The 227,010-nt window shown below is 60.6% G+C and carries 221 protein-coding genes, 1 tRNA gene, 1 other RNA gene and 1 riboswitch (2 of these 224 running past the window's edge); of the genes, 111 read left to right on the top strand and 112 right to left on the bottom strand.

The features are described 5' to 3' along the window. The 4 genes from AACL53_RS04580 to AACL53_RS04565 all read right to left on the bottom strand — a co-directional run. Nucleotides 1-852, bottom strand: partial view of a metallophosphoesterase gene (locus tag AACL53_RS04580; protein WP_339082947.1) — the 5' portion only. The gene continues 318 nt to the left of window position 1, outside the view; the window shows 852 of its 1,170 coding nt (coding positions 1-852); the start codon lies at nt 850-852; its stop codon lies beyond the left edge, outside the window. 93 nt (nt 853-945) lie between these two features. Then, nucleotides 946-1,485 (bottom strand): GNAT family N-acetyltransferase, encoded by a 540-nt coding sequence (locus tag AACL53_RS04575; protein ID WP_339082944.1) that lies wholly within the window; start codon nt 1,483-1,485, stop codon nt 946-948. Nucleotides 1,486-1,557: 72 nt separating this feature from the next. Next, on the bottom strand, nt 1,558-1,980 hold the full coding sequence (locus AACL53_RS04570) for an adhesin (RefSeq protein WP_339082942.1): 423 nt from the start codon (nt 1,978-1,980) through the stop codon (nt 1,558-1,560). A gap of 196 nt (nt 1,981-2,176) precedes the next feature. Further along, complete coding sequence (locus AACL53_RS04565; protein ID WP_339082940.1) at nt 2,177-2,815, bottom strand: MarC family protein; 639 nt, start codon at nt 2,813-2,815, stop codon at nt 2,177-2,179. 238 nt (nt 2,816-3,053) lie between these two features. Here AACL53_RS04565 and AACL53_RS04560 point away from each other — a divergent pair, with 238 nt between their 5' ends. After that, nucleotides 3,054-3,326, top strand: coding sequence for an usg protein (locus AACL53_RS04560; RefSeq protein ID WP_339086881.1), 273 nt, complete (start codon nt 3,054-3,056; stop codon nt 3,324-3,326). A gap of 308 nt (nt 3,327-3,634) precedes the next feature. On the opposite strand, the gene AACL53_RS04555 is transcribed toward AACL53_RS04560, so the two are convergent. Beyond that, nucleotides 3,635-4,606 carry a DUF4118 domain-containing protein gene (locus AACL53_RS04555; RefSeq protein ID WP_339082938.1) on the bottom strand — a complete coding sequence of 324 codons (972 nt, stop codon included), beginning with the start codon at nt 4,604-4,606 and terminating at the stop codon, nt 3,635-3,637. Between the two features lie 576 nt (nt 4,607-5,182). Between AACL53_RS04555 and AACL53_RS04550 the strand changes: the two genes are divergently transcribed. The 4 genes from AACL53_RS04550 to AACL53_RS04535 all read left to right on the top strand — a co-directional run bounded on the left by AACL53_RS04550 (nt 5,183) and on the right by AACL53_RS04535 (nt 8,722). Further along, the gene (locus AACL53_RS04550) at nt 5,183-5,566 is read left to right on the top strand and encodes a TIGR02300 family protein (RefSeq protein WP_339082936.1); all 384 of its coding nucleotides are present in this window, start codon (nt 5,183-5,185) and stop codon (nt 5,564-5,566) included. Nucleotides 5,567-5,770: 204 nt separating this feature from the next. Continuing rightward, entirely contained in the window at nt 5,771-6,148 is a 378-nt protein-coding gene (locus AACL53_RS04545) for a DUF930 domain-containing protein (protein ID WP_339082934.1), read from the top strand. A 44-nt stretch (nt 6,149-6,192) separates the two neighbouring features. Next, nucleotides 6,193-6,606, top strand: a complete 414-nt coding sequence (gene arsC, locus AACL53_RS04540) for an arsenate reductase (glutaredoxin) (protein ID WP_339086879.1) — start codon at nt 6,193-6,195, stop codon at nt 6,604-6,606. Nucleotides 6,607-7,081: 475 nt separating this feature from the next. Next, on the top strand, nt 7,082-8,722 hold the full coding sequence (locus AACL53_RS04535) for an arylsulfatase (protein WP_339082932.1): 1,641 nt from the start codon (nt 7,082-7,084) through the stop codon (nt 8,720-8,722). 60 nt (nt 8,723-8,782) lie between these two features. Here the strand turns inward: AACL53_RS04535 and AACL53_RS04530 are convergent, their stop codons facing one another. The 4 genes from AACL53_RS04530 to AACL53_RS04515 form a co-directional block, all read right to left on the bottom strand. Next, nucleotides 8,783-9,094 carry a phosphate starvation-inducible protein PsiF gene (locus tag AACL53_RS04530; protein ID WP_339082930.1) on the bottom strand — a complete coding sequence of 104 codons (312 nt, stop codon included), beginning with the start codon at nt 9,092-9,094 and terminating at the stop codon, nt 8,783-8,785. A gap of 48 nt (nt 9,095-9,142) precedes the next feature. Continuing rightward, on the bottom strand, nt 9,143-9,520 hold the full coding sequence (locus AACL53_RS04525; RefSeq protein WP_339082928.1) for a hypothetical protein: 378 nt from the start codon (nt 9,518-9,520) through the stop codon (nt 9,143-9,145). A gap of 165 nt (nt 9,521-9,685) precedes the next feature. Continuing rightward, the gene (locus AACL53_RS04520) at nt 9,686-10,984 is read right to left on the bottom strand and encodes an MFS transporter (RefSeq protein WP_339082926.1); all 1,299 of its coding nucleotides are present in this window, start codon (nt 10,982-10,984) and stop codon (nt 9,686-9,688) included. 1,162 nt (nt 10,985-12,146) lie between these two features. Beyond that, nucleotides 12,147-12,341, bottom strand: a complete 195-nt coding sequence (locus tag AACL53_RS04515) for a hypothetical protein (RefSeq protein ID WP_339082924.1) — start codon at nt 12,339-12,341, stop codon at nt 12,147-12,149. A 139-nt stretch (nt 12,342-12,480) separates the two neighbouring features. Between AACL53_RS04515 and AACL53_RS04510 the strand changes: the two genes are divergently transcribed. Further along, the gene (locus tag AACL53_RS04510; protein WP_339082922.1) at nt 12,481-12,699 is read left to right on the top strand and encodes a ChaB family protein; all 219 of its coding nucleotides are present in this window, start codon (nt 12,481-12,483) and stop codon (nt 12,697-12,699) included. 291 nt (nt 12,700-12,990) lie between these two features. Further along, nucleotides 12,991-14,433, top strand: a complete 1,443-nt coding sequence (locus AACL53_RS04505; protein ID WP_339082920.1) for a hypothetical protein — start codon at nt 12,991-12,993, stop codon at nt 14,431-14,433. Here the strand turns inward: AACL53_RS04505 and AACL53_RS04500 are convergent. Further along, nucleotides 14,430-15,098, bottom strand: coding sequence for a DUF1285 domain-containing protein (locus AACL53_RS04500; RefSeq protein ID WP_339082918.1), 669 nt, complete (start codon nt 15,096-15,098; stop codon nt 14,430-14,432). The genes AACL53_RS04505 and AACL53_RS04500 overlap by 4 nt on opposite strands. Nucleotides 15,099-15,286: 188 nt before the next feature. Between AACL53_RS04500 and AACL53_RS04495 the strand changes: the two genes are divergently transcribed. The 9 genes from AACL53_RS04495 (at nt 15,287) to AACL53_RS04455 (ending at nt 28,604) form a co-directional block, all read left to right on the top strand. Further along, nucleotides 15,287-16,285, top strand: coding sequence for a MoxR family ATPase (locus tag AACL53_RS04495; protein WP_339082916.1), 999 nt, complete (start codon nt 15,287-15,289; stop codon nt 16,283-16,285). Between the two features lie 7 nt (nt 16,286-16,292). Then, a complete protein-coding gene (locus tag AACL53_RS04490) occupies nt 16,293-17,291 on the top strand; it encodes a DUF58 domain-containing protein (RefSeq protein ID WP_339082914.1) in 999 nt (332 codons plus the stop codon). After that, nucleotides 17,288-20,266: a DUF4159 domain-containing protein gene (locus AACL53_RS04485; RefSeq protein ID WP_339082912.1), complete on the top strand. Its 2,979-nt coding sequence runs from the start codon at nt 17,288-17,290 to the stop codon at nt 20,264-20,266. The genes AACL53_RS04490 and AACL53_RS04485 overlap by 4 nt, the downstream gene beginning before the upstream one ends. Nucleotides 20,267-20,277: 11 nt before the next feature. Further along, nucleotides 20,278-22,419, top strand: coding sequence for a hypothetical protein (locus tag AACL53_RS04480; RefSeq protein WP_339082910.1), 2,142 nt, complete (start codon nt 20,278-20,280; stop codon nt 22,417-22,419). Nucleotides 22,420-22,449: 30 nt separating this feature from the next. Further along, nucleotides 22,450-23,232: an NAD(P)-binding domain-containing protein gene (locus AACL53_RS04475; RefSeq protein ID WP_339082908.1), complete on the top strand. Its 783-nt coding sequence runs from the start codon at nt 22,450-22,452 to the stop codon at nt 23,230-23,232. A gap of 87 nt (nt 23,233-23,319) precedes the next feature. After that, nucleotides 23,320-24,879, top strand: coding sequence for a DUF4332 domain-containing protein (locus tag AACL53_RS04470; protein WP_339082906.1), 1,560 nt, complete (start codon nt 23,320-23,322; stop codon nt 24,877-24,879). Nucleotides 24,880-25,352: 473 nt separating this feature from the next. After that, a riboswitch (TPP riboswitch) is annotated at nt 25,353-25,463 on the top strand. Between the two features lie 111 nt (nt 25,464-25,574). Next, complete coding sequence (gene thiC, locus AACL53_RS04465; protein ID WP_339082904.1) at nt 25,575-27,428, top strand: phosphomethylpyrimidine synthase ThiC; 1,854 nt, start codon at nt 25,575-25,577, stop codon at nt 27,426-27,428. A gap of 421 nt (nt 27,429-27,849) precedes the next feature. Then, a complete protein-coding gene (locus AACL53_RS04460) occupies nt 27,850-28,260 on the top strand; it encodes a hypothetical protein (RefSeq protein ID WP_339082902.1) in 411 nt (136 codons plus the stop codon). 59 nt (nt 28,261-28,319) lie between these two features. Further along, nucleotides 28,320-28,604, top strand: a complete 285-nt coding sequence (locus AACL53_RS04455) for a hypothetical protein (protein WP_339082900.1) — start codon at nt 28,320-28,322, stop codon at nt 28,602-28,604. A gap of 673 nt (nt 28,605-29,277) precedes the next feature. On the opposite strand, the gene AACL53_RS04450 is transcribed toward AACL53_RS04455, so the two are convergent. Continuing rightward, complete coding sequence (locus AACL53_RS04450; RefSeq protein ID WP_339082898.1) at nt 29,278-30,669, bottom strand: polysaccharide deacetylase family protein; 1,392 nt, start codon at nt 30,667-30,669, stop codon at nt 29,278-29,280. A gap of 223 nt (nt 30,670-30,892) precedes the next feature. Between AACL53_RS04450 and AACL53_RS04445 the strand changes: the two genes are divergently transcribed. Further along, nucleotides 30,893-31,219, top strand: coding sequence for a hypothetical protein (locus AACL53_RS04445; protein ID WP_339082896.1), 327 nt, complete (start codon nt 30,893-30,895; stop codon nt 31,217-31,219). 225 nt (nt 31,220-31,444) lie between these two features. Further along, nucleotides 31,445-31,939: a polymer-forming cytoskeletal protein gene (locus AACL53_RS04440; RefSeq protein ID WP_339082894.1), complete on the top strand. Its 495-nt coding sequence runs from the start codon at nt 31,445-31,447 to the stop codon at nt 31,937-31,939. A 76-nt stretch (nt 31,940-32,015) separates the two neighbouring features. Here AACL53_RS04440 and AACL53_RS04435 read toward each other — a convergent pair whose 3' ends face one another. Next, the gene (locus AACL53_RS04435) at nt 32,016-32,339 is read right to left on the bottom strand and encodes a hypothetical protein (protein ID WP_339082892.1); all 324 of its coding nucleotides are present in this window, start codon (nt 32,337-32,339) and stop codon (nt 32,016-32,018) included. A gap of 194 nt (nt 32,340-32,533) precedes the next feature. Here AACL53_RS04435 and AACL53_RS04430 point away from each other — a divergent pair, with 194 nt between their 5' ends. From AACL53_RS04430 to AACL53_RS04420, 3 genes are all read left to right on the top strand, one after another. After that, nucleotides 32,534-33,505: a magnesium transporter CorA family protein gene (locus AACL53_RS04430; RefSeq protein WP_339082890.1), complete on the top strand. Its 972-nt coding sequence runs from the start codon at nt 32,534-32,536 to the stop codon at nt 33,503-33,505. 687 nt (nt 33,506-34,192) lie between these two features. Further along, nucleotides 34,193-34,681, top strand: a complete 489-nt coding sequence (locus tag AACL53_RS04425) for a septal ring lytic transglycosylase RlpA family protein (protein ID WP_339082888.1) — start codon at nt 34,193-34,195, stop codon at nt 34,679-34,681. A gap of 139 nt (nt 34,682-34,820) precedes the next feature. After that, the gene (locus AACL53_RS04420; protein WP_339082886.1) at nt 34,821-35,411 is read left to right on the top strand and encodes a septal ring lytic transglycosylase RlpA family protein; all 591 of its coding nucleotides are present in this window, start codon (nt 34,821-34,823) and stop codon (nt 35,409-35,411) included. A 48-nt stretch (nt 35,412-35,459) separates the two neighbouring features. Here AACL53_RS04420 and AACL53_RS04415 read toward each other — a convergent pair whose 3' ends face one another. Beyond that, nucleotides 35,460-35,858, bottom strand: coding sequence for a lysozyme inhibitor LprI family protein (locus tag AACL53_RS04415; protein WP_339082884.1), 399 nt, complete (start codon nt 35,856-35,858; stop codon nt 35,460-35,462). 232 nt (nt 35,859-36,090) lie between these two features. On the opposite strand from AACL53_RS04415, the gene AACL53_RS04410 reads away from it, so the two are divergent. Then, nucleotides 36,091-36,888, top strand: a complete 798-nt coding sequence (locus tag AACL53_RS04410; protein ID WP_339082882.1) for a helix-turn-helix transcriptional regulator — start codon at nt 36,091-36,093, stop codon at nt 36,886-36,888. 65 nt (nt 36,889-36,953) lie between these two features. Here the strand turns inward: AACL53_RS04410 and AACL53_RS04405 are convergent, their stop codons facing one another. The 3 genes from AACL53_RS04405 to AACL53_RS04395 all read right to left on the bottom strand — a co-directional run bounded on the left by AACL53_RS04405 (nt 36,954) and on the right by AACL53_RS04395 (nt 39,916). Continuing rightward, nucleotides 36,954-37,484: a DUF3280 domain-containing protein gene (locus AACL53_RS04405; RefSeq protein ID WP_339082880.1), complete on the bottom strand. Its 531-nt coding sequence runs from the start codon at nt 37,482-37,484 to the stop codon at nt 36,954-36,956. A gap of 99 nt (nt 37,485-37,583) precedes the next feature. Continuing rightward, nucleotides 37,584-38,663 carry a patatin-like phospholipase family protein gene (locus tag AACL53_RS04400; RefSeq protein ID WP_339082878.1) on the bottom strand — a complete coding sequence of 360 codons (1,080 nt, stop codon included), beginning with the start codon at nt 38,661-38,663 and terminating at the stop codon, nt 37,584-37,586. A 347-nt stretch (nt 38,664-39,010) separates the two neighbouring features. Beyond that, the gene (locus AACL53_RS04395; protein ID WP_339082875.1) at nt 39,011-39,916 is read right to left on the bottom strand and encodes a metallophosphoesterase; all 906 of its coding nucleotides are present in this window, start codon (nt 39,914-39,916) and stop codon (nt 39,011-39,013) included. A gap of 116 nt (nt 39,917-40,032) precedes the next feature. Between AACL53_RS04395 and AACL53_RS04390 the strand changes: the two genes are divergently transcribed. The 4 genes from AACL53_RS04390 to AACL53_RS04375 all read left to right on the top strand — a co-directional run bounded on the left by AACL53_RS04390 (nt 40,033) and on the right by AACL53_RS04375 (nt 43,932). Further along, entirely contained in the window at nt 40,033-40,521 is a 489-nt protein-coding gene (locus AACL53_RS04390; RefSeq protein WP_339082873.1) for an NUDIX domain-containing protein, read from the top strand. 57 nt (nt 40,522-40,578) lie between these two features. Further along, nucleotides 40,579-41,100 (top strand): GNAT family N-acetyltransferase, encoded by a 522-nt coding sequence (locus AACL53_RS04385; RefSeq protein ID WP_339082871.1) that lies wholly within the window; start codon nt 40,579-40,581, stop codon nt 41,098-41,100. A 186-nt stretch (nt 41,101-41,286) separates the two neighbouring features. Continuing rightward, a complete protein-coding gene (locus AACL53_RS04380; RefSeq protein ID WP_339082869.1) occupies nt 41,287-43,449 on the top strand; it encodes a DUF1217 domain-containing protein in 2,163 nt (720 codons plus the stop codon). A 162-nt stretch (nt 43,450-43,611) separates the two neighbouring features. Further along, nucleotides 43,612-43,932: a hypothetical protein gene (locus tag AACL53_RS04375; RefSeq protein WP_339082867.1), complete on the top strand. Its 321-nt coding sequence runs from the start codon at nt 43,612-43,614 to the stop codon at nt 43,930-43,932. An 82-nt stretch (nt 43,933-44,014) separates the two neighbouring features. Here the strand turns inward: AACL53_RS04375 and AACL53_RS04370 are convergent, their stop codons facing one another. From AACL53_RS04370 to glmM, 11 genes are all read right to left on the bottom strand, one after another. After that, the gene (locus AACL53_RS04370; protein WP_339082865.1) at nt 44,015-44,839 is read right to left on the bottom strand and encodes a hypothetical protein; all 825 of its coding nucleotides are present in this window, start codon (nt 44,837-44,839) and stop codon (nt 44,015-44,017) included. A gap of 334 nt (nt 44,840-45,173) precedes the next feature. Further along, entirely contained in the window at nt 45,174-45,674 is a 501-nt protein-coding gene (locus tag AACL53_RS04365; protein ID WP_339082863.1) for a c-type cytochrome, read from the bottom strand. 5 nt (nt 45,675-45,679) lie between these two features. Continuing rightward, nucleotides 45,680-46,492, bottom strand: a complete 813-nt coding sequence (locus tag AACL53_RS04360; protein ID WP_339082860.1) for a quinoprotein dehydrogenase-associated putative ABC transporter substrate-binding protein — start codon at nt 46,490-46,492, stop codon at nt 45,680-45,682. Then, the gene (locus tag AACL53_RS04355) at nt 46,473-48,296 is read right to left on the bottom strand and encodes a methanol/ethanol family PQQ-dependent dehydrogenase (protein ID WP_339082858.1); all 1,824 of its coding nucleotides are present in this window, start codon (nt 48,294-48,296) and stop codon (nt 46,473-46,475) included. The genes AACL53_RS04360 and AACL53_RS04355 overlap by 20 nt, the downstream gene beginning before the upstream one ends. 225 nt (nt 48,297-48,521) lie before the next feature. Beyond that, nucleotides 48,522-49,319 (bottom strand): YdcF family protein, encoded by a 798-nt coding sequence (locus AACL53_RS04350; protein WP_339082856.1) that lies wholly within the window; start codon nt 49,317-49,319, stop codon nt 48,522-48,524. Nucleotides 49,320-49,387: 68 nt separating this feature from the next. Next, nucleotides 49,388-50,677 (bottom strand): adenylosuccinate synthase, encoded by a 1,290-nt coding sequence (locus tag AACL53_RS04345; RefSeq protein ID WP_339082854.1) that lies wholly within the window; start codon nt 50,675-50,677, stop codon nt 49,388-49,390. 98 nt (nt 50,678-50,775) lie between these two features. Further along, nucleotides 50,776-52,464, bottom strand: coding sequence for a mucoidy inhibitor MuiA family protein (locus AACL53_RS04340; protein WP_339082851.1), 1,689 nt, complete (start codon nt 52,462-52,464; stop codon nt 50,776-50,778). Between the two features lie 155 nt (nt 52,465-52,619). Continuing rightward, nucleotides 52,620-53,792, bottom strand: coding sequence for a phosphoserine transaminase (locus AACL53_RS04335; RefSeq protein ID WP_339082848.1), 1,173 nt, complete (start codon nt 53,790-53,792; stop codon nt 52,620-52,622). An 89-nt stretch (nt 53,793-53,881) separates the two neighbouring features. Then, complete coding sequence (locus tag AACL53_RS04330) at nt 53,882-54,817, bottom strand: hypothetical protein (protein WP_339082846.1); 936 nt, start codon at nt 54,815-54,817, stop codon at nt 53,882-53,884. 278 nt (nt 54,818-55,095) lie between these two features. Next, complete coding sequence (locus AACL53_RS04325; protein WP_339082844.1) at nt 55,096-55,881, bottom strand: outer membrane protein; 786 nt, start codon at nt 55,879-55,881, stop codon at nt 55,096-55,098. A gap of 251 nt (nt 55,882-56,132) precedes the next feature. After that, a complete protein-coding gene (glmM, locus tag AACL53_RS04320) occupies nt 56,133-57,488 on the bottom strand; it encodes a phosphoglucosamine mutase (protein ID WP_339082842.1) in 1,356 nt (451 codons plus the stop codon). 350 nt (nt 57,489-57,838) lie between these two features. On the opposite strand from glmM, the gene AACL53_RS04315 reads away from it, so the two are divergent. From AACL53_RS04315 to AACL53_RS04305, 3 genes are read left to right on the top strand one after another with little or no spacing between them, the layout of a single operon-like run. Then, nucleotides 57,839-58,747 (top strand): ParA family protein, encoded by a 909-nt coding sequence (locus tag AACL53_RS04315; RefSeq protein ID WP_339082839.1) that lies wholly within the window; start codon nt 57,839-57,841, stop codon nt 58,745-58,747. A 26-nt stretch (nt 58,748-58,773) separates the two neighbouring features. Then, nucleotides 58,774-59,262, top strand: a complete 489-nt coding sequence (locus tag AACL53_RS04310) for a hypothetical protein (protein WP_339082836.1) — start codon at nt 58,774-58,776, stop codon at nt 59,260-59,262. A 33-nt stretch (nt 59,263-59,295) separates the two neighbouring features. Next, nucleotides 59,296-60,627 (top strand): APC family permease, encoded by a 1,332-nt coding sequence (locus AACL53_RS04305; protein ID WP_339082834.1) that lies wholly within the window; start codon nt 59,296-59,298, stop codon nt 60,625-60,627. A 39-nt stretch (nt 60,628-60,666) separates the two neighbouring features. On the opposite strand, the gene folP is transcribed toward AACL53_RS04305, so the two are convergent. The 17 genes from folP to AACL53_RS04220 all read right to left on the bottom strand — a co-directional run bounded on the left by folP (nt 60,667) and on the right by AACL53_RS04220 (nt 79,793). Next, nucleotides 60,667-61,770 (bottom strand): dihydropteroate synthase, encoded by a 1,104-nt coding sequence (folP, locus tag AACL53_RS04300; RefSeq protein WP_339082831.1) that lies wholly within the window; start codon nt 61,768-61,770, stop codon nt 60,667-60,669. A gap of 81 nt (nt 61,771-61,851) precedes the next feature. After that, nucleotides 61,852-63,804, bottom strand: coding sequence for an ATP-dependent zinc metalloprotease FtsH (gene ftsH / locus AACL53_RS04295; protein WP_339082829.1), 1,953 nt, complete (start codon nt 63,802-63,804; stop codon nt 61,852-61,854). 150 nt (nt 63,805-63,954) lie between these two features. Continuing rightward, the gene (gene tilS / locus AACL53_RS04290; protein ID WP_339082827.1) at nt 63,955-65,304 is read right to left on the bottom strand and encodes a tRNA lysidine(34) synthetase TilS; all 1,350 of its coding nucleotides are present in this window, start codon (nt 65,302-65,304) and stop codon (nt 63,955-63,957) included. A gap of 58 nt (nt 65,305-65,362) precedes the next feature. Then, nucleotides 65,363-66,364 carry a tol-pal system protein YbgF gene (gene ybgF / locus AACL53_RS04285; protein ID WP_339082825.1) on the bottom strand — a complete coding sequence of 334 codons (1,002 nt, stop codon included), beginning with the start codon at nt 66,362-66,364 and terminating at the stop codon, nt 65,363-65,365. Nucleotides 66,365-66,504: 140 nt separating this feature from the next. Then, entirely contained in the window at nt 66,505-67,236 is a 732-nt protein-coding gene (locus tag AACL53_RS04280; RefSeq protein WP_339082823.1) for an OmpA family protein, read from the bottom strand. 250 nt (nt 67,237-67,486) lie between these two features. After that, complete coding sequence (gene pal / locus AACL53_RS04275; protein WP_339082821.1) at nt 67,487-68,008, bottom strand: peptidoglycan-associated lipoprotein Pal; 522 nt, start codon at nt 68,006-68,008, stop codon at nt 67,487-67,489. 1,102 nt (nt 68,009-69,110) lie between these two features. After that, the gene (gene tolB, locus AACL53_RS04270) at nt 69,111-70,454 is read right to left on the bottom strand and encodes a Tol-Pal system beta propeller repeat protein TolB (protein WP_339082819.1); all 1,344 of its coding nucleotides are present in this window, start codon (nt 70,452-70,454) and stop codon (nt 69,111-69,113) included. Nucleotides 70,455-70,540: 86 nt separating this feature from the next. Then, complete coding sequence (tolA, locus tag AACL53_RS04265) at nt 70,541-71,704, bottom strand: cell envelope integrity protein TolA (RefSeq protein WP_339082817.1); 1,164 nt, start codon at nt 71,702-71,704, stop codon at nt 70,541-70,543. Between the two features lie 183 nt (nt 71,705-71,887). Further along, nucleotides 71,888-72,337, bottom strand: coding sequence for a protein TolR (gene tolR, locus AACL53_RS04260; protein ID WP_339082815.1), 450 nt, complete (start codon nt 72,335-72,337; stop codon nt 71,888-71,890). Nucleotides 72,338-72,341: 4 nt separating this feature from the next. Next, on the bottom strand, nt 72,342-73,058 hold the full coding sequence (tolQ, locus tag AACL53_RS04255; protein WP_339082813.1) for a protein TolQ: 717 nt from the start codon (nt 73,056-73,058) through the stop codon (nt 72,342-72,344). A gap of 359 nt (nt 73,059-73,417) precedes the next feature. After that, nucleotides 73,418-73,909, bottom strand: a complete 492-nt coding sequence (locus AACL53_RS04250; protein ID WP_339082811.1) for a YbgC/FadM family acyl-CoA thioesterase — start codon at nt 73,907-73,909, stop codon at nt 73,418-73,420. Continuing rightward, nucleotides 73,906-74,850 (bottom strand): metallophosphoesterase, encoded by a 945-nt coding sequence (locus AACL53_RS04245; protein ID WP_339082809.1) that lies wholly within the window; start codon nt 74,848-74,850, stop codon nt 73,906-73,908. The genes AACL53_RS04250 and AACL53_RS04245 overlap by 4 nt, the downstream gene beginning before the upstream one ends. Nucleotides 74,851-74,970: 120 nt before the next feature. After that, nucleotides 74,971-76,017, bottom strand: coding sequence for a Holliday junction branch migration DNA helicase RuvB (ruvB, locus tag AACL53_RS04240; RefSeq protein ID WP_339082807.1), 1,047 nt, complete (start codon nt 76,015-76,017; stop codon nt 74,971-74,973). A 64-nt stretch (nt 76,018-76,081) separates the two neighbouring features. Next, entirely contained in the window at nt 76,082-76,486 is a 405-nt protein-coding gene (locus tag AACL53_RS04235; RefSeq protein ID WP_339082805.1) for a hypothetical protein, read from the bottom strand. A 57-nt stretch (nt 76,487-76,543) separates the two neighbouring features. Further along, entirely contained in the window at nt 76,544-77,167 is a 624-nt protein-coding gene (gene ruvA, locus AACL53_RS04230) for a Holliday junction branch migration protein RuvA (RefSeq protein WP_339082803.1), read from the bottom strand. Then, on the bottom strand, nt 77,164-77,691 hold the full coding sequence (ruvC, locus tag AACL53_RS04225; protein ID WP_339082799.1) for a crossover junction endodeoxyribonuclease RuvC: 528 nt from the start codon (nt 77,689-77,691) through the stop codon (nt 77,164-77,166). The genes ruvA and ruvC overlap by 4 nt, the downstream gene beginning before the upstream one ends. Then, nucleotides 77,688-79,793, bottom strand: a complete 2,106-nt coding sequence (locus AACL53_RS04220; RefSeq protein ID WP_339082796.1) for a hypothetical protein — start codon at nt 79,791-79,793, stop codon at nt 77,688-77,690. Before AACL53_RS04220 ends, ruvC begins: the two co-directional genes overlap by 4 nt. Before the next feature lie 163 nt (nt 79,794-79,956). Between AACL53_RS04220 and AACL53_RS04215 the strand changes: the two genes are divergently transcribed. Next, nucleotides 79,957-80,274, top strand: coding sequence for a hypothetical protein (locus AACL53_RS04215; protein WP_339082794.1), 318 nt, complete (start codon nt 79,957-79,959; stop codon nt 80,272-80,274). A gap of 22 nt (nt 80,275-80,296) precedes the next feature. Here AACL53_RS04215 and AACL53_RS04210 read toward each other — a convergent pair whose 3' ends face one another. The 6 genes from AACL53_RS04210 to AACL53_RS04185 form a co-directional block, all read right to left on the bottom strand. After that, complete coding sequence (locus AACL53_RS04210) at nt 80,297-81,046, bottom strand: YebC/PmpR family DNA-binding transcriptional regulator (protein WP_339082792.1); 750 nt, start codon at nt 81,044-81,046, stop codon at nt 80,297-80,299. Nucleotides 81,047-81,143: 97 nt separating this feature from the next. Further along, nucleotides 81,144-81,971, bottom strand: coding sequence for a TIGR00282 family metallophosphoesterase (locus AACL53_RS04205; protein ID WP_339082790.1), 828 nt, complete (start codon nt 81,969-81,971; stop codon nt 81,144-81,146). 13 nt (nt 81,972-81,984) lie between these two features. Continuing rightward, nucleotides 81,985-82,575: a 5-formyltetrahydrofolate cyclo-ligase gene (locus AACL53_RS04200; protein ID WP_339082788.1), complete on the bottom strand. Its 591-nt coding sequence runs from the start codon at nt 82,573-82,575 to the stop codon at nt 81,985-81,987. A 32-nt stretch (nt 82,576-82,607) separates the two neighbouring features. Beyond that, a non-coding RNA gene (gene ssrS, locus AACL53_RS04195) (6S RNA) lies at nt 82,608-82,767 on the bottom strand. Nucleotides 82,768-82,855: 88 nt separating this feature from the next. Continuing rightward, nucleotides 82,856-83,203 carry a cell division protein ZapA gene (locus tag AACL53_RS04190; protein ID WP_339082786.1) on the bottom strand — a complete coding sequence of 116 codons (348 nt, stop codon included), beginning with the start codon at nt 83,201-83,203 and terminating at the stop codon, nt 82,856-82,858. 45 nt (nt 83,204-83,248) lie between these two features. Beyond that, the gene (locus tag AACL53_RS04185; RefSeq protein WP_339082784.1) at nt 83,249-83,470 is read right to left on the bottom strand and encodes a hypothetical protein; all 222 of its coding nucleotides are present in this window, start codon (nt 83,468-83,470) and stop codon (nt 83,249-83,251) included. A gap of 280 nt (nt 83,471-83,750) precedes the next feature. Between AACL53_RS04185 and gap the strand changes: the two genes are divergently transcribed. Together gap and AACL53_RS04175 are read left to right on the top strand one after the other, a co-directional pair. After that, complete coding sequence (gene gap / locus AACL53_RS04180; protein ID WP_339082781.1) at nt 83,751-84,761, top strand: type I glyceraldehyde-3-phosphate dehydrogenase; 1,011 nt, start codon at nt 83,751-83,753, stop codon at nt 84,759-84,761. A 78-nt stretch (nt 84,762-84,839) separates the two neighbouring features. Further along, nucleotides 84,840-85,874 carry a class I fructose-bisphosphate aldolase gene (locus tag AACL53_RS04175; protein WP_339082779.1) on the top strand — a complete coding sequence of 345 codons (1,035 nt, stop codon included), beginning with the start codon at nt 84,840-84,842 and terminating at the stop codon, nt 85,872-85,874. An 88-nt stretch (nt 85,875-85,962) separates the two neighbouring features. Here the strand turns inward: AACL53_RS04175 and AACL53_RS04170 are convergent, their stop codons facing one another. Then, a complete protein-coding gene (locus AACL53_RS04170; RefSeq protein ID WP_339082777.1) occupies nt 85,963-88,278 on the bottom strand; it encodes a murein L,D-transpeptidase in 2,316 nt (771 codons plus the stop codon). Between the two features lie 336 nt (nt 88,279-88,614). Here AACL53_RS04170 and AACL53_RS04165 point away from each other — a divergent pair, with 336 nt between their 5' ends. The 5 genes from AACL53_RS04165 (at nt 88,615) to AACL53_RS04145 (ending at nt 93,452) form a co-directional block, all read left to right on the top strand. Continuing rightward, complete coding sequence (locus AACL53_RS04165) at nt 88,615-89,268, top strand: thiamine phosphate synthase (protein WP_339082775.1); 654 nt, start codon at nt 88,615-88,617, stop codon at nt 89,266-89,268. Next, nucleotides 89,265-90,356: an SEL1-like repeat protein gene (locus AACL53_RS04160; RefSeq protein WP_339082773.1), complete on the top strand. Its 1,092-nt coding sequence runs from the start codon at nt 89,265-89,267 to the stop codon at nt 90,354-90,356. The genes AACL53_RS04165 and AACL53_RS04160 overlap by 4 nt, the downstream gene beginning before the upstream one ends. A gap of 99 nt (nt 90,357-90,455) precedes the next feature. After that, complete coding sequence (locus tag AACL53_RS04155; RefSeq protein WP_339082771.1) at nt 90,456-91,250, top strand: inositol monophosphatase family protein; 795 nt, start codon at nt 90,456-90,458, stop codon at nt 91,248-91,250. A 117-nt stretch (nt 91,251-91,367) separates the two neighbouring features. Further along, a complete protein-coding gene (locus AACL53_RS04150) occupies nt 91,368-92,417 on the top strand; it encodes a flagellar motor protein MotA (RefSeq protein ID WP_339082769.1) in 1,050 nt (349 codons plus the stop codon). A gap of 6 nt (nt 92,418-92,423) precedes the next feature. Then, nucleotides 92,424-93,452 carry a peptidoglycan -binding protein gene (locus AACL53_RS04145; protein ID WP_339082767.1) on the top strand — a complete coding sequence of 343 codons (1,029 nt, stop codon included), beginning with the start codon at nt 92,424-92,426 and terminating at the stop codon, nt 93,450-93,452. Between the two features lie 260 nt (nt 93,453-93,712). Here AACL53_RS04145 and AACL53_RS04140 read toward each other — a convergent pair whose 3' ends face one another. After that, nucleotides 93,713-95,536 (bottom strand): ABC transporter transmembrane domain-containing protein, encoded by a 1,824-nt coding sequence (locus AACL53_RS04140; RefSeq protein WP_339082764.1) that lies wholly within the window; start codon nt 95,534-95,536, stop codon nt 93,713-93,715. A 286-nt stretch (nt 95,537-95,822) separates the two neighbouring features. Between AACL53_RS04140 and rpmE the strand changes: the two genes are divergently transcribed. After that, complete coding sequence (rpmE, locus tag AACL53_RS04135; protein WP_339082762.1) at nt 95,823-96,047, top strand: 50S ribosomal protein L31; 225 nt, start codon at nt 95,823-95,825, stop codon at nt 96,045-96,047. Between the two features lie 84 nt (nt 96,048-96,131). Here rpmE and AACL53_RS04130 read toward each other — a convergent pair whose 3' ends face one another. Next, nucleotides 96,132-96,680 carry a DUF1465 family protein gene (locus AACL53_RS04130; protein WP_339082760.1) on the bottom strand — a complete coding sequence of 183 codons (549 nt, stop codon included), beginning with the start codon at nt 96,678-96,680 and terminating at the stop codon, nt 96,132-96,134. Nucleotides 96,681-97,060: 380 nt separating this feature from the next. Continuing rightward, nucleotides 97,061-97,252: a DUF1192 domain-containing protein gene (locus tag AACL53_RS04125; RefSeq protein ID WP_339082758.1), complete on the bottom strand. Its 192-nt coding sequence runs from the start codon at nt 97,250-97,252 to the stop codon at nt 97,061-97,063. Nucleotides 97,253-97,399: 147 nt separating this feature from the next. On the opposite strand from AACL53_RS04125, the gene AACL53_RS04120 reads away from it, so the two are divergent. Next, nucleotides 97,400-98,398 carry an NAD(P)H-quinone oxidoreductase gene (locus AACL53_RS04120; protein ID WP_339082756.1) on the top strand — a complete coding sequence of 333 codons (999 nt, stop codon included), beginning with the start codon at nt 97,400-97,402 and terminating at the stop codon, nt 98,396-98,398. Nucleotides 98,399-98,419: 21 nt separating this feature from the next. Here the strand turns inward: AACL53_RS04120 and AACL53_RS04115 are convergent, their stop codons facing one another. Next, nucleotides 98,420-99,274, bottom strand: a complete 855-nt coding sequence (locus AACL53_RS04115; protein ID WP_339082754.1) for a TIGR01459 family HAD-type hydrolase — start codon at nt 99,272-99,274, stop codon at nt 98,420-98,422. Nucleotides 99,275-99,396: 122 nt separating this feature from the next. Beyond that, the gene (locus tag AACL53_RS04110) at nt 99,397-101,697 is read right to left on the bottom strand and encodes an EAL domain-containing protein (RefSeq protein ID WP_339082752.1); all 2,301 of its coding nucleotides are present in this window, start codon (nt 101,695-101,697) and stop codon (nt 99,397-99,399) included. Between the two features lie 469 nt (nt 101,698-102,166). On the opposite strand from AACL53_RS04110, the gene AACL53_RS04105 reads away from it, so the two are divergent. The 7 genes from AACL53_RS04105 (at nt 102,167) to AACL53_RS04075 (ending at nt 110,305) form a co-directional block, all read left to right on the top strand. Next, entirely contained in the window at nt 102,167-102,910 is a 744-nt protein-coding gene (locus tag AACL53_RS04105) for an SDR family NAD(P)-dependent oxidoreductase (protein ID WP_339082750.1), read from the top strand. A 116-nt stretch (nt 102,911-103,026) separates the two neighbouring features. Continuing rightward, complete coding sequence (locus AACL53_RS04100; RefSeq protein WP_339082748.1) at nt 103,027-103,932, top strand: LysR family transcriptional regulator; 906 nt, start codon at nt 103,027-103,029, stop codon at nt 103,930-103,932. 203 nt (nt 103,933-104,135) lie between these two features. Continuing rightward, nucleotides 104,136-104,666 (top strand): NAD(P)H-dependent oxidoreductase subunit E, encoded by a 531-nt coding sequence (locus AACL53_RS04095; RefSeq protein ID WP_339082746.1) that lies wholly within the window; start codon nt 104,136-104,138, stop codon nt 104,664-104,666. Next, nucleotides 104,663-106,228, top strand: a complete 1,566-nt coding sequence (locus tag AACL53_RS04090; RefSeq protein WP_339082743.1) for an NADH-quinone oxidoreductase subunit NuoF — start codon at nt 104,663-104,665, stop codon at nt 106,226-106,228. The genes AACL53_RS04095 and AACL53_RS04090 overlap by 4 nt, the downstream gene beginning before the upstream one ends. 54 nt (nt 106,229-106,282) lie before the next feature. Next, nucleotides 106,283-109,180: a formate dehydrogenase subunit alpha gene (gene fdhF / locus AACL53_RS04085; protein WP_339086878.1), complete on the top strand. Its 2,898-nt coding sequence runs from the start codon at nt 106,283-106,285 to the stop codon at nt 109,178-109,180. 31 nt (nt 109,181-109,211) lie between these two features. Beyond that, entirely contained in the window at nt 109,212-110,030 is an 819-nt protein-coding gene (gene fdhD, locus AACL53_RS04080) for a formate dehydrogenase accessory sulfurtransferase FdhD (RefSeq protein ID WP_339082741.1), read from the top strand. Nucleotides 110,031-110,062: 32 nt separating this feature from the next. Next, nucleotides 110,063-110,305, top strand: a complete 243-nt coding sequence (locus tag AACL53_RS04075; protein WP_339082739.1) for a formate dehydrogenase subunit delta — start codon at nt 110,063-110,065, stop codon at nt 110,303-110,305. A gap of 15 nt (nt 110,306-110,320) precedes the next feature. On the opposite strand, the gene AACL53_RS04070 is transcribed toward AACL53_RS04075, so the two are convergent. Beyond that, nucleotides 110,321-110,806, bottom strand: a complete 486-nt coding sequence (locus AACL53_RS04070; RefSeq protein WP_339082737.1) for a cupin domain-containing protein — start codon at nt 110,804-110,806, stop codon at nt 110,321-110,323. A gap of 100 nt (nt 110,807-110,906) precedes the next feature. Then, nucleotides 110,907-112,991 (bottom strand): elongation factor G, encoded by a 2,085-nt coding sequence (locus AACL53_RS04065; RefSeq protein WP_339082735.1) that lies wholly within the window; start codon nt 112,989-112,991, stop codon nt 110,907-110,909. Nucleotides 112,992-113,352: 361 nt separating this feature from the next. Between AACL53_RS04065 and AACL53_RS04060 the strand changes: the two genes are divergently transcribed. Continuing rightward, nucleotides 113,353-113,601, top strand: a complete 249-nt coding sequence (locus AACL53_RS04060; RefSeq protein ID WP_339082733.1) for a hypothetical protein — start codon at nt 113,353-113,355, stop codon at nt 113,599-113,601. A gap of 76 nt (nt 113,602-113,677) precedes the next feature. Here the strand turns inward: AACL53_RS04060 and AACL53_RS04055 are convergent, their stop codons facing one another. Further along, on the bottom strand, nt 113,678-114,880 hold the full coding sequence (locus tag AACL53_RS04055; RefSeq protein ID WP_339082731.1) for a pyridoxal phosphate-dependent aminotransferase: 1,203 nt from the start codon (nt 114,878-114,880) through the stop codon (nt 113,678-113,680). A gap of 304 nt (nt 114,881-115,184) precedes the next feature. Here AACL53_RS04055 and AACL53_RS04050 point away from each other — a divergent pair, with 304 nt between their 5' ends. Continuing rightward, nucleotides 115,185-115,649, top strand: a complete 465-nt coding sequence (locus AACL53_RS04050; RefSeq protein WP_339082729.1) for a hypothetical protein — start codon at nt 115,185-115,187, stop codon at nt 115,647-115,649. A gap of 89 nt (nt 115,650-115,738) precedes the next feature. Continuing rightward, complete coding sequence (locus AACL53_RS04045) at nt 115,739-116,224, top strand: hypothetical protein (protein ID WP_339082727.1); 486 nt, start codon at nt 115,739-115,741, stop codon at nt 116,222-116,224. A gap of 72 nt (nt 116,225-116,296) precedes the next feature. On the opposite strand, the gene AACL53_RS04040 is transcribed toward AACL53_RS04045, so the two are convergent. Next, a complete protein-coding gene (locus AACL53_RS04040; protein WP_339082725.1) occupies nt 116,297-117,028 on the bottom strand; it encodes an SDR family NAD(P)-dependent oxidoreductase in 732 nt (243 codons plus the stop codon). 116 nt (nt 117,029-117,144) lie between these two features. Further along, complete coding sequence (locus tag AACL53_RS04035) at nt 117,145-117,318, bottom strand: PsiF family protein (RefSeq protein ID WP_339086876.1); 174 nt, start codon at nt 117,316-117,318, stop codon at nt 117,145-117,147. Between the two features lie 331 nt (nt 117,319-117,649). Here AACL53_RS04035 and uvrB point away from each other — a divergent pair, with 331 nt between their 5' ends. The 4 genes from uvrB to AACL53_RS04015 all read left to right on the top strand — a co-directional run bounded on the left by uvrB (nt 117,650) and on the right by AACL53_RS04015 (nt 122,319). Beyond that, a complete protein-coding gene (gene uvrB / locus AACL53_RS04030; RefSeq protein WP_339082723.1) occupies nt 117,650-120,496 on the top strand; it encodes an excinuclease ABC subunit UvrB in 2,847 nt (948 codons plus the stop codon). Between the two features lie 5 nt (nt 120,497-120,501). After that, nucleotides 120,502-121,194: a phytanoyl-CoA dioxygenase family protein gene (locus AACL53_RS04025; RefSeq protein ID WP_339082721.1), complete on the top strand. Its 693-nt coding sequence runs from the start codon at nt 120,502-120,504 to the stop codon at nt 121,192-121,194. A 148-nt stretch (nt 121,195-121,342) separates the two neighbouring features. Beyond that, nucleotides 121,343-121,636, top strand: coding sequence for a GYD domain-containing protein (locus AACL53_RS04020; RefSeq protein WP_339082719.1), 294 nt, complete (start codon nt 121,343-121,345; stop codon nt 121,634-121,636). Between the two features lie 104 nt (nt 121,637-121,740). Beyond that, the gene (locus tag AACL53_RS04015) at nt 121,741-122,319 is read left to right on the top strand and encodes a type 1 glutamine amidotransferase domain-containing protein (RefSeq protein ID WP_339082717.1); all 579 of its coding nucleotides are present in this window, start codon (nt 121,741-121,743) and stop codon (nt 122,317-122,319) included. A gap of 60 nt (nt 122,320-122,379) precedes the next feature. On the opposite strand, the gene AACL53_RS04010 is transcribed toward AACL53_RS04015, so the two are convergent. Further along, the gene (locus tag AACL53_RS04010; protein ID WP_339082715.1) at nt 122,380-122,922 is read right to left on the bottom strand and encodes a DUF3617 family protein; all 543 of its coding nucleotides are present in this window, start codon (nt 122,920-122,922) and stop codon (nt 122,380-122,382) included. Nucleotides 122,923-123,028: 106 nt separating this feature from the next. Beyond that, nucleotides 123,029-123,331: a hypothetical protein gene (locus AACL53_RS04005; protein WP_339082713.1), complete on the bottom strand. Its 303-nt coding sequence runs from the start codon at nt 123,329-123,331 to the stop codon at nt 123,029-123,031. 261 nt (nt 123,332-123,592) lie between these two features. On the opposite strand from AACL53_RS04005, the gene AACL53_RS04000 reads away from it, so the two are divergent. The 3 genes from AACL53_RS04000 to AACL53_RS03990 all read left to right on the top strand — a co-directional run bounded on the left by AACL53_RS04000 (nt 123,593) and on the right by AACL53_RS03990 (nt 125,377). Then, nucleotides 123,593-123,985: an acyl-CoA thioesterase gene (locus AACL53_RS04000; RefSeq protein WP_339086875.1), complete on the top strand. Its 393-nt coding sequence runs from the start codon at nt 123,593-123,595 to the stop codon at nt 123,983-123,985. An 18-nt stretch (nt 123,986-124,003) separates the two neighbouring features. After that, nucleotides 124,004-124,645, top strand: coding sequence for a histidine phosphatase family protein (locus AACL53_RS03995; protein WP_339082711.1), 642 nt, complete (start codon nt 124,004-124,006; stop codon nt 124,643-124,645). A 129-nt stretch (nt 124,646-124,774) separates the two neighbouring features. Beyond that, complete coding sequence (locus AACL53_RS03990; protein ID WP_339082709.1) at nt 124,775-125,377, top strand: histidine phosphatase family protein; 603 nt, start codon at nt 124,775-124,777, stop codon at nt 125,375-125,377. An 18-nt stretch (nt 125,378-125,395) separates the two neighbouring features. Here the strand turns inward: AACL53_RS03990 and AACL53_RS03985 are convergent, their stop codons facing one another. Further along, nucleotides 125,396-125,899 (bottom strand): hypothetical protein, encoded by a 504-nt coding sequence (locus AACL53_RS03985; protein ID WP_092864504.1) that lies wholly within the window; start codon nt 125,897-125,899, stop codon nt 125,396-125,398. A gap of 280 nt (nt 125,900-126,179) precedes the next feature. On the opposite strand from AACL53_RS03985, the gene AACL53_RS03980 reads away from it, so the two are divergent. Together AACL53_RS03980 and AACL53_RS03975 are read left to right on the top strand one after the other, a co-directional pair. Then, a complete protein-coding gene (locus AACL53_RS03980) occupies nt 126,180-126,722 on the top strand; it encodes a hypothetical protein (RefSeq protein WP_339082706.1) in 543 nt (180 codons plus the stop codon). Between the two features lie 32 nt (nt 126,723-126,754). Further along, nucleotides 126,755-127,129 carry a hypothetical protein gene (locus tag AACL53_RS03975; protein ID WP_339082704.1) on the top strand — a complete coding sequence of 125 codons (375 nt, stop codon included), beginning with the start codon at nt 126,755-126,757 and terminating at the stop codon, nt 127,127-127,129. A 21-nt stretch (nt 127,130-127,150) separates the two neighbouring features. Here the strand turns inward: AACL53_RS03975 and AACL53_RS03970 are convergent, their stop codons facing one another. After that, the gene (locus AACL53_RS03970) at nt 127,151-127,813 is read right to left on the bottom strand and encodes an MBL fold metallo-hydrolase (RefSeq protein WP_339082702.1); all 663 of its coding nucleotides are present in this window, start codon (nt 127,811-127,813) and stop codon (nt 127,151-127,153) included. Nucleotides 127,814-128,001: 188 nt separating this feature from the next. On the opposite strand from AACL53_RS03970, the gene AACL53_RS03965 reads away from it, so the two are divergent. Continuing rightward, on the top strand, nt 128,002-129,348 hold the full coding sequence (locus AACL53_RS03965; protein WP_339082700.1) for an outer membrane protein: 1,347 nt from the start codon (nt 128,002-128,004) through the stop codon (nt 129,346-129,348). A 61-nt stretch (nt 129,349-129,409) separates the two neighbouring features. On the opposite strand, the gene AACL53_RS03960 is transcribed toward AACL53_RS03965, so the two are convergent. Both AACL53_RS03960 and AACL53_RS03955 read right to left on the bottom strand, forming a co-directional pair. Then, nucleotides 129,410-129,565: a hypothetical protein gene (locus tag AACL53_RS03960; protein ID WP_339082698.1), complete on the bottom strand. Its 156-nt coding sequence runs from the start codon at nt 129,563-129,565 to the stop codon at nt 129,410-129,412. Nucleotides 129,566-129,580: 15 nt separating this feature from the next. Beyond that, a complete protein-coding gene (locus AACL53_RS03955) occupies nt 129,581-130,279 on the bottom strand; it encodes a response regulator transcription factor CtrA (protein WP_045836896.1) in 699 nt (232 codons plus the stop codon). Nucleotides 130,280-130,963: 684 nt separating this feature from the next. Between AACL53_RS03955 and AACL53_RS03950 the strand changes: the two genes are divergently transcribed. Together AACL53_RS03950 and AACL53_RS03945 are read left to right on the top strand one after the other, a co-directional pair. Further along, nucleotides 130,964-131,347 carry a flagellar export protein FliJ gene (locus tag AACL53_RS03950; protein ID WP_339082695.1) on the top strand — a complete coding sequence of 128 codons (384 nt, stop codon included), beginning with the start codon at nt 130,964-130,966 and terminating at the stop codon, nt 131,345-131,347. A gap of 290 nt (nt 131,348-131,637) precedes the next feature. Next, nucleotides 131,638-132,288: a hypothetical protein gene (locus AACL53_RS03945; protein WP_339082693.1), complete on the top strand. Its 651-nt coding sequence runs from the start codon at nt 131,638-131,640 to the stop codon at nt 132,286-132,288. A gap of 45 nt (nt 132,289-132,333) precedes the next feature. Here the strand turns inward: AACL53_RS03945 and AACL53_RS03940 are convergent, their stop codons facing one another. Continuing rightward, on the bottom strand, nt 132,334-132,612 hold the full coding sequence (locus AACL53_RS03940; protein ID WP_045836900.1) for a DUF1153 domain-containing protein: 279 nt from the start codon (nt 132,610-132,612) through the stop codon (nt 132,334-132,336). Between the two features lie 403 nt (nt 132,613-133,015). Here AACL53_RS03940 and mnmA point away from each other — a divergent pair, with 403 nt between their 5' ends. The 3 genes from mnmA to AACL53_RS03925 all read left to right on the top strand — a co-directional run bounded on the left by mnmA (nt 133,016) and on the right by AACL53_RS03925 (nt 135,240). Continuing rightward, nucleotides 133,016-134,239 (top strand): tRNA 2-thiouridine(34) synthase MnmA, encoded by a 1,224-nt coding sequence (gene mnmA, locus AACL53_RS03935; protein WP_339082691.1) that lies wholly within the window; start codon nt 133,016-133,018, stop codon nt 134,237-134,239. A 43-nt stretch (nt 134,240-134,282) separates the two neighbouring features. Further along, entirely contained in the window at nt 134,283-135,014 is a 732-nt protein-coding gene (locus tag AACL53_RS03930; RefSeq protein WP_339082689.1) for a class I SAM-dependent methyltransferase, read from the top strand. 149 nt (nt 135,015-135,163) lie between these two features. Next, nucleotides 135,164-135,240 (top strand) — tRNA-Met (locus AACL53_RS03925). A gap of 614 nt (nt 135,241-135,854) precedes the next feature. Here the strand turns inward: AACL53_RS03925 and AACL53_RS03920 are convergent. Next, the gene (locus tag AACL53_RS03920; protein WP_339082687.1) at nt 135,855-136,466 is read right to left on the bottom strand and encodes a class I SAM-dependent methyltransferase; all 612 of its coding nucleotides are present in this window, start codon (nt 136,464-136,466) and stop codon (nt 135,855-135,857) included. 108 nt (nt 136,467-136,574) lie between these two features. Between AACL53_RS03920 and AACL53_RS03915 the strand changes: the two genes are divergently transcribed. Continuing rightward, nucleotides 136,575-137,702 carry a glycosyltransferase gene (locus AACL53_RS03915; protein WP_339082685.1) on the top strand — a complete coding sequence of 376 codons (1,128 nt, stop codon included), beginning with the start codon at nt 136,575-136,577 and terminating at the stop codon, nt 137,700-137,702. A gap of 69 nt (nt 137,703-137,771) precedes the next feature. Here the strand turns inward: AACL53_RS03915 and AACL53_RS03910 are convergent, their stop codons facing one another. From AACL53_RS03910 to AACL53_RS03890, 5 genes are all read right to left on the bottom strand, one after another. Next, nucleotides 137,772-138,782 carry a glycosyltransferase family 2 protein gene (locus AACL53_RS03910; RefSeq protein WP_339082683.1) on the bottom strand — a complete coding sequence of 337 codons (1,011 nt, stop codon included), beginning with the start codon at nt 138,780-138,782 and terminating at the stop codon, nt 137,772-137,774. A 100-nt stretch (nt 138,783-138,882) separates the two neighbouring features. Further along, entirely contained in the window at nt 138,883-139,896 is a 1,014-nt protein-coding gene (locus tag AACL53_RS03905; protein ID WP_339082681.1) for a glycosyltransferase family 2 protein, read from the bottom strand. Between the two features lie 190 nt (nt 139,897-140,086). Beyond that, entirely contained in the window at nt 140,087-140,506 is a 420-nt protein-coding gene (gene arfB, locus AACL53_RS03900; protein ID WP_339082679.1) for an alternative ribosome rescue aminoacyl-tRNA hydrolase ArfB, read from the bottom strand. A gap of 404 nt (nt 140,507-140,910) precedes the next feature. Further along, nucleotides 140,911-141,207 (bottom strand): hypothetical protein, encoded by a 297-nt coding sequence (locus AACL53_RS03895; protein WP_339082677.1) that lies wholly within the window; start codon nt 141,205-141,207, stop codon nt 140,911-140,913. A 436-nt stretch (nt 141,208-141,643) separates the two neighbouring features. After that, on the bottom strand, nt 141,644-142,540 hold the full coding sequence (locus AACL53_RS03890; protein ID WP_339082675.1) for a branched-chain amino acid aminotransferase: 897 nt from the start codon (nt 142,538-142,540) through the stop codon (nt 141,644-141,646). A gap of 196 nt (nt 142,541-142,736) precedes the next feature. Here AACL53_RS03890 and AACL53_RS03885 point away from each other — a divergent pair, with 196 nt between their 5' ends. The 3 genes from AACL53_RS03885 (at nt 142,737) to AACL53_RS03875 (ending at nt 145,514) form a co-directional block, all read left to right on the top strand. Further along, nucleotides 142,737-143,318: a MarR family winged helix-turn-helix transcriptional regulator gene (locus AACL53_RS03885; RefSeq protein WP_339082673.1), complete on the top strand. Its 582-nt coding sequence runs from the start codon at nt 142,737-142,739 to the stop codon at nt 143,316-143,318. Between the two features lie 8 nt (nt 143,319-143,326). Further along, nucleotides 143,327-144,031, top strand: coding sequence for a response regulator (locus AACL53_RS03880; protein WP_339082671.1), 705 nt, complete (start codon nt 143,327-143,329; stop codon nt 144,029-144,031). A 70-nt stretch (nt 144,032-144,101) separates the two neighbouring features. Next, entirely contained in the window at nt 144,102-145,514 is a 1,413-nt protein-coding gene (locus tag AACL53_RS03875) for an ATP-binding protein (RefSeq protein WP_339082669.1), read from the top strand. Nucleotides 145,515-145,767: 253 nt separating this feature from the next. Here the strand turns inward: AACL53_RS03875 and proC are convergent, their stop codons facing one another. From proC to AACL53_RS03860, 3 genes are all read right to left on the bottom strand, one after another. Further along, on the bottom strand, nt 145,768-146,595 hold the full coding sequence (proC, locus tag AACL53_RS03870; RefSeq protein WP_339082666.1) for a pyrroline-5-carboxylate reductase: 828 nt from the start codon (nt 146,593-146,595) through the stop codon (nt 145,768-145,770). A gap of 49 nt (nt 146,596-146,644) precedes the next feature. Further along, nucleotides 146,645-147,142, bottom strand: a complete 498-nt coding sequence (locus tag AACL53_RS03865; RefSeq protein ID WP_045836910.1) for a YbjN domain-containing protein — start codon at nt 147,140-147,142, stop codon at nt 146,645-146,647. Between the two features lie 310 nt (nt 147,143-147,452). Further along, nucleotides 147,453-147,731 carry an accessory factor UbiK family protein gene (locus AACL53_RS03860; protein WP_092864433.1) on the bottom strand — a complete coding sequence of 93 codons (279 nt, stop codon included), beginning with the start codon at nt 147,729-147,731 and terminating at the stop codon, nt 147,453-147,455. A 195-nt stretch (nt 147,732-147,926) separates the two neighbouring features. Between AACL53_RS03860 and lgt the strand changes: the two genes are divergently transcribed. The 5 genes from lgt (at nt 147,927) to AACL53_RS03835 (ending at nt 153,087) form a co-directional block, all read left to right on the top strand. After that, nucleotides 147,927-148,766, top strand: coding sequence for a prolipoprotein diacylglyceryl transferase (gene lgt / locus AACL53_RS03855; RefSeq protein WP_339082660.1), 840 nt, complete (start codon nt 147,927-147,929; stop codon nt 148,764-148,766). Continuing rightward, nucleotides 148,763-149,902: an SAM-dependent methyltransferase gene (locus AACL53_RS03850; protein ID WP_339082658.1), complete on the top strand. Its 1,140-nt coding sequence runs from the start codon at nt 148,763-148,765 to the stop codon at nt 149,900-149,902. The genes lgt and AACL53_RS03850 overlap by 4 nt, the downstream gene beginning before the upstream one ends. 16 nt (nt 149,903-149,918) lie before the next feature. After that, nucleotides 149,919-150,707: a peptidoglycan editing factor PgeF gene (gene pgeF / locus AACL53_RS03845; RefSeq protein WP_339082656.1), complete on the top strand. Its 789-nt coding sequence runs from the start codon at nt 149,919-149,921 to the stop codon at nt 150,705-150,707. A 203-nt stretch (nt 150,708-150,910) separates the two neighbouring features. Further along, the gene (locus AACL53_RS03840) at nt 150,911-151,975 is read left to right on the top strand and encodes a hypothetical protein (RefSeq protein WP_339082654.1); all 1,065 of its coding nucleotides are present in this window, start codon (nt 150,911-150,913) and stop codon (nt 151,973-151,975) included. A 119-nt stretch (nt 151,976-152,094) separates the two neighbouring features. Next, the gene (locus tag AACL53_RS03835; RefSeq protein ID WP_339082652.1) at nt 152,095-153,087 is read left to right on the top strand and encodes a ribose-phosphate pyrophosphokinase; all 993 of its coding nucleotides are present in this window, start codon (nt 152,095-152,097) and stop codon (nt 153,085-153,087) included. 145 nt (nt 153,088-153,232) lie between these two features. On the opposite strand, the gene AACL53_RS03830 is transcribed toward AACL53_RS03835, so the two are convergent. Next, nucleotides 153,233-153,763 carry a GNAT family N-acetyltransferase gene (locus AACL53_RS03830; protein WP_339082650.1) on the bottom strand — a complete coding sequence of 177 codons (531 nt, stop codon included), beginning with the start codon at nt 153,761-153,763 and terminating at the stop codon, nt 153,233-153,235. Between the two features lie 270 nt (nt 153,764-154,033). Then, nucleotides 154,034-154,444 carry a Fur family transcriptional regulator gene (locus AACL53_RS03825; RefSeq protein ID WP_339082648.1) on the bottom strand — a complete coding sequence of 137 codons (411 nt, stop codon included), beginning with the start codon at nt 154,442-154,444 and terminating at the stop codon, nt 154,034-154,036. 320 nt (nt 154,445-154,764) lie between these two features. Here AACL53_RS03825 and AACL53_RS03820 point away from each other — a divergent pair, with 320 nt between their 5' ends. The 6 genes from AACL53_RS03820 to AACL53_RS03795 all read left to right on the top strand — a co-directional run bounded on the left by AACL53_RS03820 (nt 154,765) and on the right by AACL53_RS03795 (nt 159,149). Beyond that, nucleotides 154,765-155,496: a 50S ribosomal protein L25/general stress protein Ctc gene (locus AACL53_RS03820; protein ID WP_339082646.1), complete on the top strand. Its 732-nt coding sequence runs from the start codon at nt 154,765-154,767 to the stop codon at nt 155,494-155,496. Between the two features lie 128 nt (nt 155,497-155,624). Further along, nucleotides 155,625-156,374, top strand: a complete 750-nt coding sequence (pth, locus tag AACL53_RS03815) for an aminoacyl-tRNA hydrolase (RefSeq protein ID WP_339082644.1) — start codon at nt 155,625-155,627, stop codon at nt 156,372-156,374. A 38-nt stretch (nt 156,375-156,412) separates the two neighbouring features. Then, nucleotides 156,413-157,141, top strand: coding sequence for a hypothetical protein (locus tag AACL53_RS03810; protein WP_339082642.1), 729 nt, complete (start codon nt 156,413-156,415; stop codon nt 157,139-157,141). A gap of 94 nt (nt 157,142-157,235) precedes the next feature. Then, the gene (gene ychF / locus AACL53_RS03805) at nt 157,236-158,333 is read left to right on the top strand and encodes a redox-regulated ATPase YchF (RefSeq protein WP_339082640.1); all 1,098 of its coding nucleotides are present in this window, start codon (nt 157,236-157,238) and stop codon (nt 158,331-158,333) included. Between the two features lie 12 nt (nt 158,334-158,345). Further along, nucleotides 158,346-158,591: a DUF3297 family protein gene (locus tag AACL53_RS03800; protein WP_339082638.1), complete on the top strand. Its 246-nt coding sequence runs from the start codon at nt 158,346-158,348 to the stop codon at nt 158,589-158,591. A 39-nt stretch (nt 158,592-158,630) separates the two neighbouring features. After that, the gene (locus AACL53_RS03795; protein WP_339082636.1) at nt 158,631-159,149 is read left to right on the top strand and encodes a hypothetical protein; all 519 of its coding nucleotides are present in this window, start codon (nt 158,631-158,633) and stop codon (nt 159,147-159,149) included. A 218-nt stretch (nt 159,150-159,367) separates the two neighbouring features. Here the strand turns inward: AACL53_RS03795 and AACL53_RS03790 are convergent, their stop codons facing one another. The 5 genes from AACL53_RS03790 to AACL53_RS03770 form a co-directional block, all read right to left on the bottom strand. Continuing rightward, nucleotides 159,368-160,873 carry a catalase gene (locus AACL53_RS03790; RefSeq protein ID WP_339082634.1) on the bottom strand — a complete coding sequence of 502 codons (1,506 nt, stop codon included), beginning with the start codon at nt 160,871-160,873 and terminating at the stop codon, nt 159,368-159,370. A 122-nt stretch (nt 160,874-160,995) separates the two neighbouring features. Continuing rightward, nucleotides 160,996-161,679, bottom strand: a complete 684-nt coding sequence (locus AACL53_RS03785) for a class II aldolase/adducin family protein (protein ID WP_339082632.1) — start codon at nt 161,677-161,679, stop codon at nt 160,996-160,998. Next, nucleotides 161,679-162,779, bottom strand: a complete 1,101-nt coding sequence (gene mtnA / locus AACL53_RS03780) for an S-methyl-5-thioribose-1-phosphate isomerase (RefSeq protein ID WP_339082630.1) — start codon at nt 162,777-162,779, stop codon at nt 161,679-161,681. The genes AACL53_RS03785 and mtnA overlap by 1 nt, the downstream gene beginning before the upstream one ends. After that, the gene (locus tag AACL53_RS03775; protein ID WP_339082628.1) at nt 162,769-163,479 is read right to left on the bottom strand and encodes an alpha/beta fold hydrolase; all 711 of its coding nucleotides are present in this window, start codon (nt 163,477-163,479) and stop codon (nt 162,769-162,771) included. The genes mtnA and AACL53_RS03775 overlap by 11 nt, the downstream gene beginning before the upstream one ends. Before the next feature lie 233 nt (nt 163,480-163,712). After that, complete coding sequence (locus AACL53_RS03770) at nt 163,713-164,252, bottom strand: adenine phosphoribosyltransferase (protein WP_339082626.1); 540 nt, start codon at nt 164,250-164,252, stop codon at nt 163,713-163,715. Between the two features lie 128 nt (nt 164,253-164,380). On the opposite strand from AACL53_RS03770, the gene AACL53_RS03765 reads away from it, so the two are divergent. Next, entirely contained in the window at nt 164,381-164,815 is a 435-nt protein-coding gene (locus AACL53_RS03765) for a hypothetical protein (RefSeq protein ID WP_339082624.1), read from the top strand. 12 nt (nt 164,816-164,827) lie between these two features. On the opposite strand, the gene AACL53_RS03760 is transcribed toward AACL53_RS03765, so the two are convergent. The 4 genes from AACL53_RS03760 to petA form a co-directional block, all read right to left on the bottom strand. Continuing rightward, entirely contained in the window at nt 164,828-165,700 is an 873-nt protein-coding gene (locus AACL53_RS03760; protein WP_339082622.1) for an S-methyl-5'-thioadenosine phosphorylase, read from the bottom strand. Between the two features lie 127 nt (nt 165,701-165,827). Then, nucleotides 165,828-166,688, bottom strand: coding sequence for a cytochrome c1 (locus tag AACL53_RS03755; RefSeq protein WP_339082620.1), 861 nt, complete (start codon nt 166,686-166,688; stop codon nt 165,828-165,830). Nucleotides 166,689-166,702: 14 nt separating this feature from the next. Beyond that, the gene (locus tag AACL53_RS03750) at nt 166,703-168,019 is read right to left on the bottom strand and encodes a cytochrome b N-terminal domain-containing protein (protein WP_339082618.1); all 1,317 of its coding nucleotides are present in this window, start codon (nt 168,017-168,019) and stop codon (nt 166,703-166,705) included. A 13-nt stretch (nt 168,020-168,032) separates the two neighbouring features. Further along, nucleotides 168,033-168,605, bottom strand: coding sequence for a ubiquinol-cytochrome c reductase iron-sulfur subunit (gene petA / locus AACL53_RS03745; protein WP_339082616.1), 573 nt, complete (start codon nt 168,603-168,605; stop codon nt 168,033-168,035). A 233-nt stretch (nt 168,606-168,838) separates the two neighbouring features. On the opposite strand from petA, the gene AACL53_RS03740 reads away from it, so the two are divergent. Both AACL53_RS03740 and AACL53_RS03735 read left to right on the top strand, forming a co-directional pair. Next, on the top strand, nt 168,839-169,309 hold the full coding sequence (locus AACL53_RS03740) for a tRNA (cytidine(34)-2'-O)-methyltransferase (RefSeq protein WP_339082614.1): 471 nt from the start codon (nt 168,839-168,841) through the stop codon (nt 169,307-169,309). Between the two features lie 75 nt (nt 169,310-169,384). Beyond that, a complete protein-coding gene (locus AACL53_RS03735; RefSeq protein ID WP_339082612.1) occupies nt 169,385-170,026 on the top strand; it encodes an isoprenylcysteine carboxylmethyltransferase family protein in 642 nt (213 codons plus the stop codon). Between the two features lie 13 nt (nt 170,027-170,039). On the opposite strand, the gene AACL53_RS03730 is transcribed toward AACL53_RS03735, so the two are convergent. Beyond that, nucleotides 170,040-171,917 (bottom strand): ABC transporter ATP-binding protein, encoded by a 1,878-nt coding sequence (locus AACL53_RS03730; RefSeq protein WP_339082610.1) that lies wholly within the window; start codon nt 171,915-171,917, stop codon nt 170,040-170,042. A 141-nt stretch (nt 171,918-172,058) separates the two neighbouring features. On the opposite strand from AACL53_RS03730, the gene hemF reads away from it, so the two are divergent. From hemF to AACL53_RS03715, 3 genes are all read left to right on the top strand, one after another. Next, nucleotides 172,059-172,967 carry an oxygen-dependent coproporphyrinogen oxidase gene (gene hemF / locus AACL53_RS03725; protein ID WP_339082608.1) on the top strand — a complete coding sequence of 303 codons (909 nt, stop codon included), beginning with the start codon at nt 172,059-172,061 and terminating at the stop codon, nt 172,965-172,967. Nucleotides 172,968-173,033: 66 nt separating this feature from the next. Further along, nucleotides 173,034-174,242: a DUF2235 domain-containing protein gene (locus AACL53_RS03720; protein WP_339082606.1), complete on the top strand. Its 1,209-nt coding sequence runs from the start codon at nt 173,034-173,036 to the stop codon at nt 174,240-174,242. Nucleotides 174,243-174,399: 157 nt separating this feature from the next. Next, a complete protein-coding gene (locus AACL53_RS03715) occupies nt 174,400-175,470 on the top strand; it encodes an alkene reductase (protein WP_339082604.1) in 1,071 nt (356 codons plus the stop codon). A 40-nt stretch (nt 175,471-175,510) separates the two neighbouring features. Here the strand turns inward: AACL53_RS03715 and AACL53_RS03710 are convergent, their stop codons facing one another. Then, complete coding sequence (locus tag AACL53_RS03710) at nt 175,511-176,785, bottom strand: hypothetical protein (protein ID WP_339082602.1); 1,275 nt, start codon at nt 176,783-176,785, stop codon at nt 175,511-175,513. An 84-nt stretch (nt 176,786-176,869) separates the two neighbouring features. Between AACL53_RS03710 and AACL53_RS03705 the strand changes: the two genes are divergently transcribed. The 7 genes from AACL53_RS03705 (at nt 176,870) to AACL53_RS03675 (ending at nt 182,544) form a co-directional block, all read left to right on the top strand. Continuing rightward, a complete protein-coding gene (locus AACL53_RS03705; protein WP_339082601.1) occupies nt 176,870-177,535 on the top strand; it encodes a CoA pyrophosphatase in 666 nt (221 codons plus the stop codon). Beyond that, nucleotides 177,532-177,837, top strand: a complete 306-nt coding sequence (locus AACL53_RS03700) for a DUF6111 family protein (RefSeq protein ID WP_339082599.1) — start codon at nt 177,532-177,534, stop codon at nt 177,835-177,837. The genes AACL53_RS03705 and AACL53_RS03700 overlap by 4 nt, the downstream gene beginning before the upstream one ends. 3 nt (nt 177,838-177,840) lie before the next feature. Continuing rightward, nucleotides 177,841-179,100 carry a CCA tRNA nucleotidyltransferase gene (locus AACL53_RS03695; RefSeq protein ID WP_339082597.1) on the top strand — a complete coding sequence of 420 codons (1,260 nt, stop codon included), beginning with the start codon at nt 177,841-177,843 and terminating at the stop codon, nt 179,098-179,100. A 97-nt stretch (nt 179,101-179,197) separates the two neighbouring features. Next, on the top strand, nt 179,198-179,431 hold the full coding sequence (locus AACL53_RS03690) for a hypothetical protein (protein ID WP_339082595.1): 234 nt from the start codon (nt 179,198-179,200) through the stop codon (nt 179,429-179,431). A 292-nt stretch (nt 179,432-179,723) separates the two neighbouring features. Beyond that, a complete protein-coding gene (locus AACL53_RS03685) occupies nt 179,724-180,536 on the top strand; it encodes a UDP-2,3-diacylglucosamine diphosphatase (protein ID WP_339086871.1) in 813 nt (270 codons plus the stop codon). 68 nt (nt 180,537-180,604) lie between these two features. Next, complete coding sequence (locus AACL53_RS03680) at nt 180,605-181,849, top strand: DUF3419 family protein (RefSeq protein ID WP_339082593.1); 1,245 nt, start codon at nt 180,605-180,607, stop codon at nt 181,847-181,849. 8 nt (nt 181,850-181,857) lie between these two features. Continuing rightward, the gene (locus tag AACL53_RS03675; RefSeq protein WP_339082591.1) at nt 181,858-182,544 is read left to right on the top strand and encodes a class I SAM-dependent methyltransferase; all 687 of its coding nucleotides are present in this window, start codon (nt 181,858-181,860) and stop codon (nt 182,542-182,544) included. Here the strand turns inward: AACL53_RS03675 and AACL53_RS03670 are convergent. From AACL53_RS03670 to AACL53_RS03660, 3 genes are all read right to left on the bottom strand, one after another. Further along, nucleotides 182,541-182,726, bottom strand: coding sequence for a hypothetical protein (locus AACL53_RS03670; protein ID WP_339082590.1), 186 nt, complete (start codon nt 182,724-182,726; stop codon nt 182,541-182,543). The two genes, AACL53_RS03675 and AACL53_RS03670, sit on opposite strands and share 4 nt — an antisense overlap. A gap of 226 nt (nt 182,727-182,952) precedes the next feature. Then, nucleotides 182,953-183,690: a hypothetical protein gene (locus tag AACL53_RS03665; RefSeq protein WP_339082589.1), complete on the bottom strand. Its 738-nt coding sequence runs from the start codon at nt 183,688-183,690 to the stop codon at nt 182,953-182,955. Nucleotides 183,691-183,941: 251 nt separating this feature from the next. After that, complete coding sequence (locus AACL53_RS03660) at nt 183,942-184,757, bottom strand: hypothetical protein (protein ID WP_339082588.1); 816 nt, start codon at nt 184,755-184,757, stop codon at nt 183,942-183,944. Between the two features lie 343 nt (nt 184,758-185,100). Between AACL53_RS03660 and AACL53_RS03655 the strand changes: the two genes are divergently transcribed. Further along, nucleotides 185,101-185,550: a hypothetical protein gene (locus AACL53_RS03655; RefSeq protein WP_339082587.1), complete on the top strand. Its 450-nt coding sequence runs from the start codon at nt 185,101-185,103 to the stop codon at nt 185,548-185,550. 132 nt (nt 185,551-185,682) lie between these two features. On the opposite strand, the gene groL is transcribed toward AACL53_RS03655, so the two are convergent. The 3 genes from groL to AACL53_RS03640 form a co-directional block, all read right to left on the bottom strand. Continuing rightward, nucleotides 185,683-187,329: a chaperonin GroEL gene (gene groL / locus AACL53_RS03650; RefSeq protein WP_339082586.1), complete on the bottom strand. Its 1,647-nt coding sequence runs from the start codon at nt 187,327-187,329 to the stop codon at nt 185,683-185,685. Nucleotides 187,330-187,372: 43 nt separating this feature from the next. Then, nucleotides 187,373-187,687, bottom strand: coding sequence for a co-chaperone GroES (gene groES / locus AACL53_RS03645; RefSeq protein WP_339082585.1), 315 nt, complete (start codon nt 187,685-187,687; stop codon nt 187,373-187,375). A 411-nt stretch (nt 187,688-188,098) separates the two neighbouring features. After that, nucleotides 188,099-188,446, bottom strand: a complete 348-nt coding sequence (locus AACL53_RS03640; protein ID WP_339082584.1) for an H-NS histone family protein — start codon at nt 188,444-188,446, stop codon at nt 188,099-188,101. An 870-nt stretch (nt 188,447-189,316) separates the two neighbouring features. Here AACL53_RS03640 and AACL53_RS03635 point away from each other — a divergent pair. The 3 genes from AACL53_RS03635 (at nt 189,317) to AACL53_RS03625 (ending at nt 193,279) form a co-directional block, all read left to right on the top strand. Further along, complete coding sequence (locus tag AACL53_RS03635; RefSeq protein ID WP_339082582.1) at nt 189,317-189,907, top strand: superoxide dismutase; 591 nt, start codon at nt 189,317-189,319, stop codon at nt 189,905-189,907. Between the two features lie 127 nt (nt 189,908-190,034). Continuing rightward, the gene (locus AACL53_RS03630) at nt 190,035-191,867 is read left to right on the top strand and encodes a cyclic nucleotide-binding and patatin-like phospholipase domain-containing protein (protein WP_339082580.1); all 1,833 of its coding nucleotides are present in this window, start codon (nt 190,035-190,037) and stop codon (nt 191,865-191,867) included. A 182-nt stretch (nt 191,868-192,049) separates the two neighbouring features. After that, complete coding sequence (locus AACL53_RS03625) at nt 192,050-193,279, top strand: patatin-like phospholipase family protein (protein WP_339082579.1); 1,230 nt, start codon at nt 192,050-192,052, stop codon at nt 193,277-193,279. Nucleotides 193,280-193,374: 95 nt separating this feature from the next. Here the strand turns inward: AACL53_RS03625 and AACL53_RS03620 are convergent, their stop codons facing one another. Both AACL53_RS03620 and AACL53_RS03615 read right to left on the bottom strand, forming a co-directional pair. Continuing rightward, the gene (locus AACL53_RS03620; RefSeq protein WP_339082578.1) at nt 193,375-193,671 is read right to left on the bottom strand and encodes a DUF4236 domain-containing protein; all 297 of its coding nucleotides are present in this window, start codon (nt 193,669-193,671) and stop codon (nt 193,375-193,377) included. Nucleotides 193,672-193,796: 125 nt separating this feature from the next. Continuing rightward, on the bottom strand, nt 193,797-195,233 hold the full coding sequence (locus AACL53_RS03615; protein ID WP_339082577.1) for a helicase HerA-like domain-containing protein: 1,437 nt from the start codon (nt 195,231-195,233) through the stop codon (nt 193,797-193,799). A gap of 217 nt (nt 195,234-195,450) precedes the next feature. On the opposite strand from AACL53_RS03615, the gene AACL53_RS03610 reads away from it, so the two are divergent. Beyond that, nucleotides 195,451-197,325: a methylmalonyl-CoA mutase family protein gene (locus AACL53_RS03610; protein ID WP_339082575.1), complete on the top strand. Its 1,875-nt coding sequence runs from the start codon at nt 195,451-195,453 to the stop codon at nt 197,323-197,325. A gap of 17 nt (nt 197,326-197,342) precedes the next feature. Continuing rightward, nucleotides 197,343-198,695, top strand: coding sequence for a chloride channel protein (locus tag AACL53_RS03605; RefSeq protein WP_339082573.1), 1,353 nt, complete (start codon nt 197,343-197,345; stop codon nt 198,693-198,695). 10 nt (nt 198,696-198,705) lie between these two features. Here AACL53_RS03605 and AACL53_RS03600 read toward each other — a convergent pair whose 3' ends face one another. The 4 genes from AACL53_RS03600 to AACL53_RS03585 all read right to left on the bottom strand — a co-directional run bounded on the left by AACL53_RS03600 (nt 198,706) and on the right by AACL53_RS03585 (nt 201,430). After that, nucleotides 198,706-199,515, bottom strand: a complete 810-nt coding sequence (locus AACL53_RS03600) for a hypothetical protein (RefSeq protein WP_339082571.1) — start codon at nt 199,513-199,515, stop codon at nt 198,706-198,708. A 314-nt stretch (nt 199,516-199,829) separates the two neighbouring features. Next, a complete protein-coding gene (locus tag AACL53_RS03595; protein ID WP_339082569.1) occupies nt 199,830-200,033 on the bottom strand; it encodes a hypothetical protein in 204 nt (67 codons plus the stop codon). A 136-nt stretch (nt 200,034-200,169) separates the two neighbouring features. Further along, nucleotides 200,170-200,439, bottom strand: a complete 270-nt coding sequence (locus tag AACL53_RS03590) for a hypothetical protein (protein WP_339082567.1) — start codon at nt 200,437-200,439, stop codon at nt 200,170-200,172. A 91-nt stretch (nt 200,440-200,530) separates the two neighbouring features. Beyond that, complete coding sequence (locus tag AACL53_RS03585; protein WP_339082565.1) at nt 200,531-201,430, bottom strand: DUF817 domain-containing protein; 900 nt, start codon at nt 201,428-201,430, stop codon at nt 200,531-200,533. 175 nt (nt 201,431-201,605) lie between these two features. Here AACL53_RS03585 and AACL53_RS03580 point away from each other — a divergent pair, with 175 nt between their 5' ends. From AACL53_RS03580 to AACL53_RS03570, 3 genes are all read left to right on the top strand, one after another. Beyond that, on the top strand, nt 201,606-202,115 hold the full coding sequence (locus AACL53_RS03580) for a hypothetical protein (RefSeq protein ID WP_339082563.1): 510 nt from the start codon (nt 201,606-201,608) through the stop codon (nt 202,113-202,115). Nucleotides 202,116-202,439: 324 nt separating this feature from the next. After that, a complete protein-coding gene (gene scpA, locus AACL53_RS03575; RefSeq protein ID WP_339082561.1) occupies nt 202,440-204,620 on the top strand; it encodes a methylmalonyl-CoA mutase in 2,181 nt (726 codons plus the stop codon). Between the two features lie 39 nt (nt 204,621-204,659). Then, nucleotides 204,660-204,866: a hypothetical protein gene (locus AACL53_RS03570; protein ID WP_339082558.1), complete on the top strand. Its 207-nt coding sequence runs from the start codon at nt 204,660-204,662 to the stop codon at nt 204,864-204,866. 212 nt (nt 204,867-205,078) lie between these two features. Here the strand turns inward: AACL53_RS03570 and AACL53_RS03565 are convergent, their stop codons facing one another. Beyond that, nucleotides 205,079-205,669 carry an HdeA/HdeB family chaperone gene (locus tag AACL53_RS03565; protein WP_339082556.1) on the bottom strand — a complete coding sequence of 197 codons (591 nt, stop codon included), beginning with the start codon at nt 205,667-205,669 and terminating at the stop codon, nt 205,079-205,081. A 311-nt stretch (nt 205,670-205,980) separates the two neighbouring features. Beyond that, nucleotides 205,981-206,415, bottom strand: a complete 435-nt coding sequence (locus AACL53_RS03560; protein ID WP_339082555.1) for a hypothetical protein — start codon at nt 206,413-206,415, stop codon at nt 205,981-205,983. Between the two features lie 302 nt (nt 206,416-206,717). Here AACL53_RS03560 and pip point away from each other — a divergent pair, with 302 nt between their 5' ends. Together pip and AACL53_RS03550 are read left to right on the top strand one after the other, a co-directional pair. Further along, the gene (gene pip, locus AACL53_RS03555) at nt 206,718-207,680 is read left to right on the top strand and encodes a prolyl aminopeptidase (RefSeq protein ID WP_339082554.1); all 963 of its coding nucleotides are present in this window, start codon (nt 206,718-206,720) and stop codon (nt 207,678-207,680) included. A 302-nt stretch (nt 207,681-207,982) separates the two neighbouring features. Beyond that, nucleotides 207,983-209,791: a DEAD/DEAH box helicase gene (locus tag AACL53_RS03550; RefSeq protein WP_339082552.1), complete on the top strand. Its 1,809-nt coding sequence runs from the start codon at nt 207,983-207,985 to the stop codon at nt 209,789-209,791. Nucleotides 209,792-209,937: 146 nt separating this feature from the next. On the opposite strand, the gene AACL53_RS03545 is transcribed toward AACL53_RS03550, so the two are convergent. The 5 genes from AACL53_RS03545 to AACL53_RS03525 all read right to left on the bottom strand — a co-directional run bounded on the left by AACL53_RS03545 (nt 209,938) and on the right by AACL53_RS03525 (nt 214,823). Further along, on the bottom strand, nt 209,938-210,558 hold the full coding sequence (locus tag AACL53_RS03545; RefSeq protein WP_339082550.1) for a Spy/CpxP family protein refolding chaperone: 621 nt from the start codon (nt 210,556-210,558) through the stop codon (nt 209,938-209,940). Between the two features lie 179 nt (nt 210,559-210,737). After that, a complete protein-coding gene (locus tag AACL53_RS03540) occupies nt 210,738-211,235 on the bottom strand; it encodes a hypothetical protein (protein ID WP_339082548.1) in 498 nt (165 codons plus the stop codon). A gap of 357 nt (nt 211,236-211,592) precedes the next feature. Then, a complete protein-coding gene (locus tag AACL53_RS03535) occupies nt 211,593-212,609 on the bottom strand; it encodes an HlyD family secretion protein (protein WP_339082546.1) in 1,017 nt (338 codons plus the stop codon). 10 nt (nt 212,610-212,619) lie between these two features. Next, nucleotides 212,620-212,838, bottom strand: coding sequence for a DUF1656 domain-containing protein (locus AACL53_RS03530; protein WP_339082544.1), 219 nt, complete (start codon nt 212,836-212,838; stop codon nt 212,620-212,622). Then, nucleotides 212,835-214,823, bottom strand: coding sequence for an FUSC family protein (locus tag AACL53_RS03525; protein WP_339082542.1), 1,989 nt, complete (start codon nt 214,821-214,823; stop codon nt 212,835-212,837). The genes AACL53_RS03530 and AACL53_RS03525 overlap by 4 nt, the downstream gene beginning before the upstream one ends. A gap of 239 nt (nt 214,824-215,062) precedes the next feature. Between AACL53_RS03525 and ada the strand changes: the two genes are divergently transcribed. From ada to AACL53_RS03510, 3 genes are all read left to right on the top strand, one after another. Then, nucleotides 215,063-216,142, top strand: coding sequence for a bifunctional DNA-binding transcriptional regulator/O6-methylguanine-DNA methyltransferase Ada (gene ada / locus AACL53_RS03520; RefSeq protein WP_339082540.1), 1,080 nt, complete (start codon nt 215,063-215,065; stop codon nt 216,140-216,142). A gap of 241 nt (nt 216,143-216,383) precedes the next feature. Then, nucleotides 216,384-216,818 (top strand): CBS domain-containing protein, encoded by a 435-nt coding sequence (locus AACL53_RS03515; protein ID WP_339082538.1) that lies wholly within the window; start codon nt 216,384-216,386, stop codon nt 216,816-216,818. A 314-nt stretch (nt 216,819-217,132) separates the two neighbouring features. Continuing rightward, nucleotides 217,133-218,266, top strand: a complete 1,134-nt coding sequence (locus AACL53_RS03510) for an MFS transporter (RefSeq protein WP_339082536.1) — start codon at nt 217,133-217,135, stop codon at nt 218,264-218,266. Nucleotides 218,267-218,336: 70 nt separating this feature from the next. Here the strand turns inward: AACL53_RS03510 and AACL53_RS03505 are convergent, their stop codons facing one another. Further along, nucleotides 218,337-219,428, bottom strand: coding sequence for a glycosyltransferase (locus AACL53_RS03505; RefSeq protein WP_339082534.1), 1,092 nt, complete (start codon nt 219,426-219,428; stop codon nt 218,337-218,339). 747 nt (nt 219,429-220,175) lie between these two features. Here AACL53_RS03505 and AACL53_RS03500 point away from each other — a divergent pair. The 3 genes from AACL53_RS03500 to AACL53_RS03490 all read left to right on the top strand — a co-directional run bounded on the left by AACL53_RS03500 (nt 220,176) and on the right by AACL53_RS03490 (nt 222,965). Beyond that, nucleotides 220,176-221,138 carry an NAD-dependent epimerase/dehydratase family protein gene (locus AACL53_RS03500; protein ID WP_339086869.1) on the top strand — a complete coding sequence of 321 codons (963 nt, stop codon included), beginning with the start codon at nt 220,176-220,178 and terminating at the stop codon, nt 221,136-221,138. 131 nt (nt 221,139-221,269) lie between these two features. Continuing rightward, entirely contained in the window at nt 221,270-221,821 is a 552-nt protein-coding gene (locus AACL53_RS03495; RefSeq protein ID WP_339082532.1) for an isoprenylcysteine carboxyl methyltransferase family protein, read from the top strand. Beyond that, nucleotides 221,796-222,965 carry an NAD(P)/FAD-dependent oxidoreductase gene (locus tag AACL53_RS03490; RefSeq protein WP_339082530.1) on the top strand — a complete coding sequence of 390 codons (1,170 nt, stop codon included), beginning with the start codon at nt 221,796-221,798 and terminating at the stop codon, nt 222,963-222,965. Before AACL53_RS03495 ends, AACL53_RS03490 begins: the two co-directional genes overlap by 26 nt. Here the strand turns inward: AACL53_RS03490 and AACL53_RS03485 are convergent. After that, on the bottom strand, nt 222,962-224,068 hold the full coding sequence (locus AACL53_RS03485; RefSeq protein ID WP_339082528.1) for a type III polyketide synthase: 1,107 nt from the start codon (nt 224,066-224,068) through the stop codon (nt 222,962-222,964). The two genes, AACL53_RS03490 and AACL53_RS03485, sit on opposite strands and share 4 nt — an antisense overlap. 509 nt (nt 224,069-224,577) lie before the next feature. After that, nucleotides 224,578-224,934, bottom strand: coding sequence for a copper resistance protein CopC (locus AACL53_RS03480; protein ID WP_339082526.1), 357 nt, complete (start codon nt 224,932-224,934; stop codon nt 224,578-224,580). Nucleotides 224,935-225,426: 492 nt separating this feature from the next. On the opposite strand from AACL53_RS03480, the gene AACL53_RS03475 reads away from it, so the two are divergent. Both AACL53_RS03475 and AACL53_RS03470 read left to right on the top strand, forming a co-directional pair. Beyond that, a complete protein-coding gene (locus tag AACL53_RS03475; protein WP_339082524.1) occupies nt 225,427-225,882 on the top strand; it encodes a VOC family protein in 456 nt (151 codons plus the stop codon). Between the two features lie 623 nt (nt 225,883-226,505). Further along, nucleotides 226,506-227,010, top strand: the 5' portion of a protein-coding gene (locus AACL53_RS03470) for a methanol/ethanol family PQQ-dependent dehydrogenase (RefSeq protein WP_339082522.1). It continues 1,322 nt past the right edge of the window; only the first 505 of its 1,827 coding nucleotides appear in the window; it begins with the start codon at nt 226,506-226,508; its stop codon lies beyond the right edge, outside the window.

Genomic DNA, 227,010 nt, shown 5'->3' with positions numbered 1-227,010 from the left:
AGCCGCGCTCCGGACGTCACGCTCGATCGCGCCGAGATCGGCGGACGATTGAACGGTCCGGTCGAACTTCAGCCAAGTGAACTCCGCTGTGGGCACCTTATCGACCGCAACCAGCTGCGCGCCGTCGACCGTAACGACGAGGGCAAAGCCTGGCTCATTGTCGGGAAATTGATCCGGCTCCGGAGTCCCCGAATACCAAGTGTCCGCGGCAACGCGCGCCGCGCCATGCCAATCGCCCAGCGCCAGATACGCAAGCCCGGCCCTTTTCGCACGATCGGGCGCCAACCGCAGAGCCGCATCGTCGTCACTGCCGAAGCCGCGAACGGAGCCATGCGCGAGCCCGATGCGCGCGGCACCCGGCGGCGTCTGGGCCGCGTCCATCCATTCGGTGACATCGCGTCCGGGATCTTTCGACGTTACCGGCGACGGCAACAGCACCGCATCGCCGGCGAGCGCATGGGGCGTTGCACTGGAAAGCACCGAAACGTTCGGCGGCAAACCAAGTCGCGAGACCTGATCCCACACGCCGCTCAAGCGTAAGGGATCGTGATTGCCCGGCAGGAGCTGCCAAGTGACATCGCTTTCCTCGGCGAGTTGCGCGAGCGCACGCCGAATTTCGAGCGTCGCAATCAACTCGGAATCGAAAACGTCACCCGCAACGAGAACATGCCGCGCTCCACGCTCGCGCGCGATCTTTGCAAGCCGTCCGATAATTCCGAGCCGCGCAGCCGCCAGTTCGCCCGCGAGCCCCGGCTCAAAACGGCGAAACGGCTTTGCGAGGTGCCAGTCCGAGGAATGGATGAAGCGGAAGGTCATGGCGCGAGGTTTCGCCGCTTCGTCCGTCAACTTCAAGGCATCTCTGGGCGCGGCCATCTCTGGACGAGGACTGGGCGTGTGGATAACTTTGCCAGCACGCGCAGCTCAAGCCAGCACGCGCAGCCCAAGTCAGAGCGCGCGGCCCAAGAAGAGCAGCTGCCCGCTCGTTCCCGCGCGGGCGATCTCGGCGAACCCGTTCCGGTTGTAGAAGCTGATATTGGGCGACCCAGCCCCCGTGACGACGTGCACGCCCGGCGAGCCGTGAACCTTGGCGTCAGCGACGAAGCGATCCACCAACTGCCCGCCGATGCCGCGATTTCGAAAATCCGGCGCGATGTTCACATGCAGGTGCGCAGGGAATTTCTTCGTCTGCTCGCGAAGCGTTGTGAACAGCTCGATATCGGCAAAGCGAGGCGCCAGGGCCGGATCCTCGATGGCCCCGACGAGATAACCGGCGACCTCCCCCGACGGCCTTAGCGCCAGATACCCGAATTGCGGATCGTGCCGCAGATAGCGCCCCAGCCACCGCTCCCGGAACGCTGCCCGGACCGGCTCGCTCTCGAACGATTTCGTATTGCTCGATTCAAAGAAGATGGCGTCGATGCCGCGCTCGATTTCAGGCGTCGGACCGGCATCGAGCAAACGGTGGATGGTCACGGATTCGGACATTGCTCTCGCTTGTCACGCAATGGCGTTTGGACGAGGGCAACCCCGATAAAAACATCCCCCTGGCGAACGCATCTACCCGGCGGCGTCGACAGCTGCAACAAGTTGCCTGCGAAACGACGGAGGCAGATCGGCGGGAATTGCAACGGGCGTCGGCATCGACGTCGATGCCGTGTCGTTCGGTCTACTCACGGTCGCAGGAGCGGAACGCCGGTCTGCCGGATTGGCGCCGCCGTAGTTGGGGCTATAGGGCTGAGTGGGATCGTCCGGCATCGCGCGGATACGCTCCGACGGAGCCGCCTGCACAGGCAGACCGTCCGCTTCCATCTGAACAGTTGGCGCTTGCGCGACATAGGCCGGAGGCGGCGACCCTGCGTAATACGCTTCATTGTCCGTGGCGCATCCCGCCGCTGAAATCGCAACCGCTCCGGCCAGAAGCGGGAATAGGACCGCGCGCAGGACTTCAACCGGCCGTCGGCCGCTGGATAACGCGAACATGGAACACGCCTTCGACAACGCCACAAACGCGACAAACCTCAATGACTGTCCGGGATTGAAACATCTGGACGTTAATGCCGCCCTAACAGTTGCCCAGCTTTTGGAAGATCCACGAGAGGCCGGGTCCGCGCGGCGGCGGCCCTGCGCAGGCGGCCGGCTTGCGGAATGCGAGTCGCCTGCGCAAACAAAAAATTGCTCAGCGGGGAATAATGCCTGACGCGCTGATGCCGTTGAAAACAGACTGCATGGCAATTGCCGCGAGCAAAATGCCAAACACCCGGATAAGCACGCGTTGCGCCGTGACGCCGAGCAGGTGATTGAGCTCGTTCGCGAGAATGAGCAGCACGAGCGTTATCACCATTACCGCTGCGAGCGACGCCGTGACGATCGCAACGCCGAGCGGCTCGCCATGCGCGTTCGCCGTCAGCAAAATGCCAGCGCTCATTGCGCCCGGCCCCGCGATCAACGGTGTCGCTAGCGGAAAAACAGCGATATCATCCTTCGTCTGAGCCTCCGCGCCTTCGGGCGGCGTGAGCTTGATCGCGCCCCCCGGCCTCGCGAAAATCATGTCCAGGGCGATCAGCAGCAGGATAATTCCACCCGCAGCCTGCAACGCCGCGAGCGATACGCCGAGTTCACTCAGGATCGGATCGCCGAACAGCGTGAAAACCGCGAGAATGCACGATGCGATGAGCGTCGCACGAATGGCGATGCCTCGGCGCACGTCGTAAGGCATCTTCGGCGTCAGCGTCGCAAACAGCACCGCCGCTTCGATCGGTCCGATCGTCACGAAAAACGTCAGGAAGCTTTTGAGCGCCATCTCAACCATTGTCATGCGCCTCTAACGCCGCGACCGACAGACACCGAACCCAAACGCAAAGCTGCACAGCAACGCAGCGCTTTGCTCAACGCTCCGGCTACATATCCAAGCACTCGATTTGGCCGCCTGCTAACAATTAGAATTGGCCAACAATCAATATGGACATGGAACGAATCTCGCGTGATCATCGTCATTTCAGGGAGGGCGCCCAATCACCTAATTGAAAGGAGATTGCTAAGTGACCGAACGTGAAATGTCTTGCGACAATGGTTTTAAAGCCCAGCTCGCTGGGTTCAGTCTGACGACTGCCGAGATCCTTTATCGTCTTCCGGATCATCCGTCGCTCATCCAAAGCTATATCTGGCAGGAATACGACTCCGCGCCGCGCTTTCCAAAGCTCAAATCCTTTCTCGACTTCTGGACAGCAAAGCTCGAGGGCCAGCTCTACCGCGTGACCGTCGCGCATTCGAGGCTGGTGCACCCAGCAGAACTCAGATTGATCGGGACCGAATTTAAGCTGAACTAGGAAGCGAACTTCTCGCTAGAAACGGACCGCCTTTTCGAGTGCGGCGGCGCTAAGTTCGGAAACGGGGAACCGCGGGGCGTTGCGCGCGAACCCGACGAATTCAATCGTCGCCAAGCTTCCGCGGTCTGCGCGTGTCATGCGCTAGGTCAGTCCCTTCGGGATCAACCGCCGCGAACGGGCAAACCTGCCCACAAGCCACTTTACGAAAGCGTAAGTTCTGTTTCCCGCCGGCTTGGGTCTAGGTTCGAGGTTCACTGGGGATCCCCAAGGACTCCGAAACTCGAGGCAGCGCGAATGCGCTGCCTTTTTTATTTCACGGTCTTCACCGGGATCGTGACGACGATTGCAGTCCCCGGCGAGCGAGGTTCGACTTCGATCTTACTGCCGAGCTGCGCTGCGAGCATCCCCATAAGACGGTTACCGATGCCTGACTTTTCCGATTCCGGCCCGTCGCCCTGCCCCGCACCATTGTCTGCGACAACGAGCTTATAGACCTCTCCCGCCCGCCGAAAATCCACGACGATGCTGCCGTCCCGTTGGCCGGGAAAAGCGTGCTTGGTGGCATTGGTGACGGATTCGTTGATAATCAGCCCGAGCGGAACTGCCTTTTCCAAACTGACCGAGTGGCTCTCAGCGTTGCACTCGATTGCAATGGGGCGCATCGCGAGTCGCGACAGCCTGAGGTCAGCGCACAATTCGCCGATGTAGGATTTCGTATCGACCACCACGTGATCGTCGCGAAGCTCCAAACGGCGATGCACCCGAGCAATCGTCTGTACGCGCTCGGCCGCGGACACCAGCGCCTCCTTCGCTTCTTCGCTCGCCGTCCGCGCTTGCAAGTTCAGCAGCGTCACGACGTTTGCGAAATCATTCCGCGTACGGTGAGAAAGCTCGTTGAGCAGCAGATTGCGTTCCCGCACCGCCTCGCTCGCCGTTTCATGCTGGATCGCCAGTGACACCAGACCGGCATGCAAAGCCTCGACGACTGACGAGATGGCAAATCCAATAACGACGAACAATGCCACAGCCGCCTGGTCTGAAGGGTTGACGACGGCAAACGAATGGCGCGGGTATAAAAAATAATACGAAACCGCCAGAGCGCTGAGCGCCGTCGCGAAAAAGCCATTGCCCCGATCAAGCAACGCGCCGCAGACAAAAATCACAGGGATGAACGCCAGGAACGGATAGCGATCGCCCGCCTCTTCGCCGAACGTCATCTGCAACCAGACGGTCAAGGCGACGAGTACCACGGTCGCTACATAGCGAACTGCAACCGGCATCCTCCGCGAAGCATGGGCGGTCCGGTGAACTGTCGAAATCCATCCTTGCATGGGCACAAAACGCGCCTCGGCAAGAATTGTTCAAAAGACATCGATAACCCAGAAGTTTCGCCACCTTGGCTAACATTACCCCAAGATCGCGGCCCTCCCTGGCGTTGGCCGCATCAGCCTCCGCTCGCGGTTGGCGACCCTTCCGCTGGAAACAGCCCTCAAGCCGCCTTCCTCGATCCTGAGTGGGCGTGAAGTTGCTTTATTGGCGCACTTCGAGTAGGGTCGCGACACACTATTCGGCAGTTCAATCGGCCTCGCCAAGAACAGCCCGAGGCACCGCCGGCATAATTGGAGCTGACGCCCACCGAGGCCGGCAGCGCAGAAGTCGCAAGCAGACATCGCGGCTTAACCGATAGAGACGCATATTCGCCGCACGATCTGGAGCAACACGCTGTCCAGCAGCCGGCGTTCACGATGACTTATCCGAAAATACTCGAGTAACCGGACGACCAATTTCAACACGGTGTGCATCTCGCTTTGCGGGTGCTCGAAAAGCACCAACCAACCCCAGCGAGGATCCGACAAATGTCCACCAGCGCAGCTCAGATGCATGCGGCACGCGGCACAAAACACACGTGCAGCAACGACGAATGCGGCGAACGCTTTTATGATCTCAACCGCTCGCCAACGGATTGCCCCTATTGCGGCGTCACTTTCGAGCCGATGGCCGCCAGCGCCCGCCACACCTTCGAAATGGAAGTCGGCAAGCGCACCCGCGGCAAGGTCTATAAGCTGACCCAAGCCGCTCCGGAGGCTGAGGAAGCAGAAGCTGGCGTCGAAACCGACATCGACGTCGAGGAAACCGAGGATGACAGTGCCGACGCGGCGAACATCCTCATCGAAGACGACGACACCGAGCCGACGACCGACGACGTCATCGACCCGGCCCTCACCAGCGACGAAACCTAAGCGCTCACATTCGTCCTTCGGCGATGCCACACCGGATCGCCGAAGGACCTCTCCACTCGCAAATCGGGCAACCCCGGCAAAACAAAAAAGAACGTGACGCTCCGTACGCTCTCTGGGCATAAGGGGCCCGAGGAATTGCGCCTTCGTCTCGGCAGATTTTTTGCCGAAAAGTTGGAGGCAGTTCCAGGCACCACCGGAGGACGAATGCAGCGCTGGCTTTTTCTGATTTTGATTGGACTGATCTCTCCCGCAAGCGCCGCGTCGATTGACCAATCCCTGCTCAAGCTCGATCCGGAGGAGCGCGCGCATCAGGCCTGCATCCTGAAGGGCATCGACGATATCAAGCGCTCGAAGAAGTTGCGGCACGTCGATCGCGTGAAAACGAGCATCCTCTCGCGTGCAAAATTCGACGGCACGACGGTCGTCGCGAACGGCGGCGCCGTCCGCGCCAACAATCATTGGTATCAGCTGAAGTTCACGTGCGCCGTCACGAATGAGCAAATGAAGGCGACGTCGTTCACCTATGAAGTCGGTCCCGAAATTCCCGAAAGCGAATGGGAAGACCTCGGCCTTTGGAAGTGACCTTCCCCAAGCGACGGCGCATAGCGGCGATTGTGGAGTGAAATCTGTCCATCACGATCTATCACAACCCCAGTTGTGGAACGTCGCGCAACACGCTTGCGATCATTCGCCAAAGCGGCGCGGAACCGCGCGTCATTGAGTATCTGAAAACGCCGCCCAGCCGTGATGAACTCCGAGCGCTCATCCGCGCGATGGGCATCTCGGCCCGTGATCTGCTTCGCCGGAAGGGTACCCCATACGAGCAGCTTGGCCTCCACGATCCGAAATGGACCGACGATCAGCTGATCGGCATCATGCTGGAGCACCCGATCCTCATCAATCGCCCGATCGTCGTAACGCCGCTCGGCACCCGCCTTTGCCGGCCATCCGAAACAGTGCTCGACATCCTTCCCAACGCTGACATCGGCGCATTCACAAAGGAAGACGGCGAAATCATCCCAGCGCGCGAAAAGAAATAACCCACATTACGAGCTTGTGCGCGGCGTGCCCACCAACGGTCGCTCGAGCAGCGCGCTCGATTTTCATACTGGCCTGCGCGCGACCTTCCCTCATCCTCGAACGCGCAATCTCCCCTCTCCTTCCGCGCCAAAGTTCAACCCGCTTCTGTCGGCCCAGAGATGCGACGAACGCGGCTGCGGCATTGCTCGGTACAGTTTGATCTGCGGTCGCAACGGTTGATTAATTTGAATTGAATCGAACCCGCGCGCGCACTCCGTTTCAACGTCATAAGCATTTGGCGTCCGTGCTCTTCGAGCCGAGCTTCACCGTATTCGAGTCAATTGGACGGACCCGATTGGATCGACATGGCGACGTTGTATTCCGGGAGACTGGAGCAGCGTTGTACCGCCGATATTTCAATAGCGTCCTTCTCACCGGACGGAAGGCGGGCCCATTTTTCCCGCCGGAATGGTTCGACTGAACAGGAGTTATTCCATGTTCGATTTTCAAAAACTCAGCATACTGCCACTCATTGCAGCATCCGCGCTCGCGCTCCCGGCACTCTCCGCCTCTCCAGCGCACGCCCAATCCCATCCCAACATCGTCGTCATCATGGGCGACGACATAGGCATGTGGAACATCGGCGCTTACCACAGGGGACTGATGGCCGGGCGAACGCCGAACCTCGACAAGATGGCCAAGGAAGGCATGCTGTTTACGGACTATTATGCCGAGGCGAGTTGCACGGCGGGTCGCGCTAATTTCATCACCGGCGAACTCCCGATACGCACCGGCATGACGACGGTCGGCCAAGCGGGCGCTGCGATCGGCCTCCCTGCCGAGGCCATCACTATCGCAACAGCGTTGAAATCGATGGGCTACGCCACAGGCCAATTCGGCAAGAACCACCTGGGCGACAGGAACGAGTTCCTCCCCACCGTCCACGGCTTCGATGAATTCTTCGGCTACTTGTATCATCTCGATGCGATGGAAGATCCCGCCCATCCCAACTATCCGCAGAACCTGCTGAACGTCGTCGGCCCGCGCAACATGGTCCACAGCTGGGCGACCGACGTTGACGACCAGACCGAGATGCCGCGTTGGGGCAAGATCGGCAAGCAGCGGATCGAAGACGCCGGCACGCTCTATCCCAAGCGCATGGAAACGGTCGACAACGAGATCCGCGACCTTGCGATAAACTTCATGGATAAAGCCAAAAAGGACGGCAAGCCGTTCTTCGTCTGGCTCAACCCGACGCGCATGCACATCGTCACCCATCTCTCTCCCAAATACGAGGCGATGCGCAATTCCGAGAATGGCTGGTCGGAGGAAGAAGCGGGCATGGCGCAGCTCGACGACGACGTCGGGCTCGTGATGCAGAAGCTAAAGGACCTGGGCGTCGACGATAACACCATCGTCGTCTTCACGACCGACAACGGCACCGAAGTTTTCACGTGGCCCGATGGCGGTCAAACGCCGTTCGCGCAGTCGAAGGGAACCGTTCTCGAAGGCGGCTTCCGCGTGCCCGCGATCGCTCGCTGGCCCGGCCATGTTCCGGCAGACTCCGTGCAGAACGGAATTTTTTCCGGCCTCGACTGGTTTCCGACGTTCGTCGCCGCCGCCGGCAATCCGAACATCACGGAGGAATTGCTGAAGGGTAAGCAGATCGGCGACCGGACGTACAAGAACCATCTGGACGGCTACAACCAGCTCGATTGCATCTCCGGCAAGGGACCCTCCGCGCGTCACGAGATTTTCTATCTCGGCGAAAGTACGGTCGGCGCGGTGCGTATCGACGACTACAAGTTCCGCTTCATCGATCAGCCCCAAGGTTGGGTAGGGCAAAAAACGCACCCCGATATCCCCTACATCACCAACCTGCGCCTCGATCCGTTCGAACGCACAGGCTGGCCGGAGAGCGGGACGAAAGAAGGCGGACAGCAATACTTTGATTGGTTCAAGTATCAGTTCTGGCGCTTCGTGTTCGTCCAGCAGATGGTCCAGAAGGAACTTCAGACGTTCCTCGACTTCCCGCCGATGCAGCGAGGCGCGAGCTTCAACCTAGACGCCGTCAAAGCGGAAATGCAGAAGCGGATGGAGCAGGCCGAAGCCGCAAGCAAAGGCACCGGACAGTGACGCAGCCAACGCGATCGGCAGCTCCGCGGAGCGGAGCCGCCGATCGCAAAGCAAGAACCATTAATTCTGCGTCTTGGCGGCCGCCGCTGAATTGTCGGCCTTCGCTGGAGCCGGTGTCCCGCTGGACTTGTCGGCCGCAGCCGCTGGCGTCGTCGCAGCCGAAGAGCCGGCCGCCGATTTCCCTTTCAAGTCTTTTTTGCACTGAGCGCGAAATTTGACACGCTCCTTGCCGTGCAAGCCCTTTGCGTCGGCCTGCTTCGAGCATTCGATCGACTCGGGCGTCTTCGGCTTGGATTTCGAATCCGCAGCGAAGGCCCCACTCGATGTGGCCGCAATCGCAACGGCCGCCAGCATTATCGTCAAAGATTTCATCTCGTAATTCCTTTAGCTCTTTTCAGATCATTTACGTTGCACGGCTCGTCAATTCCACCACCCTTGCCGCGAGCGGTAGTCTTCACTGAGGTCTTCGCGGTCGTGACGAATGTCCGTCACGTCTCGATTGAACTTTTGCTCCGCCCCTCGAAGCTCGACGGCCTCTTCACGGGCATTGTCGCTAGCCTCATGAGCGGCCCAGATTTCGCCGTGCAACCACGCCCAACGCGCATGGCGGCGCGCATCGCTGAGCTGTTGACGTTCTTCATCGATATGGCGCTCATCGCGCGCGATTGCGGCGCGATCCTGGCGAACATCGTTCCAATCTGTGCGGATGTGGGAATTGTACTCATAAGCGTAAGCCGTAGACATCGCCGTTGCGGTGATACCGGCGGCGACAGCGATAGCGGGGAAAATCCTATTCACGACACTCTCTCCATGGAGATGCGTTGAATGCGTTACCTCAGCGGCGTACTCGAGCTTTTGCTTTTCCGGATTATTGAAACGCGATGCCACCCGACGCAGCGCACATTGCGCGCGTCCGGTTGAACCGTTTCGGAATAGCCAGTTCACAAACCATTCAGGATCCGGTCATCGTTTTGCGTCCTTCGGCTCGACGCCGCGCACCTCCTGCGCTGCGGCAAGCGACGCGTTTTCAAGCCAAGAGCCCGAGCAACCCGCCTTCAACAATCCTCTGAAGCCAAGCCAGACCGCTATTGAAATGATTGCAAAACAGCCGAGCACCACGAAGGCGACCCCGTATCCGAAAAGTTGCGCGATCCATCCGCCGAGTGCCGGACTCAACGCCGCTCCGAGCCCTTGCATTGTTGCAATAGCCCCTTGGCCGGCATTGATGCGTCCCGTTCCGTTTAGAATGCGCGCGACCAGTCCCGGAACGGCCACGCTCTGGAGACCGGCTCCAACGCCATCGAGCAACTGCACCGGATAAACGCCCCACGGCACCATAAGCTGCGAGGCGATCAATCCACGGATCGGCAGCGCGATGAACGAGATGAAAAGAACGAGCCAGTAACCCTCTCGCTCCGCCATCCGCATCGCAATCAGCGACGCTATGATCATCGTCCCTTGCGCAACGACGACCGTCAGGGCGACGAACCAGGGTCCATTGCTCTGCGCATTCGAAACAACCGCCATGCCGTAAAGTGGCAGCATGGCCGCGTTGCCGAGGTGAAAAGCGGCGAGCGCCACCGCCAAGACCAGCAGCGGTTTGCTTTCTACGAGAACTCGGAAGCCGCTGGCTTTGGCGTCTGCATCATCCTCCTTTAAGCCGCGCGCGGCTGCATGATCGATTGCCTTTGGCGGGATCATCAGCACGGATGCGATGGAAAACGCGCCGAACACGGCCGCAAGCGCAAAGACCGCTGGAAATCCAAACTTCCACCCGAGCAACCCCGAGAGCCCAGCTCCGACCATGTTGCCCGCGTGATTGAACGCCTGATTGAGGCCGTTCTGCCGCACGAAGCCTTTCTGATGGACCATGCCGAGCGTGATGCCGGTCACCGCAGGAATGATCACGGCGCCCGAAGCACCCGTTGCGATCTGCGATCCGGCGACGAGCCAGAACTCTTGCGACAGCAGGATGATCGCTGACGCGGCGATCGTACACACGCCCGCGACGATCACCCAAAACCGCTTGCGGCGCGTCTGATCGATGAGGGCGCCCGCAGGAACACCCATCAACATTCCCGCAACGCCGCCGATCGTCATGACCGTACCGACCAGCCCGCTCTGCCAGCCATGGGCGAGCAGATACACACCGAGGAACGGCCCAATCCCGGCCTGAAAATCGGCCATGAAGAAATTGAGGCTCAGCAACGGCCACAGTCTTGAAGATGCCCGGACCGGAGAAAAAGCGCCTTGTGAAGTCATGCGGACCACTGACGTTTGAGCCAGAGCCTGCAACGCCATGAGGCCGCAAAATGTTGCCTCCCGCTAATCTGTGCGCGGAAAGAGCGCGGATAAGTTCGCGCGCGTAATTTCACGCAAGGCTAAGCACTCAATCGCCGATGCAGACACCGCGCCGCCATCATTCCGGAGCGCGTGCGCGACGCCTCCATTCAAAACCGCTGAACGCCGACACTCTCCCGACATCATCGAACAGGCGCGCGACCTCCCGTCATCCTCGACCGAGCGCGGAAGAGCCGCGATGAGCATGCAGGTGCGCCAGTGATCAACGCAACCGCCCGGCTCGCGGATCTCGAACAGAGAAACAACAAACGCGATCGGCGGCCGGCTCCCCGGAGGGGAGTCGCCGATCGCAAACAAAAACACAAAGGGACGGGGCGGCACGGCCTCGCTCTTTGCAAATGGTTTAGGGATGCGGACCATCGCCGCCCCGTGCATGCCAACTCTCCGCCTCGGCTCCGGCCCTTGCGTCCGGCGCCTCTCGTATGAGTGCGGACCGCTGTGAAGCGATCCCTGAGCCGTCGAACCCGCCATCCGCCCCCGCATCTCCTTTCGAGCGGCGTTTCACCGCGCCGCCTCCTGAGAGGCCCGCGCGCGGCAGGCAGTGAACCCGCGGCATACCGATTTCTCCGCGCGACCCCGCATGCTCTTCACCACACACGTCTCGCGGCACGAGCTCATGCCCTTTGTCAGCGTGGAAAGATGCGGAGAGTATGCGAGCGCGGAAGAGCGCGGGGATAAGTTTTTTTGCCCCGTCATATCGAAACGCAGTTAAGGCGGCACTGCTTCCACACCGTCATCCCGGCGAAGGCCAGGATCCACGACAACGAGCAGCACATACGCATAGCGGTTGCCTGCTCCACGCGTCCGTCATCCTCGACCGAGCGCGGCTCACTACGCTGGCGGCCGGCTCGCGGTGGCAAGTCGCCAGCGCACAGAGCGATAAGTTTAAGCGTAACCGGACACTGCTATAGATACCCTGGCCGATGATCAGCGCTCTGGCGTTGCGCTTAAGTTTCGCTGGGATTTCGCAGCTAAGGCCCCTGCCGACAGCCGTAGAAAAGGGGGGGGGCGCAAGGGAAGGGCGCTTCCCAAGGCGCAGGACGGTCTCCCACCATCGCGAAGCTTAGTCCATATTGCGAAACGCATGGCCGTTCGCTTCGACACTTTTTACGACATTGGACGGTAAAAGGGTTTGTTCTGCAGTCCCATCAAAGATCCACTCCTTGGGGTCGGCAAAATCAGGAAGACCAGAACCGTTCGGCACATAGAGGCCTATGCCGGGCTTCTTTTCGTTTATGTAGAGATCGTATTTTTGCATCGACCCAACCCTACTCCTGAAAATGGAAGCGGTCACTAAGTGGGCCACTGCCGCAACATCGATGTACGATGCTTGTGTGTCCAGCTGTCTAGCATCCGCGGTTTTGTCATCCGCTGGAGCAACATACACGAGGTGCCGTATGCCATATCTCTCTAACGCAGACCTTCCCCCTTCCGTTCAGAGCAACCTTCCTCCGCGTGCGCAAGATATCTACCGGGCTGCCTTCAACAACGCTTACGAAAATCGCGCCGATAATCCGGTCGAGGAAGCAGACGCGCACAATATCGCCTGGGCCGCGGTTGAGCGTTTTTACGTCAAGGAAGGCGGAGAATGGGTTGAGCGCGGTGTGCTGGGCTAAGTCGCGCGTACGAATTTCGCGGAAGGTTAAGCGAGCAATCGCCGAACCCACCACGCCGCCCTTTCCGTCATCCTCGACCGAGCGCGGTGCAACCGCGTCGAAGGTCGGGGATCCAGCGTGAGACTCGTCGAAGACGCATCATCGAGCCTCCGACGGTTCTAACGCTGGATCCCCGACCGCGCGCCGCTCCGCTCACGCGTTCAAGGATAACGAATCGGGATAAGATTTTTTGGAAAATCTTCACAAGAAGCTATATCCTTAAATATTGAGTTCTTTTTTACGGATGAAATCATGACCCTGCTCGTGGCAGCCATCGAAAAGACTAATGTTTGGATGGCAGCAGACGCCGCAGTTTCTGGTGTTGGAACAGAAGAACGGCACAGAGAATTCGCACTGAAAGTAGTGCCCTCGAGTGACTCACGTGCCCTGATTGGCTTCGCCGGAGATATCCATTATGGCCAAAGCTTAACCAATGCTGCGGCAGCCCTTTCGGATGACGATCAAAGAATTAAGTTTTTAGTAGATGGACAATCCCAGGCACCCAACACGAGTTTCGCATATGCGTACAAGAACACCGAAGGCCCCCACCTGCTAAAAATTGGCGATGGCGAAGTCCAACGGGTGCAGACACTTTACCTCGGAGTAAAGGACGCATTTGAGCAATTTCAGTCCATTCGGCACGCGACTGAATTGGACCCAACACCCAAAGCACTCAAAACATTTCTCCCAGGATCGAGATCGAGTGAGCCTCTTCCGTCGGGATTGACGTTAGCAATTACATCCATGCTTCGGCTTTTTGCAGAACGTGGCCAAAGAGACGTAGGTGGATGGGTCACGCCTTACTTTCTTACAAGCGAGGGTAGCTTCCTCTGCGGTTATGGATTCGCGGTCTCTGATCCAATATTCGACAAAATTCTGCCTGGCTCCTTGGTGCCACATGGAACGGCCGAAGAAGGCGGCTTCGGTCTATCAGTTACCGAATTAGGAATTAGTGCTGGAGTTATAATTTATTGGCTTCAGCTGCCAGGTGGCCTGGTATTCGTGAGAAATGCAGAGAATTACGATGTTTTTAAATTCGATGGAAAGCCCTCCGATTTTATCAAAGCTGCTTCCGAAAAGATCGAGCGGAAGATCGAAATCCTTTTCGGTGACCAACCACACGGCCCACCCAAAAGTATAACAGTGCTTCGAGACGAGAATGGCACGCCGAGCGTAGCAATTGCACATGATGGACGAGCCTTCTCAATTTCGGTACTCAACGTGTACGAGCCATTTCGAACGCAAGCGGCCGTTGACTTTTCACCTGCCGCCGACCCTGACTTGACTACAGGTCTCCTCTCATCAAATAGGGTGAAAGCTACATTATCGAATGATAAATTGGCGTTGAATCTTACCCTCCTCGCGAATGGAGAGCCAACAACTGTCGCCGAGCTGTCCGCGGGTGAACTGGAAACGGTGCTCGGTGTACTAGGAGAAAATCGATGGCGCATGCGGGAGCCTGTCGCCGCCCAGCCGGCTAGTATTGGCGCTACTGGCTCATTAACACGCGAACTAATTGCCGTTGATCCGTCTTGGCGAGCTGAGCTGCCAATCCATCCGACGTTAAATGGAATCTCGCTTCGCTTCCGTCATCCAGGGTTCGGATGGATAACCTTTCAATTGCCATGGCACGAGGCGAAATCCCTGGGGACTTGGCTTGTCAAAAACTCTCCACCATCCGACGCGACTAGTTAGCAAAGCAGATTCCACAACTTCTGCCACTCACCCCATCCCCCACCACATCCCCCACTCCACACCCCTACCTCTTCCCCACCACCCTCACCCGCCTCCGCCAACTCCACCAGCTCCGCATAAACAGCACGCGTACAAAGCGCCTCCAGCCTTCCGCGCACGAGCACGTACGGCTTCAGTCCGCCGTCGGGCTCGGTCTTCTCGAACCGCAACGGATGCTCCGCATCAACCGTCACAACATCGTTGACGTTCGTGCGGAGCGTAATCGTCCGCGCGCGGCCCGCGCCTTCCACCGCCATTTCGACGGCGAGGAACGGCGCGTCCTCTACCTCGACGTCGACCTTCTCGGCGGGCGTCACGAGATAGGTCCGCCCGTCGTCGTCCTTCCGGAGGATCGAGGCGAAGAGCTTCACGAGCGCGATGCGTCCGATCGGGCTGCCCTGATACATCCAGGTGCCGTCACGGCGGATCTTCATGCCGATGTCGCCGCAGTACGGCGGGTTCCACTTTTCCACAGGTCTGAGGGTCTTCTCGCCGCCCGGCCCCCCGCCTGGAGTCGCGCCCTCTGAAGCGGCCCGCAGCAGCGCTTCGAGGCCCGCCGACGGCTGCGACGGATGTGCATTAGACTCGACGTTCAGGCGGCTAACTTCCGATTTTTCATTCGCCATTTACATTCCGCGCAATCGCGGGCCTCAAAGAGTGCACCATCCTAACGTAACGTTCACTTGACCCTATGAGGGCCGGGCAGGATCGTCTACGTTCACGCCACCGCCGGGAACGCCCGTCCTCGGCCGTTGTTTCCCAAGGCGTTTTTGCCACCAAGAATGAAAAGAAGCTGCCGCGCGAGGCCTCCCTTATGAGCACTGTCGTCGAAACTCACACCGATATCGTGCCGCGGCTCGAAGCCGCTGCCGAACGCGTGCAGCGCGCGCACAAGGCGGCCGCATCCGTCATTTTCGGACAGGATCAGGTGATCGAGCGCACGCTCATCACGATCCTCTCGGGCGGACACGCGCTGCTCATCGGTGTTCCGGGCCTCGCGAAAACGCTGCTCGTCGAAACGCTCGGCAAGGTGCTGGGGCTCGACGCCAAGCGCATTCAGTTTACGCCCGACTTGATGCCGTCGGACATTATTGGCTCTGAAGTGCTGGAGGACGAGCCCGGCCGCGGCCGCTCGTTCCGCTTCATCAAGGGCCCGATCTTCACGCAGCTGCTGATGGCGGACGAAATCAACCGCGCATCGCCGAAGACGCAGTCGGCGCTGCTGCAGGCGATGCAGGAGCATCACGTCACCGTCGCCGGCCAGCGCCACGATACGCCCGCGCCGTTCCATGTGCTCGCGACGCAGAACCCGCTCGAACAGGAAGGCACGTATCCGCTTCCCGAAGCGCAGCTCGACCGGTTCCTGCTGCAGGTCGACGTCTCCTATCCCGATCTCGCCGCCGAGCGCCGCATGCTCTACGCGACGACCGGCACCGAAACGCCGAAGCTCGAAGCCGTCATCTCCGCGCAGGAGCTGATGGCGACGCAGCGCCTCGTCCGCCAGATCCCTGTGCCGGACAAGGTCGTCGAAGCCATCCTGAAGCTCGTGCGCTCCGCCCGTCCGGGCACCGGCGCCAACAGCGACACCGACCGCTTCGTCGCCTGGGGTCCGGGACCCCGCGCCAGCCAGGCGCTGATGCTCGCCGTGCGCGCGAAAGCGCTCATCGATGGCCGCCTCGCGCCATCCGTCGATGACGTCATCGCGCTCGCCGAGCCGATCCTGAAGCACCGCATGGCGTTGACGTTCGCCGCCCGCGCCGAAGGCGAAGACCTCACACATATCATCGCGCGTCTCGCAGCGGCCGTGGAGTAGTGCACGCATGGCGAGCCCACTAGGGCGGACAAGCGGCGGAAGCGAAGGCCCAACCGCGGAAAGCCGGCGCGTTCTCGGGCTTGAGCGCGAAGCCATATCGCTCGTCGATCGCATGCCCGAGTTGCTGATGGAAGCGGCGCGCATCGCCTCGACGGTCGCGCAAGGCATTCACGGGCGCAGGCGCGCAGGTCCCGGCGAAACGTTCTGGCAGTTCCGGCAATATCAGTCGGGCGAGAATGCGAACCTCGTCGATTGGCGGCGCTCCGCGAGTTCCGATCATCTCTACGTCCGCGAACGCGAATGGGAAGCGGCGCACACGCTCTATCTCTGGCCCGATATCTCGCCGTCGATGGATTTCAAAAGCCATCTGTCGAACGTGACGAAGCGCGACCGCGCGTTGGTACTTGCGCTCGCCTCGGCCGAGCTGTTGGTGCGCGGCGGCGAACGCGTCGCCCTGCTCGCGCAGACGCTGCCGACCGCGAACCGCAACGCCGTGACGCGCATCGCCGAGACGATCATCGTCAATGCCAAGTCGGATCTGACGCAGAAGAGTCTGCCGCCGAATGCCGGTCTCAATCGCTTTTCCGGCCTCATTCTTTTCAGCGATTTTCTCGCCCCCGTGCACGCAATCCGCGAACGCCTCGAAGGCTACGCCGGTAACGGCGTCGGTGGCCATCTCGTCCAGATCATCGATCCTGCAGAAGAAACGCTGCCCTATCATGGCCGCACGGAATTCACGACGCCCTCGGGCAACCAACGCTGGGTCGCCGATCGCGTCGAAGCGCTGCGTCCGAAGTATCAGGAGCGCTTCGCAGCCCATCGCGCCGAGCTTGCTGAAATGGCGAAGCGGTTCGGCTGGTCGCTCCTCACGCATCACACCGACCGTCCGGCTTCCGAACCCTTGCTGTCGCTGCTGATGCGGCTCAACGGCTCGGCGACGGGCTATCGCTGGATGTCGTCGAGCTCCGATGCCGTGTCGACCCAAACCAAGGAGCGCGCTCGATGAGCCTCGGCCCGCTCGCATTCCTCAATCCATGGCTGCTTGCGGCCCTCGTTACGCTGCCGGTTATCTATTGGCTTCTGCGCGCCGTGCCGCCGCGCCCGACGCAAGTCGAATTCCCGCCGACGCGCATTCTCGTCGGCCTCGAGAACGACGAGAAGACCGCCGAGAAAACACCGTGGTGGCTGACGCTCATTCGCCTCATCGCCGCAACGCTCGTCATCCTCGCGCTCGCCGAACCCATTCTCAATCCGTCGAAGGGATCGAACCTCGCCGGTACCGGCCCCGTCGTCGCGTTCGTCGATAACGGCTGGGCGGCAGCGTCACGCTGGCCGGAACGCGCGAACATGCTCGAGCGCATCATCGGCGAAGCCGAAAGCGGCGGACGCCCCGTCGTCATCGTGCCGACCGCCGCGACGAGCAAACTCCACAGCGTCAAGATCGAGCCGCCGGGCGAAGCCCGCAGCACGGCAGCCGCACTCGCGCCCGAGCCCTTCGATCCCGATCGCGAAGCTGCATTCACAGCCTTGCAATCGGCGCTGTCGGAAGCGGGCGTCAAGAACCCCAGCATCGTGTGGCTGCACGACGGCATCGACCACAAATCCGAGGTCGGCGACGTTGCGAAGAAACTCCAAAACCTGTCGGGCAACGGCACCTTCGCCGTGCTCGACGAAACGAACGGCCGCGAAGCCTTAGGGTTGGTCGCGAACCTTGCCGAGAAGGGCAAGCTCGAAGCCGTCGTCCTGTCGCCCGGAGGCCCCGCGCGCGAGGGCACCGTCAACGCTTTTTCTGCGCGCGGCGAACGTCTCGGCGAAGCGCCGTTCAAGCTCGCATCCGGAGAAACGTCCACGAAGGCGACGTTCGAACTGCCGCTCGAATTGCGAAATCAGGTCGCCCGCATCGAAATCGCGAGTGAACGTTCCGCCGGCGCCGTAAGCCTGATCGATGCGATGACACAATGGCACCGCGTCGGTCTTCTGTCGGGCGAAAGCCGCGAAGAGGCGCAGCCGCTGCTGGCGCCGCTCTACTATGTCCAAAAGGCATTGAAGCCCTATGCCGACGTTGTCGTCACGAAGGATTCAAACCTCGTCCAGGGTCTCGATTCCGTTCTCAAGCAGAACGTATCTGTGCTCGTGCTCGCCGATATCGGCACGCTCGCGGGCGAAGCCGCAGAAAAGGTCGCCGACTTCGTCGATCGCGGCGGTCTGCTGGTTCGCTTCGCCGGGCCGAGACTTGAAAAAGCCGGCGACGATCTCCTTCCCGTCGCACTGCGCTCGGGAGGCCGGTCGCTCGGCGGCGCCTTATCGTGGTCATCGCCGCAGCCGCTCGCGCCGTTCGACGAGAGCAGCCCGTTCTCCGGTCTCGCAATTCCAAAGGACGTCACGATCAACCGTCAGGTTCTCGCCGACCCGGCCGAACTCACGCCCGACGTCGAGATCTGGGCGCGGCTCAAGGACGGAACACCGCTCGTCACATCGGCGAAACGCGGCAAGGGTCGATTGGTGCTCTTCCACGTGACCGCGAATTCCGATTGGTCAAATCTTCCGATCTCCGGCTTGTTCGTCGAAATGCTTCGTCGTCTTTCAACCATGGGAGTCGTTGGCGCGTCGGCTTCCGGACAAGGCGACGGCACGAAGGTCGAGAACAGCGATGCGACGGCGAAGCTGAGCAACGACAGCGGCTCGCTCGCGCCGCTGAAAACGCTGAACGGGCTCGGCACGCTCGTGTCCCCGCCACCGACCGCAGAGCCGCTGAAATCGTCGGAACTGCAATCGGCGAAACCGAGCTTCGAGCATCCGCCGGGCTACTATGGCCAGTCGGCGAGTCCGCGCGCACTCAATGTTCTCAATGCGAAAAGTGCGCTCATACCCTTCCCGTCGCTACCGGCAGGCGTCACGCGATTGAGCTACGACAACGCGGCAAGCACGGCGCTGAAACCTGCATTGCTCTCGGCCGCACTCATGCTTCTCTTCCTCGACATCCTCGCCGTGATGCTGCTGCAGGCAGGCGGCATGCGCGGGCTGTTCTCACGCCGTCCGCGACGTTCGAGGGCAGCCGGTGCCGGTGCTGCTGCGCTTGCATTCGCCGTACTTGCATTCGCAGGCGCAGGCGATGGCAAAGCCCAGGACATCCAGCCGAATTTCCAGGACATACCGCAGCTCGATAATTTCGCACCGATGCAGCCGCCGCAGTCGGGGCCGGAGGTCGTGCGCCGCGCGCCGACAGCCGCCGACAAAGCCGCGATCGATGCAACGAGCAAGGTCACGCTCGCCTACGTGACGAGCGGCGACCGCGAAACCGATGAAACGAGCCGCGCCGGCTTGCAGGGGCTCGGCCGCGTTCTTCAGACCCGAACCGCCGTTGAACCCGGTGAGCCTGCCGCCGTCGACATCACCAAGGACGAGATCGCCTTCTATCCGATCCTCTATTGGCCCGTGCTGGAATCCGCCGAAGCCCTTCCCGACGCGACGATCGCCAAGATCGACGCCTACATGAAGGAAGGCGGACTGATCATATTCGATACGCGGGACTACGGTCAGGGCGGCGCGAATACATTGCCGCTTGCTGGCCGCGGAGGCACAGCCTTGCAGCGGCTCTTGAGCAAGCTCGACGTGCCGCGCCTCGAGCCCGTTCCCGAAAACCACGTCGTGACGAAGTCGTTCTATCTGTTGCGCACGTTCCCGGGACGTTGGGACGGCGGCCAGCTCTGGGTCGAAGCCATTTCGAACAACGATGGCGATACGCATAAGGCACGCGTCTCCGACGGCGTCACGTCCATCATGATCACTTCGAACGATCTTGCTGCCGCCTGGGCGCTCGACGATCGCGGCCGCCCGATGTACCCGGTCGTGCCCGGCGGCGAGATGCAGCGCGAAATGGCGTTCCGGGGCGGCATCAACATCGTCATGCACGCGCTGACAGGCAACTACAAAGCCGATCAGGTTCACGTACCCGCTCTCCTCGAGAGACTGGGTCAATAGAGGCATAACTTTTGAACTGGTCGATCACATTCGCCCCGCTGCTTCCCGTCCCGGTCCTCATCGGCCTGACGGTGCTGGCTGTCGCGCTGATCGTGGCGCTGCTGTTCCGCCGTTCACGCGGAGCCTTCATTCGCGCCGCCGCGCTCGCTGCGCTGATTGGCGCGCTGTTCAATCCGATCCTCAAGGAAGAGCAGCGCGAAAGCCTCGCCAACGTCGCGATTGTGGTTCTCGACGAAAGCCCGAGCCAGAAGCTCGCCGACCGCAGCAAGCAAATGGAAGCGATCCGCTCCGACCTCGAGACGAAGTTTGCGAAAATTCCGAACCTCAATATCAAGTGGGTCACGGGCGGCGTTCCCTCCGACACCGCGCCGCCCGGAACGAACCTCTTCACCGATCTCAACGCCGCGCTGAACGACACCGCACCCGACCGCATCGCGGGCGTCGTTTTCGTAACCGACGGTCAGGTGCATGACGTTCCGAAGTCGGCAGCGGCGCTCGGCTTCGACGCGCCGGTTCACACCCTGTTGACGGGCAAGCCCGACGAGTTCGACCGGCGGATCGAAGTCATCGAGGCGCCACGCTACGGCCTCGTCGGACAGTCGCGCGAAATCCAGGTTGCCGTACGCGAAACGGGACACGCTCCGTCCGCGAATTCAGGCGCGGCAACTTTGAAGGTCCGACGCGAGGGCCAGCCCGACGAGACGGTGCGCACCGAAATCAACCGCAACGTCAAAATCGACATGCCGATCCCGCACACCGGGACGAACATTGTCGAAATCGAGCTTCAACCCGTCGAAGGCGAGCTGACGACTGCCAACAACCGAGCCGTCGTTGCGGCCGAAGGCGTACGCGAAAATCTCCGTGTGCTGCTCGTATCCGGTGAACCCCATCCCGGCGAGCGCACGTGGCGCAACCTTCTGAAATCCGATGCGGCCGTCGATCTCGTGCATTTCACGATTTTGCGTCCCCCGGAAAAGCAGGACGGGACGCCGATCAATCAGCTTTCGCTGATCGCGTTCCCGACGCGCGAGCTCTTCTCGGAAAAGATCAACGAGTTCGACCTGATCATTTTCGACCGCTACGAGCACCGCGGCATCCTGCAGCTGCTCTATTACGACAACATCGCCCGCTACGTGAACGAGCACGGCGGCGCGCTTCTCATTGCGGCCGGCGACGATTACGCGAGCCCCTACAGCATTTATAAGACGCCGCTCGCGCCGGTGCTGCCAGCGCCGCCGACCGGCCGTGTCCTCGAAATGCCCTTCAAGGCGAAGGTGACGCCCGACGGACAGAAACATCCGGTCACCAAGGACCTGCCCGGTTGGAACGCTGCTCAAGTCGCGGATGCAGCGCCCGAGCCGTCATGGGGAAAATGGTACCGCCAGGCCGAGGTGACGCCCCAGCGCGGCCGCGTCGTCATGAGCGGCGCCGAGGACAAGCCTCTTCTCATCCTCGATCGGAAGGGCAAAGGCCGTGTCGCGCTGTTAACGTCCGATCACGCATGGCTGTGGGCCCGCGGTTACGACGGTGGCGGACCGCACACCGATCTTCTTCGGCGTCTCTCGCATTGGCTGATGAAGGAGCCCGACCTCGAGGAAGAGCGGCTTATCGCGTCCGCCAAGGGATTGAAGCTGACGATCGAACGTCGCTCGATGGAAGACAAGGTCGGCCCCGTCAAGATCTTCGGCCCCGGCGGCGATTCATCGAACGTGACGCTCGACGCCGTGCCGGTCGAAGCGGGCGTATGGCGCTCGGCCATCGATGTGAAGCTTCCCGGACTCTATAAAATTGAAACCGACGGTCCCGATGGCGAGCTGACGGCGGTCGCCAACGCCGGCGTCGAAGATCCGCGCGAAATGAGCGAAGTGACCGCGACCGATCAGAAAATGAAGCCGATCGCCGATGCGACGGGCGGCGGCGTTTTCTGGACAAAGCCGACGAGCGTGCTCGCCTCTGCAACCGATATCGAAGTGCCGCGTATCTCAATGATGTCGGCCGCCAAGGTGATGGCAGGGTCCGGCTGGCTTGGCCTCAAGGATCGCCAGGCCTATCTGACCCGCGGCGTTAAACTGACGCCGATGTTTACAGGTCTCGCGGCGCTTTCGGCTCTGCTTGCCCTGATCGCGTTGGCTTGGTGGCGTGAGGGAAGATAGCGATAAGCAGTAACGATGGGGCACGACACAATGGGTCACGCTCTGAATAATCGGCCGGTCGGCGTTATCGGCAATGACGAATTCGGCGGAGCAATCGCCGAGCGCATCGCTGGTTGCCGTTTCCGCGTCATGTACGCTGCGCTGGCTGGTTCCCCGCCGATCGCCTACGGCGAGATGCTCGAGCCGGCGAGCGAGTCGACCATCGCCATGCGATGCCCGATCGTGCTTGCCGCCATCGAAGACACCGAGACCTTCCGCCGGCTCCTCGTAGGCGACGGCGAGAAGGCCCTTGCGGGCGGACTGCAGCCGGGCTCCGTACTTGTCGATCTTGGCGCCCGCACGCCGCGCGAATTTCAAACGCTGTTCGAAGTCCTGGAGCCGCGAAACGTCGCATTGGTCGACGCTGCATTGATCAGCGCCCCCGAGGCGGCGCTGCACGGCCACGCGAAAATTCTTCTCGGCGGCGACCTCGCTTCGGTCGAAATCGCGGAAAGCATTCTGGCGCTCCTCGGCAACGTCGAACGCACCGGCCCGCTCGGCAGTGCGCACGCTGCGGCCGCACTCATGGGCTACATCGAAGCCGCACAATCCGTCGCCCGCGAAGAAGCGCTCGCCCTCGGCGCGGCCTGCGGACTGACGCCGGAGACGCTGAAACGCGTCCTGTCTGACGAATCGGTTCCGCGTGACCTGAACGTCGTGCAGCTCGCCCGCCGCGCCGCCCTCGCCCGCAGGATCGCCCGCGACCGGCGCGGCAGCGCCGATATCATCAACCTCGCGGCCGAAAAGCACGCACGAAACCGCGAAAATCGTTGATGACCTGCAACTCGAGGACCGAATCAATCGAGCGGGGAACGCGACTCACGTAGACCATCGGGAGCGGTTGCTCACCCCGAGGCTCCCATGTCACTTCTCTATCGCATCGTCTACGCCACGCACGCGAACGGCACGCATCACAAGCTTGCGCTCGATGCGCTGAATGCCTTGGAGCGCGACGACAGGGAAGAATGGACGCGCGTTTTCCTGAAGCACGTCGAGCTTTATCTGAAGGGTTCGAAAGACCCGGACAACACGTTCAAGGATTTCAAGAACCACGTTCTCCACGTCTCGGAAAACTACTGGGGCGGCGCGATCGAGAAGGTGAACGAATGGTACGGCCGCACCGTCTTTGAACTCAAAGCCGGCAACTGGCCCGAAGCCGTCTACGCCGCGGGCGTGCTGAGCCACTACTTCACCGATCCGGTCATGCCGTTTCATACCGGCCAGACCGAAGCCGAAAACGCCATTCATCGCGCCGCCGAGTGGAGCATCAATCGCTCTTACAATACGCTCCGCGCGCTCGGCGAAAAACGCTACCCGAACCCGGACGTTCGCGTTCCCGCCGGTCCGCGCTGGCTCTCCGAATTCGTGTGCAATAGCGCCGAGTTCTCGCATCGCTATTACGAAAAGCTCATCGCCCACTACGACATCCACAAGGGCGCGACCCGGCCGGAGGAAGGCCTCGACGACATCGGCAAGAACATCGTCGCCGAGCTTCTGATCTACGCGTCGGCAAGTTTCGGCAAGGTTCTCGATCGCGCCATCAGCGAAGCGAACGTACTGGTGCCCGAAGTAACGCTGACGTCGGAAACGTTCCTGAGCCTCACGGAGATCCCGCAGAAGTTCATCGAGAAGCGGCTGTCGAACGCCGAAGACCGAAAGCTCGTCGCCGCCATCTACGACGAACTGCGCGCGACCGGCACTGTCCGGCATTCCCTGTCGGAAGACGACAAGACCATTCGCGAGCTTCACTACAACGAGGTTTTGGCGCCTAAACTCGCAGAGCGAAACGAAGAACGCGCGGCCCGCATCGAAGGCCGTGACGACACTCCGCTGGAACTTGCCGTTGCCAAATCGGCCGTGTCACTCGCGCAAATCTCCGAGCAGCCACCCGCGCTGCCCGAAGCGCCGCCGCCAAGGCCGCGCGCCGAGACCATGACGGCTCATCAGAAGCCCGCGCCCGCGACCCGGCAATGGGAAGAGCGTGCGATCCAAGCAAAAACGTATCTTATGCCGGATGACGATCTCGAGGCCGCGCCGTCCATCGGCCCGAAGACCGCCGATCGTATCGCGGCAATCGGCGTCTACAGCGTCGGCGATTTCCTCGCGCAGGATCCGGAAGCGCTCGCGGAGCTTTTGAACGATCCGCATGTCGACGCCGAAACGCTTCTCGATTGGCAGGATCAGGCAAGGCTCGTGATGGCCGTGCCCGGCCTCAGAGGCACGCACGCGCAATTGCTCGTCGGCGCGGGCTATCGGACGGCGCAGGCCGTCGCCGAAGCCGATCCCGTCGCGCTTTCCGCCAACGTATTGCGGTTCGTCACGACGTCCGCCGGCAAGCGCGTGTTGCGCGAAGGCCGGCCGCCCGACATCGAAAAGATCAAGGGCTGGGTAGCCGTCGCCAAGCAAGCCATCGCCGCCTAGCTTCGCCTATTCAAAGCGCGCCGTTTCATTTCGTCATCCCGGCGAAGGCCGGGATCCATCCAGGCTGGATACTTGCGATGAACGGAGGCTTGGGCGGATCCCCGCCTTCGCGGGGATGACGTTTCGGGATAGGCAGCACCGAGCCGGGATCCACGCCCAGCATCCCATCCGCTGTCATCCTCGGCTTCATGCCGAGGATCCATTGCGCAGCGGACACCATTGATGCGGATCGATGGATCCTCGGGCCAAGCCCGAGGATGACAAGTGTTTGTCAGCCCGCTCGCCCATACCCACCGTCATCCCAGCGAAGGCCGGGATCTATCCAGGCCGATGGAAACCCATAGGCCCAACACACGTCTGCGCCCGCTTTCTTGGCCCCGGCAGCTTGGGCGGATCCCCGCGCCTTCGCGGGGATGACGGCGGTAATTGTTCCGCGAGGCTTGCAAACGTCGGCCAATGGAGTCACGGTGGTCTCGTTTTCCGAGGGGCGCCGGTGATCCGGCTGAGATCGCGTAGTGAAAGCGCGAGCACCCTTCGAACCTGATCCGGGTTATGCCGGCGAAGGGACGGAGCACAGAGTGGCACGACGCCACGAATCCGCACCTTTCCGGGCAATGCATCTGTCCGCACGCGTTTTTCGCGCGTGCATCGCCCAGCCACGTCCTCCTTGTGCGTGGCCGAGAGGAGCAACTGCCATGAATAAACTCACGCGCGCCGCCGATATTCAAACACCGAAAGTGACCGTCGGACCGCACCGCGCTTCAACGAAAGTCTATTCGTCACCCTTGGGTCACGGCGACATCCGCGTGCCCTTCCGCGAGATCGCGCTGACCGACCCGACTGAGCCATCGTTCCGAGTCTATGATCCCTCGGGCCCCTACACCGATCCATCCGAGACAATCGACGTTACAAAAGGCCTGCCCCGCATTCGCGACGCGTGGAACGCTGGACGTGCGGGCATCGAGACCTACGACGGCCGAACCGTGAAGCCCGAGGATAACGGCAACGTTTCGGGTACCCACGCCGCGCGTGTTTTCCCGACGGTTTACCGCCCCATGCGCGCTGCCAACGCCGAGCCGCTCACCCAATTCGAATGCGCCCGCGCCGGCATCATCACCAAGGAAATGATCTACGTCGCGCATCGCGAAAACCTCGGTCGCGAGGCCGTTCTCGCGCGGGCCAAAGAGGCCCTGGCGGATGGCCAAAGCTTCGGCGCCGAACTCCCCGAGCACATCACGCCGGAATTCGTCCGCAGCGAAATCGCCCGCGGCCGCGCGATTATTCCGTCGAACATCAATCACGGCGAACTCGAGCCGATGATCATCGGCCGCAACTTCCTCGTGAAGATCAATGCCAACATCGGCAACTCGGCCGTCACGTCGTCGGTCGAGGAGGAAGTCGAGAAAATGGTGTGGGCCATCCGCTGGGGCGCCGACACCGTGATGGATCTCTCGACGGGCCGCAACATTCACACGACGCGCGAATGGATCATCCGCAACAGCCCCGTGCCGATCGGCACCGTGCCGATCTATCAGGCGCTGGAAAAATGCGGCGGAGATCCGGTAAAGCTGACCTGGGAGCTCTATCGCGACACGCTGATTGAGCAGTGCGAACAGGGCGTCGATTACTTCACGATCCACGCGGGCGTCAGGCTGCCGTTCGTTCCGCTCACGGCGAACCGCGTGACGGGCATCGTCTCGCGCGGCGGTTCGATCATGGCCAAGTGGTGCCTCGCGCATCACAAGGAAAGCTTCCTCTACGAGCGCTTCGACGAAATCTGCGATCTGATGCGCAAGTATGACGTGTCGTTCTCGCTCGGCGACGGATTGCGTCCGGGCTCGATTGCGGACGCCAACGATCGCGCGCAGTTCGCCGAACTCGAAACGCTCGGCGAACTGACGAAAATCGCCTGGGACAAAGGCTGCCAGGTTATGATCGAGGGCCCCGGCCACGTGCCGATGCATAAGATCAAGGTCAACATGGAGAAGCAGTTGAAGGCTTGCGGCGAAGCCCCGTTCTATACGTTGGGACCGCTGACGACCGACATCGCGCCGGGTTACGACCACATCACGTCAGGCATCGGCGCTGCGATGATCGGCTGGTTCGGAACCTCGATGCTCTGCTACGTCACGCCGAAGGAGCACTTGGGGCTGCCAAACCGCGACGACGTCAAGACGGGCGTCATCACCTACAAGATCGCAGCGCACGCCGCCGACCTCGCCAAGGGACACCCGGCGGCTCAACTTCGCGACGACGCACTCTCGCGCGCCCGCTTCGATTTCCGCTGGGAAGACCAGTTCAACCTGTCGCTCGACCCCGATACCGCCGTCGCCTTCCACGACGAAACGCTGCCGAAGGACGCTCACAAGGTCGCGCACTTCTGCTCGATGTGCGGACCGAAGTTCTGCTCGATGAAGATCACGCAGGACGTCCGCGATTACGCAGCGACCCTGAATGACAAGGAAGTCGGCATGGCCGAGATGAGCGAGAAGTTCAAAGCGATGGGCGAACAGCTGTATGTGAATGCCGCCAGGGCAACAGATAGTTGATCCGTCAACGACACAACCATCGAAGCTTTCAACGAAACAAAAAAAGCCGGGCTAATGCCCGGCTTTTCCATTGTGGCACGCCCGTCACGTGGGGCTATTTGCCGAGCCCATATGAAACGCCCAAGCGAACAGAGTGGGACGTCAGGTCGATGCTATCCTTATGCTCGGCGCGATAACCGATCCCGTCATAATCGAGGTGGTTCCACCAATACCCCGCCTGTAACCGACATAAGATCCCGACCAGTCATAGAGCGGTGAGATAGCGGGCGAAGCGCGAAGCTTTCCAAGATCGGCCGCCCGGCTGGGGCTTGCGCTCGTAGGCCACCCATTCGTCGGCCCTCTTCCCGAAAATCAATGGCATGAACTCGTCTTTTGCTCCATCAAAGAAAAACGGGGAACGCGGATAATCGGGGGGAGACCGATGGGCTTCAAAACATACCAACTCGGCGAACTGTTCGGGATCGTGCTGCTGCTCGGGGCGACGGCAACGCAGATGTTTTATCTCGACCCCTTGAAGCGCCAGATCGAATGGCGGCTTGCGACATTCAGCATTCAGCAATCGGCGCAGGTGCAGATCAAGGCGGTTCACGACAATCAAATCGTCATCCTGCAGACGTTGAACGCCCCCGCCGATAGGATCAAGGAAGCTGAAGCGGAACGAGAGAAGACCCTCGACCGGTTCAAGACGTCTGACGCCGATATCTCTGACTACATGTTCGAGAAGGAAGGCGTTGAAGACAATCTCCAACTCGCCGTTCTGGGCCTCTTTGGACTGGGAACGCTGCTCGCGGGCTTTGGCCGGGCGATGGAAATGCGCAGGCACAGTGATTGACCGCACGCCACGCAGAAATACGCGCCGCCCGCTCCAAGCTTCAGCTCAATGGGTTTCCCATGCTCATCTTTCGAACCTTCCTGGTGGTCGACGTCGCCGCGCTTTTTCTCGCGCTCTACTTCTTCCTCGTGGGCGTCGCCGACGGCTCCGTATCGTCCTTCAACATCCTGCTTTGGCTGAGCGTGCTCGGCGGCATCAGCGCGATCATCGCCGTGGGCTACGGCCTCAAGACCAAGGACCGCCGTGGGCCAGCGAATGCGGTGCTGGCCGTTCTCGCCCTTCCGGCAATCGCCGCCGCACTATTCGTCATCACGCTGCTTATCGCTCAGCCTCGATGGAACTAGAGCCCCTATGGAACTAGAAAAGGCCGCAACGCTGGCAGGATCGTCGCACGCCCCTTTTCAAAGACGGCAAACAGTGCCAGCTTATCTTCATCTTTCAACAACCGAGAGGAGGTGATCCGATGTCGAGTGGGATCTTGAGGCGGACGATGTCGTGGTCGCTCAGGCTTGCATCCGGAACTCTCCTGGAGCGCATCTGAGACCTAAGCGGTAGACATTGCACTCCGCTCACAACGATGATCTCACGGGGCCGCTCTTTCGGGAGCGGCCCTTTCTTTTTGCCGAAAGCGCGCCGCGTTAGGCCTATCCACAGCAATATGCGCCGCATGCTGATAAATCATTGAGTTGTATCCAGGACGCCACACCCGCCTGGATTCAGAGCAAGATGATTCGTTTTATCTGGAAGAAGCGCCCGGCCTCACATAGCTTTGCGTCAAGTGGGCAGCCGATCGGGGGATCGACTGGGGGATGGGTTTAGTCCCACTTGATGCCGGAAACGCTGCACGTCGATCATCAGCGTCGGCCGTAGCGAACGCCCAAGGATAAGCCACTGCGCTGTCTTGCGCTTAGGCCAAAACACTTGGTTTGCGGCGGGCCCGGGGGGGCCTAACAGGGCGTCCAAAAAGAAATGGGTGGCATCGCCGCCCATTTCTTTTTTGTATCGGGCGTCCGGCGCTTACTGGCCGAACCAATATTCCCAAGCTTCCTTCACGCGCTGTGAAATCGATTTCTGCGGCTGCTGCGGTCCCGTCTCGACCGGCATCATAGGCGCAGCGGGAGCGGCATTTGCCGTCGCCGTCTCCTGCGGCCCTGTTCCTGAAACGGTCTTAACCGGAGACGGCGTCTCTGACGCCAAGTTCACGGCCGCGGTGTGCGTTGGTGAAGCGGCTGCATTGTTGGCCGCCGGAAAGCTGCCCGTCACCGTGACGACCGGGCCATTCGGAGACGGCGGCGACGACGGCTCGGCGATGGACTTCATCGGCGCGACAGCCGACTGCTTGCCCGGAGCCGGATTGGACGCTGGTTCGGTCGAAGGTGTTGTCGGAAACGCCGGAAGCGGCGGCGCCGCCTGAGCCGCAGGCGTCGCGGTCCCAGCAGCCGGAGCCGCGGAGCCCGTAGTCGTCGAAGCCTCAGGAGTTGGCGGAGCCGGCAGTCCTTCGGGCTCTCCACCGTTCGAAGCAGACTCGGGCGCCGGCGCCGGACCATCGATCGTCTTGACGATGCTCGACACCGGTCGTTCTGTGCCGACCTGCGGCAAGCCCTTGGCTTCCTTTTCGATGGCTTGATCGTATTCCGCGACTGTCGTCAGCGGGAACTTCGCCGTCATGTGGACGATTTTGTATCCCTTCGCCTTGAGCTCGGCGAGGATCATTGGCACGGCCTTCGCGGTCGTCTTGTGAATGTCGTGCATCAAGAGGATGCCCTTGCCCCTCTTGTCGATCTTCTGCATCAGCGACTTTACGAGGTGATCGGCCGTCTGGGGTTTGAAATCAAAGCTATCGATGTCGGTCGAGAACATCGCGATGTTGCGTCTGCCGAGATAGGCGACGGCCTCTGGCGTATCGGCGAGAGTTGGAAAGCGGAAGAACGGCGCGACCGGCCCGCCAACTGCGCGATGAACCGCGCTGACGCCGCGCTCGATCTCGTCCTTGCCTTCGTCGAACGTCTTGAGCTTGGCGATCGACTTGTGACTCCACGTGTGCGTGCCGACCGTATGTCCGGCTTTGGCGACTTCACGGATGATCTCAGGATATCCGAGCGCCATCTTTCCGATCGAGAAGAACGTCGCTTTCACGCATTCGTCGGCCAGTGCCTTCAGCACGGCTTCCGTCGTATATTTCTGCGGGCCGTCATCGAAGGTCAGGATGACTTCCTTGTCCTGCAGGAAGTCATAGGCCTTGTAGTTGTCCATGCCGAAGCCAGGGCCGCCGGTCGTGTCGATTTCGACGGTGCGGGATACCCCGAGCGTGCCAGCGCGAGGACAGACTGCTTCATCCGCTGCATAGGCGACGGGTACGGCGAAAAGTGCCGTCAGACCACATAAGAGCGCCACCCGGCATACGAACATATTGTCCTCCCTTATTTTATTAACGGAACCTAGCAGACTCCAATGGCGGCAGCAGCCCGTCGCAGAAAAATTGGGACGAGCACGCCGCTTTCTGGCTTCACTACCCAGGCTCAACTTCAGCACAAGTGTCGCATGAGTCGGACGTTTGCCGCACCCGAGTTGCACTCAAACCGAATGGCCCTTAATTTCAATGACCTACAAACAGAAATGAAGTGAGTATCTGATGACGGCATTTTTCCCCCGCGCGCTAACCATTGCCGCGATGCTAGGCTCGGTCGCGCTGACCGTATCCGCAGCAGACGCGATGACGATCGCGAAGCCTGCAGGCGAAGTATCCACCAGCCACGTTCAAGTGGATTACCGCCGCGACGACCGTCGCCATCGGCATCAGCATCGCCACTACCGCCATCGGGATCGTCATGTCGTGCATGCACCGTTCACGCGCATGGAAAGCGGCCGCAGAACGGTCGTCGATGCCCCCTTCGTGCACGTCTACAAGGACCGTCACGGCAAGCACATCGTTGCGCCGTTCGTAGACCTGCACAGATAGGTCTCGCGGGTTGATCGAGAATGCTTTGCGCGGGCCGTCCAACAGGCGGCCCGCTCGCTTTTTGGGCAAAGGGTGACGTTAATGATCTTCCGCAAAAAAGGTTTTTCGCAGCGCGGCGAAACTAGGCTGGCACATATGCCAACTTGGCCATAATGTACGCCAAGTACGGTGGTTAGGCTGCGGTAGCGGGACGGGCGACAGCAGTTCTTTTTTGGGGGTAGTCAGATGTTCAACCGCGTAGCGACGCCGGATATTCGTGGCCCTGAGCCAGTCAAGACACTCACACCGCAACAGCAGCCGATACCACAGATGAAAACTCCGGCTCCGCCGCTTTTCGGCTCTCCGCTTCAGCAATCGGGCTCAGTGATCGACGCGCCGACGTCAGTCCTCGGGCAGGACATCACGATTGCCGGTCAGCAGCTCGTGATCAAAACCAAAGGCTCGCTTCTCATTGCCGGACATATCCAGGGCGATGTGCACGGCGAAGCCGTGACGGTCGGCGAGACGGGAAGTGTTGTAGGCACCATCACGGCACGCACCATCACGGTGCAAGGCGAAGTGAGCGGCGCCCTGAAAGGCACCTCGGTCAACCTCAACGCGACATCGCGAGTCGACGGCGACATCGTCAAGCAGACGCTCTCGATTGACGAAGGCGCGCAATTCGACGGCAGCGTCCGCCGTGCCAAAGACGTTGGCGAGGTCACGCCAGACCTGAGCTGAGACGACCTCAGTTGAGATCTATGCCGGTGATCGTCGCGAGATGATCACCGCATCCCACCGAAATCGTCACTCACAACTAAAAGCGCCCGCGCACCGACGGGCTGACCTCATCGCAAGACTCCTTGATGCGGATGTCCTGCCCGATGAACCGGCAAAGGTGCTGCTTGAACAGCGGGTCATTGCGAACTCTGTCGGGCGATGCCTTGAACCCGTAGTCGTGCGCCACCTGCGCGACGTACTGGTCCTGGCAATAAGGCGTTGCCAGCCACTGGCCCTGCACCTGCTGATAACCCTTGTTGCACGCGATCTTCGCCTCCGCGGGGAGCGCAAATCCCGCCGATAAGAGCGCGACGCTGGCACCGATCCTGCCACCGATCCCGACGATCAATCGTAGAGCCATGTAGCCCTCCTTTGAGACTGAATTGTCACACTTAGTGCGTCTCTCTGCAACAAACCTCATCCACCAAACTTAGAGCTTACGGGATTGTCCGGCGCCGAACGACGTGAAATGCCTGGGCGGCTGCGCCGGAACCGATCCAACCGCCGGTCGGCCGGCAATTGAGAAATACGCGAATCCAAAAAGGTCTACGCACAATGATCACGGTGTATGACGCAGTTGGCGAGAAATTGGTACCGCGAGGCACACTCGGAGATATCACGACGGCCGTCTGGATCGACCTCATCGATCCGAAGGAAGATGAGGACAAGTTCATCGAGAAGGCGCTCGGCATAGAAGTGCCGACGCGGTCGGAGATGCGCGAGATCGAGGCCTCGAACCGTTTCTATACCGAGAACGGCGCCTACTACATGACGAGCATTATCCTGCATAACAGCGAGCAGGGCGTGCCGATGACGTCCGTCGTCACCTTCATCCTTTTCCGCAATAACCTCGTCACCGTGCGCTATGCCGAACCGCGAGCATTTCCCATTTACATCGCGAGAGCCGCCAAGGGCGATGTCGACTGCGTAACGGGCCCAGGCGTGATGATCGGCCTGTTGGAAATGCTGATCGAACGGGAAGCCGATCTCATCGAGCGCGTCCAGGACGAGGTCGAACGCATGGCGCCTCTCGTCTTCGGGCAAACCACCGCCAGCCGCAGGCCCCAGAACCGCCGCCTGGACGTCCTTCTCAAATCGGTCGGCAAGGAAGGCGACATAACCTCGAGAGCGCAGGAAAGCGCCATGTCGCTGCATCGGCTCTCGCTCTACTTTGCGAACGCCGCGCGCGAGCGCAAAGACGACACCCGCGTGCTGGCGCGGATCGAAGCGGCCAATCACGATATCCTGTCGCTCATGGAAAGCATGCGCTTTCTATCGGCTCGTACGAGCTTTCTGCTCGACGCGACCCTCGGCATGATTTCGACCGAGCAGAACCAGATCATCAAACTGTTCTCGGTCATGGCGGTCATGCTGATGCCGCCGACGCTGGTCGCATCGATCTACGGGATGAACTTCAAGAACATGCCCGAGCTTGAACAGCCCTGGGGCTATCCGATGGCGCTCTTTCTGATGTTTTTCGCAGCCCTCATCCCCTACCTCTATTTCAAGAGAAAGGGATGGCTCTGACCTCAGTGTAGCGCCACGCCGAACGTTGGATTGACTACGGGCTCGGTTGGGCGAGCCCGCACCGGTTCGTGGTCGCCCATCTCTGTCTCACCCTCGAAATCCGACGCACAAAAAGAAGCCGATGCTATACCGCGACCGGCCCGACTAATGTGAACCCTTCAATGGATCGAGCAGCGAGCAACGGATGGCGTGCGAGCCGCGGACACACGTTGCAAATGGCGTATACAGAGCAACAAAAGCCGCTGCTGCGCTAGGAGATTGAACGGTCGAGATTTTGTGGCGCGACCTTCCGCACGATTTCCATTCCCTTAATGCGAGTCCAATTCTGCGACCTGGCGTCGCGCAACCTAAAAGTGCATTCAAAATAACTTAGAATTTTCCGTAACTTACAGATTATGGTTAAAAGGTGGTATCTGCTATGGGTTGACCTCTTATCCACAGGGTGCTGGTTGTGCCGAGCCAGGACGGGGGGAGACCCCAGTTAGCACGGGCAGCAGGAAGAACCAGGTTCTGGAGTTCTGTAACGGGTCACAGGGGGTAATTCGCCTTAAGAGCTACTTCTCCCAACATTAACGACGGTGCCGCTTCCGAAGCGGTTGCCCCGTGGTCGCCTGGTGGCGTGCCGCGGGCGGGGGAAACCGCTCATTCGACCCGAACCACTGCTGCTCCTTTAACAAGGAGTGAACTATGCGTTCAAAGATTGCGATCGCCGCGTTCGCGTTCGCTGGGGTTACGGCAGCAGCCGTCCCTGCAATGGCAGCCTCGTCGCACCACAAGGCGGCGTATCACAAGACGTCGTACCACAAGGCTTCCTACCAGAAGCACGCCCACGTTTCCGGCCGCAAGGCCGTCCGGAAAGTCGCCACCCGCAAGTCGATTGGCGGCGGCGGCGGCTCGCACGGAGTCGCATCTTACTACTGGCAGGGCCAGCAGACCGCTTCGGGCGCCCGCTTCAACCCTGAAGGCCTGACGGCCGCTCACCGCACGCTCCCGTTCGGAACGCGCGTTCGCGTCACGAACCAGTCGAATGGCCAGTCGGTCGTCGTCACCATCAATGACCGTGGTCCCTTCGTCGGCGGCCGCGTCATCGACCTGTCGCGCGGCGCTGCCCGGCAGATCAACATGACCGGCGCCGGCCTGGCCCGCGTCTCGCTCGAGGTTCTCGGCCGCAGCTGAGCCTGAGCGTTATCTTTGAATAAACATCGGGAGGCGGTGGGCAACCAGCGCCTCCCGACGTTTTTCCGCCATCCGAATCACCATAGTCCTCGGCGCTAGGGGAGTATCCGGGGGGATGTGCGTGCGCCGAAGCATTTGTTTGGCATGTGTTGCCGTATGGATAGTTGGTCTGGCCCTGCTCGCCGGGGGAACTCCGTCAGAAGCTCAGACACTGGCCGAAGATCTGTCGGGCCCGGCTATTAAGGCCGAGGAGAGCGGCCATTGGACCACGGTTACGGCTCCAGCCCGCCCAGTGGGCAAACCGGCGGGCACATTCGATCACTGGCAGGCGAAAATAACGATCGCCAAGCCATCCTTCGCCAGCGCCAAACAACCTGTTGCCGCTGCAGGGCCGATCGGCGAACAACCCTATGGACTTCATGGCCCTGACCCGGCCGGAACGGGTCACGCCCTCAAGGGCATCGCGTCCTTCTATGGAAAAGGCGAACGCACCGCGACGGGTGAGGCCTTCAACCCTCAAGATCTGACAGCGGCGCACAAGACGCTCCCCTTCGGCACGCGCGTCCGCGTAACACGGGTCGATAATGGCGATAGCGTCGTGGTCCGGATCAACGACCGCGGCCCCTTCAAGCCAGGCCGCGTCATCGACCTGTCCACGAAAGCCGCCGAAGACCTCGGCATGACCGGCAAGGGCCTAGCGGCTGTCAGCCTCGAGGTTCTCGACCGCTAAGTCGCCGCCAAGCCGTTCGCTTGGAAACTCGCGTCGGCAGACGGCCGCTCAGCGCTCGCTGCGCCGGTAAGCCTGCTCGAGACGGGATTCCAGCACGCTGATCTGATCGAGATAGGCACCCCTGATGCACTCGACATCCCGGCCACAGCTATCGCGGGCATCCAGAAACCGGCGCTGGTACATCTTCAAATCGTTGCGCTGATAGCGATTGTCATAGGCCGACTTCAACTCGGAATATAATGCGCTCATCCGCTCGTCGAGCCCGGCCAGCCGGTCGCTTCTGCAGATCGTCCGCTCGGACGCCGTGCGCGCGCGCTGGCAATCGAATTCCTGTGCGGCCGCGGGGCGGACCGCACCGGCGATTATGGCGAGCGCCAGCAGCGACCCGACCGAAACGGCCGCCGCCACCTTCGAAGTGCCAGACTTGTATATGATTGCTTCCGACATGTGCCCATTTCCTTAGTTCTCGCGCGTCTCTTGGCGCGGGTAGCCACCCCAGCGGTGGACACCCCGACAATGCGGAATCCGCCCCGGAAACGTGAGGCCGTTAAGCGCCACTCGGCGGCAATGAGAGGAAGTCGGGTTATTGCACCCGGATTCCGATTGCGTCTTAGCGGAAAGAACCGGTAATTTCCGGTACCGGCGACGTCCGTCGCCCGGCTTCAAAATCAAGCGGCCAATGAAGAAAGCTGTCGCCCAGCCTGCGCCCGCCACCACTCGTCCCGACGCGCTCGAGCGCATCAAGACGGCAATGGTCGAGAAGAAGCTGACGCAAGCGGAACTCGCCGACGCTGCCGATTGCCACGAAAAGACAATTCAAAACCTCCTCGGCGGACGCTCCGTGCGCGATCAAACGCTGTTCGACGTCTGCATGGTTCTGGGCCTCGATTTTCACGGGCTCCGCGATGCCTGGCATGGCGAGTCCGTTGCGCTCGAAAGCGCGGGCGGCCCGTTGGAGCTAAGAGGCAACGGCGGCGGCATCGCGCCGATTTATATGGGGGCCTACACACGCGCGGCCGTCGACCATTACATCGGCAGCTATCTGACGCTCAGAAGATCGTTCTCGGTTCCCGACACGATCATCGCGTATCGCACCGATATTACCTGGGACGCGGAGTGGCCGAGCCTTCTCTTTCAGGAACGCGACCGGCCGGACGCCCCATATGCCCATCGCGGCCGGCTCTATATCCCGGCCTCGTCGAGTTTCATCCACCTCGTCTCGCTGACCAAAGGCGCGATGCGGATGGTCGTCGTCTCGCAACTCGATCGCTCCGGCGAGATGCGGGGCATCATCACGACGCTGAACAAGCAACGCGCGACCTTCATTCCGGTCGCGACGCCGATACTCTACGCCCAGCGCGAAAACTTCGATGCCGATGCCTTCGGCGAGGTGACGCCGAAGAATCCGGCCTATGGCGAATACAAACGCCTGCTCGATGAAACCATCGCCGAGGGCTACGCGCGGCTCGTCACCTGATCCTCTCGCGCTGGCGGCCGGCTCCCCGCAGAGAGTCGCCAGCGCCAACCAAAGACTCGCGCCCCCTACGATTTCTTGTCGTAGAAATAGTTGTCGAGCAAATACTTTAAGCTGCGGGACCAAGATTCATCCGTATTGCCCCGAATGTCGACGCTCTTCAAGAACGTCATTTTATCGGTCGCCGGATCGGCCATGTAGAGGTTCATGTTCAGAATGAGGTTCGAAACCTTCTGAACCGTGATCCACGCAACCCGGTCGGCCTTGAGCTCTTTGCCGAATTCCGCCTCACAGCCACCGCATGAACCGACGAACTGGCCGCTCGCGATTTTCGCGCGGATATCGTTGGTCAACGGCACGATGGAATAGCTGCGCGCGGCTTCGAGAGACGAGGTGAACTGCTTCTCGATAATCGATATCCGATTGCGTTCGGCCTCGGTGGTCGGCTCCAAAACCTCATTATCGTTCTGAAGGCGCAAGCCGAGGAACGCTAACCGAGGCGGTGACGGCGAAGCTCCTGCCTGCTGAATGCAAGGCACCTGAAGCAGCAGCGTCGCGAGTATCAATGGCAATAGGAATATGCGTCGCCGCTCAATCATCGTCGTCCTCCGAGAATGTGAAACCGCTGAACGCAGGGATGGTTGCGGAATTTTGCGCTGGCGGTTCATCAGGGGCGTCCCCAGCTCCAAAAATCACGATTACTTCTGGCGTTTGCCGCCAACGCCCCGTTTCTGAACCGGCCGCTTGGCCAGGATGGGTGATCGAAATGTGATGCCGTCCTCGACGGGCGGGAAGAAATGGTTCGCGAGATTGACCGTTTCAAGCCTTCCAACAGCCGACCGCGCAACCTCAAGCCACTTCTCTGCATAGTCGCGGCCCGCGCCGTGAAGATACGTGATGATGTCCCAATCGGGTTTCACGGTCGTCTCTGGATTGAGCGCGCCTGTAACAGGCCCCCCATCGATCAGGTGAAAACGGTGCCGGCAAATCGGCGCGAGGCGGCCTTTCGCGAGCAGCGGACCCGATGTCTCGCGCACCGCTGTTATGACTTCGATATCGCGCAGAAGCGGCGCGTTGAACGTGAGCCGGTTGGTATGGATCGAGATATCGCGCGCGGTCGTCGGTAAGTTGGAATTGGCGCGCGGCGCAACCATGACGAGCAGCGTATCGCCGATGGGACTTTCGCTAGCGAGCGTCACAAGATCGGGATTTGCCGAGAAGCCACCGTCCCAATAAGCCGCGCCCTCGATCTCGACGGCATGATGCATAACCGGCAGACAGGCCGACGCGAGAACTGCATCGACCGTGATCTCGTGTTCGCGAAAGAGGCGCGCCCGGCCGGTCGCGACATGCGTGGCGGCGATGAGCAGATCGACCGGCGACTTGGCTCGAATCAATTCGAAATCGACATGCTCAGTGAGCAGACGGCGCAGCGGATCGAAGCCGAGCGGATTGAATTCGTAAGGCGACAGCATCGACGCGAGATGCGTTGTCCGCACCAGCCCGTTGAGAAACGGATTGAGCCGCGTCAGATCGGGAATGGCGGCGTTGTGAATGGCGTGCCAGATTTTGTACATCTTCTCGCGCGCCTTATCGCGCGAGCCTTCGGCGAGCCCTGACGCGAGCGCGACCGCATTGACGGCCCCGGCGCTCGTCGCGCTGATCCAGCCGAACTGAAGCGTATCGTCCTCTAACAGACGATCGAGAACGCCCCATGTGAAGGCGCCATGAGCTCCGCCGCCCTGTAAGGCCAGATTGATGTAAGCAGATTTTGGCAAAACCGCATTGCTCCCCGCAGGCCAATAAAACACCAAAGGCCAGCGTCACTCCATATCATTAACGCGCGCGGCAGAGGTATGTCATCGACGCCGCGGCAGAACGACTGGGCTATCACCAAGCTTAGTCACTAGCGTGTAAATTTTACACTTGCTCGTTGCGCGATTTGCTTGCTCAACGCTTGTGCGATCAGCGCCTGCAATGTGCTCAACGCGTAAGCCTCAACTCGCGAAACTCCGGAATGGTGGTCGCAAATCGAGCTGATGCGTCAGCTTGCAGCACGAACGCCACGAGGTGGGCCGCGCGTGGCATTTGGCCGCGAATATGCAAGCAAGACATAGTATCGAAGTCATATCGCGGGCGTCAGAACCGTCTCGCTGATTTTTCTGACGGGCGAATCCGGCCGGTCGATTCCACGCACCACATGCCGGATACGAAGCCCGTTCTCGCTTTTGAAGAACGTGAAGAGATTGTAGCTTGCCAATGGCTCTTCGCCATATGTGACAGCAGCTGACGCCGACGCGACGCCGACGACCGGAATGGACTTCGTTCGAGATCTGAGCCAATCCACCCGCGTTTTGTGATTGTGACCGTAAAGCACAAGCTCGGCATCGCCGCGCTCCAGCAGATGCGCGAAGTGGGCGGCATCGCTCAGCGCGCGCCTCGGCGGAGCCAGATTGGGAAGCGGCGGATGGTGGATAAGCACGACACGGACGATACCCTCTTCGCCGAGAGCCGTAAGCTGCTCGCCGGCAATCTCGAGCTGATGAGATCCGATCCGCCCGCTGGCGAAGAACGGCGGCGTTTCGACAGCGGAATTCAACCCGATGAGCGCAATCGGGCCGACGCGTCGCACGAACGGAAACGCCAGCGTATCGTTTTCCCCGCCCATGTACTCCGCCCACCGGGCGACGCCCGGATCGCCGTGCAAGCTCGAATAGATGTCGTGGTTTCCCGGAATGACGGTCACGTCCTCGGGCGAACCAATGGATTTCAGCCAATCGAGCGCCGCTTCGTATTCCGACGGCAGGCCGAGATTGATGAGATCGCCTGTGATGACGATATGGCCGACGCGAAGCGCCGTAGCATCGGCAATGAGCTTATCGGCAATCTCGCCCTGATGAACGCGACGCCGCTTGCGAATCCAATTCAAATATCCAAGCACCCGCTTGGCATTCCAATATTGCCACCGGCTCCCGAAAACGGGCGGCAGGTGCACATCGGAAAAGTGCGCGAGCGTGAAAGTCTCGGTCATATTGGGAATGCGGTGGGTGAGCTGCGGGACGCACACTCTAGCACACCGTGCTAACTAGCAAATGCCCAGCGCCCAAGAGAAAAGCGAACGGCCGCTACGCAATGGAGATTTCGACGTTGAGGGAAGATAGATTTCTGCTGGGCCCCCTCGTCGCCCGTGCTTTCCAGCAATACTGGCGATTGACGCGCGGCGTATATTTGTCCGTCGAGGCGTGTGTCATAGACGACGCGGGCCGGACGCTGCTGGTGCGCCAAGACGAGAGCGGCGGCTGGAGCCTGCCTGGAACGACCACCCGGAACGGCGAGACCCTCGAGACCGCGGTGCGCCGCGGCCTGCGCGACATTGCAGGCATCGAGGTTAATACGAAGCCGGAATTGCGCGGATTTTATTCCGCAAGCCGGGACCGCCGGACTGGCCAGATAAGTCCGACGGGCGAGCGAGGCCAAACGGGATTGTACGTCGTCCGCGATTGGCGGCGGCTCTCGCCCCCCAGCACGCCGGCAATGAACTTCTTCCCGCTCGGCTCCCTGCCCGCCGGCCTCCCGCCGATGACGGCGGAGCGAATTCGTCGCTCGCATGAGGGTCGCACAATTTCCCAAGTGTGATAGAAGCCCCGCCTGCCGGATGTTGCCGGCTTCCTCGAGCTGCTTAGAAGTCCGCGCATGTCCCCTTCTATCGTCATTCGTAAAGCACGCCCCGACGATATCGCCGAGATATCGAAGCTGCATGCGCGGGTTTTCGGGCCCGGACGCTTTGCTCGGTCCGCCTATCGGGTGCGCGAAGGAAAAGGGCATCTATCGCGGTTCTGCCTCGTCGCCTCGATCGGCAACGAGATCGTGGCATCGATTCGAACGACGGAGATCACGATCGGCGGCGCCAAAGGAGCGGTTCTGCTCGGGCCCGTTGCGGTCGACGCCCATCACCGGAGCTTTGGTCTGGGCAGCAAGCTGATGACGGCGGGCCTCGAAGCTGCGCGGAGCGGCGGCGCCAAGGTCGTCATCCTCGTCGGAGATTCTCCCTACTATGGCCGCTTCGGCTTCGCAGCCGTGCCGCCCGGCCAGATCGTATTTCCTGGCCCCGTCGATCCGTTCCGCATTTTGGCGCACGAACTGGAGCCTGGCACGCTTGCCGGCTACCGCGGACTCGTGATCGCCGAGCCGCCCGTCGAAACGCTGGACTTTTAAGCCCGGCGAGCCGCTGCGGTAACGTCATCGTAACCTGGATCTGTCGACCATCTTCCAGGCGGCCTATCGCGGCTGCCGGTGACACACGAGTTGTATCCAACGACAGATCGCGGGGCCTTGGCATGCCGGTTGAGCTGTGAGATTCCTGTCTAACCAATTCGAGTCGATTGAAACCGAAAGCCCGCGATGATCTCAACGTATCTCCTCTACCGGACCTACGCCGCGGACTTGCCAAAATCGCTTTCGCGTATTTCAGCCCAGAGCGACGTTTCGAACGCCGCGAAATATTATCAGGCCAACATCGACAAGGTGAAGACGGTCGATGAGTTCCTGAACAATCCGCGCCTTTTCAGCTACGCCATGACGGCATACGGCCTAAGCGATATGACGTACGCCAAGGCCTTCATGCAGAAGGTCCTGACCAGCGACCTCACTGACAGCAAAAGTTTCGTCAATAAGCTCACCGATCCGCGATTTTTGGAGTTCGCGAAGGCTTTCCAGTTTTCGACCGACGGCAAGCTCGCGACCCAGCCGACCCTCGCGCAGAATTCCAGCGAAGAGAACGATACGATCGGCCTGTACACGCAGCAGCAGGTCAACAAAGGCAACGCCGCCTCGACCGAAGCGACGTATTACCAAGCGGCCATCCGCAATATAACATCCGTGGATCAGTTGATCGCGAACCCGCGGTTGCTCAACTTCGCCGTGACCGCCTACGGCCTGAACCCGAGCACCACGTCTACCGCAGCGATCAGAGCCGCTCTGACGAGCGATCTGTCCGATCCGAACAGCGCCGCCAATACGCTTGCGAATTCGAACCCCAATTTTAAGCTTCTCGCGTCCGCCTTCAACTTCGCGACCGACGGCAGCGTCAACGGGACCGCCCAGTCTGACAGAAACATCGTCTCCACGGTCTCTCAGTACTTCAACGCCACCGGAACAAACGCGACCTCGTCGGCGGCGGCATTCAAAACGCAGTATTATAATTCTGCCATTTCAAGCGTGACGTCCGTCGACGACCTCTTGGCAAACAACACCTTGTTTGACGTCGCGGTCACGTCCGTTGGTCTCAATCCCAACACTCAATCGAAAACGCTGCTGCGCCAGATCCTGACGAGCGATCTCTCCGACCCGAACAGCGTCGCAAATCAGCAGACCAACGCGGCGTTCAAGAAGCTGGCAGCGATGTTCAGCTTCAACGCCGACGGGTCGGTCAAAGACGGTGCGGCGCAAACATCGGCACAAGTCAGCAGCCTGTTGGCTTCCTATTCGACCAATTACAATGCTGCCCAGACAGCATCGAACAACACGGCCACCGCGGCTTACAAGGACGCGATCGCAGGTATTTCCAGCGTCCAGGATTTGTTGAACAGCTCGGCTTACAACTTCATCCTCTCCGCCTACGGACTAGATCCTCTGAAGACGACGAAATACACCGTCACCAAGATCTTGCAGAGCGACCCGAGCGACCCAAACAGCTTCGCGAACCAGTCGCATAATCCCGCCTACATCGCGATGGCGTCGGCATTCAACTTTGACTCGAACGGCAAGGCCAAGACCGCGGCGGTCGCCCAGACGGATTCAAATCTAACCGCGACCGTCAAACTCTATATGACGCAATCCGACACATCGACGGCCGCGCTGGATCAGGCCGAGGCCGATAGCAATTACTACGCAACGACGATCGCCACGATCAACAACGTCGATGCTCTTCTAAAAGATACGAAGCTCGTGAATTTCATGCTCAGCGCATACGGGCTGAAGGATGCGAAACTATCGACGAGCGATTTGCGCACCATCCTGACGAGCGATCCATTGGATCCAAAGAGCTATATCAACAAGACCGAAAATTCTAAGTATCGCCCGCTGGCCTTGGCATTCAACTTCGGAACCGACGGCAAGACCCTCACCGTTCCGGCGGGGGAAGCGCAATACCGCAGCCAGCTCATTGCGACCGCTGACGGCTACCTCCAGCAGACGATGGAATCGCAGGCCGGCGGCCAGAGTGACGGCGTTCGCCTCGCGCTTTATTTCCAGAGGAAAGCTGCGGATATCACCTCGCCCTACCAGATCCTTGCCGATAAGGCCCTCGTGCAGTTCGCCCAGACAGCCCTCGGCCTATCCTCGCTGATGTCGGCCGCCGATATCGACACCCAGGCGAAGATGATAACCAATAGGCTCAATCTGGCTGATCTCCAGGACCCGGCGAAATTGAACAAGCTCATCGCTAAGTTCGCGGCGCTCTACGATTCGCAGAATGCCGATACCAGCCAGTCCCCCATCCTTCAGATCCTCCAAGGAAATTCGAGCTCCAACGGGATCATAACGATTAACCCGATCACGGTATAAATCGCTCTCCTTACGCCGCTCCCATCGCTTTTTGTGCCATTAATGCAGCAGACTGAAGGATCCGGTTAAACGGTCTTTTAGTTGTTGATCGGCAGGATTAACGTCCGCAGCAGGGAAAATGCGTCTTCCTCGACGCCGGGCTCCGATGCGAAGGACCACGCGATGAGATCTTTTGCTTTCACCTCACTTGCCACGGCAGCCGCACTGTTCGCGGCTGGAGCCGCGTCAGCCGGCTATCGCTCCCAGTCCGGGCCGAGAACCGCATGCTGCGGCGTAGCATGGGCTCCTGTCGATCGAAGGGGTCCGACGTTCCCGGCCGACGACTTCCTGCTTCCAGACTCGGCGTGGAACGGTCACTCGCCCAGTACCGCCGGCACAGCTGGACCCAATTGGACACTGAGACAGCCGGTGTTCGGCCCGCCGCTGCCGACGTTGCCGACGCCGAGGCGCCGGCCGTACATCATCCTGAACGAGACGGACTGAGCCCCCCGCGCAAACGAAATGGGCGTGAACGAAAAAGAGACGTGAGTTCCCTCACGTCTCTAGTCAAGCAAGCGCGTAGCAATCAGAATGCTCGAAATCGAAATCGCGCCGGAACGTTGGTATCGCGGCTATTGCCACCGCGGACACCGCCGTACCAAGCTGCGCAAAGCCCGATAAGAAGTCCTATTCCAGTCAGAAGCCCCGAAAGCTCCGTCGCCTTTTTCGCCTTGTCGAGCGCGGCGATCGCGTCGGTGTAAGCCTGATCTATGCGCGTTTGCGCCTCCGCAATGGGGATACCCGCCTTCGCCGCAACGATCGACGAGACGAGGGTTCGATCGGCTGGCGCAAGATGCTCGTTACCGAACGACCTCATGAACACCGCCTCGATCGTCTTTTCCTCCTCCGGGGTGAGAAGCTGCACGTTCGTAACCGGCTTTCCTTCCGGCGGAGTCGCGAGCGTAGAAACGATGGCCGACAATGGGCTGGAGGAAGCACTTGAGAATTTTGAGATAGCCGACGATCCGGCGTGGAGCGCGGCCGAACCGATCCCTGCCGCGATCAATCCGCCGAACAGTACGCACACACCCCAAGTCACGAGACCCTGAAGCCCGTCGCGAAATTCAACTTCGTCCGGTGGCACATCGCTGATGCGTGGACGCACACGAGCAGCCACGAACCCAGCGACCAGAAACGACGCTATAGTTACGATGAGCGCCCAAGCCGCAGCGACTGACAAAGCAAGTCCACCATGGGATTGCCCGGGCCAAGGAGATAAGAGCGAAAGGCCTCCCGCGACGCCAAGCGACATCAACACGAAGGATAGCGCCGACCCGGCAACCGCACCCGCCAGAATACCCCGCCAGCTGAGAAACGGGGGAGTGTCACGCATATCGATAACTTCTACCATCGTGGCATCTCCATCGATCATCTAAAACCCAAAAGGCCCAGAAGAAACGAAATGACCACGATCAGTCCGATCAGATAAATGATCTCGTGCACTGCACGTCTCCTCACATAATGCCGGTCCTTCAACCCGGTCCGATGGAGGTTTGTTCCGAAACAACGGGCGGGCGGAAGCGCCCCCCGCGAGCGTCGAACGCCGTTCCTGAAATCTTAAGCTCATTCTATGGAATGGAAGCCGCGCTGCGCCTCGGCCTTCTCTGAAGGAGCTGAGATAACTCAATGGGCTACGCGACGGCGAATGTGCTCGCCGCCGGAGGGGCCCCCTCTACTTCACCTGTCTACTTCGCCTGTTTGGTATCCGATGCGGTCCCTGCGACGGGAACTGAAAGCGAGCGCACGAACGCCGCGACCTCCCAAACCTGCTCGTCGGGCAAAAATCCGCGGAACGACGGCATCCCGTTCGGCCGCCCCTCGCGGATGGATGCCGCGATATTCTCGATCGACCCGCCATAGATCCAGATCTTGTCCATCAATGCCGGGCCCATGCCGCCGCCGCCATTGGCATGGCAGCCGACGCAATTCATCGCCGAGTAGAGAGCTTTGCCTTTCTCGATTGCCGCTGGATCGTTCTGCATTTTGCGGCCTTCGGCGCTCGTCTGCGCGATAGGCTCTCCACCTCCGGGCGCAAGTGGAACCAATGAAACTTGCGGCTCGGGATTCGCCGGCTGCTTGTATGCCGGTTTGTCGTCTGCTGCTCGAGACCCGTACCCCGCAAGCAAGATGCCCGCTAGAAGCGGAAAGAGAAGCGCAAAGCTCAGATAGGGTAGAAATCGTTTCATCGGAATCACTCCGCCGCTGCGGATTTCTTCATTGCAGAAGTATGAATGTGATAATCCGCGAGAATGTCGCGAATGTCCGCTTGCCGCCTGTCGAGAGAACGATTGATCTCCTCGGCAAGCGCCGCATCGGGTTTCCGCACGCCCATCGAAATAGAAAACGTCATGTCCGGAACGTCGCTGATGTGGATGACCCGCAACGGCGGCGTCTGCCGGGCCGCGTAATAATCCGCGACAGGCCCCCACACGACTGAGATATCGACATCGCCGCGCGCGATGCCTTCCACGACCGGAAGAAGCGGGTCGGGCTTCGACCAGTCACCAAACACCATGTATCCTTTGATGCCGTTCGTGATGCCGCGGCGCGCAAGCTCCGTCATCGGCGGCGTATTCGCGCCATCGTTACCAACGAGCTGAACGCCGATGCGTTTACCGCGCAAGTTTGCGTCGTCGAACGACGTTATCGGAGCAGAGGTCCCCGCAGGCTGAACGAACGCGTAGCTCGCCGTGTAATAGGGCTTCGTCGGGCGCACGCGATGAAAGTCGACGGGCACGCCGGGAACGACATCACAAAGCCCCGCGCCAAGACCTTTTCGGATGAAACCGCGCCACTGCGGCATCCAGACGAACGTCGCTGTCGCTCCCATGTCGTCCGCGATAAGCGTCGCGATCCGATTTTCGAAACCTTCACCCCGATCGTTCGAGAACGGCATGTTGTTAGGATCGGCACAGAACTTCAATTCGCGCGCATGCGAGGGAGCGGCAGAAAGAGCTACAATGCCGATTGCAAGGAAGAACGCTCTATTGAACCGAGAAGACATAGAGCGACCCTCCCTTGGTCGTATGCTCAGGAAGATCCTTGACGGCATTGACGAAGCCGAGCGCGGCGGTGCCATCGCGCTTATCCAATCCGCCGGCAACGATCGCTCCGGCCCAGCCGCCGACACCCGACAGAATGGAAACGTATTGCTTGCCGTCGGGACCCCGCCACGTCGTCGGCTGACCGATGATTCCGGACCCCGTCTTGTACTGCCAGAGGAGAGCACCGGTCTTCGCATCGACGGCTTTGAACCAGCCTTCCATCGTTCCATAGAAGACGACGCCGCCTGCAGTCGCGAGCGCGCCGCTCCATACTGGAAACGACTCGTTGATTTTCCAGACCGCCTTGCCCGCCTGAACGTCCCACGCCGTCATCTCGCCGCGGTGACCGCCGGGACCGGCCTTCATATGTACGTCGGCGCCGACGTAAGGCGTGGCCGCGATATAGCCGACGTCTCTCTCGGTGATATCCATGCAAAGATTGTTGTGCGGAATATAGAGAAGGCCGGTCTGCTCCGAGAATGACGACGGCTGCCAATCCTTGCCGCCGGGCGGCGCCGGGCAGATATCCGTCGTTTCCTGATCGACCTTCGGCGTCTTGGCCTGATTATAAATCAAGCGGCCCGACATCATATCGACCGTCTGGCTGCTGGTGATCGGCACGAACGGAGTCGCCGCGAGAACTTCTCCCTTCTCGCGATCGATAATGTAGACGTAGCCATTGCGGTCCGGATGAACGAGGACCTTACGCTGCTTGCCGTTCCAATTCATATCCAGGAGGATGCATTCGTTGACCGCGTCATAGTCCGAGACGTCGTGCGGGCTGAGCTGATAAAACCAGCGCGCCTGCCCCGTATCGGCATCGCGTGCAAAAATCCCGGCAGTCCAGAGATTGTCGCCAGGGCGCATCGACGAATTCCACGGACCCGGATTGGACGTGCCGTAATAGATCATGTTGAGTTCAGGATCGTAGGAAACCCAACCCCAGACCGTGCCGCCGCCTTGCTCCCACATACCGGGCGGCCACGTCGCGACGCCGAGATCCTTGCCCTGGAATTGCGGATAGAACGAATTGAATCCCGTCCCGATCAAAACATCCTTGTCGGGCCCCGTGCTGAAGGCTTTCCACAAAACCTTTCCCGAGCCCTGATCGAGCGCCGCGATCCAGCCGCGCACGCCCATCTCGCCGCCGGAGTCGCCAACGATGACTTTGTCCTTAGCGACGAGCGGCGCCATCGTCATCGTCTCGCCCTCGTTGATGTTGCCCATCTTTGTACGCCATATCTCGGCGCCCGTGTTGGCATCGACGGCGACGGTATTGCCGTCCAGCGTATTCAAGAAGAGCCGGCCGTTGGCGAAAGACACGCCGCGATTGACGACGTCGCAACAGGCGACGCCCTGCGAAGCGGCGAGCGGATGCGGCTCATATTTCCATTTCAGCGGCGCGCCGGGCTTCGAGAGATCCAGCGCATAGATGATATTCGGATAGGGAGTGACGACGTAAAGCGTGCTGCCGACGACGAGCGGCGCCGATTCTTCACCCCGGTCCACACCCATCGAGAAGGTAAACGTCGGTTGAAGTCTCGATACGTTCTCGGTGTTGATGTCGTTGAGCGAGCTGTAGCGCGTCAAACCGGTATTGGCGCCCGGCATCTGCCACTCGTTTCCACCGGCTGTCGCAAAGGCCGGAGCTTTGGGTGGCGATATGTTTTGCTGGGCTAAAGTTTGAGCGGATGCGGGAAGAGAACAAATTGCAAAAAGCGGCAAGCTAAAAAATAATAACTTGTACTGCTTGAAATTGAGCATCGGCGTATCCCCAAATGTTGGGCCTGGCCGGTGCCGAAAGAACAACGCGTAAGACGCCAAAATTCACGCTCACAGCGTCAACGGCACCCTCTGAGTGCCACAACCTGTCGCGTCAATTCAGGTTCCAGGCATCAGATCCCTTTGCGAAAGGCCAAACGGTCTACCGTTAAGCGGAAGACAACAACTGTCCGGCGTCCGAGAAACACGGCTTGCGATCGCACTCGATCAAGGCCCGGGAAAGAGGGACGCGGTTCGCCCTGACGCCCAGTACGCAAGCAATCCAATCCACTCTTTGGCCGCGAGATCTGTGCGCGCCAATCCAGCGGAAATACTGTCGAACGGGCGAATGGCATCCCGCCTGCCGCGCGTGCGGAAATCGACGGGATAAGGCAGGACATCGAATCCGGCCTTCCGAAAAACGCCCACCGCACGCGGCATATGGAAAGCCGACGTGACGAGAAGCCACTTATCTGACGATTGGGGTTTGACGAGCGCCTTCGTGAACATCGCGTTCTCGTACGTATTCCGCGAGTTGTTCTCGATGACGATGCGGCTTGCCTCGATGCCGGTATCGATGAAGTACTTCGCGATGACGGAGCCCATGCCCTCGCCGCCGAAAAGAGATCCGCTGCCGCCCGTGAAGATAACCTTCGCATCGGGCAGCGCGTGAGCGAGGCGCACCGTCTCGGTCAATCGCTCCGCGGAATCATTCAGCGCCAAGCCGCCTCGGCTGTCCGTGAGCGCACCGTCTTCAAAACCGCCTAAGAGAATGATGCCGCTGATCTTCTCCTGCGGAATGTCCATCACCCGCGTTGCAAATCGCTGCTCCAACGGCAGGACAAGAATATTGCCGCCCGGCAGGATGCCAAAGAGAACGATGATCCCGAAGCCGAGAAGCAGCAAAAATGCTCCCGGCTTCGGACGCTTGAATTGAAGAAAAAGGAACCCGCCGGCTAGCGCGAGGAACGCGAGGCTCGAAGGCTGGATACAGAAGTAGATGACCTTCGACGCAATGAAAAACACTGCAGTCCCCTAACCCTCGACCGTCGAGCCTAGACCCCGGTGCCTAGGCTCCTCACCACCTCTCAGCCTCAGACGAAAGGATCTTTCATCAGGATCGTGTCGTCACGCTCCGGGCTCGTCGACAGCAGCGTGACCGGACATTCGATCAGCTCCTCGACGCGGCGAACGTACTTCACGGCCTGCGCCGGAAGATCGGCCCACCGCCGCGCACCTTGCGTCGATTGCGACCAGCCCTCGAAATCCTCATAGATCGGCTCGACGACGGCCTGCGCCGACGAACTTGCCGGCAGGCGATCGATACGCTCACCATTGAGCTTGTAGCCCACGCAGATGCGGATCGTTTCGAAACCGTCGAGAACGTCGAGCTTGGTCAACGCAATGCCGTCGATGCCCGAAACCTTCGCTACCTGACGCACGAGCACGCTATCGAACCACCCGCAGCGCCGCTTACGCCCCGTGACGGTGCCGAACTCGCGCCCGCGCTCGCCGATTTTTTCACCGAGCGCATCCAGAAGCTCGGTCGGGAACGGACCAGACCCGACGCGCGTCGTGTAAGCCTTCGCGATCCCGAGCACGTAACCGACGTGGCCCGGACCGATGCCCGAGCCGGTCGCCGCTTGCGCCGCAACCGTGTTCGATGACGTGACGAAAGGATAAGTCCCGTGATCGACGTCGAGCAAAGCCCCCTGCGCGCCCTCGAACAGGATGCGCTTGCCCTGCCGCCGTGCCTGATCAAGCAATTCCCACGATACGTCGGCGTACGGCAGAACTTTCGGCGCGATGGCGATCAGCTCCGCCATGAGCTCATCCTTGACGACTTCGGGCTGGCCGAGGCCGCGGCGAAGCGCGTTATGGTGCGCGAGCGCCCGGTCGATTTTTGCCCCGAGCGTCGCGGGCGATGCGAGATCCTGCAGGCGGATCGCACGACGGCCGACCTTGTCTTCATAGGCGGGTCCGATGCCCCGCCCCGTGGTGCCGATTTTCTCCGTGCCGGCCGCCGCCTCGCGAAGGACATCGAGCTCGCGGTGCAAAGGAAGAATGAGCGTCGCATTCTCGGCGATGCGCAGATTTTCGGGCGTGATCTTGATGCCCTGCTGCGTCAGCCGCGCGATCTCGTCCGTCAACGCCCACGGATCGACGACGACGCCGTTGCCGATGACCGACAGCTTGTCCGGCCGCACGACGCCCGAAGGCAACAGCGAGAGCTTGAATGTCTTGCCGCCGATGACGAGCGTGTGCCCGGCGTTATGACCGCCCTGGAAACGAACCACGACGTCGGCACGCTCCGACAGCCAATCAACGATCTTGCCTTTGCCCTCGTCTCCCCATTGGGCTCCGACCACCACGACGTTTGCCATTAACTTGAACCTTCTCACCTTCTCATGATTTGGCCCCGGCATCGGCCAGGGCCCCGCGGCAAGTCCGCTAGCTTAAACTCAAGATTTGGCCTGCAGCCTCAGGGGCCGTAGACGATCGACTTCGCCGCCGGCCAGGACACGCGATAGCCGTACTCAAGAATTTTTTCCTCGTCCGGCTCGAGCTTGGCCTGGAACGCGATGATACCGCGCTTATCGTCGACATTCTGAATAGTCGGCGAAACGCGGCCCGTAAGATCGACCTTGATCTCGTCGTTCTGCCCGACCGGAATGCGGTCGAGAATTGTCACATCCATCGCGCGCTCGTGCATGTTCTTTACATTGACGCGGAAGTTCCGGCTATCGATGTGCGACGTCGATATGAGCCCGCTCTCGCCGCGCTTCTCTTCCAGCACCGCATGTTTGATCTTCACCTGATCGTCGATGCCGAAGCCGATATCATGTTCGCTCCCCGGACTGAGAAGGGGCAAATCTCCGGTACCGACAAACGTGCCGTCGCGGAACAGATAAACGGTGCCGGGCAACAGAGGCGTGCCCTTGGCGAGCTTCAGCTTCGCATAAAGGTAGGCGCTGGTATCGACCTTTGGCACGGCACGGCAGCTCAACGCCGGCTCGAACGCCTCAGACACGAGAAGCACGCGCTTGGCTTCACCGGTTCCAGCAACGCTCGCCCTCCCGGGAACCTCGAACGTCGCCTCGAACGGCGCGCTTTGCAACTGCGCGACAGTTTCTTCTACGTTGACGGCTTCGGGCGCCGCCTGCGCAAGCTCGCCGCCGAGCGCGTCCGCCGCAGCGATATTGCGTTGCTTCGCCATCAGGCGCTGCTCAGGAAAAGGAGCAGGCGCAGCAGCAGCCACCGGCTTCGGCGCCTGTTCGAAATCCACGAATTGCGTTTCGAGGTACGGCGCCGACGAGCTGTCGCTTGGCCGCGACGTCGAAAGTTTGAGCGCAACGTTGTCCCAATTTTCTCCCGAACGCTGCGTAATCGCGGCGCGCCGGTCGAGGGATAGCTTCGGCGGCTCCGTTTTCGTACCCGTCTCTAGTCGCGCGTCGTACAGGGGCGCCCAATGCGCATCCGGAACCTGATAGCGAACGCTCAAATCTGCTTCGAGAGGCGTTTGCGCAACGACGTGAACGCGCACTTCGGTCTGTTCTGTCCGTGCGGGCGCCAATGCCGCCAGCTGCTTCTCGGCGTCGGAAATCTGCCGGTCGATCTCACGAATTTTCTGCTCGGCATCGAGCGCGAGCTTGCTCGCGTCACCAGTCGCTTGCGCAATGAGCGCCAGAACTTTCGGCCAGTCATCGAGCGGCGTCGCGGCCGCTCCGGATTGCGAGGAAGAACGCGCCGGAAGTTGCGCGAGATTGGCGATGAGCTTCTTTTGCGTCTTTGCGGCCTGGGCCTGCGCGTCGACAGTCGTCTTCTGATCTTTGAGCGCCTGGAGCGAGTCTTCGAGAACCTTGCGCTGCTTGTCCGCGGCTTCGCTCTCGGCGCGCTGCAAAAGTTTCCGCGCCGTATCGACCGAACCGATATCGAGCTTCCCCGTCGCCTTGCCTTCGACCCGCACAGAACCCGGCACCGCACTCGCGGGCACGTCGCCGATGACGATCGTGTGCTCGCCCCGATCTATGTGCACCTTGACGATGCGCGTGACCTCGGCACCCGACAGGAACACCGTGACGTCATCGACCACCGACGTCGCAGGGACGTCGGCCGCAAGCGCGCTCAACGGCGTGGCGGCCAGGAAAGCTGCCGCAAAGACAAAACGCATCTCGCTGTGACCCTTGGTTGTTTGATTCTGACGATGCCCGGATGAACCGCCCTCGGCGAGGTGCGACCCCGGCCGATTATGGCCGATGCAAAGCGCGATAAAAAGGCATTGACAGGGCAGGTGTTAACCAGAATACGCGAAGGGTTCCAGCGAATTCAGGCCGAGATCGCCCCCGCGCGAACTTTCGCATACGCCCAATCGAGCCACGGTAGAAGTGCGGCGATATCGTCGGCCTCGACCGTAGCGCCGCACCAGACGCGAAGCCCCGGCGGCATGCCCCGGTAAGCGGCGATATCGAAGGCCGCACCCTCATCCTCGAGCAGTCGCACCATATCGCGCATGACATCGAGCCGCACGTCCTCGGAAGCCTCGGCGAGCGCGGGCTCCGCAAATCGCATTGCGACGGAGGTGTGCGAGCGCGTCCGCGGATCGGCGGCGAGCGGCGCGACCCAGGGTGTCCGGTCGATCCACTCGTACAGCACCGACGAACTGGCCTTGCTCCGCGCGATCGTTCCGGCGATCCCCCCAAGCCCTGCGGCCCACGCGAGCGCATCGAGATAATCTTCGACGCACAGCATCGACGGCGTATTGATCGTCACGCCCTGAAAGACGTCCCAGAGAATCCCGTCATGGTTCGTCAGCCTGAAAAGCTTCGGTATGGGCCAAGGCGGACGATAGGAAACGAGGCGGTCGAGCGCACGGGGCGATAGGACGAGCATGCCGTGCGCACCCTCTCCGCCAAGCGCCTTTTGCCACGAATAGGTCAGTACGTCGACTTTGCCGATGTCGATGTCTTCCGCGAATAGCGCCGACGTCGCATCGCAAAACACGAGGCCGGTGCGATCATCGGGAATCCAATTGCCGTCCGGCACCTTCACGCCCGTCGTCGTGCCGTTCCAGGTGAAGAGCACGTCGCGCGAAAAATCCAGAACGCTGAGATCGGGAAGATACCCAGGATTGCCTTCGAACGCGCGCACATCAGGAAGCTTCAACTCGCCGATTACGTCTCGCAGCCAGTTACGGCCGAACACGTCCCACGCCAGGACATCGGCGCCGCGTTCGCCCAAAAGATTCCACATCGCGAGTTCGAACGCGCCGGTATCGGAACCTGGAACGATCGCGACCTCATAACCGGGCGGCAGGTTGAGAATATCCCGCGTCCGGTCGACGGCAAGCTTCAATCTCTCGCGACCATCGGCAGACCTATGCGAACGCCCGACGAGCGCGCCCTCCAACGCATCCGGTCGCCACCCGGGGCGCTTGACGCACGGGCCGGATGAAAAGAATGGTCTTTGCGGTTTGCTCTGTGGCTTTTTGAGTTCGGGCATGGGGGGCTCTTAGCACGGAGGCCGCACAAGAAAAAAGGCGGTCGCGAACGACCGCCTTTCGGCACCAAGCAACACTTGGGGTGCACGTTCTAATCGAACTTGATACGGATGCCGGAGCGGAACTGCTGTAGGACGGCGTCCTTGTAGACGATTTGGTTCGCGCCCGAGGCCGATGGCGCGACGGACGAGATGCCGCCCTGCTCCCACAGCATCTGCCAGCCGTTGTCCCAGATGATGGATTCGGTGAGGTTCGTGGCGACACCCGCCTGAACCGCGGCCGCAAAATTGATCTGGTTTTTGCTGGTCGAACCGACCGTCGTCGAAGAGTTCGGAGGAAGCGAGCTGTTACCTGAGCAGGTGCCGGCCGGCGTATATGGACCATCTATGGAGTTGGACCCACCGATACAGGTCGCCGATTCCGAATAGGACCTCTGCAGCCTTCGCCAAGAGAAGCCGCCGCCGCCGCCGATGTAGGGAGTGAACCGGGTTCCGGTATTGAAATCGTAGATCAGGTTGACGAGGCCGGTCGTCCGCGAAAGTTTCACGGTGTCCGTACGCGAGACCGCGTATGCATTTGTATCGATGCCGCCAATTGTGGTGTTGGGCGCCGAATTCGTAGCCACATACCCCAATTTATAATCATTGGAGATCTGGTAGTTGGGCGTGTAATCGATCGCGACTTCGGCCCGCAGAGACGGCGTCAGATAGCGGCCGAACGTCAAACCAAAAATCGGCGACATCGGCAGGTCGCCGCTGTCCTTTGCGAAATATCCGGGGGTTGAATTGCCCAGATAATCGATATCCGTGTCTTTGACCGACGCGCTTTGCGAAATGTTTCCGCCGAACGTCAACCCGACGTACCAATCGGAATCCGCATCATACGTCGGCACGGGAACGGGAGCCGGAACGGGTATCGCGACCCCGCCGCCCATATCCTTGACGCCGCCCCAGTCGGCGGCCATCGCGGGCGCCACACCGGCAGCAATCAGAAAGCACGTGGCAATGCACGCTTTTGCACGTTTCATATTCAATCCCTCAAAGTCGGCACGCATGCCTATGCGCGCCACTCAAGACTCTGCTCAACGCTACGCTTGCGCTAACCGAGCCCTAGGAGGGAACAGCGGCTTCTGCTCGGTGTCCGTGGGCTCCCCGGGAAGGAGGAGCCCACTACGCTTCACGGGGAGGACACACGAACGCGAAACACGCACAACAAACCACACCTTTGGCATTCCGGGCGGAAACAGGCGCTACGCCCCTGATTCCAATTCTTCTCGAGGGCGCGACAGGCGCCCCTGACAATCGCTCAGTTCAGGTCGTACCGAAGGCCGACGCGGAGTTGGTGCGCGGTGATGCTCTTCAGCTTTTCCTCTGATGTCGTGGTGTCAGCCGTATATGCAGCGGTTTCAGCGTCGCCCAGATAAAGGAACCGGTATCCGAAATCGAGGTAGAGCGCGTTGCCCGAGCTGACCGCAACCGGCTCATCCTTCATGCCGCTGACGTAGGTCGTCTGACCGCCGCGGATGCGCCACGAGACACCGGCCATTGCCGCTGCCGCGAAATTGTCCTTCGACTTTCCGTCGAATTCCGTCGTACAGACGCAATCCGAGAACGTGCCAGACGACGTGCTGTTATGCGCGTAGCCAATGCCCGCCCCGATGTAGGGAATGAAGCGGCCGCCGCGATTGAAATCATAATAGAGGTTGGCGAGAACGACTGTGCTGCTTACGTCGAATTTCGACGTGCCGGCGCCCACAAGGGTCGTTTCGGTGGTGGAGTCGAAGATATGATCGACCGTGATATCGCCGCGGAAGCCGCGTCCGAAATAGCGGCCGATACCGCCACCGACGCTCCACGCGCCGTCTTGTTTCGAGCCGCTCGTCTCGAGACCGTCGAAGCTCAGCGAAGGACCGCCAAACCAATTGTATCCGCCGTCGACGCGGGCATACCAACCAGCCGACGCAGCCGGCATGGCCTCCATGATCGGAGCATCCTTGAGACTGGTGCTGCCAAGGTCAGCAGCCGACGCACCCAGAGCACTGCCGAGAACGAGTGCCGCGCTGAGAACGAGTACTTTGCGCGTAAAAAGCATGTGTCTTCCCTTCCGGTGTCGGCTCGGCGCGATGCGGCGGGCCGGTACTAAAACCCGTCCCGAATATTACCAATAAGGTTTAAGGGGAGCTTAATCGGCGTCAAAATCTGACACGCCGGAGCACAAGCCAAAGTCCTAATGAGAAGTTAACGTAATGCGCACACGGATGATCAGGCGCAGCCCGGCGTCCCACGCCGAAGCCGCGGTTCTCCCGCTGCAAATTGACCGCTGCTATCTGAAAGTAAGCGAGCTTACGCCGCCGCTGCCGCCGCCGACTTAACCGCGTCGCAGATGTCGCCGACGATGCTTGACACGACTTTCTCGTCGTCACCTTCCGCCATCACACGGATGACAGGTTCCGTGCCCGAAGGCCGAATAACGAGACGGCCATTCTCTCCAAGCTTCGCTTTCGCGCCTTCGATGGCCTTGACGACCCGCGTATCCTCGAGGGGATGCCCGCTGGCGTACCGCACGTTTCGCAAAATCTGCGGCAGCGGCTGGAAGCGATTGCAAACTTCCGACACCGTCTTCCCCGTGGCGACGACGCACGCCAGAACCTGCAGTGCAGAGACCAATCCGTCGCCCGTCGTCGTGAAATCGGACAGCACGATATGCCCCGATTGCTCGCCGCCGACATTGAACCCGTGCTTGCGCATATGCTCGGTGACGTAACGATCCCCGACCGGCGTCCGCGCGAGCGTCAACCCGATCGAGCGCAAGTAGCGCTCGAGGCCGAGGTTGCTCATCACCGTCGCAACGATACCGCCAGCCGCGAGCTTGCCCGTCCGGTGCCAGCTTTCCGCGATCACCGCCATGAGCTGATCGCCATCGACGATGTCGCCCTTCTCGTCCACGATCACGACGCGGTCTGCGTCGCCGTCGAGCGCGATGCCGATGTCGGCGCGAAGCTCTTTAACCTTCTCGACGAGCGCCTTCGGCGACGTCGAACCGCAATTCAAATTGATGTTGCGGCCGTTAGGCTCGACGCCGATTTTGATGACCTCGGCGCCAAGTTCCCACAGCGCTTCCGGCGCAACCTTGTATCCGGCGCCGTTCGCGCAATCGATGACGATGCGCAGGCCCGCGAGGCGCAGCTGCTTCGGCATCGTGCGCTTGGCGAATTCGATATACCGCTCCTGCGCACTCTCGACCCGCGTCGCCCGCCCGATGCGATCGGCGTCGACGAGCAGGGCTTTGCTGTCGGCATCGATCAAATCTTCGATCTGCTTCTCCATCTCGTCCGACAACTTGTAGCCGTCCGGATCGAAGAGCTTGATCCCATTGTCGTTGGAAGGATTGTGGGAAGCCGACAGCATCACGCCGAGGTCGGCGCGCAGCGACCGCGTCAACATGGCGACGGCCGGCGTCGGCATCGGTCCGAGGAGGAACACGTCCATCCCAACCGACGTGAAACCCGACATGAGCGCCGCTTCCAGCATGTAGCCGGAAAGCCGCGTGTCCTTGCCGATCACGACGCGGTGGCGATGTGTGCCCGACCGGAAAACGGTTCCGGCCGCCATCCCGACCTTCAACGCAATCTCCGATGTCATCGGATGCGTGTTGGCGAGACCGCGAATGCCGTCCGTACCGAAATAGCGGCGTGTCATGCTAACCTCCCGTCGTGCCGGACCGGTGATTGCGCGCGACTGGCCCAAATCGACGATCCGAAAAAATATCAGCAAGCACTAGGCGATCGCCTGCGGCGTGCTTCGCCGTCCCCTTAGAGAGCATAGATGCCCGAGCGAACACTACCATTCCATTCCGTTGGTTGAATTGCCGCAAATTTTACACCGAATTCCACTAAGGGTTGCACGGGCGCATCCCGTCTTTTCACATTGTGTGCTTTTGAGACCCGTGTTGGACCGGGTCATGGAATCGGCCCATAGGTCGGCTATTGATGTAGCGCGCGCTTCAGGGGAATGTCGTTTAGCGAGCGCAATCTGAGGGGTATCGACTTATGGCAGTCTTTCTAGCGGTCGCTAACCGCAAGGGCGGCGTCGGCAAATCCACTTGCTCGGTGATGCTGGCGCACGGGCTCGCTGTCTACGGGGGCAAGCGCGTCCTGCTGATCGACCTCGACTCTCAGTGCAACGCATCACTGATCCTGATGGGCGGCCAGGGCTGGAATGAAGCCCGTAAGGCCGGCAAGACCATCGCCGACTACTTCTACGACCTCTTCGACGGCATTCCCGCCAACGCCCGTGACTACGTCGCCAAGAACGTGGGCGATGTTTCCCTGGCAAACGGCAAACCGGCCCCGATTTCGCTCGTCCCCGGTTCGCTCCTCCTGGAGGACATCCAGGGCGAACTCTACCTGAAGCAGGCAAGCCAGAGCAACGTGCCGGAAGTCGTCGCGAACCGCGTTCGCGGCCGCATGGAAAGCCTCATCCGCCGCTTCGAAGGCGATTACGACGTCGTCATTCTCGACTGCGCGCCGGGCCTCTCGTTCGCGGCGCTCGCGGCCCTTAAGACGGCCGACAAAGTCATCGTGCCGTTCCGGCCCGATTACGTCTCGCAGCTCGCCGTCGATCGCGTCGCCATGCTGATCGAGGACATGCGCAATCTCGACGACTTGGCCGCGATGCCGGCTGAGGACAGGCGTTATGTCTGCCTCGCAAACTACGTGCGCAACGACGACCGGGACTATATGATGATCGAGGAAATAAGCCTCGTGCATCCGGTGCTCGAGACATTCCTGCCGCAAAGGAATGGCATCGCCAATGCCTTCGACTACATCGGTCAACTGCGAACGATCGAAGTGAAGTATTCCGATGCCGCCGGCGACGTCAAAGAGCTTCATCAGGAAATCGCCCGCCTGGTTGAAACTGTGGCGGCGAAGAAGAAAGCCAAAGTTTCTGTCTCTTAACTGTTGAACGTGAGAAAACGTCGAACATGAGCAAAGGCAAACAGCTCTGGCCCGGCGACGAAATGGCGACGTTCTTTCGCGCCCACATCCGGCGTGAAACGGCGCTCGAGGGCGAAGCGGCCGAACGGCTCGCGCTCGCGCTGACGAAAGCGGTCAACCGCATGCTCGTTCGGGAGATGCCTTCGGACGTACCGGAAGCGTTGGCCGAAGAGCCCGCCGTCGAGGCCCGGAAGACCAGGAAAGCAGCAGCCCCGGCCCAAGCGCAGGACCGGCACGACCGCGCCGAGAACTTCAATCCCTACCGCTTCTCCGCCCTTGTCACGCTCTCGAAGCATGGCCGCGAAGGACTGATGACGCGCCTTCAGGAAATCAAATCGGCGGAAAATCTGCGCGCCTTCGCCGAAGCGCAACACGTTCCGGTCGAGGCGTCCGTGAAGCGGACTGACGACATTCGCAAGGCCATCATCGCAGGCGTCGAGCGCCGCCTTGCCGACCGCAAAGCCGCGGCAAGCTGATAAGCCCTTTCAGAACAACAAGGACGCGACGTGGTGGCCGAAGCGCCGACTGACGCAAAGCAGCCGAGCCTCCGCCGCTCCATCGGAACGACTCAGCTGGCGCTCTATGCGCTCGGCAGCATGATCGGATCGGGCATCTACGGCCTCATCGGCAAAGCGGCCGGCGAAGCCGGATCTGCCGTCTGGCTGGCATTCCTCGTCGCACTCGTCGCAGCCCTGCTGACATCGCTATCCTATGCCTCGCTCGGCTCGCGTTACCCCCGCGCTGGCGGCGCTGCGTACGTCACCGACCGAGCGTTTCGCCGTCCAAGTCTCAGCTTCACCATCGGCCTCGCTCTCGTCGCGTCCGGACTGACATCGATCGCGACCCAGTCGAAGATCTTCGCGGCGATCCTCGCCGACATGACGGGGCTCGATGCCTTGCCGCCAACCGCCCTTGCGGCGGGCTTTCTCCTGATCCTCAGTGGCATCGTCTTTCGCGGCATCCGCGAAAGCATGTGGGTCAACGTCGTCTGCACGCTGATGGAGGTCTCGGGGCTCCTCCTCGTGATCGCGTCGGGCATGTCCTATTGGGGCACGGTCAACTACTTCGAAACGCCGCCGGACCGCGCCGACTTCGGACTGCCTCTCATCGTGCTTCAGGCATCCGTGCTCACGTTCTTTGCCTTCATCGGCTTTGAAGATGCCGTCAACGTCGCCGAGGAATGCAGAGATCCCACGCGCACGATCCCGCGAGGCCTCGTCATCGCGACGCTCGCTGCGGCGGTCCTCTATGTGGCTGTCTCGATAACGGCGGTGTCGGTCTTGCCGTGGCAGGAACTCGCCGCAGCGCCGAGTCCATTGACAGCCGTCATGCAGCGTACCCTCCCCGACATGCCGGCCGGGCTGATGAGCTTCATCGCGCTCTTTTCGGTGGCGAACACCGCGCTCGTCAACTACGTGACGGCATCCCGACTGATCTACGGCATGTCCGGACAGGGGCTTCTGCCAGGCTTCATGGGACGCGTGCACCAGACGCGAAGAACGCCCCACGTCGCGATCTGGCTTCTCTTCGCGCTGCTGCTCCTATTGATCATGGCGGGAGAAATCGCCGATCTCGCCGCCGCGACCGTGCTGTTGCTGCTGATCGTTTTCATCGCCGTCAACGCGTCGCTCATCGTGTTGAAACGCCGGACGGGCGAAGCGCCGGGGCAATTCGAGATTCCCTTGATCCTGCCGATCGCCGGCGTCGTCGTCTGTGCAGCGCTGCTCATCACCCGCGTGGCGAGCACCGATTGGCGCGCCCCGGCCGTCGCAGGCGCGCTTCTCGCGGCAATTCTCGGCTTCTACCTCGTCCTTCGGATGATGAAGCTGACGAACCGATAGCGCGAGGCGCAGCGTTCCCCCGCCTCGGTTCAGGGCCGATCAGTCGAGCCCCTTCTCCGTACCCGCCGCGCAAGCGCGCCAAACTTCTATGGCCTGCTTCGTTTCCTTGACGTCGTGAACGCGCACGATCTGCACGCCCGCGGCAATGCCCGCGATAGCGCAAGCCAGCGACCCGGGCACCCGGTCTTTCGCGTCTTCCACGTTGCAGAGTTGCCCGATCATCTTCTTTCGGCTGACGCCGAGAAGCAGCGGAACGCCGAGGCCGTGATAGAGCGACAGCCCCGCCATCACGGCAACGTTGTGATGAAGGTGCTTGCCGAAGCCGATGCCCGGATCGGCGACGAGCTTCGCCTTCGGGATACCGGCAGCGACGCAGGCCTGAATGCGGCCTTCGAGATAATCGAACACATCGAGGACGACGTCTTCGTACTGCGGATTTTCGTTCATCGTCTTCGGATCACCCTGCGCATGCATCAGAATGATCGGCAGCCCGGTCTCGGCCGCAACTTCCAAGGCTTCCGCGTCGTACGTGAACGCCGAGACGTCATTGAGAATGTCGGCACCCGCTGCCGCCGCGCGCCGCATGACCTCGGCCTTCCGCGTATCGACCGAGATCACCGCATCGGTTTTGGCGCGCAGTCCTTCGACGACGGGAATGACCCGGCGCAATTCTTCATCAACCGCCACCGTATCGGAATTCGGCCGCGTGCTCTCGCCGCCGATGTCGAGAATGTCCGCACCTTCTTCGACAAGTCTCAGGCCCTGTGCGATTGCCGTCTCAGTGGTCGCGAACTGGCCGCCGTCCGAGAAGCTGTCCGGCGTGACGTTGATGATGCCCATGATGCGAGGGCGCTCGAGCGACAGTCCGGCAACCCGCGCACGAGGTTCCGATAACTCCTTAAGAATATCGGCGGCCGATAACGCCTCGCGTCCCCAATCGCCGCTGAACGCGTCTCCGAGAATGACCGTCCGCCGTTTCGTTTCAGGCGAAGCGCGCGTCAGGACATCGAGGGCCGCGAACGAAAGACGGCTGCCCGCAAGCGGCAATCCCTTCCATTCCGGAATCTCGGCCTCATCGACCGCACGCCGCGAACTCCGATCCCAGAAAATCGCACTAGGCTGCAGGTAGACTGATCGTTTCATTTCGATTGGATTCCACTCACGAAAAAGCGGCCGCGATATTATCGCGGCCGCCAGGAAATTTGAGGACGATTCGTCCAACGATTACTGCGGCTGCGGTTCGGGCTCGATGTCGATCCCGCCCTTAGGCTCGCCCCTTGGCCGCGGCGGCTGCCGGCCTGCAGACGGAACGGCCGAGCCAGCCGGACCCTTGCTGCCGTCATCGTCCGACGGACGCACGATCTTGTCGCCACGCATGATCGCTTTGCACTCGTCGCCGTTGATCGTCTCGTATTCCATCAGCGCTTGAGCCATCGCCTCGAGCTCGCCCTTGTGCTGCGTCAGCACTTCCCAAGCGATCTTCTCGCCCGTCGTCACGATGCGACGGGTTTCCTCGTCGATGAGCCGGGCTGTTTCCTCGCTCATGTTCTTCTGCTGCGTGATCGAATGACCGAGGAACACTTCCTGCTGGTTTTCCGAGTAGAGCAGCGGCCCGAGCTTGTCGCTCATGCCCCACTCCGTCACCATCTTCTTGGCGATGTTCGTCGCCTGGCTGATGTCGCTCGAAGCACCCGTATTCAAATGCTCGCGGCCATAGATGATCTGCTCGGCGACACGGCCGCCGAAAGCCATCGCGATCTTGCCTTCGCACCACTGCTTCGAATAGCTGAGGCGATCTCGCTCCGGCAAACTCATCGTTACGCCCAGCGCCCGGCCACGCGGAATGATCGTCACCTTGTGCAGGGGATCGTTGCCCGGCACGACGAGATTGACGATCGCGTGGCCCGCCTCGTGATAGGCAGTCGCGAGTTTCTCTTCCTCGGTCATGGCCATGGTCTTGCGCTCGGCGCCCATCATGACCTTGTCTTTGGAATCTTCGAACTCCGCCTGCGTCACGAGCCGCTTGTTGCGTCGCGCGGCAAGCAACGCCGCTTCGTTGACGAGGTTCGCGAGATCGGCGCCCGAGAACCCAGGGGTTCCGCGAGCAATGACCTTCGGATCGACGTCGGGTGCAAGCGGCACCTTCTTCATGTGAACGCGCAGAATTCTCTCGCGCCCAACCACATCCGGATTGGGAACGACGATCTGGCGGTCGAAACGGCCAGGCCTGAGCAACGCCGGATCGAGCACGTCGGGACGGTTCGTCGCCGCGATGATGATGATGCCTTCGTTCGCTTCGAAACCATCCATCTCGACCAGCAACTGGTTGAGCGTCTGTTCGCGCTCGTCGTTGCCGCCACCAAGACCGGCGCCGCGATGACGGCCGACGGCATCGATTTCGTCGATGAAGATGATGCAAGGCGCGTTCTTTTTCGCCTGCTCGAACATATCGCGCACGCGGCTTGCACCGACACCGACGAACATCTCGACAAAGTCGGAGCCCGAGATCGTGAAGAACGGCACATTGGCTTCGCCGGCAACGGCGCGCGCGATGAGCGTCTTACCGGTGCCGGGAGGGCCGACCAGCAAGCAGCCACGCGGAATGCGCCCGCCGAGCCGCTGGAATTTCTGCGGGTCGCGAAGAAACTCGACGATCTCCTCGAGATCGGCTTTCGCTTCGTCGACGCCTGCAACGTCCTCGAACGTGACGCGGCCGTGCCGCTCCGTCAGGAGCTTCGCGCGAGATTTGCCGAAGCCCATTGCTCGGCCGGAGCCCGACTGCATCTGGCGCATGAAAAAGATCCACACGCCGATGAGCAGAAGCATCGGAAACCAGCTCAGAAGAATGCTTGTGATCGACTGCACTTCATCCTCGGCAGGCCGCGCTTTGAACTTCACACCCTTCTCGCGCAGGCGGGTCACGAGGTTCGGGTCTTCCGGAGCGTAAGTCGAGAACGCCGCATCAGTCGAGCTTGCGTCTTTTTTCGTTCCGGTGATGCGGTTGCCCGCGATCATGGCATCCGACACGTTACCCTTATCGACGGCATCTAGAAATTCCGAATACGGAATTTCGTTCGTCCGGCGGGTCGTGCTCGGGTTGCTGACCAGATTGTAGAGTGCCAGCAATAGGACGAACAACGCCGCCCAGATCGCAAGTTTCTGATAATTCGGGTTCATTGGTTTCCTTGATGGCGCCATCGGCACCAAAATGGCGCGTGCTCGGCGGCACTGCTGCCCCCAAAGTGAGAGCTTAACATAGGTGGCGGCCCATCTCCGCACAAGTTGCGCGTTTACGCAGGTTCCGAGCGCTACAATACGCACAAATCCTTAAAATGTACTCGTTGCCAACGGGGTAAGATTAAAGCCGGCGGGGTCGAGCGGCTCAGCCCCCGCCAGGGCAAACGGCGCGAGGGAGGGCGCTGCAACGAATTGTTCTCCCGCCCAAAATGACGGGAGCGCCGCCGACGCACGCGCGGGTGGCAGCATACGCTCGCGAAGCCGCGGCAGGATCGCCCGGTATGCGGCCGGCCCCAGTGGTTTGACGGTAATGACGGAGGCGCCACCTGCCTGCGACCCTCGGTCCCCGGTTTTCGCAGACCAGCGCAGCACAAATCGACTGTCCCAAACGCGGACATCTCCACGTCGAAGTTCGATCGCCGTCTGATCGAGACGGCCAGCCTCCCGCCAGATGCGAATGAAGCGGGGCCCTCCCGAGATCATCGCGCCACCCAGCGTGGCACCGATAGTTGTAGCCGCCTTCCCATTCCGTTGCAGCTGCGCCGCCAGGACCTCGATTTCGGATAACCTCGGCTCCGGACTATCGCCTCCATAGCGAGCGATGAGACCCGCCAACACCTTCTGCCGCAGGTAGGCCGGACCGTCGTCAAAAGCGCGCCGGTCCAGCGTCGCGAAGATCTCATTGCCGAACGAAAGCGCGAGCGACGCAATGAAACGCTCTTCGGCATAGACGAGCGCATCGCGCGCATCACCAAGGCGGCGCGCCGATGTGGCAAGCGCTTGCGGCGACAATCCCGCATCGTGGAAATTGGACAACGCCGAACGAACGCGCGTGCGCTCGTAGCGGTCATCCATGTTCGTCGGGTCTTCGACGTAGGCAATGCCGCGCGCGGCGACGGTCGCGACGAGACGCGCTTTTCCAAAGCCGAGCAGAGGCCGCACCAGAGTAACCGGAGACGTCTCGGCGATAGGCCTTTCGGTCCGCATGCCTGAAAGGCCATCGATTCCCGCACCGCGCTGCAGCCGCATGGCGAACGTTTCGGCCTGATCATCGAGATGATGAGCCGTCGCGACGGCAACGCTGTCGGCAGCGAAGCCGCGCGCGTGTTCATCCAGAAGGCGATAACGCGCTTCCCGCGCGGCCATCGGCACGCCGGTGCGCGGCTTCACATCTTCCCAGGTCAAAATCGCATGGGGCAAATCCAGGCGTCGCGCAGCCGCGCCGACCTGTTCGGCCTCGAAACGCGATTGAGGCCGAAGACCATGATCGACGGTCGCAATGGAGATGGACGGCGCCGGCGATTTCGAGCGTGCCCGCCATTCCGCCGCGAGAACCATCAGCGCCATGCTGTCGGGACCGCCGGAGACGGCAAGCACGACGTGGCCGAAGCGCGCCAGCCGCTCGACCGCGGCGTCCGCTTCGACATCGGTGACCGGCAACTGCGAGCCTCGTGTCACAGATATTCAGCTCGGCTGAGAATTCGCGCCCGCCGCTCCTTTATTGGCAGCCGATACGCTGCCGCTCACTCTGCGCGCGCGACTTCACGTTTTGCGGCGCTGTCGGAAATTTCGTCGCGAGTTCGGAAAAAGACGAACACGCCGCCTCTTTTTGCCCGAGCCGGTCGAGCGACATGGCGAGCTTCAAGAGACTGTCAGGCGCCTTCCCGCTTTGCGCATACGTCTGATAGCCCTTCAGGAACGACCCAGCCGCCGCCTTGTATTGACCACGGACAAAATAAGTCTCGCCGAGCCAGTACTGCGCGTTTCCCGATAGCGAGTCGTTCGGAAACTTCTTTAAAAAATCGCCGAATGCCGTTTCCGCGGAGCCGTAATCGCGCTGAAGCAAATAGCCATATGCCGTCTCGTAAAGCTGCTTCGGGTCGCCGCTCGTCTCGCTAGCGGCAGGCAACGCGGCCGTGGCGACTGGCGCCGGCAATCCGCCAACGCCGCCGCCATGATCGGGCTCGGCCGCTTGTCCATGACTGTCGAGCAGGCCGCCGATGGCATCGCCGCCCGATGAAACCGTTGTCGATCCGAAACCGTCGGCTGCCGCGTCCGCGTGATCGGTTGCGCCGGTTTCAGGGCCGCCCTGAATTTCCGAACGGCGCGGTACGCCACCCATGCCGCGAACTTGATCCGAGAGCTGTTGCACTTGCGCCGAGAGCGCACGGACCTGCGTCTCTAGTCCTTCGATTCGCGCAGGGTCCGCGGAAACGGCCCCGCCGGACGAAGGGAATGGCGCAGCGGTTGAGCCGCCTTTGGCAAGCGATTCCAAAGTTCCGACGACGACCTGCATATCGACGAGTTGCTCTTCGAGAGCTTGAACCCGGGCTTTGAGCGCGGCATCACCCGAGGAAGCAGCAGCCGCTGCTGCCGCACCGCTTTTCGGCGGCCGCGCGTCGCTCGTTTGCGCGAGCGCTGGAACAGCCGTTAGGGCGAACGCCAGCGCTACGATTTGAAATCGCACGCCACTCCGATGGATCCCCGCAAGCTTGGCCATTCCCGGCTCTACCCCTAATGTTCGATCGAATGTTAAATCGCTAACGCTGCATGACCTGACGTCCGGAGAAGCTTACCCCAGCGCCGTCTGCACCTCCACCTACGCCGGGTCGCAGGACCCATCAACTGGGGAGCGATGATTCATTGCGAAACCGAATCGGCCGGATCCGCCCTGCGGACGCTCACCGGACTGACCGAACCCTTCGCGGGCGAACCCGACATCGCCGACTTCGACCAGTTTCCGTCGAAATGCCATTCCTTGATGAAGACTTCGGCGTTCCGGTTCTGCGCCTGGCACATCGGACCATCGCAGATAGCCAAACGGTCCGCTTCGCCCGCCGCTTTCACCTCGATGCGTGATTCCGCAATCCCCGCCTCGATGAGCCGGTCACGCACAACCTGGGCACGCTGAAGCGAGAGGATTTCTGCCGCGCTCCGCCCGCCACCGTCGTCGGCCCGGCCAATCACCACGATTGTGACATCAGGACGAGCCGTCAACCAGTGCGCTTGACGCTCGACGATGCTGCGCGCGCGCCCGCCGAGGATCGCGCTATTCTCGGCGAAGAACACGCGATCGCCGACATCGAGAAGAAACGCGCGCCGGTATTCGGCGGCCCGCTCCGCAAGCCCAGCCTTGATCGCTGCACGTTCTTCCGGAGTGCTCTCGCCGCGATCAAGCGCGGCCAAGGCACGCTTCGCCCTGAAGGCTTCTGCCGATCCCGGAAAATCGTTGATCACGCGAGCCAGAAGGCGCCGGCCCGATTCTTCCGCGTGATCGGAAAGAGCATCGAGCCCGTCTTCGACGAGCTCAGCGGCCGTTTCGCTGTCCGCAGCCTGATTCTGAGCAAAAACCCGAGGTGCAAGCACAGCCATTAGGCCAAGCACCACACACAGAACGCCCGCCGAAACGTTGGAAGTCCGCAATTTCAACATCGAATACCGGCGCCGCACCAAAGAAAACCTCGGGCGCTGGTTATGGAAGTCCAATTAGGCCAAACTTTGCTGAAACCGCGTTACTCGAAAGCTCTGTGGGTGTGTGGCCTATTTGAGCCAACTCCAGAGCCACAGCCAATCTTCGATACGCAACTACGCGCGACGCGGGAGCGGGTCGGTAGGGCGACGGTTAACGCTGGCTAACCACGCCGCCAGCGCCGCCGCTGTTGAGCACCGTTTGCGCGCGGCGATTCTGCGACCAGCAGGAAATATCGTTGCAAACCGCGACCGGACGCTCCTTGCCGTACGAGATCGTGCGGATACGCGCACCATTCACGCCGTGCTCGGAAAGGTAGTTGCGCACCGTCGTTGCGCGACGGGCGCCGAGCGCGATGTTGTATTCACGCGTGCCGCGTTCGTCGGCATGGCCTTCGATGGTGATCGTATATTGCGGGTACTGCGCCAGCCACTGAGATTGCTTCGACAGCGTCTGCGCAGCTTCCGGCGTCAGATCGACCGAGTCGGTCGAGAAGTAGACGAGGTCGCCGACGTTCTGCGTGAAGTCGCGCTGAGAACCGGGGGTTGCGTTGCCGTACTTGCTACTCAGCCCGTCCGGCTGCATGTCCTTGTTGGCGCACGCGCCGACCGTCGCGGCAAGAATCGAAACGGCGGCAAGGCGCAGACACCAGCTCCGCGCAAACGTGGCCATCATTTCGCAAATCCCCTTCGTATCGATCTCATCTCTCGCGTGAGTTGCACACGCTTCGTCCTCTGAGAGAGATAGCTGTTTCATCCCCGCATAGAGAATCGTTCAGCCCAAAATATGGCCAATTCCGCTGTAGACCCATCCATAACCCACAAAAGCGAGCTCAAGATGTTCTGGATCCACTGCGATCCCTTCTCGCATGAACTCTTAGCATCGACATACGAGGTGTGCGTGCGACTAATTCGGTTTTGAGCAGATTTCTCGATGTTTTCCCACGCTAAACGCGCGCGCAAAAATCGCTTGGCTTTTGAGCCTATGCGGACGGCGATGCAGATTGGAAATCGGTCGTAGACATCAGTCTTAGACAGAGAGACCGGTCGAGCAGATCGCCGAACAAACCGGCAGGGCTCGCCTCGCGCGTCGGAACGCAGCGGCATAACTTCAAACGCGAAACGGCACTCTAGAAAAGCTCAAGACCGAGATGGTGGCGAGGTAGTCGCCAACAACTCGGTCTTGAAGATTAGGATGAAAAACGCAGTACTTTGCAAACAAGAAGCACTTAGCGTGCGACCTGCTCCGAAGCCGCAGGCCCGCCAAGCTTAAGCGGCTGGTGCTCAACTTCTTTCCGGCATGCGCCGAGAGCAACAGCTACAAAAACAGTAGCGAGAACAAATGCGCTTTTCATAGGTAGTCTCCTTTGAGTCAGAGTACTCGTAATTAACGAGCAACCTGGTCGCTAGCGGTCGGGCCGCCAAGCTTCAAAGGCGTATGCTCAGCCTCACGGCGGCATGCGCCGAGGGCCACAGCCGCAACTACTGCTGACAAAAGGATCAGCCCCTTCACACCCTGCATGGTCATATCTCCTGATACGATTCCGGCAAAAGCCGTACTCTGGGGTACCGGGAGGGCGCGTCCCGATCAAGAACAGAGGCAGCAATTCCCAAGTTTTCCAAGCCAATAGGTGCGAAAATGCAACGGGACTTAGTGGGGAAAAGTCAACACTTCTGCGACTACGGTTAAGATGTGCAACATACTGATATTGCACATCTTTGTTGATCTCGATGGAAGCGTCGTTAATAATTGGACGGCTTCATTCGTAAATAGGGTGTTAATTCAGAAGCGGTGACCAAGCGGGGTCCGAAGCGAAGGCCGGAGTGTCGACCTTTCGCTCGTTGTAACCGGTGATATCGACCGAGAAGATTCTCGGACCCCCATTGCCCCCCTGCGACTCGCGGAAGAACATCAGAACCCGCCCGTTCGGGGCCCAGGTCGGCCCCTCGTTATGGTAACCTTCCGTCAGAACGCGCTCGCCCGACCCGTCCGGCTTCATGACGCCGATGATGAACTGGCCGCCCGTCTGCTTGGTGAACGCTATATAGTCGCCACGTGGCGACCAGACCGGCGTCGAATAGCTGCCGTCGCCCGTCGAGATCGGACGCTGGTTCGATCCGTCCGAATTCATGACCCAGAGCTGCTGTCTGCCGCCGCTCCGGTCGCTTTCGAAGACGATCTGGCCGCCGTCCGGCGAATAGCTTGGACTGGTATCGATGCCGTTCGACCGCGTGATCTGCCGCGGCTGCCGTGAGCGGAGGTCCATCTCGTAGATATCGGAGCCGCCATCGGGGCGCCCAAGGCTCATGACCACCCGCTGCCCGTCGGGAGAGAATCGGGGCGCGAACGTCATGTTGGGAAAGTCGCCGACGAGTTCGCGACGGCCTGTCTCCAGGTTCATGATGAAAACCTTGGGCTGGCCACCGCCGCTGTAGGACATGTACGTGATTTCCTGGTTCGTCGGAGAGAACCTCGGCGTCAGCACAAGCTCTTGGCCCTGCGTCAAAAGCCGGACATTCGCGCCGTCCTGATCCATGATCGCGAGACGCTTGATGCGCTTCTCTTTCGGACCCGTTTCATCGACGTAAACGACGCGCGTATCGAAATAGCCCTTCTCGCCCGTCAGCCGTTCATAAACGCTGTCGGCGATGAGGTGGCCGATCCGGCGCCAGTTGCGTGCAGACGTCGAAAAGCGCTGGCCGGCGAGCTGCTTTCCGCCCGCAACGTCCCAGACCCTGAACTCTGCGCCGACCTTGCCGTCTCCCGCATTGACCACGCGTCCGACGACGAGCGCATCGGCTTGAATGGAGCGCCAGTCGCCGAAGCGCGGCGCAGCATTGACGTCTCGAACCTGCTCGAGAAACGATTGATGATCGAGCGGCCGGAAAAGCCCCGAACGTTCGAGGTCCGCTTCAACCACGGCGGCGATATTGCTCGCGAGTTCCTGATCGTCGCCGAGGAAGGTCGGAATTGCGATCGGGATGGGCGCGATCGTGCCTTCCGTCTGCGTGCCTTTGAGCTGCGCCATCGCAGGGAGCGCCAAGCCTGGAACGAGCCAGACGCAAGCGGCGACGAGCGTCGCAACGGAAAACAGCCGTTTAAGGCGGACTTTCAAGGTCATGAATGGTCTCTCATGCGTCTCAGTGCGATTCGGAATTCCCAAGGCCATGTTTCGCTTCGCGGTCGAATGAAGCAACTTTGGGGCGATTACAACATTTCACGCGGATCGAAAGTCCAGTCGATGTACTTCCACCCGCCCTCGTACTTGTCCGGCGGCAGGCGAAACGGAGCACACATCCTGACAGCTCTGAGCGCCGCTTCGGCATAAACTTGCCCCGCCGTGGTCGATGGCGCCGAAGTAACCCTCGGCTCGCCCACGAGCGTACCGTCGGGATTGAGTTCCCAGTGCAGCTCGACGACCGGAACCTCGCTGCCGCCGCCCGTACCCGGCGGGCGCCAACAGCCGTTGAGCTGCGACTTCAGCATGCCCTTCAAGAGATCCTGCTCGCGTGCGGAAAGAACCGTATCGGAGCCCGTTTGCGTACCGGCTTCCTTGCCGAAGTTCGTGGCCGTCGAGCTTGAGCCTGCCGCCTGCTGCCCCTTCTTCCGCTTGTCCTTGTCGAGAAGAGCTTTGGGCGTAGCATCGTCCGGCGACTTCTCGAGCAGAGAAGCGATCTTACTCGGATCGAACTGTTTCTTGGCGGCTTCGGCTTTCTTCTTGGCCTCTTCCTGTTTCTTTTTCTTGAGCTCGGCAGCCTTCTTCTTCTTCGCCTCGTCTTCGGCTTTCTTCTTGGCTTCCTCTTCAGCCTTTTTCTTGGCTTCGTCCTCGGCCTTTTTCTTCGCCTCTTCGTCAGCCTTCTTCTTGGCCTCCTCGGCCTTGCGCTCTTCATCAAGCTTCTGTTCCAGAAGCTTTTTCTCGTCAGGCGTCGGCCCCGGAGCGGGCTCCGGCGGCGGCGGTGGTTCTTCGATTTTCTTGGCTATCGGATCCGGCTCGGTTTTCGCCGGCGCAGGTGGCGGCGGAGGCGGAGGCTCGGCAGCTTGAGGCGGCTCGGGCTCCGGTGGCGGCTCGACCTTTGCGACCTGCTCTTCGGCGGGCGGCGGAGGTGGTGGCGGCGGCGCGTTGTTCGGCTTCGCCGTGTCGTTCTTGCTGTCGTCGGGCTTCGGTTTGTCGTTCGCCTTGGTCTCGAGGTTTTTCGCGTCCTCAGCGCCCTGCTTCAGACGCAGGAATTCGGATGGTGTGATGATATCGGCCGAGATCGCCGGCGTATCGGGCGAGAGCGGCGGCGTCGTGCGCATGGAAAAGAGCGCCCACCCGAGGAGTGAGGCGTGGAAGAAGAGGGACAGAACAAGTCCGAAGGGCACAGTCAGCACCCACCTTCTCTGAAAGACGGCACGTACGAGCGCGCGCAATGGCGGCGAACCGCAGGGCGAACCAGGAAACGCGTCATCGGCAGCGAGCAATTCGAGCGACGCATCGGCACAGCGCTTCGCGTATTCCTTGGCCGACGCGCATCATGGTTCGTCATACGAATCGTCCTTTAGCGATTACGGGTGTTAGGAGCCTCCCTTCTCTCCATTGAGGACAAACGAAAGTTTCTTGAAGCCGCCCTGGTTGATGCGGCTCATCACCTCCATCACCGTCCCGTAGTTCACGCCCTTGTCGCCGCGCACGAAGATTGTCTCGTCGTAACCGTTCCCGGCGATGGCCTTCAGTTTCGTTGCCAGTTCCTCCAACGGAACCTGGGTGTCGCCGATAAAAACGTCGCCGTTGGCTTTCACCGTGACCGCCAGCGGGTCCTTCTTCGGAGGCTGGATCTCCTGCCCCTTCGACTCCGGCAAATTGACGTCGATGCCCGTCTGCAGAAGGGGCGCGGCAACCATGAAGATGATCAAAAGAACGAGCATCACGTCGACCATGGGCGTGACGTTGATTTCGCTCATCGGCATATGCCGCGCGCGCCGTCGACTGCGCCCGCCGCCGCCCGCTTTGACGCTCATCCCCATCGGCTTAAGCCCTCACGTCGATCTGGCGAGATACGATCGCTGCAAACTCATCGGAAAACGCATAGAGACGCTGCGATATCGCAGCCGAATCGGCCGAGAACTTGTTGTAGAAAATAACCGCCGGAATGGCGGCCATGAGGCCGAGTGCCGTCGCGAACAAGGCTTCGGCGATACCGGGCGCAACGACCGCCAGCGACGTATTCTTCGAAACCGCGATCGACTGGAAGCTCGTCATGATGCCCCAGACCGTGCCGAACAGGCCGACGAACGGCGCCGTCGATCCAACGGTCGCGAGAAACAGCAACCGCCGGTCGAGACGTTCCATTTCCCGGCTGATCGTCACGTCCATCACCTTCTCGACGCGCAGCTGAATGCCGCCGAGCGCGCGGATGTTGCCTTCGACCGAGCGCTTCCACTCGCGCATCGCGGCAACGAAGAGCGCCGCCATGGTGATCGTCCGCCCGCGCGACAGGTTCGCGTAAAGCTCATCCAGCGACTGGCCCGACCAGAACAACTGCTCGAAGCGGTCGCTCTCGACGCGCGCGCGGCGGAACGCAAGAAGCTTCTCGAAGATGATCGCCCATGACCACACGGACGCAACGCCAAGCCCCGTCATCACGATTTGGACGGTAAGGCTTGCTTGCATAAAGAGTTCGACGAACGAGAAGCCACTCGCTTGGACCGGGGCAACGGCGCTCTGGGCGACATCCGCGGGATTCATTTCACCATCCATGTCGAAGAATTGCGATACCCGTACGGAGCCGCACGGGCCGTTGAATTTCGGCAGCATTGGGACGCGCCCGGCGCGGGCCCGATGAAGTTTGCGTATGACGGCGTAATGACGTCCACCCCGGTAGCAAGCGCCATCGCCCACCACACTCATTCGCGTCGAGAGCTTTTGACGCCCAATATGACGAAACGAGGGCTTGATGCAGCCGATGGCAATGACGCATCGTCGTGTTTATCCACGAAAAACGCGGCCATTTACCTCATGATGAGCCATGACGACCGGGGTAACGAATGTCAATCGGCGTGTGGACGCGCTTCGATGGCGCCCGCGGAAATATTGCGCGCGCCGGCTTACGCCCGGGAATTTTTCGCCCCTGCCGCATGCGCTTGAAAGGCTTCGCGCACAGCGTCGCTCAAGCGGAGCGGCTTCCCCGAAATCGACACGAGCACGACGACGACCTCGGCCGAGACGAGACGCATGCCGTCGCGACTGATCGTCTGATCGAGCGTAACGCTGGCCGCGCCAAGCTCCTTGACCCGCGTTTCGACCTCCAGAAGATCGTCCATGCGTCCGGGGCGAGCGAAGTCGAAGCTCATCCGCCGAACAACGAAGGCCGCGGGTTCGGTACTTTCGGAACCGTCGATCAGACGCCGGGCGTCGGTGCCGAGAAGGCGCAGAAAATCGGTGCGGCCGCGCTCCGCGAAGCGCACGTACGAGGCGTGATAGACGAGGCCGCCCGCATCGGTGTCCTCGAAATAGACGCGAACGGGAAGAATGTGCCGCTGACCGCCCGCGTCGCGAACGATGCGCCCGGCGAGATCGGGCCATTGCGCGCCGGTCAAACTTCGCCCCTTTCGGAGCCGCCAAGCTCGATGACCACGATTTCGGGCGGCGAGCCGAATCTGATCGGCAACGACGAGCACCCGAGACCGCCCGAGACGATCATGTGCCGCTTGTCCTCGACGATATGACCATACGCATAACGCGATCCAAAACGCGACGGCACGACGGGCGCATATCCGAATATGCGAACCTGGCCGCCATGCGTGTGACCGGCAATCGTCAAGGAAACCCTATCCGAAACCTTCGGAAAGATATCTGGCTCATGCGCCATCAGGATCACCGGAGCGCTGTCCGTCACCTGTCGGAGCGTCGCCGGAAGATCGTCGACGCCGCGATAGGCGATTTTGCCTCCGTGCACGAACTCGTCGTACTCGTCGCTTCGCGGCCAGAAAGCCCATTGATCGCCGAGACCGGCAAGCCAGAAAGCTTGCCCATCCTTCTCGAGCCGCACGGCATTGTTTTCGTACACCGGAATGCCGACGACTTGCAGCGCCAATCCCGCGGGCGTCGGGCCCGCGCGTTTTTTCTGCACGTCGCGGGATTCCCACCAGTCGTGATTGCCGAGAACGGCATGGACGCCAAGCGGCGCCTTGAGCCGACTTAGAACCGTCGCCCAAGCGCCATTGCTTACCCGACCCGAATATTTCCCGAGCCGATGCCCGACGACGTAATCCCCGAGCAGCAATACCGCGTCCACACCGAGCTTATTCGTCTGCTCGACGATGACTTCGAGCCGCTCGACCGACATCCAAGGCTCGCAAACGTGAAGGTCCGCGAGCACGGCAAACTTCAGTTTGAGACCCGGCGTCCAGTTGGGAAGCGTCAGGTTGTAGGACGTCACTCTTTCGCGGAAGGCTTCGGCGAGCGCGTAACCGCTGAGCGCCGTCGAGCCGACACCGGCCACACCCGTCAACTTCAGCAAATCGCGGCGACTGATCAAACCCGTTTTCCCTCGAACCGTGCAGCGGGCGGACGAACCTCCCTGCATTCTGGCTGCAGAATGCTGTCGAATCCGTGAACTTCGCCACCCGAAAGCGGCCCAAGACGGGCGAGAGCGGCGTTAAGTCCCGTCTTCGCCGTCCTCGAAAATAGGCAGTTCCGGCGTGGCGGCGCGCGCGGGACCGTTAACACCGAGGTGGCGATAAGCCTTCAGCGTTAAAACGCGCCCGCGCGGGGTGCGGCCGATGAACCCTTGCTGCAGAAGAAAGGGTTCCACGATCTCCTCGAGCGCATCGCGCGGCTCGGAAAGCGCCGCGGCCAGCGTTTCGATACCGACCGGCCCGCCTTCATAGTTATGAAGAATGCACCCGAGATAACGGTGATCGAGCGCGTCCAGTCCCTCGCCATCGACCTCGAGCATCGTCAGCGCCCGGTCGGCGACCTCGGCATTGATGATGACCGCACCTTCGACCGATGCAAAATCGCGAACGCGGCGAAGAAGGCGCCCGGCGATCCGCGGCGTACCGCGCGAGCGTTTGGCGATTTCACGTGCGCCGTCTGGCGACATCTGCGCGCCGAGCACCCGCGCACCACGGCCGACGACCAGTTCGAGTTCCGGAATCGAATAGAAGTTGAGGCGGACGGGAATCCCGAAGCGATCGCGCAGCGGATTGGTCAGCAGCCCCGCGCGCGTCGTCGCGCCGACGAGCGTGAATTTCGGTAGATCGATCCGGACCGACCGCGCCGCCGGTCCCTCGCCGATCATCAGGTCGAGCTGGAAATCCTCCATGGCGGGATAGAGTATTTCCTCGACAGCCGGATTGAGCCGGTGGATTTCGTCGATGAACAGCACGTCGCGCTCTTCGAGATTGGTCAAAAGCGCTGCGAGATCACCGGCCTTCGAGATCACCGGCCCCGACGTCGCGCGAAATCCGACGCCAAGTTCCTTCGAGAGGATCTGCGCCAGCGTCGTCTTCCCGAGGCCCGGAGGACCGGCGAAGAGCACATGGTCGAGCGCATCGCCCCGCCCCCGCGCCGCCTTGATGAAAACGCGGAGGTTGGCGCGCGCCTGCTCCTGCCCGACGAATTCGTCGAGCGATTGCGGACGTATCGTCGCCTCGAAGGCGTCGACGTCTTTTCGCGCGCTGCTGACGAGCCTGTCGGTCATGGTTTGTTCGTGAGGCTATTCGCCAGCGCCGTCAAGTCGACCGGCTGACGTCTGAAGCCCGATTTCAGCGTTTGAGAATGCCGATCATCATCAGCAACGCCCGCATGCCGATGAAGAGAAGACCCGCAGCGAAGGCCAGGAATGGTACGCCTGTACTCGCGCCGAACGGGAAAATGATGACGGCCGCCATGAAGCCGAGAACCCCGGCAATTGCCGCCTCGAGCCAGCCGTAAGTGCCTGTCTGCAGGACGAACGGCGTTAAGCCCAGCGCCGAAACCGTCGCCGGAAAAGCGCTCCAGACGAACGCGTCGATCCCGGCCTCGCCAAGGCCTTCGCCGCCACGCGACGGCAGCAGGAAATCGGTCGCCGGGCTGAGAAGCATCAGCCCGAGATCGACGATGCCCGCAAAAAACGGCAGCGCCAGCGATGTGATAAGCACCATCCAGAGCGCGCGTTGAGTGTTGCTCAAAGTAATTTGTCTCATGGGTTGGCGCACTGTTCCGATTGAGATTCCGCGGTCCGCGCTCTAGCGAGCCAATTCCTTGAGACTACGCTTGATGAGCCCCGCTGTATCCGCGGCGTCTCCAAGCTCCTTCGAAGCAACGGCGACCGCGGCACTGGCCTGAGCAGGGTTGTAGCCGAGATTTGTCAGCGCCGAGAGTGCCTCCGAGAAGGCCAATCCCGCGGAGGAGCCATTCGCCTGCGGCGTCGCATGGCCGCCTGCTGGAATGGCGTGGCCTCCGAGCGAGAGCCCCGGCGCCTTATCCTTCAATTCTGCAACGATGCGCAAAGCCAGCTTCTTGCCGACGCCCGGCGCCTCTTCGACCGCAGCCCAATTGCCGAGCGCCACCGCACTCGCGAGATCCTGCGGCGACATAATGCCGAGAACGCTCAGCGCGACTTTCGCACCGACTCCCTGGATCGACTGCAGCGTCCGGAACCAGCTCCGCTCGAACTCGCTCTGAAACCCGAAGAGCCGGATCGCATCCTCGCGCACGTGCGTATCGATCGTCAGCGCCACATCGTCGCCCGGCTTCAAATTGCGCAGCGTCCGCGATGACGCCTGCACTTCGTAGCCGACGCCGTTGACGTCGATGATGAGAAAACTTTCGCCGACAGCGTCGACTTTGCCCTTGAGCTTGCCAATCATGTGGAAGCGACCTTGGTTGCAACGGCCGCCAGGCGCTGCCGGCTGACGCGGTGATGCGCGTGCGTGATGGCGATCGCCAGCGCATCGGCTTCATCCGCGCATCCGAACGTCGCCTTCGGCAAAAGAAAGCCGATCATCGCCTGGATCTGTTGCTTCTCAGCGTGTCCCGCGCCGGTCACCGACTTCTTGATCAAGTTCGGAGTGTATTCGGCGACGCGCAATCCGAGCCGGGCGGGCGCGAGCAGAACGGCGCCGCGCGCCTGCCCGAGCTTCAACGTCGAGCGCGGATTCTCGTTGACGAAGGTCTCTTCGACCGCGGCTTCCGACGGGCTGAAGCTCTGGATGACGCTCGTCACGGCGTCGAAGAGCGCAGATAGCCGATAGGCGAGATCGTCGTCCTTCGGTGGCGTGATGACGCCGGACGCGACGTACACGAGCCGGACGCCGTCGCTTTCGACGATGCCCCATCCCGTCCGCCGCAAGCCGGGGTCGATGCCGATAATGCGAATCGTTCGTCCATTCATGCTCTCCGCATAGCACGAACCGCATAAGGCGCCGAAGGCGTCATAGGTGGCGGCGGCAGCGGCGGCGGCTTCGTGGCGTCCGCAACCTTGCCCGTCAAAATAGCGTCAAGCGCCTCGGCGACGTCGGGCTCCGTCCAGTAGCCGGTGTGGCCGCCGATCCCCATCACATGATTGTCGACGCGAAGCCCTGGCGGGGGGTTGATGCGCCCGCCGATGTAATCGTCGACGCGATAGAGATTAATCCAGCATTTGAGGCTCGCGGCAATGCCGAGGGGCGCCCCCTTCGATGCCGAGTACTCATGGAAATACTTTTGGTAGAGCGTGCCGAGTGGCGAGCCGAACGTCAGCAGCGCTGGCGAAGCGTCGCCCAGCCGCGCGTAATGTGGGCCGTTATCTCGCAGGAAGTCATACACGATGACCGAGCCCTGGCTGTGCGCCAGGAAAATGACGCCGTCGTATCCCTGGTTCTGCACGAAATGTTCGAGAACGAGGTTGAGCCGGCCCTGAAGTCGCTCGCGCCGCAAATGGCGGAAACGCGAACGAAACGCCGACGGGATGAAGTACGCCGCCGTTTCCTGCCGCGGCTGATAATGATGATCGATGAGATCGCGCGCGACGTTGACGACGTTCGCAATGCGCCGCCCGAAGAAGAACGGCAGCGCCAGCGCAACGACGGCCGCAACTGGGAGAATGTAGCTGCGCAGCGTCACGAAGACATGGTTGCTGTCGAGATAGGGCTGCACGAACACGAGCGCCATGACGACGATGAACGCCACGATCAGCAGCGCGACCAGAAAAGGATTGAACAGCAGCCTCGGCATGTTCCGCGCCGTGTGCTCGAGATCGGAAAGGCCTCGTCGTGCTCGCAAATGCCGGAGTTCGATCAGAATGCCGCCGCCGATGATGAACAGCATCACGGTCAGCGCGGCCGCCGCGAAGATGAATTTGAAGCGGCCGATCCAGTCGAGTTCGATATTGGGAACCTGCACGAGCTTCGCGACGGCGCTGGTCCTGTCGATCTGACGAGCCTCGATCGCGCGCTCGATGAACGGCTTTGCTTCCTTGAGTGTCGTGATCGTCTCGGCGCGATTGAGGATCGGATAGATCGCGCTGACGACGACCGTCGTCCAAAGCAGGAATTGCATGATCAAAATGGCGATGCTCGTCGAGACAGTCGCCAGGCGCGAATGATCTCCCGTCTTCAGCGCACGCACGTAAGCGAGGCCCAGCAACGCCGTGGCGAACAGCATCACGCCGCCCCAAATGCGCCAGCCCCAGATGATGACTTTGTAAAGTCCGTTGATGTAGCAAGCCGCCGCCGAAGACCCGGCGATTGCGCAGTCCACCGCATGCGCACCGGCGCCACGCTCCGGTCCAATCTCGAGATCTGGAACATTTTTGAGGAGCGGCAACAGCACGTCGTAAAACGTCAGCACAAAAACCGCGAGGGCCGCGATCGCGAGCCAGAATACGGTGTCGTACCACGAGTAATCCTGCTGCCGCGTAATCCGGTAGAAGACGTAGAGCGATCCGACGAACATCATCGCAGTGACGATCAGCACCTGCGATCTCACGTCCACGACGTCGGTCGTCAGGGTCGCGGGCTCGAAAAGAAAAAGGCCGCAGATCACGGACGTCACGATCGTCAGCGCCGCGCTCGGGCCGCGAATGAGCCAGCCGGCGATCCAGAGTATTTTCCTGAGAAGCCACGAGATCGCATCCCGCGAGCGGTCGAGCATCGCATCCACGAGGTGATGAGATTCGAAGATGACGCGAAAGAGCTGCAGCAGCGTGTTGACGCGGCCTTCCTGAACCGTCGTCAGGTCGGCCCAGTGCAGCTCCACGGCCTCGATCTCGATGCCGCTGGTGTGCGCCGCGCCCCGACGAATGACGGGAAATACGGGCGCCGGCGTGCCGATCTCGGGCTCGGGCATCCGGTTGTATTCGTTGGCAGGGGAAACGCTGTAGCCCGGCCGCGTCTGGGCGAGAGTATCGAGAACGGCGTTGACGCAATAACCAGGCTCGGTCTCACCGACACCATGGACAACGACAAGTCCGACGCGAACCCGGCCCCTTCCCCCCGATGGTCCGTCCGCCGCCATTCAGTACCCCCGTACGCAGTATGCTGCCCAATCATAATGCTTTTGACGCGATCCGCGATACCCCTCGGAACTTTCAGGGGGCCTCGTCAGAGCACGCGATTTCGGCTTTAGTGTTGCCGATTGACCAGCGTCGTTCGTAACCAATCCGGCTGATGAGGACGTCATGGACCCGACATTTTCTCATCCGCACTGGATTGTGGCGGGTTTACTGCTGATCCTTGCTGGATTCTGGTTATTTCGGTGGTCCCGGCGCAACAGCGCAGCGGACGAAATCGCCGCCGCCACGACTGAAGCCGCTATTAACAAACTTTTGAAAAATCCCGCAGCGAAGGTCCCGGCGGGCGCGCAAAGCCCGGCGAAGAAGCGCGCGTCCGCGAATTTTCGGAACGCAATGGCTCAGCTCGCAGGAATCGTCGGGCTGTTGATGCTCATCACCGGACTTGTCTATGCCGTGTTCGGAATATTCTATCCGGGAGAATAGCAGCTGCGGACAATCGCGTCGGTCAAGCCGCCGTCAGCTTCTTCATGACGTCGTCCGGTATCTCGAAGTTGGCGAAAACGTTCTGAACGTCGTCGTCGTCCTCGAGAGCTGCCAGCATTTTCATGATGGTCTGCGCGCCGTTCTCATCGACCGGGGTCGTGAGGTTCGGCTTCCACACTGCCTTCACGCTTTCTGGTTCGCCGAGCTTCTTCTCGAGTTCCGCGGCGACCGTGCCCAACGAGTCGAACCCGCAGGCGATGACGTGCCCATTCGCATCCGACTGCACGTCGTCCGCGCCGGCATCGATCGCGGCTTCGAGAATGGCTTCGGCCGATCCCGCGGCAGCCTTGTACGTGATCTCGCCGATATGATTGAACATGTGCCCCACGGCGCCCGTCGCGCCGAGGTTGCCGTTGAATTTCGTGAACACGCTTCTGACGACGCCGCCGGTGCGATTGCGATTGTCGGTCAATGCTTCGACGATCACGGCGACACCGCCCGGAGCATAGCCCTCGTACCGCACCGCCTCGTAGTTCGCGAGATCGCTGCCCTGCGCCTTCTTGATGGCGCGCTCGATGTTGTCTTTCGGCATATTTTCGGCCCGCGCTTCCTGGATCGCGAGGCGAAGCCTGGGGTTCATGCTCGGGTCGGGCGTTCCGGATTTCGCAGCGACCGTGATCTCGCGCGCGAACTTCGCAAAGAGCTTCGAACGCATGGCGTCCTGCTTGCCCTTGCGGTGCATGATATTTTTGTATTGCGAATGGCCGGCCATGCTCGTGCTCGCTTGACTTGGAAATATGCGCTGAACTTAAGTCCGTCTTTTGCGCAACGGCCGCGCCCCGGTCAAGACATCGGCGGCGAGCTGGCCTTCAGGTGCCTGACCAGAACGCCGGAACGGCTGGCTCGAGGTGTGGCCCGAGCCGCAAAGGCCCGGCGTTCACGGCCAAACCCGTTTTGTCGTCGATATCGACGGCAAATCCCGAAATCGTTCCGGGTCCGACCGCCGGCTCGTATCGGCCGCGCGGAATGCGGGTCAAAAACCGGTTGATCGGTTCCTCGGGGTCCATGCCGAGCACCGAGTTGTAGTCGCCGCACATCCCCGCATCCGACATATAGGCCGTGCCGCTCGAAAGAATGCGGGCGTCCGCCGTCGGCGTGTGCGTGTGCGTCCCGACGACGACACTGACGCGACCGTCGAGGAAGAGCCCCATCGCTTGCTTCTCGCTCGTCGCTTCGGCGTGGAAATCGATCAGGATCGCGTCCGCGCCATGCTTCAATGCGCACGCGGAAATCTCATTATCGACGGCGCGGAACGGGCAATCGAGCTCGGTCATGAAAACACGGCCCATGGCGTTCACGACGAGGACATCGGCCCCGCTCTTCGCCTTGAGCAAGGTCGCCCCCTTGCCCGGCGTTCCCTTGGGATAATTGAGAGGACGGATCAGCCGGTCGTGACGTTCGATGAAGACCAGCGCGTCCTTCTGATCGAACGAATGATTGCCGAGCGTCACGCAATCGGCACCGGCATCGATGAGATCGTTGAGGATCGCCTCGGTAATTCCGAAACCGCCTGCCGCGTTTTCGCCGTTGATCACGACGAAATCCAGCCCATAGCGCTTGATGAGGCCCGGCAATGCATCGCAAACCACCGTTCGGCCCGGGCGACCGACGATATCGCCGAGAAACAAAAGACGCATCAAGGATTCCGGATCAAGGATCGAGGCAACGTTGCGGGCCTGAGGGCGTCAGAACCCAATCGAGTTTCTCGTCATAGCTTTCGACCGGGACCGCGTCGACCCTTTGTTCGTCGTAGGCGATGCCGACGGCAACGATGGGTTTTAACGCCCTCAAGCGCTTGAGCGTCCGGTCGTAGAAACCGCCGCCATAGCCGAGCCGGTAGCCCCGTCCGTCGAATGCCAGGAGCGGCACCAGAACGACGTCCGGGTCGACGGCCGGCTTGTCCTCGAGCGGCTCCGCAATCCCCCAGGCAGCCGGCGCCATGGCGTCTCCTGGCGACCACGATCGCATCAGCAGCGGCTTCCCCCGGCCTTGCATGACCGGGAGCGCCAGCCGAAACCCTTCGGCCTGCAGCCACGCCATCAGCGGCCCTGGATTGATCTCGTCGCGGATAGCGGCAAAACCCGAGACGACCGTATCGGCCTTGATCCCAAGAAAATCGAGGCCCTGAGCCGCAATCTTGCGACTAGCCTCCGCTCCGTGACGCTCAAAGGCCGCTTGACGCCGAACAAGCGCTTCGGCCCGCAGCTCTTTCTTGGCGTCTGGCATAACTTTCGCAGTCAAACGCGCTTTCCGTTTCCCGATATTCGTTGAATTAAAGTGCCGCGAAGGCCGTTGGGAACATGATCCCGCGTGGTCCCTACGAGCGTAGGTGGGCACCATATGTCCGAAGCCACGGCTCCGGACAGGGACAGCACCCGTGCGGATCTTATAGGCCCCCGGGTCATTTGTCCCTGACGAGCCCCGCAGCGCATCTGATTTAAGTGAGGTGGCAGGAAAAATCCAGGGTTACCGCCGGGATGGCTGTCGATTCCGGCTGCGACTGAGGGCGTACCGAGGCCACCTAGCCTTTGGCGCGACGCCGGACGGGCTCGAGATCTTCGTCCTCGTGGTCCTCATCCGCCTCATCGCCGGTTTCGTCCCGGATTGAGCGAATGGCGGCCGATCTGGCAGCCGGCGAGCTGCCTTCGAGCAGTTCGTCGACATCCGCCCGGGCGTCGAACAGCTCGTCGGTGACCATCAATGCGGCCATCAAGATTAATCGCTCATCGCCGATGGCCCCGTGCTCGCGCACGATCGCATCGAGCTTCGAACTCAAATAATCAACGATATCGGTGAGACGCGCAGCGTCATGTTCTTCGCACTGGAAGCGATAGGTGCGTTGATTGAAGGTGAACGGGACTTCGGCCATTCTATCCGGCAGCTCCGCCGCTCTCCCCTTGAACGACGCTCACAGTCAACCGCTCTCGTGTAGACTATGAAGCGAATCGAGAACCCAATCAATCCGGTTCAGCGCATCAGCTGTCCGCTGCTCGAGCTCCGCGATCCGTTGCTGCGCGGTCGCGAGTTCGGCCCTAAGGCGCGCGTTCTCCGACCGCAACTCGACGTCGCCAGCCGGTTTGCGGGCCGGCTTGACGTCGTCCGCGCGCTTCATCTTAACGGTGTTGCGTTCAGTCATGGCCTCTAATCGCCCTTTCGGACGACACGATTGACGCATCGATCACCTATGCTTGCCGTCTACGTTACGTGGCGAAGGTAAATGCAGTCAATAAACGAGACCGTGTTGTACCCCGTTGAACGTAAAGATTTGCAGGAGCGGACGTCCCGTCAACGGAGCTGAATGATTGACAGCGGCCCAATAAGTGACGTTAAAGACCCGCAATTACTGGCGATAACGGTGATGAGACCTACATCTCATCAAACCCAGCATAAAATCTTACCCCGGAGGACCCCCGAGAATGGCTGTGAAGGTGGCGATCAACGGTTTCGGCCGCATCGGTCGTAACGTGCTGCGCGCAATCATCGAGAGTGGACGTACGGATATCGAAGTCGTCGCCATCAATGATCTCGGCCCCGTCGAAACGAACGCGCATCTGCTGCGTTATGACAGCGTGCATGGGCGTTTTCCGAAAGCAGTGAAAGTCTCCGGCGACACGATCGATGCGGGCAGCGGACCGATCAAGGTTACCGCGATCAAGAATCCGGCTGAGCTTCCCCACAAAGCCCTCGGCGTCGACATCGCGTTCGAGTGCACGGGCATCTTCACGTCGAAGGACAAGGCCAAGGCGCACCTCGACGCGGGCGCCAAGCGCGTGCTCGTTTCAGCTCCTGCCGACAATGCCGATCTGACAGTCGTCTACGGCGTCAACGACGACAAGCTGACGAAGGACCATCTGATCGTCTCGAACGCATCGTGCACGACGAACTGCCTCGCGCCGGTCGTTCACGTGCTCCACAACGCGATCGGTCTTCAGCACGGCTTCATGACGACGATCCATTCCTACACCGGCGACCAGCCGACGCTCGACACCCTGCACAAGGACCTCTACCGCGGCCGCGCTGCAGCGTTGAACATCATCCCGACGACGACCGGCGCCGCCAAAGCTGTCGGCCTCGTCATCCCCGAGCTGAACGGTAAGCTCGACGGCGCATCCATGCGCGTGCCGACGCCGAACGTTTCGCTGGTCGACTTCAAGTTCGTCGCCAAGCGCAACACGACGGCCGAGGAAGTGAACAACGCCCTCATCGAAGCGTCGCAGTCGAACCGCCTAGCTGGCATCCTGGCGATCACGAGCGACAAGCTTGTCTCGATGGACCTCAATCACGACCCGGCCTCCTCGACGGTGGCGCTCGATCAAACCAAGGTGATCGACGGGAACTTCGTACGCGTCGTCACGTGGTACGATAACGAATGGGGCTTCTCGAACCGCATGGCCGATACGGCCGTTGCGATGGCGAAGCTCATCTAATCGAATTCTGACGGGCGCCAAACGAACGGCGCCCGTTTTCATGAGTAGTGAAATTGAAAGCGGCCCACGGAGGCAAATATGAGCGACAGACTTGAAGATATCGCCCGCGCTCTGGTTGCGCCTGGAAAAGGCATTCTCGCTGCCGACGAAAGCACGAGCACCATCAAGAAGCGCTTCGACACGATCAAACTCGCCTCGACCGAAGACAGCCGCCGCGATTATCGCGAGATGCTGTTCCGGGCGACGGAGGGCATGAAGAATTACGTTTCCGGCGTCATTCTTTATGACGAGACGATCCGGCAGAAGGCAAAGGACGGTACACCGCTCGTCGACATCATGAAGGCGGCGGGTTCCATTCCGGGCATCAAGGTCGACGTTGGCGCGAAGCCCCTCGCCGGCCCGACCTCGAAGATCGAGACGATCACCGAAGGCCTCGACGGCCTGCGCGAACGCTTTGCTGAATACCACAAGCTCGGCGCCCGCTTCGCGAAGTGGCGCGGCGTGATCACCATCGCCGATGGCTTGCCGAGCTGGAACTGCGTCAAGGCCAATGCGCACGCACTCGCCCGTTACGCAGCCCTCGCCCAGGAAGCCGGCATCGTTCCGATTGTCGAACCTGAAGTGCTGATGGACGGCCCGCATTCGGGTCACGACATCGACGAATGCTATCGCGTGACGGAATGGACGCTTCGCACGGTGTTCCGCGAGCTTTACGACGCGCGCGTCAAACTCGAAGGCATCGTGTTGAAGCCGAACATGGTCATCGCCGGGCAGAAATCGGCGAAGCAGGCGAGCCCTGCCGAGGTTGCCGAGAAGACGATCAAGTGCCTGAAGGAGACGGTGCCGTCGGCCGTTCCGGGAATTGCATTCCTCTCGGGCGGCCAGTCCGACGAAGCCGCGACCAAGCACCTGTCGCTCATGAATGCTTCGGGTCCGCTGCCCTGGCCGCTGACGTTCTCCTACGGCCGGGCGCTGCAAGCGGCAGCGATCCAGGCATGGGGCGGCAAGCCGGAAAACGTTGCAGCCGGCCAGCGCGCGTTCACGCATCGCGCGAAGATGAACAGCCTTGCCGCCCTCGGCAAATGGAACGAGACGCTCGAGAAGGCTGCCTGATCGCGAGGCGCGGAAAGTTCGCCGTCATCGAAAACAAAAAAAGCGGATCGTTTGATCCGCTTTTTTTTGTGTCTCGGTCGCAGCCCGCTTAGTTCAGGAAGATGTTCGAAAGCGCATCCTGAATGGTGCCGCCGGTGCTCTTGCCTTGCGGCTTCTGCTTCGCAGACGCGCTCTTCTTCTGGTTCTGGTTCTTCTTCGAAGGCGGCGGAGCGTCCATCATGCTGTCGGAACCCGCATCGCCCCCAGCGACGGTTGCGCCACCCGCATCGTTGGACGCGGTCGGAACGCCACCGCGCGCGCTCGTTTCAGCCGGATCGAAGGCCTCGGGCGCCGTATAGCGAACCGGACGCCCGCGCAGCGCCGACATGATCCGCCCGTCATGACCGTAGAGGTCCGCGTAGTTCAGGAGACGCCCCTCGTCATCAACGCGAGCCGTGAAATAGACCAGATAGACCGGCACCTCTTTTGAAAGCGTAACGCTCGCGCCGCTGTCCCAGAGCTGGCCGACTTTTTCAGGCGAATAACCCTTGTCTTCGGCAAGAAGAACCTCAGCCGTGCGCCGTGGCTCCTCGACGCGCATGCAGCCATGGCTCAAGGCACGGTTGGTTTGAGCGAACAGGCCGCGCTCGGGCGTATCGTGCATGTAAACGTCGTGCCGGTTCGGGAACCGGAATTTCACGAGGCCAAGTGGATTATCTGCGCCAGGTGGCTGCGTGAAGCTGTACTGGCGGATATCCGCAGTGCTCCAATTGACCGAGTCCGGATCGACCGGCCGGCCGTTGTAGTAGACCTGCAGCTTGTAGGCTTCGAGCACGCGCGCGCCGCCGCTTCCGCCACCGCCGAACAGCTGATCGAAGAAACCGATACCGGTGCCGGAACCCGACGCACTTCTGAGGCGCGGCAGAAGCTCCTTGGACTTGATGCCGTCAGGCATGCCCCAGCTCGGCTTGAAAATCACGAACTGCATGTTCGCAGCGAGCACAGGCGTCGGCCAGGAAGGCTGGCCAACGATCATCTTCTGTTTGAGTTCGAGGTGGTTACCCTTCCAGATTTCGCTCGTGAACTCGGGAATGTTGTTCATCACGTAGAGCTGCCCGAGGTCCACCGGCAACCAACGCCAACGTTCCATATTGGCGATCAGCCGATCGACGTTCTGCTTGGGATCGGCTCGCTTCGGCTCGCCCGCCTGGTTCAAAGCCGAGCGCACGCGGTTGCTCAAAATACCGTTGACCTTGAGACCGTTGTCCCGCTGGATGCCGCGCACGGCATCGGCAAGTTCGTCGTCATAGACGCGCTCGTCGGCTGGATTTGCAGCAGGCATCTTCAAGCGCTGACGCAAGAGCGAAATCTGATCGTCTTCCGCGCCAGGCTTCAGCTGCTTGCCTTGCGGCAGCTTGATCAGCAACGCCGGATCGACAGCTTCTTCTTCCTGATTCGGCCCGCGCGCTTTCAGAAGCGCCTGACGTAGGCGCTCGAAGCCGGCGTGCTTCGGATTCAATCCGCGCAGATAAGCGTCAGGCTCCGCAACGTTCGACAATTCGCTGATGACGGTCTTCGCGTCCTTCACCGGCGGCTTCATGTCGAGAATGTTGCTCAGTGCCACGGGATCGAGACGGCCTCCGCGCGCGAAGCGAGCATATTTCAGAGCGGCAAGCGTCAACTGCGCATCGGCGGCGCCCAGCGCTTCCGCATTGGCGCCGCTTGCGATGTTCGCCACGACGAAATCGGAAGGCTCGAGTCCCCAATCGTCGGCGGTCCGGAGCGTGGAAATGACGGCCTTGGCCTTATGCGTGAAGCCGCTGTCGTTCACCCAAAGCGGTTCGGTGCGCGAATTGTAGAAGTCGCGCGCGGCAGCAACGTCGGCGGCGACATTTTCCCGGCCCGAGAGTGCTTTGTCGCCGAGCTTCGCTCGCGCAGCCTCCACGATGGGGTTCACGGGCGGCGCGACCGGAGCCGCAACAGCGGGGATCGGTTCGGTCTTCGGTTGGGCGGCGCTATCCCCCGGCGCGGCAGCCGGCTCAACGGCGGCGGGCGCCGGAGTAGCCGCGGGAGTCGCGGCAGCGGGAGCTGCATCCGGCGGAGGCGGAGCGGATACGCTCGGCGCAGCGGGCGCAGGTGTTTCAGTCGGCGGCGTTACCGCAGCTGTCGCCGAAGGCGTCGGAGTTGGTGTCGAAGACGGAATCGCCGGCGTTTCAGGTGTTGTAGCAGCGGCTGCAGCCGCATCCTTCGCAGCATCCGAAGCGGGAATAGCGCCAGTCGTTGTGTTCGACGGCGGAAAATACGTCGTCGTTCCGCTCTCTGATGAAATTTGAACAGGGGGCTCGGCCATTGCAGCCGAATTGACGCCGATTGCACCGATCCCCAGCAAGCTGACGCCCAGAAGGCGAAGAGAAAATTTGATCATTCCCCGTGTGGCTCCGATAGGCGAGAGGCGCGGCGATGCCAGCGTTGCCGACACTACGTGAGCCCTCAAGTTGGCGGAAAAACGCCGAAACTCAGAGATGGGGCGACATTGGCCCGTTCCCCCAAACTGGTAAACTGCCAAAGCCCCGGATTCCGGCGAAAAAACCCGTCTGTGACTGAGAAAACTCGAATCGTCTTGAGTATAGCGCCGATTACTGCAACCCAGTGCGCCAAACCACGTTGGCAAACCACCTTGCCGATCCACGTTGAAAGCCGCCCGCTTCTTGTTTCCGCCGCAATCGGCTTTGAAGAGCGGGCCTGAACCGGAGCCTTTCGCTTGTCGAGCGCCACCAGCCTCTACCTTGACTTCGAGATCGACGCGGGATCTCCCGCAGCGCACGCGTTGAGCCTGCTCGCCGCGGCGTCGGCCGCCGCCACAATCGCGAGCGTACTTATCCGCTCTGCTGATGGAACGTCTGTGGACGAAGCACTGGCCCGCAAGCTCGTTGCGGAGGCTCAGAAGAGGAACATCGCGGCCATCGTTCCTTCAAGCCTGGAGGACGCCACGAAGTTCAACGCCGACGGCATTCACCTGCCGTGGTCGCGCGATATCGTCCGTCAGTTCAAAACGTTGAAGCAATCGGCACCAGCCGGAACGATCATCGGCGTGGATGCCGGACGCAGCCGCCACGATGCGATGGAAATAGCCGAAGCGGGCGCCGATTACGTTGCATTCGGCGTTCCGCCCCATGTCGAAGATCGCGAGCGCGCCGCCGAGCGCCAACTCGACCTGATCTCGTGGTGGAGCGAAGTATTCGAAATCCCGTCCGTCGCCTTCGATGTCGACGACGCGGACGCAGCGCACCATCTCGCCTCGGCTGGCGCCGATTTCGTTTCCGTTCGCCTCGGATCACAGGATACGGAAGCAGCAGCCGTTGCGCGCATTCGCGAATTTTCCGAGGCGATAAGGACTCCGGAGCCAGCGAAATGACAGCACGCGCGACGAAGTTCGTCGTACCGCTCGCAGCCTTAGTTTTTGCCACCTTCGGCGCGGCTGCTCCGCTCTTGGCGGACAGCAGCTCGTGGTTCACCCGCGATACCGAAACGCCCGTGCCGAAGCTCGCGCCCTCGCCGAAGAAAGCGCCACAAAGCACGCCTCCGGCGCAACAGGGAACGTCCGAAATCCGGAAGACAATTCCCTCGACCGTGCCGGCGACCGGCGACGACGCGGCCTATACGGCGTTCGATCAGGGCCAGTACCTGACGGCTCTCAAGCTTGCGGAAGATGCAGCCGCGCGGGGCGAACCGCAGGCCAACACGCTGATCGCGCGGATCTACACGGAAGGCCTTGGCGTCCAGAAGGACGACCGAAAAGCCTTCGAATATTACAAGCGCGCATCCGACCTCGGCGACATGCAGGGTACGTTCGCGCTCGGCATCTCGTATGCCGAAGGCCGCGGCGTGAAAAAGGATCGCAAGGCCGCCGCCGAGCTCTTCGAAAAGGCAGCGCTGACCGGCCACGCCGAAGCCAATTACAATCTTGGCCTTCTTTTCCTCAAAGGCGACGGCAAACCCGAAAACCCCATTCGCGCCTACCAGCACATCCGCTTCGCCGCCGAAAAGGGCTTGCCTCAGGCGCAGTACGATCTCTCCGAACTTTATCAGACCGGATCGGGCGTTGCCGCCGACGCGCTCGAAGCCGCCCGTTGGCTATCCCGAGCCGCCGAGCAGGGCTATCCCGAGGCGCAGTACGACTACGCCGTGAGATTGATCCAAGGCATGGGCCTGACGAAAGACGAGCCGAAGATCCCAATTCTGTTGAAAGCCGCTGCCGACAAGGGCATCGCGGGCGCCCAGAACCGTTTGGCCTACGTGTATTTCGACGGCATCAAGGTAAAGAAAGATCCGGTCGAAGCCGCCAAGTGGCGGCTCATTGCCCAAAAGCAAGGTTTCGAAGACCAAGAGCTCGACGCCCGGATTGCGAACATGCCCAAGGCCGACCGTCAGAAAGCGGAAGCCGAAGCGTCCGCCTGGGCGGATCGTATTCGCGCCGATCCCGGCATGGCCGAACTTCAGTAGCCATTCACGGGGCGCTTTGGCCTTTCAGTCGCCTTGCCACAGGGTCGAAGAGCCGTTAGAGCCCGGCTCTCCCCTTTTGCGCCCGTCCGGATCAACGAAATGAATAACGTATCCCCGACACTCAACGTCATGATCTCGGCTGCACGCAAGGCGGGGCGCAGCCTCACGCGTGATTTCGGTGAGGTCGAGCAATTGCAGGTCTCGATCAAGGGACCGGCCAATTTCGTCTCCGCCGCCGACCACAAGGCCGAAGACATCATCTTCAAGGAGCTATCGAAGTCCCGCGGCACCTACGGCTTCCTCATGGAGGAGCGGGGTGAAATCGTCGGCGCCGATCAGACGCACCGCTGGATCGTCGATCCGCTCGACGGCACGACGAACTTTCTGCATTCGAACCCGCTGTTCGCAGTCTCGATCGGCCTCGAGCGCGAAGGCCAGCTCGTTGCGGGCGTCATTTACAATCCCGCGAGCGACGAACTCTTCACAGCCGAAAAGGGCAAGGGCGCGTACATGAACGATCGCCGCCTGCGGGTCGCGGCGCGCAAAAACCTCGGCGATGCCCTCGTGACGACCGGAATTCCCCACCGCGGCCGCGAAGGCAAGGCGCGCTATCTGAAAGAGATGGACCTCTTGATGAACGAAGTCGCGGGCATCCGCCGGACGGGCTCGGCCGCGCTCGACCTCGCCTTCGTCGCAGCCGGGCGGTTCGACGCCTACTGGGAGCACAATCTTCAGCCGTGGGACGTTGCGGCCGGCATCGTCATCGCGCGCGAGGCCGGCGCCTTCGTCACCGATTTGGCCGGCGGCGACAAAATGATGGACTCCGGCGATATCATCGCCGCAAACCCCTACATTCACAAAGCTTTGGGGCAGTTCCTCTTCAATAAAGCCTGAATCGTGCCGCATAGCCGCGGGGCAGTCGCCACTTCGGCATGATGTTGCCCGTTTTCGATGGGACAGCCTTGCGCTAAGGTTCTAGCGGACAGCGGGGCGTTCCGGAGGCATGGACTAATGGCGAAGATCCGCCCGGGCGATGCTTCGGCACTGGCCCCGGTATCACGGCGGCTGACACCACCCGGTGTCTTTCTGCTGCGCATGACGATTTTTTTGACGCTGGTGGGCTTTCTCGCCGCCATTCTGTTCGACCAACTGAAGCACTCGTTCCTGAACAACCCGGGTCTGAACGGCCTGATTGTCGGGACGTTGGCGCTCGGCATCGTTTACGCCTACCGCCAGGTCTTTCGCCTCTACCCGGAAATTCGCTGGGTTAACGCTTTCCGCATTTCCGACCCCGGCCTCTCTATCAGCGCCCGCCCGGTGCTGCTCGCACCGATGGCGACGATGCTGCGCGACCGGACCGGCACCCTTTCGCTGTCGACCGCCGCGATGCGCTCGTTCATGGATTCGATCGGCTCGAGGCTCGACGAAGCCCGCGACACTGGCCGCTACCTCGTCGGCCTGCTCGTCTTTCTCGGCCTGCTGGGAACGTTTTGGGGCCTCCTTGAGACGATCCAGTCAGTCGGCGCGGCCATCGACACGCTCGACAGCAAAGCGACCGACAATGTCCAGCTCTTCAGCGATCTGAAAGCCGGCCTTTCCGCGCCTCTGAAGGGCATGGGCACGGCGTTCTCGTCATCGCTGCTGGGCTTGTCCGGCTCCCTCATTCTGGGCTTCCTGGAGCTTCAGGCGAGCCACGCCCACAACCGATTTTACAACGAGCTCGAGGAATGGCTGTCGGGCATCACCGAGCTGACGCCTGCAGGCACCGGCGCCCACACGAATGATTACGTCAATCGCCAGCTCCTGTCGGCGGTTGTCGAAATGCAGCGCTCGCTCGAGGACTTCGCGAACCGCGTCGTGGATCAGGCCGGTATGCCTGCAAAAGGCGTGGCCCCCCAGGACGACGTCCGCGACCTCGCGCGCGGCGTCAATCAACTCGTCACGCAGATGCGCTCGGAGCAGAAAGTCGTCCGCGAGTGGGTGGACGAGCAGGCGCAAAGCCAAGCCGAGGTCGCCGCCATGCTGCGCAACCTTGCCGATGCCATGAAGCGCGGAGTTTAAAGGCGCATGGCACGCGGACGGTCCCGTCGCAGCGGTGAATACGGCGAGTTCTGGCCTGCCTACGTCGACGTGCTGTCGACACTGCTTCTCGTCGTCACGCTGCTGATGTCGATCTTCATGATCGCCCAATATTTCTCGGCCCAAGAGGCCACGGGGAAAGACTCGGCCCTCCAACGTCTGACCCAGCAGATCAGCGAGCTGACCTCGATGCTTTCGCTCGAGAAAGGCAAATCGCAGTCGGCCCAGGACGATCTCGCTGCCCTACAAGCCTCCCTGTCGTCTCTGAAAGCCGACAATGAGAAATTGACCGGCGCAGGTCTCGGCGCCGACGACCGCGCCAAAGCGGCTGAAGGCCGGATCGCTTCCCTCGGCGCCGATCTCGACAAGCAGAAAAGTATTTCCGCCGAAGCGCTGTCGAAGGTCGACCTTCTCAATCAGCAGCTCGTCGCCTTGCGCCGGCAGATCGCCGCCCTGAGCGACGCGCTCGATGCGTCACAGAAGAAGACGACCGAGAGCGACAAGACCATCAAGGACCTCGGCGCGCGCCTGAACACCGCGCTCGCGCAGCAGGTGCAGGAACTGAAGCGTTACCGCTCGGATTTCTTCGGCCGCCTGAGAGAGCTATTGAAGGATCGCAAGGACATCCGCATCGCCGGCGATCGCTTCGTGTTCGAATCGGAAGTCCTCTTCCCGGCCGGATCGGCGACGCTGACCCCGGAGGGTGACGCCGCGATGGATCAGATCGCATCGGCGATCCTGGAGCTTCAAAAGGAAATCCCGCCCGACATCGATTGGGCGCTGCAGATCAACGGTCACACCGACATCCGGCCGATCTCGCGATCGCAGTTTCCGTCGAACTGGGAATTGTCGACCGCGCGCGCCTCGTCCGTGGTCAAATATCTGATATCGCGCGGCGTCCCGCCCGATCGCCTCGTGGCCGCGGGCTACGGCGAATTTGCGCCGATCGATCCGGGCCTGACGGAAGAGGCCTTCCAAAAGAACCGCCGCATCGAGCTGAAGCTGACGAACCGATAACCGTGCCCGGCAGCCGGCGCGCGGAACGCGTGTCGCCGGGCACAAGGCAAAAGTCGGACGCCGGGGAGATCCAGCGCGAGCTTCGTTGATTTATGAGAGTCCGAGCGTATCCGCGAGCCAACGGATTAGCTCCGCGTTGTTGTACGAAATATCGTACGCGAAACAGCCGAACAGGACGACAATGACCGTCAGTGCTCTCATAAGAGCAATGATCAGCATGCGGAAGTTAATGGAACGTTAAAGAACGTCCGTCGAGCCGTTTACTCGGCGGCTTCGCGCCCGAATTGCAGCTCGGCGAGATGCGCATAGATTCCGCCCCGGCGGACAAGCTCGACATGCGTCCCCGCTTCGACGATCCGCCCGTTCTCCATGACGAGAATGCGATCGGCTTTCTGAACCGTAGCGAGCCGATGCGCGATGACGATGCTCGTCCGGTCCTTCATCAAGTCTTCGAGCGCGCGCTGCACAGCCCCTTCGCTCTCCGCGTCGAGAGCGCTTGTCGCCTCGTCAAGCAGCAGGATCGGCGCGTTTTTCAGAATGGCGCGCGCAATGGCAATCCGCTGACGCTGCCCGCCCGAAAGCGAGGTGCCGCGCTCGCCGAGCTTGGTATTGTAACCGTCTGGAAGGCGGCGAATGAAGTCGTCCGCCTGGGCCGCCGTCGCGGCCCGCCGAACTTCCGAAAGCGTCGCTCCGGGCGTCCCGTAGCGGATGTTCTCCGCGACCGTATCTGCGAAAAGAGCAACGTCTTGCGGCACCAGCGCGATGTGACGGCGCAGCGCCGCGACGTCGGCGTCCCGTACATCCACCCCGTCGACGCGAACGATGCCTTGGTTCGGATCGTAGAAACGGAGAAGCAGGTTGAAGATCGTCGACTTGCCCGCGCCGGAAGCGCCGACGAGCGCCAGCGTCTCGCCGGAACTCGCCCGAAACGATACGCCATCGAGAGCCTTCTCGCCGGGGCGCGTCGGATAGGCGAAGGTCACGTTCTCGAATGCAATGGTGCCGGTTGACGGTTCGGGCAACGGCGTCGGATGCTCGGGGGAACGGATATCGGGTACCGTCGCCATCATTTCCGAAAGCCGCTCGGCGGCGCCCGCAGCCTGGCTCATCTCGCCCCATACTTCCGAAAGCTCGGCCAGCGCACCGGCAGCAAAAAGCGCGTAAAGAACGAATTGCCCGAGCCGGCCGCCTGTCATATCGCCGACGACGACCTGGGAGGCGCCATACCAAAGCACACCCGTGACGCTCACGACGGTAAGCAGAATAGCAACGAAGGTCAGAGCCGCGCGGGCAAGCATCCGCCGCCGCGCCGCGGCAAACGTCCGCTCGACGGCGCGCGCAAAGCGATCGGAAACCGTCTTCTCGTTCACGTACGCTTGCATCGTCCGGTAGGCGCCGAGATTTTCAGAGGCGTAAGCCGAAGCCTCGCCGAGCGTATCCTGAGCCTGCCGCGACAACCGCCGCACGGCGCGCCCGAATCCGACAAGCGGAAGAACGATGATGGGAATGGCGAGAAACACCAGCGCCGACAGATTGGGACTGGTTATGAACATCATGACGAGCGCGCCAACCAGCATGATGGCGTTGCGCGCCGCCTGACTGAGCGCCGTCCCGGCAACGGCCTTGATCTGCGTGGTGTCCGCCGTCAGGCGGCTCATGATCTCGCCGGAGTGATTGAGATCGAAGTAGGCGGGGCCGAGCTTTGCGAGCTGCGCGAAAACCGTGGTTCGAAGGTCGGCAACAACCCGTTCGCCGATCCAGTTCACGAAATAGAAGCGGGCCGGGCTTGCGATCGCGATGACGAGGCCGATGGCGATGATCGTCAGGAAGTAGTTGTTGATCAGCGTTGAATCGTTGCCGCCGAAGCCGTTGTCGATCATCCGGCGGACGGCAAGCGGCACCGAAAGCATCGCAATCGCCGAGACGACCAGGGCGATGATCGCGCCCCACAGCGCGCCCTTGTGACTGAGGATCAGCGGCTTCAGCGTTAAGAGCGGCTTCAGCGCCAAGCGCTTTGACTGCCGTGTGTTTTCCTGGTCGGGCTGGGCCCGATCCGAGCCCTGATCTGCTACGTCGCTGCTCATCGGCCTTTTTTGGTCCAAAGCTTGGGGAAACAACATATTTCAACCCTGAAGCCGGCCCGGACCATGCCCCACCGGGCAGCCGGGCTCAAGAGACAATGGGCCGCTTTTTGGCCCGGAAGGCTTACGGTTTCCTCAGGTTAGGCCCGACTTGAGGCCGTTATCCGGCCTTGTGCGACAAGCTTATCTCGGCTAAAGAACGCGCCAATTCAGTCCCCTCTGCACGTACCGGGGCCGAGGCTCGTCAGAGCTTCGCCGTGAAAATCGCATTCAAGACGGACACAAGGCCATGAAGAAAGACGCCGACCTTCACCCGGATTACCACCAGATCAAGGTGGTGATGACCGACGGAACGGAATTCACGACCTATTCGACCTACGGCAAGGCCGGCGACAAGCTGACCCTCGACATCGACCCGAACACGCATCCGGCCTGGACCGGCGGCGATGCGAAGTTGATGGACCGTGGCGGCCGCCTGTCGCGCTTCAAGAAGAAGTTCGAGGGCATGTTCTGATCGCCAAGGCGTCGAACGCACTCTCTGGAAAAGCAAAGGCCCGGTCGCGAGACCGGGCCTTTTGCGTTCAAACTGGATTTGAATTCAGCTGAATTTGACTGAAAACGCGCGCTCGAGCAGGCCCACCTGCTGTGCAACCGGATTGACGGCCGCTTGCGGCGTCTCGGCAGCGGAAGGCTTCGCCAACACGCGATCAAGCTGCGAGATGCGATCGTGAAGCTGGAAGCTTTCCTCGATCAGGTTCTGCAAACCTTGCGGAAGCTCGGTATAGCCCTTGACGTGCGACGGCCGGCCGAAAGCCTGTAGCTTGACGCGGCGGCGCTTCTTCTGAGCCTCTTCGTCGGAGATCTCACCCTCGCGCAGAGCGCGACGGATCAGCAGCCACGAAGCGAGGTCGAGCAGCCGAGTTGTAAGTCTCATGCTTTCGGTGGCATAGAGCACGCCCACGCCGCCTACGAGATCCTTGGCCTCTTTCCGGCCCGGTCCATCAAGGTAGCTCGCCGTGCGCTCGACGAGCGCCATGCCTTCCTTGAAGATGTGGTCAAACTGCTCGGAGGACTGAAACCGCTCACCGAACGAGACCGTTGTGGCGCCGCCCGCAGGCGCGCCGTCCACGCGATATACGTTACTCATGACCCTCAACGATACAAACGCTTACCCGTCCGCAACTGCTACCACGAACTGACATTAGTGCACCATAGTTAAGAAGAATGCCCAAAACGGGGCATGTTTCCCTGCTTCCGACGAAGCTCCTGTGGACAATGCAAAAAAAGAGCCGCCCTAACGAGCGGCTCGAAAGTCAACAGTGAGGCGTCAACAAGCGGCAGAGGGGCCGCTTTTATCCAGATGCCCTGGATCGAGGTTCAAAATGGCCCGATATGCTTAAAGTTCAGTTAAGTGAAACCGTCCGCTCACTGTTATAGCGTTAGCAAATCGAAACATTGCGCCAAATTGGTCCGATCCCAAAATCGGACAGCGCAAAGCGCATTTCAAATAGATGCTTCAGAACCGCTTCACGATTTGAAAAGCGCGCGCGCGGCGGCCTCGTGCTTGCGCTTGCGATCGAGCTCCGCGTTCACGCGCACAATCTCAGCATTGAGATCCGCAATCCGCTTTTCGAGCTCGGCAACCGATAACGTTTCGAGATTGTCTCCGATAGCCGCGCCGCTCGGCTTCTTTCGCGGCATCAGATCATCGAGGTCCATGACTGTTCCTCCAATTTTCTTTTGGCGCTCAGCTTATTGGAGACGCGAAGTGGCGTCGAGAGTTGGTCGCCACCGCACGCGCACGCTTGCCCCGCATAGCGTCCCAGTGCATTCCTCTCGGCCATCTTCAAGGAGAAAGCGAGCGAGATGAGTCTCCCGACATCGATGAAGGCCGTTGTGATCGCGGGATCGGGCGGCCCCGAAGTGCTTCAGTTGACCGAAATGCCGGTGCCGCAGCCGAAAGCGGGCGAAGTCCTGATCAAGGTTGCAGCTGCCGGAGTGAACCGGCCGGACGTGCTCCAGAGGCAGGGAAATTATCCCCCGCCCAAAGGTCATTCCGAACTTCCGGGGCTCGAAGTCTCGGGCGTTATCGCCGTGCTTGGCGAGGGGGCTGGTCAATTCGCCGTTGGCGACCCGGTCATGGCGCTCGTCCCGGGCGGCGGATACGCCGAATTCGTCGCTGTGTCCGAACTCAGCTGCATCAAAAAGCCGGACTCGATCTCATTCATCGAAGCGGCGGCGATCCCCGAAACGTTCTTCACTGTCTGGCACAACGTGTTCGACCGCGGCCACCTGAAGGCGCGCGAGAAATTCCTCGTCCACGGCGGCACAGGCGGCATCGGCGTCACCGCGATCCAGCTTGCGAAGGCATTCGGAGCAACCGTCTTCACGACCGCCGGCTCGGATGAGAAGTGCGAAGCTGCCCGCGCCCTCGGCGCCGACGTCGCCATCAATTACCGGACGCATGATTTCGCTCAGGTGATCAAAGCCGAGACGGCCGGCAAGGGTGTCGACGTCATCCTCGACATGGTCGGCGGCGATTACATCGAGAAGAACATTCGCTCGCTCGGAGACGATGGCCGCCTCGTCAACATCGCCTTCCAGAAAGGATCGACAGCAACTGTCGATTTCATTCGCGTGATGCTGAAACGGCTGACCCTCACCGGATCGACATTGCGCGTTCGCACGCCCGAAGTGAAAGGCGAAATTGCCCGCAGCATCGAGGAGCACGCTCTGCCGCTCATCGTCTCCGGCAAGATCAAGATTCCGATCGACAGCACCTATCCGCTCTCGCGCGCGAGCGAAGCGCATGCACGAATGGAGAGCAGCGCTCACATCGGCAAGATCGTGCTGACGGTCGCCTGATCGGCCAATCGAGCGGCCGGCCTACCAAACCAAACTTTGCATGAGAGCGACCGGCTGCGGCTTATCCGAAGAGAACAGCCGCCCGGCCGCCTCCGTGAGGGACTCATCCGCGCCGACGTGAACGCCGCTCGCGATGAAGACCGAACGAATGCCAAACCCCGCCGCTCCAGCGATATCCGTCGCGACGCCGTCACCGATCGCGAGCACGCGGTCCTTGGGAACGGGAACGCCGCGGATATCGGATCCCGTACGCAGCGCCAGATCGTAGATGGGCTGGTAGGGCTTTCCGGCATAGCTCACGTCACCGCCCAGCGCCGCGTAGGCGCTCGCAATTGCACCGGCGCAATAAATGATCCGGCCGCCTCGCTCGACCTTCAAGTCGGGATTGGCACAGACCATCGGCACGTTGCGCGCCTTGAGCTGCTGAAGCAGCGCTGAATAATTTTCCGGCGTCTCGGTTTCGTCGTCATAGAGCCCCGTGCAGACGGCGACGTCCGCATCGTCTGCTGATGCTCCAGGCGTTGCGCCAAGTCCGGCGAAGATCGGCAGATCGCGCGACGGTCCGATGTGCAGGACAGGCCGGCCGGCCCACGCTTCGATGAGGCTGCGCGAGACGTCGCCCGAACTCACGATGCCATCGTAAGCGCCGCGTGCCACACCGATACTATCGAGCTGCCGGGTCACGCTGTCGTGCGGACGCGGCGAGTTGGTGACGAGAAGCGCAGTGCCGCCCTGCTTTCGAAAAGCCTCGCAAGCCGCAACGGTCGATGCAAATGGCCGAACACCGTTGTGCAGCACGCCCCAGATGTCGACGAACCAGAGGTCCGACGAGGCAGCGAGCGGAACGATGGAAGAGAACAGCGGAATGCCAGACATGCGGACCTTGCCCGAGGCCCGTTCTGCGAAATGGATATGCGACCTCGAATTGCGGCCTATAAACGAGCAGGAGCCGGACTGTCATCCGGCTCCGTCGTCACAGTCGGCATGGTTCCGGCTGGCTACGCCGCCGCCGAGTGCTTGGCCGGACGGCTCCCATCGAGGTTGACCTGGCGGGGCGCACCGAAGAGGGGCCCCTGGCCGAGCAGAATGCCCGCATCGAGCAAGCGCTTCTGCATCGCGGCATCCGTGATACCGCTCGCTATGACCGACAGGCCCGCGAGCGTTACCCGCTGCAGGATTTCATCGGCCGGCACGAAGCGGTCGCGCGATGTCATCCCCTCGAGCAGCGATTGAGCGCCGAACCGGACGAAGCGAAAGCCCGCTTCCTGGAGCGCGGCAAAGTCCGTCCCCATGTGCGTCACCTGATCGAGCGCAAGGCGGAAGCCGAACGAATGCATGTCGCGCAGCGCCTGCCATGCGGCCGGAGTAAATTCATCGACCGCGCGTTGCGAGAACGTCAACACGAGCTGTGCGGAAATTCTCGGCCGGACTTCGTAGGCGTGAGCGAAGGATTCGAGGAACGCCCTGCTCGTGACGGACGAGCCGAGGAAGCTCGTCAGCAGCGAACCGCCCCTGTCGCGCGCATCCATGCGGGACGCGAGAGCTGCCGCGCGATTGAGACGCGAGATATCGAAGCGCGTATCGAGATCGCCGCCGACCAGCGCGAAATCTTGCTCGCTTGCGTCGTGCGGTTCGCCGGAAGCCGAACGCAAGTTGGCCGTCATTTCATAATGGCTGACCGAATGCTCCGCGATCGTCACGATCGGCCCGAGCGTCACGTCGATCGCGTCATCTTCGATCGCGCGAATGATCGAGGCGACACGCGGCGGCAATTCCGGAGCACGCGCCGGTTCAGCACTGAATTCCAGGATAGGCAGGTCCGGCAGCGTCAGCTCGGGAAGCGGCGAAGCTTCACGCTGAATGCTCCCAGGATTTGCACGCTCCATCTCAGCAAGGCTCAGCCCGCTCAAATGTGGCTCATGGCGGCCCAACTCAGCGTCAGCTTCTTCTTCACGGAACGTAGCGTCGTCGACGGAATCTTCCGGCTCGAAACCCGCAATACGCTCTGCAGTCGCCGGAATGACGAGTTCTCCAAGACCCTGCGACTGTACGGGCTCCACCGGCGGCGAAACAGATGCTGGCGCAGCTGCCTGCGGCGATGCGGCAGGCCCCTGGCTCATCATCGAAGCAGTGGCCGTCATCGAAGCCGGTGACGAAACGGGCTTCGGTGCCGGTGTGGCTGCATCAAGTGTCGGAAGGTAATCGCCGAAGCCCGACGGCCGTTGGCGCATGCTGGTTGCAACGGCCCTCAGCGCACCGATGGAATCTTCGAGTGCGCTGGCACTCGGCTTCGGCAGCTCATTCGCACGCGAAGACTTCGGCGCGCGCAGCGCCTCGGCAGCGTTCACCTCGTCAGCGAGTTCTTTGATCTTCCGCTGCACCAGCTCGAGATCGCCTTCGATCGTCATGGCCACGCCGCCCTTCGGCATTGCGTTTGCCGAAGCTGACCAGCTCGGCGGCGGTGTGAGCCCTTTCACCGGTGGCTGCTGCGGCTGAACATCGACGCGCCGCCGGAAAGACCAGCGCTCGCGGCCGGTTTCGGGAACCGGCCTTTCGCTCGCCGGTGCCGCAAATACCGCACGGCCCTTGGACTCCGCAGCGGGTTTTGCAGGAAGAGGTTCGCCCGCGGGCGGCATCGGCGCGTGCGGCGCCAAGCGGCCTGCCCTGTCGGCGTCAACGGATGCGAGAGGCCGGGCGCTCGAAAGACCGGCTGCCGCGTGCTGCGGCTGGGGCGCGCCGGCTGGCTGCGCCGGAGCCGTCTGCTCAGAGCGCGGAACCAAATTGCCGATATCGCGGCTGAGTTCGCGAATGCGCGATTCCGGTGTGCTCGAAGCTGCTGGAGCACTTACAGGTGCCGCTGTATTCGGAGCTGACGGAAGCGACGGACCCGGCGCGGCAGCCACCGCCGGCGCCGGACGCGCCTGCGAGATTTTCTGCTTCGCACCGTTCGACTTCACGTCATGGCGCGCCTGCGTAAACTCGGCTCGTGCAAGTTCCGCCTTGAGCAGCGCAATCTGCGCCGATTTCTGAACCTGCTTATGAATGAGCATCAAAAGCGACAGCGCAACGGCGCCCGCGGCGATCGAGATCGGCATCGAAAGGCCGAGCTGCGAAAAACTCATCATCGTAATCGCCGCCGACACGATCAGAATTGATGCAATGATAAGCCCATCGCGCGATCGCGGCTCGCGAGGAGCGTCGGCGTCCTGACCAGTCGCCAGCAACGTTGCATGCCCCGTTGATGGTCCGCTGGCGTCATTCGCCGATCCATTCACGGGTCCATTCGGGGGGGCAACCATTGGACCTCTCGTCGGAGCCGGCCCGATGCCCTGCCCAGGAACTTGCCCGGACCCCAAAGGGAGAGCCTGCGAAGGCGCAGCCGTGTCGAGTTGATCGACATTTGCTTGCGGCTTTGAATTGTCCTGTTTTGTCATGGTGTTCCAGGCTGCCTTCGATTCGTCTTGCCTCAACCTTCGCAGACACATGAAGGGAAGCAATGTACCGGCGGCCGCTATCACCACCTTTTCGCGCGGCATCGCCACAACCAGGCAAATCATACTCCCGGCGGGGCGCGCCGGTCACATGATTCTATCCTTCGAACATATCGCCGGCAGCGGTGCATAGCCGCAAAAGCGCCCTTGACCCGTCTCCCACAAACCCGAATCGGCGCGCTGTTTAGATCTCGTTAGGCGAATCGGCGTGCTATCATCCGACCGACGGCGCCTCTCGCGTTTGTTGGTTTAGCGTATGTCTGGAGGGGAAGAGCGCATGTATATGGATCGAGTAGGTGCCAGCGTCGAAAGTGAAGTCTCGAGTGAACTCGAGCGTGCGCGCATCCTGATCACGGGCCTGACTGGCGTCGCCGGCGTTGACGTTGCACGTGCCTTCGCAGATCTGAAGGCCCGGCTCGTTGTCCATACGACCGACCTTTCCCCCGAGTTGGTCGAACTCGCCGCCCTGCTCTCGCAGAGCGCCAGCGAAATTCGCCTCCACACCCTCGACATATCGACGGCCGATTGCGCCGCGAAATTTGCGCAGACATCGGCCCAGGCTTATGGCGGCCTCGATGTTGCAATCAACATGGCGACAATCTCGTCCGCCGAGATCCAGGCGATTCGTGGCGAAGGCGATCTCGAAGCCCTCGTCTCGGCGAAGCTGGCGCCGCTCGCACAGCTGACGCGCGTCGTCGCCAACCGCATGAACCTCGTACTGAGCGAGGGTATGGTCCTGAACGTCTTGAAGATGCCTGAGCCGAAAGATCGCCGCTCGGCCGCTGTCGCCGGTTTTGCCCGGACGGCGCTGGCCGCGATGATCGCGAACGAAGCGCGCGAATGGGCCGGTAAAGGCATCCGCATCAACGGCGTCGGCCCGCGCGCCTTCTATGATGGCAGCCGCACTGGCGCTTATCTCACGAACGAGCCGGACGTGGCCACTTTGGCGCTCCATCTCGCCTCGCGCCGCGGACGCTCGCTCTCGGGTCACGTCTTCGATGCCGGCGGCCTCGACTTTTGACCTTACTTCCAGCTTTCTGCCCGCTGCGCGGGCCTGTCGAGCCTTGAACGGGCTGCTCGATTGCATTTGATCATCGAACCGTCGATGATTAGCCCTCTCTCGGGAGAGAGAGACGAATGGACATCCGCCAGCTTCAATATCTGGTCGCCCTCGCCCGCGAAAAGCATTTCACGCGCGCAGCCCAGGCCTGCAACGTCACCCAGCCGACGCTCTCGGGGCGTATCCGCCAGCTCGAGCTTGAACTCGGTGTGCCGATCGTCGAGCGCGGTCAGCGCTACCAGGGTCTGACCCAGGAAGGAGAGCGCGTCCTCAAATGGGCGCAACTCATCCTCAACAACTGGGCCTCGATGCATCAGGAGCTGGCCCACCTGGCGATTAGCGATTTTGGCCTGACCGGCCGGCTGACACTCGGCGCTATACCGTCGGCATTGCCGATGCTCCCCTACCTCACGCGCGACATTCAACGCCTGCACCCGCAGATAAATTTCACGATCATGTCGATGAGTTCGGAAGAAATCCTCCGCGGGCTGGAGGATTATTCGATCGACGCCGGCATTACCTATCTCGACAACGAGCCGATCAACGGCCTCATCGCGACGCCTCTCTATTCCGAGCACTACTGTCTTTTCATTCCCGACGACCACCCGCTCGCCAACCGCGAGACCGTGACTTGGCGCGAAGCCGCCGACCTTCCACTCGGACTGCTGACCTCGAACATGCAGAACCGGCGGATCATCGACCGGGCCTTTCACGATGCCGGATGCCGCCCTGCGCCCGCGCTCGAAACCAACTCCGTGATCAATCTTTATTCAAATGTACGGTTGATGCAGCTCGCCAGCGTGATGCCGCACTATCTTCTGGATTTGCTCGGCAACGACTCTGGATTGAAAGCTCTGCCCCTCATTGAACCGAAGGTCGCCCATAGCGTCGGCCTTGTGACCCAGGACCGCGATCCTGTCGCACCCCTGGTGCGCGCCTTTCAGGCGGCCGCCGCGAAATTTTCAGTCAACATTATTTCCTGAGGCGAAACGGACACTTAGTCCGCCATGTTTGCCTCAAACTGTGAGCTTTGCCTCAGTTTTTGCATTGCTTCATAGGCGATATCTATGATGAGATCGACCATATCGATTTGAATCCCGGTACCGGATGCCACACTTAACGTCATGCGGCAAACTGGCGTTCTGCGTCACGGCGACCGCCAACAAGCACTGAGGAAACGCCAAACATGGCGAAGAAAGCCGTAAAGCAAACGAACGGCTCACGGGTGGAACAATTCCCGGCTCCGACCCCTGCTGAGGTCGCGGCACTGGCGTCATGCGCACGCCACGGAAACAAGCCTGACGAGCTTCTTGAGATCTTCCACGACTTGCAGCACCAGCTCGGCTACGTGCCCGATGCGACGTTGCCGGTCATCGCCAAGGCATTGAACCGCTCGCGTGCCGAAATTTACGGCGTGCTGACGTTCTACCACGAATTCAAACGCCATCCGGTCGGCAAGCACGTCGTTAAGATTTGCCGCGCTGAAGCCTGCCAGTCGATGGGCACTGACGCGTTGTGTCAGCACGCCGAGAAATCATTGGGCACGTCACTCGGTGGCACGACCGCTGACGGAATGGTCACCATCGAGCAGGTCTTCTGCCTCGGCAACTGCGCGCTCTCGCCTGCCATCATGGTCGGCGAAAAACTTTACGGCAAAGTCGATCCTAAACGTTTCGATGAGATCATCGGCGGACTCGAGAAGGAAGCCGCGGAATGATCAAGATCTTTGTACCACGTGATGCTGCGGCCCTTTCTGTCGGTGCTGACGAAGTTGCAGCCGCAATCGCGTCCGAAGCGAAGAAGCGCAAACTCGACGTCGAGATCGTCCGCAACGGTTCGCGCGGCATGCTCTATCTCGAGCCGCTCGTTGAGGTGACGACAGCGAACGGTCGCGTCGCCTATGGCCCAGTCGCGGCGAGCGACGTTGCGAGCCTGTTCGATGCAGGTTTTCTCGAAGGCAAGGCCCACGCCTTGGGCCACGGCCTCACGGAAGAAATTCCATATTTCAAAAACCAGGAACGGCTGACGTTCGCGCGCTGCGGTATCACCGATCCTCTGTCGATCGAGGACTATCGCAGCCACGGCGGTTTCGTCGGACTGGCGAAAGCTCTCCAAATGAAGCCGATCGACATCGTCACGGAAGTGACGACGTCAGGCCTTCGCGGCCGCGGCGGCGCCGGCTTCCCGACCGGCATCAAATGGAAAACGGTTCACGATCTGCCGGCCGGTGAGAAGTACGTCGCCTGCAACGCCGACGAAGGCGACAGCGGCACCTTCGCCGACCGCATGCTGATGGAAGGCGATCCATTCTGCCTGATCGAAGGCATGACGATCGCAGCCATCGCGGGCGGTGCGCAGAAGGGATACATCTACGTCCGTTCCGAATATCCGCACTCGGTGCACGTCCTGCGCGAAGCAATCGAGATTGCGCGTCGCGCCAACTGGCTCGGCGACAATATTCAGGGAACAAAACATTCCTTCGATCTTTTCGTACGTATGGGTGCAGGCGCCTACATTTGCGGCGAAGAAACCTCCATGCTCGAAAGCATCGAGGGCAAGCGCGGCATCGTTCGTTACAAGCCGCCGATCCCGGCCATCGAAGGCCTGTTCGGCAAGCCGACGATCATCAACAACGTGATGAGCTTTGCGGCCGTACCGATCATCATCGACAAGGGCGGCGAGTTCTACCGCGATTATGGCGTCGGACGCTCGCGCGGCACACTGGCGTTCCAGATCGCAGGCAACATCAAGCAGGGCGGTCTTGTCGAGAAAGCCTTCGGCGTTACGACGCGTCAGCTGATCGAAGACTGGGGCGGCGGCACGGCGACTGGCCGTCCGGTTCGTGCCGTCCAGGTCGGCGGCCCGCTCGGCGCCTACATCCCGGAATCCAAGTTCGACGTCCCGATGGACTACGAGGAATTCGCCAAGGTCGACGCGATGGTCGGCCACGGCGGCCTTGTCGTCTTCGACGATACTGTCGACATGGCCAAGCAGGCGCGCTTCGCGATGGAATTCTGCACGATCGAAAGTTGCGGCAAGTGCACGCCCTGCCGCATCGGTTCGACGCGCGGAGTCGAGGTGATCGACAAGATCATCGACGACATCGATCGCACGAAGAATTTGGCGCTGCTCGAAGATCTTTGCGTGACGATGGCCGACGGCTCCCTCTGCGCGATGGGTGGCCTGACGCCGTTTCCGGTCATGAGTGCGGTTCGTGGATTCCCCGAGGACTTCCACAAGCCGTCGCCGAATAAGTTTCTCGCGGACGCTGCAGAGTAATTTCAGGATTAGAATCCTCAACGAGGACGCTCGATGAACCACCACGTCAAGCCGATGACTCTCATCAAAGAGATCGACTACGGCACGCCCAGCCCAGAGATCACCGACGCCACCAAGATGGTGACTCTCGAGATCGACGGACAAGAGATCACCGTTGCCGACGGCACGTCGATCATGAACGCTGCGATGCAGCTCGGCATCCAGATTCCGAAGCTCTGCGCAACGGATAACCTCGACGCTTGGGGCTCGTGCCGTCTGTGTCTTTGTGAAATCGAAGGCCGCAGGGGCACGCCGGCGTCGTGCACGACGCCTGTCGCACCCGGCATCAAGGTCACCACGCAGAATGCCCGCCTCGCGAACATTCGTCGGGGCGTCATGGAGCTTTACATCTCCGACCATCCGCTCGACTGCCTGACCTGCGGCGCCAACGGCGACTGCGAGCTGCAGGACATGGCGGGCGCCGTTGGCCTGCGCGAGGTGCGCTATGGCTACGATGGCGAAAACCACGTTTTCGCGAAGAGAGCTGACGGCGAAGCAAACGATCGCTTCAAGCCGAAGGATAGCTCGAACCCCTACTTCCAGTTCGATCCTTCGAAGTGCATCGTCTGCTCGCGTTGCGTCCGCGCGTGCGAAGAAGTGCAGGGCACGTTCGCATTGACGATCGACGGCCGCGGCTTCGCTTCGCACGTCTCTGCCGGCATGGATGAAGAATTCCTGGCCTCCGAATGCGTATCGTGCGGCGCCTGCGTACAGGCCTGCCCGACTGCGACGCTGATCGAGAAGTCGGTCCTCGACCTCGGCCAGCCCGAGCACTCCGTGGTGACGACCTGCGCCTACTGCGGCGTCGGTTGCTCGTTCAAAGCCGAAATGCGCGGCGAGGAAGTCGCGCGCATGGTGCCGTACAAGGACGGCGGCGCCAACGAAGGCCACTCGTGCGTCAAGGGCCGCTTCGCTTTCGGATACGCGACCCACAAGGATCGCGTGCTGACGCCGATGATCCGCGAGAAGATCACCGATGCGTGGCAGGTCGTGTCGTGGGACGAGGCGATCAACTATGCCGCGAAGCGCCTGAAGGAAACGCAAGCGAAGTACGGCAAGGATTCGATCGGCGGCATCACCTCGTCGCGCACGACGAACGAGGAAGTCTACGCCGTCCAGCGCATGGTCCGCGCCGCCTTCAACACCAACAACATCGACACCTGCGCTCGCGTCTGCCACTCGCCGACCGGTTACGGTCTGAAGCAGACGTTCGGTGAATCCGCCGGCACGCAGGACTTCAAGAGCGTCGACAAGACGGACGTGATACTTCTCGTCGGCGCCAACCCGACCGACGCACATCCGGTCTTCGGATCGCGCATGAAGAAGCGCATCCGTGAGGGCGCCAAGTTGATCGTCGTCGATCCCCGCCGGATCGAGCTCGTCCGCTCGGCGCACGTCGAAGCTGCCTATCATTTGCAGCTCCAGCCTTCGACGAACGTCGCGATCATGAACGCCATCGGTCACGTCATCGCGACCGAGAACCTGATCGACCGCAAGTTCGTCAAGCGCCGCTGCGAGCCGACCGACTTCTATCGCTGGGAAGAGTTCATCAAGCAGCCGGAGAATTCGCCGGAAGCGCTCGAATCGATCACCGGCGTTCCGGCACAGCAGGTTCGCGAAGCGGCCCGCCTCTATGCCACCGGCGGCAATGGCGCGATCTACTACGGCCTCGGCGTCACCGAGCACAGCCAGGGCTCGACGATGGTCATGGCCATGGCCAACATCGCGATGGCGACAGGCAACATCGGACGCGAGGGCGTCGGCGTGAACCCGCTGCGCGGCCAGAACAACGTGCAGGGCTCCTGCGACATGGGATCGTTCCCCCATGAGTTGCCCGGCTACCGCCACGTCTCGGTTCCCGAGACTCGCGCCATCTTCGAGAAGGAATGGGACGTCAAGCTCGCCAGCGAGCCGGGCCTTCGCATTCCGAACATGTTCGACGCCGCCTCCGACGGATCGTTCATGGGCCTCTTCATCCAGGGCGAGGACATCGCCCAGTCCGACCCCAACACGCATCACGTCGAGCACGCGCTGTCCTCGATGGACATCGTCATCGTGCAGGATCTCTTCCTGAACGAGACGGCGGCGTTCGCGCACGTGTTCCTGCCCGGCACGTCGTTCCTTGAAAAGGACGGCACCTTCACCAACGCCGAGCGCCGCATCAACCGCGTACGCAAGGTGATGCGCGAGAAGCAGGGAATGCCGGAGTGGGAAGTCGTCTCCCGCATCGCGACCGCCATGGGCCATCCCATGCGCTATAACAATGCGGCCGAGATCATGGACGAGATCGCCCGCCTCACGCCGACGTTCGAGGGTGTCTCCTTCGATCGGATCGAAGAGCTTGGCTCGATCCAGTGGCCGTGCAACGAAGAGCACCCGACCGGCACGCCTGTGATGCACACGGAAGAGTTCACGCGCGGGAAGGGCCGCTTCATGCTGACGGGCTTCGTCCCGACGGCGGAACGCTCGAACCGCAACTTCCCGCTCATCCTGACGACCGGGCGCATCCTGGCGCACTACAACGTCGGCGCCCAGACGCGGCGCACGGACAACGTCGCTTGGCACCCCGAGGACATTCTCGAGATCCATTCGAGCGACGCGGAACTGCGCGGCATCAAGACTGGCATGAAAGTGTCGCTCGCGAGCCGCGTCGGCGCCACGACGCTCACGGCGAAGGTTTCCGACCGTATGCCGCCGGGCGTCGTCTATACGACCTTCCATCACCCGGTCACGGGCGCCAACGTCATCACCACGGACAACTCGGACTGGGCGACCAACTGCCCCGAGTACAAGGTGACGGCGGTGCAGGTGACCGTCTCCAACCACCCGTCCGAGTGGCAGGAGGAATGGCAGGAGCGCGAAGTCGAGAACAAGCGCATCGCCAAGGAAAAGAAGCTGGAACCGGCCGAGTAATCTCGGCCCTCCAGCCTGGAGCTGAATTGCGATGAATGTCGTGCCGAAGGACGTCAAGCAGCCTCAGGGCGGAGCGGAGCTTTGCTCGCGCCCCGCCGTTGGCGAGCTGCAAACGGCCTCCGGCACGCAGTCCGTGACATGGCAGCTCCCCGAGGAGGTGCCCGTCGCGCTGCAGATCAACTCCGAACCCTACACGGTCATGATGTCGACGCCGGCGGATCTCCGCGATTTCGCCGTCGGCTTTCTCGTGGGCGAAGGCATCGTCCCGGATCCTTCTAAGATTCAGGGCATCCTCGTGATGCCGGTCGAAGGCGGCATGGCCATCGACGTCGCGGTGCCTGAGACCGCGATCGAAACTTCGCGCCTCGCGCGCCGCGCCATGGAGGCCCGCACGGGTTGCGGCCTCTGCGGTGTCGAGGATATCGAATCGGCCGTTCGGCCATTACAGCGTCTCGGCCGGACATGGTCACCTAGTCCTGACGCGATACGGCGCGCCGAACAGAACCTTTTCGACCACCAACCGATGAACCGCTTCAACCGCTCGGTTCACGGCGCAGCTTGGGTATCGAAGAACGGCGAGATCCAGTTCGTCCGCGAGGACGTCGGACGCCACAACGCTCTCGATAAACTCATCGGCGCTCTCTACACGCAAGGTATCGATCGGACGGACGGCTTCGTCCTGATGACCAGCCGCTGCAGCTTCGAACTCGTGCAGAAATCAGTCACAGCGGGCATTCAGGCTCTGGTGACCGTGTCCGCGCCGACCGTCCTCGCCCTCGAACTTGCCGAGAAAGCCGATCTCTTTCTGGCGTCTCGCGGACCAGGTGGCCCCGTCGTATTCCATCCCTGATCAACCCAATCCAATCTCAATCGAGAAATCTGATGCAAGCTTCCGATCTCGTCCGCATGGCCAATCAAATCACAGACTACTTCTCCGTCTACCCGAAGCCCGAAGCCATCGACGGCATCTCGAAGCACATCCACGCCTCGTGGGAGCCGCGCATGCGCAACGCTCTGAAGGCCCACATCGATGCCGGCGGAGAGGGCTTGTCGCCGCTGTTTCTCGAAGCGATGGCCGATTACTTCAAAGGGCCCAAGACCCCGGCGAAGGCAGCGGCACGCTGACCCAGGAACGCACGGCTAGTAGGGCGTTCCGTCCTTGTGCGTGAATAGCCAGCGGCCGTCCGCGCCAAGCTGCGCTTCGAGATCGTCGGCTGGGTAAGTCCCTGTGTCGCCGGGCGTGCGATCCCCTATCTCGAGGTAAACAACGTCGCGATCGGTCCGGTTGACGAGCTGATGCGCGACGCCGGCTGCGGGAAAGCCCGCACACATTCCCGGCGCGAGTTCAATCTCACCTGCATCCGTTACCAGCGTCGGCCGGCCTTCAAGAATGTAGACGAATTCGTCCTGCTTGCTGTGCCGATGAAGAAGCGCAGATTCCCCGCCCGGCAGTAGCCGCGTGAGATTGACGCCAAAGTTTTTCAAGCCGAACTGATCGCCGAGCGCACGCTTCTCCCTCTTCAGCATTCGTGAAAAGAACGGCTCGGGATAATTCGAGGGTTTTGTTCTTGGTGGCACCGCGGCCGCCACGACCGCGATCGGAAGTCCCTCACTTCCCCCCGACATTTTCGTCTCCACAATGATTATCGCCCGGCACGTTAGCAGCTCTCCAACGAAAAAGGGCGGTGCGAGCCGCCCTTTTTCATTCCGGTCTGAAACAGTGCCCTTACTCCGCCGCAGCCCTGTTCGCGGCGAGCACCTGATCGCGTAGCCGCCCGCCGACCTCTGACAGATGATCGAATCCGAAGGTGAACGAGCCGACACCTGCCGTCGCCGATCTCAGATCGATGATCAGGTTATCCATCTCCGCCTCAGGAATATGAGCCTGGATCAAATCCCATCCGGGCCAGCCCGGACGTGCGTCGAAGCCGAGGATCTGGCCGCGCCGCTGCGAGATGATGCCGTTGATCCGAGCATTCGACTCCGACGGCACCGCGATCGATACGGCCATGATCGGCTCGAGCAGAACCGGATTGCATTTCGGCAACCCTTCCGACATCGCGAGTCGCCCCGCCTGCCGGAACGCCATGTCGGAGGAGTCGACCGAGTGAAACGACCCATCCGTCAGCGTCACCGCGACGTCGACGACGGGAAACCCGAGCGGACCTTCGCTGAGGTAATCGCGCACGCCGATTTCGACCGACGGAATATAATTCTTCGGAATGGCCCCGCCGGTGATCGTCTCGCTGAAAGTGATGCCGCCGCTTCTGGGTAACGGCTTGATGTCGAGTTTCACATCGCCGAACTGGCCATGCCCGCCCGACTGCTTCTTGTGCCTTCCGCGAACCTCGGTCGACGACCGTATCGTTTCCTTGTACCCCACGCGCCGCTTCTCGCGCGCCACGTCGATACCGTACTTTCGCATCAACCGCTCGAGCGCCACCCGAAGGTGCATCTCGCCCTGTCCGTGCAGCAGAATTTGATGCATCTCGGCATTGTGTTCGAGCACCAGCGACGGGTCTTCGTCGATCAGCTTGGCGACGGCGGACGAAAGCTTCACCTCGTCTTTGCGATCCTTGAGGCCGAGCCCAATTGCGAGCGCCGGTTGCGGTGCCTCCGGCACGCGCAGTTGGGCTATTGCCGTCTTGCCGACTGCGATCGTCTCGCCCGAGTGCATAGAATCGAGCCGTCCCAGCGCCACCGTATCGCCCGCCTTGGCGGGCCCGCGCTTGATCGCCTCTTCGCCGCGAATGGTGAAGATACCGGCGACGCGCTGCTCCTGCCCGCTGCTGCCGGTCACCGTCGCACCATCGGCGATTTCACCGGCAAAAACGCGCGTATACGACAGTTTCCCGCCCGCCTTCGTATGCACGCTCTTGAAGACGTAAGCCGCGGATTTGAGACCGTCGAGCCCCAACCGCTTCGCCGTATCCTCGACCGACGGACATTCGTGACGAAGCGCCTTCAACAGCCGAAGGATTCCATGCCCGTGCTCCGCTGAGCCGATGAGAACAGGGCATATCAAGCCGTCGCGAAGCTCCTTGGAGAGGTCATCGAAAACGCGGTCGTTCGGCGGCGGAATGTCTGCGAGCAGCTGCTCCATCAGTTCATCGTCGTAATCGGCGAGCTTCTCGAGCATCTGGAATCGCGCTTCCTTCTCGCGCGCTTCGATCGCTGACGGCAGCTCGATGATCTTGCTCGACGCATGTTCGCAGTAGACATACGCACGCTCCGACGCGAGGTCGACGAAGCCTGTTGCTATCCCGTTTTCCCAGATCGGCATCTGGCGCAGCACAAGCGGTTTGGCGCTTGCCGGCTGCAGGCTCGGAATGACGTCGTGAACCGGAATGGGCGACGTATCGATCTTGTTCAGGAACACGATGTGCGGAACGCCGGCCTCATCGAGTTGCTTGAGAATGACTTGGAGAGCCGGGACGCGTTTCGGATCGGCTTCGCAAACGACGACGGCCATATCGCAGGCAGGAAGCGCGAGTGTCCCCTCATGCGCGAACTCGACGGAGCCTGGACAATCGATAAACGTGAAATTCTCACCGAGAAATGAAGTGTCAGCAACGTTGAGGCCGACGCTCATCGCGTGCTCGCGGGCCTCCGGCGAACTATCGCCGACCGTCGAATTTTGTGCGATCGAACCGGCCCTTGAAATGCTGCCGGTGCGGGCGAGTATGGCTTCGAGAAGTGTCGTCTTACCGCTGGCGAAGGGTCCGATGAGCGCAACGCATCGCGCGCCTCGGACCCCAGACCTGGTACTTTGATTGCCGTTTCCGCCCTTCGGGCCATCTGAGCTCGTCATGATTGCCTCCGATGTTGCGAGGCGCGCGACCATGCAAGCCGCGCCCCGCACCTCGGAAGAGAGCGGCTCCGCGAATGGTCGCTCCAAAGCGGAAGAGGCACAACGGGAATCACCGCACAGTTTCGTGAAAAATTTATTGCAACGCGGTAGAATTACTGAATACGGGAGGATCTATACTGCGCTGCCAAAGCTACTTCTCGCGATATCCTTCCGCACGGGTCCGGAAAGACAAAAATAACTTGAATAACTTTAAACTTGTCGCATTGTGAACTCTTCCGGCGTTTCGCGCGTTCATAGGGCACTGGCGAGAAATACGGAACGAGCCAGAGGGATATTGGCTCAGGAAATGCGAGGCTGGGTTATGAGTATCGAAACGTTGATGTCCGCGGCCAACGCTGCCGGATATGTCATGGCCGCCGAAGAACAACTCCCCGACGCTTTCGGCGCCGAACCTCAGGTGTTTGAATTCAAGTCGCAGCCGCCGACGGCGATCGCGATTTGGCGTCCGGTTGTCCCAGCCGTCGATGGCAAGCCGCTCACCGGCCACATTGCCAACGCGTGGGATTGGTTCACCGAGCGCTTCGTTCATCACGGCGCAACGCCGGCCTGAGAAGCGAACAACGCCCTGCAGAATTGGAAAAGCGCGCGACCGAAGTCGCGCGCTTTTTGTTTCGCCGATTTTGGTCTCAGGCGAGATTTCCGCAGAAGCGCTGAATGCGCGTGCAGGCATCCTTCAACGAATCGGTCGAAGCCGCGTACGAAACGCGGAACGACGGCGATCCTTCAAAGGCCGCTCCGTGGACGACCGCAACGCCTTCTTCCTCGAGCAAAGCAGTGACGAAATCTTCGTCGTTATTGATCACCGTGCCCGTTTTGCTCGTCTTGCCGATCAACGCCTTTATGCTCGGATAGACGTAGAACGCACCCTGCGGCTTCGGGCACTGCAAGCCCTTCGCCTGGTTCAGCATGCTGACGACGAGATCGCGGCGCTCGACGAAGATCTTGTTGTTGGCGGCGATAAAATCCTGCGGCCCGTTGAGAGCTTCGACACCTGCCCACTGCACGATCGACGACGGATTGGATGTCGACTGCGACTGCAGCTTGCGCATGGCGTTGATGAGCACCTCGGGACCTGCCGCATAGCCGAGACGCCAGCCGGTCATGCAATAGGCCTTCGACAGCCCGTTCATCGTCAGTGTGCGGTCATAAAGCTTCGGCTCGACTTGCGCCGGCGTTGCGAATTTCAGTCCGTCGTAGAGCAGGTGCTCGTACATATCATCCGTCAAAACCCACACGTGCGGATGCTTCAGGAGAACGTCGGTCAGCACTTTGAGGTCGGCAGCCGAATAAGCCGTACCCGTCGGATTGGACGGCGAATTGAAGATGAACCACTTCGTCTTCGGCGTGATCGCCTTTTCGAGTGCTTCCGCCTTCAGCTTGTAGCCGTCTTCGATGGTCGTCTCTGCGAAGACGGGCTTGCCGCCGCCAAGCAGAACGATGTCGGCATAGGAAACCCAGCACGGCGCCGGGATGACGACCTCGTCTCCCGGATTGAGCGTCGCGAGCAGCGCGTTATAGAGCACCTGCTTGCCGCCGGTGCCGACCGAAACCTGGCTCGGTTTGTAGTCGAGGCCATTGTCGCGCTTGAACTTCGCGGCGATCGCCGCCTTGAGTTCGGGTATGCCGTCGACGTCCGTGTACTTCGTCTTGCCCTCATCGAGCGCGCGCTTGGCAGCGTCTTTGATGTTCTGCGGCGTGTCGAAATCGGGCTCCCCGGCGGACAACGAGACGATGTCTCGTCCTTGCGCCTTGAGCTGCCGCGCCTTCATCGAAACGGCGATTGTCGCGGAGGGTTGGATTCGGTTCAGAGTGTCGGCGATGAAGCCCATGTTCAAGCGGCCTGTTATCGGATTGAGTTATCGGGATTGAGATTAAGCGTTTCGCGTCGCGAAATAAGCGGCATGGACCGAAATTGCAATGTTTCCCTGTTGCAAGGCAGCGTTTTCCCTGGAGCGGGGCAGCCGTCGCGACCTCTGATGCGACGGTGCAACAAATGCACCAAAATCATCCGGAAAGCGCCATTTGATAAGCTTGCGCCATAATCCGAACCCATGGCCGCCCAGAAGCCCGGTTCAACATTCACCCAACGTGATCTGCTTACCAAGTTGATGACGAGCGGGAGGAATTGAGACAATGCCAGCCAGCGTTAAGCCGGAATCTCGTGCGCGTGGACGGATCGGCGCGCCGAACTCGAAGAAGTACCGATGCCACGTTTGGCGGCCCTTCATAGACGCAACCGTCGCCGGATTGGCATTTGTTCTGGTCTCGACGCTATTTGTGGCGCCGGTCAATGCCGGGACGAGCCCGGCCGCATTCGCAGGCCTCGCACGCGCGGCCAGTCCGGCCGCCGTAAAGGCCCTTGCCGAGCAGGGCCCGCTGCCCATCGTCGCCATAGCGACCGCCAGCTCGCCCGCCGAAGCGATCTACCGCCAAACCAGCCAAACGGCGGCTTGGGGATTGCTCGGGGTGGCATTTTCCCTGATGGCCGCACTGAACTTAGCGTTTCTTAGGCATCTTCGGCGAACCTACACCCCGAATCTTGCCGTTTCCACCGGCCGGGATAGGGTATGCGGCCGATGTGGCGTGACGCGCTATTGAATTGCCTTAATCTCGACTGTACCTCTGGGAACGGTGAGCGGGCATCTGCGCCGTTCCGCCAACCTGATAGGAATGCTGGAGGCCGAAGCATGACGAAGCAGGAACTGAAACCATTCTGGTTGGGCTTGACGGCCGGCGCTGCCGTTGCCGCTATCGCTGGCGCATTGTTTTTCGCCAACAGCGAAACCGTCCTCCGGAAGAGTTTCCAGACTGCCCTCAACAGAACCAGCGTCGAGGCCAAGCAAGTCGCATCGGCCACGCCCCCGATCTCGGGTTCGGAAGACTTCTGGCTGACCGCCATGCGCGACGGCACGACCCCCGTCACCAAGGCTATCTCTGTCGGCGATCAGATATCCATGAACCTCGGCGGCGTCCGGCGCACGCTGGAAGTCGCAACCGTTGCGGACTTCTCGCCGCAAATCACCCAGATCGACACGTCGTCGAGACCAACCCACTTGGTGCTCGTGACCGCGCGTGACTTGGGTGACACCGCCGCTCGGCCGATCCGCTTCGTCATGGAAATCCAACAGGGCGGCGCCCCTGTCGTAGCTGGCCGCACCGGCCGCACGCTTTAACAGTTTGAGCGTCGGCGATGGCGGCTGGCTCCCCGCAAGGGGATTGGCCATCGCCAACCAAAGTCCACCGTCTCACCACGGCAGCTGTTCGTGGTCCTGAAAAAATCCGCCGTTCGGCCCAGCGCTATCCAGCGTCGCGAGCCAGATCGCGGTTTCCGCGCCCTGCTCCGGCGAACGAGGCGCAGCCTCGCCCCCCATGGCGGTCCTGACCCAGCCCGGCGAGCAAGCGTTCACCTTCACATTCGTGCCCGACGCCGCAATTTCCGCAGCCACCACGCGAGTCAAAGCATTCAGCGCTGCCTTCGACACGCGATAGGCCGGATAGCCTGAGCCCATGTTGCTCAGCTGCCCCGCAAGAGACGACATATTGACGACGCGCCCATAGCCCCGTGTGAGCATGCCGGGCATGAGTGCACGCATCGTAACGGCCGCTCCCAACACGTTCGTCTCCCACGTTCGCTCGAAGACGTCGTCCGTCATGTCGAAGAAACTGGAGTCGAAGCCACCCGGTCCGTCGATCAGAATAGCGGCGTTGTTCACGAGAACGTCGATCGGCGAAGACGTGAGTTCGAGTTCGGTAAGCACAGCCGACAATCGTCCCGAGTCTGCCAAGTTGAGAACGACCGGCGTAACGGTGACGCCCGCCTTCTCGAAGTCTTCTGACGCTTTGACTGCCTTATCGCGCGTTCTCACACCGGCGAGGACGTTGAAACCCTGGGCTGCGAGCTGACGGGCGATCTCAAATCCGATGCCCCGGCTGGCGCCCGTGACGAGCGCAGTTTTGGAATTTTCCGTGTGCGGCATGATGCGCCTCCGCGCAATGAATACCACGTTGTCCCCGCATCTTGCCGCCATAAGGAAAAACCCCACCGGGGACGGCGGGGTCTCTCACCTAGTCGATGATGCGGTGACCGGCTTCCTTATTTCTTCTCTTCCGGCTTCATCGTGTTCGAATGCATCATCTCATGCTTGCAAGTCTCGCGGAATTTCTTCCGCTCCTTGCCGTGCAGACCCTTGGCATCCGCCTGCTTCGAGCATTCCATGGACGCAGTCGACTTTTCGGTGGCGGCGGCGAATGCGGCTCCTGTGCCCATCACGAACGTGGCGGCAACTGCAGCAGCAATCAATTTGGTGGTGATCATTGAAGTCTCCGTATTCGCTATTTGGGTTATTGTCCGCCAGAACCGGCCGAATGGGGTTCGGCCGGAAGCGGCCCCCAACTCCCAACCGGATAACGCACGAACTCCAAGTTGGTCCCGCTTCGCTATCACCCCGCGAAGAACGACCGAACTTACTCTTCCGTAAGGAGAATTTTGGGGAACCAATTGCTCTGAATTTTTGCTATTGCGCAGGCGTGACACCGTAGCGTCAAAGTGGCGTCAAATCGGCATTTATAACTAAGGCCTCCTTTCCTATATTCAGTCCGTGTCAGCACCATCAAAAACACCCGGCTCGAAAGCACCTCGCCCTTCCCGCGGCAAGTCGGGAAAACCGACTCAGCCTCCTATGGAGACGGAGGCCGGAACGCCGGGCTTTGGAGAAGCGGGTTCCTATTTCGCACCCGCAGACTTTTCGCCGAAGCGCGGAGCGACGGGACTTCCGAACCTGCCAGCGCTGCGCCAGTCCGGGCCGCGCCCGCCAATGGGCAGCGAAAGCCTGACCGATAGCCTTACTGCGCTGCTGACCAAGCCGCAGGAGCGCTCCGAACGGGCGAACGAGCTTCTGTCACGGCAGCCGCTGATGGCGACCCACCCGATCGTCTCGGGCGGGATGCCGATGTTCGTTCCTCATCGGCCGGAGCGGCCCGAGAAAAGCGAAGGCGGCGTCCCCTTCAAAATCGTCTCGGACTACCAGCCGAAAGGCGATCAGCCGCAAGCCATTGCGGAGCTCGTCGAGGGCGTCGGCAAACACAACCAGAACCAGGTGCTCCTCGGCGTAACGGGTTCCGGCAAAACATTCACGATGGCCCACGTCATTGAGCGGACGCAGCGTCCGGCGCTCATCCTCGCGCCGAACAAAACGCTCGCAGCGCAGCTCTACGGTGAGTTCAAGAGCTTCTTCCCGGAAAACGCTGTCGAATACTTCGTTTCCTATTACGACTACTACCAGCCCGAAGCCTACGTACCGCGCACGGACACCTACATCGAGAAAGAAGCCTCGATCAACGAACAGATCGACCGCATGCGCCACGCCGCGACGCGCGCGCTCCTCGAGCGCGACGACGTCATCATCGTCGCGTCCGTATCGTGCATCTACGGTATCGGCTCGGTTGAAACCTACACGGCCATGACCTTCACGGTTCGCGTTGGAGAGCAGCTCTCGCGCGACCAGTTGCTGGCCGATCTCGTCGCTCTACACTTCCGCCGCAACGATCAAAATTTCGTCCGCGGTACATTCCGCGCGCGCGGCGACACCGTCGAAGTTTTCCCGGCCCACTTAGAGGACCGCGCCTGGCGTTTCTCGATGTTCGGCGACGAGATCGAATCCATCGTCGAGTTCGATCCGCTGACAGGCAACAAGACCGACGAACTTGCGCTCGTGAAGCTATACGCAAATTCGCACTACGTGACACCGAAGCCGACACTGCAGCAGGCGATCAAGTCGATCAAGAAGGAGCTGAAGCAGCGCCTCGAAGAGCTTTATGCCTCGGGTAAGCTTCTCGAAGCCCAGCGTCTCGAACAGCGCACGACGTTCGACATGGAGATGATGGAAGCGACCGGCTCCTGCGCCGGCATCGAAAACTATTCGCGCTATCTGACGGGCCGCAATCCCGGCGATCCGCCCCCGACGCTGTTCGAATACCTGCCCGACAACGCCCTCGTCTTCGCCGACGAGAGCCACGTAACGGTACCGCAAATCGGCGGCATGTTCCGCGGCGACTTCCGGCGCAAGGCGACGCTCGCCGAGTACGGATTCCGCCTGCCCTCCTGCATGGATAACCGGCCGCTCCGCTTCGAGGAATGGGACGCGATGCGGCCGCAATCCGTATTCGTGTCGGCGACGCCCGCAAGTTGGGAACTCGAGCAGACCGGCGGCACCTTCGCCGAGCAGGTCATTCGCCCCACCGGATTGATCGATCCGCCCGTCGAAATACGCCCCGCCAAATCACAGGTCGACGACCTTCTCGACGAAGTGCGTCAGGTCTCGCAGAAGGGCTATCGCACGCTCGTCACCGTGCTGACGAAGCGCATGGCCGAAGACCTGACCGAATACATGCATGAGAACGGCATTCGCGTGCGCTACATGCACTCCGATATCGAAACGCTGGAGCGTATCGAGATCATCCGCGATCTTCGCCTCGGCGCTTATGATGTTCTGATCGGCATCAACCTGCTGCGCGAAGGTCTCGACATTCCGGAATGCGCTTTGGTCGCCATCCTCGATGCCGACAAGGAAGGCTTCCTGCGCTCGGAAACGTCCCTCGTGCAGACCATCGGCCGCGCCGCGCGCAACGTCGACGGCAAGGTCATTCTCTACGCCGATCAGGTCACCGGGTCGATGGAACGCGCGATGGCCGAAACGAACCGGCGTCGCGAGAAGCAGATCGCTTGGAACGAAGCCAACGGCATCACGCCGGAAAGCATCAAGCGCAACATCCAAGACGTCATGCAGTCGGTCTACGAGCAGGATCACGTGACAGTCGATGCCGGCCTCGCCGATGGCGAGAACGTGCAGGTGCTTGGGCACAACCTCCAAGCCGTCATCGCCGACATGGAGCGGCGCATGAAAGAAGCAGCGGCCGATCTGGAATTTGAAACGGCAGCGAGACTGCGCGACGAGGTCAAGCGACTGCGCGACACCGAGCTCGCGATCGCCGACGATCCACTGGCGCGGCAGTCCGAAGTCGAAGACAAGGCCGGCAGCTTCAAGGGTTCGCGAAAGTACGGGCCGAGCGCCAACGTTCCGCCGTCCAAACCCGATGCAAGCCGCGTGCAAACGGAATACGAACCCGTGCAGCCGACGTACGCACAGTCGACATCTCGCGTTAAGAAACCTTCGCTCGACGACATGGGGCCGGGCACGGACCGGCCTGTCCCGGCTCGCACGCAGCACGTCGATAGCCGCGTAAAAGCCGGTGCATTCGGCGAGAAAATCGCAGGCCCGCATAAACCGACGCTCGACGAAATGGGGCCGCACGCATCGCTGCCGGTAAAATCCGGCGAAAAGCCCCCGCGCATAACGATGCCGACGCGGACACGCGAATACGAGGGCGGCGCCGAGAAGAAGAGCCGTCGCGGCCGCCCCAAGAAAACCGGACGCCCGGGGCAGTAGGACCAATGACAGCGCAGTACCGCAGCGCCGACGCACTATCGCTTTCAATTGATGGCGTCGAAAAAGTCGAACACGCATTGACAATCACTGAATTGGAAGAATTTGCGGAGCTTGCAGAACGTCAGCGAAACGGCGCACCGGGCTCTCGCCTCGTTGGTGATGAAACGGTACGAAAGCTTCTTTCGTCCGATCGAACGTTCGATCGACTTGCTACGGCTAGATTAGGAAACAATGCGCGTGCCGTACGCGCCGTCTTCTTCGACAAAAGCGCTCAAACCAACTGGGCACTCGGTTGGCATCAAGACCGAACGGTCGTCGTTCGCGAAAAGATCGATATGCCTGGCTTTGGCCCTTGGACGACGAAGTCGGGGGCCGTCCATGTCGAACCGCCCTTCTCCTTCATTGAGGGTATGATCTCGCTCCGTGCCTACCTTGATCCATGCCGTAACGACAACGGCCCGTTGCGTGTCGCTGCTGGATCTCATCGGAAAGGACGCATCCCGACGGACGCAATACCAAAGGTCATTGCACAATGCCCGGAGGTTTTGTGCTTGGCCGAGCCCGGTGACGTTTGGATTTGCGCAACCGCAATCGTACACGCCTCCGATGCCTCTCGCAGCCAAGCCCGCCGGAGGCTGCTGATGGTCGATTATGCGGCCAATGATTTGCCCTCTCCGTTGAGGTGGGCCGGAATTTGACTAAAGAGCCGCCGCGGCCGCCCCAAGAAAACCGGACGCCCAGGGCAGTAGGACCAGCCGGTAGGAACCGGTAGATTTTGCTACATTTGATCGGTTGCGCGATCTAACATCCGCGCCAACGGGGAGCACCACCACTATGGAGGCTCTCATGGCAACGTATATCATTCTTGCCAACTTCACGGACAAAGGCATTCACGACGCCAAAGACACGATTAGCCGTGGCGACAAGTTCAAAGCCATGGCCACCAATGCTGGCGTCACGGTCAAGGACATCTATTGGACGATCGGGACTTTCGACTCCGTCGCGATCTGCGAGGCGCCCGACGATGAGACGGCCACAGCGTTGGCATTGAGCGTCGCCACCCGCGGCAATGTGCGAACGCAAACACTGCGCGCCTTTTCATTCGAGGAAATGGGCAGAATCCTCAATAAAATGGTGTGAGCGACATCGGCTAGAGCGCCTGAGGCCGCTCGTTGCCGCAGAGCGGAACTACCCACAAGCTCGATTGGTTGTTTCTCAGTTGCAAGGCAATCGAGGACCCTCCAATGCCCAAGATCTCGAAAGCAAAAATTCTCATTCTCGCGACCGACGGTTTCGAGCAATCGGAACTCGACGTTCCGCGCGAAAAGTTGAAGGCGGTCGCCCAGCTAGTGCATGTCGCCGCGCCGAAACAGCGGAAGCAGAAGGACTCGATCATCGGCTGGCAAAATCATGACTGGGGCAAGCCCGTCAAAGTCGACATGGAACTGGGCGAAGCGTCGACCTCGCTCTACGACGCCATCGTGCTGCCCGGCGGGCAGATGAACCCCGACACGCTGCGCCAGAACCCCGAAGCGATTAAGCTCATCAAGGCCTTCCTCGCCGACGGCAAGGTCGTCGCTGCGATCTGCCACGCACCGTGGCTGTTGATCGAAGCCAACGCCGTGCGGGGCCGCAAGGCGACATCCTACACCTCGATCAAAACGGATATGATCAACGCTGGCGCCCACTGGGTCGATGAACCCGTGGTATCCGACGACGGCATCGTAACGAGCCGTAACCCCGGCGATATCGAAGCCTTCGTTGCGAAGATCATCGAAGAAATCGAGGAAGGAAAGCACGACCGCGCGGTGCTCGCCGCGTAAGGATAACTGCGGCCGCCGAGGCGGCGGCCGCGGCAACCCCATCGAATTTCACTTCGAAAGCTAAGGCCGCCAGGGCGTCTTCGCCACGCCCAGCGATTTGATCATATCGCTGGCATTGACCGTGAGCCCGCCCGGCATTTGCAGGTCACCTGCCTTTACTCCGGCGGGACAAGCATCCGAGAGCCACTTCGCCTTTTGCGTCGTGACAATTTTCTGAGGTACGCCGAGACCGCTGATCTCGCCGCTGATCGTCATCTGATAGGCAGATTGGAAATCGCCGGTGATCACCACATGCGACGTCGTCTTCATGGACTCCATCGTGCACGTCGAATCCCAAACATAGGCATCGCCCTCGCGCTTGACCTGGCGCTCGGAACACATGCTCTGCATCGCGTCGGTTCCAGCATCCATCATGGCTTTGTCGGTTGCCGCATCGATGCAAGCATGGAGCGTCATCGGCGGCGCATTCTCTTTATGCGTCATGACGATTTCCCAATAGCCAGGCTTGCGCGCCGGCAGCTCGATCGGATCGGCGGCGGCGGACACTGCGAAAACAAGAAATAGGACGGGCGATAACGTCCGAGAGGTCATCTTCAAGTTCAAGGGCAATGCTCCGGGCTAATGGCGTCCATGTCACGCCAATTTTCCCGAACTGAAACCCGTTCGCTAGTCGAATTTTTGATCGCGATCCGGCCTTGGTCCCGGCGGATCAGCTTGCGATCGAGCGGGGAGGCTTCGTGCGCGTCGTTTCGATGCTCTTTAAAATGAGGAGCAGGGTATGGCGAACGGCCTCGTCGACCGTTTCGACGATGTGGCCCGGTTCAGTCAGGTTTGCCGGGACCCACACAAGTTGCCGATCCACCGCCCGCCAGCTGCCGAAATAATTCCGGCCCTTCATCACCGTCACGCCCGTTCCGGAGAGGCCCTCCCGCACGGAAAAACCGCTGAGCGCAACTTCAGGGATGTTCGCGAGTTGCTGCAGCAGTTCGCGATCGGGGGTGGCGGACGTCATGGCGGTATCGCAACTCGAATCAGTTGTGAGGCCTATTCGCCAAAATTAGGCAACGAAGGTTGCGTAAGGATTGACGATGTGCCCGGCTTTGCAACTTGGGCGCTATGCTGCACGTCGTCCCTCCACCGTTGCTGGCCATTTCCGGGGGCAACGGGTAAGGCTCATGAAAGATCGCGGCATCGTCCGCTTACGGAAAGGTTCGCGGACATGAAGGTCGAAACACCCGAGAAGAAGCGGCATCGAACAGCCCCGCATCTGCCCATGCCCACCGGCGATCCGGTCATTCGCACCATTGCAATGCCGGCCGACACCAATCCCTCGGGCGATATCTTCGGCGGCTGGATCATGTCCCAGATGGATTTCGCCGCCGGCAGCGCCGCGGCACGCGTTAGCCAGGGGCGCTGCGCCACCGTTGCTGTAGAGGGCATGAGCTTTCACGAGCCCGTCAAAGTCGGAGACGAATTGACGGTCTGGGCGCGCATGATCAAGCGCGGGCGGTCCTCGATGACGTTCGACGTTCAAGCCTGGAGGCGGCCGCGCGACCGCGAAAACCAGACGTGCGTCACCCGCGCCCATTTCACATTCGTCGCCCTGGATGAGAACGGCCGGCCGAGGGCCTTGCCCGACTCTGCCGATGGCGAAACGTGGGTCTAGCTCAGCCGGAGAAAAAGCATGAAAAGCGTCACTGCCCTATATCGGCGCTTCGCAACGGCGGCACTTGTCGCGATGAGCATCGCCCCGCTGATTGTCCTTCTGCAGACCAACGGCGAATGGGCCAGCACCGCCTCGGCGCGCGAGCAGGCCAGCGACTATGCACCGATCCAACACTTCATGGGCGGACCGAAGCGCATCATCCTGATGCGCCATGCCGACAAGACCGACGATCCCGAAGACGAGGATTTGTCGGACGCCGGTCATGCGCGCGCTGAACATCTCGCGACCTACATTCCGCAAACGTTCGGCAAACCCGATTTCATCATCGCCACATCCCATTCGAAGCATTCAAACCGCCCGCGAGAAACCGTCCAGCCGCTCGCGGACACGCTCGGAATGAATGTGATGCACGATTTCGAAAATCGCGATTTCGCCGATCTCATTCAGGAGATTTTCGACGATCCCGACTTCAAGGGAAAAACCCTCGTCATCTGCTGGCATCACGGAAACTTACCCGCGATCGCAGCGCTGCTCGGCGCCCCAACCGGTAGCTATCCCGATCCATGGCCGGAGGACGCCTATAACCTCGTCCTCGATTTGCAATACGATCCGAACTCGGGCAGTGCACCGACCGTCAATCGCGTCATCGAACCGTTTTGAAGATCTGCGAGATCATTGCAAAGTCCTCGCGCTTCGACGAAAACGCGGGCGCGACGACAACGACAACTGGGGCCGCTTGCGCAACTCGCGCGATGCGCGAATGACGGAAACTCACGGAAGGAACGGCATTTGAAAGAGTCTGCGGAACCGGCCCGCGGTATGAAGGCATGGCTGTGCGCGCGCGCCAAATCGCTCTGGGCGGCGCTGCGCGGCGCCCCTGCGGAAGAGATAACGGCAACGCATCACCCCGCGGGCGGCCCGGGCCGCATCCTGCTGATGCGTCACGCCGAGAAGACCGGAGATACCAGCGACATCCTGCTATCGGCCGAAGGCACCAAGCGCGCCCAGCGTCTCGTGACCTACATCCCCGAGACGTTCGGCCGTCCCGATTTCATATACGCGGCGGCCCGCTCGAAGCGCTCGATCCGTTCGATAGAAACAATGAGGCCCCTCGCCGCCGCTCTCGGCATCGAAGTTCAGCACCATATTGAGGACAAGGCCTTCAAGAGCCTCGTCGCCGAGATCTTTTCGAAGCCCGGCTATCACGGGAAAACGATTGTCATCTGCTGGCACCACGGCAAGCTGCCGGAGATCGCGGCGCTTCTCGGCGGCCGTGATGGCAGCTACCCAGCCTCATGGCCCCAAGACGTTTTCAATCTGATCCTCGATTTCCGCTACGATCAGAAATCGAACGCGCCGCCGGTCGTCTGTCAGATCGTCGAGCCGTTCTGAAAGCAAGCGTCAGTCGGCTCAGCACTTCTTCAGAGTCGCTGCGAGTTCCCGGAAGACGTCTGGATTGCGCGGAAGAACCTTGACGGACTGATCGCAGCCCTGCCCGGCAACCGCCATGTGGGCTTCAAAGAACTGACCCGAGAGCTGCACGTCGAAGCCGTCGGCCGTTACGATGCCCGAGACCGTGCCGCCAATGTCGTTGATCTTGTCCTGCCATGCGCCCGTAACCTTCTCGCCTTCCACGGAAAGGTCGGTCGCGGCGTGGAGCTTGAAGTTCGAACCGTCGTCACAGCGCAGCGTCTGACGCATTCCCTGCACGCCGTCCTTGCGTTCTACGTAGGTCACGACGCATTTGAAGTTCGACGCCGGCCCCGACATGGACGTCATCGTCGCCATCCCCACCCAACGTCCCGCGAGGCTCGCCAGCGGGTCGATTGGCGCGGCCGCGCGGTTCTCCGTAGCAATCAGGCTTGAAATACTTGCAACAACGACATACGTGCCAATGCGGTACGCCCGACCCATGATTCAACTCCCTCAACATTGATATTGGCCATGGCGCACCCCGAGTCCCACCCACGGCAAAAGCCGCTGTCTTCTCAGCGCCACCTAACAATACCGGGAGTTTGAAATCGGATCGCGACCCTTTGTAGGCCGCATTTGGGTAACTCGCGGGCTACACGTCGTTCTGGAAGCGAGGACGCTTCCGGAGGATGCAACCCCACTGTCGCCCGTCGGCAACACGTTTGAACGCGCAGCAGCGCCGTTCCCATATGGCTCGCAAATCGGCTTACATCAGACAATAATGTCGCCGCTTCGGGGGCTCACCGTTTGGAAGGAAGAATTCGTGGTGCGCAATCACAGACTTGCAGCGTCAATATCGGCGTGGGCCTCCGTCGTAGCGGTCGGCGTGGCCTTATCCTTCAATCCCGCCGTAGCGGCGTCGGACAATCCATTCGTCGAGCTTGCCGGCACGTGGTCCGGATCGGGCACCGCCCGCTTCGATAATGGCAAGACGGAAAGCCTCCGCTGCAAAGGCTACTACACGAACAACGGCGGCCCGACCAATCTCGGTCTTTCGATCCGCTGCGCCAACGCTTCCGCAAAGGTCGAGCTCAGAGCCAATCTCACCAATGCCAACGGCACGGTGAGCGGCGACTGGGAGGAGCGTACGTACAATCAGTCCGGCACCGTGGCGGGAAAGGCATCCCCCAATAGAATGAACCTTGCGATCAGCGGCGGCATCAGCGGGTCGATGTCGGTCGCGATTTCGGGCGGCTCCCACTCCGTAACCGTCGCGACGAGCGGACCGTCGTTCAAGGGCGTCAACATTTCAATGTCGCGTTAGCGGAAAAGCCAAGCCAAAGGATGAGATTCTCTATGCGCGCAAAAATGCTGGCAGCTGCCGCTGCCGCCGCGGCCTTCATCACCGCTATCCCGCCCGCTGCGGAGGCTCACATCGGCCGCCTCCGGTCGGACTACAAACAGGGCGAGGTGATTACCGCTTACAGCCGCTTCGGCAATGGCCAGATCTCGAGCGTGGTCCGGCGAGCCCCCAAATGGGGCTGGCAAGTACAGCTTCCGCGTGGCGCATGGGTAGATTGCAGAAGAAGCTGCGAAGAGACGCTTCGCGTTCAAACGGTCGATTTCTTCGGCGACAACGATAACTCGATCTCGAGCGGCGGCTACGGCACGCTGCAGCGCGAATGCGGAATTTTCGGCTGCCTCGGCGGCTCGTACACGTTTTCGTTCTGACCGCCGAAGCCTCGCGAACTTTTAGACCAGAAACGGATTGGTCAGCCGCTCCGGCCCGAACTGGCTCGGCGGACCATGACCGCAAATAAACGCGATATCGTCGCCGAGCGGCAGAAGCTTGGTCTTGATCGACGATATTAATGCGTCGTGGTCGCCGTAGGCAAAATCGGTCCGCCCGATCGATCCGCGGAATATCACGTCGCCGACCAGCGCAAATCTCTGCCGCCGGTCGAAAAAGACGACCGACCCTGGCGAATGTCCGGGGCAATGAAAAATCTCGAACTCGTGTCCGGCGACCGTGACCTTGTCGCCCTCGTCCAGCCAACGATCGGGCTTCACGTTGCGAACACCGTCGACGCCGTACATCTCCCCCTGCTTCTCGAGCGCGTCGAGCAGCACGGCATCGTTGCGATGCGGACCTTCGATCTTCACGCCAAGCCGGTCGCGGAGATCGGCAGCGCCGCCCGCGTGATCGATGTGGCCGTGCGTCAGCAGAATTTTCTCGACTGTGATTCCCGCTTCTTTGATTCCCCGCTCGATGCGATCGAGATCCCCGCCCGGATCGACAACAGCGCCGACCTTTGTCACGTCGTCCCAAATCAGCGTGCAATTCTGCTCGAAGGGCGTCACGCGGACAATCGCCGCCTTGAGCGGAGATGAAGGGTTGGGACGCGCATCACTCATAGGTCTAACTCCGTATTGCTCTGTGTCTCTTAAAACAATCCACCGTCCATCGCGAAGCGGCCCGTTGGCGCGATGTCTTCCTTAGTCCGCGAATCAGATAACGATATCAATCAGCGGGGCATATTTGCCCGAAACTTGCGCATTGAAGCCCACAGACAAAACCGTCGTCTGAGGACCCTGGGAGAGCCATGATTAGAAATCTTGCCAGTCTCGCATTCGTCGCCGCAGGCACATCGATTGCCGCCGCGGTGCCAGCTGCTGCCAATGACTGGGCAGGACCGTATATCGGTATCGGCGGCGGCTACGGGATGACGAACACCCGCACTGGTAACTCGTTTTTGACGGTATTCGATCAAGATCCCATCGCCGTCAACTCGATGAAGGACGGCCAAGCAGGTACGGGCGGCTTCCTCACTCTGAGCGCCGGCTATGATCACGCCCTGTTCGGACCTCTGGTCGTAGGCGCTTTCGTCGACTACGATTTCTCCGACATCGATACCCGCTTTTCCAGTCTCCTTCCGCCCGACATAGGGCACTTTAAGATCGGGGATCAGCTTTCGGTCGGCGGCCGGGTCGGCTATCTCGTCGCGCCGTCGACGCTCTTTTTCTCCACGTTCGGATACGCCCATTCTGATCCGAGTGACGTAACCCTCAATTTCGGCTCCGACCCGATCCGCGCGAAGCTCGGAAGCTTCAACGGCTACTTCCTGGGAAGTGGTGTTGAAACATTGATCGGTAACGGCTTCAGTCTGAAGGCGGAGTACCGCTATACATCGATGCAGACCGAGGAAGTGAAGATCGAAAATGTCCTCACCGAAAGGTTCAAGCCGCAAGTCCAAACAATCCGGATGTCACTGAACTATCGCTTTGGTGACGGCAAAAAGGACGTAGTCGACAATTCGATCCCGCCGATCACCTCGAGCTGGACCGGCCCATACCTGGGCTTCGGTACCGGCTATAGCGTGGCCCATAAGCAGGAATCCTTCGGCCCGGGTGCAGGTCCTTTTAACAATCCGGTCAGCAATGACGGCGGCTTCATCTCGGCATCGGTCGGCTACGACTATCAGTTCAGACAACGGTTCGTCGTCGGCACGTTTTTCGACGCGGATTTCTCTAACCTGACCTACCATGACAGCAATTCTGCTAGTGATGGAGTTGATAGCCAGGAACTTTGGAGCAGCCACGGCGGCTTTAAGAACATCCTGATGGTCGGCGGTAGGCTCGGTTACCTCACCACTCCCGACACCTTGCTGTTCGTCAGCGGCGGCTATGCGAACGCGGGAATGGAACAGACCACGATCAGCATTCTGGGCACGGACTCGGGCGTGCTCTACGATTCAAAGCGCATATCAGGCGCGTTCATCGGCGCCGGTGTCGAAACCAAAATCTGGGACTCGCTCTCGCTCAAAGCCGAATACCGCTACATCGATCTGGCGAGCGAGAACTTGCCGCTATTCGCAGAACCAGGCTTCATATCGGCGCACATCGATCCCGACATCCAGACCGGCCGCCTCTCTATCAACTGGCGTCCCTGACGCTAGCCGGGAAGGCATTGCAGAAATTGATTCAGGGGTCCTCGCGGGCCCCTGATCGCATTTAGGCGACAATGACTGAGAGCGCGATGACGCTGTGCGTCGGCAACGGCGCACCGGTCGCCGAACCATTGAAGTAAAACCGGTCGCAGGATCGCAGAAGCCACCCCAGAAACACGACAAGGGCCGTCATGGCCCCTGTGCGCGTGATCAAAACCATTCGAACGCGATTGGATTAAGCGGCTTCGGAACCTTCATGTCCCGGATCGCGCAGCACGTAACCGCGGCCCCACACCGTTTCGATGTAGTGCTTGCCGCCGGTCGCGGCCTGAAGCTTCTTCCTGAGTTTGCAGATAAAGACGTCGATGATCTTCAACTCAGGTTCATCCATTCCGCCGTAGAGATGATTAAGGAACATCTCCTTGGTCAGCGTCGTGCCCTTTCTGAGCGAAAGAAGCTCGAGCATCTGATATTCTTTACCTGTCAGATGTACGCGCTGGTTATTGACGTCGACTGTTTTGGTGTCGAGATTGACGCGAAGGTCGCCGGTTTCGATAACCGATTGGGCGTGACCTTTCGAACGGCGCACGATTGCTTGAATGCGTGCGACGAGCTCATCCTTATGGAAGGGCTTCGTCATGTAGTCATCGGCGCCGAAGCCGAGACCACGAACCTTGTCGTCGATACCTGCAAGACCCGACAGAATAAGAATCGGCGTTCCGACCTTCGCAACGCGAAGTGTCTTCAGAACTTCGTAACCGCTCATATCCGGGAGATTGAGATCTAGGAGAATGATATCGTAATCATAAAGCTTACCTAGATCGACACCCTCTTCGCCGAGGTCCGTCGTGTAAACGTTAAAACCTTCCGACTGAAGCATAAGCTCGATGCTCTGCGCCGTGGCACTGTCGTCTTCAATGAGTAGAACCCGCATGACCGTCCCTCTGGTGCCCTATACGATCCGTGTCCGCGCTATGTCTGTCCTTCGCTCAAAGAAAACGCAAAACAATCGAGCTAAGCGATCGTTAGGAAGTTAGCGACGAGAGGTTAACAAACCCTAATTCGCGTTAGCTAATTCACCATGCAGCGACTTGCCGGTGTTCTGGCAGCAACTACTTGGAGACATGACTTCCGCGAAGCGGGTCGCGCTGCTGCCGGTCGCGAGGCAAAAAGATCCTCGTTCGCGCCAGAGCATGGCCCGCCATTACATCAAAATATTAGAACTGTGCCCCTCTCGACCGCCGACAGATCTTCCGCGAGGTCCGATTTCGAGGCGCCCACCCCGTTACCTGACCTCTCCGATCGCTTCTGACCTGCATTCGGCTCGAATCAAGAGCTAACAGAATTCGGAAGAATGCCCTAGACCGCCTCGGACTAAATTTTGCCCCCAAACGGGACGCGTCGTCAGAAATAGTTACCCGTTGCTTTACCGCAACTTAAGTGCAGTATGTCATACATATTTTCAGGGTCTTCGGACGCTGGTGCAACGCGGCGGCCCATCGGAATTAACGCAATTTCTTCATGGTTGCTGTAGCAGCAAAGCCTTATTCTTGATTGGCACGCTTCTTGGGTATCCTGAGGACAGAGACAAGTTCGAATTTGTTTGGGGTATCGGACGATGAAGTCACGTGATCTGGCCATGCGCCTGAAGCGTCGGGAAGTAGAAGAGAAGTCTAGAAAGGTCGACGACCTAGAAAGAATTATCCGCGAATTCGATCAAATGGCTTCGGATCTCGAACGCCAGATCCAACTCGAGGAAGATCGAACGGGCATTCGCGACCGGGCACACTTTTCTTATTCGACGTTCGCGAAAGCGGCCGCTCAGCGCCGTGACAACCTCAGACAGTCAACCGAAGGCCTCCGCGAAAAACTCTCAGCCGCCGTTCGCGAGCGCGACGATACGGTCGAGCAATTTTCTCGCGCCGCCCAGCAGGCCGCCAATCTCGACGATCCCCGCGCCGGCCGTCGTGACCGGCCGTTCGGAATTACAGCCCTTCGCTGAATAAGCCCGGCCCATCGCCGAACAAACCTATGACTCCGGGCTCTGATGCAGAGCCCGGGTCCCTCGGCCTCCTGGCCCCATTCTCCTGACCGGCCTCCAAGACCTCAGGCCACCAAGACCACGGCGACGCGGCCCGCCTGAAAGACGCCGCCTTTCTCCCCTCCAATTTCTGTTGGCTTCGCCGTTTAAGCACTTGTGACCTCTTGCTCAAATCGGGCGAGGCGGGCACGAGTTGCAACTCGCATTTGTGTTCATCCAATGAGTCTATGTGAGCCGCCGCTCGGGGAAAAATGCCTGTTCGCCGTCCATCAATAGTGGTGCCGGCGCTGCTCTCCATAGCGGCGTTGACGGGTTGCGCCGGCAACGCCCCGGAATTGCAGTCACAATTGCAGTCGCTGAGCATTCAGCCGACCAGTGAAACCACCCCGACGGTCGCCGCATTGCCCGGCGAACCCCAAGGCGGCAAGCTGATACCGGGCGCGACTGGATCGGCGACCGAGATTTATTCGAGGTTGGCACGAGGCGCGATGACCTGCTGGTTCCCGGTCGGCGGCCCGTTGAAGAAAGATTACGTCTTCCATGCGACCGCGGACGCGCCGTCACGCGGCGGCAAGGCCGAGATCGTCATTCATGAACGTGATCCGTCACAGCCCAATCCGCGTGGACCCAAAGCCTTCCTCATCGCCATTCTGCCGACGGGAGACGCTTCTGCCAATCTGACGGCTGAAAACAGGAAAATGCCGAATGCCTTCGCCGCCGCTATGACGGACGATATCTCGCGTTGGGCGAAAGGCACGGATGGATGCGCAACCACCTCTCCAACTCCCGGCTGGATTCCCGCGCCGCCCGAAACGGCGAACGCAGCACAGCCTGCGAAGAAGAGTAAGGATCAAAAGACCAAGCTCAAAGCTGCTCAGGCCAAGCCGGCCCAGCAACCTTAGACTTTTCTCTGATGTGTCGATCCGCAGGCTTCAGGTGACTTGAAGTCAGTCACGATAATCCTGCAGACGCGTTGCGCGCAGCCCGGGCAAGCCATGCTTGTCGATAGAACGTTGCCACGACAGAAACTCGTCGACGGTCAACGTATATCGCTCGCAAGCTTCTTCGATACTGAGAAGACCGCCGCGGACAGCGGCAACCACCTCAGCCTTGCGGCGGATGACCCATCGTTTCGTATCCCGCGGGGGAAGGTCTGCGACCGTGAGCGGCGACCCATCGGGTCCGATCACGTAGCGCCCGCGCGCTCTCATTTGCTGTTCGGTCATGATACTCAATACACACTCTTTGACCAGGGATAGTTATAACCGCATGCGATTAAATTAGCACTAACCCATTGAGTGAAAAACATATAAATGGGCGTGCCAATTCCACATTGCATCCGCTGAAACGGGCCGCTTCGAGGCGCCCCGTACCAAACTGAAGCAGTGCGTCAGCTTGGATGTCTTCCAGCGAAAACTGGGCCAAACGCCGGACCTGCGCGCCACGCCGCCTTGCAGACGGCCGATTTGATAATTATTGATGGCAGAGACCAATACCCGCTGAGATTACAAACGTCCCCTCTAGGACAATTCTCTGAATTTCTTGGATCTTTTGAAGGATAGCGGCGCCGGATATTGTTGTAGGAGCTTTTCCGTGCTCCCTTGCCAAGAACCCGAGCCAGTCGATCGCATGAACCAGTTCGAACCAACATCCGCCGGCAGCAGCGCAACGCGCGCCCCAATTGAGACGGCCGCCCCGAAAAAGCGCGTCGTCGTTGCGATGTCCGGCGGCGTCGACAGCTCGGTCGCAGCCGCCATCATGAAGGCGGCCGGCCATGACGTCATCGGCGTCACGCTGCAGCTTTACGATCATGGCACCGCGTCGGGCCGCAAAGGCAGCTGCTGCGCCGGCCAGGATATCCACGATGCGCGCCGCGTCGCCGAAGCCCTCGATATTCCGCACTATGTCCTCGATTACGAAACCCGCTTCGCAGCGAAAGTGATCGAGACATTCGCCGAGAGCTATGTCGCCGGCGAAACGCCCATCCCCTGCGTTACGTGCAACAACGAAATCAAGTTTCGCGATCTTCTCGACACGGCCAAGGATCTGGGCGCCGAGGTCCTTGTCACCGGCCATTACGTTCAGCGGTACGATACCGAAGACGGTCCAGTTCTCGCCCGCGCCGTAGATGCCGATCGCGACCAGAGCTATTTCCTGTTCGGCATCACCAAAGAACAGCTTGCTTCGCTGTGGTTCCCGATTGGCGGCATGCAGAAGTCAGCGGTGCGCGACCTTGCCCGCTCGTTCAATCTTCCGGTTGCGGACAAGTCCGACAGCCAGGACATCTGCTTCGTTCCGACGGGCAAGTACACGGACGTGATCGAGCGGCTGAAGCCGAGCGCGCTCGATTCCGGAAATATCGTGCACCTCGACGGCCGCATTCTCGGCCGACACGACGGCATCGTGCACTACACGGTCGGCCAGCGCCGCGGCATCAAAATTCCGGCGGCCGAACCGCTTTACGTCGTCCGTTTAGACGCCTCCAAGAATGAGGTCGTCGTCGGCCCAAGATCGGCCCTGCAGACAGCGGGCCTAATGCTCCGCAACGTCAATTGGCTCGGGGAAAAGCCTCTGAGCGAGGTCGCGGAAGGCGGCCTCTCCCTCTATGTTCGTATGCGATCGTCGCAGACACTGCGGCCCGCCATATTGACCGTCGAAGAGAACGGCGCGGTCCGGGTCGAGCTTGCCGACGGCGAAGAGGGTATTGCGACGGGGCAGGCGTGCGTGTTTTATGCCGACGCCGGGACGGAGGGACGTGTCCTTGGCGGGGGATGGATCGCAAAAACGATCAAGGCCACCACTGCCGCCGGAGAGGTGGTTACGAACAATAAGATGGCTGGCGCGGTCCGCTAGGCACATCGCATGAATTCGATTGCGGACGAATGGAGATCGGGCAGTGAGCGATAATAAGCCTTCGGGCTTCCACGCCTCGTCAGGAGCGCGTGCGGGAGCACAGAAAAGGCGGTCGGAAGCAAAGGTTTTGCAGCTCGATGAAGGCCAGGTCCGCGACGCATACCGTCGCTGGGCGCCGGTTTATGATTATACCTTCGGCGCGATCTCGACGGCCGGCCGCCGCCACGCCGTCGAAATCATCAATTCGGGTGACGGACGCGTACTCGAAGTCGGCGTCGGCACCGGTCTCTCGCTACCCGATTACAAAAAGCATTTGGACATCGTTGGCATCGATCTCGCGCCGGAGATGCTCGATAAGGCACGCGAGCGCGTCAAGGCCGAGAAGCTGACGAATATCTCGGGCCTTCACGAGATGGACGCAAGCAACCTTCGCTTCCCCGATAACTCCTTCGACAAGACGGTCGCGATGTACGTGATCACCGTCGTGCCCGATCCGCAGAAGGTCATGCAGGAATTGTCGCGGGTGACGAAGCCCGGCGGCGAGGTCATGCTCGTCAACCACTTCAGCCAGGAAGACGGCGTCCGCGGCTGGGTCGAGCGCCAGATGGCGCCGTTCGCCGATCTCGTGGGCTGGCACTCGGTATTCGACGTTTCGCGCGTGATGGTCTGCCCCGAACTGAAGCTGATAGACCGTAAGGCGCTGCGGCCCTGGGGCATTTTCACGATGATGCGCTTCCGCAAGGAAGGGGCAATCAACCAGGTTGCGGCGGAATAGCCCGCACGGAATACGCGAAATTAGTGTCCTTCCCGGCCCTATCGCATTTTGTTGGCACGGATGTGCCGCCGGGACGGAGCGCCGTGTTGACAGGAAGCTGCGGTGCTCCCTATAGACGGTCGCCTTAGTGCCAGCATGCTGGCCGGTGTGGCGGGATAGCTCAGGTGGTTAGAGCGAAGGTCTCATAATCCTTAGGTCGGCGGTTCAAGTCCGCCTCCCGCTACCACTCACACCCTTTGAAATTCCACCATTATCCGTGGCCCTCCGATCGAACGAGGGCAAAGCGAATAACGCGAACGGAAGCGCGCACAAAAGCCGGCGCAGCGCGTATTACGGATTTTGCGCGTGAAGCACGCACGCGGCAGTGGCTGTGTTGTACGCAAAACGCCGGACCTGAAACCCGTTCGCGTTTTCTGGCGGCAGCCCCGGAGCTTTCAGGTACTCCCTGCTTTTGTTCAGCGGCCTTTCCATCCCAGAGATTTCATGCGCGTGCGGCTTCGCTTCCGGCGCATCGTTCTCGCGCGCGATTGCTCGATTGCGAATTCTCATACGCCCAGAGAGACGCGGCATCGAAAGATTATGTCATCGAGCTGTCGACGCTTCCCTGACTCGAAGGACAAAAACTGAATTGCGATTGGGTCTTGGACATCGCCGCGGGCCAAGTCTTCGGCCGCGATCCGGAGGGGCACGCCTGGAAGGTAGAGTCGCTGTGGCGGTCGGAGACCATGAGACCGAGGGCGGACAGGTCCGGCTCGAGCCCGTCTCTCGCGACACTCACACTGTTTGAAAGCATCGAAGGTTTTGCAAGCGCAAAGTCCGTACGCACTCGGACTAACGATGCTAGGTCACCGATGATCGCGCGAGCCACGCCGTACGTCCGCCGGCTAACGGGTCTTCAACCGTGTGGGCGATGACGTCAAACCCCGAGGCCGCGAGCAATGCCCGGTATTCGGCGGCGTCGAGACTGGCATGATAAAGCGGATCGCCGCGATAGGAACCAATCGCTTCTCCATAAGCCGGCCCCGTATTGAACATCAGCAGCGCCGACGCGGACGCATGCTCCGCGAACAGCGGGAACATCCTGCGTTGATCGTCGGGGTTGAGATGAAAGAAGCTGTCCCAAGCAAGGACGCCGTTGAAGCGTTTGCCGAGCGAGATGGATCGCATGTCGGCGACCGTCCATTCCTGATCGGGCATGCGGCTTCGACAGAGTGAGATAAACGTCGGCGAAGCATCGACCCCGGTCACGCGGAACCCAGCCTCGGCGAGATGGCGCGCGATCGGTTCGCCCGCGCCGCAGCCGAGATCGAGTATTGCCGCGCCGTGCGGCAGAGCCTCGACGAATTGGTCGAGCCACCGTTTGTCGTTCCACGCCGCGTTGCGACGATCGGCATCCCAAGCCAGCGCGTGGCGTTCGTAATGACAGATGATGCGCTCGGAAAGGTCTGTCATCGGATTTCCTGGATGGGCCCATTATCGGATACGCTGTGAATTGCGAAGTTGCACGCCGTACATTTCGTGAAGCTCCATGGTACCTTTGCGCGAACCAATTGGGGCCGCATGAACTGGATCAAAAATATCTCGTCGACGCTTTTTCGGCGTCGTTACGACGTAGCCTTGATCACTGACCTTAGATTTCCCGGTGGCACCGGTTCGTCAAACGCCACTGAAATCGATATCCAGCATAAGGCGGGGCTCAGCACCGTTCTCTTCCATGCTCCTTCCTCGCAAATTCCGTCCAAGCGCGGTCATTTCAGCGCGAAGATCGCAGCGTGCCTGAACAATGGACAAGCTGATCTCCGGCCAAACTTCGCGAAGACTTATGCGCCACTCACCATCATCCGACACCCAACTGTCGCCAACACCCGTCAATTCCTACCCAGCAATCTGAAAACAGACAGGGTCGTTGTCGTCATCAATCATCCCGCCCTACGCGGGAACGGCGTCGTCGACTACGAACTGTCCGACGTCATAGCGAACGTGAAGGCAACGCTCGGCCACGTCCCGGAATTGCGCGGGAACAGCCCGCTCGTGGAAGCTTACTGCCGGGGCCCTCGCAGCCAAGACGTGGTGCTCGGAGATCCCTGGCCAAATGTCTTCCGCATCCCCGCGCGCACGACACGGCGACATCCTTCGAGACCGTTCGTGATCGGCCGGCACTCGCGCGATAACTCTGAAAAATGGCCGGACACCGCCGAAACGATACGCCAAGCCTACCCGGACGCCGACGGCATCAGCATCAAGATCCTCGGCGGCGCAAGTGTACCGGCACGCATACTCGGCTCGCAGCCGCCGAATTGGGACGTGCTCGAATTCGATCCGTTCGGCCTGGAAGTGTTTCTGCAGTCGATAGACGTCTACGTCTACTTCCATCATCCCGATTGGGTCGAAGCCTTTGGAAGAGCTCCTTGCGAAGCAATGATGGCCGGCGTGCCGACGATCCTTCCGCGTTCGTTCGAGCCGCTATTCAAAAGCGCTGCGCTCTACTGCGAACCGCACGAAGTGCTGTCACTTGTGAAAAAGCTGCGGGACGATCCGGAATTCTATGCGCGTCGCGCCGAAGCCGGTCGCGCCGAGCTGATCTCCAGATTCGGAGCCGACCGCCATATCGAACGGCTTATCGAGGCCGGCGTCCTACGGCCAAAGACTTCGATGCCGCCGCTCGGCTCTATGCGCCCGGCCGGATAGCAATAACGCCGGTGACGGCCGGTAACGGGGCTGTGCTCCGCCGACTCTAGCCCCGATGAAAGCCGCCGCTTACGCGATCCGCTTGCGAATTGACTGGTGCCACCGCTCTAAATGCCGTCGCATCCCACGCCGTGGGACATCAATTTTCTTCGAAGCGGGTCCGGTAGCCGGTGCGGGGGAATCTTTCGGCGGAGCGCGTCTGAACTCCGGCAGTCCGTTGTGTCTGATTGCTTCGATCGCATCTCTGAACGCTTGCTCGCCCCAATGTGGCGCGCCCTTGCGCTTTTTGTACTGAAAAGACGAGTAGATATTGGTATCGATCCAAGCATTCGATGCGTGAAGCCTGCGGTAAACGAGCGCTTTCTGGAGGAACAAGCTTCCACCTAACGCGTGGGCTCCTTGGGCCAAGTAGCCGTCTGCGCAATCCTTATAGGCCAGCCTTTTGTTGGGCTTGAGATACTTCAGGACAGCCCGCCGGAACATCATCGCTGACGTCGACGTCCAGTGCCAACCCGCTGTTGCCGCCCGGATGTACAAAAGCTTCGGCTTTTCGGGATTGTGAACTTCGAGATATTTCCCGTAACGTTGCATACCGGCTGCGTAGAGGTCACCTCTCAAACCGCCCCCAATTATTCCGCGCTCGTTGGTCAGGTATTGATCGGTTGAAACGAGCGGGCACATGACGCCGGCGCTCAAATGAGCAGCGAGCGCCTCTTCCAAGAACGTCTTGGCGTACCTGTCGTCGGGATCAAGCACGCAGACGAAATCGCCGGTCGTCTTCTCCAACCCGGCGTAAAAGGCCGGAATTTGCCCCACATTTTCCCTAAGCGCACAGACCGTCACCCGGCTGTCTTTTATCTCAGTGACGATCTTGATTGCGGCGTCCCTATGCGCTGCATCCGATCCGTCATCGACGATGACACATTCCCAATTTTCGTGAGTCTGATCGAGGATGGAGAGAATGGCGTCTTGGAGATGGTCCGAATAATTGCGGTGCGTGATGATGACCGAAACCAGTGGATTTCCCCACTTCGCGCGATCCAACCCACTCGACGCTTCATCAATTTCGATGGCTTGCATTGGCCCTCATTGGCTTGGACTTAGCCTCAGTTTTAATCGGTCCGATGCCCCCGCGTAGCTAAATCGCGAGCGTTGTCGCCATCGGGTCCAAACTCGCGCGCTAGGCAACCCGTTTGCGGATGGACTGTCTCCACCGTTCTAAATGCCGGCGCATGCCACGCTTTCGGACCTCGATTTTCTGTGGACCGGGTGCGGGATTTTTCTCTGGTGTGAGTCTGAACTCCGGCAACCCATTGGCTCTGATCGCTTCGAGCGCATCTTGAAATGCCGTCTTTGCCCACTGTGGCGCGCCCTTGCGCTGCATATCCTGGCCCGACGCGTAAATATCAGCATCGATCCATGAATTTTGTGCGTGAAGCGTCCGGTAAACGAGAGCCTTCTGAAGGAACAAGGTTCCTCCTAATGCATGAGCTCCTTGGGCCAGATAGCCGTCCGCGCATCTCTTGTAGGCAAGCTTCTTATTCGGCTTGAGGAACTTCAGTGCCGCTCGCCGGAACATCAGCGCTGACGTGGATGTCCAATGCCAACCCGGTGTTGTCGGCCAAGTGAAGAGGAGCCTCGACTTTTCGGGTTTGCAAGATTCGAGATATTTTCCGTAGGGCTGCATCCCAGTCGTAAAGAGGTCACCCCTCAAACCACTGCCAAGTATACCGCGTTCGCTCGTCAGGAATTGTTCGGTTGAAACGATCGGGCACATGACGCCGACGCTCAAGTGCGCGGCAAGCGCGTCTTCCAGAAATGTCTTGGCGTACCTGTCGTCGGGATCAAGCAAACACACGAAATCGCCCGTCGTCTGGTCAACGCCTGCGAAAAAAGCGGGGATCTGCCCGACATTTTCGCCCAGGGCGTGGAGCGTCACCCTCCTGTCGTTTATCTCCGCAACGATCTTGATCGCGGCGTCGCGATGCTCCGCATCCGATCCGTCATCGACGACGACGCATTCCCAATTTTCGTGAGTTTGATCGAGGATGGAGAGTATGGCGTCTTGGAGGTGGGTCGAATAATTGCAGTGTGTGATAACGATCGAAACAAGAGGATTATGCCACTTAGCGCGATCCAGCCGAACGCTCGCCAGCCCGACACTTGACGTTTCGCTAGCTCCACTACCGTACATTGCTGCCCCACAATTATGCCCCGCAAGAATATATCTCCCGGTCAGGCTTGGTACAAGTGTACCGCGGTGAGTAATGCACTCCAATCAGGCTGCCGTCAGACCAGATCGACGCCTGAGCGCGCGCTTGGGGTAATAACTCGCAGGAGAACAATATGCAGCGCTTCAAGGCCAACGCGTAATTCTGAGCTGATCAGTCGAAATCGACCTTGCGGCTGCGCATCTTTTTCACATGCCCTCGTACGGTCTTTGCCTTGATCCGTTCCTCGCGTGCGCCGCGAGACGGCTTCGTCTTGATCCTGAGCTTCGGACGCTCCAACGCGGTCTCGACGAGTTCGACAAGACGCGCGCGAGCATCGGCTCTGTTCTGCTCTTGGCTGCGAAAGCGATCTGCCTGAATGACGATGATGCCCTCAATCGTCAAACGGCGGCCCGCAAGACGTTTCAGCTTGTCACGCGCGTAATCGGGAATGGATGTGTTTGCGCCGAGATCGAAGCGAAGCTCGACCGCCGTCGAAACCTTATTGACGTTTTGGCCGCCTGGCCCCGACGCGCGCACAAAGCGTTCCTCGAGTTCCGTTTCAGCGATCTCGAGAGCATCCGTCACACGCATGGCCCGTCAGCCCTCTTCTAAATCGACCGGTTCCTGACCGCCTTTCGGGCGACGGTCCGTTATGCTCGATGAGATGTATCACCGGCCTCCCCGAGCGCAAACCGCGCCGGATGCACGTCTTATGCTCGCCGGATTCCCACAGGCTTTCGGGCATTTTCCGAATGGCCGGTTGCCAAAAATCGATTCCCCGCCAAACAGTCGTACGTCGCTTTCGGTGATTCGAAACGTTGTTAACTTCTCTGAGGGGAACCAATTGTTCGCCAAAACCGTCAACTTCGGTGAATATTGATTCGGCACCGTTAGTTCGCATTCGAGCAATTGCGTTTACCGAGTCTTTAGCGTCGCCGCTTAGCGTCATTGAGTTACCGAAGAATTCCGGACGCCCATCGGGGGTTCACTGAATTCTAGTGAATGACACGACGAAAGGTCGAGCTCGCCGCCATGCGATCTGCCACGACAGCTGCAATTTCGTCCGCCGATACCACCGTTCGCAGGGCGGATTGGGGCCCTTCCGCGCGGTTCATCGGGCTAGCGATCGCGTCGATCGCCCCTGCTCTTTTCTGGTGTTTAGTGGTCGAGCTGATCGCGTACTGGTCAGGGGTCTCTCTGTCGCCGATGGCAGTAGGCGCACTGTTCATCACCATCGCCGCATTCTTGTTTGCCATCTGCGCGCCTCTCATGTTGCGCAACTCGTCTGCCAACGAGCAGGCCCCGCGCACTGTCGCGCCGGACCTGAGCAGTCGCCCGGCCAGCCGATAACGAACAAGCTCGAAGCAGCTAGCTTCCTGCCCAATCGCAAACCAATTGACCGCAAATGCGCTTTCTCGAACCACCACCCACACAAGGTCCGGGGACAGTTTCGCATCGCCGACAGGAATAGGATGACAAACATCCCCTCCAGCCTCGGCCACGTTTAAAATTGCAAGTCGTAAGAACTTGGCAGTCTCGCTGAATACCGGGCACGCCGCCTGGGCCCTCCTGAGCCAAGGCGGCGTCCGAACCGCAAAATGCGGTGATCAGTACAGCGAAGACAAGTAATGCTCTCGCCATTTGAAGTACCGGACAAGTTCAAGCCGCAAAGCACAAGCATCACCCTGTGCGCGACTCGGCGCAAGCCGGAAACACCGTAATAAGCGCCTATTCCGCAGCGACGCGCTTCTTCGGTTTCACCAGTTCCATATAGTCATTGAGAAGAGTTTCGGAGATGGAACCGGGCTTGTATTTGTGCTCGCCGATCTCAGAAACCGGCGTGACTTCCGCCGCCGTGCCGGTGATGAAGCACTCGGAAAATGAGCCGAGCTCTTCCGGCATGATCACACGTTCGACGACGGTGATGCCGCGCGCCTTCGCAAGATCGATGACGGTGCGGCGCGTAATGCCGTTGAGGAAGCAATCGGCCTCCGGCGTATGCACCACGCCATCCTTCACGAAGAAGATGTTGGCGCCGGTGCATTCGGCGACGCGGCCGCGCCAATCGAGCATCAAAGCGTCCGAGTATCCGGCGCGTTCGGCGCGGTGCTTCTCGATGGTGCAGATCATGTAGAGACCCGCAGCCTTGGCCCTCGAGGGCGCACAGGCGGGATCGGGCCGGCGATACACGGCGTTGGTGATGCGAATGCCCTTGAGGCGCTGCTCCATGGGGAAATAGGAGCCCCAATCCCACGCCGCGACCGCGAGATGAATCTTCGACTGCTGCGCTGAGACGCCCATCTGCTCGCTGCCGCGCCAGGCGATCGGCCGAACGTAGCAGTCGGAAAGCTTGTTTGCGGCGACGACATCGCGGCAGGCCTGATCGATCTCGGCAACCGAGTACGGAATTTCGAAATCGAGGATCCGCGCGCTTTCAACCAGCCGCTCGCTGTGCTCGGTGAGCTTGAAGATCTCGCCGCCATAGGCGCGTTCGCCCTCGAACACAGAGCTCGCATAGTGGAGCGCGTGCGTCAGAAGGTGCACCTTCGCGTCGCGCCAGTTGACGAGGGATCCGTCGATCCAAATGAGCCCGTCGCGATCGTGAAAGGGGATAAGGTCGGCCATGCCAGTTAAGTCCTTCCTGGGCTTTTGTAGTTACCGGGTGCCGGGATCTGTCGGGCGTCTCGAGAGACTGGGGGCTTGGCAGGCTGAAAACGCCTTGGACGGGCGTTTCAGTGCGCCGCGCGCAGAAGCAGAGACCTGCCGGGACAAGCCAGCATTTTGGCTTGCAACAGAATACAATCGAGGCCAATAAGTCAACATGGCTGACATAACGTCAGAAGGCCCGTCCGAACACCTTGGCGCAACTGGGCATTCCCCCGCCGAGGCGGCAGATGACCGGCCTTCTTCGCTCTTCGATCTGATCGGGTACATAGAGCTTTTCTATTTTGCCTATCGTGATTTTACGTGCGACCCGGATGCAATCCTGGCTCAGTACGGCTTCGGCCGCGCCCACCACCGCGTTTTGCATTTCGTGCATCGCATTCCGGGCCTGAAGGTCGCGGAATTGCTGGATATTTTGAAAATCACCAAGCAGTCGCTGGCGCGCGTGCTCAAGCAGCTGGTCGATGAGGGATTCATCATACAGAAAGCCGGAAACGAGGATCGGCGCGAACGGCGGCTATACCTCTCAGCCAAGGGCGCGCGGCTGAACGATAAACTGACACAAATTCAGGCCAAACGCATCGAGGGGGCGCTCGCGAACCTCGGCCCTGGCGCTGATGCTCTTGCGAGAAATTTTCTCTTTGGGATGATCACTGAGAAAAACCGGCCCCAGGTAGAAACCCTCATCAAGGGTCAGCGCGCTGACACGTCGGAAGCTGCACCCGATTGCAACACATGAGAGCCCTGATGGCCCAGGAACGAGCCGAGCCTTTGGCGGACAACGCCCCGCACATACTGGTCGTAGACGACGATCAGAAGATCAGAGGACTTCTCGGCCGCTTTCTATCGAGTAACGGTTTCCGCGTGACCGAAGCAGCCGACGCCGCGGCAGCCCGCGCGTTCATGCGCGGCTTGGCATTCGATCTCGTTCTTCTCGACGTGATGATGCCCGGCGAAAGCGGCCTTTCCCTCGCACGCGATCTGAAGCTGACGCGACCGGTCCCGATCTGCATGTTGACCGCCCTCGCCGAAGCCCAGGACCGAATTTCGGGTCTCGAAGCCGGCGTCGACGATTACGTCTCGAAGCCGTTCGATCCTCGCGAGTTGCTGCTCCGCCTTCGCAATATCCTGCGCAGAGGTCAGGTGCAGTCCGCCCCGCGCGACGAGATTCGCATGGGCGGCTGTGTTTTCAGCATTGCTCGCGGTGAATTGAAACGCGATGACGAAGCGATCAAGCTCACCGAGCGCGAGCGGGATCTGTTGAGGCTCTTCTCTCAGCGCATTGGCGTCGCCGTCCCCCGTCATGAACTCTCGAGCGATGACAGCACGGGAAGCGAACGCGCGATCGATGTGCAAATCAATCGCCTGCGACGCAAGATCGAGGCCGACCCGTCGAACCCTGTCTACCTGCAGACGGTAAGAGGCAAGGGCTATATTCTCTACACCGATTGAGCCCACGACACGAAGTGACCGCGATGACGGGGTTCCCCTCCGGACACGCGAACGCCGGAAAAATTCAAGAATGGCTGTTGTGCCCGAAACGACACCGGATGCCGGAAGCAACGCCTCGCGGTATCGTCGTTTCCGCGAGCACCCTTATGTCGTGGGACTGCTCAACATCGGCGCCGAAATGCTCCCGAAGGGCCTCTATGCCCGGGCGCTGCTGATCATCATCACACCGATCGTCGTCCTCGAAGGCGTCATTGCGTTCGCATTCATGGAACGCCATTGGCAGGCCGTGACGCGCCGCCTGTCGGAAGCGACCGCTCGTGACATCGCGGCGCTGATCGAGGTCTATGAGGATCTCCCGAAGTCGGACGGCCCCCAAAAAATCATCGATCTCGCGCGCGATCGCCTCAACTTGGCGATGGAGGTTCTTCCGAACGGCGATCTTCCCCCGCCTGGGCCGAAGCCGTTCTTCCGGCTGCTCGACCGCGCGCTCTCCAATGAGTTGCGCAAGCACGTGCAGCTGCCGTTCTGGATCAACACCGTCGGCGATCAAAACGTCGAAATCCGCGTCAAGCTCGACGATGCCATTCTGCGGTTCGTCGCGACCCGCAGCCAGACTTACGCGTCGAACTCGCATATCTTTCTGCTTTGGATGGTCGGCTCTTCCGTCATCCTGCTGACCGTCGCTATTCTGTTTCTGCGCAATCAGATCAGGCCAATTCTGCGGCTCGCCGATGCTGCCGACGCCTTCGGCAAAGGCCGCGGCATCCCGGATGACTTCAGACCGCGCGGCGCGCGCGAAGTCCGCCAAGCCGCCCTCGCCTTTCTGCAAATGCGCGACCGCATCAAGCAGCACGTCGAACAGCGCACCACGATGCTCGCCGGCGTCAGCCACGATTTGCGAACGGTTCTGACGCGTTTCAAGCTCGAACTGGCTCTGCTCGACGATACGCCGGAGACGCGCGCACTCTCGAGCGACGTCGACGAGATGCAGCACATGCTCGAAGATTATCTGGCATTCGCCAAGGGCGACGGCGGCGAGGAAGCCAAGCCGACGAATCTCAAAGAGCTGCTTGAGGAAATCGTCGACGACGCGTCGATCTATGCCTGCAACATCGATCTCAAAATCCGCAAAAGCAAAGGCGACATCATCCTGCCGCTGAAACGGCAGGCCCTGAAGCGCGCGATCATGAACCTCGTGACGAACGCCGCGCGTTTCGGCGACCGCATCATCATCCGCGTCGCACCTGAAGGCCGCTGGGTGCGCATCGAGGTCGACGACGACGGCCCCGGCATCCCCGAGGAAGAACGCGAGAACGTCTTCCGTCCGTTCTACCGTCTCGACCACGCTCGCAATCAGGACGAAGGCAACAGCGGACTTGGCCTTGTGATCGCCCGCGATATCGCCAAGAGCCACGGCGGCGAAGTCGCTCTCGGCGAAAGTTCTATGGGCGGTCTTCGCGCGATTATTTCCCTGCCGAAATAGGAAAAAATCCCAGGAATATCTCTTTGTTTTGAATGCGCTAGGCGTTAATCACACGCCTTTGTGATTTGACCGTTATGTTATGGTGTTACACTATCGGTTCATCGGATCCGGGGGCCAAACCCGTCGACTTTGGCAAGGTGTCCTCCAAGCCTGCAGTCACCGGTACCGACAATCCCGAGCGCCGTGGGCTTGCAGCCCATTCGGGATGCGCTTAGTGGCCGCGAACCGCGACCGAGACCGACTCCCAGCCCGGTCAACGTCCCAGTTCGCGGCCGCGCTTTTTTGCGGCGAGCACCGCTTCCGTCATCAGTTCCTTGAGACCGCTGCCCTCTCGCATCAGCACTGCTAGGGCCGCAGCCGTCGTGCCGCCGGGCGACGTCACGTTGCGCCTCAACGTTTCGGCATCGAGCGGAGATTGATTGAGCAATTCGCCCGATCCTGAGACGGTCGCCCGCGCGAGCTGCGTAGCCGTCGCCTGATCGAGACCGGCAGCCACACCAGCTTCGGCGAGTGCCTCAGCCAGAAGGAAGACGTAAGCCGGTCCCGAGCCCGATACGGCCGTTACCGCATCGATGAGGCTTTCGTCGCCAACCCACACGACCGGCCCCACCGCGCCGAGAAGGCTCTCGCAGGCTTGCTTCTGTGCCGCTGTCGCATGAGCGTTCGCGACGGCGCCGGTAATGCCGCGGCCGATCGCGGCCGGCGTATTGGGCATCGCGCGGACGACGGCGCTTCCGGGTGGAAGATGGCGCTCGAAGCTCGCAAGCGTTTTGCCCGCAGCGATCGAAACGACGACAGTCTCCGGTCCGGCGATTTTCGCGAGCCCGGGAAAAACGTCGTCCATCGCCTGCGGCTTGACCGCGACGACGATGACGGCCGGTGGCGTATCGAGCGGAGCTAGATGAGCGACCGCCTTGATGCCATGCGTGTTTGCGAGATCTTGCGCTGCGCCTGAGAGATTAGGCTCCTGGATGACAATGCTCGCGGGATCGAGCCCCCGGTCGAGCCAGCCTTGGAGCAAGGCGGCGCCCATCTTACCGGCGCCCGCGAGCACCACCGAACCATTCAATTTCAACGACATTCTGGGATTTCCTCGGCGAAGAACGCCGAACCCTAGAATGGCGCCCGGCTTAAGCCTGTCCCTGCGTCTCGAACATCGTCGAAACCAGAGCTTCCTTGCTCTCCTTACCCGCCCACACCACGAACTGGAAGGCTTGATAGTAGCGCTCGCAGCCTTCGAGCGCCGCCTTCAGCATCGCTTCGCACTGACGGACCGTCGCAACTGTCCCGTTGAGCAGCAGCGCGTGACGGAACATCACGAGACCTTCCTGCGTCCAGAGATCGAAATGACCGAGCCAAAGCTGCTCGTTGATCTGTGCGATCAGGCGATACATTTCGGTCAGACGGTTGGAGGGAACTCGGAAATCGAACGCGCAAGCGAGATGCAAAGCTTCGAGATCGTCGCGCCAATTGATCGAGATGTGATAATCAGCCCACGTCCCGGCGACGATGAGCGTCAGCTCTTCATCGCTCGCCCGTTCGCAGGGCCAATCGTGGCTCTGCGCAAGCTGCTCGATGAGATCGATCGGATTGAGAACGCGGTCAGAACCCTGTTCCGCAACTGCCATTTTATATCGCTCTCCAAGTCTGCCGCGCGCCGGGATGGCCTAACGAACGACGCAAAACACTCAATTCAATCGCGCCGCTTAGTGCTGCGCCGGACAAAACCAGACGCCCATACGAGTCGCAAGCTGACCCGACCGGCGCGCAAACCTTGTCCACGATCAAAGTGGCAAAGCCCGGGCGCGCCGGGGTCAGGAAGGCGGCTCAGCGTCGTTAGCTGGTGAAAAGCCGCTTAACCTGTGGATGCTTCAAGCGTCGCGTTTCGAACGTGGAGAGAACGCTCGGTTTCGAACGCCCGGCATCAAACGAAACACCTCAGACGGTCGAGGTGCCTTGGAGCGAAAGCTGCGCGACTTGCGCTTCGAGTGCCAAGACGCGCGCTGCCAGCGCTTCGTTTTCCTGGCGCGCTTTCTGGGCCATCTCGCGCACCGCCTCGAAGTCTTCCCGCGTCACGACACTCATTTCGCGCAAGAACTTTTCGGCCTGAGCGCGAAAAAGCGCTTCCGTCTCTTTTTTCAAGCCATCCGCCGCACCCGCTGCGTCCGTCATGAGCTTGGCAAAGTCGTCGAAGAGTCTGTTAGTTGTCTGGGTCATTGGGGTCTCGGAATTGAGGGTGTTTATAAGTTATGGCGATTGCCGCCCATGGCCGCAAGCTCGAGCAGGGCGAGCCGCCGTCGCGGGCAAACGATGGCCGCTTGACTTTGCCCAGGGGTTACCAAACAACCCTCGGAACTGGGGCTTTCTTAGCGCCTCGACACGGCCAATCGCGAAATGCCGACCGGAGCGCCGATGACACCCCTCGCCCTGCTGACCTTCCCTGACATCGATCCGGTAGCGATCGAATTCGGCCCCTTCTCGGTCAAATGGTATGGCCTGGCCTACATGTCGGGCCTTCTGCTCGGCTGGCTCTATATCCGTCGCATGGTCTCGACACCCAAGCTCTGGCGCGGCGACAAGCCCCCGATAACCCTGGAGCGCGTGGACGACCTTCTGCTCTTTATGACGGCAGCGGTCATCATCGGCGGCCGCCTCGGGCAGGTTCTGCTCTACGACCCCGACTTCTACTTCGCGAACCCGGCCGAGATCTTCAAAGTCTGGAAAGGCGGGATGAGCTTCCACGGCGCGTTCATCGCGTCTGCATTGCTGCTCTGGCTCTTCGGGCGTGTTTATAATGTCAGCGCCCGTTCCGTGATGGACCTCTGCTGCGCCGCGTCGCCCATCGGAATCTTCTTCGGCCGCACCGCCAATTTCATCAACTCGGAGCATTGGGGCCGCGTAACGGACGCCTACGTCGGCATGGTGTTCCCAAATGGCGGAGAACTTCCGCGCCATCCGAGCCAGCTTTACGAAGCTCTGCTCGAAGGCCTCGTGATGTTCATCATCTTGAGGTTCGCAACCCATCATCTGTTTGCATTGAAGCGTCCGGGGCTCGTCACCGGCCTTTGGCTCGTCTGGTACGCAATTGCACGCACCATCTGCGAATTCTTCCGCGAGCCCGAAGTCGGTCATATCCTGAACATCGGTCCCTTCACCGCAGGCCAGGTCTATTGCCTGCCCATGCTGGCGCTCGGCCTCTATATGATCTGGACCGCGAACCGGACGAACACTCCCGGAAAGGCAGCCGTGTGATCGGAGATACTGGATTGCGTCGCGACACGCCGCTGTCCCGGCGGATCAAGGAGAGCATTCGCCGCGACGGGCCGATGACGATTCAGACCTATATGTCCCGCTGCCTCTGGGACGTGGACTACGGCTACTACCGCACCCAGCCCGTTTTTGGCGCCGCCGGCGACTTCATCACCGCAGCCGACATCAGCCAGGTCTTCGGCGAGTTGATAGGCGTATGGGCCGGCGTCGTTTGGCAGGGTGTGCTCGGCGCGCCCAATCCCGTCACGCTTGTCGAATACGGCCCAGGACGCGGCACCATGATGCGCGACGTGCTCCGCGCCGCTCGTATCGTGCCGGGCTTTGCAAACGTCGCCCGTGTGCATCTGGTTGAAGGCAGCGACGCCCTCACCGAAATCCAAGCCGCCACCCTCGCCGACTTCAGCAGCGTGTTGAGTTGGGGCCGTGAGCTGGACGAGTTCAATCCGCCCGCCATCATCTTCGCCAACGAGTTCCTCGATGCGTGGCCCGTGGCCCAGTGGGTCAAGACGGACACCGGCTGGCACATTCGCGGCGTCACGCTCGACAAGGCCGGTGAATTGCAGTTCGCGGGCATCGACAAGAATTGCCCGCGCGAAGCGTTCGAAGCCCTTCTGCCGAACGCGCCGCCCGGAACAGTCATCGAGTCCCAGCGCCTCGATCAGCTCGCCGAAGCATTGAAAGCGCTCGCCGAGCGCGGACCCGTAGCGTTTCTGATGATCGACTACGGTCACACGACACCAGCCGCCGGCGACACGCTGCAGGCCGTTCGCGGCCACGCTTATGAATCACCTTTAACGTCGCCCGGCGAAGCCGACCTCACGGTGCACGTCAATTTCTACGATCTTGCGTCGACCCTGCATCGCGCCGGCTTGGTCCTCGATGGCCCGGTAACGCAGGCCGAATTTCTCGGCTCCCTCGGTATCGTCGAGCGCGCATCGCGGTTGATGTCCGCAAACCCGGCGCGAGCGATCGAGATCGAAACGGGTGTCGCCCGGCTGCTCGCACCGAATGGAATGGGTTCGCGGTTCAAAGTGCTCGCTGCCCGCTCGCCGGGACTGCCGTCGCTACCCGGATTTGGCGCCGCGCGCATAACGTCCGGAGCGCCGGGAACAACGTGATGAAGGCCGCACGATCATGACGCTCAAACCCGTCGAAGCGGCGAACCTCGCCAAGGTCTCCGGCATTCGCCACGGCTTCTTCACGCGCACTGGCGGCGTATCGACCGGACTCTATGCGGGCCTCAACTGTGGGCTCGGCTCGAACGACGACCAGACACTCGTTCTTGAAAACCGGCGGATGATCGGACGGCACCTCGGCGCCAACGAGGACAAATTCGGCGGCGGCGTGATCACGCTCTATCAGGAGCATGGCACGACCGCCCTCGAAGTCACGGAGCCGCCGTCTCGCGATGCGCTTCCGCGCGCCGACGCCGTCATCTCCAGAACGCCGGGTCTCGTCATCGGCGTGCTGACGGCCGATTGTGCCCCCGTGCTTCTCGCGGACGGTGAGGCGGGTGTCGTCGCTGCCGCCCATGCGGGTTGGCGTGGAGCCGTCGACGGGATCGTCGACAGCGCGGTTCGCGAGATGGAACGCCTGGGTGCTCGCCGTGAGCGCATCTCGGCAGCCGTCGGGCCGTGCATTAGCCAGTCGGCCTATGAGGTCGGCCCCGAGTTCGAAGCGGCTTTCCTCGCTCGCGATCCCGCGAATGGCGCTTTCTTCCAACGAAATCCGAAAACCGCCCGTCCCCACTTCGATCTTCCGGGCTTCGTCGTGAGCCGCCTGACGAATGCCGGCGTTAGCGATATTGAAAACTTAGGCCTCTGCACCTGCGCGAACGAATCGCTTTTCTTCAGCTACCGGCGTAAAACTCTTCGTGGGGAGCCGGACTATGGCCGACAAATCTCCGCCATCGTCGTGGCGTAACTGCACAATCCACAGCCAATGCCTCGGCAAGGGTAACGTTTCACGACCTGACAACAGTTTCACCGGCCTGCCATCTGGACTGGCAGTTAGAGGCTGATCTACAGGGATAGGGTCAGTTCCGGTAGTTTTCAGGGGAGTTCAGGCCGCGCGAGTAGCGTTTTCCGGCCGCCGGGAAGTCGCGGTTGGATAAGGGGGGACGTCCATTGACGACCTTTTGGTTTGCACGTGCGCGTGAGCGCAGAACGCGTCTACGGGTGATCGGGCCAGTGGTTCTGGCTGCTTTCGCCACGATGGGACTAGGCGGCTGCGAGTCGGCGTCGAACATGTTGAGCGGGGGCGGCAACGCACCTCAAGCTTCGCTGACCCTTCCGCCCGCAACCCCGGTCGCAGCACAGACGGCTAAAATTCAGATCGCGCCCGTCATCGGCTCGCCCGACAACGTCGCCCGCGATCTGCAATCGCAACTTGCATCGTCGATCGGCCACAACGGCATCCAGGTCGCCACCGCGGCCAACGCCGCCAGCGAATACGTCGTACGTGGCTACATCGTAGCGGCCCGCGAAAAGACGAAGGCCAAGATCTCCTACATCTGGGACATCACGGACCAGGCCGGTAAGCGCGTTCACCGCATTACAGGTGAAGAAGTCATTGCCGGAGCGGGCAAGGACCCCTGGGCCGCCGTCACGCCGCCCGTCGTGCAGAGCATTGCCGACAAGACGTCGAAACAGATCGCGAGCTGGCTCGCGACGAGCGGAAGCATCCCCGTCGCAGCTAACGGCAAACCGCCGGCCGGCACGCCTCCAACCAACGTCGCCTCGAACGATGCAGGCCCAGCGCCAAGCCCGTCATATCCGACGGCATCGAACACACCGATCGCGCCGACGACGGGTAGCATCACGACGTCCGGACCGATCACCGCTATCGTGCCCATGGTAACCGGCGCACCCGGCGACGGCAGCACCACGCTGACGACCGCGATCCAGCGCGAGTTGACCAAAAACGGGTTGGCTCTTTCCAACGTGCCGAACGCCCAGGCCTATAAAGTCGAAGGCAAGGTCGCGATGGGGCAGAGCAAAGACGGCAAGCAGCCCATCCAGATCGATTGGAACGTGATCGACCCTACGGGCAAGAAGCTCGGCACTGTGTCGCAGAAGAACGAAGTGCCGCAAGGCTCGCTCGACGGCTCCTGGGGCAAGACGGCCGATGCAGCCGCACAGGCGGCAGCACAAGGCATTATCAAGCTTCTACCGGCGAAAAGCACAGATTAAGCAAACTGTGCGCGATATACGCCTGAAGCTTCATAACGATGACATCTTTGGGCTCGGACGGTTGAATCGTCCGAGCCCAATTGCTACAAGCCCGCGCATAAGAGGCTTCTGGAGCGCAAATGCCTTTTGATGCCAAGGTCGACGCTCGAAGTTTGGATGGCCGGGGAAAGCTGGGCGTGAAGATCGTTGCGGGAAACAGTAACCGGCCGCTAGCGGACGCCATCTGCTCATATCTGAAGCTTCCAATGGCCAAAGGCCAAGTGAAGCGCTTCGCGGACATGGAGATCTTCGTCGAGATCCAGGAGAATGTGCGCGGCCAGGATGTCTTCGTCATCCAGTCGACGTCGTTTCCGGCTAACGACAACCTGATGGAGTTGTTGATCCTGCTCGACGCGCTCAAGCGTTCGTCGGCACGGCGCATCACAGCAGTCATCCCCTACTTCGGCTACGCGCGACAAGACCGCAAGCCCGGTCCCCGAACGCCGATATCAGCGAAACTTGTCGCGAACCTCATCGAACGAGCCGGCGCCGATCGCGTTCTGACGCTTGATCTCCACGCCGGACAAATCCAGGGCTTCTTCGATATTCCAACCGACAACCTCTTCGCCGCGCCCGTCATGACGCGCGATATCGAAGAGAACTTCGGCGGCACCGACGATATCGTCGTCGTCTCGCCGGACGTCGGCGGCGTCGTTCGCGCCCGAGCACTTGCCAAGCGCATCGGTGCGCCGATCGCAATTTGCGATAAACGCCGCGAGCGTCCCGGTGAAAGCGAAGTGATGAACGTCATCGGCGAAGTCGACGGCAAACGATGCGTCCTCATCGACGACATCATCGATTCCGGTGGAACGCTCGTCAACGCCGCGGAAGCCCTGCTCAAGAACGGCGCGACGGAAGTGTCAGCCTACATCTCGCACGCCGTGCTTTCGGGCGGCGCAGTCAGCCGCATTCAGAATTCACGCCTGAAATCGCTGGTCATCACCGACTCGATACTTCCGACCGAAGCCGTCCGGACCGCGAAGAATATCCGGGTAGTCTCGATCGCTCCGCTCATCGGCGAAGCCATCCTGAGAACCAGCCGCGAAGAAAGCGTCTCGAGCCTCTTCTACTGACGCCTCGGCTTTGTCGGGAAGTACATCAAACGCCCGCGCCCAGCGCCCATACGGAGCTGGTCACAATTCACGACGATCAACCGAACGCTTCAGGAGACAAGGGCGTCCCGCCGCGCGAGCGGCGCTAGGTTCCGTCCTGGCATCGTCACGCCACCCATTCTTTTCGCAGGATGGCGTACTGCATCGTATTTTCGAAGATCGGGACGCCTTCGTCATCCTTCTCGAAGGATATGAACTCTTTGAAAAGTCCCTCCCTCCTCATTCCCAACCTTTCGCACAAGCGCTGCGAAGCAGTGTTGGTTTCCTCTACATAGGCGTAGAGGCGACGAGCTTGTTTTACTGAGAACAGGTATTCGAAGAGGGCCCGCGCGGCCTCTGTGGCGAACCCAGCGCCTGCGAAATCCGCGTTGAAATTCCACCCGACGGCATATGTATCGGGAGGCTCGGGTATGCAGAACATGTCACCGATCAGCTTATCAGTGCTTCGCAAGCACACGGCGATATGCTCATCGCTTCTGCTGCGCGCTTCCACTTCTGCCTCCGCCGCGTGGAGGTCGTCCAGCTTGAGCGAGAAGAAACAACTCGCCCGGGGTTGGCGCAGATATGCGAGTAGATCGGTTGCATCCCCCTCCCTGAAATTCCTCAGCGCTAGTCGCTCGGTCTCGATAGTGTCCATTCAATTTCTCTCTCGGGGTGTTATCAAGGAAGGCGTGCTGCCTTGCCCCTTAGATCGGCGCGCCGCTAGTCCGCATCGTAGCTGCCATCCCCGCCCAAGCGCCGGATGCGGCCGAGCAATCCCGCCCACGACAACCCGATGTGAACACTCGTAGGATGCCGGATAGGATGCGCCGGTCGGCTTCGCTTTTGGCACCGGGCAGGTTGCGCTACCGGCAGGGCTTGATGACCGCACGCCAGAGGAGAACCCGCCTGCCTCTCGCCCCCAATGCTACTCGTGGCTCGCCGTGCAATCCCCGCAGCGGCCGCGGATCTCCATCGTCATCGACCGGACGCTGAAATCATTCTTCCCCGCCCAGGCCTGCAGGCTTTTGACGGCGGCCGGGTTGTCGAATTCCTTCACCGAGCCGCAGGCGTCGCAAATGGCGAACACCGCCTTGCCGTGATGGTGCGGATGATCGCACGCAACGAAGGCGTTAAGGCTTTCGAGCCGGTGCGCGAGGCCATCCTCGATGAGCCGTTGCAGCGCCCGGTAAACCGTCGGCGGCGCGCTGACGCCCTTGCCCCGAACCTCCTCGATCAGCTCATACGCGCTAAGAGGCCGGCCGACGCCCCTGAGCGCCTCGACAATGATTTTGTCCTGATCGGCCGCGCTGCGGCGTTTCGTAGGCTTTTTGGCCATCACTCCGGGCATCTCCGTTCCCCGCCTTCATCGGACAATAAATCGACCACCGGCCAAGTTCGCCGTTAATATGCTGATTTTCGCGGCAACTTTCCAGCGCGCCCCGAAGCTCACCGGACGGACCGCCTGACCCGTTGCCAACCGGTTGTATGGGCTCAATCGCCCACCTTTGGCCCGTTGCGCGGGTGCCAAACCACGGGTATACACGCCCCATCTCATGAAGACCTTCCTGAGACGCCGCCCGGCACCCTTGGAGGCCGGTTCGCGGCTATTTGGCTCTTCTGATAGGCAGTAGAGCCCTAACACTCGGAGACGATGCCATGTCTGAGCTCATCACGCTCAAGGCTACGGCGCGCCCGCGTGCCGGCAAGGGGGCCGCACGCCAAGCTCGCCGCGATGGAAATGTGCCTGCCGTCATTTACGGCAATCAGGAAACCCCTGAGACGATCAATCTCGAATACAACGAGCTCTGGAAGCAGGTCCTCCGCGGCCACTTCACCTCGACCGCCATCGAACTCGACGTCCAGGGTACGAAGCACATCGTGCTCGCCCGCGACGTGCAGGTCGATCCGGTGCGCGACACGCCCCTTCACGTCGACTTCCAGCGCGTCGGCAAGGATGGCGTCATTCGTGTTTCGATCCCGATGCGCTTCGTCAACGAAACACTGTCGCCCGGCCTGAAGCGCGGCGGCGTGCTCAACATCGTGCGCCACGATGTCGAAGTGTATTGCCCTTATGACAAGATCCCGCGCTTCTTCGAGATCAACCTCGAAGGCATGGAAATCGGCCGTTCGATCCACATCTCGGCAGTCAACCTGCCGGAAGGCATTTCGCCGGTCATCAAGAACCGCGACTTCACGATCGCAACGATCGCGGGCGCGCTCAAGGGTGACGACGAAGCCGCATCCGCGACGGCTGAGGCTGGCGCTCCCGCCGACGCCAAGGGTGCAGCACCCGCAGCTGGCGGCAAGGGTGCCCCTGCTGCAGCCGCAGGCAAGGCTGCTCCGGCCGCCAAGGCAGCACCCGCTGCCAAGCCCGCCGCGAAGAAGTAAGACGATCACGAACCGGCGCGATCATCGGATCGCGCCGGTCTCTTGTTTGACGTTTCGGGTCCGGCGGCCGGCTCCCCCGAGGAGAGTCGCCGGACCCGACATAAAAGTCGTCGGAAGGCGCAATCGAAATGAAGCTTTTCGTCGGACTTGGTAATCCTGGCGAGAAATATCGCGCCAATCGCCACAACATCGGCTTCCTGGCGGTCGATCGCATCGCCGAGCGCAACGGCTTCGGTCCCTGGCGCAAGAAGTTTCAAGGTCTCGTCTCGGAAGGCTCGATCGGCAACGAGCGCGTCACGCTTCTGAAGCCCGAAACCTACATGAACGAAAGCGGCCGCTCGGTCGGCGAAGCCCAGCGCTTTCTCAAAATTCCCCTTTCGGACGTCTACGTCTTTCACGACGAGCTCGATCTTGCGCCGGGCAAGGTGAAAGTGAAAACCGGAGGCGGCAACGCGGGCCACAACGGCCTTCGCTCGATCTCCGCACACATCGAAAACGAGTACAAGCGCGTGCGTCTCGGCATCGGACATCCGGGCTCCAAGGATGTCGTTATCCATCACGTCCTCAACGATTTCGCGAAATCAGATCGCGAATGGGTCAACCTTTTGCTCGATGCCGTCGCCGATGCAGCGAGCTACCTCGCCAAGGGCGACGACGCCCGCTTCCTGAGCGATGTCGCGCGCTTGTTCCAGGACGAACCCGAAAAGCCGGTGCGCAAATCTGAACGTGCGCCGGCGGAAGAAGAGCCGCGCGCTCCCAAAAAGCAGGCATCAGGGCCACACCCGTCCGGTGAACGCGCCTCCAAACGCCAGTCGGCGTTGGCCGAGAACTTGAAAAAATGGCTGGGCGCGCGAAAATCCGGCGACGGCAGCTCGTGAACGTTCAGAGCAGCGTATCGTAGTCGTCGGGGGGAGTAATGTCTGAATATCAGGAAGAGAGCGACGCAGACGGCGCCCGTTCAGGCGGCCGTGCTCAAACGATTATCGGCGCCCTCATCCTGTTGTTCACGATCGGCGTTTTCGGCGTCGTCGGCTGGGACGTTTACAACTCCGTTGACAAGGACAAGACAGGCGTCCGTCGCATCCTCGCCAAGCGTTGGAACGACCGGACGCTCGTATTCCCCGTGGAAGGCGCCGACCGGGCAGGACGCCGCGCACTGTTCGACGTCGTGGTCCTCACCAAGAACTACGGGTGGGTCCGCGGCTCGACGACCGAACTCCAAAAGGACGATCGCCGGCTGTCACCGCAGGAAGTGCAGGAAGAGGTCCTCGCGCCGCAACTTCGCGAAGGTCTCGGCAGTGCGCGTGGTCTGATCGCCGTTGGCCTCGCGAGCCAGGAAGGCGAGATCGCGCGGGAGGAACAGCGCGGCAACGAGCGGGCCATCCGCACCGCGCGATGGGTCCAGGAAGCCCTCGGCGAGCGCATCCCGATGTGGACTTTGAACCTGGGACGCTACGTCGATCCGTGCGCCGATTGCGAGGCCCCCGACACCAGTTGGCAGCGCCCATTCATCGTTATCGCCGTGCGCAATGCCGACGACGGGACGCACATTTCGGAAGCGCTCGCGGACGCGATGTCCTTCAAGTCGAACCTTCCCGCCCCCTCGCGCTATTCGGCGTTTGCATTTGCGAAATTCACGCGGTGAGCCATAGGGCCGCAGAAGGAGCCTAAAAGGCTTCACATTAGGCCGCCGCTCGCTTAACCCCCAGGGCAGCAACTCAACCGGACATCTCCCTGCCATGGGCTTCAAATGCGGCATCGTCGGCCTGCCGAACGTCGGCAAGTCGACCCTCTTCAACGCGCTGACGCAAACCGCGCAGGCGGAGGCGGCCAACTATCCCTTCTGCACGATCGAACCCAACGTCGGCGAGGTCGCCGTTCCGGACGACCGTCTCGAAACGCTGGCGAAGATTGCAGGCAGCAAGGAAATCATTCCGACGCGGCTGACATTCGTCGATATCGCGGGCCTCGTGCGCGGCGCCTCCAAGGGCGAAGGTCTCGGCAACAAATTCCTCTCGCACATTCGCGAAGTCGACGCTGTCGCCTACGTGCTGCGCTGCTTCGTCGATGAGGACGTCACCCACGTCGAGAACCGCATCGATCCGCTCGCCGACGCCGACGTCGTCGAAACGGAACTGATGCTCGCCGATCTCGAAAGCCTCGAGAAGCGCATCTCGCAGATCGAAAAAAAGGCGAAGACGGGCGACAAGGACGCCAAGGCGCAATACGCCGTGATGGAGAAGCCGCTGCTGCTTCTCCGTGAAGGCAAGCCCGCACGTCTCGCCAAGATGACGCCGGAAGAAATGCCGGCGTTCCGCGCGTTGCAACTGCTGACGTCGAAGCCGATCGTCTACGTCTGTAACGTCGAAGAAAGCGCCGCAGCAAACGGCAACGCCTATTCGAAACAAGTCGAAGAGCGCGCAAAAGCCGAAGGCGCGGCCGTCGTCGTCATTTCAGCCAAGATCGAAAGCGAATTTTCCGGCCTCGCCCCCGAGGATCGCAACGCATTCCTCGCCGAAATGGGCCTTGAGGAAGCTGGCCTGAACCGTCTCATCCGCGCAGGCTACAGTCTGCTCGATCTCGTGACGTACTTCACGGTCGGACCGAAGGAAGCGCGCGCCTGGACGATCACGCGTGGCACCAAAGGCCCGCAGGCAGCCGGCGTCATTCATACCGACTTCGAGAAGGGCTTCATCCGCGCCGAAACCATCGCCTACGCCGACTACGTCGCCGGCAACGGTGAAACGGGCGCCAAGGAAGCTGGCAAAATGCGTCTCGAAGGCAAAGAGTACGTCGTCCAGGACGGCGACGTCATGCACTTCCGATTTGCGAACTAGGGACCAACAGCAATGTCAACCGAGCTTCCCGACCGGCTCAGCAACGACCCGAAAAGTCCCTTCTTCGACGAAGACATCCTGAAACGCGAAATCGGTATCCGTTTCAACGGCGTCGAGAAAACGAACGTCGAGGAGTATTGCGTCAGCGAAGGCTGGATTCGCGTCGCGGCCGGCAACGCCAAGGACCGCGCCGGACGGCCCATGACGCTGAAGCTCAAAGGCAAAGTCGAACCGTACTTCCGCCAGCCCGCCGAATAGGACAGGGCGAAATCTGTAAGCTAAGCCCGCCGCTTTCTCGTGGCAGCGGCCTTTCTCGCCGAAGCTTTCCGGGCCGCAGTCGAACGCGAATGCGACGCTTTACGGGCAACGGCCGGACGAGAAGCCGAAGCTTTCCGTGCAGCGGCCCGGCGCGACGCCGTGGCTTTCCGGGCAGCGGCCGAACGCGTAGCCGTAGCCTTGCGGGCAGCAGCCGAACGCGAAGTCGAAGTTTTCCGGGCTGCAGACGGTCGCGACGTCGAAGTTTTCCGGGCTGTAACCGTACGCGAAACCGGCGATTTCCGGACCGATGCCGACGCTTTCCGCGCGGCAGCCGTACGCGAAGCCGAAGTTCTTCGAACAGCGGCCGTACGCGACGCCGATGCTTTTCGGCGAGCCGCCGTGGCTTTGCCGCCGATCCGGCCGCCGCGCCGCGACGAAGCGGTGCTCACCGTCTTACCACGACCGGAGCCGCTCTTCTTACCGCCTCCGGTCTCTTTGTTAACCGTAGCCCACGCGCGCCGCTCGGCTTCGGTCTTTCGGACACCTCGCTTCTCGTAGCCTTCTTCGATGTGTTCGGCTTGGCGCTTCTGCTTGCTTGAGTAGCTTGATTTGTCTCCACGCGGCATCTTCCGCTCCTCCTCATTACGTTGAGCGCTGCAATGGCAACGCTGCAACACTTCAGAAGTTGCAACGACGCATCATCTGAAACCGCTGAATCAAAAAAGGCCCCGCGCGAGCGGAGCCTTTTTCAGTATCGAGGATAGGACGTTCGCAGCCTATTCGGCGGCTTCCGCGCCTCTCGGCATCTTCTGCTGCTGTGCGGCTTCCGAAGCCTTCGCGCGCGTCATGTGCTCGAGCGCTGTCCGCACGCCTGCCTCATAGTCCGGATGCACCTTCTTGAAGTGCGCGAGCTGACGCTCGGTGATGAAATCCGGAATGCCCCACATCGCTTCCGCGACGTTGGAGAAGAGCCGCGCCTTCTGCTCTTTGTTGAACAGATTGAACAGCGCCGTCACCTGACGGTAATCGTCGTTGCCATCGCGATGATTGTAGCGCTCGGCGTCACCCGAAATCGCGAGCGGCGGCTCGGCAGCCGACTTGTCTTCGACGGCGCCGTGGAACGAGTTCGGCTCGTAATAGGCGTCCGTGCTGCCGGTCTCCTGCGGGAAGAACCGCATCGGGCCGTCCTTGTGATAGGTGTGCACGGGGCACTTCGCGGCGTTCACCGGCAGATGTTCGTAATGCGTTCCAAGGCGATAGCGGTGCGCGTCTGCATACGAGAAGATCCGCGCCTGCAACATCTTGTCGGGCGAGAAGCTGATGCCCGGCACGACGTTGGAAGGCGAGAACGCGGCCTGCTCGATCTCGTTGAAATAGTTCTCAGGGTTGCGATTGAGCTCGAGAATGCCGATGTCGATCGGCGGGTAGTCCGCATGCGGCCAAACCTTCGTGAGATCGAAAGGATTGTACCAATGCTTGCCGGCGTCCGCTTCCGGCATGATCTGAACCTGCATTTTCCACTTCGGGAAATCGCCGCGTTCGATCGCCGTGAATAGATCCTCTTGCGTCGACTCGCGCGTGCGGCCGACGATTTCGGTCGCCTCGCCGTTCGTCCAGTGCTTGTGGCCCTGCACGGTCTTGAAGTGGAATTTCACCCAGAACCGCTCGTTCTTCGCGTTGATCAGCGAGAACGTATGCGAGCCGTAACCGTTCATGTGGCGAACCGAAACCGGCAGGCCGCGATCGGACATCAGGATCGTCACCTGATGAAGGCTTTCCGGCGAAAGCGACCAGAAATCCCACATCGCCGTCGGCGAACGCATGTTGGTCTTCGGATGCCGCTTCTGGGTGTGGATGAAGTCCGGAAACTTGTAAGGATCGCGAACGAAGAACACCGGCGTGTTGTTGCCGACGAGGTCCCAGTTGCCTTCCGGCGTATAGAACTTGAGTGCGAAGCCGCGCACGTCGCGCTCGGCGTCGGCCGCGCCGAGTTCGCCGGCGACAGTCGAAAAGCGCGCGAGCATCTCGGTCTTGGCGCCCGGTTGCAGTACCTTCGCCTTGGTGTATTTCGAAATATCGCCTGTGATCGTCAGCGTGCCGTAAGCACCCCAGCCCTTCGCATGAACTGTACGCTCAGGAATGCGCTCACGGTTCTGGTGAGCGAGTTTCTCGATGAGCTGGTAGTCTTGCATAAGCAGAGGGCCGCGCGGCCCCGCCGAGATCGAATTCTGATTGTCGGCGATGGGGGCGCCGCCAGTGGTTGTGAGTTTTTTATCAGTCATATGGACAGTCCTTCTGGAAATACCGAAAGGGACCTAGATCAGAAAAACTTAAGAGACCAATCGTTTTTGTAGGAAAAACTTATAAGGCAATCTTATCGCGAAGTCGAACTCAAGCCGGTTCTTTAAATTGAACCGTCGGTCTGATCTGGATCGGCATTTTGGCCATATCCCTTGAATTTATCGACTATTCTGCGCATTTCGGCGTCATCGAGCAGGTGGCTCTCACCGATGCTTAGTACCTTGTAATAGTGCTCTGCCAAGACTTCCACTTCAATGGCAAGTTCGAGCGCGTAACCAAGCGATTTGCCGAGCGCGATTTGGCCGTGATTTGCCATAAGGCAGGCGTCTCGCTCCTTCAGCCCTGCAACGACATGCCGCGCAAGTTCTTCCGTACCGAACGTCGCGTATGGCACGCACGGAATGTCTTTTCCACCTCCGACAGCCACCATGTAATGGAACGCCGGAATTGGTTTATGCGCGCATGCCAACACAGTCGCGTGCGTCGAGTGCGTATGAACGACGGCGTTCCGATCCGGACGTGCTCCGTAGGCAGCGAGATGAAAATGCCATTCGGTCGAGGGCTTCGATTGCCCTTTGGGAACGCTCCCATCTGCCGCGACGAAGACGACGTCTTCCGGCTCCGTCTCCTCGTAGCGTTTCCCGGATGGCGTGATCAGCATGCCACCCTTGAAACGGCAAGAAACGTTGCCGGATCGGCCGGGCGTGAGACCCGAGCGGCTCATCGAGCGAGCCGTCGCGATAATCTCTTTCCGCAATGCTTTTTCGTTTTCGCGCTTCTCGCCCATCACGCTGCCGCGCTCGTCTTTTCGGGATAAAGCGATTTGAGCCCCTCTCGCGAGGCCGGGCAAATGCCACGCTCCGTTATGAAACCGGTGACAAGCTTCGCAGGCGTCACGTCGAAGGCGGGATTGCGCGCCTGCGTTCCCTCCGCCGCGATCAGAACCGACCCGACGTCGCCATTGGCAAGCTTGCCCTGCACGCAGAGCACCTCGTCGTCGCTCCGCTCTTCAATGGGAATGTCTGCGCCCCTGTCCGTACGCCAATCGATCGTGGAATAGGGAAGAGCGACATAGAATGGAACATCGGTATCTTTCGCCGCCAGCGCCTTGAGATACGTGCCGATCTTGTTCGCGACATCGCCGTTCGCCGTCACGCGATCCGTCCCGACGATGACGAGATCGACATCGCCGCGCTGCATGAAGTGGCCGCCCGCATTGTCGGCAATGAGGCTGTGGGGAACGCCGTGCTGAAGAAGCTCGAACGCCGTCAAGGCTGCACCCTGATTGCGCGGCCGTGTTTCGTCGACCCACACGTGAACATTTATGCCCGCATCATGCGCCTGATAGATCGGCGATGTCGCCGTTCCCCAGTCGACACACGCCAGCCAGCCGGCGTTGCAGTGCGTGAGAATGTTGACCGGCCGGCCGCCTTTCTTCGCGGCGATGTCTGCAATGAGACGAAGGCCGTTGACCCCGATCTGGTGGCACGTCTCGACATCGTCTTCCGCCAGTTTCGCGGCACGGTCGTAGGCGGCAGCCGCTCGCGCATCGGCCGGAAGCGGTGCAAGCGTCGCGCGAAGATCCTCGAGCGCCCAGCGCAGATTGACGGCCGTCGGACGTTGTTCGCCGAGAAACTTGACCGCATGATCGAGGCCCGCATCCGAAGCGTCGGCGCGCATCGCCAGCGCCACACCGTAGGCAGCCGTCACGCCGATCAACGGCGCACCGCGAACCTGCATCGATTTGATAGCGTGCGCCGCGTCCTCGACGGTCTTGAGCGTCAATCGCACGAGCCTATGCGGCAGCACCGTCTGGTCGATAATGCCGACCGACCAGCCGTCGCGTTCGAGCCAGATCGTGCGTGACGAGACCCCATCAAGCTTCATAATTTTCCTCCGCAGACGATCGCGTGAATTCGATGATTTCGGTCGCGGTTTCCGCTGGCCGCGTCTGGAGTAGCATATGCGCAGCCGGGAAGACGATCATGCGCGCCCTCCCCTTTTCGCCGATAGCCCTCTGCATGGGGGCTTTCCGCACGACCCAATCGGAACGCCCGTGCAGCGCGAGGACCGGACACTGGAGCCGCATGAAGTCCTGTCTGACATCCACCTCTGCCGCCGCCCGAAGCCGGGCTGCCCGCACCGGACGCGACAACGCGCGAACGATGTGCTCGACCTTATCGCGAAGCTCCTGATCGCTGAAGGGTCCCATGAGCATGGCATCGCGAATGTTGCGAGGCGTCGCGCGAGGATCGACGCGTGCGGCCCTCCGCATGAACCACTGCGGCCAGGGGTTTTTGATGAATGTAGCGGCGAGCACGATCCCCCGCACCTGATCCCGAAGCTGCGACGCAACCAGAACCGCAACCGGCCCCGAGAAGGATTCGCCCAGCACATAGACGGGCCTGCTGCCGATCTCATGGCGGACGAACTCTACATACCCCGCATACCCGAGCGTCGGGTCCTGCGGATAGCGGACGACATTGACCTTGAACTCCCGGGCAAGGTGCGGAGCAACCCGATCGAACAGGTCTCCCGTTCCATCAAGACCCGGCAAGAGAACAATCTCGGGCGCGTCGTTCGACATGCTCAATATGTAGCAGGACCTGATAGCGGAATGTGAAGCGAAGCGTCGAGTCCGCACGCTGCACACTTTAGCACGTACCATTCCGAGTATGGGCGCGCCGAGCGGTCGATGATCTCGACGCCCGGTGCTCCGCACACCGGACAGTCCTGCGCTGCCTCGGGATCCGCCCGCCAACGGGCGATGCCATCGAGCGCATCGGCCATATGTTCCTTTGGCAGGTCCAACGTCGCGACCTAGTGTCCGCCGAACGCGACGAGCGCGTGGTGGGGAATGCCAAGGGTTTCGAGCCGCTTCATACCGCCGAGATCGGGAAGGTCGACGATGAATGTCGCGCCGACGACATTTCCGCCCGAACGCCGAATGAGCTTTACAGCGGCCTCCGCCGTTCCCCCCGTCGCAATCAGATCGTCGACGATGAGCACGCGCGAACCCGGTTCGACGGCGTCCTCATGAATCTCGATCACGTCGACGCCGTACTCGAGCGTATACTCCTGCCCGATCGTCTTCCATGGCAGCTTGCCCTTCTTGCGGATCGGAATGAACCCGCATTCGAGACGATCGGCGATGGCGCCGCCCAGAATAAACCCTCGCGCTTCGATGCCGGCCACCGCGTCGACTTTGCCATCCTCGAACGGCTTCGCCATGCCCTTGATGGCCTTCTTGAGCCCGATGGGATCGGCGAGCAGCGTGGTGATGTCCCGGAACATGATGCCGGGCTTCGGATAATCGGGGATCGTTCGAATAAGTTCTTCAAGGCCGTCGAAGTTCTTCACGTGGCTCACTCCCGCCAAATTGACGGCGCAAAATAGCAATATCTCTGGCGTCTAGGTAGCTTTAGAGCAACGAAGCTCTGCTGAATGATTCGGCACGAGCTTATGACACTTGCTTGAAGGACTTCGTGATGGCAGCCCAAAGCCCCTCCGCAACGGCCAGCCCAGAGTTCGACCCCATTTTGGATGACCAGGAAGACCTGCCCCGCACGTTCCGCCGCGAAAAGGAAGCTCGCGCCCGCGAGGCGCGCGAACGCGCAGAGCAGGAGCGCGCCGCCGCGCCGACGTTGCCGATGGGAGCTGCGGACCGCCGCGCGCGCCCTCGGCCGGACACCTATGCCTCGGGCGAACTCGACGCAGCCGACGACGAGCAACTCGTTTCGGCGTCAGTCCGCCGCTTTGACGTCCCGTTCGTCGATCTCGTCGCCTTTTTTCTTAAGGCGGTGATCGCAAGCATCCCGGCGTTGATCCTGCTCGGAGCCATCCTGTGGGCAATGGGCGCAGCATTGGAAACGCTCTTCCCGGCCCTGATCAAGATGAAGATCCTGATCAGCTTCCCGAATTGAGCGAAGATAGCCTCAGAAAAGAACGCGTCCCGCGATCGCGTCGAGCTTCTTCAACAGCTCCGGATCGCGAGCCTCCGGCGGCGTGATGATCGCAACCTCAAGCGACCGGTCCGAGCCGATCGGGCAAGCCGGGTGGTCGCGCGGAAAATCGCGCGCCAGCCGTGCAACGAGCCTCTGCGCCTTTTCCGTATTGTCCTTCATCACTTCGAGGATTGCGGCCACATCGACGTCGCCGTGATCATCGTGCCAGCAGTCGTAATCGGTGACCATCGCAACGCTCGCGTAACAAATCTCGGCTTCGCGAGCGAGTTTGGCTTCCGGCATGTTGGTCATGCCGATGACGTCGCAGTCCCAGGAGCGGTAGAGATTGCTCTCGGCGCGCGTCGAGAACTGCGGGCCTTCCATCGCGAGATAGGTGCCGCCCCGATGCACATCGATCTCTTCCGTCTTCGCCGCCTTTTCGAGCGCCTTGAACAAGAGCGGGCTGATCGGATCGCCCATCGCGACGTGCGCGACGCAGCCATTGCCGAAGAATGATTTTTCGCGCGCGAACGTCCGGTCGATGAACTGATCGGGAAGTACGAAGTCGCCCGGCTTGTATTTCTTCTTGAGTGAACCGCACGCCGAAACGGAAACGAGATCGGTCACGCCCGCCCGCTTCAGGGCATCGATGTTCGCCCGGTAATTGATGCCCCCCGGCGATAATTTATGACCGCGCCCGTGGCGCGGCAGAAAGCGGATGGGAAGCCCGTCGATGTCCGCAAAGAGAACCTCATCCGAAGGCGCCCCCCAGGGGCTTTCGATGGTTTTCCATTCGGGGTTCGCGAGGCCCGGCAGATGATAAAAACCGCTACCGCCGACAATGCCCAGAACCGAAGTCGTCATGCCCGTTCGCTCCCCTGTCCCCGATCACGCCGACAAATAAACGGAAAAAAGCCTCGCGAGCGAGGCTTTTTATCAGTTTGCAAATCGGCGGGGAGGCCGATGACCGGAACCGGTCACATAAAAGCGGTCAGTGCTTGATGTTCTTCCAGATCCGCTTCTTGCCGAGATAGAGCAGCCCCGTCGTGACGATCAGATACAGGATGACCTGCCATCCGATGCGCTTGCGCTGATCGAGCGACGGATCGGCCGCCCATGACAGAAATGCGACAACGTCATGGGCATAATGGTCGACCGTCGACGGAGTGCCGTCCTGGTAAGCGACGACTCCATCCGACAGCGGCGGCGGCATGCTGATCTGATGGCCCGGAAATGCCTTGTTGTAGAACTTTCCGTCCGTCAGCTTGAAGTCAGCCGGCGGATCCGCATAGTCGGTCATCAGCGCGTAGATATAGTTCGCGCCGCCTTCCTGATACGCATTGACGATGTCGCCGAGCATCAGGAACGGATGGATGTACCAGCTCGCTTCACGATGGCTGTCGCGAGCCCTCGCGATGAGCGAGAGATCGGGCGGCAACGCGCCGTTCTGAGACGCCCGCGCTTCGTTGTCGTTGTGATAGGGCCCGCGGATCGGATCGGACAGCAACGGCGGCCGCTCGAACATCTTGCCTTCGTCGTTCGGACCGTCGGTGATCTGGTTCGGCCAAGAAGCGGCAAGTTCCTTCACCGCATCCTCGGGAAATTCCGGACCGCCCGGCTGCACCAGGTTGCGGAACGCCACCCGCTTCAAGCCGTGGCACGCCGAGCAGACTTCCTTGTAGACCTGGAAGCCGCGCTGAAGCTGCGCCTTGTCGAACTGACCGGTGAAACCGCTGAACGACCATTTCTGCCGCTCGATCTCCTGATGAGCAGCTTCTTCGGCCGACAGGCTACCCATGGCAACGGTTGCCGCAACCATGGAGAGCAGAGTGAGAGAAAGATGCTTTTTCATGTTTTCTCTCCCCCTCAGCGCGATTCAGGAGCAGCAGTCGCTCCCGTTGGCAACCCGGTCCTGCCCTTGCTCAAGACATCGTCGGTGATCGAACGTGGCAACCGGCTTGGCGTTTCGATGAGGCCCACGATCGGCATCACCGCGAGGAAGAACAGGAAGTAGCAGAGCGTGAAGACCTGCGACGCGATGACGTAAATCCCCTCGGCCGGCTTGGAACCGAGATAGCCCAGCGCCACGCAGGTGAAGAGGAAGAACCAGAAGAACCATTTGAAGATCGGCCGGTACTTCGTCGAACGCACCCGGGACGTATCGAGCCACGGAGCGAACGCGATGAGGATCACCGCGGAGAACATCGCCACCACGCCGCAAAGCTTCGCATATTGCCCAAGCGGAATTCCGAGGAACGAGCTCGTGAAGGCCCGGAGGATCGCGTAGAACGGCAGGAAATACCATTCAGGCACGATATGCGGCGGCGTCACCAGCGGATTGGCTTCGACGTAGTTATCCGCATGCCCGAGGTAGTCCGGCACGAAGAACGCGAACCACGCGAAAAGAATGAGGAACGCGAAGAGCCCGACCGAGTCCTTCGCCGTCGCATAAGGATGCATCGGCACGGTATCGGACGGCTGCTTGATGTCGAGCCCGGTCGGATTGTTTTGACCAACGACGTGCAGCGCCCAGATATGGAGGCCGACGACGCCGGTCAACACGAACGGCAGAAGGTAATGCAGCGCGAAGAAGCGATTGAGCGTTACGCCCGAAACCGCGTATCCGCCCCACAGCCATTCGACGATCGCCGTTCCCAACCCGTTGTAGATCGTATCGAGCGCGGAAAAGAGATTGGTGATGACCGTCACGCCCCAGAAGCTCATCTGGCCCCACGGAAGCGTGTAGCCCATGAACGCCGTTGCCATCATCAACAGCATGATGATGACACCCAGGATCCAAAGAACCTCGCGCGGCGCCTTGTATGAGCCGTAGTAGAACCCGCGGAAGATATGGATGTAGACGGCGAGAAAGAACATCGACGCGCCGACGGAGTGCAGGTTGCGCAGCATCCAGCCGTAGTTCACGTCGCGCCGTATGTGCTCGATGGAGTTGAACGCCCCGGCATCGCTCGGCTGGTAATGCATCGCGAGAACGACGCCAGTTACGATCTGCGCCAAAAGGCAAACCGTGAGGATCCCGCCGAACGTCCAGAGATAGTTCAAATTGCGCGGTGTCGGATAATCGACGAACGAGCTTTGCATCAGCCGGGCGATGGGCAACCGCTCATCAAGCCATTTTCCCCAGCGCGACGTCGGCACGTAATTCGAAGTGTGACCTCCCATGTCCGTTTCCCCCTCAACCGATCTTTATTTTTGTATCAGTCGTGAACGCATAGGTCGGCACCTCGAGATTTCGCGGTGCCGGACCTTTTCGAATGCGTCCGGAGGTATCGTATACGGAGCCGTGGCAGGGGCAGAACCAACCGCCGTACTCGCCGCGCTCGTCGCCCATGGCCTGGCCCTTCGGAATGCACCCGAGATGCGTGCAGATACCGATGAGCACGATCCAGTTCTCATGGCCCTTGATGGTGCGATTGGCGTCGGTCCCAGGCTCGTCGCCTGGCAAGTTTTCGTTACGCGCGTTGTCGTCCGGCAGCGTCTTGACGTCGACGTTCTCCGCCGCCTCGACTTCGGATTTCGTACGGTTGCGGATAAAGATCGGCTTGCCGCGCCACATCGCGGTGATGGCCTGACCTTCCTTGACCGGCGACAGATCGACCTCGACCGACGAGAGCGCCATGGTGGACGCGTCGGGATTCATCTGTTGAATGAAGGGCCAAAGTAGCGACGCCGCGCCGACGGCAACGAACGCGTTGCCGGCCACCACCAGAAAATCCCGGCGGTTCGGTTCTTGTGCTTCAGTAGTCACGGATGCCTCTCGCATTGGAAACCAGAGACGCTGTGATGGCTTTCGATCGCGCGAGATGGCCCCGCCGTCTTTGCCTGTTTTTAGTGCTCTAGTTTGTACGTTCACTTCCCTGACGATGGTTCTGCCAGCGTTTGACCTCGCTATCAATATGAACGCGACAAAATGCGAGAGGCAATTTGGCACATATTTCCGACTGGACATCCGAGAGGCTGCAATCGCAGGTCGCGCCGACCATGAGACTCGCTCTTTACCAGCCAGATATTGCACAAAACACGGGGACCATTCTGCGCCTCTGTGCCTGTTTCGGCGTCCCCGTCGACGTCATCGGACCGGCCGGCTTCGACATGAGCGACCGTGCGCTCAAACGCGCCGCCCTCGATTATCTGCCCCACGTCGAATTGACCCGGCACGCGGGTTACGAAACCTTCATGGAGCAGCGGGCCGCCGCCACAACCTCCCCGGGTCGCCTCGTCCTCCTGACGACGAAAGCGGCGACACCCCACTGCGACTTCAGCTTCGCGCCGGACGATACGTTGATGCTCGGCCGCGAGAGCGCCGGCGTGCCCGACGCCGTTCACGACCGGGTCGACGCACGCATTACGATCCCGATGCGCCCGGGGCTGAGATCGCTGAACGTCGCCGTTGCCGCCGCCATCGTTCTCGGCGAAGCGCTCCGCCAGACCGGCGGTTATCCTCGCCCCTGACCTCGTCGCTGTCGTACGCGTGACACGTGACTGCGGCATGCCGTTCGCATCACCTATGCGATCAGCAAGCGCCCGATGTCGATCGAACAGATTCTTGAAATCGCCGGCGCCGCATCGGCGCTGTTGTTGCTCGCGGGCCTCGTCATCGGCCAATTGAACGGCGAGTGGCGGATATGGCCGGCGCCGCCCGTCGGCTCCCTCAAAAGCTTCGGCTTCTGGACTCTTTTCCGCACGTTGAACGTCGTTGTGCTGATCCTTGGGATCGAGCGGTTCCTGACGACGCTTGGCGGCGACGCCCTCCCGCTTCGGATCGCATGCGCGGCCGTCTCGCTGATCTCAGGTCTGGCGTATGCCTATGCGCTGTGGTCGCTCGGCCGGAAGGCGACCTACTGCCAGGCAAGTGGCTTGGCGACTGACGGCGTCTACCGGTGGACCCGCAACCCGCAGTATGCCACCGCCATCGCCGCCTTCGCGACGCTCGGGATCGCAGCCGCGGCTTGGGACGCGACCCTGCTCGCCGCTTCGCTCGTCCTCGTCTACGCGATGATGGCGAGGGCGGAAGAACCCTGGCTCGAGACGCGCTACGGCGTGAGCTACCTCGATTACAAAGCCGAGGTGCCGCGCTTCTTCAATCTTCGCCACGCAGCAGCCGAGCTTTCAGCCTTCGTCACGAGCAAATCGCCGTCGCTCGCGAAACATCTCCAGACCAAGCGATAGTGCGATAGGCCGCCTATTCGGCCGCCTCTCGCGCCAGGAACCCGCCGGACTGGCGACTCCAGAGTTGCGCGTAAATCCCGCCACGCTTCAAGAGATCGGCGTGCGAACCCTCTTCGACGATCCGCCCCTCATCCATCACGACGAGCCGATCCATGGCCGCAATCGTCGACAGCCGGTGCGCGATGGCGATCACCGTCTTGCCGCGCATCAGCGTTTCGAAGCTCGACTGGATTTCGGATTCGACCTCGGAATCGAGCGCACTCGTCGCCTCGTCGAGAACGAGAATGGGCGCATTCTTCAGCAAAACGCGGGCGATTGCTATGCGCTGCCGTTGGCCGCCCGAAAGCTTCACGCCCCGTTCGCCGACATGGGCATCGTATCCGCGACGGCCTTTCAGGTCCTCGAGCCCGAGAATGAACTCGTGCGCCTCGGCTCGTCGCGCCGCCGCGATGACGTCCGCTTCGCTCGCATCCAAGCGGCCGTAGAGAATGTTGTCCCGGACCGAACGATGGAGCAGCGACGTATCCTGCGTCACCAATCCGATCTCGGCACGCAGGCTGTCCTGCGTCACGTCCGCGATATCTTTCCCGTCGATCAGAATGCGGCCGCCTTCGAGGTCGTAGAAGCGCAGCAGCAGATTGACGAGCGTCGACTTGCCGGCGCCCGAGCGGCCGACCAGACCCACTTTCTCACCCGGACGTACGGTCAGTGAGAGCGATTCAATCACACGCGGCGGCGCTTCGTCCGAAGCCGCGCGGCCCGCACCGTAATGGAAATGAATGTGATCGAAGCGGATCTCTCCGCGCGGCACCGTAAGCGTCTCAGCGTCCGGCCTGTCGACCAAAAGGTTCGGCCGCGAGATCGTCTCCATGCCCTCGTGAACGACGCCGATGTTTTCAAACACATCCGCAATTGTCCACATCACCCATCCCGACATCGTCACGATGCGAATGACGAGACCGCTGACGACGGCGATATCGCCGACGGAGACGTACTGCAGCGTCCACAGCCAGATCGCCGTTCCGGTCGTCGCGACAAGCAGTATGCCGTTCAGAATATAGAGCACGATCTCCATGGCCGTGATGAGCCGCAGCGAAGCCTGCCACTTCTGCATCTGCTCCGTCAGCGCCTCGCGCGCGTAGGTATCCTCGCGCTCCGCGTGGGCGAAAAGCTTCACGGTCATGATGTTCGTGTAGCTGTCGACGATGCGGCCGACGAGCATCGAGCGTGCTTCGGATGCTTCCGTCGAGCGTTGCTTGATGCGCGGCACGAAGTAACGCAGCGCAACGATGTAAGCGACGAGCCAGATGATGAGCGGGATCGTCAGCCGCCAATCCGACGCCGCAAAAAGCAGGGCCGATCCGACGAACTGCACACTCGCGTACCAAAGGGCATCGATGAGCTGCACCACACTTTCACGCAGCGACGTTCCCGTCTGCATGATCTTGTTGGCGACGCGACCCGCAAAATCGTTCTGAAAGAAGCCGAGGCTCTGGCGCAATACGTAGCGGTGCGTCTGCCAGCGAATGCGTGACGTGCAACCGGCTGAAAGCATCTGATTTTTTATGAAATCGTGCGCAGCCGACACGACCGGCCTCAAAATGAGCGCAACGAAGGCCATCAAGGTCAGCATCGTCGCGTGCGTCGAAACGAAGTTCGCTGGATCGGTTTCGGTGCGCATCTTGTCGACGATCGTGCCGACGAAGCCCATCAGCGCCACTTCGATCGTCGAGCCAAGGCAGCCCGCAATCAGCAAAAGCACGAAAAAAGGCCAAAGAGGCTTGATGAAGAACCAGTAGAATGCCCACAGACTGTCCGGCGGCCGCTCGATGGAGCGCTCGTCGAACGGCTTGATGCGGGTCTCCCCCCAAGTCATGAGGCGGCTGAGCATGTGTCTATCGCAAGCAAAAAAGCGGCGCATGACCGCGGGTCGGGTGTTCCGACGGGCGATAGCGACCGGATGTTGATCGTGGGTGCCTGTTAGGGCTAAGGATCGTTTCCGTCAAAAACAAGACACGGTACCCAATTCTAGATGAACGCATCCGATACGCCCCTGGGGCAAAAGCAAGCAGCCGCTCGCGCATGGTTCGAAAAGCTGCGCGACGATATTTGTGGCGCGTATGAGAAACTCGAATCCAGCCTCCCGGATACGGCTCCGCATGGGAGCGAAGCACCGGGCACGTTCACGCGCACGCCTTGGTCGCGCAACGACCACAGAGGCGCTGAAGGCGGCGGCGGCGTCATGAGCATGATGCACGGCCGCGTGTTCGAAAAAGTCGGCGTTCACACATCGACGGTGTACGGTGAATTCGCGCCTGAGTTCCGCAAGCAAATTCCGGGAGCCGACGAGAGCCCCGAATTCTGGGCGTCGGGAATTTCGTTGATCGCCCATCCGCGCAACCCGAACGTGCCGGCGGTTCATATGAACACGCGCATGATCGCGACCTCGAAATGGTGGTTCGGCGGTGGCGCCGATCTGACGCCTGTTCTCGAAAAACGCCGCACGCAATCCGACGCCGACACGCTCGCCTTTCACGCCGCGATGTACGGCGCCTGCGCAGCCCACCCGGTTGCCGACTATGCAAAGTTCAAAAAATGGTGCGATGACTATTTCTTTCTGCCGCATCGAAACGAAATGCGCGGCGTCGGTGGGATCTTCTACGACTACCTGACGCCCTCGGACGCCGAAGGCGGCTGGGACGCGGCCTTTGCCTTCACGCAGGATGTCGGCCGCTCCTTCGCAAGCGTCTACCCGATGCTCGTCAGAGGCAATTATTCGATGGCCTACACCGACGAGCAGCGCGAGGAGCAATTGGTTCGCCGCGGCCGCTATGTCGAATATAACCTTCTCTACGATCGCGGTACGATGTTCGGCCTGAAGACGGGCGGCAATGTCGAAAGCATTCTCTCGTCCATGCCGCCCGTGGTAAAGTGGCCTTAATTGACTGGGAAATTCTAGCTCCGTTGCGTTAGTTCAGCGGCGCGCGGCCTCCGGGGGGAAGGCAAAATGAAACGCCTCGTCTGCTCCATGGATGGCACGTGGAACGATGACGAGGGCGGAGCTTCGCCGCAAACCAACGCTGCGAAGCTCGCCAGCGCTGTTCTCCCGACGGACGATCGCGGCGTATGGCAACTCGTCCGCTTCGTTGTCGGCAAAGCGCCGTCGGAAGAAAAGCGGTGGGCTTCCTTGAAGGCTGCAGCCGGCCTTCAAATCAGCGAGCGGATCAAGGCTGGCTATGAGTTTCTTCGCAACACCTACGAACCCGGCGACGAAATCTACCTGTTCGGCGTCGCGCGCGGAGCTTACGAAGCGCGCAGCCTCGCGAGCTTTATCGCCCTCTTCGGCATAGCCCGAAAAGATGCCGATTTCCCGATCGATGAAGCGTGGCGGGTCTACGGGAAATCGGAGCGCCGCCGCAAATTCGATGCCGTCGCCGAACTCAGCGCCGCGTGTCACTATCCGGTCCGCATACGTTGCATCGGTGCGTGGGAAACCGTCGGCCATGCTGGAAATCCGAATTGGCCATGGGCTTGGCTCGCACGCCGGTTCAGCCACCACGACCTCCGATGGCATGACACGATCGATGTCGCGCTCCACGCTGTCTCGATCGATGAAACACGCGGCGCCTTTCGTCCATCGATGTTCACGCTGCCCGATGACGTCGTGCTGCCGTCGCACCAGCGCGTTGAGCAGGCGTGGTTCCCCGGCACGCACGCCGATGTCGGCGGCGGCTCACCCGAATCGGAGTTATCGGACGTCGCGCTTCTCTGGATGGTCGAAAAAATTCAATCAACGACGAACCTCGCGATTGATATCGCGAGGCTGGAACGCGAGAGCCGCCCTGATCCCCTCGGCGTTCAACACGTCTGCAACACCGAGTGGCGCTCAGCCTTCAGCCGTCGCGTCCCCTATCTGCGTCTTGTGCGACAGGATGCCGGAGGCATCCCGCATCGGCGTCGCCGCGCGCTCAGAAACTGGAGAACGAGCAAGCTCGGCAATGGCCTCATTTCGTTGAATGAGACGATCCACCACAGCGCGCTCGAGCGTTTCGGCCAAACGATCCGCGAGGCAAACGGCAGCCGCGTTCACGAACGAATTTACGAGCCGTCAACTCTTGTGGCAGCAGTCTCCGCCACCCGTGAGGAGGCAGCACGTGAGGAGCCAGCACGTGAGAAGCGGGCACTCGACGAGGAAGTCCACATAGAGAACGCCTAACTCGCTTCGACCGTGCATCGCAGCTGTTATCGCAGCGGCTCCAACAATAGCGCAGAGCAGCATTTTGGCGCACGCGGTGCCTCTTGTCTTGCAACTTTGCTAACTCGGTAGCACTTGCCCGGTAGCAGTTTCAGAAGCCAATCCCTAGGAAACATAAATGGCATCATTATTCGATCCGCTCCAAGCTGGCGCGTTCCTGATGAAGAATCGCATCGTGCTGGCTCCGCTCACTCGGTGTCGCGCCAGCGCGGGACGCGTGCCGAACGATCTCATGCGCGAATATTATGTGCAGCGCGCGTCCGCCGGATTGATGCTCTCGGAAGCGACATCCGTTACCCCAATGGGCGTCGGCTATCCCGACACGCCGGGCATCTGGTCGGATGAGCAGGTCGCCGGCTGGAAAAAGATCACCGACGCCGTTCACGCCGCTGGCGGCACCATTCTCCTGCAGCTCTGGCATGTCGGCCGCATCTCCGATCCGGTCTATCTCGACGGCGAATTGCCCGTCGCCCCAAGCGCCATCGCAGCGAAAGGCCACGTGAGCCTGGTGCGCCCCATGCGCGACTACGTCGTGCCGAGAGCGCTCGAGCTGAGCGAAATCCCCGGCGTCATCGCCGCCTACCGTCGCGGCGCCGAGAACGCCAAGCGCGCAGGCTTCGATGGCGTCGAAGTTCACGGCGCCAACGGATATCTCCTAGACCAGTTCCTGCAGGACTCGACGAACCTTCGCACCGACGCTTACGGCGGACCCATCGAAAACCGCGCGCGTCTGATGCTCGAAGTCGTCGACGCGTGCATCGAGGTCTGGGGCGCGGATCGCGTCGGCCTCCATCTCGCGCCGCGCGCCGATTCACACACGATGGGCGACAGCGATCGCCTTGCAACCTTCAGCTACGTCGCGAGGGAAGTCGGCAAGCGCAAAATCGCTTTCATCTTCACACGCGAACATGAAGCACCGGACTCGCTCAACCCGGCAATCAAGAAGGCGTTCGGTGGCGTGCTCATTGCCAATGAGAAGTTCACCAAGGAATCGGCTGAGGCCGCCATCAATTCCGGCGCGGCCGATGCAGTGGGATTCGGCAAACAGTACATCGCCAATCCGGATTTGCCCGAGCGGTTCAAGCTGAACGCGCCGCTGAACCCGCCTGACCCGTCCACGTTCTACGGCGGCGGCGCCAAGGGCTACGCCGACTACCCTGCACTCACGCCCGAAAGCGCGGGCGCCTGAAGCCGCGATAAGATCTAGATCACGATAACAAGGCGCCGGGCTATCGCTCGGCGCCTCTCGTTGACGAGATGCTGTCGAATGCGTCCGCGAACTCCAACGATCCGGGCTTCGTCATGGCAAACGTCATCCGCCGGTCGAGTTCAGCTTGCAGCTGCGCCCCCGTCAACCCGATCACCATTTTGTTGACGTAGTAAGCGCTCCTCGCAAAGAAATTTGTCGTCGGCGCTTCCGATCCCGGCGATTGCATCATTTCAAGCCCGGTCACCGGCCCGGCCAAGTTCATCAGCTCGAGTTCAGCGCCCGATAGCGAAAACCGGCCTTGCTTTGCCGCCGTATCTTGCAACGTCTTGAGCTTCATGGCCTGCAGCATCGGTCCGATATCGCCGTCGATGTTAAGCGTGTGAATGCCCATGCCCTCGCGCGTCTTTGCGTAAGCCTGCTGCACAGTCCATTCGAATGGCTGATGCTTGACGTTGGCGTACATCTTCTTGAGCACCGCGAGCTTGCGCTTGAGCAACGCTGACCGCTCCGGCGAATTGCGCGGATCGCGCAGCTTCGCGTTGATGCGCGCGATGAAGGTCGCACCGCTGCGCGCAAGCTCGTTGACCGAGTTCGCATCGAGCAGCTGCGCATAGCCGAGCGCGCTTGAAATCGCCCGGCCGGTTTTATTGCTCGGATGAAGTCCCGATTGCATATCGTAGGTGCCGACGCCACCAGTCTCGAGCGCGTACACGCGCACCACCTGCTCTTTCGAAAGACCGAGCGCCACCGCCTCCCGCGCGTAGCGAAGCTTGAATTCTTTCTCAGACACCCGTTCGGGAATGAAATTATAGACGTTCTTCGCCGCGGCGAGGTAATCCGGGATGGTCGCAAGCTCTTTCGGCTGCGTCGGATCGGTCTGCTTCTGCGCGACGACAAATCGATCGTATTTCGCAGAGAGCTCGCCGGACAGGGATGGCCCCTGGTACTTCGGCGGAAAGCTCATCACGTAATCGCTCGTATCGAACTGAATTTTCCCGGACCGCTTCCGCTTGCGCCCCTGGCGCTTCTGATCCACTGCTGCCCAATACTGGTCGAGCTGCGCGTCGAATTCTCGCCGAGCGGCCTTCCACTCGCGAAACTGCTCGATCTCACGATCCGAAAGCGAGGCAAGAAAATCGGCCGTCGACGATGCCTGCGCGTTCGCCAATTGACTAAAGAACATCGTCCCGAGCGCAACCATGGCGAACCCCAGGCAACGAACGAGCGAACGAACCGGCAATGCCGACCTTTGATAACCCACGCCAAGCTCCACTTTGCCGGTCTCGAGACGCATGAAATCACGAAGTGAAGGTACCGTGATTCATTGGAGCCCGGCCATCGGATCGTATCATCCTTCAACTTCGGCTAGAGTTGAGCAATGAACCGACTTTCCGCCCCCATTATGACCAATATGAACACACCCGGCATCGACGCGGCGACATTCGAGGAATTGGCGCGATCTCGCCTCCTCAGGGCCCCGCCACTTCTCGACGAACCGCAAGCTCCGAGCGACGATGATCTAAATCCGGGAAGCACCCGCAGCGCCGCGGGCCTGCGGCACGCCGCGGTGTTGGTGCCCATCGTCGCGCGCCAGTCGCTTTCAGTTCTCTTGACGGCAAGAACGGATCATTTGCCATCTCACGCTGGTCAAATCGCCTTTCCGGGCGGAAAGGTGGAATCTTTCGACGCTGGCCCGCTCGCTGCTGCACTGCGAGAAACACGGGAAGAGATCGACTTGGATCAGGCCTTCATCGAGCCGGTCGGCTTCCTGCCGCCTTACCGCACTGGCACGGGCTACATCATCACGCCGTCGGTCGCCCTCGTGCGCCCCGGCTTCGAGCTGACGCCGGATCCAAAGGAAGTCGCCTCCGTCTTTGAAGTTCCATTCGCTTTTTTGATGAACGAAGCCAATCATCAGATACACAGTCGGGTCTTCGGCGGCATCGAGCGCCGTTTCTATGCAATGCCCTACGAAGAACACTATATTTGGGGTGCGACCGCTGGAATAATTCGCACGCTCTATCGGAGACTTTTCAGCATATGACTCGGATCGTCATCGAAAACATTTTCTTCTTCCTGTTGCCGACGCTCGTTTACATCATGTGGATCGCGTTCAAGGAAGACGAATGGGCTGGCCTGTCGGCGATCGTGAGCCGGGCGCCGTTGCTCCGGCTTTTCGTCGCCGGTGCCGCGCTGATGCTCGGAACGCTCATCGCATTCTCGTCGCGGTCTCACAACAGCCCGCGCGACGTTTACGTGCCGGCCTCGATCGAAGGTGGCAAGCTGGAACCCGGCCATAGCATCCATGTTCCCGAACCGGCAGAGCAGCCGGCGGCAAAGCCCTGATCCATGGCCGAAGCTCCGTTGAAATGGCCGCGCTTGAGCGCCCCTTGGTTGAACTCGCCTGAGCTAGCGAAGGTCTTCGCCGCACTTGGCTCTGGCGGCGCCAAAGCCCGCGTCGTCGGTGGCGCCGTGCGCAATGCGCTGCTCGATCGGCCAGTCCATGAAGTCGATATCGCAACGACGTCGCCCCCCGAAGATACCATGCGTCTCGCACGTGATGCTGGTCTTGGCGCCCACCCGACCGGCATCGACCACGGCACCATAACCATTGTTAGCGATGGACAGTCGTTCGAAGTCACGACCCTTCGCCGCGATGTCGAGACCGATGGCCGCCACGCCGTCGTTGCATTCACGAACGATTGGACGGAAGACGCCTCCCGCCGCGACTTCACGATCAACGCGCTCTACTGCGATCTCGCTGGCAACATTTATGATCCGGTTGGTGGCGGCCTCGCCGACATCCGCAAGCGCCGCGTCCGCTTCATCGGCGATGCGGAAGCGCGGATACGCGAGGACTACCTTCGCATTCTCCGCTTCTTCCGCTTCAGTGCCCAATATGGGAACGGCCAGATCGATCCGACCGGCCTCGCCGCGGCGGAGGCATTGAAGGATGGCCTGATCCTCCTCTCCGCCGAGCGTGTGAGCGCCGAGATGCTGAAGCTTCTCGCAGCACCCGGCGCACCGGACGTTCTTGGCGTCATGTATGACGCAGGCATTCTGCAACTGGCAGTTCGGACGCAGATCGAGCCGGATCGTTTCGCCCGGCTGGCCGGCATCGAAGCGGCCCTCGGCGAACCACCCGATCCGATAACGCGTTTGGCGGCCCTCGCCGTCATTCATCCGGGCGACGACGTCTTTCTCGCCAACCAGCTCAGGCTCTCGAATGCCGACGCCCATCGCATTGCAGCAGCCCTTGAGACCGATCCGGGGATCGATCCGCACACACCGGAATCCGCGGGCCGAGCGGCTCTTTACAGACTCGGGCCGGAAACTTTCCGCCGTGCGGCACGCCTCGCGTGGGCTCGGTCCGGCGCTTCGCCCAACTCCCAGACCTGGCGCGCTCGTGCGTTACTGCCGGATCGTTGGAACGCTTCCAAAATGCCCTTTTCCGGAAGCGATGTCATGGCGCTCGGTGTTGGCCAAGGGGTCGCCGTCGGCCGCGTTCTCGAGGCTTTCGAACGCTGGTGGATCGAGAACGATTTCCCGTCTGATGCCGAACAACAGCGCAAAGTGCTCAAAGACTTGGCGGCAAAGGCACTTGCTTAGCAAATCAAAATATTTCACTTCACCTGGGCTTTTGCTCCGGATAGGTTCTCCGGCGTTGCGGGGTCTGCTGTTTGTATTGCGTTGAGGAAATGACCTGATGGACACTATAGGTCGGGAGCGCGAGCGTTCGCGCAAGTTCGTCCAAGTTGTCTTCGCCGTTCTAGCCCTTCTCAGTCTTATCGCAGCACTCGCCGTCTCGACGCGCGGTGTTGATCTGGGATTGCCTGAAACATCGACATATCCGATCGCGCTGGCGTTTCTTATCGTCGGCGCCGTCGATACCGCTCTGCTGTTTGCATGGGAGCTCATAGCCCAACGTACGGAGCTTTGATTTCGAGCCCCCTTGGCGGCAACGTCTGGCGACCGGCTCCGGGGAGTCGCCAGACGCCAACAAAAACTTTCCAGGCGGCTTCGCGTAAAGGCCTCGCCGCCAGGCTGCAGCAAAGCCTCAGTCCACGTCTCTTTTTCATCCGGAATTATTGGTAAATATCCGCGAGCCGGGCATTTGCCGCTCGGCTTACCTCACAGCCGCAGGCCTTCGTCATACGCCTGTTACATGAATCCCGTCCTACGTTTCGCGTGAAAGCTTAGCTGCTTTTATGGAAAGCGTAGTGACTGGGGGGCTGACATTGAGCGCACCGAACCCGGAATTGAATTATCGGGCCGTCTTCATTTCCGACATCCATCTCGGGATGCGTAACTCGCAAGCGACAGCCCTCATCGACTTCCTGAAAAACGTCGAATGCCAGGATCTCTATCTGGTTGGCGACATCGTCGATTTCTGGAAAGTTCGCCGTGGTCCCCATTGGCCGCAAAGCCACAACGACGTCCTGCAAAAACTGCTTCGCAAAGCCCGCAAGGGCACGCGCGTCGTCTTCATCCCAGGCAATCACGACGATGGCTTGCGCGATTACGCGGGAATGAATTTCGGCGGCGTCGAACTGCGCCGCGATGCCGTGCACGAAGGCGCCAACGGCAAACGCTATCTCGTTCTGCACGGCGATGAATTCGACGTCGTCGTCCGCTACGCCCGCTGGCTGGCATTCCTCGGCGACCGCTCGTACGACGCCGCTCTCGCGCTCAACGTGCCGCTGAACTTCATGCGCCGTCAGCTTGGCCTCGGGCACTGGTCGCTTTCCGCGTTCCTGAAGCACAAGGTCAAAAGCGCCGTCAATTACATCGGCGAGTTCGAAGAAGCTCTCGCCGGCGAAGCGCGCCGCCGCGACACGCAGGGCCTCATCTGCGGCCACATCCATCACGCCAACGAACGCATGATCGACGGCATTCACTATCTGAACTGCGGCGATTGGGTTGAAAGCTGCACGGCGATCGCAGAGCGCTTCGACGGCCAATTCGAAATCATTCGCTGGAAAGAACATCTGGCCGCCCGCGGCAAGCAGGCGCCTTCGGGCCGTTGGCTCATCGAAGCGGCCTAGTTTCGGACGGCCGGCGCGCGGAGCGCGTCGTCCGAAACAAAGAAAGAAAAAACAATCGGAGATCTCATTTGAACGTCACCGCCAAAGTTTTCGAACCGACGAGCCCTGATCTCCTGAGCGAAGCCGTTCATCAGAACAGCGCTCTGAGCTTTGCTGGCATTCTCGAGCGCACCTTCACATTCGCGTTCCGTTCGATGGTCTATCCGCAGATTTGGGAAGACCCGCGCGCCGATATGGAAGCCCTCGAGCTCACGCCGCAAAGCCGTCTGGTCACGATCGCCTCCGGCGGCTGTAACGTCATGAGCTACCTGACGGCCAATCCGGCGCGCATTTACGCGATCGATCTCAACCAAACCCACATCGCGTTGCTGAAGCTCAAAGTAGCGGCCGCACAGCACCTGCCGAACCACGCAACATTCTATCGCTTCTTCGGCGCCGCCAACGACCGCCGCAATATCCACCTCTATAACGATCTGATCGCCCAGCACCTCGACGCGGATACGCGCGGCTATTGGGAAGGGCGCGACCTCACCGGCCGCCGCCGCATCTCGCGGTTCGCGCGCAACTTCTATCATTTCGGCTTGCTCGGACGCTTCATCGCCACCGGACACCTCGCGGCTCGCATCTTCGGCGCAAATCCGAAGCGCATGCTCGATGCGCGCACCATCGAAGAGCAGCGCGAAATCTTCGCACGCGAAATCGCCCCGGCCTTCGAACACCCCGTGCTGCGCTGGATCACTTCGAACCGCGCCTCGCTCTTCGGCTTAGGCATCCCGCCGGTGCAATACGATGCGCTGTGCAATGGCGGCTCGCGGCGCATGTCCGATGTTCTGAGAGAGCGCTCCGAGCGCCTCGCGACCGGCTTCGATCTGAAAGACAACTATTTCGCCTGGCAGGCGTTCGGCCGCCGCTACCCAGCGCAAGGCGAAGGCCCGTGCCCGCCCTACCTGGACAAGGCGAATTTCATGGCCGTCAAGGCGCGCGCCAACCGGGTCAATGTCATCCACGACAACATGATCCGTTTCCTGTCGAACGAACCGGCGGAAAGCCTCGACCGCTACGTGCTGCTCGACGCCCAGGACTGGATGGACGACGCCGCGCTCAACGCCCTTTGGCAAGAGATCACGCGCACGGCCCGCCCCGGCGCTCGCGTCATCTTCCGGACCGCGGGCGAAGAAAGCATTCTGCCCGGCCGCGTCTCGGACGCGACCCTGGACCGCTGGACCTACGATGCCGCGAAATCGGCCGAGATCCACAATAAGGACCGCTCGGCGATCTACGGCGGCTTCCACCTCTACGTCAAAAACGCCTGACGGGTACGATGACCGCAGCCACGAACGCGACTGCAGCAAGCGCAATGGACGGCATGTATCGCCGCCAGCGCTACATCTACGACCTGACACGCCGCTATTATCTTCTCGGCCGCGATCAATTGATCGATGAGCTCGATCCGCCCGTACCGGGATCCGTGCTCGAGATCGGCTGCGGAACGGCGCGCAACCTGCTTCGCGCCGCGCACCTTTACCCAGCGACTCAATTCTACGGGCTCGACGTTTCCGAAGAGATGCTGAAGACAGCGCGCGCCGCCATCGATCGGAGCCACGTTGGCGACGCGATAACGGTCGCGCAGGCCGACGCGACGACATTTTCGCCGAACGAACTCTTCGGCGTCAGAAAGTTCGATCGCATTTTCATTTCCTACGCATTGTCCATGATACCGCCTTGGGAAGCGGTGATCGACCGCGCCGTCACGCAGCTTGCGCCGCGTGGAGAACTGCACATCGTCGACTTCGGTACGATGGCCTCGATGCGTCCGCTTCCGCGCCGTGCCATGCGCGCGTGGCTTGCCCGCTTCAGCGTCACGCCGCGTCTCGATCTCGAAAGCACAGTCCGCGAAACGGCGAACCGTCACGGCAGAACAGCATCATTCAGCCAGGGCCGCTTCGACTATTCGGCAATCACCCGCATCGGCATCTGCTCTCGCAAACCGCAATCCGCTCAGAACTAGCTGACGCTAGGTCCGATCAATTCCCTGAGGGCCGCTTGAATGCGGCGCCAATCTTCCGCGAGCCCCTTATCGCCGCTCTGGGCGTATCGGCGCGCCATTGCTGTCGCGTCGGCGAGCGCCTTGCCTCCGTTCAACACGTAGAGCTTGGGGGCATGATCATGAACTTCAACCGCATTCATCATGGCTGATCCTCCCAGTCTTGCCGGTTTCTTGTCCGGTCAATCTTATGATCTCGACTGCACTCCGTGCTCTGCTCTCAGACTTTGGACTCGCAAAAGCGCGCGTAGTTCCACAGCCCAACCTCGCGTCTAAAGTCTCGCGCCTGACCCTCCTGACCCGATCCCCGCGCAAAAGCCCCGGCTCTCGCGGCCGGGGCTTCGTTCAAAAGAGTGACCCCGAAAGATCCTGTTAGGCGCTCGTCTTGGCTCCTTCAGCTGGTGTTGCGGCGCCGTTCGCGACGATCGCGGCGACCAACGGCTTGTCTTCGGCTGGGATTTCGACCGCAGCGGCTGGCGCTTCGGCAGGAGCAGCAGCCTCGGCCTCGGCAGCCGCAGCCGCTGGCTCGGTGGCTTCAGCCGCCGGAGCTTCGGCAGTTGCAGCTTCGGCCGGTGCTTCTTCGGCTGGAGCGGCGTCTTCAGCCGGAGCAGCTTCTTCGGCAGCCGGAGCTGCCTCGGCAACGGCCTCAGGCTCCGAGGCAGCCTCTACGGCGACCTCCTCCGGAGCCGCTTCGGCCGGAGCCTCTGCAACGTCCGCGGGAGCCTCCGCTGCGGCCTCAGCAGCCGGAGCTTCCTCCGCAGCAGTCTCGGCCGGCGCTTCAGCCACAGCTTCCGGCGCAGCCTCCGCGGCAACCTCAGCAGCAGCCTCTGCAGCCGCTTCCTCTGCCGCAGCTTCCGGTGCCGGAGCGGCCTCGACAGCCTCTGGAACGGCCTCTACGGCCACTTCAGCAGTCGGCTCCGGAGCCGCTTCTGCTACCGGCTCAGCGGCAGCGGCTTCAGTCTCCGAAGTAGATGGTGCGGTAACAACTTCCGAAAGCTCGCCGATCGCTCGTTCGACGGCTTTCATGGCTCTGAAGTCCGGCGACGCCTCTATGCGCGCTCGAACATCGTCGTGTAAGGTCTTGAGCTTGGACAGGATATCGGCCGACATCTATTCTTCCCTTTGTCTTGGAGTTTTGAGAATAAGCATCCCCTTCGCCTGCGCATGACTGTTCATGCGGACGCTCGTCTTCAGCTTGTGCAGTAATGCGCAAGAATAAATGTACAGGAATTCTGTTCAGCGCGAACCGCTGCGACAGACTGTCAACAGCTATAAATTGTGAGAGTGATCAGGGTGGGTTGCGCTCGCTCGCGCGCACAGCTGAACCAGCTCCAGCTACCAAACGAAGCCGGAAGCCAAACTCACACCGAATACCGCCGCTCAGCAGCCGCCTCGGAAACACGCGGAGCCAGCAAACGCGCAACCTGCCCGGCCAGCCATCCTGACTTCGGCACGTCAAGCCCGTTGAAATGGACGAACGTCGATCGCCAAAGGTGGACGGCTACCGTTTCGGGCACGACGAGCGACTCGATGAAACCCGGCTCGAAGACGCGGGTAATGGCTGGGCCCCTGATCGGGATCGGATAAAAAACCTTGGCCGGAAGCGCGAGGTGGTCGACCCCGCAACGCTCCGCGAAGTAGGTCAACGCCGCCGGTCCGTATTTCGGCGCAGGCAGACGAGCCCCCATCGCCGAAGCCGCAAGCCCCTTCATGATCCGGCTGCACTTCGTTGTCCACGGCATCCAGGGCATCACCAAACGATGCATCGGCCGCTTCCTGCAAAACGCAAGGTAGCGATTGAGAAGCTCGCTGTCCGGCGGCAGCCGGAGAACCGAATTTCCGATCCGCTCATCATTCTGCTCACCGAAAATATATTCGGATTTGGGAAGCGGCTTGATGAAGATGACGTCGAGATCGGTCCAGGTCCCGCATCCTTGCGCAATAGCTTCAAGCCGAAAGAAATCGGAAAAGTGGGCGACGCCGAACTGAAGAGCCTCGTCCCTGTCGGCTGGGCTCAGGATCGAGGCGGCATCGCGAACCGGGCATCCGAGTTGGGCGGAGAGCTTCTCACGATTCCCGTAGGTGAAAACCGTAATCTCTTCTCCGATGTCTTTCGTGGAGGCGACGCAGAGGCGTTCCATCCAGCTCACTTCACCCGACCAGAAGGAAAAGAGCATCGAGAAATCTCGCGATTGGTCCGCGCACAGATGATTCAGATTAAGGCCTGCGGCGAGGACGAATAACAAGCCGCGTTTGCATATTTCCGCGGGAATATGTTCGAGCAAAACCGGAAGCCCGCGCGCTTCCTCGCGGCGTTCGGGGCTTCGATCTCAATTCAGGTTTTCACGAAGCGCGGTTTAAGTGTTCACGAATTGCACTGCAGCAATCACATCTTCGCTGATGGGAACGTGAACAGCCGTGAACAGACCCCACGGTGTAATGTCCTGATCAGCGTCCCCAAATGGAAAATGCGCAATCAAATGCGCCTCTTAAGCCAACAGTCTAAACTTGGAGACGTCCATGACTTATGCAGCTGATCCCAAATTCGTCCTCACCGCCGCTGCCGCCGCATTCTTCGCTTTCGCGGCCAACCCAGCAGTCGCGATGACCGATCAGCCGGCGAGCCAGGAGGCCACCGCAGAGGTTCCCGCATCCCTCATCGCCTTTGATCAGAAGCCCAAGGGCGACGCGATCGCCATCAGCTATGTTCATCTGCCTCATAATGGCTATGTCGCGGTCTTTGCCGACGAAGACGGCAAACGCTCTGACAAAATTCTTGGCTTCACCGCGCTGGACAAGGGCAGCCACAATAATGTGAGCGTCAAGGTCGACGCTGGCGTTGCACCGGGCTCGGCGCTGTGGGCGACCCTCTATAAGGATGTCGACGGCGACAAATCGCTGGATACGAAAAAGGATGTTGCGTTCTGGCCGGAAGGCGATCCTCTCCAGAACCGGCTCTTGGTCGAATAACTCGCGCACGGCGTCCAACCAAACATACAACAAAAAAAGCCCCGCAGCGATGCGGGGCTTTCTGATTTCTGGTGGCGCGCCTTGCGGCCGGCTCGACGATGGAGAGTCGCAAGGCGCCGAGCAAAAACTTCCTTAGAAGTCCATGCCGCCCATGCCGCCCATGCCGCCGCCAGGAGCACCGTGTGCGTGGCCCGCGTCCTTCTTCGGAACGTCGGCGATCATGGCTTCCGTCGTGATCAAGAGACCCGAGACCGAAGCAGCATCCTGCAGCGCGCAACGCACGACCTTAGTCGGGTCGATGACGCCCTGCTTGTAGAGATCGCCGTACTCGTGCGACTGCGCATTGTAGCCGTACGCGTAGGTCGAGTTCTCGAGGATCTTGCCGACGATGACGGAGCCGTCTTCACCAGCGTTGGCTGCGATCTGACGAGCCGGAGCCTGCAATGCCTTGCGAACGATGTTGATGCCGACCTTCTGGTCGTCGTTCTCGGGCTTCAGCGAGTCGAGCGCCTTGCCTGCACGGAGCAGAGCGACGCCGCCGCCGGGGACGATGCCTTCTTCAACGGCTGCGCGGGTCGCGTGCAGCGCGTCGTCGACGCGGTCCTTGCGTTCCTTCACTTCGACTTCGGTTGCACCGCCGACCTTGATGACGGCAACGCCGCCAGCGAGCTTGGCGAGACGCTCCTGAAGCTTCTCACGGTCGTAATCGGAGGACGTTTCCTCGATCTGCGCCTTGATCTGCTTCACGCGTGCTTCGATGTCGGACTTCTTGCCCGAACCGTCGACGATCGTGGTGTTTTCCTTGTCGATCGTCACCTTCTTGGCGCGGCCGAGCTGGGCCAGCGTCACGGTCTCGAGCTTGATGCCGAGGTCTTCCGAGATCACCGTGCCGCCCGTCAGGACAGCGATGTCCTCGAGCATGGCTTTGCGGCGATCGCCGAAGCCCGGAGCCTTGACGGCAGCAACCTTGAGGCCACCGCGCAGCTTGTTAACGACGAGCGTTGCGAGCGCTTCGCCTTCGACATCTTCAGCGATGATCAGAAGAGGCTTGCCCGACTGGACGACGGCTTCGAGAACCGGAAGCATCGCCTGCAGACCCGAAAGCTTCTTCTCGTGGATGAGAATGTAGGGGTTCTCGAGTTCCGCGATCATCTTGTCGGCGTTGGTGATGAAGTACGGCGAGAGATAGCCGCGATCGAACTGCATGCCTTCGACGACATCGAGTTCGAAATCGAGGGTCTTGGATTCCTCGACCGTGATCACGCCTTCCGAACCGACCTTGTCCATCGCTTCCGCGATCTTCTTGCCGACGACTTCGTCGCCGTTCGCCGAGATCGTGCCGACCTGGGCGATCTGGTCCTTCGTGACCTTCTTCGAGTTCGTCTTGAGATCTTCAACAATCGCCTGAACTGCGAGATCGACGCCGCGCTTCAGATCCATCGGGTTGGCGCCGGCAGCAACCGACTTCGCGCCTTCGCGAACGATTGCCTGAGCGAGAACCGTTGCAGTCGTCGTGCCGTCGCCGGCGAGATCGGCCGTCTTGGAGGCGACCTCTTTGAGCATCTGCGCGCCCATGTTCTCGAAGCGATCTTCGAGCTCGATCTCCTTCGCAACCGTCACACCGTCCTTGGTGATGCGGGGCGCGCCGAACGACTTCTCGATAACGACGTTACGGCCCTTGGGACCGAGCGTTACCTTGACGGCGTTGGCAAGGATGTCGACGCCGCGAAGCATACGCTCGCGAGCATCCTGGGAAAACTTGACGTCTTTAGCTGCCATGTCGAGCAACTCCTAAGCTTTGATGAATTGGGGGGACGTGAAATTAAGCAGCGGCCTTCGTCTTAGCGGGAGCCGAGAGCACGCCGAGAATGTCGCTCTCTTTCATGATCAGCAGGTCTTCGCCGTCGATCTTGACTTCGCTGCCCGACCACTTGCCGAACAGAACGCGGTCGCCGACCTTGACGTCGAGAGGATTGACCTTGCCCGCTTCGTCGCGAGCACCCGGACCAACGGCAACAACTTCGCCCTGCTGGGGCTTTTCCTTGGCGGTATCAGGGATGATGATCCCGCCAGCGGTTTTTGACTCTTCCTCGATACGTTTCACGACAACACGATCGTGGAGCGGACGGAACGTCATGGGAATAACCTCATGATTTGATGAACAATTCCAAGGCTCGCAACTTGGAGGACCTGATGGTCCGGCGGGAACGGTTTGTCCGGCTGAAGCGCGACAGATCCTTACGAAGCCCGAGCACGGGAGCTATATGCGGCCCCCTGCTAGCACTGTCAATAGTCGAGTGCTAAGACATCGGCTAATTCGGCGAGAGACGCGTTGGCTTTTGCCCGGAGCGTTACCAGAGTTGCACGCACATTAACTGGCTTATCCGGCGTGTCGGATTCATGAAACGGCGGCCGGCAACATAAACGCGCGGCGCCAAGGAATGATGATAAATTTAAACTGCATGCAGATTAGGCGAGGATATCCGCTCCGGATATCCCCGCCTATTGTCAGTATTTCCGCGATTTAACCGACTAATAGTCGGATTGATTAAATCGAAAAATCTGCGAGTTTTGCGCCCTTTCTCAGACGCTCCACTAACCAGTTCGGCTTGCGGCCGCGGCCAGTCCAGGTGTCGAATTTGTTTTCGGGATTTGCATACTTTGCAACCCCGACGGACTTGTTCTTTCCGGCTCCGCGGCCCCGCACGCCGCCAAACAATTCCGCAACCGAAAATCCATGCGTCTCGGCCATATCGGCCACTTTTCTTTTCAATTCGGAGCGTTCGCGATCCCGTGCAAGGGCGATGGCCTTTTGCACTTTGGATTCAAGATCGACAAGTTCTTTGAGCGAGAGCTTGTCGACATTGAACGCCGCCATCTTGTGTACCTTTCGCATGACAAACGAAACCTCTACTAAATCCTGTGCCGGGTGTAGCCACATTGGCAAGCCGTCGCAGCAGAAATCTCTGCGATGTGTCACCTTGTCAACGCACACTCATCAATAGTCGTGAATTTTCGGCAAACACTTATTGACGCGAGGGCTAATAGGTGACGGCTGCCTAAAGGCCGCGAATATATATCTCCGATGCGCCGCGCTTGATATAAACAAATGAAAGCGGCCACTGCCGTTTTGGACAAAAGTCGTATTTGACCAACCAAATACACGAGTAAACGTCCGGGTTGAAAAATAGATCCGGAGCTGGCGTACCGCAATCTCCGATATGCCTTTCCCCGCCTTTCTGCGCGTCACAATCGGCATAAGCCAGCCGGCCTACCGGAATAAGAGCCGACGCCGCCTTTGCAGATTGGCGTAAAAAACTCTGAGTTCTACTTTTAGGTGAAATAGACCGGCCATTTGACCCGTCCTTTTAATGGACGGCATACGGACCGGATCGCGAAGGCGGCGGCCGTGCGGTTTGTCCGCCATTTTGGAAGGGAGCCATTTTGGTAAGGAGATTGGCGCGGGCGCCGGTAAATTCGCAGAGCTTCTTTCTCGCAAGGCGCCCCTCAATCGAATGAACGATCCGCAAATCCAAAAAGAACGGCCTCGGCGCGTCTCCCTCGCCGCCCGGTCGCCACATCGCTTACCCGGCATCGCTTATTAGAACATCGGTTATTAGGAATTGGCCGTTAGTTGCGATGCGTCACCGAAGCTGGAACCGCAGCCACGACCGGAAGGTTCAGCCCATGTCTTGTGCAAGCGGATTCCAAAAGCTACTTTCCCGCGACTTTCGATCCACCCCCAACTGCAATGAGTGCTCGTCCTATGACGCTGAAACTCCCCGATCTTCCCTACGCCTATGATGCCCTCGCGCCGTTCATGTCGGCCGAGACGCTGGAATACCACCACGACAAGCATCACCTGGCGTACGTCGAAAACGGCAACAAGCTCCTCGCTGGCTCCAAATACGAGGGCCAGTCGCTCGAAGACATCGTAAAGAATGCCTACGCCGATAAGGCGGTCGGGCTCATCAACAACGTCGGCCAGCACTATAACCACCTGCAGTTCTGGCAGTGGATGAAGAAGGGCGGCGGCGGCAAGAAACTGCCGGGCAAGATTCAAACACTCGTCGACGCTTACGGCGGCTTCGACAAGGTGCGCACCGACTTCATCGAAGCCGGCAAGGGCCAGTTCGGCTCCGGCTGGGCTTGGCTCGCAATCAAGGACGGCAAGCTCGAGGTCGTGAAAACCCCGAACGGCGAAAACCCGCTGATGTACGGCTCCAAGCCCATCCTTGGCGTCGACGTCTGGGAGCACAGCTATTACATCGACTACCGCAACGCCCGTCCGAAGTACCTCGAAGCCTGGTTCGACAATCTCGTGAACTGGGAGCACGTCGAGGCCCTCGCAGGCTAATTTGGCAGGCTGATGCGATCGGCCAAATAGGCGGGTTAATCTCTTTTGCCGTTTCGCAACGCAGCGTTTCGATAAGCGGGGCGCCGCCATGGTATAAGGCTCAAAAAGCCTGCCATGCGGCGCCCCGATGTCGTCCAAGCGGTTCACGCTCTCCAGCGTCTCGACCTTCAAGGATCTTCCAGCGGAGGCGCTTCGCCGTCTCGAAGATCGCTTGCATCCGATCCACGTCCGCCGAGGCGACCATGTCGTACGGCAGGGCGAGGCCGCTGACGCCCTTTACGTCGTTGTCTCCGGCCGCTTCGCCGTTGAGGTCAGCGGCCACTCCGGAACAGTCGCAGAGATCTCGCGTGGCTCGACCATTGGTGAGATCGCGTTCTTCGCGGGCGGCACTAGAACGGCAACCGTAAGCGCCATTCGCGATGGCATCGTCGTGCGCCTGACGCGCGCCGACTTCGACGCGATCTCCGAAAACTCATCCGCCATCTGGGCCGGAATTACCGCAACCCTTGCAGACCGGCTCGCTGCCGAGACGCGCCGCAGCTCGGCGTTGAGCAGCAACGCCCAGGCAAAACACGCGCGCCCAAGACCGCGTACGATTGCAATCGTCGGAGCTGCATCCGGGTTCGTTCCGCCAGCCTTCATTTCGGCATTCGCCAAAGCGGCCACGGCCCGACCCGGCACGTTGATTACCTCAAGCGCGACGATCACCGATATCGTCAGCGAGGCACCTGCGAGCGACCTCGAATTCACCGAAGCCCTGAACGCCCTCGAGAGCCACTACGCCACGATTGCATTCATTACCGATCGAGATCTGACGTCGTGGAGCGAAAAAGCAATTCGCCAGGCCGATGAGGTTCTTCTCGTCGCCGTGCCGCTCGATGAACCCGTCGGATCGCGAGTGCCGCTTGGCCCCCTCGAAACCTTTGCGTTGTCGATCCATCCGCCGTCAGCCCGCAGGCTCGTCATCGTGCATGCGCGGCCCGGCATCGCGCAAGGCACGCGGCACTGGCTCACGCATCGTCAACCGGCGATGCACCACCACGTCGCCCTCGGCGATACCGAAGACATCGCGCGCCTTTGGCGATTTCTGGCTGGCGAAGCGTTAGGCTTCGTCGCCTGCGGGGGCGGCGCCTATTGTTCAGCACACATCGGCGTATACCGCGCATTTCGCGAAGCCGGCATCGCATTCGATCTCCTCGGCGGAACGTCGGGCGGCGCCGCGATGGCCGCAGCCTTCGCACAGGATCTCGATCCGCACGCTATCGACGCCCGCGTCCATCGCATGTTCATCGAAGGCCGCGCGCTCTCGCGCTATACGCTGCCGAAATACGGACTGCTCGATCACACGCATTTCGACGCGCACCTCGAGCGGGAATACGGCACGGTTCGCATCGAAGACCTCTGGAAACCCTACTTCGCCGTCTCGGCCGATCTCTCGAACTATGAAGCCGAGGTGCACATGAGCGGACATCTGTGGCGAGCCATCCGCGCCAGCGCCGCGATACCGGGGCTGCTCCCGCCTTTCTATACCGACGACGGACGGATGCTCGTCGACGGCTCGGTGATTTCGAACGTGCCGGTCGAGACGATGCACAGCGTGAAGCGCGGACCGAACGTCGTCGTCAGCTTCCAAGCCGGCGAAGGCGAGAAATTCTCCGTCGACTATTCGACTCTGCCGAGGCGGCGTGAACTCATCTGGCGCGCGCTCAATCCCTTTACGAGAGACGCACTCCCGGCCGCTCCGTCCGCGGCGACGGTGCTGGTGCGGAGCCTGATGGCCAACCGCGGCCATTTCGAGCGCCATCTCGAAGCTGACGATTGGCTGCTCGTCCCGCCAACGCCCGCCGAGATGGGCGCCCTCGACTGGCGGCGGCACACTGAGATCATGGACGCGGCGTATGAACACACGCGCGTGGAAATCGACCGGCGCGGACGCATCGAATGGGGCCGACAATCCTGAATTCGCCCACCCAATGGCATTTGCGCACTCAAAAAATCAGAAAAACGCCATTTTATCATCGCTCTGAGCCTTCTCCGACATTGCCGCAGCCTTAAGCGTGCCGTAAACACAAAGCGGTATGCGGGGTTAGATATCTTCGGGGGTTTGTGAGCGTGGTGGAGCCTAGGCTTCATGTCGGGCTAATGTTGATCGCAGCGCTCGCCGTCTCAGGCTGTGCGGCGACGATCCAGCGTAACGGCATCACCAGTGCGAAGTTGGCCGAAACGGCCGAAATTCCCGGCATGCCCGGCGTTCGCTTCTGGGCCGACGAAGTCCCCCGCAATCCAATCTCTGAAATCCGCCGCCGCACCGCGCACATGCCACCGGTCGGACAGAATGCCAAAACGAAAAACGGCCGAAAGGTCATCGACACCCTCGCGCTCTCGGGAGGCGGGTCGGACGGCGCGTTCGGCGCTGGCGTTCTGGCAGGCTGGACGAAACGCGGCGACCGTCCGGAGTTCCAGGTCGTAACCGGCGTCAGCGCCGGAGCGATCATCGCGCCATTCGCATTCCTCGGACCATCCGAAGACGAAAAGCTCCGCGTGATCTGGACCCAGTACAAGCAGGACCAGGTCGTCACGCCGGAAATCTTGTCCGGGCTCTTCGGCGGACCGGCGCTCGCGAGCACCGCGCCGCTTCAGGATCTGATTGCTCAATACATCGACCGGCAATTTCTCGATCGGGTCGCGACCCAATACAAACGCGGACGCGTTCTCTTGGTGCTGACGACCAATCTCGATGCCCAGCGCCCCGTCGTCTGGAACATGGGAGAGATCGCGCTCAACAGAAGCCCCGAGGCGACGGAACTTTTCCGCAGGGTCATCCTTGCATCTTCCGCAATTCCGGCCGCGTTCCCGCCCGTCAAAATCGAGGTCCAGGCCGACGGCAAGAGCTATGACGAATTGCACGTGGATGGCGGAACGACGCGCGAGGTTTTTGTCAGCCCCGTCGAAGCGCCGCTCGCGGCATTCGACTCGCTTTATTCAACGCCGCCGATCCGCCGGTACTTCATCATCAAGAACGGCAAAGCGACACCCGTGCAGGAGGTCGTGAAGCCGACCACGTTGCAGATTGCGGCAAGATCGATCTCCACCCTGATCAAGAGCCAGAACCAAGGCGAGCTCTATAAGATCTATCGGGTTGCGCACGATGGCGGGGCCGATTTCAATTTCATGGCGGTGCCGCCGTCGTTCGATTTGCAGACCAAAGAAATCTACGATCCGCGTTACCAAGCTGCCCTTTATGCTGAGGGCTTCGCCGAAGGCCGCAGGAACGTTTGGCTCAAGTCGCCGCCGGGACAAGCCCCCGCGCCATCCATCGCGCCACCCGCGAACGAATTGTCATCCTCCGTCGCCCCCGCTGGCAGCGGCTGAAGCACGGGGCTCCGCAACCGCCTTCGATCAAAAAATAAAGGCGCCCGGCGGATAGCCCGGCGCCCGATAATGAAGTCCGCGAGCTGAGTGCTCGATCAGAACCAGTGCGGTTGCCACCAGTGCAGCAGCGCCTTCACTGTGGTTGGCGAAACGATGTAAGCGACGCCAATGGCGATCGCGGCCACGACCAACAAAATGATCAACGTCGTGCTTAGCGGCGTGCGATAGCTCAGCCCCGTTCCGGGAATGCCGAGCGTCACTTGCTCACCCTTTTTACCGACGTTGACCGTCGCGCCATGGCCGCCAAGGCTGCCGCTGACGCCTGTCTTGCTGAGATTGATGCGAACGCCGGGCAGAATGCTGATTGTCTTGCGAAAGCGGAAGTAACCCATGTCGTTCTCCTCATCGGCAGGAACTGCCGGTCAGATTGGTCAGTCGGCGCAGCACATACCGCAATCTGCGATTCTCGCAAAAAACGTAATGGTTCCCGTTGCAACATTCAACGGATAGCCGCGCGTCATCCCTTGCCGCGAAGAATGTTCGAGAATGACGAAAGCCTCTGCTTCAGTTGTCCGACGACGGTATTTCGCGACTGCAGGCGTTCGTGCGCCGATTCGCGGTCGAGTTCCTTGTCGTATTTCCGCAGGTTATTGCTGTCGGCGGCAATGAGGGCCTTGCGCTCGTCCGCCGTCAGCGGTCCGACGCGCGACATCGGCGGCCGGATGAGCGTCCGCTCGACCATCGACGGCTCGCCTTTGCCGTGAAGCAGCGACACCAGCGCCTCGCCGACCTTCAGCTCCTGAATAGCTCGTTCCGTGTCGATCTCGGGATTGGGGCGAAACGTCTGCGCCGCCGCACGGATCGCTTTCTGCTCCTTCGGCGTGAAGGCGCGCAGCGCGTGCTGAATGCGGTTTCCCAGCTGCGCCGAAACGCGATCCGGCACATCGCCCGGGCTCTGCGTCACATAATAGACGCCGACGCCTTTCGACCGGATGAGGCGCGTCACGCGCTCGATCTGTTCAAGCACCGCCTTCGGCGCGTCATTGAAAAGAAGATGCGCCTCGTCGAACAGAAACACGAGCTTGGGCTTTTCGAGATCGCCGACCTCGGGAAGCTTCTCGAACAGCTCCGTCAAAAGCCAGAGCAGGAACGTCGCGTAGAGACGCGGCGTGTTCATCAGCTTCTCGGCGGCGAGAACGTTGACCACACCGCGGCCGTCCGGCTTGACCTCGATAAAATCCATGATGTCGAGCGCAGGCTCGCCGAAGAATTGAGCGGCGCCCTGCTCTTCCAAAACCAAAAGGCGGCGCTGAATGACGCCGACGGTTGCGGGCGCGACGTGTCCGTACTTGCTTCTGAGCGTCGAAGCCTTCTGGCCCATTTCGTCGATGACTGATCTGAGATCCTTGAGATCGAGGATCGTCATCTTGTCGTCGCCTGCCGCGCGCTGATCTTCCGCCCAGCGGAACGCGATGTTCAGCACGCCCTCTTGCGGCTCGGTCAGCTCCATGAGGCGCGAAAGAAGCAGCGGTCCCATTTCCTGCACTGTCGCGCGCACGGGATGTCCGTCTTTCCCGAAGATGTCCCAGAAGACGGTTGGAAAGGACGTATTGCCGTATCGCGTCAGGCCGATCTCCTGAGCCCGCTCGACGAGCTTCGGCGACGGTTTGCCCGTCGCGGCGATGCCGGAAAGATCACCCTTGATGTCCGCCGCGAAAACCGGAACACCGGCCGCCGAAAAGCCTTCCGCCAACACTTGCAGCGTCACCGTTTTTCCGGTGCCCGTAGCGCCCGTGATGAGGCCGTGGCGATTGGCGAGGGCAAGCTCGATGCACTCGGGCTTCAAATCGGGGCCCGATTTGCTCACACCGATGAGGATCAACCCATCCTGCACATAATCGCGAGGATCGGCGACAGGCTCGCCAGCCCCCTCTGTGCCGTGCGTACCAGTCATTTCGCCTCCAGCTATCTACGAACTCGACTCATTGGCCGAAGCTCCTGCCGGTGATGCCATGCGCCGCCGCTCTAAGCAAACAGGCCGCCAGGACGTGCCGAGCGCGGCAATTCGGCCCGCGCCCGAGATTATTTCACACTCGCACCCGGCTCCTGAGCGGGTATATCGGAAAGCGGGCGTGCCGGGTACGCCCCCTTGCCTGTGGGAGCCAAGTTGTATGACGACCCCGACAAACGAATTGCACCTCTCGGGCGATTTCCCCGCCGCCAGCACCGAGCAGTGGCGCGCGCTGGTCGATAAGGCCCTGAAGGGGGCGGATTTCGAGAAGCGGCTCGTCACCCGCACGGCCGACGGGATCAAGATTAATCCGCTCTATACGCGCGGGGACGCCCTGCAGGCGACTGTCAACGAACTACCGGGAGCCGCTCCGTTCACGCGCGGGACGCAAGCCGTCCGCGAAGGTCTCGGCTGGGATATCCGCTCGTTCCACATCGAGGCCGATCCGAAAGCGTTGAACGCCGCAATCCTCGACGATCTCCAGGGCGGCGTGACCTCGATCGGCATCCAGGTCGGCGGCAACGGCTTGGCCCCGACGAAAGAGGCGTTCGCCACGGCCCTGAAGGACGTCCTTCTCGACGTCTGCCCGATCGTCCTCGTCGCTCAGGAAAACTTTTTCGATGCCGCCCTGGCGCTCAATGCCGAATGGGACGCTCGCGGTATCAAGGCGGCCGAACGGCAAGGTTCGTTTGGCGCCGATCCGCTCGGCACGCTCGCGATGACCGGCCGCCTGTCCGAGCCGGTTGAAACCGCGTTGGCCCGCGCCGTCGCGTTGATGAATGCGACCGAGGCGAACCCGCGCGTGCAAGTCATGACGGCCGACGGCGTCGTCGCGCACGTCGCAGGTGCGAGCGAAGCGCAGGAACTGGCCTTCATGCTGTCCGCGCTCGTGGCGTATCTGCGCGCAGCGGAGGAAGGCGGCATCCCCCCCGAAAAGGCGCTGCCGAAAATCAATGTCTCGCTCGCAGCCGACGTCGATGAATTCGCAACGATCGCGAAGCTGCGCGCCGCCCGCCGCCTGATCTGGCGCGTCGCCGATGCTTCGGGCGCTGGCGATGTCGCCTCTGCCGTGAAGCTCAATTGCCCGACGTCCTATCGCATCATGTCGAAGCGCGATCCCTGGACGAACATCCTGCGCACGACCATCGCCTGCGCCGGTGCGGCTCTCGGCGGCGCAGACGCAATCGTCGTTCTCCCCTTCACATTCGCCCTCGGCAAGCCCGACGCCTTTGCGTGCCGCGTCGCTCGCAACATTCAAATCGTCTGCCAGGAAGAGAGCAATCTCGGCCGCGTCAACGATCCGGCCGGCGGTTCCTGGTACGTCGAAAATCTGACCGCCGACATGGCCAAGAAGGCCTGGGAGATCTTCCAGGATATCGAAGCGCGCGGCGGCCTCCTCGCCGGGCTCACATCGGGCTATATCCAGGAAATCATCGCTAAGACCGCCGAAACGCGAGCCAAGTCGATCGCGACGATCCGGCAGGAGCTGACAGGCGTCAGCGCCTTCCCGCTGCTCGGCGACGACGGCGTTCACGCCGAACCTTGGACCGCACCCTCTCCGCCGGCCGCGAAAGCGGCAATCGAAGTCGCGCCGCTGCGGCCTCATCGTCTTGGTGAAGCCTTCGAAGCTTTGCGCGATGCCGCTGATGCGCATGGCGGCTTCAAGGTCTTTCTCGCCAGCATGGGCGAGATCGTCGACCACAACGTCCGCACGACTTGGGTGAAGAATTACCTGGCGGCAGGCGGCATCGCGGCGCTCATCAGCGACGGCTACAAGACGCCGGAAGATGCGGCCGCCGCTTTCCGCGTATCCGGCGCCGATGCCGCGTGCATCTGCTCGTCGGACAGCGTCAACGCCACGCTCGCCGCACCGGCAGCGCAAGCGTTGAAAGCCGCGGGCGCCAAGCTCGTCTTGATGGCGGGACGGCCGGGCGAACAGGAAGCCGCGCTCAAATCGGCGGGCGTCGATCAGTTCCTGTTCGCAGGAGCCGACGCCGTGGCGACCCTCAAGGGCCTACAAGAAAAGCTGAGCTAGATCGAGTAGCGGTGTCCGTGCAGAAGCGATCCGGACCAGCGCAAAACGGCACGCACCGCCGCAGAGCATTGCGGCTGCGCCGGTATCGATATGTCGGATTCACACGCCGGGTGTGGCACCGGCGCGCCGTGTTTCTTCTTGGCGCGATATTCGTCGGCCTCGCCGCGGTGGCATTCGCCGAACTCTCCGATAAGGCCCAAGCGCTCTATGGCTACATACTGACTGAATGGCGTTGGCTGCCGTTCGTGATGACGCCGTTAGGCTTCATGGCGCTCGCGTATGTCACGGCGCGCTGGTTTCCGGCAGCGGCCGGTAGCGGCATTCCGCAAGTCATCGCCGCGCGCGCAAGTCGCGACCCTGCCCATCGTCAACGCCTTCTCGGTTTGCAGACGACGCTCGCAAAAATCGTGATGACGGCCCTCGCGCTTGTCGTCGGCGCCTCCGTCGGCCGCGAGGGTCCAACCGTCCAGGTCGGCGCTTCCGTGATGTTCGCCGTTGCGAGCTTTGCAGGCATCGGACGCCACAACGGTCTCGTGCTCGCGGGCTCTGCTGCAGGCATCGCGGCCGCATTCAATGCACCCATCGCCGGCATTCTCTTTGCGATCGAGGAATTGGCGAAATCGTTCGCAGGCCGCATCAACGACATCGTCATCGCATCGGTAGCAATCGCCGGAGGGGTCAGCTGGCTGATCCTCGGAAACTACGCCTATTTCGGCGAAGTCTCGGCAAAAATGATTGTCGCGGCGGACTGGGCTGCGGTGCCGATCTGCGCTGCCCTCGGCGGCATCATGGGCGGCCTCTTTTCGCTCTCGCTCATCACGATCACCCGTAGGCCACCGGAATTCATAGCGACACTCCGCCGGAACCCGACGGTATTCGCCGGCATCTGCGGGCTCATCGTTGCGGTCCTCAGTGTCGCGACCGCCGGTTACGCCTCAGGAAACGGCTACGGCCAAACCCGGGCTGGCCTGCTGCTCGGAGAACACCTGCCGTTCTGGTACGGCCCTTCAAAACTCGTGACGACCATGCTGTCGTCGGCGAGCGGCATTCCGGGAGGATTGTTCTCACCATCGCTCGCGGTCGGCTCCGGGCTCGGATCCATGTTGACGCCCGTTATCACGTTCGTCGATCCGCGCGCTCTCATGCTGTTGATGACCGTCGGCTACTTCGCGGCCGTAGTTCAATCACCGCTGACCGCCGTCGTCATCGTCATGGAGATGACCAGCGACCGCAACATGGTCATCCCGCTGATGGCGACCGCTCTACTGGCCGCTGGCATCTCGCGTTTGATCAGCCGCGAACCGCTTTACCACGCGCTGGCACATGCCTTCGCGCCTCGACCGCAGGAAGCGAGATCTTCGCTTCAGTGAGCGAGCTAACTCAGCACCCGCACAGCTTTCCCCAACACGTCCGTTCGGTCTTCGCGCAGGTTGAGATCTGTGGCTCCATCGATTGTCCCGGAATGCCGATCTGGAACGAGTCTTTTGGCAGGCTGCCATGATATCCCTCATCCGGCGCATTCGCTGAATTGGCCATCGGCGGTGCCCCAGCCGTGGCGAGGCGCCGGTTCGCGGCCGTATCGGCGCTCTTTTTCTTTGAGCGCTTCGCCGAGGACGGGAACAGCGACGCCGCGTCATCCGGCTCGGCCATGCCGAGACCCATGGCGGGGCGGAAGCGCTTCTCCGCACGTGGGCGGCTCGTGACCGAAGGCTTGCTCTCTGCCGCAGTCGTCTCGGTCTGCTGATTTTCCGCCTCGGTAGCTGGCGCTTCCACGGCTTCCGGAACAACAGTCACGACCTTCACCGGATCGGCGAGAGGTTCTGCCGGCCTTTCAACCGGATCGGAAACCGGAGCCGCAAGGCTCAGCGCGCTTTCGATGATGGCCGGCGTTTGCCGGACCTGATGCAGGTCGACGTGCTGGACCTCGGAAGCCAAGGCAAATTTGGCGCTTAGAGCTTCGGCTGCGCTACGATCCGATAGGCGGTTCGCCTCGGCGAACTGCTCGGTGGCGAGCACGAATTGGCTGAAGTTTAAGATTGGCACGAACTCCGGAACCGTGACGGCTTCTTGCGCCGTCTGTTGGATTCCGTCGGCCGCATCTGCTCTGGTTACGGGGCCAAATTTTGTCGGAGCGGAAAACGACGACGCGAAGATCGCGCCTCCGACGACGATGAATGTTTTGAATTTCACGACGCATACCCCACGCGATACATGGGAGCACTCGTCGACTCCGGCCCGCACCGGTGCCGCGGCACCCTTTTACAGAAAGCGAAAGAGGTTGGAGCTTTGCTCCATAACCCCCCATTCCCCAACGACAATTGAACTTGCAACCAAGGCAGGACAATGGCCGCGGAGCGTGCTCTGTTTGAGAGCAACTCACTTCGCTTCGAGCCGCACCCAACACAAAAAATGCCGGCTCCAAAAGAGAGCCGGCAAAGGTGCACCGGAGAAGACGCAAGACAAGAAGCAAGCACACGGAAAAAATTTGCAGCGCGACGAACCCGTTATTCGCGAGCCGATGTTGCGAGCACAGCCATGATGCCGAGCATGGGAATGGAGGCCAGCACCGACATGGTGGCAATCGCATATTCGTTGCCGCCTTCGGTCAGCGGCGAGAGAAGCGCCTGCGCATCCGGAAGAGCGGCGACCACGACAGTCGCAACGGTGGTGATTGTTGCGGCGGCTGATGCGATGACGATGCCCGACATGATCGTGATCCTCTCGAATGTTTGAAGACCGGTTGAGGTCTGATGAGAGGAAGAATGCACGCAGCGCGCGATCGTCGCTGTTCCGCCCGGAACACCTTCGAGTGACGCACAATTCGGTGGCGCGGAATGCTGGAAATTACTTCCCGAGCTTTTCGATCTTGGCCGCCATGTCGGGTACGACCGTCATGCGGTAGGACCCGTTCTCGCACGTGAGGGTCCACACTTCCTCATTGGGCCGCGAAGCGTTGTTGCTCCTTTCGGCACTTTGCGGCTTGTCGCAGGGGAACCCCTGAGTGCGGACCTGTGCGGCAAGATCGGTGGCGGCCTGACCTGCCGCCGACACGTTCGTTGCAGCGCCACCGAAAACAAATAACAAAGCCGCTGAGATATAGGGTGATTGAGCCATGGAATCCGCTCCGAGCAAGAGTGCTGTAGTCTACGGCGAAGCGCTTGGTCAGAAGCGCGCGACGCGAATTCGAGGTAAACAATCTACTTAGCTATTCCGAATTTACCACCGTATTTGGCCGGTTGATCCACGCAACGAGCGTGTAAGAAATCAGCATCAACAGAAACCACGATCCGAGCTTGCCGATCCCGACGAGCTCCCAGCCATGCCGCTGGTGAGGATATGCCCAGGCCGCGGTGAACGTCCCGATATTCTCCGCAAACCAGATGAAAACCGCGACGAGAAGAAGCCCCACCAGCAGCGGCATGTGCCGGTGCACCTTCCAGATCTTGTAATAGACTGTACACGGCCCGATGAGCACGATCGCCGCCGCAAAAAGGATCGGCCGCGCATCCCACACGTAATGGTGTCCGAAGAAGTTGGCGTAGATCGCCACGCTCAAGATGCCGAGCGCCCAAACCGGCGGATGCCGCGTAAATCGAAAATCGAAAAGACGCCAGCAGCGCGCGATATAAGAACCGATCGCGGCATACATGAATCCGGTGAATAGCGGCACCCCCCCAATGCGGAGAAAGCTAGGCTCCGGATATAGCCACGACCCGACCGACGTTTTGAAAATCTCCATCACCGTGCCGACGACATGGAAGATGCAAATGACCTTCACCTCGTCCATTGTCTCGAGCTTGAAAACGACCATCAGAATTTGAATGAGCACCGCCGCGATGACGAGGAAATCGTAGCGGGCAAGTCCCGCGCCCTTCGGATAGAAAAAATGCGTCGCAATCAGCAAAGCCAGCATCGAAGCGCCGAATAGGCACGCCCACGCCTGCTTGACGCCAAATCGAACGAACTCGTAGGCGAAGTGGGCTGCCGGACCTCGCGCCTCAGCGGCCTCTCCGAGCTCGGCTTCCCGATCGATGAAGCGCGCCAAGGGCGCCCAGAGCCGGGCCGCACTTGTCTTGAGCGTCCTGTCGGAGACCTTGCGTTGCATATCTGACCTTGGAAGAGGCGGCAGGGCGGGTTTGGACATCATGCCGACGTTTGTGGCATTCTCGTTTCCGAAAGCGGCCCGCGGAAATGTCTTCGGATTAACGCCGCAGTTCCTCATTCCCGCCACGGGCATGCACATCGGCTAACGCTGACGGGAACCACCACAGGATGTCGTCATGGTCGCTTCTCCGACGCCGAGCCCTCGAAGCGCATCGTTGTTGCGGCTGACATCGATGGGACTGCTCGCCGCCATCATTTCCGCGCTCATCGCCGCGTCGACGATGCTGGCGCTATCCGACTATCAATCTTACACGAGCCCTATCGCCGGACAGGCAGCGGGATCGCCATTCCAGAACTATGCCGACGATCTACCCAGCGCGCTCGTCGCGGCGTTCCTCTGGTACATTCCCGTCGGCACGTTCGTCTTCCCGCCGCTCGCGAAGTTTCTGGGCGCGAGCACGGGCGCCGGCACAGTCAGATTGCTGAAGTTCGCAATGCTGGCAGCGCTCGTTTGGCTTCTAGTTGGCGAAGCAATCTACCTTGTCCTGTCCCCCCTCGCCCCAGCGCCCCCCGGCGTTCAGACCCACGACCTGACAATGGCAGCCCTGAGCGGCGTGCTTTTCGCCGTCGTCTATGACCTCCTCCTCCGCCGGAGGGACTATCTCCTCGGTCAAAGGCCGCAATAATCAACGCCGCCCTCCTCAAAGAGCGTCGTTGAATCACACTTGGAGGGAACCAGGAATCCCTGCGGCGGCCGCCAGAAACAGCCGGTCTACTATCCTTATGTTCCGTGAATCGGATGCGGGTTTGGGCCGCCTTGGCCAGCCAAAATTCTTTACCCCAACCCGTCAGGGTAAAGGTTTGACCACGTGGGGTAGCCAGCCGCACCAAAACCCGGTGCTCTGACCCGCGAAGCGGCGTCGCACGCGTCAAGGAATATTGTCGCCGCCCCCCGTTTTCGCGTACCGTCCCGCCAGATTTCAAACTTTGGTCCGGAACACCCCTACCCGATGTCCTCGATCCCGAATTTTGCACAGGTCCCCCTCGACCCTCCCGCGACCGGAAAACCGGCCGCGAAGGCTGCTGCTGCCGCCCCGGAGGCGCCCGTCTGGGAAACGCCCGAAGGCATCCCGGTGAAGCCGGTCTTCACCGATGCGGACACCGCCGGTCTAGACTTCATCGACGGCATGCCGGGAATCGCTCCGTACCTGCGCGGGCCCTATCCGGCGATGTACGCACTGCAGCCCTGGACCGTCCGGCAGTATGCCGGCTTCTCGACGGCGGAAGATTCCAACGCCTTCTATCGCCGCAACATCGCAGCAGGCCAGAAGGGCCTCTCCATCGCGTTCGATCTCGCGACCCATCGCGGCTACGATTCCGATCATCCGCGCGTCAAAGGCGACGTCGGCATGGCGGGCGTCGCGATCGACTCGATCTACGACATGCGCGTTCTCTTCGACGGCATTCCGCTGCAGGACATGACCGTCTCGATGACGATGAACGGCGCCGTGCTCCCAATTCTCGCACTGTTCATCGTCGCGGGCGAGGAACAGGGCGTCTCGCCGCAAAAGCTCGCCGGAACCATTCAGAACGACATTCTGAAAGAGTTCATGGTCCGCAACACCTACATCTACCCGCCCGCACCCTCGATGCGCATCGTCTCGGACATCTTCGCCTATACCAGCGCGAACATGCCGAAGTTCAACTCGATCTCGATTTCCGGCTACCACATGCAGGAAGCGGGCGCGACGGCCGACCTTGAACTCGGCTACACGATCGCCGACGGTATCGAATACGCACGCGCAGGCGTTGCCGCCGGCCTCGATATCGACGCCTTCGCGCCGCGCCTTTCGTTCTTCTGGGCGATCGGCATGAATTACTTCATGGAGATCGCCAAGATGCGCGCTGCGCGTCTGCTCTGGGCGAAGCTGATCAAGGACGAATTCAATCCGAAGGACGCGCGCTCCCTGTCGCTGCGCACGCATTCGCAGACGTCCGGGTGGTCGCTGACCGCACAGGACATCTTCAACAACGCAACGCGCACGTGCCTCGAGGCGATGGCCGCCACGCAGGGCCACACGCAGTCGCTGCACACGAACGGCCTTGATGAAGCAATCGCATTGCCGACCGACTTCTCGGCCCGCATCGCCCGTAACACACAGCTGCTGTTGCAGCAGGAAAGCGGCACCACCCGCACCATCGACCCCTGGGGCGGCAGCCACTACGTCGAACGGTTGACGTACGAACTCGCCAAGAAAGCGATGTCGCACATCAGGGAAATCGAAGAGCAAGGCGGCATGGCGAAGGCCATCGCGGCCGGCATCCCGAAGCTCCGGATCGAAGAAGCCGCCGCCCGCACGCAGGCCCGCATCGACAGCGGCCGCCAGACGATCACCGGCATCAACAAATACAAGATCCAGGGCGACCGTGAGGTCAATTTCCTCAAGGTCGACAACCGCGCCGTGCGCGAAGCCCAGCTCGCAAAACTCGACCGCCTACGCAGCGAACGCGACGAGGCCGACGTCGAAGCAGCCCTCAACGCGCTGACGGAAGGCGCAAAGGGCAATGCCAACCTGCTCGATCTCGCGGTGCAGGCAGCGCGCAAGAAAGCGACCGTCGGCGAAATCTCCTACGCGCTCGAAAAGGTCTTCACCCGCCATAAGGCCGAAATCCGCGCCATCAGCGGCGTCTATAAGAAGGAAGCGGCGATGAACCCGAGTGTTGATCGCGTCAAGACACTGGTCGAAGCCTTCGACAAGAACGACGGCCGCCGGCCGCGCATCCTGATAGCGAAGCTCGGCCAGGACGGTCACGACCGCGGCCAGAAGGTCATCGCATCCGCGTTCGCCGATCTGGGCTTCGACGTCGACATCGGACCGCTGTTTGCAACCGCCGACGAAGCGGCCCGTCAGGCCCTCGAAAACGACGTGCACGTCGTCGGCGTGTCGTCGCTCACCGCCGGACACTTAACGCTCGTGCCTGAGTTGAAAGCGGCGCTCGACAAGGAAGGCCGCGGCGATATCATGATCGTCGTCGGCGGCGTCATTCCGCCGTCCGATTACGACGAGCTGTTCCGCTCCGGCGCGAAGGCCGTCTTCGGCCCCGGCACCAACATCCCGGAAGCCGCAGCCGACCTCGTCGAAAAGCTCAATGCGCAGCTCGGCTACGCCGACAAACAGGCGGCGGAGTAAATCAATCGCCTGTATCTCGTTTTGTGAAAGGTAGAGACCATGGCTTTCGACCAGATCAAGCTGGAAATCTCGCGGCTTCTCACCGAGATGCAGAACGAGCCCCAAGACCCGCACGAGATTTATCTCTCGCTGAGGGAGAAGCTTAACCAGATTAAGGCAACCGGCATGCCCCTGCCGGATGATCTCGTGAAGCTTGAACAGGAGCTCGAGGAAGAATTCGCCAGCGAGCAGCGAGACGGGAAATAATAAGCGCGGCCCAACACCGAACCGCCGAATGGAAGTTCTGGATGAAGACTCCAGAACGGCTCATCCACTTCCCGCCATCTTCCGAGCGTGCGCCGAGCGGTTCATTACCACCGTCATCCCGGCGTAGGCCGGGATCCAGCCAAGCCTCAGCATATAATTGCCGATCGTTGGCTGGGTGTCGCCTAACCCGGCATGCCGCTTCGAAGCGGCCCTTACTCCCCGTCCCCTTCTTCGCTCATGAACTTTTCGCTGGCGGTGAAGAGGCCCATCTGGGGGTTCTCGGCGCAATAGGTTCCCATCTTGCTGGCTCTCTCGCTGAACTTGTCCATGTCGATGACCGTGCTCTTGGCGACGCTTGCGTGATAACCCGCGAGCCACATCAGGATCTGGCCAAGGCCCTCGGTCTCGTCGTCCTTCGTGCTATTGACGGCCTCGCACTTCAGGATCGCGAGGTCGATGGCTTTGGACGTTTGATCCTCGGCATTCTCACCCATGAATTTCTCGGATGCCGACATGACGCCGACGGTTGGGTTCTTGCCGCAGAACTCGGTTGTAGCTGCGAACTCCTTCGACAGGTTGTCGAAGTCTACGACGGTGCCCTGCTCGGCGGTCGCCTGATAGCCAGCCATCCAATAGAGAACGACGGTCGCGCCATACACCGAAGTTTTGTCGTGCGACTCGGCCGTTTCAATGAGGTCGTGACAGGTAAGCGTCGACGCGTCGATCGTCTCGGCCGAAGCGAAATTGAAGGACGTTGCGAGCAGCAGCGCAGCAGTAACCGCGCTCAGAAGAGTGCGCATCATGGAGTAAGCTCCGAGTGTGATTGGAAAGACGACGAGGCATCGTCGCTGAAGGTTCACCTCGCGCCATGGACCGGACCCGCGATGCGGCATGTCCCCAGGGTGCGAATCAGCGATGACATCAAAATACAATAAAATATATGAACGGCTCGTAAGAGAAATGCTTCAGCTGCGCACTATCGAGAAGGCGCGGATCTAAAAGGTCGGCAGCCGGCTGCGCGCTGGACTTCAAAGGATCAAAAAGTGAAGCGGTCAATCGACGGATGAGCGGCGCGCGAGGCTAGCGCGCCGCTATTGCTTGCAATCGGCCCGGCTCAGCGCTTACTGAGATTGAAATACGCCGTTCCAGCTTCGCCTGAAAGCCGTACACTCTGGCTCCGGCCGTTGACGGTGATGCGGATCTGGCCGCCGGTATTGTATTGCTGATTGAAGAAGCTTCCAGCGTAGCTATTCGCACCGACCCTGGTCAGCTCGGCAGACTGGTCGACCCTGGCCGACGCAGTGGCGCACGACGCTGACATGATGTAGCTCGTCGCGCCGGTCTTCGCGAAGTGCGCCCGGCACCTGGCTGCTTCCTTGGTGCCGGAAGAAAAGTTGATCGAGCCATTCCCGGCCCACGTTCCGACAATCGTCGCAGAGTCTGCTGCCTGCGCAGCAGTGAAGCCCGCAAAACTCATGCCCAGGGCTGCTGCCAGCGTTACGCCGATCGCCGATGCACGGTGGGTATTCCAACGTTCGCTCTGGACCATATTTTACTCCATTGAGATCAGCGGCTGATCTTCATAACGCTCCACAATCCATTTTGTGGCGTGGGGCAGGTAGTCATCGTGTCGAATTTCGTCAATTAGTCGGAACCTGGAAACCAGTAGTTTCGTGACGACGGACTGTCCGGCTATATGACGCATAAAAATCGCCTTCGGGACGCCGCAATTCCGGAACCTCGCATGCGCACCGCGACGGTCGTACGACAACCGGCGGAACATCCGGTTGTCATTCCTTTTGCGATGGTTGCGGGCTCCTTACCCGCCAAACTTGCCGTTTACGAAAAAGCATGCTCAGCAAAGTGACGATGAAGACTCTACCCGAATCGTTCCGTCCCTTCGATGCCCGCATGCTCAGCGTCGGCGACGGCCATTGGATTTATGTTGAGGAAGTCGGAACGAAGGGTGGCCGCCCCGTTGTTTTCCTCCACGGTGGACCAGGAAGCGGCTCCCAGGCCCTGCATCGAACGCTGTTCGACCCCGCGCGAGATCACGTCTTCCTCATCGATCAGCGCGGCGCCGGCCGCAGCCACCCGTACCTTTCCTGCAAAGCCAATACGACCGCGGCTCTGATCGCCGATCTCGAAATGGTTCGCGAACACTTCTCCATTGCGAAGTGGATGCTGGTCGGCGGTTCCTGGGGCTCGACCCTGGCCATCGCCTACGCCGAACGCCATCCCGAACGCGTATCCAGCCTCGTTCTGCGTGCACTCTTTCTGGGCACTGACGAAGAGGTTCGATGGGCCTTCGTCGATGGACCCAAGATCTTCCGGCCCGAAATGTTCGAGGCGTTTTGTAATCGCCTTCCGCCGGATGAGCGGAAAGATCCCCTGTCGGCCTATGTCAAACGCCTGACCGATCCGGACCGGGCCATACAGGCACCATCCGCCCACGTCTGGTTCGCTTACGAACGCGCCCTTTCAGAACTCGCCCCGAAGCACGCCGTTCTGCCCGACAACGTCCCGAGCGACGCCCGCCTGCCGCCGACGTCGATCATCGAGGCGCACTACATCAAAAACAGCTTCTTCCTTGCGCCGGGAGAGCTTCTATCGAATGCGTACCGCCTCGCCGGCATACCCGGCACCATCGTCCAGGGCCGCTATGACCTTCTGTGCCCACCCAAAAACGCCTATGCGCTGGCCGCTGCCTGGCCCGGCGCCCGGTTGGAAATCATCGACCATGCCGGACATTCGATGACTGAAACGGGCGTCATGGATGCCATGCGCCGGGCGATTAACGATTGCTCAGCCTGATGGTGCACCGCACCCGCGCCTGACCCTGAAGGCTGCAAGCAGGCGCTAACCTTCCGCGGCAGAGCCGCACGCGCGACCGGAACTGCTTGACTTTTAATACAAACACCTTGATACAGCCCCCATTGCTCTTCGATGGCGCTCGGGTCCTCGTGCCACTACAAGCGGTTCAATCACCGCGCTCGACCCTGCATTGAGATCAATCCTTATAGACAAGGCCGCACCCCGACAGCGCCGGGTGTGGGCCATGGGACAAACCCCGGCACAGGATGCACGGGGCTAGAAGCCCTTGGGACTCTTTCACTTTGACAACACAGACTTTCGAGGAATTCGGTTTTGCCGAGCCTCTTTCGCGTGCCCTGACGCAGTGCGGGTACACGACACCGACTCCTATTCAGGTGCAGGCGCTTCCGCCGCAGCTGGAAGGCCGCGACCTGCTCGGCATGGCCGAGACGGGCTCAGGTAAAACCGCAACTTTCCTTCTTCCGATCCTCAACAAGATTGCGACGGACGCAATTGAACCGGGTTGGAAGCAAGTCGTTGCCCTAATTCTCGCGCCGACCCGCGAGCTTGCCATCCAGATCGACCAGGAAGTGGCCAAGCTCTCGCGCAACATGAACATCCGCCGTGCGGTCGTTCTTGGCGGCGTCAGCAAAGGTCCGCAGATCAACGCGCTGAAGCGCGGTGTTCACGTCCTCGTGGCGACGCCGGGCCGTCTGCTCGATCACGTCAACATGAGAAGCTGCGATCTTTCCGGCGTGCAGACGCTGGTCATCGACGAAGCCGATCGCATGTTCGACATGGGCTTCATCCGCGACATCAACAAGATCGTTTCGCTGATCCCGCAGAAGCGCCGTACCGCACTGTTCTCGGCGACGATGGCGACCGAGATCAAGAAGTTCGCTTACGATATTCTGCATGACCCCTATCGTGTCGATCTCTCGTCGAAAACCATCGTCGTCGATCGTATTGACCAGAAGGTCATGATGGTCCGCTCGGCTGAGAAGCAGAGCCGCCTGCACACGATCCTCGCCGACCAAGACGCCAAGCGCGTCATCGTCTTCACGCGCACGAAGCGTGGCGCGGACCGCGTCGCCGACCGGCTCGGCATGGCGGGCATCAGCTCGTCTGCCTTCCACGGCAACAAGGCCCAGAACGCCCGTCAGCGCGCGCTGAACGACTTCACGCTGGGTCATATCCGCGTTCTCGTAGCGACCGACATCGCCGCCCGCGGTATCGACGTTTCGAACATCACGCATGTCGTCAACTTCGACATGCCGCTCGATCCCGAAACCTACGTCCATCGCGTCGGCCGTACGGCGCGCAAGGGCACGACGGGCATCGCGATTTCGCTGTGCGATCCGTCAGAACGTGGGGAAATCCGCGCCATCGAGCGGATGATGAAACAACCGATCGTCGTGATCGACGATATCGGCGGCGAAGTTCTGCCGATGCCGGAACGCCGTCGCGACGACGACGCTCCGCGCCGTGAGGGTGCACCTCGTGGCGGTCGCGGTGGTGCAGGCCATCGTGGTGGCGGCTCTCGCCCGAACCATCAGGCTGGGGCCGGCAAGCCGCGTTCCGAGCGCCCCTTTGGTGATCGCCCCGCCGGTGATCGCGGTGCTGACCGTCGCGGCGATCGTCCGCACGCGGCCGCTACACGCAGACCCTACAATCCCGCGGCATCGATCGATGCACCTGCCGCTGAAGGCGCCGCCAAGTTCGGCGTCGCTGACCGCGAGCACAAACCGCGTTCGGACCGTCCCCATCAGGACGGCGCCAATCGTGGCCCGCGCTCCTTCGGCGATCGTCAAGGCGAGCATCGTGCAAGCGGTCCTCGCGCCGGCGGTGAACGCCGCGGCGAGCACCGTCCGGATTCCCGTCCGGCACGCCATGCCGACGGAGCAGGACGCCCCGATCGCGGCCACGCACCGGCCGCACGTCATCGTGACGACGCCGGCCCCGCCAAGCGCGAAGGCGGACATGGGCCGAGAAAGCCTCATCATGGTGGCGGCGAAGCCCGTCCGTCGTGGAAGAGCGGCAGCGGTTCGGAGGCGCCTAAGTTCATGAAACGGCGCGACGACGACCGCAACCGCGATCGGACTGCAAGCTAAAAGACTTCAGCCTTGGCGGCCGGCTCTCCAAAAGAGCGTCGCCAGGGTCATCAAAGAAGTTTCAGCCCGGCCCAATAAAAAAGGCCGGGCTTTTTTGTGCCCGGCCAAGTTGAAAACGGAGGAGAGTAGTCTAGTCGAACAGAGCGTCAGCCCTTCTTGTCGGAAGGAGCGGATCCATGATCCTGGTCATCATCGTCATGCATCTGCGGGCCGGCTTTGCCGCCGTGGTCCGACCAGCCGCCATGACGGCCGCCAGGCCCCCATCCGCCGGCAAACCTGTGGCCGTGATGACCACCCGGCATGAGCTGCCTCAGCAGCGGACGCAGCGCATCTTTCTGTTCATCGGAAAGCGAAGCGTAGAACGGTGAGAATGCAGCCGTGAACGCCTTCATGCGGTCAGCGCGCTCCGTCATCCTCTCGCTCATCTTCTGGAAGCGGACGGCAAGATCGGGACGCTTTTGCTCGCCACCCTTCTCTTCCTCGGCCTTGCGCTCTTCGCGCTTCTTCTTCCACTCTTCCATCCGGGCTTCGCGAGCTTTGAACCCTTCGCGAACCTGCGTTTCGACCGGAGCCCAGAGCTTCTCCTGTTCGGGCGTGAGCTGAAGCGCGGCTTTCACCATCGCCACTCTTCCCTCTTGAAGCCGGGCGCGAGTGTCCGGCGTCATCTGCCGCCAACCGGCGTTGTCAGTCTTGGCAATGGCCACCGTTGCGGGAACTGCGACGACAGCCGCGAGCGCGATCCACGTGCCGCGCGATAAATTCTTCATGGGCGTTCTCCTTCGGCCGGGAATAGGCAAAACATGTTGCCGGCCGTCGGGGATAACAACGGAGACGTCTTCGTGATCCGTCGGCGCCCCGCGGATTACATGATCGCAATTATTCAGCTGAACGAAATGAACAAATCGAGGGAAATTGGTGAGTTCGGCCGCCTTCAGTTAGTCCGGTTTCAGTCCGCCCGATTGATGACGGCGGGCACATGCGGATCTTGCGACGGCATCAGCCGGGTGTCTGCCGCAGCAGCCTTGCCGGGCTTGGTCCGGTCGATCTTCTGCCCGGGATTCTGCATCGGACCGGACACCGATGATTGCGAAGCGACCGGGATACGAACAGGCTTATCGGCAGGCTGCGCATAGACGACGCGGTCGCGGTCGGAGAAGCATCCGGCCACGCAGATCACCAGATCCTCGTTCGGGCGTGACGCGACCAACTTCCGTATAAAGGCGTTGTCCGGCCCCGCACGGTTTGGCGAACCCATCCCGTCCTCGGGAACAGTGTTGAGGTTGTTCGTCGTATTTTGCGGATCGGCGGCCGGTCCGGCCGGTGCAAGTTGCGAACCCTCAGCCGACGCGCTTTCCGTTTCGGCGTCTTCGGCAAGAGATTCGGATAGCGGCATGGCAAGAAGAATAGCCAGGGCGGCAAAACCCCACGACCGCGAGCAACGCATCACAGATGACTCCAAATCTAAACAGATTTCGAACAACTGTGCCGTAGCGGAGTAAACAAAGGCTTACTCCCTGCTCTGCGCGTTGGGGATCACGGGAGGCGCCGGGTATAGGAGAGACCTTAAGACCGGCTATTCGTCGAGAAGACCGTTCGACCTGTGGCTCCGTTGAAAATTCACAACGGTGACCGTCCTCCCCCGCCGATCCTGGACCTCTCTCGCACGTCGTTGGGCATACCGCTCCGCCAATTCCTTACTCGAAGCAATTCTCAGCTTCTGGGTGATGCTTTGCGAAAATGGTGACATGGAACTGGTCCTCGGAGTTTGCCGGACAACGGCAGCAACCGGCCACAGTTCCTTCTATTTTGAAATAAATAGCCGAATGTCGAACAGCGGGTGCTGTGTGCGGCGAGTGCCGCGCTCCTCTTTCGGTTCGATCTCGATCGTCCCTGTCATGCCTGTGACAAGGCGCAGGTCTTTCGGGATCTCGTCAAAATGAATCCGCACGGGAACACGTTGCGCCAGTCTCACCCAAGTGAAGATCGGATTGACGTTCGCAAGGCCGCTGTTACCTGGCGTCGCGTTAGACACCACGATACCGCGAGCAACGCTGTCGACTCGTCCGGATAAGGCCTTGTCATAGCCGAGCAGCCAGATCTTCGCGGGATCACCGTCGCGGATTTGATTGACTGCAGTCTCTTCGAAATAGCCGTCGAGCCAGAACGAATCCGCGTCGACGATGGACATGACCTGCTGTCCCGCGGTCGCATAATCGCCTTGCCGTATCAGCAAGTTCGTAATCCAACCGTTCACGGGCGATCTAAGCTCGGTCCGCTCAAGGTTGTTACTTGCCTGCACCAGGTTTGCATTCTGCTGAGCGAGCGTGGCTTCCGCCATTTCGGCTGACGACGTAAACGTTTGCTTCTCTTCGATCGAGGTAGCCAGATCAGTGAGAGCATTCCGACGCTTTTCTTGCGCAGTCTTGTTTGCCAAATCGGCCTCAGCCCGCTTGATGGCCGCCTTGGCGAGGTCCACCGCAACATGGTAGTCGCGTGGATCGATCTTCATCAGCAAATCGCCTTTGTGAACGAATTGATTGTCTTTGATCGGAAGCTCAACGACTTTCCCCGAAACCTCAGGCGCCAGTGTCACGACGTAGGCACGCACTGTCCCGTCGCGCGTCCACGGCTTCCCCATATAATTCTGCCATAAGATCCACACGGCACCCGCGGCGACAGCAGCGATGGAGAGCGTCGCAAGTATCGGCAGGACACGAAGCCGCCTCTTTATCGACGGCGGGTCATAGACAGTTGTCGTCTCACGGCCCGCTGGCTTGGCCGGTGGCAACTTCCGAGTGGTTGATGCGATCTCCGGCATGATGCCGAACCTAGTTATAGATTCTAAGGTTTCCAAAGATCAGGACGGTGGCCGTCAGGACGATGAGAAATACCGAAAATTCGAAGAGAGCCGGATGCCAGACGTGTCGCATCCATCCGGACTCTACCGCGATTATGCGCAATCCCATCGTAATCGCGAAGGCCAGCACCATCAGCGGCACAAACGGCGAGATAAGAACGCCCTCGATATTGATTTCGACGAATCTCATGACGGCCGGCTTCCGAAATAATCGCCCTGACGCTCTACGGCCTCCGATATGGCGAGCAGCATCGCCCGCGCCCGCATCCGCCCGCGGGCACCGGGTTGCGTATCGGGGATCGACGCGATCTCCTTGTCAAGCTCTGCCAATCTATACTGAAGCCTCGGTAAATCTCCGGCGGCTAATGCGGCGAGAATGTCTGAAATTTCCGCGCCGATCCGGCTATCAATCGCCAAGTGCCGCAATCGAATGACCTGCACGCCGACCGTCAGTGTAGCCGCCAATCGCGAACGCTGAACCGGCTCGCAGTCTGGAGGTAGCGCCGCCAACCGCGAATACATGCGTCCCTGCCACTGGCTGAACGTCCAGCGTCGCCGTCCTGCAGCCAGACGGCGAAGGTCCCGAATGGATAGGTCGACCAGACGCTGGCCTCGGAGACTCGGAGGTATCTGGGGTATGAGCACGAGGGTAAAGGCACCCGCCGCGCTGCCGGCCAGCAGGCCGAACGCCGAATTCAGATAGGCTTGCGGATCGAAGATCATCACATTCGTCGGCGCAAGGAGCGGCACGATAACGACGGTCGCCGGGATAAAAAAGGGAGCCAAAAGCGGCACGGTCGACAACGCACCTATCGGCACGAGCAAGATCGATAAGATGAGAGAGAACGCAAGGAACGTCTCATGATTGATCAGCGCCGTGAACTTGAATACACCGGCGACCACAGCCGTGACCACCGCGCCGAATACCAGCGCCAACGCACCTTTGGCAGACCCGTCCAGCATTGGCGCGTACAGCATGATCGTCACCGCTGCGAACGTCACGGCGAAAAGGCCATCCGGCCATTGAGAGATGATCCAATAGATCACCACCGCTCCAACGCCTATGAAGACGCGCACGGCATTGACGAGTGCCGGAAGATAATCGGCTACGACGATGCTCGGAATGCGGAGAACATCCCGCGCACGCGCGGGATCGCATAAGAGCGCGAGCCCGTTAGCTGCAGATTCGAGACCGGACGCAACTTCTGCACTCGCGTCTGCGGCAAGCCGCAACGATACATCGTCGGTTTTGATAGCCATGAATTTGCGCACTAACAGCGCCTCGGCATCGCAATCGCGCGCCTGCCCGCGACTCCACTCAGGAGGAAGCGTGTCCGAGATCGCCGCCGCAACGCGATGCGCGTCGGCCTGAGAAAGCGCGCGCAGATGCGTTTCCACGACGCGAGCGCCGGAAATTGCCGTATAAAGGCCATCCAGGGCGACCCGGAGTATGGTTCTTCTCTGCATGATTTCCGCCGACTCGCCTGCCGCCTGATCAACGACCGGGACGAGAGCCGATATTCGCTTTACGAGAATGCGTCTCGTCTCAGGAGCCGTGGCGTTCCATGGGTCGGCGAGTATGCCCTCGAAATGCTGAGCAATCTCTTCGATGAGCTCCGATAACAGCATTCGCAGTCGCTGAGGCGAGTTGCCGACGTCTGTCAGCGCGATTACCAACGTTGCGCAGATGATTCCTATGCTGATCTCAGAAGCGCGATTGACGGCGATGAAGAAGATCTGGTCGGGATCCGGAATGGAATTGTTGGAGATAATGATCAGCGTATAGCCCGCCAGCAACGCTCCATAGGATGCAAAGTTCTTCAACAATGTCGAAACGAAAGAGCATGCCGCGGCCCAGACGAGCATTCCAAACAGGAATCCGAAGCGGTCCTGCGGAAATATCGCCGTGAGCACTACCGCAGCAACCGCACCGACGAACGTTCCGACCAACCGAAACACGCCTTTGAACAGCGACGACCCGACGATCGGCTGACAAACGATCGCGGCCGAAGTCCCGGCCCAGTAAGGCGTATCGAGCTGGAGATAGAATGCCGTGAATAGCGCCAAGCAAACGGCCGTCGACAACCGCAAACCGAAGAACAACGCCGGCCTTGCGGTGGCAAGGACGTTCGTAAAGCCGCTACCAGATCTTTCCTCATCGACCGAGGTTGTCATGGCGTTCTTCGATATCGAGCCCGCGGATCGCACGAACGGCGCCTGAGGAGAATTTCCGCCCCCAGTTCTTAAGAGACCGTACTTTGCGCGATGGCCTCGCAGGTTTGCATCAAATCGCTCATATCGGTAACATTCGTACCCGGCGGTCCACTTTCCTAATTTGAGAGCAAGAAGTGGAGTGCGGCCGCCGGATGCCCCGTCTATCTTGCGAGACCATGAACACAGGAAAAGCGAAAACCATGGTTCGGATGCTCGCACAGCCGGCCGCAACATACACGGCCACCGACGACATTTTTTGGAACGCCGTTGAAGCCCGGGATCGCGGGTTCGACGGCAAGATCTACTATTCCGTTGCAAGCACCGGTGTGTATTGCCGGCCGTCATGCCCGGCACGGCTGGCGCGGCGGGAAAACGTGGCGTTCCACACCACATGCCGCGACGCGGAAGCCGCCGGATTTCGTGCGTGCAAGCGGTGCAAGCCCAACGAAACGTCGCCATACGATCGCGCCGCGGCCAAGGTCGCCGAAGCGTGCCGGATGATCGAGGCAGCCGAACAGCCACCAAACCTCGGCGAACTCGCGGCCGCCGTCGAACTGAGCCAATACCATTTTCATCGCGTGTTCAAAGAAATCGCGGGGATCACGCCCAAGGCCTACGCCGTCGCTTGCCGCCAGAAACGGCTGCGCACAACGCTTTCGAAAACCAATTCCGTAACCGAAGCAATCCATGAGGCCGGTTTCAGCTCCAGCGGCCGCTTCTACGCCAACTCCAACGATGTCCTGGGCATGACACCGACTGAATTCCGCTCAGGCGGCACAAATGCCGAAATGCGCTTTGCCGTCGGCGAGTGCTCATTGGGCACAATTCTCGTCGCCAGCAGCGACAGAGGCATTGCGGCAATTCTCCTCGGAGACGATCCGGAAACGCTCATTCACGATCTCCAAGACCGCTTTCCCAACGCGACACTGATTGGCGGCGATCGCGCATACGAGGACGTCATGGCCAAAGTCATCGGCCTCGTCGAAGCACCCGGCACAGGCCTCGACCTTCCGCTCGACGTGCGCGGAACGGCATTTCAACATCGAGTATGGCAAGCACTACGCGAAATACCTGCTGGAACAACGGCGACATACTCAGAAATCGCCGATCGCATCGGCATGCCGAAAGCGGTACGCGCCGTTGCAGCAGCGTGCGCAGCCAACAAACTCGCGGTAGCCATTCCGTGTCACCGCGTCGTTCGAAATGACGGCTCGCTATCCGGCTATCGTTGGGGGGTCGAACGCAAGCGCCGGCTGATCGAGAACGAAGCGAAGCGCTAAGCCGTCGCCGGCGCATCCGCAGCACATTATTAATTCATTGCCGAAAATCGAAAGTATGTTGCCGCCTGATGTAATCGGATCGCATGCCGACGATCCGATTGCATTGGCGTTTCCCATCACAAATAAGTTGTCGGATTGCAGCGTAGCAAACTCTTGACCTTCATCCGCGATGAGGTCCCACTATCGCTTTCAGGACTCTGCGGTGTCGATATTGACACCGGTGCAAACGCGGAGGCGCGCCATGTTGGTTGCAAACATTTTGGGGGTGAAGGGGACGGAAGTGATGACGGTGCGCCCTGCCGACACCGTCCGCAACGTGGCTCGCCGACTCGTCCAGGAAAACGTGGGTGCTCTGGTCGTGAGTTCGGGCGGTAACACTCTCGACGGTATCATTTCCGAACGAGATATTTCACGCGGCGTTGCCATGTACGGCGAAAACATATGCTCATTGCGCGTGTCCGATCTCATGACCCAGGGCGTCGTGACTTGCGCGCCGGACGACGCCATATCGGACACGGCCCGAGTGATGACGGAGCGCCGCATCAGGCACATCCCCGTGAAAGACGGTGCGCGCATCGTCGGCATTATAAGCATTGGCGACATCTTGAAGTACCGCCTCGACGAAGTGATGCTCGAGACGCGCGTGCTCCGGGACATCGCGATGGTAAGCCGTTGAGCGACTAGTTAAGTCCTATCCCGTTGAACGCCTGGTGGCCGGTCGAACGGACTCGGATCTTCCTCTTGCGGTCATGTGCCCTGGATCAGGCACTGCGGCGAGACCGCATACCGCGACGCCTCCATGCCACATCAAATCGGTAGGTTATCCTGCCGCCCCCGCGTCGCAATCGTGAACCTCTCGCGCCCGGCATCACTCCCGGGTTAACCCGCCGCAAGGAAAAAGAAATGAGGTTCACCTAAAAGGACCGAGCGATTCTCAGACACTTCATCCGGCACCCAGAGTGGCGGCGAACACAAGGCACGACGGCACGAATGTCCGCTTCCGTTCCCGGTAGAAAAGAGCAATTTTCGACACGAGCTGCATTCTTCGTCTCCGGTTTCACCCTCGCCGCCTGGGCGCCACTCGTGCCTTATGTGAAAGATCGGAGCGACCTGAGCGACGCAGCCTTGGGCCTTCTTCTATTGTGTCTGGGCGCCGGCTCGGTCATCGCAATGCCGTTAGCGGGCGTATTATCGAAGCGATACGGCTGTCGACCGGTGCTCCTCGTCGGCACACTTTTCATCGTCATGTCGCTGCCGGTTCTCGCACTGACGTCGTCCGTTCCCTTGCTCGTCGCGATGCTTTTTATCTTCGGCTCTGGCACGGGAGCGCTCGATTGCGTGATGAACGTCCAGGCAATCATCGTCGAGCGGGCAAGCGGCCGCGCAATGATGTCCGGTTTCCACGGCTTGTTCAGCGTCGGAGGTCTAGCGGGCGTCGGCGTGATGACGCTGCTCCTCTCTTCGGGCGCATCGCCATTCGCGGCGGCGATGACTGCTTCGGCCGTTGCGATCCTCACCATGGCGCCAGCAGCGCCTTACCTGTTGCCCTATGGCGCCGAAGGCGGCGGCCCTGCCTTCGCGATCCCGCACGGCGTCGTGCTGCTCATCGCCCTTCTTTGCTTCGTCATGTTTCTGGCGGAAGGCGCCGTCCTCGACTGGAGCGCGGTCTTCATGACCGAAAACCGGAACGTCGATCCATCGATGGGCGGCGCAGGATATGCTGCTTTTGCACTGACGATGACCATTGGCCGATTGACCGGCGACGCCGTGGTCGAACGAGCCGGACGCAAAGCTGTACTTCTTGCTGGACCGCTGTGCGCTGCTATCGGCCTGCTTATCGTGACGCTGGTTCCATCAGCCTGGGGCGCCATCATCGGCTTCGGTCTGGTCGGCATCGGCAGCGCGAATGTCGTGCCGATTTTTTTCACGGCAATAGGCCGTCAGACGACGATGCCGGAACACATCGCCGTTCCGGCCGTGACCATGATCGGTTACGTCGGCATCCTTACGGGCCCTGCAGCCATCGGCTTTATCGCACAAGCCATCGGCCTGCCCATGGCGTTCGCAGCAGTCGCGATCCTCGTTATCGGCGTCGCCGTCGGCGGCCGGTGGCTGCGAGTCTGACCGACGAGCGACGTGCTTCCGAAGCACCGCAGCCCCGTGAGGTCAACGCGCGCATAACACTTGACGATCGTCACGCGCGGCGTGGGCGTGCCTCTCCGGCGCGCGAGTTCTCGAGCATACGCCGAACAAATTTGCTATCGGCCACGCGGCACTGCACGAACGCCGAATAGGTTTCGAATGCTGTCAGAAGATGCAAATCCATAAGCGATGTCCAAGCGGCCTTCCTCAAGAGAGCATATCGGTTGCGCCGGCTTTGGCCGAGATACCGCTCTTTCGCGAGCGCCGATATGGCACGCGCCGCAGCGACTGTCAGCGATGCGCGGCGCTTCTCGAATATCGCATCGATAGCGTGATACGCGGTCCCGAGGTCCTGCATGATCGAGCCGTGCTCGCCCGTCCGCGACATGAGTTCCTCGAAATTAGGAATTCCTGAAAGTCCATCACACGGGTCTGTGCCCGAGCGCGCCCGCTCCCGAGCAGCATAGAGAGCAAGATCGCGGGAGAACGACTGCCGAGATCGAAACTGCTCCGAAACCGCCTTCGCGTGCACGCGGTGGTGCACGAACACGTCGGCGACGTTCTCGATGGGATGTTGCTCCGACAATCGGAGCCAGAGATCGAAATCCTCAGCATGCTCGAAAGGCGCGCGGTAGGCGCCGCAGGCGAGCACGGCATCCTTCCTCATGACGACCGAGGGATGAGACACGACGCAACGCCCGTTCTCATAGAGCTGCCTCCGCACCTCCCCGCTGGTCAGCGGAAAGGCGGACGTATCCCCGGTCGGGAAACCATCTGCATCGATCATCAGCACCTGCGAACCGACGGCAGCCACCTTTGGCGAACGCTCGAGATACGCGATTTGGGTCTTCAATCGGCCGGGGAGCGAAACATCATCCGCATCCATCCGCGCGACGAGCGCTGTCTCAGCGGCATTCAATCCGCCATTGAGCGCTCTTACGATACCGAGCGGCGGCTGGTGAATGATCTGGAGCCGCCCATTCCAGCGCAAATCCGAGAGTATGGAAGCGGTTCGATCGTTCGAGCCGTCGTTGATGACGATCAGCTTATTTATGAATTCCGCGTCGGGAACTAAGCTGGAAATGGCGTCAGAAATATATTTTTCGCCGTTTCTTACCGGCATGATCACATCGATTTTTGGCATTATCCCATCCCCAAAATCGTCATGGCTTTTCAAGACATGCGATGTCGCATCGTCGAAAAATTCGCCGAATGGCGTGACGCACTTTGACTAAGGAGAACTTCAGTTACGCAACTGAGATCGGCAGCCGGCAACCGGCTGCGATGGCATCATCGAATCTTCAAGGGACCGTCCAAGTTGCACGCGAGACCGCGAGCACAACAATGCTCAGTGACGAGGCTCGCGCCTCTGGCCTTACGAATAAATTTCGCAACGATGCGTCTCCGCACGAGCTAATAAAAAGACAGTATATTTTTCAGGCGCACAGAACGCGCTAATCGCGCACTCTGAAGTTTATGAAAAAACGATGATCGAATATTCAAACTCGCGAAGCATGTACGCACACTATCAATTCAACCGTCCTAACGCAAAGATCCGCATGCGTCCATGTTTTGCCGACTCACCGCCGAGCCAATCGTCGCCTCGTCAACAACACTTTTACGATCACGCTCCGTGAGCGGCAGATAGACTCCGTTCGACGGCAACCGGGCGGAGATGTTCGCATCTGATTGGCAACCGGCATTGATACCCAATCGGTGCAACCGCGAGCACAACACCGCTGCTTTTCAGACTCCTTCACTGAGTGGCCCCGCATATCGAACCAATTTGATGATCCCCAAAGCCGAATTGCGCAATCTCGGCCTGCTCTGCCGCCCCCTTTTTGGTATACTAGCCGCTCCGTAGAGCCAACGAGGTGCGACCTTGGCTTTAATGCCGGGCCAAAGAATATTCGTCGCAGGCGCAAGCGGCTTTGTCGGCACCTGTTTCCTTCGCGCCGCATTGGCCGCGGGCCACGAAGTCGACGCTGTGACCAGATCGAAAAGCCACGCCGAGGCGCTTCGCGCGCAGGGAGTGAACGCGATCGTCGGCGACTTGCTGAATTCGGAGGGGGCATGGCGGAAAGCCCTGCGCAATGCCGATTCCGTCGTCCATCTCGCGCAACCACAGACTTTCGGAGGCCACCTCACCAAAGCGCGCGCGACGCAGTATTCCGTACTCCGGTTCGACATGGATCGCGCCCTGTTCGCAGCGATCGATCCGGCGAGAACACGGCGGATCGTATACGTCGCCGGTACGAGCTATTATGGGGAGTGCGGCTCGGAAATCTGTGACGAGAACGCGATGCCTCTCCCGCGAGGATGGGGACCCTATCTCGCTCCCGCGATCGAAGCCTTGCCCGACTACATCGCACGCGGACTGCCCATCGTGGCTGCGTTTCCAGGCTGGGTGTATGGCCCCGGCTCTTGGTTCGCGCAGTATGTCCTCGAACCGCTCCGCGATGGCAAACCTGTCTACGGCTTGCGAGGTCGCGCCCGGTACACGTCTCCGGTCCACGTGGAGGATTGTGCACGCGCCATCCTTCATCTGACCGGCAAGGGCGAGATAGGAAACCGCTACTTCGTCGTTGATGATGCTCCCGTTCCCGGCGAGCGATTGGCCGAGATCGCGGCCAACGCGCTTGGCGTCACCGGACATGGGCGCAAGCTGCCATTCATTCTGCTGAAGCTTCTGGTTGGCCGGGTCATTGCGGAAAGCCTCGCGTATGAAAGCCGCCTTTCGAACAATCGGCTGAAGTCCACTGGCTTTTCGTTCAATTTCCCAACGTGCGAACAAGGCGTCCCGCATGCCGTCAGGGCATGGCTGCAGAAGAATCCGGCCCCCATGGTCGAATGAGTGATCAAACGCTGAACAAATTAAACGGTTCGATCACGGATCGATCAACCAATCGAAATACTTCCAATTGGAATTGCCGCCATTCATTTGTAAAATGGTTGGATTCATTTCCGAGTATGAGCGGCTAGTCCATGATTTCAGATAGCATCGGTCTGCCGCAGATAGTTGCTCTGCTCGTACTCTGTCAAAGAGGAGCCGAGGAACTCTACTCGGCACGCAATACCCGGGCATTGATCGCCGCGGGTGCCGAAGAAGCCGGCCGATCCTATTACCCCGTCGTTGCCACGACGCATCTGGCATGGATCGCAAGTCTCTTTTTCCTGATACCCGCGAGCGCACCGGTATCCTCTATTTTGGCAGCCGCCTATATCCTGTTGCAAGGCATCCGCTACTGGGTCATTGCCTCCCTCGGGCGATTCTGGACGCACCGCATTTTTACGCTGAAAGACGCGCCCATCGCCCAGAGTGGGCCCTACCGGTATTTCCGCCATCCCAATTATGCGGTCACGATTGCCGAGACGTTTCTATTGCCGGCTGTCTTCGGCGCATTAGCGCTCGGGATCATCATGTGCGCGGTGTGGACTGCGGTTCTCGCCTACAAGATCGAACTCGAGGACAAAGCACTTTTCGCCAGGCGCGCGCTTTCCGAGCAAAGCCTTGAACAACATCGGCCCCTCGCCTGACGAAGCAGCACTCGGCGACGCGACGGCTGACGCCATAGCCGTCGGCGGCGGCCTTGCAGGCTCCGCTTTCGCGCTGGAACTCGCGCGTCACGGCGCGAGCGTGATGATCTTCGAACGCAGCGGCGGCCCGCATCACAAGGTCTGCGGCGAATTCTTGAGCGACAAGGCACAGGCCCTGTTGCACTACGTCGGCGTTGACGTTCATGCCCTCGGCGGCAGTTCAATCGATACGCTATGTCTCGCAAATGGATCGAACCAGGCGAGCGCCCGGCTTCCCTTCAAGGCGGCTGGCGTTTCGCGCTTCCTTCTCGATGAAGCGGTGACGAAGGCGGCAGAACGCGCCGGTGCGAAGATTTTTCGCGGCACGTGGGTTGGGGGAATAGAAGATATCGGCGGCCGCGTCCGCGTTCGGACGGCGCGTGGGAATTTCGAATGCCGAGAAGCGGCATTGGCGAGCGGCAAACACAACATTCGCGGCCTGCCGCGGCCCGATGGACCGATGGTCGGCTTCAAAATGCACCTGCGCCCCGCGGAAGCGGCGCGCACCGCGCTGACTGGGGTCGTCCATTTGATCGCGTTCGCCGGCGGCTACCTCGGCCTATGCATGGTCGAGGATCAAACGCTTTCGATTGCGTGGAACATCGATTCGGATGTTCTTCAATTCGTTGGCACAAGCTGGGCGGATCAGTCGGCCTATTTCGCGGTGCAGTCGCGCATATTTGCCGAGCTCACAAATGGCGCGACTCCCGCTTGGGAAAAGCCGCTCGCCGTCTCCGGTCTCCCCTATGGGTTCATGCGTTCGGCGACGATTGCACCGGCCATCTATCCGGTCGGCGACCAGTTGGCCGTCATCCCGTCATTCTCGGGCGACGGCACGGCGCTCGCTTTGGCATCGGGGATTGCAGCAGCTCAGGCTGTTCTGAGATGCGAGAGCGCGACTGACTTCCAGGCCCGCATGCTCGCGAACTTCAAGCCGCAGTTTAGCCGCACTGCAGCGCTTGATCGGGTCATTGCCGGCGCACTGCTTCGACGCGTTGGAATTGCCGGCGCGCGCCTCTTCCCGGGCATGGTGACGACGCTCGTCTCCGCGACGCGGCTGCGCGGCCTCGACGGCTTGATAGCGTCGCCTAAAGCGCGGAACTAGAGATCGAGCACGACGAAATAGGCTGAAAAGCCGGGCCCGAACGCCGCCAACAGATGCCGTCCTTTGTCTCCCGATGCCATCGCTCTCTCGAGGATGAACAGCGCTGTCGCGGACGACATGTTCCCGAAGTCGCGCAGCACATCCCACGAATGCGCCAGCCGTGACCTGTCGATGCCGAGAACATCTTCCGCAGTCTCGAGCACTTTGCGTCCGCCCGGATGAAAAAGAAATCCCTTGAAATCGCGGAGCGACATGCCACGCCTGCCGATAAATTCCTTCACCACCTGACCGAGATTGTTACGCATCAATGTTGGAAGTTCCGGGCTGAGCACAACGCCAAAGCCGTCGCCTTTGACATCCCAACCCATGATATGTCGCGTGTTTCGCCAAGTGTGCTCACCGAAGGTCAGCACGACGGGCTTTTCGCCATTACCGCCTTCACTAGCACCGTTCGGAGATGTCCTGAGCACGACGCCGGCGGCGCCGTCCCCGAATAACGCCGCCGCAACGAACATCGCCATGCTCGGGTCGTTCGGGCGCGCGCATAGGCTGCAGAGATCAACGGTGATGAAGAGGACATTCCGGCCCGGCCGGCCTTGGGCGAAGCGCGCCGCGCGCGCGAGTCCCGCAACGCCACCGCCGCAGCCAAGACCGAAAATCGGCAACCTCTCGACATTCGGCGAAAAAGGCAGGCGGTCCATAAGCAGCGCGTCGAGGCTTGGAATAGCGAGACCGGTGATCGTATTGGTGACAAAGGCATCGATATCGCCGAGCGATAATCCCGCGCGAGCAACAGCGTCTAGCGCCACCTTCTCGAGCAATTTCAACGCATGCTCTTGGAAAACTTCAGTACGCTCTTCCCAGGTATGCGCCCGCCGATACCAGTCGGTCGACTGGCACGTGTAGCGATAATCGATGCCCGTATTGGCAAAAAGTCCGTGCAGGCTAGCAAACTGCGGGTAGATCGTCGCCGCGTTTGCGAGCGCATCCTTCTGACTGACTTTGTAAGTGGGATTGGCGGAAGCAATCGAGAGAATTTCTACCGGCAGCCCAAGCTCCGGCCTGTGCGCGTGCCTCGCGAGATCAACCGGTAGCACCGTCATGGATCGTTCCCGTGGGTCGAAAAGGGCGATGTGCCGCCTACGCCGCCTTTCGCCTACAGCAACCTTAAGGCGCTATACAGTATACTGCCAATTCTACTTTACTAGCATGCTTACCCGTGGACTAAGACATTCGAATAGAGCCGAATTCGCTCAAGGCAGCCGCACAGCCTCCGTCAACAAACATAGAACCGGAATAGAGCAAATCGTTTCGCGTGGACAATCAGAGCGAACTGATTTGCTCAGAATGCGGACAAATGGGCCAAGCGCTAATTCTACTTCGCAGCCTGTTCAAGCGCCGCAGGCGGCATCGTTCCTAATACAGCCACGATGCATATGATCGAAAGACCGAAACACGTTTCGATCAAGCTATTGCGGCGGAGCTGCTTTAAATCTCAGGGAGCCCGCAACCAAACCGCGAAAAGACAAGACACCGGTCGCGAGAATAGTGGCCGAGTAGTGCAACACTCGTGAAAGCACCAGCGGGTCAGCCACGTCGTTGAGCATTCCTTTTATTGACCGACGCGGAAACTGAAGCTGCCCTGAGACTTGTGAGTATCGACCGAAAGCGCATGCCACTTTACTGTGTAAGATCCGGGCGAAAGACTTTTAACGCTGGCCTGCATCGTATTTCCCGACGCGCTGCTGCCTCCATCCACTCTATCTCCATTCGAATTCAGTACTTCGGCTCCGCTGAATTTCGGCTCGAGAGATTCCGTAAAATACAAGGTTACAGTTTCGGGCGACTCACTGACCGTGCTTCCCGCGTCCGGGCTCGCATGATCCAGCACCGCATGTGCCTGAGCGATCGTCCCTCCGGCAGTCAGCGCCAACACGAATGTGGCGATCGCGCGCTTGGAATTTGCCATCGGCTTCTCCCTCCATTGATTTGACGTAGCCGCAACCGGCCGCTGAACATATCGATGCATTCCTCGAAGTCCACGAGGACATCAGGAAATTAGAATAGGGCGAAGCATTCCGTTCGAGAGGGACCAAAGTCCCCGGTGCGCGTCTTACGCTCCTTCCAACAGAAAATTCGCATGGGAAACTTTGGTCTCCACTGCAATCGACAGCTACGTTTGCGCCAGTCGGCATCCTGTCGGCCTCCGGCAAACGCTTACTAACGCTGGGAACTGCGCCGATTGAACACCGTTATTGGACCATAACAGGTGCAGAGGAAGTCGCCAGCATTGAGGGCTTTTATAAAAATGTCAGCATTATTGGCTGCTGATGTACATGAGTGGCGCGTAAAATATTCGATCGATGTATTGCGCAGTATCGCCGCCCATAACCTGCGTGGCTGTTAGGCCGACGATGCAGCATCACGTAGCGTAGTGTCTCAAGCGTGTATGGAGGTGCATATGAGCGGGGTTCAAGTCGACCAGCAGAGCTATCAGATGCCGCCGGAGGATGGGTTTACCGTTGCACACTTTCTCACTGTTGCCGACATCGAACGATCGGCTCGATTTTACGAAACGGTCTTCGGAGGTCGTATTCTGAGCAGAGGCGATAGCAGCGGCGCGCCAGGCTACATCCAGATCGCGAACACGTGGCTCCTTGTCAACGTCGGGGGTGGTCCGACACCCGACAAACCATCTGTGACGCTCAGCGTCCCCGCCGACCCCGATTCGGTCAGCAGCTTCATGAATATCCGCGTTGCGGATATTCAAGCATGCTTTGAACTTTGGAAGAGTCGAGGCGCCGAGTTCATCACAGAGCCAAAGGAAAAGTACGGCGAGACGCGCTGCTACATTCGAGATCCCGATGGCTATATTATAGAAGTCGGACAAAGAAAGCCGGACTTCACTTACGGCTGAACGGCACGACACATGAAGGCATCATTGGTGACCGCATGCCCTCCGGCGACGTGAGCGCGGGAGGCAAGATGCTTGTTTGCCGCTGCGCTTGAACAGTCTGTAAATTTGGTAGCGGCGGGCCCACGTGCATACGCGCTCGGCGCTTTTTCACACGAGACATTAACTTCTCAGATTTGAAAGCGCTATCCCGGCGATTAGCCGACTTGTCACTGAAGCCCTCCTGGTTCTTGCGCAATCCACAGTACGCGAAGCGCGAAAAAAGGCGCGATAAAGAGGAGAACTTGAATTGGTCTTAGGTCAATTGGCGACGAAGCGTAATTTGACTGTTCCGAAGGCGGGAATACTTTCTTCACCGCAGCGGGATCTCCCGTAAAAGACCTCGATGACTGGTGGTCCTCTGCGATGATGATTGCTCCAAGCAGCGGCTGTGGGCATACGAAATGGTTTCCACCGCGAGCTTAGACCTCTTTCATCATCTCAGAAGTTGAGGAATGAAATTAGAGTGAGTGGAGCCGATGTGCTTTCCACGTTCGCAATCCAACTCCCCTCAAACTCTTCCATTCTCCCAGCGAAGTAGGCTGAACCGATGCCGTGTATGAGGCGTCAACAAGTGGAGGAAGCAAATGCGAAAAAGTGCGTTGGCGTGCGGTTTGCTCGCAACTGCCGCGTTCTCGGCGCCTGCATGCGCGAACGAGAGCGTAATAAAGTGCTCCGCAGATCCAAACCAGTGGTGCATCCAGTCCGGTGACTATGCTGGTACCCGCTATTCGAAACTTGACCAAATCAACACCGAAAACGTCGGTCAGTTAAAAGTGGCTTGGACGTTCTCCACGGGCGTTCTTCGTGGTCACGAAGGCGGGCCGCTCGTGATCGGCGACATGATGTATCTCACGACACCTTTCCCGAATGACGTCATCGCGCTGAATCTTGCTGACGACCAGAAAATCGTCTGGAAGTATACGCCGAAGCAAGATCCTTCAGTCATCCCCGTGATGTGCTGCGACACTGTCAACCGTGGCGTGCAGTATGCGGATGGCAAGATTTTCCTGCACCAGGCTGACACCGCTCTCGTCGCTCTTGACGCGAAGACGGGTAAGGAGATGTGGAAGGTCGTCAATGGTGATCCAA

The sequence above is a fragment of the Hyphomicrobium sp. ghe19 genome (assembly GCF_902712875.1).
Classification (GTDB): domain Bacteria; phylum Pseudomonadota; class Alphaproteobacteria; order Rhizobiales; family Hyphomicrobiaceae; genus Hyphomicrobium_B.
This window is presented reverse-complemented; position numbering and strand designations above follow the sequence as displayed.

Bases quoted from the DNA above. Each gene is read 5' to 3' on its own strand.
- AACL53_RS04575 (WP_339082944.1), bottom strand. From the start codon at position 1,485: ATGTCCGAATCCGTGACCATCCACCGTTTGCTCGATGCCGGTCCGACG.
- AACL53_RS04570 (WP_339082942.1), bottom strand. From the start codon at position 1,980: ATGTTCGCGTTATCCAGCGGCCGACGGCCGGTTGAAGTCCTGCGCGCG.
- AACL53_RS04565 (WP_339082940.1), bottom strand. From the start codon at position 2,815: ATGACAATGGTTGAGATGGCGCTCAAAAGCTTCCTGACGTTTTTCGTG.
- AACL53_RS04560 (WP_339086881.1), top strand. From the start codon at position 3,054: ATGTCTTGCGACAATGGTTTTAAAGCCCAGCTCGCTGGGTTCAGTCTG.
- AACL53_RS04555 (WP_339082938.1), bottom strand. From the start codon at position 4,606: ATGCCGGTTGCAGTTCGCTATGTAGCGACCGTGGTACTCGTCGCCTTG.
- AACL53_RS04550 (WP_339082936.1), top strand. From the start codon at position 5,183: ATGTCCACCAGCGCAGCTCAGATGCATGCGGCACGCGGCACAAAACAC.
- AACL53_RS04545 (WP_339082934.1), top strand. From the start codon at position 5,771: ATGCAGCGCTGGCTTTTTCTGATTTTGATTGGACTGATCTCTCCCGCA.
- AACL53_RS04535 (WP_339082932.1), top strand. From the start codon at position 7,082: ATGTTCGATTTTCAAAAACTCAGCATACTGCCACTCATTGCAGCATCC.
- AACL53_RS04530 (WP_339082930.1), bottom strand. From the start codon at position 9,094: ATGAAATCTTTGACGATAATGCTGGCGGCCGTTGCGATTGCGGCCACA.
- AACL53_RS04520 (WP_339082926.1), bottom strand. From the start codon at position 10,984: ATGACTTCACAAGGCGCTTTTTCTCCGGTCCGGGCATCTTCAAGACTG.
- AACL53_RS04515 (WP_339082924.1), bottom strand. From the start codon at position 12,341: ATGCAAAAATACGATCTCTACATAAACGAAAAGAAGCCCGGCATAGGC.
- AACL53_RS04510 (WP_339082922.1), top strand. From the start codon at position 12,481: ATGCCATATCTCTCTAACGCAGACCTTCCCCCTTCCGTTCAGAGCAAC.
- AACL53_RS04505 (WP_339082920.1), top strand. From the start codon at position 12,991: ATGACCCTGCTCGTGGCAGCCATCGAAAAGACTAATGTTTGGATGGCA.
- AACL53_RS04500 (WP_339082918.1), bottom strand. From the start codon at position 15,098: ATGGCGAATGAAAAATCGGAAGTTAGCCGCCTGAACGTCGAGTCTAAT.
- AACL53_RS04495 (WP_339082916.1), top strand. From the start codon at position 15,287: ATGAGCACTGTCGTCGAAACTCACACCGATATCGTGCCGCGGCTCGAA.
- AACL53_RS04490 (WP_339082914.1), top strand. From the start codon at position 16,293: ATGGCGAGCCCACTAGGGCGGACAAGCGGCGGAAGCGAAGGCCCAACC.
- AACL53_RS04485 (WP_339082912.1), top strand. From the start codon at position 17,288: ATGAGCCTCGGCCCGCTCGCATTCCTCAATCCATGGCTGCTTGCGGCC.
- AACL53_RS04475 (WP_339082908.1), top strand. From the start codon at position 22,450: ATGGGTCACGCTCTGAATAATCGGCCGGTCGGCGTTATCGGCAATGAC.
- AACL53_RS04470 (WP_339082906.1), top strand. From the start codon at position 23,320: ATGTCACTTCTCTATCGCATCGTCTACGCCACGCACGCGAACGGCACG.
- thiC (WP_339082904.1), top strand. From the start codon at position 25,575: ATGAATAAACTCACGCGCGCCGCCGATATTCAAACACCGAAAGTGACC.
- AACL53_RS04460 (WP_339082902.1), top strand. From the start codon at position 27,850: ATGGGCTTCAAAACATACCAACTCGGCGAACTGTTCGGGATCGTGCTG.
- AACL53_RS04455 (WP_339082900.1), top strand. From the start codon at position 28,320: ATGCTCATCTTTCGAACCTTCCTGGTGGTCGACGTCGCCGCGCTTTTT.
- AACL53_RS04450 (WP_339082898.1), bottom strand. From the start codon at position 30,669: ATGTTCGTATGCCGGGTGGCGCTCTTATGTGGTCTGACGGCACTTTTC.
- AACL53_RS04445 (WP_339082896.1), top strand. From the start codon at position 30,893: ATGACGGCATTTTTCCCCCGCGCGCTAACCATTGCCGCGATGCTAGGC.
- AACL53_RS04440 (WP_339082894.1), top strand. From the start codon at position 31,445: ATGTTCAACCGCGTAGCGACGCCGGATATTCGTGGCCCTGAGCCAGTC.
- AACL53_RS04435 (WP_339082892.1), bottom strand. From the start codon at position 32,339: ATGGCTCTACGATTGATCGTCGGGATCGGTGGCAGGATCGGTGCCAGC.
- AACL53_RS04430 (WP_339082890.1), top strand. From the start codon at position 32,534: ATGATCACGGTGTATGACGCAGTTGGCGAGAAATTGGTACCGCGAGGC.
- AACL53_RS04425 (WP_339082888.1), top strand. From the start codon at position 34,193: ATGCGTTCAAAGATTGCGATCGCCGCGTTCGCGTTCGCTGGGGTTACG.
- AACL53_RS04415 (WP_339082884.1), bottom strand. From the start codon at position 35,858: ATGTCGGAAGCAATCATATACAAGTCTGGCACTTCGAAGGTGGCGGCG.
- AACL53_RS04410 (WP_339082882.1), top strand. From the start codon at position 36,091: ATGAAGAAAGCTGTCGCCCAGCCTGCGCCCGCCACCACTCGTCCCGAC.
- AACL53_RS04405 (WP_339082880.1), bottom strand. From the start codon at position 37,484: ATGATTGAGCGGCGACGCATATTCCTATTGCCATTGATACTCGCGACG.
- AACL53_RS04395 (WP_339082875.1), bottom strand. From the start codon at position 39,916: ATGACCGAGACTTTCACGCTCGCGCACTTTTCCGATGTGCACCTGCCG.
- AACL53_RS04385 (WP_339082871.1), top strand. From the start codon at position 40,579: ATGTCCCCTTCTATCGTCATTCGTAAAGCACGCCCCGACGATATCGCC.
- AACL53_RS04380 (WP_339082869.1), top strand. From the start codon at position 41,287: ATGATCTCAACGTATCTCCTCTACCGGACCTACGCCGCGGACTTGCCA.
- AACL53_RS04375 (WP_339082867.1), top strand. From the start codon at position 43,612: ATGAGATCTTTTGCTTTCACCTCACTTGCCACGGCAGCCGCACTGTTC.
- AACL53_RS04370 (WP_339082865.1), bottom strand. From the start codon at position 44,839: ATGGTAGAAGTTATCGATATGCGTGACACTCCCCCGTTTCTCAGCTGG.
- AACL53_RS04365 (WP_339082863.1), bottom strand. From the start codon at position 45,674: ATGAAACGATTTCTACCCTATCTGAGCTTTGCGCTTCTCTTTCCGCTT.
- AACL53_RS04360 (WP_339082860.1), bottom strand. From the start codon at position 46,492: ATGTCTTCTCGGTTCAATAGAGCGTTCTTCCTTGCAATCGGCATTGTA.
- AACL53_RS04355 (WP_339082858.1), bottom strand. From the start codon at position 48,296: ATGCTCAATTTCAAGCAGTACAAGTTATTATTTTTTAGCTTGCCGCTT.
- AACL53_RS04345 (WP_339082854.1), bottom strand. From the start codon at position 50,677: ATGGCAAACGTCGTGGTGGTCGGAGCCCAATGGGGAGACGAGGGCAAA.
- AACL53_RS04340 (WP_339082851.1), bottom strand. From the start codon at position 52,464: ATGCGTTTTGTCTTTGCGGCAGCTTTCCTGGCCGCCACGCCGTTGAGC.
- AACL53_RS04335 (WP_339082848.1), bottom strand. From the start codon at position 53,792: ATGCCCGAACTCAAAAAGCCACAGAGCAAACCGCAAAGACCATTCTTT.
- AACL53_RS04330 (WP_339082846.1), bottom strand. From the start codon at position 54,817: ATGAAACGTGCAAAAGCGTGCATTGCCACGTGCTTTCTGATTGCTGCC.
- AACL53_RS04325 (WP_339082844.1), bottom strand. From the start codon at position 55,881: ATGCTTTTTACGCGCAAAGTACTCGTTCTCAGCGCGGCACTCGTTCTC.
- glmM (WP_339082842.1), bottom strand. From the start codon at position 57,488: ATGACACGCCGCTATTTCGGTACGGACGGCATTCGCGGTCTCGCCAAC.
- AACL53_RS04315 (WP_339082839.1), top strand. From the start codon at position 57,839: ATGGCAGTCTTTCTAGCGGTCGCTAACCGCAAGGGCGGCGTCGGCAAA.
- AACL53_RS04310 (WP_339082836.1), top strand. From the start codon at position 58,774: ATGAGCAAAGGCAAACAGCTCTGGCCCGGCGACGAAATGGCGACGTTC.
- folP (WP_339082831.1), bottom strand. From the start codon at position 61,770: ATGAAACGATCAGTCTACCTGCAGCCTAGTGCGATTTTCTGGGATCGG.
- ftsH (WP_339082829.1), bottom strand. From the start codon at position 63,804: ATGAACCCGAATTATCAGAAACTTGCGATCTGGGCGGCGTTGTTCGTC.
- ybgF (WP_339082825.1), bottom strand. From the start codon at position 66,364: ATGGCCAAGCTTGCGGGGATCCATCGGAGTGGCGTGCGATTTCAAATC.
- AACL53_RS04280 (WP_339082823.1), bottom strand. From the start codon at position 67,236: ATGGCTGTGCTTGCACCTCGGGTTTTTGCTCAGAATCAGGCTGCGGAC.
- pal (WP_339082821.1), bottom strand. From the start codon at position 68,008: ATGATGGCCACGTTTGCGCGGAGCTGGTGTCTGCGCCTTGCCGCCGTT.
- tolB (WP_339082819.1), bottom strand. From the start codon at position 70,454: ATGACCTTGAAAGTCCGCCTTAAACGGCTGTTTTCCGTTGCGACGCTC.
- tolR (WP_339082815.1), bottom strand. From the start codon at position 72,337: ATGGGGATGAGCGTCAAAGCGGGCGGCGGCGGGCGCAGTCGACGGCGC.
- tolQ (WP_339082813.1), bottom strand. From the start codon at position 73,058: ATGAATCCCGCGGATGTCGCCCAGAGCGCCGTTGCCCCGGTCCAAGCG.
- ruvB (WP_339082807.1), bottom strand. From the start codon at position 76,017: ATGACCGACAGGCTCGTCAGCAGCGCGCGAAAAGACGTCGACGCCTTC.
- ruvA (WP_339082803.1), bottom strand. From the start codon at position 77,167: ATGATTGGCAAGCTCAAGGGCAAAGTCGACGCTGTCGGCGAAAGTTTT.
- ruvC (WP_339082799.1), bottom strand. From the start codon at position 77,691: ATGAATGGACGAACGATTCGCATTATCGGCATCGACCCCGGCTTGCGG.
- AACL53_RS04220 (WP_339082796.1), bottom strand. From the start codon at position 79,793: ATGGCGGCGGACGGACCATCGGGGGGAAGGGGCCGGGTTCGCGTCGGA.
- AACL53_RS04215 (WP_339082794.1), top strand. From the start codon at position 79,957: ATGGACCCGACATTTTCTCATCCGCACTGGATTGTGGCGGGTTTACTG.
- AACL53_RS04210 (WP_339082792.1), bottom strand. From the start codon at position 81,046: ATGGCCGGCCATTCGCAATACAAAAATATCATGCACCGCAAGGGCAAG.
- AACL53_RS04205 (WP_339082790.1), bottom strand. From the start codon at position 81,971: ATGCGTCTTTTGTTTCTCGGCGATATCGTCGGTCGCCCGGGCCGAACG.
- AACL53_RS04190 (WP_339082786.1), bottom strand. From the start codon at position 83,203: ATGGCCGAAGTCCCGTTCACCTTCAATCAACGCACCTATCGCTTCCAG.
- AACL53_RS04185 (WP_339082784.1), bottom strand. From the start codon at position 83,470: ATGACTGAACGCAACACCGTTAAGATGAAGCGCGCGGACGACGTCAAG.
- gap (WP_339082781.1), top strand. From the start codon at position 83,751: ATGGCTGTGAAGGTGGCGATCAACGGTTTCGGCCGCATCGGTCGTAAC.
- AACL53_RS04175 (WP_339082779.1), top strand. From the start codon at position 84,840: ATGAGCGACAGACTTGAAGATATCGCCCGCGCTCTGGTTGCGCCTGGA.
- AACL53_RS04170 (WP_339082777.1), bottom strand. From the start codon at position 88,278: ATGATCAAATTTTCTCTTCGCCTTCTGGGCGTCAGCTTGCTGGGGATC.
- AACL53_RS04160 (WP_339082773.1), top strand. From the start codon at position 89,265: ATGACAGCACGCGCGACGAAGTTCGTCGTACCGCTCGCAGCCTTAGTT.
- AACL53_RS04155 (WP_339082771.1), top strand. From the start codon at position 90,456: ATGAATAACGTATCCCCGACACTCAACGTCATGATCTCGGCTGCACGC.
- AACL53_RS04150 (WP_339082769.1), top strand. From the start codon at position 91,368: ATGGCGAAGATCCGCCCGGGCGATGCTTCGGCACTGGCCCCGGTATCA.
- AACL53_RS04145 (WP_339082767.1), top strand. From the start codon at position 92,424: ATGGCACGCGGACGGTCCCGTCGCAGCGGTGAATACGGCGAGTTCTGG.
- AACL53_RS04140 (WP_339082764.1), bottom strand. From the start codon at position 95,536: ATGAGCAGCGACGTAGCAGATCAGGGCTCGGATCGGGCCCAGCCCGAC.
- rpmE (WP_339082762.1), top strand. From the start codon at position 95,823: ATGAAGAAAGACGCCGACCTTCACCCGGATTACCACCAGATCAAGGTG.
- AACL53_RS04130 (WP_339082760.1), bottom strand. From the start codon at position 96,680: ATGAGTAACGTATATCGCGTGGACGGCGCGCCTGCGGGCGGCGCCACA.
- AACL53_RS04125 (WP_339082758.1), bottom strand. From the start codon at position 97,252: ATGGACCTCGATGATCTGATGCCGCGAAAGAAGCCGAGCGGCGCGGCT.
- AACL53_RS04120 (WP_339082756.1), top strand. From the start codon at position 97,400: ATGAGTCTCCCGACATCGATGAAGGCCGTTGTGATCGCGGGATCGGGC.
- AACL53_RS04115 (WP_339082754.1), bottom strand. From the start codon at position 99,274: ATGTCTGGCATTCCGCTGTTCTCTTCCATCGTTCCGCTCGCTGCCTCG.
- AACL53_RS04110 (WP_339082752.1), bottom strand. From the start codon at position 101,697: ATGGTTGCCCCCCCGAATGGACCCGTGAATGGATCGGCGAATGACGCC.
- AACL53_RS04105 (WP_339082750.1), top strand. From the start codon at position 102,167: ATGTATATGGATCGAGTAGGTGCCAGCGTCGAAAGTGAAGTCTCGAGT.
- AACL53_RS04100 (WP_339082748.1), top strand. From the start codon at position 103,027: ATGGACATCCGCCAGCTTCAATATCTGGTCGCCCTCGCCCGCGAAAAG.
- AACL53_RS04095 (WP_339082746.1), top strand. From the start codon at position 104,136: ATGGCGAAGAAAGCCGTAAAGCAAACGAACGGCTCACGGGTGGAACAA.
- AACL53_RS04090 (WP_339082743.1), top strand. From the start codon at position 104,663: ATGATCAAGATCTTTGTACCACGTGATGCTGCGGCCCTTTCTGTCGGT.
- fdhF (WP_339086878.1), top strand. From the start codon at position 106,283: ATGACTCTCATCAAAGAGATCGACTACGGCACGCCCAGCCCAGAGATC.
- fdhD (WP_339082741.1), top strand. From the start codon at position 109,212: ATGAATGTCGTGCCGAAGGACGTCAAGCAGCCTCAGGGCGGAGCGGAG.
- AACL53_RS04075 (WP_339082739.1), top strand. From the start codon at position 110,063: ATGCAAGCTTCCGATCTCGTCCGCATGGCCAATCAAATCACAGACTAC.
- AACL53_RS04070 (WP_339082737.1), bottom strand. From the start codon at position 110,806: ATGTCGGGGGGAAGTGAGGGACTTCCGATCGCGGTCGTGGCGGCCGCG.
- AACL53_RS04065 (WP_339082735.1), bottom strand. From the start codon at position 112,991: ATGACGAGCTCAGATGGCCCGAAGGGCGGAAACGGCAATCAAAGTACC.
- AACL53_RS04060 (WP_339082733.1), top strand. From the start codon at position 113,353: ATGAGTATCGAAACGTTGATGTCCGCGGCCAACGCTGCCGGATATGTC.
- AACL53_RS04055 (WP_339082731.1), bottom strand. From the start codon at position 114,880: ATGGGCTTCATCGCCGACACTCTGAACCGAATCCAACCCTCCGCGACA.
- AACL53_RS04050 (WP_339082729.1), top strand. From the start codon at position 115,185: ATGCCAGCCAGCGTTAAGCCGGAATCTCGTGCGCGTGGACGGATCGGC.
- AACL53_RS04045 (WP_339082727.1), top strand. From the start codon at position 115,739: ATGACGAAGCAGGAACTGAAACCATTCTGGTTGGGCTTGACGGCCGGC.
- AACL53_RS04040 (WP_339082725.1), bottom strand. From the start codon at position 117,028: ATGCCGCACACGGAAAATTCCAAAACTGCGCTCGTCACGGGCGCCAGC.
- AACL53_RS04035 (WP_339086876.1), bottom strand. From the start codon at position 117,318: ATGGGCACAGGAGCCGCATTCGCCGCCGCCACCGAAAAGTCGACTGCG.
- AACL53_RS04025 (WP_339082721.1), top strand. From the start codon at position 120,502: ATGACAGCGCAGTACCGCAGCGCCGACGCACTATCGCTTTCAATTGAT.
- AACL53_RS04020 (WP_339082719.1), top strand. From the start codon at position 121,343: ATGGCAACGTATATCATTCTTGCCAACTTCACGGACAAAGGCATTCAC.
- AACL53_RS04015 (WP_339082717.1), top strand. From the start codon at position 121,741: ATGCCCAAGATCTCGAAAGCAAAAATTCTCATTCTCGCGACCGACGGT.
- AACL53_RS04005 (WP_339082713.1), bottom strand. From the start codon at position 123,331: ATGACGTCCGCCACCCCCGATCGCGAACTGCTGCAGCAACTCGCGAAC.
- AACL53_RS04000 (WP_339086875.1), top strand. From the start codon at position 123,593: ATGCCCACCGGCGATCCGGTCATTCGCACCATTGCAATGCCGGCCGAC.
- AACL53_RS03995 (WP_339082711.1), top strand. From the start codon at position 124,004: ATGAAAAGCGTCACTGCCCTATATCGGCGCTTCGCAACGGCGGCACTT.
- AACL53_RS03985 (WP_092864504.1), bottom strand. From the start codon at position 125,899: ATGGGTCGGGCGTACCGCATTGGCACGTATGTCGTTGTTGCAAGTATT.
- AACL53_RS03980 (WP_339082706.1), top strand. From the start codon at position 126,180: ATGTCGCCGCTTCGGGGGCTCACCGTTTGGAAGGAAGAATTCGTGGTG.
- AACL53_RS03975 (WP_339082704.1), top strand. From the start codon at position 126,755: ATGCGCGCAAAAATGCTGGCAGCTGCCGCTGCCGCCGCGGCCTTCATC.
- AACL53_RS03970 (WP_339082702.1), bottom strand. From the start codon at position 127,813: ATGAGTGATGCGCGTCCCAACCCTTCATCTCCGCTCAAGGCGGCGATT.
- AACL53_RS03965 (WP_339082700.1), top strand. From the start codon at position 128,002: ATGATTAGAAATCTTGCCAGTCTCGCATTCGTCGCCGCAGGCACATCG.
- AACL53_RS03960 (WP_339082698.1), bottom strand. From the start codon at position 129,565: ATGGTTTTGATCACGCGCACAGGGGCCATGACGGCCCTTGTCGTGTTT.
- AACL53_RS03955 (WP_045836896.1), bottom strand. From the start codon at position 130,279: ATGCGGGTTCTACTCATTGAAGACGACAGTGCCACGGCGCAGAGCATC.
- AACL53_RS03950 (WP_339082695.1), top strand. From the start codon at position 130,964: ATGAAGTCACGTGATCTGGCCATGCGCCTGAAGCGTCGGGAAGTAGAA.
- AACL53_RS03945 (WP_339082693.1), top strand. From the start codon at position 131,638: ATGCCTGTTCGCCGTCCATCAATAGTGGTGCCGGCGCTGCTCTCCATA.
- AACL53_RS03940 (WP_045836900.1), bottom strand. From the start codon at position 132,612: ATGACCGAACAGCAAATGAGAGCGCGCGGGCGCTACGTGATCGGACCC.
- mnmA (WP_339082691.1), top strand. From the start codon at position 133,016: ATGAACCAGTTCGAACCAACATCCGCCGGCAGCAGCGCAACGCGCGCC.
- AACL53_RS03920 (WP_339082687.1), bottom strand. From the start codon at position 136,466: ATGACAGACCTTTCCGAGCGCATCATCTGTCATTACGAACGCCACGCG.
- AACL53_RS03915 (WP_339082685.1), top strand. From the start codon at position 136,575: ATGAACTGGATCAAAAATATCTCGTCGACGCTTTTTCGGCGTCGTTAC.
- AACL53_RS03910 (WP_339082683.1), bottom strand. From the start codon at position 138,782: ATGCAAGCCATCGAAATTGATGAAGCGTCGAGTGGGTTGGATCGCGCG.
- AACL53_RS03905 (WP_339082681.1), bottom strand. From the start codon at position 139,896: ATGTACGGTAGTGGAGCTAGCGAAACGTCAAGTGTCGGGCTGGCGAGC.
- arfB (WP_339082679.1), bottom strand. From the start codon at position 140,506: ATGCGTGTGACGGATGCTCTCGAGATCGCTGAAACGGAACTCGAGGAA.
- AACL53_RS03890 (WP_339082675.1), bottom strand. From the start codon at position 142,540: ATGGCCGACCTTATCCCCTTTCACGATCGCGACGGGCTCATTTGGATC.
- AACL53_RS03885 (WP_339082673.1), top strand. From the start codon at position 142,737: ATGGCTGACATAACGTCAGAAGGCCCGTCCGAACACCTTGGCGCAACT.
- AACL53_RS03880 (WP_339082671.1), top strand. From the start codon at position 143,327: ATGGCCCAGGAACGAGCCGAGCCTTTGGCGGACAACGCCCCGCACATA.
- AACL53_RS03875 (WP_339082669.1), top strand. From the start codon at position 144,102: ATGGCTGTTGTGCCCGAAACGACACCGGATGCCGGAAGCAACGCCTCG.
- proC (WP_339082666.1), bottom strand. From the start codon at position 146,595: ATGTCGTTGAAATTGAATGGTTCGGTGGTGCTCGCGGGCGCCGGTAAG.
- AACL53_RS03865 (WP_045836910.1), bottom strand. From the start codon at position 147,142: ATGGCAGTTGCGGAACAGGGTTCTGACCGCGTTCTCAATCCGATCGAT.
- AACL53_RS03860 (WP_092864433.1), bottom strand. From the start codon at position 147,731: ATGACCCAGACAACTAACAGACTCTTCGACGACTTTGCCAAGCTCATG.
- lgt (WP_339082660.1), top strand. From the start codon at position 147,927: ATGACACCCCTCGCCCTGCTGACCTTCCCTGACATCGATCCGGTAGCG.
- pgeF (WP_339082656.1), top strand. From the start codon at position 149,919: ATGACGCTCAAACCCGTCGAAGCGGCGAACCTCGCCAAGGTCTCCGGC.
- AACL53_RS03835 (WP_339082652.1), top strand. From the start codon at position 152,095: ATGCCTTTTGATGCCAAGGTCGACGCTCGAAGTTTGGATGGCCGGGGA.
- AACL53_RS03830 (WP_339082650.1), bottom strand. From the start codon at position 153,763: ATGGACACTATCGAGACCGAGCGACTAGCGCTGAGGAATTTCAGGGAG.
- AACL53_RS03825 (WP_339082648.1), bottom strand. From the start codon at position 154,444: ATGGCCAAAAAGCCTACGAAACGCCGCAGCGCGGCCGATCAGGACAAA.
- AACL53_RS03820 (WP_339082646.1), top strand. From the start codon at position 154,765: ATGTCTGAGCTCATCACGCTCAAGGCTACGGCGCGCCCGCGTGCCGGC.
- pth (WP_339082644.1), top strand. From the start codon at position 155,625: ATGAAGCTTTTCGTCGGACTTGGTAATCCTGGCGAGAAATATCGCGCC.
- AACL53_RS03810 (WP_339082642.1), top strand. From the start codon at position 156,413: ATGTCTGAATATCAGGAAGAGAGCGACGCAGACGGCGCCCGTTCAGGC.
- ychF (WP_339082640.1), top strand. From the start codon at position 157,236: ATGGGCTTCAAATGCGGCATCGTCGGCCTGCCGAACGTCGGCAAGTCG.
- AACL53_RS03800 (WP_339082638.1), top strand. From the start codon at position 158,346: ATGTCAACCGAGCTTCCCGACCGGCTCAGCAACGACCCGAAAAGTCCC.
- AACL53_RS03790 (WP_339082634.1), bottom strand. From the start codon at position 160,873: ATGACTGATAAAAAACTCACAACCACTGGCGGCGCCCCCATCGCCGAC.
- AACL53_RS03785 (WP_339082632.1), bottom strand. From the start codon at position 161,679: ATGGGCGAGAAGCGCGAAAACGAAAAAGCATTGCGGAAAGAGATTATC.
- mtnA (WP_339082630.1), bottom strand. From the start codon at position 162,779: ATGAAGCTTGATGGGGTCTCGTCACGCACGATCTGGCTCGAACGCGAC.
- AACL53_RS03775 (WP_339082628.1), bottom strand. From the start codon at position 163,479: ATGTCGAACGACGCGCCCGAGATTGTTCTCTTGCCGGGTCTTGATGGA.
- AACL53_RS03765 (WP_339082624.1), top strand. From the start codon at position 164,381: ATGGCAGCCCAAAGCCCCTCCGCAACGGCCAGCCCAGAGTTCGACCCC.
- AACL53_RS03760 (WP_339082622.1), bottom strand. From the start codon at position 165,700: ATGACGACTTCGGTTCTGGGCATTGTCGGCGGTAGCGGTTTTTATCAT.
- AACL53_RS03755 (WP_339082620.1), bottom strand. From the start codon at position 166,688: ATGAAAAAGCATCTTTCTCTCACTCTGCTCTCCATGGTTGCGGCAACC.
- AACL53_RS03750 (WP_339082618.1), bottom strand. From the start codon at position 168,019: ATGGGAGGTCACACTTCGAATTACGTGCCGACGTCGCGCTGGGGAAAA.
- AACL53_RS03740 (WP_339082614.1), top strand. From the start codon at position 168,839: ATGAGACTCGCTCTTTACCAGCCAGATATTGCACAAAACACGGGGACC.
- AACL53_RS03735 (WP_339082612.1), top strand. From the start codon at position 169,385: ATGTCGATCGAACAGATTCTTGAAATCGCCGGCGCCGCATCGGCGCTG.
- AACL53_RS03730 (WP_339082610.1), bottom strand. From the start codon at position 171,917: ATGCTCAGCCGCCTCATGACTTGGGGGGAGACCCGCATCAAGCCGTTC.
- hemF (WP_339082608.1), top strand. From the start codon at position 172,059: ATGAACGCATCCGATACGCCCCTGGGGCAAAAGCAAGCAGCCGCTCGC.
- AACL53_RS03720 (WP_339082606.1), top strand. From the start codon at position 173,034: ATGAAACGCCTCGTCTGCTCCATGGATGGCACGTGGAACGATGACGAG.
- AACL53_RS03715 (WP_339082604.1), top strand. From the start codon at position 174,400: ATGGCATCATTATTCGATCCGCTCCAAGCTGGCGCGTTCCTGATGAAG.
- AACL53_RS03710 (WP_339082602.1), bottom strand. From the start codon at position 176,785: ATGCGTCTCGAGACCGGCAAAGTGGAGCTTGGCGTGGGTTATCAAAGG.
- AACL53_RS03705 (WP_339082601.1), top strand. From the start codon at position 176,870: ATGAACCGACTTTCCGCCCCCATTATGACCAATATGAACACACCCGGC.
- AACL53_RS03700 (WP_339082599.1), top strand. From the start codon at position 177,532: ATGACTCGGATCGTCATCGAAAACATTTTCTTCTTCCTGTTGCCGACG.
- AACL53_RS03695 (WP_339082597.1), top strand. From the start codon at position 177,841: ATGGCCGAAGCTCCGTTGAAATGGCCGCGCTTGAGCGCCCCTTGGTTG.
- AACL53_RS03690 (WP_339082595.1), top strand. From the start codon at position 179,198: ATGGACACTATAGGTCGGGAGCGCGAGCGTTCGCGCAAGTTCGTCCAA.
- AACL53_RS03675 (WP_339082591.1), top strand. From the start codon at position 181,858: ATGACCGCAGCCACGAACGCGACTGCAGCAAGCGCAATGGACGGCATG.
- AACL53_RS03670 (WP_339082590.1), bottom strand. From the start codon at position 182,726: ATGATGAATGCGGTTGAAGTTCATGATCATGCCCCCAAGCTCTACGTG.
- AACL53_RS03665 (WP_339082589.1), bottom strand. From the start codon at position 183,690: ATGTCGGCCGATATCCTGTCCAAGCTCAAGACCTTACACGACGATGTT.
- AACL53_RS03660 (WP_339082588.1), bottom strand. From the start codon at position 184,757: ATGCTCTTTTCCTTCTGGTCGGGTGAAGTGAGCTGGATGGAACGCCTC.
- AACL53_RS03655 (WP_339082587.1), top strand. From the start codon at position 185,101: ATGACTTATGCAGCTGATCCCAAATTCGTCCTCACCGCCGCTGCCGCC.
- groL (WP_339082586.1), bottom strand. From the start codon at position 187,329: ATGGCAGCTAAAGACGTCAAGTTTTCCCAGGATGCTCGCGAGCGTATG.
- groES (WP_339082585.1), bottom strand. From the start codon at position 187,687: ATGACGTTCCGTCCGCTCCACGATCGTGTTGTCGTGAAACGTATCGAG.
- AACL53_RS03640 (WP_339082584.1), bottom strand. From the start codon at position 188,446: ATGCGAAAGGTACACAAGATGGCGGCGTTCAATGTCGACAAGCTCTCG.
- AACL53_RS03635 (WP_339082582.1), top strand. From the start codon at position 189,317: ATGACGCTGAAACTCCCCGATCTTCCCTACGCCTATGATGCCCTCGCG.
- AACL53_RS03630 (WP_339082580.1), top strand. From the start codon at position 190,035: ATGTCGTCCAAGCGGTTCACGCTCTCCAGCGTCTCGACCTTCAAGGAT.
- AACL53_RS03625 (WP_339082579.1), top strand. From the start codon at position 192,050: ATGTTGATCGCAGCGCTCGCCGTCTCAGGCTGTGCGGCGACGATCCAG.
- AACL53_RS03620 (WP_339082578.1), bottom strand. From the start codon at position 193,671: ATGGGTTACTTCCGCTTTCGCAAGACAATCAGCATTCTGCCCGGCGTT.
- AACL53_RS03615 (WP_339082577.1), bottom strand. From the start codon at position 195,233: ATGACTGGTACGCACGGCACAGAGGGGGCTGGCGAGCCTGTCGCCGAT.
- AACL53_RS03610 (WP_339082575.1), top strand. From the start codon at position 195,451: ATGACGACCCCGACAAACGAATTGCACCTCTCGGGCGATTTCCCCGCC.
- AACL53_RS03595 (WP_339082569.1), bottom strand. From the start codon at position 200,033: ATGTCGGGCATCGTCATCGCATCAGCCGCCGCAACAATCACCACCGTT.
- AACL53_RS03590 (WP_339082567.1), bottom strand. From the start codon at position 200,439: ATGGCTCAATCACCCTATATCTCAGCGGCTTTGTTATTTGTTTTCGGT.
- AACL53_RS03585 (WP_339082565.1), bottom strand. From the start codon at position 201,430: ATGCAACGCAAGGTCTCCGACAGGACGCTCAAGACAAGTGCGGCCCGG.
- AACL53_RS03580 (WP_339082563.1), top strand. From the start codon at position 201,606: ATGGTCGCTTCTCCGACGCCGAGCCCTCGAAGCGCATCGTTGTTGCGG.
- scpA (WP_339082561.1), top strand. From the start codon at position 202,440: ATGTCCTCGATCCCGAATTTTGCACAGGTCCCCCTCGACCCTCCCGCG.
- AACL53_RS03570 (WP_339082558.1), top strand. From the start codon at position 204,660: ATGGCTTTCGACCAGATCAAGCTGGAAATCTCGCGGCTTCTCACCGAG.
- AACL53_RS03565 (WP_339082556.1), bottom strand. From the start codon at position 205,669: ATGATGCGCACTCTTCTGAGCGCGGTTACTGCTGCGCTGCTGCTCGCA.
- AACL53_RS03560 (WP_339082555.1), bottom strand. From the start codon at position 206,415: ATGGTCCAGAGCGAACGTTGGAATACCCACCGTGCATCGGCGATCGGC.
- pip (WP_339082554.1), top strand. From the start codon at position 206,718: ATGCTCAGCAAAGTGACGATGAAGACTCTACCCGAATCGTTCCGTCCC.
- AACL53_RS03545 (WP_339082550.1), bottom strand. From the start codon at position 210,558: ATGAAGAATTTATCGCGCGGCACGTGGATCGCGCTCGCGGCTGTCGTC.
- AACL53_RS03540 (WP_339082548.1), bottom strand. From the start codon at position 211,235: ATGCGTTGCTCGCGGTCGTGGGGTTTTGCCGCCCTGGCTATTCTTCTT.
- AACL53_RS03535 (WP_339082546.1), bottom strand. From the start codon at position 212,609: ATGCCGGAGATCGCATCAACCACTCGGAAGTTGCCACCGGCCAAGCCA.
- AACL53_RS03530 (WP_339082544.1), bottom strand. From the start codon at position 212,838: ATGAGATTCGTCGAAATCAATATCGAGGGCGTTCTTATCTCGCCGTTT.
- AACL53_RS03525 (WP_339082542.1), bottom strand. From the start codon at position 214,823: ATGACAACCTCGGTCGATGAGGAAAGATCTGGTAGCGGCTTTACGAAC.
- ada (WP_339082540.1), top strand. From the start codon at position 215,063: ATGGTTCGGATGCTCGCACAGCCGGCCGCAACATACACGGCCACCGAC.
- AACL53_RS03515 (WP_339082538.1), top strand. From the start codon at position 216,384: ATGTTGGTTGCAAACATTTTGGGGGTGAAGGGGACGGAAGTGATGACG.
- AACL53_RS03510 (WP_339082536.1), top strand. From the start codon at position 217,133: ATGTCCGCTTCCGTTCCCGGTAGAAAAGAGCAATTTTCGACACGAGCT.
- AACL53_RS03505 (WP_339082534.1), bottom strand. From the start codon at position 219,428: ATGCCAAAAATCGATGTGATCATGCCGGTAAGAAACGGCGAAAAATAT.
- AACL53_RS03500 (WP_339086869.1), top strand. From the start codon at position 220,176: ATGCCGGGCCAAAGAATATTCGTCGCAGGCGCAAGCGGCTTTGTCGGC.
- AACL53_RS03495 (WP_339082532.1), top strand. From the start codon at position 221,270: ATGATTTCAGATAGCATCGGTCTGCCGCAGATAGTTGCTCTGCTCGTA.
- AACL53_RS03485 (WP_339082528.1), bottom strand. From the start codon at position 224,068: ATGACGGTGCTACCGGTTGATCTCGCGAGGCACGCGCACAGGCCGGAG.
- AACL53_RS03480 (WP_339082526.1), bottom strand. From the start codon at position 224,934: ATGGCAAATTCCAAGCGCGCGATCGCCACATTCGTGTTGGCGCTGACT.
- AACL53_RS03475 (WP_339082524.1), top strand. From the start codon at position 225,427: ATGAGCGGGGTTCAAGTCGACCAGCAGAGCTATCAGATGCCGCCGGAG.